Annotated in this window: 156 protein-coding genes, 3 tRNA genes, 1 pseudogene, 1 CRISPR repeat array and 1 riboswitch; of the genes and pseudogenes, 90 read left to right on the top strand and 70 right to left on the bottom strand. The window is 70.8% G+C overall.

Annotated features, from left to right (window positions below; genetic code table 11):
- The first annotated feature begins 248 nt into the window (after positions 1-248).
- Positions 249-1,061, top strand: a complete 813-nt coding sequence (locus tag HEQ75_RS04530; RefSeq protein ID WP_168027748.1) for a hypothetical protein — start codon at positions 249-251, stop codon at positions 1,059-1,061.
- Here HEQ75_RS04530 and uvrA read toward each other — a convergent pair whose 3' ends face one another.
- A complete protein-coding gene (gene uvrA / locus HEQ75_RS04535) occupies positions 1,062-3,962 on the bottom strand; it encodes an excinuclease ABC subunit UvrA (RefSeq protein ID WP_168027749.1) in 2,901 nt (966 codons plus the stop codon).
- Between the two features lie 195 nt (positions 3,963-4,157).
- On the opposite strand from uvrA, the gene HEQ75_RS04540 reads away from it, so the two are divergent.
- Together HEQ75_RS04540 and HEQ75_RS04545 are read left to right on the top strand one after the other, a co-directional pair.
- A complete protein-coding gene (locus HEQ75_RS04540; protein ID WP_168027750.1) occupies positions 4,158-4,730 on the top strand; it encodes a single-stranded DNA-binding protein in 573 nt (190 codons plus the stop codon).
- Positions 4,731-4,850: 120 nt separating this feature from the next.
- Entirely contained in the window at positions 4,851-5,729 is an 879-nt protein-coding gene (locus HEQ75_RS04545; RefSeq protein WP_168027751.1) for a metal-dependent hydrolase, read from the top strand.
- 41 nt (positions 5,730-5,770) lie between these two features.
- Here HEQ75_RS04545 and HEQ75_RS04550 read toward each other — a convergent pair whose 3' ends face one another.
- The gene (locus tag HEQ75_RS04550; protein WP_168027752.1) at positions 5,771-6,610 is read right to left on the bottom strand and encodes a class I SAM-dependent methyltransferase; all 840 of its coding nucleotides are present in this window, start codon (positions 6,608-6,610) and stop codon (positions 5,771-5,773) included.
- 238 nt (positions 6,611-6,848) lie between these two features.
- On the opposite strand from HEQ75_RS04550, the gene gyrA reads away from it, so the two are divergent.
- The 5 genes from gyrA to HEQ75_RS04575 all read left to right on the top strand — a co-directional run bounded on the left by gyrA (position 6,849) and on the right by HEQ75_RS04575 (position 11,458).
- Positions 6,849-9,650 carry a DNA gyrase subunit A gene (gene gyrA / locus HEQ75_RS04555; RefSeq protein ID WP_268887711.1) on the top strand — a complete coding sequence of 934 codons (2,802 nt, stop codon included), beginning with the start codon at positions 6,849-6,851 and terminating at the stop codon, positions 9,648-9,650.
- Positions 9,637-10,164, top strand: coding sequence for a pantetheine-phosphate adenylyltransferase (coaD, locus tag HEQ75_RS04560; RefSeq protein ID WP_407925877.1), 528 nt, complete (start codon positions 9,637-9,639; stop codon positions 10,162-10,164). Before gyrA ends, coaD begins: the two co-directional genes overlap by 14 nt.
- A gap of 53 nt (positions 10,165-10,217) precedes the next feature.
- The gene (locus tag HEQ75_RS04565) at positions 10,218-10,736 is read left to right on the top strand and encodes a peptidylprolyl isomerase (RefSeq protein ID WP_168027885.1); all 519 of its coding nucleotides are present in this window, start codon (positions 10,218-10,220) and stop codon (positions 10,734-10,736) included.
- 46 nt (positions 10,737-10,782) lie between these two features.
- Positions 10,783-11,343 (top strand): peptidylprolyl isomerase, encoded by a 561-nt coding sequence (locus HEQ75_RS04570; RefSeq protein WP_168027754.1) that lies wholly within the window; start codon positions 10,783-10,785, stop codon positions 11,341-11,343.
- Positions 11,344-11,382: 39 nt separating this feature from the next.
- Positions 11,383-11,458 (top strand) — tRNA-Lys (locus tag HEQ75_RS04575).
- A gap of 40 nt (positions 11,459-11,498) precedes the next feature.
- On the opposite strand, the gene HEQ75_RS04580 is transcribed toward HEQ75_RS04575, so the two are convergent.
- From HEQ75_RS04580 to HEQ75_RS04620, 9 genes are all read right to left on the bottom strand, one after another.
- Positions 11,499-11,747 carry a hypothetical protein gene (locus tag HEQ75_RS04580; RefSeq protein WP_168027755.1) on the bottom strand — a complete coding sequence of 83 codons (249 nt, stop codon included), beginning with the start codon at positions 11,745-11,747 and terminating at the stop codon, positions 11,499-11,501.
- Between the two features lie 132 nt (positions 11,748-11,879).
- Complete coding sequence (locus HEQ75_RS04585; protein ID WP_168027756.1) at positions 11,880-12,782, bottom strand: TauD/TfdA dioxygenase family protein; 903 nt, start codon at positions 12,780-12,782, stop codon at positions 11,880-11,882.
- Between the two features lie 31 nt (positions 12,783-12,813).
- On the bottom strand, positions 12,814-13,797 hold the full coding sequence (locus HEQ75_RS04590) for a TRAP transporter substrate-binding protein (protein WP_168027757.1): 984 nt from the start codon (positions 13,795-13,797) through the stop codon (positions 12,814-12,816).
- A gap of 20 nt (positions 13,798-13,817) precedes the next feature.
- Complete coding sequence (locus HEQ75_RS04595; protein ID WP_168027758.1) at positions 13,818-15,095, bottom strand: TRAP transporter large permease; 1,278 nt, start codon at positions 15,093-15,095, stop codon at positions 13,818-13,820.
- Position 15,096: 1 nt separating this feature from the next.
- Positions 15,097-15,648 (bottom strand): TRAP transporter small permease, encoded by a 552-nt coding sequence (locus tag HEQ75_RS04600; RefSeq protein WP_168027759.1) that lies wholly within the window; start codon positions 15,646-15,648, stop codon positions 15,097-15,099.
- A gap of 104 nt (positions 15,649-15,752) precedes the next feature.
- The gene (locus HEQ75_RS04605) at positions 15,753-16,268 is read right to left on the bottom strand and encodes a cupin domain-containing protein (protein WP_168027760.1); all 516 of its coding nucleotides are present in this window, start codon (positions 16,266-16,268) and stop codon (positions 15,753-15,755) included.
- A gap of 234 nt (positions 16,269-16,502) precedes the next feature.
- Entirely contained in the window at positions 16,503-18,011 is a 1,509-nt protein-coding gene (locus tag HEQ75_RS04610) for a tripartite tricarboxylate transporter permease (RefSeq protein ID WP_168027761.1), read from the bottom strand.
- 12 nt (positions 18,012-18,023) lie between these two features.
- Positions 18,024-18,482 carry a hypothetical protein gene (locus HEQ75_RS04615; protein ID WP_168027762.1) on the bottom strand — a complete coding sequence of 153 codons (459 nt, stop codon included), beginning with the start codon at positions 18,480-18,482 and terminating at the stop codon, positions 18,024-18,026.
- Between the two features lie 25 nt (positions 18,483-18,507).
- Entirely contained in the window at positions 18,508-19,518 is a 1,011-nt protein-coding gene (locus HEQ75_RS04620) for a Bug family tripartite tricarboxylate transporter substrate binding protein (RefSeq protein WP_168027763.1), read from the bottom strand.
- A 135-nt stretch (positions 19,519-19,653) separates the two neighbouring features.
- Between HEQ75_RS04620 and HEQ75_RS04625 the strand changes: the two genes are divergently transcribed.
- Both HEQ75_RS04625 and nhaA read left to right on the top strand, forming a co-directional pair.
- Entirely contained in the window at positions 19,654-20,445 is a 792-nt protein-coding gene (locus HEQ75_RS04625) for an SDR family NAD(P)-dependent oxidoreductase (protein WP_168027764.1), read from the top strand.
- A 132-nt stretch (positions 20,446-20,577) separates the two neighbouring features.
- On the top strand, positions 20,578-21,792 hold the full coding sequence (gene nhaA, locus HEQ75_RS04630) for a Na+/H+ antiporter NhaA (protein WP_235961269.1): 1,215 nt from the start codon (positions 20,578-20,580) through the stop codon (positions 21,790-21,792).
- 21 nt (positions 21,793-21,813) lie between these two features.
- Here nhaA and HEQ75_RS04635 read toward each other — a convergent pair whose 3' ends face one another.
- Positions 21,814-26,049, bottom strand: a complete 4,236-nt coding sequence (locus HEQ75_RS04635; RefSeq protein WP_168027765.1) for an EAL domain-containing protein — start codon at positions 26,047-26,049, stop codon at positions 21,814-21,816.
- A gap of 255 nt (positions 26,050-26,304) precedes the next feature.
- Positions 26,305-28,101 (bottom strand): ATP-binding protein, encoded by a 1,797-nt coding sequence (locus HEQ75_RS28995; protein WP_168027766.1) that lies wholly within the window; start codon positions 28,099-28,101, stop codon positions 26,305-26,307.
- 248 nt (positions 28,102-28,349) lie between these two features.
- Here HEQ75_RS28995 and HEQ75_RS04645 point away from each other — a divergent pair, with 248 nt between their 5' ends.
- The 4 genes from HEQ75_RS04645 to HEQ75_RS04660 are packed head-to-tail and all read left to right on the top strand — an operon-like array spanning position 28,350 to position 32,178.
- On the top strand, positions 28,350-29,444 hold the full coding sequence (locus tag HEQ75_RS04645; RefSeq protein WP_328733410.1) for a glycosyltransferase: 1,095 nt from the start codon (positions 28,350-28,352) through the stop codon (positions 29,442-29,444).
- Entirely contained in the window at positions 29,441-30,880 is a 1,440-nt protein-coding gene (locus HEQ75_RS04650; RefSeq protein WP_168027767.1) for a glycosyltransferase family 39 protein, read from the top strand. Before HEQ75_RS04645 ends, HEQ75_RS04650 begins: the two co-directional genes overlap by 4 nt.
- Positions 30,881-30,934: 54 nt before the next feature.
- Positions 30,935-31,924 (top strand): protein-methionine-sulfoxide reductase catalytic subunit MsrP, encoded by a 990-nt coding sequence (gene msrP / locus HEQ75_RS04655; protein WP_168027768.1) that lies wholly within the window; start codon positions 30,935-30,937, stop codon positions 31,922-31,924.
- Positions 31,925-31,983: 59 nt separating this feature from the next.
- On the top strand, positions 31,984-32,178 hold the full coding sequence (locus HEQ75_RS04660; RefSeq protein WP_168027769.1) for a hypothetical protein: 195 nt from the start codon (positions 31,984-31,986) through the stop codon (positions 32,176-32,178).
- Here HEQ75_RS04660 and HEQ75_RS04665 read toward each other — a convergent pair.
- The 7 genes from HEQ75_RS04665 to recG all read right to left on the bottom strand — a co-directional run bounded on the left by HEQ75_RS04665 (position 32,150) and on the right by recG (position 41,150).
- Complete coding sequence (locus tag HEQ75_RS04665; RefSeq protein ID WP_168027770.1) at positions 32,150-33,964, bottom strand: hybrid sensor histidine kinase/response regulator; 1,815 nt, start codon at positions 33,962-33,964, stop codon at positions 32,150-32,152. The genes HEQ75_RS04660 and HEQ75_RS04665 overlap by 29 nt on opposite strands.
- Before the next feature lie 65 nt (positions 33,965-34,029).
- Positions 34,030-34,482, bottom strand: coding sequence for an NUDIX hydrolase (locus HEQ75_RS04670; protein ID WP_168027771.1), 453 nt, complete (start codon positions 34,480-34,482; stop codon positions 34,030-34,032).
- 10 nt (positions 34,483-34,492) lie between these two features.
- Positions 34,493-35,587: a DUF4340 domain-containing protein gene (locus tag HEQ75_RS04675; RefSeq protein ID WP_168027772.1), complete on the bottom strand. Its 1,095-nt coding sequence runs from the start codon at positions 35,585-35,587 to the stop codon at positions 34,493-34,495.
- Positions 35,584-37,521, bottom strand: a complete 1,938-nt coding sequence (locus tag HEQ75_RS04680; RefSeq protein WP_168027773.1) for a GldG family protein — start codon at positions 37,519-37,521, stop codon at positions 35,584-35,586. The genes HEQ75_RS04675 and HEQ75_RS04680 overlap by 4 nt, the downstream gene beginning before the upstream one ends.
- A gap of 3 nt (positions 37,522-37,524) precedes the next feature.
- Complete coding sequence (locus tag HEQ75_RS04685; RefSeq protein ID WP_168027774.1) at positions 37,525-38,256, bottom strand: ABC transporter permease subunit; 732 nt, start codon at positions 38,254-38,256, stop codon at positions 37,525-37,527.
- A complete protein-coding gene (locus HEQ75_RS04690; RefSeq protein ID WP_235961270.1) occupies positions 38,256-38,996 on the bottom strand; it encodes an ABC transporter ATP-binding protein in 741 nt (246 codons plus the stop codon). Before HEQ75_RS04690 ends, HEQ75_RS04685 begins: the two co-directional genes overlap by 1 nt.
- 81 nt (positions 38,997-39,077) lie before the next feature.
- Positions 39,078-41,150, bottom strand: coding sequence for an ATP-dependent DNA helicase RecG (gene recG / locus HEQ75_RS04695; RefSeq protein ID WP_328733411.1), 2,073 nt, complete (start codon positions 41,148-41,150; stop codon positions 39,078-39,080).
- A gap of 82 nt (positions 41,151-41,232) precedes the next feature.
- On the opposite strand from recG, the gene HEQ75_RS04700 reads away from it, so the two are divergent.
- Positions 41,233-41,568 carry an FAD assembly factor SdhE gene (locus HEQ75_RS04700; protein ID WP_209318351.1) on the top strand — a complete coding sequence of 112 codons (336 nt, stop codon included), beginning with the start codon at positions 41,233-41,235 and terminating at the stop codon, positions 41,566-41,568.
- Complete coding sequence (mfd, locus tag HEQ75_RS04705) at positions 41,565-45,173, top strand: transcription-repair coupling factor (RefSeq protein WP_168027776.1); 3,609 nt, start codon at positions 41,565-41,567, stop codon at positions 45,171-45,173. The genes HEQ75_RS04700 and mfd overlap by 4 nt, the downstream gene beginning before the upstream one ends.
- 82 nt (positions 45,174-45,255) lie before the next feature.
- Here the strand turns inward: mfd and HEQ75_RS04710 are convergent, their stop codons facing one another.
- The 5 genes from HEQ75_RS04710 to HEQ75_RS04730 form a co-directional block, all read right to left on the bottom strand.
- Positions 45,256-45,915 carry a DsbA family oxidoreductase gene (locus HEQ75_RS04710; RefSeq protein WP_328733412.1) on the bottom strand — a complete coding sequence of 220 codons (660 nt, stop codon included), beginning with the start codon at positions 45,913-45,915 and terminating at the stop codon, positions 45,256-45,258.
- 32 nt (positions 45,916-45,947) lie between these two features.
- Positions 45,948-46,370 (bottom strand): globin domain-containing protein, encoded by a 423-nt coding sequence (locus HEQ75_RS04715; protein ID WP_168027777.1) that lies wholly within the window; start codon positions 46,368-46,370, stop codon positions 45,948-45,950.
- A 46-nt stretch (positions 46,371-46,416) separates the two neighbouring features.
- Entirely contained in the window at positions 46,417-46,818 is a 402-nt protein-coding gene (locus HEQ75_RS04720) for a DUF4345 domain-containing protein (protein ID WP_168027891.1), read from the bottom strand.
- Between the two features lie 65 nt (positions 46,819-46,883).
- Complete coding sequence (locus HEQ75_RS04725; RefSeq protein ID WP_168027778.1) at positions 46,884-47,033, bottom strand: hypothetical protein; 150 nt, start codon at positions 47,031-47,033, stop codon at positions 46,884-46,886.
- A gap of 375 nt (positions 47,034-47,408) precedes the next feature.
- On the bottom strand, positions 47,409-47,744 hold the full coding sequence (locus HEQ75_RS04730) for a hypothetical protein (RefSeq protein ID WP_168027779.1): 336 nt from the start codon (positions 47,742-47,744) through the stop codon (positions 47,409-47,411).
- A 187-nt stretch (positions 47,745-47,931) separates the two neighbouring features.
- Here HEQ75_RS04730 and HEQ75_RS04735 point away from each other — a divergent pair, with 187 nt between their 5' ends.
- On the top strand, positions 47,932-49,905 hold the full coding sequence (locus tag HEQ75_RS04735) for a methyl-accepting chemotaxis protein (protein WP_268887712.1): 1,974 nt from the start codon (positions 47,932-47,934) through the stop codon (positions 49,903-49,905).
- A 30-nt stretch (positions 49,906-49,935) separates the two neighbouring features.
- Here the strand turns inward: HEQ75_RS04735 and HEQ75_RS04740 are convergent, their stop codons facing one another.
- Positions 49,936-50,982, bottom strand: coding sequence for an extracellular catalytic domain type 1 short-chain-length polyhydroxyalkanoate depolymerase (locus HEQ75_RS04740; RefSeq protein WP_168027781.1), 1,047 nt, complete (start codon positions 50,980-50,982; stop codon positions 49,936-49,938).
- Complete coding sequence (locus tag HEQ75_RS04745) at positions 50,979-51,389, bottom strand: CopG family transcriptional regulator (RefSeq protein WP_328733413.1); 411 nt, start codon at positions 51,387-51,389, stop codon at positions 50,979-50,981. The genes HEQ75_RS04740 and HEQ75_RS04745 overlap by 4 nt, the downstream gene beginning before the upstream one ends.
- A gap of 137 nt (positions 51,390-51,526) precedes the next feature.
- Between HEQ75_RS04745 and HEQ75_RS29000 the strand changes: the two genes are divergently transcribed.
- Complete coding sequence (locus HEQ75_RS29000; RefSeq protein WP_168027783.1) at positions 51,527-52,441, top strand: OmpA family protein; 915 nt, start codon at positions 51,527-51,529, stop codon at positions 52,439-52,441.
- A gap of 1 nt (position 52,442) precedes the next feature.
- On the opposite strand, the gene HEQ75_RS04755 is transcribed toward HEQ75_RS29000, so the two are convergent.
- The 4 genes from HEQ75_RS04755 to HEQ75_RS04770 all read right to left on the bottom strand — a co-directional run bounded on the left by HEQ75_RS04755 (position 52,443) and on the right by HEQ75_RS04770 (position 55,460).
- Positions 52,443-52,916: a YaiI/YqxD family protein gene (locus HEQ75_RS04755; protein WP_168027784.1), complete on the bottom strand. Its 474-nt coding sequence runs from the start codon at positions 52,914-52,916 to the stop codon at positions 52,443-52,445.
- A 56-nt stretch (positions 52,917-52,972) separates the two neighbouring features.
- The gene (locus HEQ75_RS04760; RefSeq protein ID WP_168027785.1) at positions 52,973-53,950 is read right to left on the bottom strand and encodes an ABC transporter substrate-binding protein; all 978 of its coding nucleotides are present in this window, start codon (positions 53,948-53,950) and stop codon (positions 52,973-52,975) included.
- On the bottom strand, positions 53,947-54,714 hold the full coding sequence (locus HEQ75_RS04765; protein ID WP_168027786.1) for an ABC transporter permease: 768 nt from the start codon (positions 54,712-54,714) through the stop codon (positions 53,947-53,949). Before HEQ75_RS04765 ends, HEQ75_RS04760 begins: the two co-directional genes overlap by 4 nt.
- A complete protein-coding gene (locus HEQ75_RS04770) occupies positions 54,714-55,460 on the bottom strand; it encodes an ABC transporter ATP-binding protein (protein ID WP_235961272.1) in 747 nt (248 codons plus the stop codon). The genes HEQ75_RS04765 and HEQ75_RS04770 overlap by 1 nt, the downstream gene beginning before the upstream one ends.
- Positions 55,451-55,558, bottom strand: a riboswitch (TPP riboswitch). Its footprint overlaps the gene before it by 10 nt.
- A 199-nt stretch (positions 55,559-55,757) precedes the next feature.
- Between HEQ75_RS04770 and HEQ75_RS04775 the strand changes: the two genes are divergently transcribed.
- The 5 genes from HEQ75_RS04775 to HEQ75_RS04795 all read left to right on the top strand — a co-directional run bounded on the left by HEQ75_RS04775 (position 55,758) and on the right by HEQ75_RS04795 (position 59,667).
- Entirely contained in the window at positions 55,758-56,318 is a 561-nt protein-coding gene (locus HEQ75_RS04775) for a manganese efflux pump MntP (RefSeq protein WP_168027787.1), read from the top strand.
- 26 nt (positions 56,319-56,344) lie between these two features.
- Positions 56,345-57,496 carry an acetoin utilization protein AcuC gene (locus HEQ75_RS04780; RefSeq protein WP_168027788.1) on the top strand — a complete coding sequence of 384 codons (1,152 nt, stop codon included), beginning with the start codon at positions 56,345-56,347 and terminating at the stop codon, positions 57,494-57,496.
- Complete coding sequence (locus HEQ75_RS04785; protein ID WP_168027789.1) at positions 57,493-57,975, top strand: DUF192 domain-containing protein; 483 nt, start codon at positions 57,493-57,495, stop codon at positions 57,973-57,975. The genes HEQ75_RS04780 and HEQ75_RS04785 overlap by 4 nt, the downstream gene beginning before the upstream one ends.
- 55 nt (positions 57,976-58,030) lie before the next feature.
- A tRNA-Pro gene (locus HEQ75_RS04790) sits at positions 58,031-58,104 on the top strand.
- Positions 58,105-58,278: 174 nt separating this feature from the next.
- A complete protein-coding gene (locus tag HEQ75_RS04795; RefSeq protein ID WP_168027790.1) occupies positions 58,279-59,667 on the top strand; it encodes a tyrosine-type recombinase/integrase in 1,389 nt (462 codons plus the stop codon).
- Here HEQ75_RS04795 and HEQ75_RS04800 read toward each other — a convergent pair.
- Genes HEQ75_RS04800 through HEQ75_RS04835 form a run of 8 tightly spaced genes read right to left on the bottom strand, consistent with a single transcriptional unit; the run spans position 59,621 to position 62,864 of the window.
- Positions 59,621-59,893 carry a hypothetical protein gene (locus tag HEQ75_RS04800; RefSeq protein WP_168027791.1) on the bottom strand — a complete coding sequence of 91 codons (273 nt, stop codon included), beginning with the start codon at positions 59,891-59,893 and terminating at the stop codon, positions 59,621-59,623. The genes HEQ75_RS04795 and HEQ75_RS04800 overlap by 47 nt on opposite strands.
- A 56-nt stretch (positions 59,894-59,949) precedes the next feature.
- Positions 59,950-60,816 (bottom strand): recombinase RecT, encoded by an 867-nt coding sequence (locus HEQ75_RS04805; protein ID WP_168027792.1) that lies wholly within the window; start codon positions 60,814-60,816, stop codon positions 59,950-59,952.
- Complete coding sequence (locus HEQ75_RS04810) at positions 60,813-61,187, bottom strand: MarR family transcriptional regulator (RefSeq protein ID WP_168027793.1); 375 nt, start codon at positions 61,185-61,187, stop codon at positions 60,813-60,815. Before HEQ75_RS04810 ends, HEQ75_RS04805 begins: the two co-directional genes overlap by 4 nt.
- Positions 61,184-61,636: a hypothetical protein gene (locus tag HEQ75_RS04815; RefSeq protein WP_168027794.1), complete on the bottom strand. Its 453-nt coding sequence runs from the start codon at positions 61,634-61,636 to the stop codon at positions 61,184-61,186. Before HEQ75_RS04815 ends, HEQ75_RS04810 begins: the two co-directional genes overlap by 4 nt.
- On the bottom strand, positions 61,629-61,793 hold the full coding sequence (locus HEQ75_RS04820; protein WP_168027795.1) for a hypothetical protein: 165 nt from the start codon (positions 61,791-61,793) through the stop codon (positions 61,629-61,631). The genes HEQ75_RS04815 and HEQ75_RS04820 overlap by 8 nt, the downstream gene beginning before the upstream one ends.
- Positions 61,790-62,227, bottom strand: a complete 438-nt coding sequence (locus HEQ75_RS04825) for a hypothetical protein (protein WP_168027796.1) — start codon at positions 62,225-62,227, stop codon at positions 61,790-61,792. The genes HEQ75_RS04820 and HEQ75_RS04825 overlap by 4 nt, the downstream gene beginning before the upstream one ends.
- On the bottom strand, positions 62,227-62,514 hold the full coding sequence (acpP, locus tag HEQ75_RS04830) for an acyl carrier protein (RefSeq protein WP_168027797.1): 288 nt from the start codon (positions 62,512-62,514) through the stop codon (positions 62,227-62,229). The genes HEQ75_RS04825 and acpP overlap by 1 nt, the downstream gene beginning before the upstream one ends.
- A gap of 53 nt (positions 62,515-62,567) precedes the next feature.
- A complete protein-coding gene (locus HEQ75_RS04835) occupies positions 62,568-62,864 on the bottom strand; it encodes a hypothetical protein (protein ID WP_328733414.1) in 297 nt (98 codons plus the stop codon).
- Positions 62,865-63,014: 150 nt separating this feature from the next.
- Between HEQ75_RS04835 and HEQ75_RS28105 the strand changes: the two are divergent.
- A pseudogene (locus tag HEQ75_RS28105) lies at positions 63,015-63,360 on the top strand (transposase); the annotation flags it as partial.
- Positions 63,361-63,436: 76 nt separating this feature from the next.
- Complete coding sequence (locus HEQ75_RS04845) at positions 63,437-64,498, top strand: ParA family protein (RefSeq protein ID WP_168027799.1); 1,062 nt, start codon at positions 63,437-63,439, stop codon at positions 64,496-64,498.
- A gap of 37 nt (positions 64,499-64,535) precedes the next feature.
- On the opposite strand, the gene HEQ75_RS04850 is transcribed toward HEQ75_RS04845, so the two are convergent.
- Both HEQ75_RS04850 and HEQ75_RS04855 read right to left on the bottom strand, forming a co-directional pair.
- Positions 64,536-64,952 (bottom strand): hypothetical protein, encoded by a 417-nt coding sequence (locus tag HEQ75_RS04850; protein WP_168027800.1) that lies wholly within the window; start codon positions 64,950-64,952, stop codon positions 64,536-64,538.
- A 133-nt stretch (positions 64,953-65,085) separates the two neighbouring features.
- Entirely contained in the window at positions 65,086-65,805 is a 720-nt protein-coding gene (locus tag HEQ75_RS04855; RefSeq protein WP_168027801.1) for an XRE family transcriptional regulator, read from the bottom strand.
- Between the two features lie 87 nt (positions 65,806-65,892).
- On the opposite strand from HEQ75_RS04855, the gene HEQ75_RS04860 reads away from it, so the two are divergent.
- On the top strand, positions 65,893-66,213 hold the full coding sequence (locus tag HEQ75_RS04860; protein WP_168027802.1) for a hypothetical protein: 321 nt from the start codon (positions 65,893-65,895) through the stop codon (positions 66,211-66,213).
- A 150-nt stretch (positions 66,214-66,363) separates the two neighbouring features.
- On the opposite strand, the gene HEQ75_RS04865 is transcribed toward HEQ75_RS04860, so the two are convergent.
- Positions 66,364-66,621: a hypothetical protein gene (locus tag HEQ75_RS04865; protein WP_168027803.1), complete on the bottom strand. Its 258-nt coding sequence runs from the start codon at positions 66,619-66,621 to the stop codon at positions 66,364-66,366.
- A 224-nt stretch (positions 66,622-66,845) separates the two neighbouring features.
- Here HEQ75_RS04865 and HEQ75_RS04870 point away from each other — a divergent pair, with 224 nt between their 5' ends.
- The 9 genes from HEQ75_RS04870 (at position 66,846) to HEQ75_RS04910 (ending at position 71,585) form a co-directional block, all read left to right on the top strand.
- Positions 66,846-67,244 (top strand): hypothetical protein, encoded by a 399-nt coding sequence (locus tag HEQ75_RS04870; protein WP_168027804.1) that lies wholly within the window; start codon positions 66,846-66,848, stop codon positions 67,242-67,244.
- 160 nt (positions 67,245-67,404) lie between these two features.
- Positions 67,405-67,695, top strand: coding sequence for a DUF2312 domain-containing protein (locus HEQ75_RS04875; RefSeq protein ID WP_168027805.1), 291 nt, complete (start codon positions 67,405-67,407; stop codon positions 67,693-67,695).
- A gap of 73 nt (positions 67,696-67,768) precedes the next feature.
- Positions 67,769-68,005 (top strand): hypothetical protein, encoded by a 237-nt coding sequence (locus HEQ75_RS04880; RefSeq protein ID WP_168027806.1) that lies wholly within the window; start codon positions 67,769-67,771, stop codon positions 68,003-68,005.
- Positions 68,002-68,349 carry a hypothetical protein gene (locus HEQ75_RS04885; RefSeq protein ID WP_168027807.1) on the top strand — a complete coding sequence of 116 codons (348 nt, stop codon included), beginning with the start codon at positions 68,002-68,004 and terminating at the stop codon, positions 68,347-68,349. Before HEQ75_RS04880 ends, HEQ75_RS04885 begins: the two co-directional genes overlap by 4 nt.
- Entirely contained in the window at positions 68,349-68,741 is a 393-nt protein-coding gene (locus HEQ75_RS04890; RefSeq protein ID WP_168027808.1) for a VRR-NUC domain-containing protein, read from the top strand. The genes HEQ75_RS04885 and HEQ75_RS04890 overlap by 1 nt, the downstream gene beginning before the upstream one ends.
- A 59-nt stretch (positions 68,742-68,800) precedes the next feature.
- The gene (locus HEQ75_RS04895) at positions 68,801-69,121 is read left to right on the top strand and encodes a hypothetical protein (protein WP_168027809.1); all 321 of its coding nucleotides are present in this window, start codon (positions 68,801-68,803) and stop codon (positions 69,119-69,121) included.
- A 3-nt stretch (positions 69,122-69,124) separates the two neighbouring features.
- A complete protein-coding gene (locus tag HEQ75_RS04900) occupies positions 69,125-70,153 on the top strand; it encodes a hypothetical protein (RefSeq protein WP_168027810.1) in 1,029 nt (342 codons plus the stop codon).
- Positions 70,150-70,947 (top strand): hypothetical protein, encoded by a 798-nt coding sequence (locus HEQ75_RS04905; RefSeq protein ID WP_168027811.1) that lies wholly within the window; start codon positions 70,150-70,152, stop codon positions 70,945-70,947. Before HEQ75_RS04900 ends, HEQ75_RS04905 begins: the two co-directional genes overlap by 4 nt.
- Positions 70,944-71,585, top strand: a complete 642-nt coding sequence (locus HEQ75_RS04910; protein WP_168027812.1) for a DUF6456 domain-containing protein — start codon at positions 70,944-70,946, stop codon at positions 71,583-71,585. The genes HEQ75_RS04905 and HEQ75_RS04910 overlap by 4 nt, the downstream gene beginning before the upstream one ends.
- A 749-nt stretch (positions 71,586-72,334) precedes the next feature.
- Here HEQ75_RS04910 and HEQ75_RS04915 read toward each other — a convergent pair.
- Both HEQ75_RS04915 and HEQ75_RS04920 read right to left on the bottom strand, forming a co-directional pair.
- Complete coding sequence (locus HEQ75_RS04915; RefSeq protein ID WP_168027813.1) at positions 72,335-73,525, bottom strand: S1 family peptidase; 1,191 nt, start codon at positions 73,523-73,525, stop codon at positions 72,335-72,337.
- Entirely contained in the window at positions 73,522-74,220 is a 699-nt protein-coding gene (locus HEQ75_RS04920) for a hypothetical protein (RefSeq protein ID WP_168027814.1), read from the bottom strand. Before HEQ75_RS04920 ends, HEQ75_RS04915 begins: the two co-directional genes overlap by 4 nt.
- Before the next feature lie 298 nt (positions 74,221-74,518).
- Here HEQ75_RS04920 and HEQ75_RS04925 point away from each other — a divergent pair, with 298 nt between their 5' ends.
- From HEQ75_RS04925 to HEQ75_RS04955, 7 genes are all read left to right on the top strand, one after another.
- Positions 74,519-74,836, top strand: coding sequence for an HNH endonuclease signature motif containing protein (locus HEQ75_RS04925; protein WP_168027815.1), 318 nt, complete (start codon positions 74,519-74,521; stop codon positions 74,834-74,836).
- Positions 74,837-74,933: 97 nt separating this feature from the next.
- Positions 74,934-75,515: a terminase small subunit gene (locus HEQ75_RS04930; protein ID WP_168027816.1), complete on the top strand. Its 582-nt coding sequence runs from the start codon at positions 74,934-74,936 to the stop codon at positions 75,513-75,515.
- 3 nt (positions 75,516-75,518) lie between these two features.
- On the top strand, positions 75,519-77,198 hold the full coding sequence (locus HEQ75_RS04935; protein WP_168027817.1) for a terminase large subunit domain-containing protein: 1,680 nt from the start codon (positions 75,519-75,521) through the stop codon (positions 77,196-77,198).
- Entirely contained in the window at positions 77,192-78,442 is a 1,251-nt protein-coding gene (locus tag HEQ75_RS04940; protein WP_168027818.1) for a phage portal protein, read from the top strand. The genes HEQ75_RS04935 and HEQ75_RS04940 overlap by 7 nt, the downstream gene beginning before the upstream one ends.
- A gap of 2 nt (positions 78,443-78,444) precedes the next feature.
- The gene (locus HEQ75_RS04945) at positions 78,445-79,173 is read left to right on the top strand and encodes an HK97 family phage prohead protease (RefSeq protein WP_168027819.1); all 729 of its coding nucleotides are present in this window, start codon (positions 78,445-78,447) and stop codon (positions 79,171-79,173) included.
- Between the two features lie 10 nt (positions 79,174-79,183).
- Positions 79,184-81,154 carry a phage major capsid protein gene (locus HEQ75_RS27790; RefSeq protein ID WP_209318352.1) on the top strand — a complete coding sequence of 657 codons (1,971 nt, stop codon included), beginning with the start codon at positions 79,184-79,186 and terminating at the stop codon, positions 81,152-81,154.
- Between the two features lie 11 nt (positions 81,155-81,165).
- Positions 81,166-81,390 (top strand): hypothetical protein, encoded by a 225-nt coding sequence (locus HEQ75_RS04955; protein WP_168027820.1) that lies wholly within the window; start codon positions 81,166-81,168, stop codon positions 81,388-81,390.
- A gap of 2 nt (positions 81,391-81,392) precedes the next feature.
- Here HEQ75_RS04955 and HEQ75_RS04960 read toward each other — a convergent pair whose 3' ends face one another.
- Entirely contained in the window at positions 81,393-81,698 is a 306-nt protein-coding gene (locus tag HEQ75_RS04960) for a helix-turn-helix domain-containing protein (RefSeq protein WP_168027821.1), read from the bottom strand.
- The gene (locus HEQ75_RS04965) at positions 81,698-82,024 is read right to left on the bottom strand and encodes a type II toxin-antitoxin system RelE/ParE family toxin (protein ID WP_168027822.1); all 327 of its coding nucleotides are present in this window, start codon (positions 82,022-82,024) and stop codon (positions 81,698-81,700) included. Before HEQ75_RS04965 ends, HEQ75_RS04960 begins: the two co-directional genes overlap by 1 nt.
- A 167-nt stretch (positions 82,025-82,191) precedes the next feature.
- Between HEQ75_RS04965 and HEQ75_RS04970 the strand changes: the two genes are divergently transcribed.
- Both HEQ75_RS04970 and HEQ75_RS04975 read left to right on the top strand, forming a co-directional pair.
- Positions 82,192-82,629: a hypothetical protein gene (locus HEQ75_RS04970; RefSeq protein ID WP_168027823.1), complete on the top strand. Its 438-nt coding sequence runs from the start codon at positions 82,192-82,194 to the stop codon at positions 82,627-82,629.
- A 32-nt stretch (positions 82,630-82,661) separates the two neighbouring features.
- Positions 82,662-82,979: a phage tail assembly chaperone gene (locus HEQ75_RS04975; protein WP_168027824.1), complete on the top strand. Its 318-nt coding sequence runs from the start codon at positions 82,662-82,664 to the stop codon at positions 82,977-82,979.
- Positions 82,980-82,999: 20 nt separating this feature from the next.
- Here the strand turns inward: HEQ75_RS04975 and HEQ75_RS04980 are convergent, their stop codons facing one another.
- Both HEQ75_RS04980 and HEQ75_RS04985 read right to left on the bottom strand, forming a co-directional pair.
- Positions 83,000-83,341: an addiction module antidote protein gene (locus tag HEQ75_RS04980; protein WP_209318353.1), complete on the bottom strand. Its 342-nt coding sequence runs from the start codon at positions 83,339-83,341 to the stop codon at positions 83,000-83,002.
- Entirely contained in the window at positions 83,338-83,634 is a 297-nt protein-coding gene (locus tag HEQ75_RS04985) for a type II toxin-antitoxin system RelE/ParE family toxin (RefSeq protein ID WP_168027825.1), read from the bottom strand. Before HEQ75_RS04985 ends, HEQ75_RS04980 begins: the two co-directional genes overlap by 4 nt.
- Positions 83,635-83,740: 106 nt before the next feature.
- On the opposite strand from HEQ75_RS04985, the gene HEQ75_RS04990 reads away from it, so the two are divergent.
- The 8 genes from HEQ75_RS04990 (at position 83,741) to HEQ75_RS05025 (ending at position 99,371) form a co-directional block, all read left to right on the top strand.
- Positions 83,741-91,852, top strand: a complete 8,112-nt coding sequence (locus tag HEQ75_RS04990) for a hypothetical protein (protein WP_168027747.1) — start codon at positions 83,741-83,743, stop codon at positions 91,850-91,852.
- Positions 91,849-93,411 (top strand): hypothetical protein, encoded by a 1,563-nt coding sequence (locus HEQ75_RS04995; RefSeq protein ID WP_168027826.1) that lies wholly within the window; start codon positions 91,849-91,851, stop codon positions 93,409-93,411. Before HEQ75_RS04990 ends, HEQ75_RS04995 begins: the two co-directional genes overlap by 4 nt.
- Positions 93,412-93,413: 2 nt before the next feature.
- On the top strand, positions 93,414-94,271 hold the full coding sequence (locus tag HEQ75_RS05000) for a hypothetical protein (RefSeq protein ID WP_168027827.1): 858 nt from the start codon (positions 93,414-93,416) through the stop codon (positions 94,269-94,271).
- Positions 94,268-97,153 carry a LamG domain-containing protein gene (locus tag HEQ75_RS05005; RefSeq protein ID WP_168027828.1) on the top strand — a complete coding sequence of 962 codons (2,886 nt, stop codon included), beginning with the start codon at positions 94,268-94,270 and terminating at the stop codon, positions 97,151-97,153. The genes HEQ75_RS05000 and HEQ75_RS05005 overlap by 4 nt, the downstream gene beginning before the upstream one ends.
- Entirely contained in the window at positions 97,153-97,926 is a 774-nt protein-coding gene (locus HEQ75_RS05010; RefSeq protein ID WP_168027829.1) for a hypothetical protein, read from the top strand. The genes HEQ75_RS05005 and HEQ75_RS05010 overlap by 1 nt, the downstream gene beginning before the upstream one ends.
- Positions 97,926-98,345, top strand: coding sequence for a hypothetical protein (locus HEQ75_RS05015; RefSeq protein ID WP_168027830.1), 420 nt, complete (start codon positions 97,926-97,928; stop codon positions 98,343-98,345). The genes HEQ75_RS05010 and HEQ75_RS05015 overlap by 1 nt, the downstream gene beginning before the upstream one ends.
- A gap of 76 nt (positions 98,346-98,421) precedes the next feature.
- Entirely contained in the window at positions 98,422-98,868 is a 447-nt protein-coding gene (locus HEQ75_RS05020; RefSeq protein ID WP_168027831.1) for a hypothetical protein, read from the top strand.
- A complete protein-coding gene (locus HEQ75_RS05025) occupies positions 98,865-99,371 on the top strand; it encodes a M15 family metallopeptidase (protein WP_209318354.1) in 507 nt (168 codons plus the stop codon). The genes HEQ75_RS05020 and HEQ75_RS05025 overlap by 4 nt, the downstream gene beginning before the upstream one ends.
- Before the next feature lie 58 nt (positions 99,372-99,429).
- On the opposite strand, the gene HEQ75_RS05030 is transcribed toward HEQ75_RS05025, so the two are convergent.
- The 4 genes from HEQ75_RS05030 to HEQ75_RS05045 form a co-directional block, all read right to left on the bottom strand.
- Positions 99,430-99,810, bottom strand: a complete 381-nt coding sequence (locus tag HEQ75_RS05030; RefSeq protein ID WP_168027832.1) for a hypothetical protein — start codon at positions 99,808-99,810, stop codon at positions 99,430-99,432.
- Positions 99,811-99,956: 146 nt separating this feature from the next.
- Positions 99,957-100,265 (bottom strand): helix-turn-helix domain-containing protein, encoded by a 309-nt coding sequence (locus HEQ75_RS28110; RefSeq protein ID WP_209318355.1) that lies wholly within the window; start codon positions 100,263-100,265, stop codon positions 99,957-99,959.
- A complete protein-coding gene (locus tag HEQ75_RS05040) occupies positions 100,252-101,613 on the bottom strand; it encodes a type II toxin-antitoxin system HipA family toxin (RefSeq protein WP_168027833.1) in 1,362 nt (453 codons plus the stop codon). The genes HEQ75_RS28110 and HEQ75_RS05040 overlap by 14 nt, the downstream gene beginning before the upstream one ends.
- A 154-nt stretch (positions 101,614-101,767) precedes the next feature.
- Positions 101,768-101,998 (bottom strand): hypothetical protein, encoded by a 231-nt coding sequence (locus HEQ75_RS05045; RefSeq protein WP_209318356.1) that lies wholly within the window; start codon positions 101,996-101,998, stop codon positions 101,768-101,770.
- 142 nt (positions 101,999-102,140) lie between these two features.
- Between HEQ75_RS05045 and HEQ75_RS05050 the strand changes: the two genes are divergently transcribed.
- The 10 genes from HEQ75_RS05050 to HEQ75_RS05095 all read left to right on the top strand — a co-directional run bounded on the left by HEQ75_RS05050 (position 102,141) and on the right by HEQ75_RS05095 (position 118,616).
- The gene (locus HEQ75_RS05050; RefSeq protein ID WP_168027835.1) at positions 102,141-102,944 is read left to right on the top strand and encodes a DNA adenine methylase; all 804 of its coding nucleotides are present in this window, start codon (positions 102,141-102,143) and stop codon (positions 102,942-102,944) included.
- 109 nt (positions 102,945-103,053) lie between these two features.
- A complete protein-coding gene (gene cas3, locus HEQ75_RS05055) occupies positions 103,054-105,729 on the top strand; it encodes a CRISPR-associated helicase Cas3' (protein ID WP_168027836.1) in 2,676 nt (891 codons plus the stop codon).
- A gap of 108 nt (positions 105,730-105,837) precedes the next feature.
- Positions 105,838-107,433: a type I-E CRISPR-associated protein Cse1/CasA gene (gene casA / locus HEQ75_RS05060; RefSeq protein WP_168027837.1), complete on the top strand. Its 1,596-nt coding sequence runs from the start codon at positions 105,838-105,840 to the stop codon at positions 107,431-107,433.
- The gene (casB, locus tag HEQ75_RS05065; protein ID WP_168027838.1) at positions 107,430-107,957 is read left to right on the top strand and encodes a type I-E CRISPR-associated protein Cse2/CasB; all 528 of its coding nucleotides are present in this window, start codon (positions 107,430-107,432) and stop codon (positions 107,955-107,957) included. The genes casA and casB overlap by 4 nt, the downstream gene beginning before the upstream one ends.
- Positions 107,954-109,003, top strand: a complete 1,050-nt coding sequence (cas7e, locus tag HEQ75_RS05070) for a type I-E CRISPR-associated protein Cas7/Cse4/CasC (RefSeq protein WP_168027839.1) — start codon at positions 107,954-107,956, stop codon at positions 109,001-109,003. Before casB ends, cas7e begins: the two co-directional genes overlap by 4 nt.
- A 2-nt stretch (positions 109,004-109,005) precedes the next feature.
- Positions 109,006-109,746, top strand: a complete 741-nt coding sequence (cas5e, locus tag HEQ75_RS05075; protein WP_168027840.1) for a type I-E CRISPR-associated protein Cas5/CasD — start codon at positions 109,006-109,008, stop codon at positions 109,744-109,746.
- Positions 109,743-110,426, top strand: a complete 684-nt coding sequence (gene cas6e, locus HEQ75_RS05080; RefSeq protein ID WP_168027841.1) for a type I-E CRISPR-associated protein Cas6/Cse3/CasE — start codon at positions 109,743-109,745, stop codon at positions 110,424-110,426. Before cas5e ends, cas6e begins: the two co-directional genes overlap by 4 nt.
- A complete protein-coding gene (cas1e, locus tag HEQ75_RS05085) occupies positions 110,423-111,388 on the top strand; it encodes a type I-E CRISPR-associated endonuclease Cas1e (RefSeq protein WP_168027842.1) in 966 nt (321 codons plus the stop codon). The genes cas6e and cas1e overlap by 4 nt, the downstream gene beginning before the upstream one ends.
- Entirely contained in the window at positions 111,369-111,713 is a 345-nt protein-coding gene (cas2e, locus tag HEQ75_RS05090) for a type I-E CRISPR-associated endoribonuclease Cas2e (RefSeq protein ID WP_168027843.1), read from the top strand. Before cas1e ends, cas2e begins: the two co-directional genes overlap by 20 nt.
- A gap of 71 nt (positions 111,714-111,784) precedes the next feature.
- A CRISPR array of direct repeats spans positions 111,785-115,778; the repeat unit is 29 nt; unit sequence GTGTTCCCCGCCCGCGCGGGGATGAGCCG.
- Positions 115,779-116,090: 312 nt separating this feature from the next.
- A complete protein-coding gene (locus tag HEQ75_RS05095; RefSeq protein ID WP_168027844.1) occupies positions 116,091-118,616 on the top strand; it encodes a calcium-binding protein in 2,526 nt (841 codons plus the stop codon).
- Positions 118,617-119,279: 663 nt separating this feature from the next.
- Here HEQ75_RS05095 and HEQ75_RS05100 read toward each other — a convergent pair.
- Complete coding sequence (locus HEQ75_RS05100) at positions 119,280-119,660, bottom strand: hypothetical protein (protein WP_168027845.1); 381 nt, start codon at positions 119,658-119,660, stop codon at positions 119,280-119,282.
- Positions 119,661-119,904: 244 nt separating this feature from the next.
- On the opposite strand from HEQ75_RS05100, the gene HEQ75_RS29005 reads away from it, so the two are divergent.
- Positions 119,905-120,897 carry a class I SAM-dependent methyltransferase gene (locus tag HEQ75_RS29005; RefSeq protein ID WP_168027846.1) on the top strand — a complete coding sequence of 331 codons (993 nt, stop codon included), beginning with the start codon at positions 119,905-119,907 and terminating at the stop codon, positions 120,895-120,897.
- A gap of 104 nt (positions 120,898-121,001) precedes the next feature.
- Here the strand turns inward: HEQ75_RS29005 and HEQ75_RS05110 are convergent, their stop codons facing one another.
- The 6 genes from HEQ75_RS05110 to HEQ75_RS05135 form a co-directional block, all read right to left on the bottom strand.
- Positions 121,002-121,784, bottom strand: coding sequence for an alpha/beta fold hydrolase (locus HEQ75_RS05110; RefSeq protein WP_168027847.1), 783 nt, complete (start codon positions 121,782-121,784; stop codon positions 121,002-121,004).
- The gene (locus HEQ75_RS05115) at positions 121,781-122,671 is read right to left on the bottom strand and encodes an MBL fold metallo-hydrolase (RefSeq protein ID WP_235961275.1); all 891 of its coding nucleotides are present in this window, start codon (positions 122,669-122,671) and stop codon (positions 121,781-121,783) included. Before HEQ75_RS05115 ends, HEQ75_RS05110 begins: the two co-directional genes overlap by 4 nt.
- 75 nt (positions 122,672-122,746) lie before the next feature.
- Positions 122,747-124,444, bottom strand: a complete 1,698-nt coding sequence (locus HEQ75_RS05120) for a gamma-glutamyltransferase family protein (RefSeq protein ID WP_168027849.1) — start codon at positions 124,442-124,444, stop codon at positions 122,747-122,749.
- A gap of 7 nt (positions 124,445-124,451) precedes the next feature.
- The gene (locus tag HEQ75_RS05125) at positions 124,452-126,056 is read right to left on the bottom strand and encodes an ABC transporter substrate-binding protein (protein WP_168027850.1); all 1,605 of its coding nucleotides are present in this window, start codon (positions 126,054-126,056) and stop codon (positions 124,452-124,454) included.
- Complete coding sequence (locus HEQ75_RS05130; protein ID WP_168027851.1) at positions 126,053-127,393, bottom strand: NAD(P)/FAD-dependent oxidoreductase; 1,341 nt, start codon at positions 127,391-127,393, stop codon at positions 126,053-126,055. Before HEQ75_RS05130 ends, HEQ75_RS05125 begins: the two co-directional genes overlap by 4 nt.
- 68 nt (positions 127,394-127,461) lie before the next feature.
- Positions 127,462-128,406, bottom strand: coding sequence for a LysR substrate-binding domain-containing protein (locus HEQ75_RS05135; RefSeq protein WP_168027852.1), 945 nt, complete (start codon positions 128,404-128,406; stop codon positions 127,462-127,464).
- A gap of 73 nt (positions 128,407-128,479) precedes the next feature.
- Between HEQ75_RS05135 and HEQ75_RS05140 the strand changes: the two genes are divergently transcribed.
- Positions 128,480-129,472, top strand: a complete 993-nt coding sequence (locus HEQ75_RS05140; RefSeq protein WP_168027853.1) for a D-2-hydroxyacid dehydrogenase — start codon at positions 128,480-128,482, stop codon at positions 129,470-129,472.
- 67 nt (positions 129,473-129,539) lie between these two features.
- Positions 129,540-130,520 carry a Bug family tripartite tricarboxylate transporter substrate binding protein gene (locus HEQ75_RS05145; RefSeq protein WP_168027854.1) on the top strand — a complete coding sequence of 327 codons (981 nt, stop codon included), beginning with the start codon at positions 129,540-129,542 and terminating at the stop codon, positions 130,518-130,520.
- Positions 130,521-130,556: 36 nt separating this feature from the next.
- Here the strand turns inward: HEQ75_RS05145 and HEQ75_RS05150 are convergent, their stop codons facing one another.
- From HEQ75_RS05150 to HEQ75_RS05160, 3 genes are read right to left on the bottom strand one after another with little or no spacing between them, the layout of a single operon-like run.
- Positions 130,557-131,132 carry a peroxidase-related enzyme gene (locus HEQ75_RS05150; protein ID WP_235961277.1) on the bottom strand — a complete coding sequence of 192 codons (576 nt, stop codon included), beginning with the start codon at positions 131,130-131,132 and terminating at the stop codon, positions 130,557-130,559.
- A complete protein-coding gene (locus HEQ75_RS05155; RefSeq protein ID WP_168027855.1) occupies positions 131,129-131,581 on the bottom strand; it encodes a CMD domain-containing protein in 453 nt (150 codons plus the stop codon). The genes HEQ75_RS05150 and HEQ75_RS05155 overlap by 4 nt, the downstream gene beginning before the upstream one ends.
- Positions 131,582-131,599: 18 nt before the next feature.
- Positions 131,600-132,604: a Bug family tripartite tricarboxylate transporter substrate binding protein gene (locus HEQ75_RS05160; protein ID WP_168027856.1), complete on the bottom strand. Its 1,005-nt coding sequence runs from the start codon at positions 132,602-132,604 to the stop codon at positions 131,600-131,602.
- 119 nt (positions 132,605-132,723) lie between these two features.
- Here HEQ75_RS05160 and HEQ75_RS05165 point away from each other — a divergent pair, with 119 nt between their 5' ends.
- Complete coding sequence (locus HEQ75_RS05165) at positions 132,724-133,749, top strand: nitrile hydratase subunit alpha (RefSeq protein ID WP_235961279.1); 1,026 nt, start codon at positions 132,724-132,726, stop codon at positions 133,747-133,749.
- Positions 133,750-133,776: 27 nt separating this feature from the next.
- Here HEQ75_RS05165 and HEQ75_RS05170 read toward each other — a convergent pair whose 3' ends face one another.
- Entirely contained in the window at positions 133,777-134,475 is a 699-nt protein-coding gene (locus HEQ75_RS05170; RefSeq protein ID WP_168027857.1) for an isochorismatase family protein, read from the bottom strand.
- 51 nt (positions 134,476-134,526) lie between these two features.
- Positions 134,527-135,504 (bottom strand): class I SAM-dependent methyltransferase, encoded by a 978-nt coding sequence (locus HEQ75_RS05175; protein ID WP_168027858.1) that lies wholly within the window; start codon positions 135,502-135,504, stop codon positions 134,527-134,529.
- Positions 135,505-135,727: 223 nt separating this feature from the next.
- Between HEQ75_RS05175 and HEQ75_RS05180 the strand changes: the two genes are divergently transcribed.
- A complete protein-coding gene (locus tag HEQ75_RS05180) occupies positions 135,728-137,692 on the top strand; it encodes a glycosyltransferase (protein WP_168027859.1) in 1,965 nt (654 codons plus the stop codon).
- Here the strand turns inward: HEQ75_RS05180 and HEQ75_RS05185 are convergent.
- Complete coding sequence (locus HEQ75_RS05185) at positions 137,660-139,153, bottom strand: glycosyltransferase family 4 protein (protein WP_168027860.1); 1,494 nt, start codon at positions 139,151-139,153, stop codon at positions 137,660-137,662. The two genes, HEQ75_RS05180 and HEQ75_RS05185, sit on opposite strands and share 33 nt — an antisense overlap.
- A gap of 257 nt (positions 139,154-139,410) precedes the next feature.
- Between HEQ75_RS05185 and HEQ75_RS05190 the strand changes: the two genes are divergently transcribed.
- From HEQ75_RS05190 to gmd, 3 genes are all read left to right on the top strand, one after another.
- Positions 139,411-143,547, top strand: a complete 4,137-nt coding sequence (locus tag HEQ75_RS05190; protein WP_168027861.1) for a methyltransferase domain-containing protein — start codon at positions 139,411-139,413, stop codon at positions 143,545-143,547.
- A complete protein-coding gene (locus tag HEQ75_RS05195) occupies positions 143,544-144,716 on the top strand; it encodes a glycosyltransferase (protein WP_168027862.1) in 1,173 nt (390 codons plus the stop codon). The genes HEQ75_RS05190 and HEQ75_RS05195 overlap by 4 nt, the downstream gene beginning before the upstream one ends.
- Before the next feature lie 83 nt (positions 144,717-144,799).
- Entirely contained in the window at positions 144,800-145,834 is a 1,035-nt protein-coding gene (gene gmd / locus HEQ75_RS05200) for a GDP-mannose 4,6-dehydratase (RefSeq protein ID WP_168027863.1), read from the top strand.
- A 73-nt stretch (positions 145,835-145,907) separates the two neighbouring features.
- On the opposite strand, the gene sugE is transcribed toward gmd, so the two are convergent.
- Entirely contained in the window at positions 145,908-146,222 is a 315-nt protein-coding gene (gene sugE, locus HEQ75_RS05205; RefSeq protein ID WP_168027864.1) for a quaternary ammonium compound efflux SMR transporter SugE, read from the bottom strand.
- A 60-nt stretch (positions 146,223-146,282) separates the two neighbouring features.
- Positions 146,283-147,155 (bottom strand): bestrophin-like domain, encoded by an 873-nt coding sequence (locus HEQ75_RS05210; RefSeq protein ID WP_168027865.1) that lies wholly within the window; start codon positions 147,153-147,155, stop codon positions 146,283-146,285.
- A gap of 166 nt (positions 147,156-147,321) precedes the next feature.
- Here HEQ75_RS05210 and HEQ75_RS05215 point away from each other — a divergent pair, with 166 nt between their 5' ends.
- Together HEQ75_RS05215 and HEQ75_RS05220 are read left to right on the top strand one after the other, a co-directional pair.
- Positions 147,322-147,648, top strand: coding sequence for an NADH dehydrogenase ubiquinone Fe-S protein 4 (locus HEQ75_RS05215; RefSeq protein ID WP_168027866.1), 327 nt, complete (start codon positions 147,322-147,324; stop codon positions 147,646-147,648).
- Positions 147,649-147,658: 10 nt separating this feature from the next.
- A tRNA-Arg gene (locus HEQ75_RS05220) sits at positions 147,659-147,735 on the top strand.
- A gap of 97 nt (positions 147,736-147,832) precedes the next feature.
- Here HEQ75_RS05220 and HEQ75_RS05225 read toward each other — a convergent pair.
- Together HEQ75_RS05225 and HEQ75_RS05230 are read right to left on the bottom strand one after the other, a co-directional pair.
- Positions 147,833-148,234 (bottom strand): DUF1398 domain-containing protein, encoded by a 402-nt coding sequence (locus HEQ75_RS05225; protein WP_168027867.1) that lies wholly within the window; start codon positions 148,232-148,234, stop codon positions 147,833-147,835.
- An 86-nt stretch (positions 148,235-148,320) separates the two neighbouring features.
- Positions 148,321-148,785 carry a MarR family winged helix-turn-helix transcriptional regulator gene (locus HEQ75_RS05230; RefSeq protein ID WP_209318357.1) on the bottom strand — a complete coding sequence of 155 codons (465 nt, stop codon included), beginning with the start codon at positions 148,783-148,785 and terminating at the stop codon, positions 148,321-148,323.
- A 208-nt stretch (positions 148,786-148,993) separates the two neighbouring features.
- Here HEQ75_RS05230 and HEQ75_RS05235 point away from each other — a divergent pair, with 208 nt between their 5' ends.
- The 6 genes from HEQ75_RS05235 (at position 148,994) to HEQ75_RS05260 (ending at position 154,453) form a co-directional block, all read left to right on the top strand.
- Positions 148,994-149,353: an H-NS histone family protein gene (locus HEQ75_RS05235; protein WP_168027868.1), complete on the top strand. Its 360-nt coding sequence runs from the start codon at positions 148,994-148,996 to the stop codon at positions 149,351-149,353.
- 528 nt (positions 149,354-149,881) lie between these two features.
- Positions 149,882-150,511 carry a peroxiredoxin gene (locus tag HEQ75_RS05240; protein WP_168027869.1) on the top strand — a complete coding sequence of 210 codons (630 nt, stop codon included), beginning with the start codon at positions 149,882-149,884 and terminating at the stop codon, positions 150,509-150,511.
- Positions 150,512-150,516: 5 nt separating this feature from the next.
- Complete coding sequence (locus tag HEQ75_RS05245) at positions 150,517-151,527, top strand: cysteine synthase A (protein ID WP_168027870.1); 1,011 nt, start codon at positions 150,517-150,519, stop codon at positions 151,525-151,527.
- A gap of 24 nt (positions 151,528-151,551) precedes the next feature.
- Entirely contained in the window at positions 151,552-152,223 is a 672-nt protein-coding gene (cysE, locus tag HEQ75_RS05250; RefSeq protein WP_168027871.1) for a serine O-acetyltransferase, read from the top strand.
- Positions 152,224-152,294: 71 nt separating this feature from the next.
- A complete protein-coding gene (locus HEQ75_RS05255) occupies positions 152,295-153,092 on the top strand; it encodes an enoyl-CoA hydratase/isomerase family protein (RefSeq protein ID WP_168027872.1) in 798 nt (265 codons plus the stop codon).
- 194 nt (positions 153,093-153,286) lie between these two features.
- Entirely contained in the window at positions 153,287-154,453 is a 1,167-nt protein-coding gene (locus tag HEQ75_RS05260) for an acetyl-CoA acetyltransferase (RefSeq protein ID WP_168027873.1), read from the top strand.
- Between the two features lie 4 nt (positions 154,454-154,457).
- Here HEQ75_RS05260 and HEQ75_RS05265 read toward each other — a convergent pair whose 3' ends face one another.
- Positions 154,458-155,597 carry a bifunctional 2-C-methyl-D-erythritol 4-phosphate cytidylyltransferase/2-C-methyl-D-erythritol 2,4-cyclodiphosphate synthase gene (locus HEQ75_RS05265; protein ID WP_168027874.1) on the bottom strand — a complete coding sequence of 380 codons (1,140 nt, stop codon included), beginning with the start codon at positions 155,595-155,597 and terminating at the stop codon, positions 154,458-154,460.
- A 149-nt stretch (positions 155,598-155,746) separates the two neighbouring features.
- Between HEQ75_RS05265 and dusB the strand changes: the two genes are divergently transcribed.
- The 12 genes from dusB to HEQ75_RS05325 all read left to right on the top strand — a co-directional run bounded on the left by dusB (position 155,747) and on the right by HEQ75_RS05325 (position 169,017).
- A complete protein-coding gene (gene dusB, locus HEQ75_RS05270) occupies positions 155,747-156,793 on the top strand; it encodes a tRNA dihydrouridine synthase DusB (protein ID WP_168027900.1) in 1,047 nt (348 codons plus the stop codon).
- Positions 156,790-157,950: a two-component system sensor histidine kinase NtrB gene (locus HEQ75_RS05275; RefSeq protein ID WP_407925878.1), complete on the top strand. Its 1,161-nt coding sequence runs from the start codon at positions 156,790-156,792 to the stop codon at positions 157,948-157,950. The genes dusB and HEQ75_RS05275 overlap by 4 nt, the downstream gene beginning before the upstream one ends.
- On the top strand, positions 157,947-159,407 hold the full coding sequence (gene ntrC / locus HEQ75_RS05280) for a nitrogen regulation protein NR(I) (protein WP_168027875.1): 1,461 nt from the start codon (positions 157,947-157,949) through the stop codon (positions 159,405-159,407). The genes HEQ75_RS05275 and ntrC overlap by 4 nt, the downstream gene beginning before the upstream one ends.
- Before the next feature lie 50 nt (positions 159,408-159,457).
- Entirely contained in the window at positions 159,458-161,731 is a 2,274-nt protein-coding gene (locus tag HEQ75_RS05285) for a sensor histidine kinase NtrY-like (RefSeq protein ID WP_168027876.1), read from the top strand.
- A gap of 2 nt (positions 161,732-161,733) precedes the next feature.
- Complete coding sequence (ntrX, locus tag HEQ75_RS05290; RefSeq protein ID WP_168027877.1) at positions 161,734-163,146, top strand: nitrogen assimilation response regulator NtrX; 1,413 nt, start codon at positions 161,734-161,736, stop codon at positions 163,144-163,146.
- 132 nt (positions 163,147-163,278) lie between these two features.
- Entirely contained in the window at positions 163,279-164,151 is an 873-nt protein-coding gene (locus tag HEQ75_RS05295) for a D-amino-acid transaminase (protein WP_168027878.1), read from the top strand.
- Between the two features lie 4 nt (positions 164,152-164,155).
- Positions 164,156-164,824 (top strand): HAD family hydrolase, encoded by a 669-nt coding sequence (locus tag HEQ75_RS05300; protein WP_168027879.1) that lies wholly within the window; start codon positions 164,156-164,158, stop codon positions 164,822-164,824.
- A gap of 128 nt (positions 164,825-164,952) precedes the next feature.
- Complete coding sequence (hfq, locus tag HEQ75_RS05305; RefSeq protein WP_168027880.1) at positions 164,953-165,297, top strand: RNA chaperone Hfq; 345 nt, start codon at positions 164,953-164,955, stop codon at positions 165,295-165,297.
- A 109-nt stretch (positions 165,298-165,406) separates the two neighbouring features.
- A complete protein-coding gene (gene hflX / locus HEQ75_RS05310) occupies positions 165,407-166,684 on the top strand; it encodes a GTPase HflX (RefSeq protein ID WP_168027904.1) in 1,278 nt (425 codons plus the stop codon).
- Positions 166,684-167,514, top strand: coding sequence for an inositol monophosphatase family protein (locus HEQ75_RS05315; protein ID WP_168027881.1), 831 nt, complete (start codon positions 166,684-166,686; stop codon positions 167,512-167,514). Before hflX ends, HEQ75_RS05315 begins: the two co-directional genes overlap by 1 nt.
- 61 nt (positions 167,515-167,575) lie before the next feature.
- A complete protein-coding gene (gene greB / locus HEQ75_RS05320) occupies positions 167,576-168,043 on the top strand; it encodes a transcription elongation factor GreB (RefSeq protein ID WP_209318360.1) in 468 nt (155 codons plus the stop codon).
- A gap of 329 nt (positions 168,044-168,372) precedes the next feature.
- Positions 168,373-169,017: a hypothetical protein gene (locus HEQ75_RS05325; RefSeq protein ID WP_168027883.1), complete on the top strand. Its 645-nt coding sequence runs from the start codon at positions 168,373-168,375 to the stop codon at positions 169,015-169,017.
- Positions 169,018-169,095 lie beyond the last annotated feature (78 nt).

Below are 169,095 nucleotides of genomic sequence, written 5' to 3' on the forward strand. Positions count from 1 at the left end.
GGCGGCGCTGCCGCCCGCCGCGCTGCCGGCGGTGCTGCCCGTGGTGCTGGCGGCGCGTGACCTGCGGCGCCTGGCGGCGGGCCGCGCCACCCCGGCGCCGCGCCGGCTGGGGGACCGGCTGGCACTGGTCGCGGCAGGACTCCGCGGCCGGATCTGAGCATGCGACGCTGCCGGCAGGACGGGGAAGGGATCCACCAGGTGCCGAGATGCCGAGAACTGCCCGCGACGATCCTTCAGGCGGGCGCCTGATGCCGGAGGTCATCCTGTTCCAGACGGCGGATGCCGAGCATTACTACCCCATGCTGATGGCCACGCTGCCAGCCAACCGCCGATTCTGCCTGGCGCAGGGCCTGCGGATGGAGGTGTTCATCGGCATCCGCCGCGGCCGCCATGCCTGGCAGGCCAGCTACAACCGGCTCGGCTTCCTCGCCGATCGCCTGGCCGAGGATTACCGGGGCTGGGTCATCCACCTGGACGCCGATGCCTTCATCGCCGAGCCGGGCTTCGACCTGCCCGCCTACCTGCAGCGCCACGCCGAGACGGCGATGATCCACCCCCCGGGCGCGCGCACCGCCGCCTGGGACATCAATTCCGGCGTCTTCCTGTGGAACTTCGCCCGCCCCGAGGCACGCGAGGCGGCGCGGCGCTGGGTGGCAGCCTTCGCGGCGATCCCCGACGCGGCGCTGGAGGCGGCAACGCAGTGGAACATGGTGCGCAACGACCAGACCATGCTGCACCACATCCTGCGCGACGATGCGGCGCTGCTGGCCGGGCTGCATGTGGAGGATGACCGGCTGCTCGGCTACCAGCATTCCCGCTTCATCAAGCAGTTCGTGAGCAACGAGACGCACACGCTGGACCAGCGCATCGCCCGCATCGCGGCGGCGGTGGCGCTGGTGCCCGGCCAGCCCAGGGCGGCCGCGCCGGCCCCGGAGGTGGCGAGCCTGCAGGCCGCCGGCGCCCTGCTGCGCGCCGCCCCGCCTGAACTGCTGGCCCGGGCAGTGCCGCGGCACGAGGCGGCGGCGCTGGCCGTCGCGATGGCGGAGGTCCTGCGCGGCTGATCAGGCCCGCTTGCGCTTCTTCACCACCAGCGGCGTCGCCACCGTGCCGTCGCGTTCCAGGATCGGCGCCAGGAAGCGGCCGGTGTGGCTGGCGGGTTCGGCGGCCACCTGTTCCGGCGTGCCCTGCGCCACGATGCGCCCACCGCCTTCGCCACCCTCGGGGCCGAGGTCCAGCACCCAGTCCGCGGTCTTGATGACCTCGAGGTTGTGCTCGATCACCACCACCGTGTTGCCCTGGGCGACCAGCGCGTGCAGCACCTCCAGCAGTTTTCGCACGTCTTCGAAATGCAGGCCGGTCGTGGGCTCGTCCAGGATGTAGAGCGTGCGGCCGGTGGCGCGGCGCGACAACTCCTTGGACAGCTTGATGCGCTGCGCCTCGCCACCGCTCAGGGTCGTGGCCTGCTGGCCGAGATGGATGTAGCCGAGGCCGACATCCCGCAGCACCACCAGCTTGTCGCGGATGGCGGGGACGGCGGAGAAGAACTCCGCGCCCTCATCCACCGTCATGTCCAGCACATCGGCGATGGACTTGCCGCGGAATTTTACCTCAAGTGTCTCGCGGTTGTAGCGCTTGCCCTTGCAGGTGTCGCAGGTGACGTAGACGTCCGGCAGGAAGTGCATCTCGATCTTCAGCACGCCATCGCCCTGGCAGGCCTCGCAGCGGCCGCCCTTGACGTTGAAGCTGAATCGGCCGGGCGCATAGCCGCGGGCGCGTGAATCGGGCAGCTCGGAAAACCAGTCGCGGATCGGCGCGAAGAGGCCGGTATAGGTGGCCGGGTTCGATCGCGGCGTGCGGCCGATCGGCGACTGGTCGATGTCGATGATCTTGTCGAGATGCTCCAGCCCCTCGATCCGTTCATGCGGGGCAGGGACCTCGCCGCTGCCCATCAGGCGGCGGGAGGCCGCCTTGAACAGCGTCTCGATGATCAGGGTGGATTTGCCGCCGCCGGAGACGCCGGCGATGCAGCAGAAGGTGCCGAGCGGGATTTCCGCCGTGACGTCCTTCAGGTTGTTGCCGCGCGCGCCCACCACGCGCACCAGGCGCTTCGGGTCGATGGCCCGGCGGGTTTCCGGCATGGGGATGCGGCGCGCGCCGGAGAGGTACTGGCCGGTGATGCTGGCGGGATTCGCCTCCACCTCCGCCGGCGTGCCCTGGGCGATGATGCGGCCGCCGCCCTTGCCGGCAGCGGGGCCGATATCGATCAGGTGGTCGGCGCTGCGGATCGCATCCTCGTCGTGTTCCACCACCAGCACCGTGTTGCCGATGTCGCGCAGCCGGCGCAGCGTCTTCAGCAGGCGCTCATTGTCCCGCTGGTGCAGGCCGATGCTGGGCTCGTCCAGCACATACAGCACGCCGGTCAGCCCGCTGCCGATCTGGGACGCCAGGCGGATGCGCTGGGATTCGCCGCCCGAGAGGGTGGCGGAGGACCGGCCGAGGCTGAGGTAGTCCAGCCCGACGTCGACCAGGAACTGCAGCCGCTCCTCGATCTCGCGCAGGATGCGGCGGGCGATCTCCTGGCGCTGCGGCGTCAGCGTCTCCATCACCCCCGCGAACCACTTTCGGGATTTGATGATCGAGAGGTCGTTCACCATGCCGATATGCTCGCCGGCGATCTTCACCGAGAGCGATTCCGGCTTCAGCCGGTGGCCATGGCAGGTCGGGCAGGCGCGGGAGGCCTGGTAGCGCGAGAGATCTTCCCGCACCCAGGGATTGTCGGTTTCGCGGTAGCGGCGTTCGAGGTTGGGGATGACGCCCTCGAAGGCCTTCTTCACGTCATAGGCGCGCAGGCCGTCCTTGTATTTCAGCGTGATGACCTCGGACCCCGTGCCGTGCATCACCGCGTGGCGGAACGCCTTGGTCAGGTCGCCCCATGGCGTGGTCATGGGCACCTTGAAGTGCCGCGCCAGGCTCTCCAGCGTCTGGTCGTAATAGGGCGACTGCGCCCCGGCCCAGGGTTGCACCGCGCCATCCTTCAGCGACTTGGTGTCATCCGGCACCACCAGTTGCGGGTCGAAGAAGCTCTGCGTGCCCAGGCCGTCGCAGGCCGGGCAGGCGCCCTGCGGGGAGTTGAAGGAGAACAGCCGGGGTTCGATCTCCTCGATGGTGAAGCCGGAGACGGGGCAGGCGAATTTCTGGCTGAACACGGTTCTTTCGCCCGCCTCCGGCGGGACGCGGCCTCCGCCATCCGCGTTCTCGGCATAGGCGACGCCGTCCGCCAGCCCCAGCGCGGTTTCCAGGCTGTCCGCCAGCCGCGCCTCGATGCCTTCCCGGACCACGATGCGGTCCACCACCACCTCGATGTCGTATTTCAGCTTCTTGTTCAGCGCCGGCACCTCGCCGATCGCGTGCAGCACGCCGTTGACCTTCACGCGCTCGAAGCCGCGGCGCTGGAATTCGAGGAAATCCTTCTTGAACTCGCCCTTCTTGCCCTTCGCCACCGGCGCCAGCAGCAGCAGGCGCGTGCCTTCCGGCATGGCCATGATGCGGTCCACCATCTGGGAGACCGTCTGCGCCTCGATCGGCAGGCCGGTGGCGGGCGAATAGGGCACGCCGACACGCGCCCAGAGCAGGCGCATGTAGTCATGGATTTCCGTCACCGTGCCGACGGTGGAGCGCGGGTTGTGGCTGGTGGTCTTCTGCTCGATGGAAATCGCCGGCGACAGGCCCTCGATGCTGTCCACATCCGGCTTCTGCATCAGTTGCAGGAATTGCCGCGCATAGGCCGAGAGGGATTCGACATAGCGCCGCTGGCCCTCCGCATAGATGGTGTCGAAGGCCAGCGAGGATTTGCCGGAGCCGGAAAGGCCGGTGACCACCGTCAGCGTGTCCCGCGGAATATCGATGTCGATGTTCTTGAGGTTGTGCTCCCGCGCGCCGCGGACGCGGATCTGGCCGCTCATGGATGGTCCACCGATTTCGAGGGGACGCCGCGCCCGGGGAGGGTGTCGACGTTCACATTGTGTTCTAGCTGTTTTGCCACCATATAGGTGGGGGTGGAAGGGGTTTTACGAGGTGCCGTCGGCGCAGTGCTGCTGCGACTGGCCTGCGCGGCGGCCACGGGCTAGCTTCCGCGGTCGAATTCAAGGGATGCGGCCATGGCCGGTGTGAACAAGGTGATCCTGGTGGGCCGGCTCGGCCGGGACCCGGAGGTGCGGAACTTCCAGAATGGCGGGCGCGTGGTGAATCTGCGCCTGGCCACTTCGGAGCGCTTCAAGGACCGCGAGGGCAACCAGCAGGAGCGGACGGAGTGGCACTCCGTCGCGATCTTCAACGAGAAGCTGGGCGAGATTGCCGAGAAGTACCTGAAGAAGGGCTCCGAGGTCTATGTCGAGGGCCAGCTTGAGACCCGCAAATGGCAGGACCAGGCGGGCCAGGACCGCTATTCCACCGAGATCGTGCTGCGCCAGTTCCGCGGTGAGATCGCGCTGCTCGGTGGCCGCGCGGGCGGCGGCGCGTCCGATCCCGGCGATGGCGAATCGGGTGGCTATGGCGGCGGCGGCGGGGGCGGCAGCTATGGCGGGGGTGGCGGCGGTGGCCGTTCCTCGGCCCCGGCGCGCTCGGGTGGCGGCGGCTGGGACAACAGCGGCGGCGCGCGTGCCGGCGGCGGCGGGCGCAGCGCGCCGCCGAAAGGCGGTGCCAGCGACCTGGACGACGATATTCCGTTCTGAGGCCCAGGCCGCGGCGTCTCGCGCGACCTGTCCGGTGCCGGAAATTTAGCCGGTCTTATCGCGTCTCGAAAGCCGCTCTCGCGCTTGATGCAAGTCGGGGGTGTCCTTATTTAGCCAAGGGTGAGCCAGACCCGAATCCCCCCGCGCGAGACGCCGATCGAGATCATCCGCAGGCGCGTGCGCCTCGCCTATGACGCGGTCGCCGCCAAGGCCTGGACCCGCCTGCCGCGGGTGACGGAGGATGGTCTCAACGCCATTTCCTTCCTTTTCCCGGCCGGGGAGACCTTCTTCGTCCGCTCCGTGGCGCATTACCGGGACCGCATCACCGATCCGGCGCTGAAGGACGCTGCTTCCCGCTTCATCTTCCAGGAGGCGATGCACTCCAAGGAGCATGAGCGCTCCAACGCCGCGCTGCGCGAAGCGAATGTGCTGGGCGCGGAGCTTGAGGTGGTGGCGAAGGTGCTGCTGGGCGCCGCGCGGTGGTTCCTGCCGCCGGCCACACGGCTGGCCGTCACCTGCGCACTGGAACATTTCACCGCGATGCTGGCGGAACGCCTGCTGTCCCGCCGCTGGCTGGCCCGGGAAGGCACGGACCCTGCCTTCGCCGGCCTCTGGCTCTGGCATGCGGCGGAGGAGATCGAGCACAAGGCCGTGTGCTTCGACGTCTATGAGCACGTCTTCGGCCGTGGCGTGCTGGCCTGGCTGCACCGCATCGCGGCCATGGCATTGGTCAGCTTCTGCGGTGCGATGGGCCTGCTGACTGCCTTCACCGTGGTGCGGGTGAAGCTGGCTCTGCGAGGGCGCCGCGGGCGGGCGCGAAAGGCGCCGGACGGCAAGGCGGGGCCGAGCCTGGGCAATCTGTTCGCCACGGTCTCTGCACAGAGCTACTTCGCCTATTTCCGTCGCGACTTTCATCCCTGGGACCAGGATGACCGGCCGCTTCTGGAGGAATGGAAGCGCGAGAATCCCGGCTTCGGCCTTCACGAGCCTGCGGCCTAGGCAATCCGTTCCGTCACGCGGCCCAGCAGGGGTTGGCCGGGTCAGCCCCGGTCGAAGCGCAGCAGGCTGTATTTCAGCAGGCCGCTTCGGCCATAGAAATCCAGCAGCCCGATCAGCGGCGCGCTGAAGCCGCGCACCAGCCGGCTGCCGCCCGACTGCTGCGCCAAATGCTTCAGAAAGGCATAGGTGGGCAGGGTGTGGCGGGTGATGTCGCGCAGCGTCGTCACCCTCAGCCCGGCCCGCGCCGCCAGCGCGCGGTAGCCGGCGGCGGTGCAGGAGGTGTCGCATTCCCCCAGCACGTTGATCCGCCGCAGCGCCCGCAGCTTCGGCAGCCGCCCGAAGGGCGCGAAGAAGGGGGAGGGCACGAAATCCGAGATCACCAGCGCACCGCCCGGCCGCAGCACCCGCCGCACCTCCGCCAGGAAGGCGGCGCGCGAGGGGAAGTGGAAGATGCACTCCACCGCCAGCACCCGGTCGAAGCTGGCATCGGCGAAGGGCAGGGTGCAGGCATCCGCCGCGACGAAGCGCAGGGTGCTGCCCGGCCGCGGCCGCGCCACGCGGGCGGCGCGCTGCAGCTGGCGGGGGTCGATGTTCAGCCCCGTCATGTCCAGCCGCTCCACCCGTTCATCCAGGCAGGCCAGGGTGCCGCCGAAGCCGCAGCCGGCATCCAGCACCCGCATGCCAGGGGCGATCCCGGCCAGGTCCAGCAGTTCCAGGCTCAGACGCTCCGCCGCGCGGCCGTAATCCTCGGCCTGGTCGGGGCGGGCGGCGGCGGGGTCGGGCCAGTAGCCCCAGTGGATGTGGCGGCCGAAGCTGCGTTCCAGCTGCGGGTTGCCACGCGCCAGCTGGGCCAGGAGTTGGTCGATATAGGGCAGGGTCATTGGCGCGCCCCACCCTGCATGCCATCCTGCCGCATCCGAAGCCGCCCCCCTCCGCGCCGCGGAACGGGGCGCCGTGCCGGGCATGATAGGCCAGCCCAGGCCGGAAGCGAAACGCCAGCCCCCCGACACGCGGAAATGGCCGCCGATCGGGCCGGGCACCCTTCCGCCGGGGCGCCAAATTGCCTAATCCACAAGCCGCAGGGCCTGTCCATGCCCGGGTGCCCATGAGGAATCCGCGTTGAGCGCAACGTCACCGCCACCTGGCGATCCGCCCACCCCCAGCGACATCGCGCCGATCGGGCTCGAGGAGGAGATGCGCCGCTCCTACCTCGACTATGCGATGTCCGTCATCGTCTCCCGCGCCCTGCCGGATGCGCGGGACGGGCTGAAGCCCGTGCATCGCCGCATCCTGTTCAGCATGAACGAGAACGGCTTCGCCCCCGACAAGCCGCACCGCAAATCGGCCCGCGTGGTCGGCGACGTGATGGGTAAGTACCACCCGCATGGCGACAGCAGCATCTACGACGCGCTGGTGCGCATGGCGCAGCCCTTCGCGATGCGGGTGCCGCTGATCGACGGGCAGGGCAATTTCGGCTCCATGGATGGCGATCCGGCGGCGGCCATGCGCTACACGGAAGCCCGCCTGGCCCGTGCCGCGACCGCCCTGCTGGAGGGGATCGACGAGGACACCGTCGATTTCCAGTCCAACTACGACGAATCGGCCAGTGAGCCGAAGGTGCTGCCCGCCGCCTTCCCGAACCTGCTGGTGAACGGCGCCGGCGGCATCGCCGTCGGCATGGCCACCAACATCCCGCCGCACAATCCGGGGGAGGTGATCGACGCCACGCTGGCGATGATCGCCGACCCTGCCATCAGCCTGGAAGCGCTGATGAAGATCATGCCCGGGCCGGACTTCCCGACCGGCGGGCTGATCCTCGGCCGGTCCGGCATCCGCAGCGCCTTCGAGACGGGGCGGGGTTCGATCCCGCTGCGTGCCCGCGCCACCATCGAGGACATGCGCGGCGGGCGGTCCATGATCGTGGTCACGGAGATCCCGTACCAGGTCAACAAGTCGACGCTGATCGAGAAGATCGCGGAGCTGGTGCGCGCCAAGGCGATCGAGGGCATCTCCGACCTGCGCGACGAATCGGACCGCGACGGGCTGCGCATCGTCGTCGAGCTGAAGAAGGACGCGACGCCGGAGGTGGTGCTGAACCAGCTCTACCGCTTCACCCAGCTGCAGACCTCCTTCCCAGTCAACTTCGTGGCGCTGGATGAGGGGCGGCCGCGGCAGATGGCGCTGCGCGACGCGCTGCTGGCCTTCATCAGGTTCCGCGAGGAGGTGATCCTGCGGCGGTCGCGCTTCCGCCTGGCCAAGGCGCGGGAACGCGGCCACCAGCTGATCGGCCTGGCCATCGCGGTGGCCAATATCGACGAGGTGATCCGCCTGATCCGCGCCGCGCCGGATGCGGCCACCGCGCGCGCGCAGCTGATGGCGCGGGACTGGCCGGCGGCCGATGTGGCGCCGCTGCTGGCGCTGGTCGATGACGAGCGCAACACGCTGACGCCCGACGGCCTGGTTCGCCTGACCGAGGAGCAGGCCCGCGGCATCCTGGCGCTGACCCTGAGCCGCCTGACCGGGCTGGAGCGGGAGAAGATCAACGCCGAGCTGTCCGATGTCGCCGGCACCATCAGCAACCTGCTGGACATCCTCTCCTCCCGCCCGCGGCGCCTGGAGTTGATGGCGCAGGAACTGGCGCAGGTCCGCGCGCAGATCGCCGTGCCGCGGATGACCGAGATCGTCGACGGCGTGGCCGACCAGGACGATGAAAGCCTGATCGAGCCCGGCACCATGGTGGTGACGCTGACGCGCGACGGCTATGTGAAGCGCACCGGACTCGACGTGTTCCGCAGCCAGAACCGCGGCGGCCGTGGCCGGTCCGGCGCCGGCACCCGGGAAGACGACATCGTGGTGCGCAGCTTCGTGGCGCACACCCATCAATGGGTGCTGTTCTTCACCTCCCGCGGCATGGCCTTCCGCGAGAAGATCTGGCAATTGCCCGAAGGCGGCGCCACCGGCCGCGGCCGCAGCCTGCGCCAGGTGCTGCAGTTGCAGCAGGATGAGCAGGTGACGGCGGTGCTGCCGCTGCCGCAGGACGAGGCGCTGTGGGAGAACCTGCACCTGGTCTTCGCCACCGCGCAGGGCAATGTCCGCCGCAACAAGCTCTCGGACTTCCGCAACGTTCGCTCCATGGGGTTGATCGCCATGAAGCTGGACGAGGGCGACAGCCTGATCGGCGTCGCCACCTGCCGGGAGGGCGACGACGTGATGCTGGCCACCCGCAACGGCCGCTGCATCCGCTTCCAGGCGGAGGCGGAGACGCTCCGGGTCTTCGCCGGGCGCGATTCGACGGGCGTGCGCGGCATCCGCCTGCTGGGCGAGGATGCGGTGATCTCGCTCGCCGTGCTGACGCATGGGGAGGCGGAGCCGGAGGAACGCACCGCCTATCTGCGCCACAGCGCCCAGAAGCGTCGCGCGGCCGGGGAAGATGTCTCGGCCGATGCCGAGGAGGGCGAGGAGGCCGAGGCCGCTGCCGGGGAGGTTTCCGCCGAGCGGCTGGAGGCGATGGAGCGGCTGGAGCAGATCCTGCTCGTGGTCACCGATCGCGGCTTCGGCAAGCGCAGCAGTGCCTATGAATACCGCGTCACCGGGCGCGGCGGGCAGGGCATCACCAACATCAACCTCACCCCCCGCACGGGGCGGGAGGTGGTGGCCACCTTCGCCGTGCGCGCCGGCGACGGCGTGATGCTGGTGACCGACAATGGCCGGCTGATCCGCCTGCCGGCAGACCAGATCCGCATCACCGGCCGCGGCGCCATGGGGGTGACCCTGCTGCGGCTGAACGAGGGGGAGCGTGTCACCTCCTGCTTCCCGGTGGTGGAGGATGTGGAGGCGCAGGTGGACGGCCCGGCAGAGGAAGCGGGCCGCCCGCCGGAAGCGGGACCCGGGCGTGGGGCAGGGGACGATGCGGATGGCTGAACTACGGACCGGCATCTATCCGGGCACCTTCGACCCGGTGACCAACGGCCATCTGGACGTCATTGCCCGCGCCGCGCGGCTGGTGGACCGGCTGGTGGTGGGGGTCGCCATCAATGCCGGCAAGGGGCCGCTTTTCCCGCTGGACGAGCGGGTGGAGCTGGTGCGGGCGGAAACCGACCCGATCGCCGCCGCGGCGGGGTCCGAGATCGTGGTGGTGCCCTTCACCGGCCTGCTGATCGACTTCGCCCGGCAATCCGGCGCGCGGATGATCATCCGCGGGCTGCGGGCGGTGTCCGATTTCGACTACGAATTCCAGATGGCAGGGATGAACCACCGCCTGGCGCCGGACGTTGAGACCGTCTTCCTGATGGCCAGCGAAACGAACCAGTTCATCTCCTCCCGTTTCGTGAAGGAAGTGGCGACGCTGGGGGGGGACGTGTCCTCCTTCGTGCCGAAGCTCACCCTCGACCGCACGCTGGCGCGCGTGCGCAACCGCAAGGACGCCGCCGAATGACCGAACCGCGCTTTCTCCGCCGTGCCCTGCTGGGCGCGGGTCTCGCCGCGCCGATGCTGGCCGCGCCGCAGGCCCGGGCGCAGACCAACCCCGAGAACACCCTTTACCTGGAGCTGAAGGATGGCCGCGTGACCATCCTGCTGCTGCCGGACCTGGCGCCGCGCCATGTGGAGCGCATCAAGCTGCTCGCCCGCCGCGGCTTCTACGACAACACCCCCTTCCACCGCGTGATCGAGGGCTTCATGGCGCAGGGTGGCGACCCCACCGGCACCGGCACCGGCGGGTCCGACCTGCCGGACCTGCCGGCGGAGTTCACCCCCGCCAGCCGGGCCCGCTTCCTGCGCGGCACCTGCGGCATGGCGCGGACCAGCAACCCGAACAGCGCCAACAGCCAGTTCTTCATCATGTTCGCGCCGGCGCCGAACCTGGATGGCCAGTACACCATCTGGGGCCGCGTCATCGGCGGGATGGAGGCGGTGGACAAGATCAAGCGCGGGCGTGGCCCCTCCGGCATGGTGCCCATGCCCCCCGACCGCATCCGGGCGATGCGCGTCGCCGCCGACATCCGCTGAACGCGCATCCGCCCTGCCTCCCCCCCAGCCAGAAGGATTTCACCCGATGAGCGCATCGATCGCGCCCGAGAACACGTTGCTGCTGGAATTGAACAGCGGCACCGTGACCATCGAATTGCTGCCGGACCTGGCGCCGCTGCATGTCGAGCGCATCCGCACCCTCGCCAGCGCCGGCTTCTACGACAACACGCCCTTCCACCGCGTCATCGAGGGCTTCATGGCCCAGGGTGGCGACCCGACCGGCACCGGCACGGGCGGTTCCGAGCACCCGGACCTGCCGGCCGAATTCAGCCCACCGGGCAAGGCGAAGTTCCTGCGCGGCGTCTGCGGCATGGCCCGCACCAACAACCCGAACAGCGCCAACAGCCAGTTCTTCATCATGTTCGCCCCGGCGCCGAGCCTGGACGGGCAGTACACGATCTGGGGCCGGGTGGTGGACGGCATGGACCATGTGGACCGCATCAAGCGCGGCCAGGGCCCGAATGGCCTGGCGCGCGACCCGGACCGCATCAAGTCGCTCCGCGTCGGCAGCGCCGCCGCCGCCGCGCCGGCGGAAGCCGAGGCTGGCGCCGAAGGGGTTGACAGCACCCCCGCCGCCGACGCCTAACACGCCTCCGCGCGCCCGTTTCGCGGGCGCGCGCACCCCGAGCCCGTAGCTCAGCCGGTAGAGCACGTGACTTTTAATCATGGGGTCGTGGGTTCGAGTCCCACCGGGCTCACCATGGTTTCCGCCAGGCGCGGCCCCAAGCAGCCCTGCAGGCGTCAGGGATCCTGGCTGCCGTCCATCGGCGCGGTCCCGCCGCTGTGCGAAACTTGTCCAGAGGGCGTGACGACCGTCGTGTCGGGAAGGCCCGCGAAGAACGGAAGGGACGTTCCGAAATTCGGCAGGTTCTCGAGGGGGACGCCGGTTCCGCCGCCCAGGGGGAATGTCTGCGGTTGGAAGGTCACCCCGCCCCACACCTGGGCAAGCGCCCCATCATCCAGCGGCCGGATACCGTCTTCGCCTGCCATCGGCCGCGCTCCGCCGCCTCGGGCGATCCGCCCGGATGTTTTCCCTGCCCCTGGCAGACTCTCAATGGCCACCCGCGCAAGAATGGATGCCAGAGGAGGCGCGCCGGTGTCAAAGGTTCCGGCGCGCAGCCCTCAGCCCACCGGCCGCACCGTATCCAGCAGGATCAGCCGGTGCAGGCGCCTGCGATACAGCCCCTCATCCCATTCGCTGGCGCGGTGCAGGCTGCAGCGGTTGTCGCTCATCAGCACGTCGCCCGGCTGCCAATGATGCTCATGGACGAAGTCCGGCCTGGTGATCTGCGCCAGCAGGCGGGCGAACAGCGCATCGGCCTCCGGCTTCGGCAGGCCCTGGATCTCCGAGCCCCATTCGCCGCCCAGATACAGCCCGCGCCTTCCCGATTCCGGGTGGGTGCGCACCAGCGGATGCACCACGTCCGGGAAGCGCGCCGCCTCTGCCTGGCATTGTTCCTCCGTCGCGTCGGGGAACAACTCCCGGTACAGCCGGGCGCGGCTGTGCAGCACGCCGAGGCCGCTGGCCTTCTGGCGCGTTTCCTCGTCCAGCGCCTCCCAGGCCGCGATGCCGTTGGCGTAGCGGGTGTGGCCGGCCACCGGCGGCACTTCCAGCGCGTGCAGGAAGGTGAACAGCGCCGGGTGCTCCAGGTGGTAGTGGTCGGTGTGCCAGTTCAGCCCGACCTTGGCCGCGCCGGCCGGCTTGCCGTTCTCCACCACATTGCCCACCACGAAGATCTCGTGGTGGTCCGGCAAGCACAGGTCGCGGCGGCTGTGCAGGTCCAGCCTGTCGCCGAAGCGGCGGGCGAAGCCGACATAGCCCGCCGGCGTCAGGTGCTGCTGGCCACGCACCAGCAGCAGCGTGCGTTCCACCACGGCGCCGCGCAGGATGGCGGTGATCTCCGCATCCTCCGGCGCCGCCAGGTCGAGCCCGCCGATCTCCACGCCGATATTCGGCCCCAGTTCCCGCACCGCCAGCCCGCGGCGCGCCGCGGCGCTGCGCCAGGCCATCAGGCTTGCTGCCATCTTGCGATCTCCTCTCGATCGAACGCCGTGGTCAGACCAGCTCCTGCACCAGCTTCAGGCGGCGCTTGTCGGCCTCGCTGGTCAGGAAGCGCGCGTAGAGCGGCTGCGCCGCGGCCTGGAACGGCGCCTTGTCCGGGTCCGTCACCGTGGCGCCGTGGGCCATCACCTGGGTGTGCAGCGCGGCTTCGCCCTGAACCACCAGGTTGCGCTCGAAGCTGGCGGATTCATTTGCCGCCTGCTGCACCGCCGCCTTGATGTCGGCCGGCAGCGAGGCCCAGCGGCGCTCGGACAGGATCACCGGCGCGGTCAGCGCCAGCCAGCCGATGCGCGCCCAGTTCTTCGCCACCTCGTAGAATTTCTGCCCGACATAATTGGTGTAGGCAGCCTCCGCCCCATCCACCACGCCGACCTGCAGCGCGCCATACAGCTCGCCATAGGCCAGCGGCGTGGCATTGGCGCCGAAGGCCTGGAAGGCGGCGACATGCACCGGGTTCTGCTGCGTGCGCACCTTGCGCCCGCGCAGGTCGCCGATGCTCGTCACCGCACCGCGCGCCATCACATGCCGGATGCCGGAGGAGTACAGCGACAGCAGCCGGAAGTTGCGGCCGCGGGAGGCCTCGACCAGCTCGCCGATCAGCGGGGAGCCGGCGATCTTGTCCAGATGCGCGTAGTCCCGCACCAGATAGGGCATGTCGAAAAGCTGGAAGTCCTTCACGAAGTTCGCGAAGGCGGCGTGGGAGGGCACGGCGATGTCGATGGTGCCCAGCGCCACGCCCTCGATCATCGGCAGCTCGTTGCCCAGCTGGCCGTTCGGGAAGATCTGCAGCCCGGCGCGGCCCCCGGTGAGTTCCCGCAGCCGGCGGTCCATCACCTTCAGCCCTTCATCCTGCACCTCGCCCACCGCATTGGTGTGCGCCGCCTTCAGCACCAGGGTCTGCGCCAGCGCCGGGCGGGCGATGAAGGGCGCGGCAAAGCCGAGGGCGGCAAGCCCGCGCCGGGTGGTCACCAGGGTCATCAGGGTCTCTCCTTGCAGGATCAGAAGACTGCGCGCGGCAGCCAGAGGACGATGTCGGGCAGGTAGGTGGCCAGCAGCAGCATCAGCAGCATGGGGATCAGCGGCAGCCAGACCTTGCTGCTGACCTGCGTCACGGAGCGCCCGGCGACGGTGCCGGCGACGAACAGGCAGATGCCATAGGGCGGCGTGATCAGCCCGATGGAGAGGTTGATCGCCACCACCACGCCGAAATGCAGCGGGTCGATGCCCAGATGCACCGCGACGGGCATCAGCACCGGCATCAGGATCAGGATGGCGGAGATGCTCTCCATGAACATGCCGACCACCAGCAGCAGCAGGTTTACCACCAGCAGGAACACCCAGGCGGCGCCGACATTCTGGGCGAACCAGCCGCTGATCATCGCCGGCACGTCCTGCACGGCGATGAGCCAGGAGAAGATGGAGGCGGTGCCGATGATGATCATGACGGCGGAGGAAAGCCCCGCCGCGCGCAGCATGATCGCCGGCAAATCCGCCAGCCGCATCTCCCGGTACACCAGCAGGCTGACCAGCAGCGCCACGGCCACCGCCAGCACGGCGGCTTCCGTCGGCGTCACCACCCCGCCGACGATGCCGCCGACGATGATGACGGGCAGCGTCAGCGCCGGCAGCGCATGGCGCAGGGCCTGGCCCAGGCGCGGCAGGCTGAACGGCTCGGCATCCGCGTAGCGGGCCGGGTCGCGGCGGGCGAAGACCCAGTTCGCCGCCATCAGCCCGGCCGCCGCCAGCAGCCCAGGCACCAGCCCGCCCAGGAACATGGCGCCCACCGAAAGGTCGGAGATCATCGCCAGCACCACCATGATGATCGACGGCGGGATGATCGGCCCCAGCGCGCCGGCCGCGGCGATGGCGGCGGCGGCGTAGTCGATGTCGTAGCCGCGGCGCTTCATCTCCGGGATCAGGATGGAGGAGACGGCCGCGGTATCCGCGCTGCCGGAGCCGGAGATGGCGGCAAGCCCGGTGCCGGTGACGGTTGCCACCATGAACAGGCTGCCGCGGATCCAGCCCACCATGGCGCCGGCCAGGCCGACGATGGCGCGCGCGATGCCGCCGCGCTCCATGATGAGGCCGGCCAGCACGAAGAAGGGGATGGCCAGCAGGGTGAAGCTGTCCAGCCCGTTGTAGAGCCGCTGCGCGACGACGACGAGCGGGGTGGCGTCGCTCAGCGCCAGGGTCAGCGCCCCGGCGACGCCGAGCACGAAGACCATCGGCGCGCCGGCCAGCATCAGGAGCAGGAAGGACCCGAAGGTGAGCGCCATGTCAGTCGGCCCTCTCGCCCAGGTCGGCCGCCGGGGCCTGGCCGAGGATGGTGGCGCCGAAGGCCAGCGCCAGTTCCAGCGCCAGGTAGGCGGCGCTGACCGGCAGGGCGATGTAGGGCACCTGCATGGAAATCTGCAGCGCGGCGCTGGTCTGGATGGCGCCGATCTCGATCAGCAGCATCCCGCCCTCGAACACCACGTAGAGGAACCACAGGCACAGCGCGGCGACGGGCAGCATCAGCAGCCGCGCGGCCAGCGGCGGCAGGCGGGCCACCAGCGTGTCGATCGAGACATGCAGCCGCGCCCGCATGGCGTAGCCGGCGCCCAGCAGCACCATCCAGATCTGCGCGAAGGTCGCGAGTTCGGTCGCGCCGCCGATGGAGAAGTTCAGCAGGTAGCGGCCGGCGACCTGCGCCAGCACCGCCACCACCATCACGCCCAGCAGCAGGATCAGGGTGAGGTCGACAAGGCGGCGCAGCAGGTGCAGCAGCAGCGCGGCGGCGCGCAGCATGGCCCCCTGCGATGCACCGATGGCCAGGCCTGATCCCTGCATGCACCAACTCCCCCGCCGGTGGTCCCGGATTCGGCCGGGAGCGGCGGGAGCTTAGCAAGCCCTGTGCCATGGGTGCGGGCGGCCTGGGTGCCGCCCGCCGCGTGTCAGGCCGGCTGGGCCGTGACCTCGACATAGGGCAGGCGCTTCACCCGCTCCATGTTCACACCCTCGATGCGCAGCAGCCGGGTCGGGCCGTCGCGGCGCGGCGCGTGCAGGGCGCCCGGCTCGTACAGATAGGCGTCGCCCGGGCGCATGGTGTAGTCGCGCAGGCGCTTCGCCTTGCCGGCCTTCATGGCATCCGGCCGCGCCAGGCATTCGAAATCGGTCATCACCGTCTCACCGGCCGCCTGGCCGTAGATGGCCCAGGAGGGGCCGTGGTCGTGCGGCGGGCTGGTCTTGGCGTCGCCATAGGCGTGCGCCAGCACGGTGAAGCCGAGTTCCGGATCCTCGAACAGCACATGCCGTTCCGGGCCGCCGGCGGGGATGTAGGTGGCGACGAAATCGACATCCTGCAGCGCGTCCCGGACCAGGGCGCACACCGCCTCCCGCCCTTCGGGGCCGGGCTTGTCCTTCAGCGCGGCATGGCAGCGCGTGGTGAAGTCTTCGAGTGTCAGAGCCATTGGCTGGCCTCCTGCGGTGACGGACGGGGGAATCTTCTCCTCGCCGCGCGGGGTGTCAACGGAAACCCATGCTCGCGCCGCAGGCGGCGGCGGCTGTTCCCGCTGCGCAACTGCCCAAGCGCTGCGCGTATACTGGCGGCGCCCAAGCCTCCGCGCGCTGCGCGCTCAGGCCTCCGCGCGCTGCGCGCTCAGGCCTCCGCGTGCTGCGCGCTCAGGCCTCCGCGCGCTGCGCGCTCAGGCCTCCGCGCGCTGCGCGCGACGCCGCCTCACATCACGCCGCACCGACAGCACCAGCGACACGACCATCAGCACCAGGATGCCCACCGCCACCGGATGCTCCAGGATGTACAGCGGGTCGCCGCCGGCCAGCTGCCAGGCGCGCAGCAGTTCCGTCTCGATCAGCCGCCCCAGCAGCAGCCCGACCACGATCGCCGCCACCGGGAAGCCGTAGCGCGACATCAGCCAACCCAGCACGGCGAAGACGAACAGCGTGATCGGCCCGGCGATGGAGCCCTCGATGGCGAAGGCGCCCATGGTGGACATCACCAGGACCGAGGGGATCAGGTAGCGCAGCGGCAGCCGCACGACGGTGGAGGCGATGAAGACGAAGCCGGTGCCCACCACCAGCAGCACGAAGGCCTGCGCGAAGTTGGACAGGATGATCGCATAGACGATGTCCCGGTTCTGCTCCATGAAGCGCGGCCCGCCGACCACGTTGTGCATGGCGAAGGCCGCCAGCAGGATCGCCGTCGCGCCGCCGCCCGGAATGCCGAGTGCCAGCATGGTCGCCATCGACCCGCCCTCGGAACTGCTGTTGGCGGATTCCGCGGCGATCACCCCCTCCACATTCCCCTTGCCGAAGCTTGCCGGATCCTTCGAGGCGCGCCGTGCCTCACCATAGGAGATCAGGTTGGCGATGGAGGAGCCGATGCCCGGCACCGCGCCGATGAAAATGCCGACGAATGTGCCGCGCAGCTGGCTCAGCGGGTGGCGCAGCACCATCAGGCCGCCATCCAGGATGCGGCGCAGGCTGATGGTGCGATGCTCCTCCGCCTCCACGATGAACTTCGCATTGACCAGCGCGAACAACTGGCTTGCCGCCAGCAGCCCGACCATGGCGGGGATGGTGGGCACGCCGTCCAGCAGCCAGGGGATGCCCATGTCGCCGCGCATGTAGCCAGCCGTGTTCATCCCCACCGTGCCGCACAGCACGCCGATGGCCGCCGCGAACAGCCCCTTGGCCACGGTGGACCCGCCGATGGAGCCCAGCAGCACCATGCCCCAGATGCCGATCGCCGCCATCTCGTACGGCCCGATGCGCAGCACGATCTCGGCCAGCGGCTGCACCAGCACGAACAGCACGATGTAGGACACCAGCACGCCGATGCAGGAGGCGAACAGCGCGGCGCCCAGCGCCTCGTTGTGCTGGCCCTTTCGGGCCATCGGGTAGCCGTCGAAGGTGGTGGCGACGGCGGAGGAGGTGCCGGGGATGTTGATCAGCACGGCGGGGATGGAGCCGCCGAAACCCGCCCCGGTATAGACCGAGGTGAGGAAGATGATCGCCGGCAGGAAGTCCATGTACAGCGTGGCCGGCAGCACCAGCGCCATGGCCATGGAGACGGAAATGCCGGGCAGGGCGCCGAACAGCAGCCCGATCAGCAGGCCAGGCACCACCCAGATCCAGGCTTCGGGCGAGCCGGCAAGCATGCCGACGGCGGAGCCGAAGGCGGGAAAGTCGATCATGGCGCGGGGGGCCTAGAGCAGGCTGGTGGGGAAGGGGTAGGGCACCAGAAGGCGAAAGCCATGCACCACCCCCAGGCTGAACAGCGGCGGGAACAGCAGCAGCGCCAGCGGCTTGCGTTCGCCGCCGATGGCCAGGCCCACCAGGGCGAAGCCGCAGATGGCGACATCGTAGCCCAGCGGCTCCAGCGCCAGGATGAAGCCGCCAAAGGCTGCGACCATGGCCAGGATGCGCAGGATGTCGGCGCGGCTTTCCCCCGCCGGCCCGGCCGGGGCCCGCGCCCGCAGGAAGCCCCAGGCCAGCACCGCCCACAGCAGCAGCACCAGCCAGGCCGTGGGTTGCAGCAGCAGCAGGTTCTGCGGGTCGAGGGAGACGCCGCGCGCCTCCAGCAGGAAGGCCAGCGCGACGCCGGACAGCGCCGTCACCAGCAGCAGCGGCGCCCAGGCAATGTGGCGCCGCACGGTCGTCTCCATCCGCGGCGTTCCCCCGGCCTTCGCTTCAGGTGCGCTTCAGCAGGTCGGCGTAGCGTTCCATCAGCGCGGCGCTGCTGAGGTAGGCGCGGTTGGACGCCTCCGGCCCGTACCAGGTGGTGGAGAGCTGCTGGTTGCCCAGCGTGCTGACGCATTCCGGGTCCTTCGTCGCGCGCTCGATGCCCTGCAGCAGGATGCGGTAGCGCTCCGGCTGCGCTTCCACGAAGCGCTTCAGCACCACGAAGCCACGCTGCGAGCCATCCACCGATTGCGGGGCGAAGTTGTTGGCCTTGGCATGGTCGGACAGCAGCGTGACGCCCGGGTATTCGGACCACGCCTCGTCGCTGAACAGCATCAGCGGGCGGATCCGGTCCTTGATCGGCAGGAAGCCCTCGCCGCCGACGAAGCCGACATCGACATGCCCGCCCGCCGTCGCCGTGCGGGCCGGACCGCCGCCATCATAGGTGACAACGCGCACCTTGGAGCGGTCGATGCCGTGCGCCTGCAGGAACAGCGCCATGTTGATGAGGTCGGCGGAAGCCGGCTGCACGCCGAGCGACAGGCTGCGCGGGTCCGCCTTCAGCCGGGCGACGACATCGTCGATGGAGCGGATGTCCTTGCTGCTGGCGCAGGCCGCCATGGTCAGGTCCCGCGAGGGCAGGTTGATCATGTGGAAGTCGTCCGCCTTGTAGCGGGCGTTCCGCGTCAGGATCGACAGCGGGATGTAGGGGCCGGCGGAGTGCACCATCACCATGTAGCCGTCATCCGGCTGCTGCATGTAGAAGGTGTTGCCCAGCACGGTGCCGCCGCCCGGGCGGTTCATCACCGTCACCGGCTGGCCGAGGTGCTTCTGCAGGAAGGGTGCCATGGAGCGCGCCAGGCGGTCGTTGTAGCCGCCGGTCGCGAAGGGGACCAGCAGCGTGATCGGCCGCTCCGGGAAGCCCTGGGCACGGCCGATCGACGGCGCGGCGAGCACGGCGCCCGCGGTGGCCAGAAGCAGTGCGCGGCGGCGCGGCATGGCGATGGAATCCTGGGTCATTGGCCGTATCTCCCTGCATCCGGCACGCGATGGCCGGGTTGCTCTTGGTCTTCCGCTTTCCAGTAAACAGGCTATTGCTGACAGTCAACGCGTAACGGACGCCGCGGCAACGCGCGCAGCAGGGGAGGATGCTTCATGGACCTTGGCTATCAGGGGCGCCGGGTGCTGGTCATCGGCGCCTCCACCGGCATCGGCTTCGCCGCGGCGAAGCTGCTGGCGGCCGAAGGGGCCGAGCTTGTCATCGCCTCCCGCGATCCGGCCGCCATCGCCGATGCCGCGGCGCGCATCGGCGCCGAGACCGGGCGGAGCCCCGCCACCGCCACCGCCGACATCACGCAGGAAGGCGCGGCCGACCGCCTGCTGGCGGAGGTTGCCGGCCGCTGGGGCGCGCTGGATGGGCTGGTGGACGCGGTCGGCGGCTCCATCCGCTCGGGGTTCGAGGCGCTGAGCGATGCGGATTGGCTGACCAACTACCAGTTCAACGTGCTGTCCGCGGTGCGGGCGGTGCGCGCCGCCCTGCCGCTGCTGCGCCAGGGCCAGGCGCCAAGCGTGGTGCTGCTGGGCGCCGCGGCGTCGCGCATGCCCTACCCGAACCAGATCGTCTCCAATGTCCACAAGGCCGGGCTGCTGGGCCTGACCAAGACGCTGGCCGGGGAATACGCGGCGGAGGGCATCCGCGTGAACTGCGTCGCCCCCGGCCGCACCCTGACCCGGCTGTGGCAGTTGCGGGCGGAGAAGCTGGCGGCGGAAAGCGGCCGCAGCGTGGCCGAGGTGATCGCCGATTTCGCGCATGAGGTCCCGCTGGGCCGCTTCGCCACGGCGGAGGAGGTGGCGGTGATGGTGCTCTGGCTGGGCAGCCCGCGCGCCGCCTATGTCACCGGCCAGACGGTCAATGTGGATGGCGGCATCGCCCGCGGCCTGCTGTAGCCGGTTTTGATTGCATTTTCTCCATGATCGGGTAAGGCGGGCGCCACATTGGATGGCGCAGGACGTGTTCGCATCGCAGCAACCGGTGCGGATGCGCGACGTTGCATCGGCAGCGCCGCCCGAACCAGGAGGATGAGCATCTCGATGGCCAGCCTGAACAAGCTCCAGCGCCCCCGTCCTGCGTCCCTGCTGCGCGCCTTCCTGGACAGCGAGGCGTCGGGCGGCCTGGTGCTGATGGGCGCGGCGGTGCTGGCGCTGATCGTGGCCAATTCGGCCCTGGCGCCGACCTATTTTGGCGCGCTCGCGGCCTATCTCGGGCCGCTGTCCACGCTGCACTGGATCAACGATGCGCTGATGGCGGTGTTCTTCCTGCTGGTCGGGCTGGAGATCAAGCGGGAGGTGCTGGACGGCCAACTCTCCACCTGGTCGCGCCGCGCCCTGCCGGGGCTGGCGGCGCTGGGCGGCATGGCGGTGCCGGCGCTGATCTACCTGGCCTTCAACGCCAGCCATCCGGACACCATTCGCGGCTGGGCCATCCCGGCCGCGACCGACATCGCCTTCGCGCTCGGCGTGCTGTCGCTGCTGGGGCCGCGCGTGCCGACCTCGCTGAAGGTGTTCCTGACGGCCCTGGCGATCATCGACGACCTCGGCGCCGTCATCATCATCGCGCTGTTCTACACGGCGCAGATCTCGGTGCTCGATCTCGGCCTGGCGGCCGCGGTGGTGGTGGCGCTGGTGGTGATGAACCGCCTGGGCGTGCTGAAGCTGTGGGCCTACCTGGCGCTGGGCGCGGTGCTGTGGGTGCTGGTGCTGCGCTCCGGCGTGCATGCCACCATCGCCGGCGTGGTGCTGGCCTTCACCATCCCGCTGCGCATGCGGCCGGGCGCGGTGGACGATATCAGCGCCTCGCCGCTGCACCGGCTTGAGCATGCGCTGCACAAGCCGGTGGCCTTCCTGATCATCCCCGTCTTCGGCTTCGCCAATGCCGGCGTCAGCTTCGCGGGCATGACGGTGGCGGCGCTGTTCGATCACCTGACGCTGGGCGTCGCCTGCGGCCTGGTGTTCGGCAAGCTGATCGGCGTGTTCGGCTTCGCCTGGATCACCATCCGCGCCGGCTGGGCGGAACTGCCGATGGGGGCCAGCTGGACGCAGCTTCTGGGCGTGTCGCTGCTGTGCGGCATCGGCTTCACGATGAGCCTGTTCATCGGCCTGCTCGCCTTCGCCGACAACCCGCTGCTGCAGGCGGAGGTGAAGGTGGGAATCCTGGCCGGGTCCATCGTGGCGGGGCTGGTCGGTGCCACCGTGCTGGCGCTGGCACCCCGTCGCGCCCGGCCGATGCCGGGCTGAAGCGGCCTCAGGCGCCGGGCGTCAGGCGGAGGCCCTGCGCTCCAGCGCCGGGGCCTCCTGCAGGCCGGCCGCCGGCACCACGCGGTCCAGCGCCTGTTCCAGCGTGGCGACGCGGATCGGCTTTTCCACATGGCCGTCCATGCCGGCTTCCTGGCAGGCCTCGATATCCTCGCGGAAGGCGCCGGCGGTCACCGCCAGGATCGGCACCCTGCCGGCGGCGCCGGGCAGGGCGCGGATGCGGCGGGTGGCTTCCAGCCCGTCCATGCCGGGCATCTGCACATCCATCAACACCACGTCGAAGCCTTCCGAATCCGCTTGCAGCGCGGCCACCGCCGCGGCGCCATCCGCCACCAGCTCGACCTGGTGGCCCACCGCCTGCAGCGTGGCACGCAGCAGCAGCCGGTTGGCCGCCACGTCGTCCGCCGCCAGGATGCGCAGCGACCGGCGACCGGCCGCGGCCAGGGCCGGCCCCACCATGGTGGCCGCCGCCGCCGCCGCATTGGCCGCCGCGGTCGGCACCAGGGTTGGCAGCACCAGGGAGGGTGCCACCCGCGCCGCTGCCGGCGCGGCCTGTTCGGGGGCCGGGGACAGCGGTGCGGCCTGGTCCGCCGCGGGGGCCGGCAACTCGAACCAGAACACGCTGCCACGCCCGCCGGGCCCGGCCTCGTATTCGATCTGCCCGCCCAGCAGCGCCGCGAAACGGGCGGAGACGGCAAGCCCGAGGCCGGAGCCGGCCGCACCCGTGCCGCGCGGATCGTAGCGCACGAAATCCTGGAACAGCCGCCCGTTCAGCAGCGGGGAGACGCCGGGGCCGGTGTCGCTGACATCGAAGCGCAGCCGGCCCTCCAGCGGCCGGAACAGCCGCAGCGTCACGCCGCCCTGGTCGGTGAACTTCACCGCATTGCCCAGCAGGTTCAGCAGCACCTGGCGTACCCGCGCCCGGTCCAGCATCACCGCCGGCGGCACGTCCGCCGCCACTTCCAGCCGCAGCGACAGTCCCTTGTGGTCGGCCCCCGGGCGCAGCAGGTCGATGCAGGACCGTGCCAGCGCCGCCACATCGGTGGGCTCGGGCCGCGGCGCCTCGGCGCGGCCGGCCTCGATGGTGCTGATCTCCAGCAGCCTGCCGACCACGCCGGCCAGGTGCTCGCCCGCCTCGGCGATGGTCTTCACCTGTTCGCGGTGGTCCGGCGCCAGGGTGCGGTCGCGCAGCAGCAGCTGCGCCCAGCCGAGGATGCCGTTCAGCGGCGTGCGCAGCTCATGGCTTGCCGCCGACAGGAAGCGGGACTTCACCGCGCTGGCCGCGCGCGTGGTCTCCAGCGCCGAGGCCAGGCGCGCCGCCATGTGGTCCAGCCGATTCGCCAGCGCCGCCAGCTCCGGCGTCGCCGTCCGCATCTCCAGGCCGACGCGGGCGGCAAGGTCGCCATCGGCCAGCCGGTCCACCGTATGCCCCAGCCGGCGGATCGGCCGCAGCACCATCAGCTCGCCCAGCGCCAACACCAGCGCCATCAACGCCAGCCCGCCGACGGCCAGCAGCAGGTAGGACAGCAGGCGACGGGCCTGGATCGGTGCCAGCAGCCGCCCCTCATCCACCCCCACGATCACCCGCGCATCGCCGCGGCTCATCGGGGCGACGGCGAAGATACCGGCCTCGCCGTCCAGCAGCGGCGCCCGGAAGGTGCTGGCGCTGTCGCCGGTCAGCGCCAGGCGTGCGATCTGGTGGCCGCTGACATCGAGGCCCGGGCGAAGATGGGTGATGCGCACCGGGTCGGTGTTCGGCGCGTGCAGCACGAGCAGGCGGCCATTGGCATCGATCAGCGCGCTGCCGAAGCCGGTCGGAACACTGGCGACCATGGCCCGCAGCAGCCAGGAATTGTCGAAGGCCGCGGTCATCACGGCGATGACGTGGCCTTCCTGGTCCAGCACCGGCACCAGCAGCACGATGGCCGGCTCGCCGCCCGCGATCGGCATCACCACATCCGACAGCACCTCCGCCCCGCTGCGCAGCGCAAGCCTGAAATGCGGCCGGTCCGCGACGTCGACACCCTCCCAGTCGCGGCTGGAGCAGCGCACGATGCCGTCCGGCGTCAGCATGCTCAGCGCCCGTTGCCAGGGCGCGGTGGCTGCGATCTGGCGCAGCACCGCGCTGCAGTCGCCGGTCTCGGCGCCCCTCATGAAAGCGGCGCTCACCTCCGGCACGCGGGCAAGCGCGGTCAGCAGCGTGCGGGCCTGTTCGACCAGCGCATCCACCTCCCGCACCCCGCGGCTGGCGGCGCTGGCGGCCTCGGTCTTCGCCGCGGCGATGCGGTCGCGCGTCTCCGTCTCGAACAGCCAGGCGGAGAAGAGGATCATCGGCAGCATGGCGAGCAGCGCGAAGGCGGCCCAGCGACGGCGCACGCCGTGTCCCCAGCCGTGCCGCGGCAGCACCGCCACCTCCGGCCGTGCCGGCAGGCGGCGTGACGCGGCGGGCGCGGGCGTCGCGGGCAGCGCGTTGTCCGGCTGCGGTGGGACCGGGTGGGGCCGGCCGATCAGGTAGCCCTGCACCAGCTCGCAGCCCTCCAGGCGCAGGAAATCGAGCTGCGACTGCGTCTCCACCCCCTCGGCGCAGGCCTTGAGGCCCAGGCCGCGGCACAGTTGCAGCACGGCGCGGATGACGTTGCGGGCGCGCTCGCTGCCATCGATGTCGCGGATGAAGGACCGGTCCAGCTTCACCTTGTCCAGCGGCAGGGCGTGCAGGTAGCCGAGCGAGGAATAGCCGGTGCCGAAATCATCCAGCGCCACGCGCACGCCCAGCACGTGCAGCTCCTCGATCGTCACTGCCGCCGCGGCCTCGTCCTTGATGAGGGTGCCCTCCGTCACCTCCAGTTCCAGGCGGTCCGGCTCCAGGCCGGATTCGCGCAGCATGGCGGCCACCAGCCCCGCCAGCCCGCCGAGATGGAAGCGGGAGGCGGAGACGTTCAGCGCCACGCGCAGCTTGTGCGGCCAGGCGGCGGCCTGCCGGCAGCCTTCCCGCAGCACCCATTCATCCAGCATCCCGCCCAGGCCGCAGGCCTCCGCGATCGGCACGAAGACCGAGGGCGAGACCGGGCCATGACCCGGCCGGTCCCAGCGCAGCAGCGCCTCGCAGCTGACGATCCGGCCGGTCGCGGTGTCGGCCACCGGCTGCCATTCGAAGCGGAAGGCGCCATGCGCCAGCGCTGCGCGCAGGTCACGCTCCAGCGCCTGCCGGCCGGCGAGCTGGCCTTCCATCGCCGGGTCAAAGCGCATCTGCCGGCCGCGGCCCTGGTTCTTCGCCGCATAGAGCGCATTGTCGGCGCGGCGCAGCAGCGCGTCCGCGTCGAGCCCATCGGCCGGCGCCAGCGCATAGCCGACCGAGGTGCGAATCGGCACCGGCTGGCCTTCATAGGCGAAGGGCGCGCTCAGCGCCTCGATCAGGCGGATCGCCAGGGCCTCGGCCTCCGCCTGGCTGACGGGGCCGGAGAGGATGACCGCGAATTCGTCGCCGCCGAGCCTGGCCACGGTATCGGCACCGCGCACCGAGGCGGTCAGCCGCCGCGCCGCTTCGCGCAGCAGGGCGTCGCCGCCGGCATGGCCCAGCAGGTCGTTCACCGCCTTGAACCGGTCCAGGTCCAGGCAGAACACGGCGAAGCCCTGTTCCTCCGGCCCGCGCGCCCGGGTGATCGCCTCCGCCAGCCGCTGCTCGAACAGCGGCCGGTTGCCGAGGCCGGTCAGCGGGTCGCGCTGCGCCGCGGACTGCGCCGTCTCCAGCGAGCAGCGGAGCTCGATCGCCGCGGCGACGCCCTGGGCGATGTCGGCCAGGGCGCGGCAGGCATCGGCCGCCAGCGTGCGTGGCACCGTGTCGGCGACGCAGAGCGTGCCGAGCGTCAGCCCGGCGCGATCGGTGATCGGCGCACCGGCATAGAAGCGGAGATGCGGCGGCCCGATGACGAGGGGATTGTCGACGAAGCGCGGGTCGCGCGCCGCATCCTCCACCACCAGCACGCTTCCCGGTTCCAGGATCGCATGGGCGCAGAACGAGACGTCGCGCGGCATGTCCTGCATCGCCGCCCCCACCGCCGCCTTGCACCATTGCCGGTCGGCATCGACCAGCGAGACGAAGGCCATGGGAACGCCGGCCAGATGCGCGGCGAGTCGCGCGAAGGCGTCGAAGCGGGAATCGGGCGCGGTGTCGAGGATGCCGGTGGCATGAAGGGCCGCGAGGCGTTCAGCCTCATTGGCTGGCAGGGCTGCGGGAGGCACAGCGGTCCCTCATTCGATGCGTGTGACGGGGCGGGGAGCGTTAAGAATCAGACAACTTATAGTAGCACTCGACATTAAATCTCGCCCCAACAGAAGGCAAATGGCGCGAGGATAAATGCAAAAAAACAACCTGAACGTGCGTTATGCGGCCGAACATCACGCTCCTTGCGTGTGTTGCAATCGCCACGGCTACATTTCCGTGTCACCCCGCCGCTGCGGCGGGGGCGGTGGTGCCGGTGGTGCCGGCTGGGCCGTTCAGGCCGAAGGCAGCAGCATGTGGATGGCGCTGCCGTGCCCGGGCGCGCTTTGCGCCGCCATGCCGCCGCCCACCCCACGCAGGAAGGCCCCGACCATCGCCAGGCCAAGGCCGGTGCCCTGGCCCTCGGGCTTGGTGGTGAACAGCGGCTCGCCCAGCCGGGCCAGCACCTCCGGCGCCATGCCATGGCCGGTATCGCGCACCGTAATGCGCAGATAGGCGCCGGGCGGCAGCCCAGGCAGCTCGGCCAGGCGCGGCGGAACCTGCACCTGCTCCGCCGAGACCCGCACCTCGCCGCCCTGCGGCATCGCGTCCCGCGCATTGGCCGCCAGGTTGATCAGCGCCGTCTCCAGCTCCGCCCGGTCCAGCCCCGGCGCGGCGTGCAGCCCGGGCGGCACCTCGCAGACCACGCGGATGCCGGCGCCGAGGGTGGCGTCGAGCAGCGCGCAGACCTCGCGCAGCGGCTCCGCCACCGGCACCGGCGCGGTGCCGCGGGCGGCCGGGCTGGTTCGGCGCGTCGTCTCCAGCAGCCGCCGGGCCAGCGCGGTGGCGCGCTCCGCATGGCGCTGCAGGTGCAGCGCCACCTGCCGCACCCGCGCCGGATTCTCGGCGTGCCGTGAGAGAAGCTGTGCGGCGGCGGCGACGGATTGGGTGATGTTGCCGAAATCATGCGCCAGCCCGCCGGCCAGCAGCCCGAGCGTCGCCTGGCGTTCCGCGGCGCGGGACCGCGCTTCGGCGGCGGCACGCGCACGCAGGGCGCGCTCGGCCTGCCAGGTGGCGGCGCCCAGCACCAGCATCGCCAGCATCGCACCGACCAGGGGCCCGACCATGCGCCGCCGCCAGTCCCGCCCCAGCGCATGGCGCGCCAGGCCATAGGCCACGCCCGCATCATAGCCGCTGAGCCGGCGAAAGGCGGTCAGCCGCGGCTCCCCGTCGAACGGGGAGGCCCATGCCAGGCTGACCGCCGCGCCGTGGCGCAGCTGGTGCAGCACGCGCCCGGCTTCGCGCGGCAGGGCGGCGCCTTCCGGCTGGGCGGGTGGCGGCACGCTGGCCAGCAGCGCGCCGTCCAGGCGGAACAGGGTGACCGCGTCCTGCTCCGTCTCCAGGATGCTGCGGTAGAAGCTGACCAGGTTCTCGGGCCAGAGCGAGGCCAGGATGATCCCGCCATCGGACAGATCCGCGGGGCCGGGGGCAGCCTGCTCGCCCTGGGCCAGCTGGCAGGGCCGGACCGGGGGCGGGATCTGGCGCGGCAGGACCGCGGGCAGCGGCCGCCGCGGCCGGGCCATGGGGAACATCGGCCGCGGTCCCGGCTCGTGCAGCATCACCTGGCCGATGAAGGGCGCATGGGTCATCATGCGGCCCGCCGGCAAGGCCGCCACATAGTCGCGGAAGGTGACATCGCGCGGCGGGGCCCCGAAGGGGCGCGCGCTCGACATCACCAGCTGCCCGCGCGGGTCCACCAGCGCCAGGCCGCCGAAGGCAGGGTTCACCGAATCCAGCGCCCGGAGGAAGCCGTACAGCGCCTCGTCCCCCGGCACCGCCGCCCAGTCCAGCCCGCGCAGCCGCTGCTCCACCGCGGCGATGGCCAGTTCCTGCGCCTCGAAGGCGCGGAGCGCATGTTCGTGCAGCATGTCGGCCACGCGCTCCACCCGCCCGCGTGCCGATTGCTCCACCGCCTCCCAGGCACTCACGCCATTCGCCGCCAGCGCCACCAGCGGCAGCAGCACGGCGAGCGCGCGCAGCAGCATGAGCCCGCCCGGCCGGGCCGGCCGCATGGCCGCCGGCGGCGAGGGCACGGGCGTCAGGTCCGGTGGCGTGGGTGGGGCGTCCAGGACGGCGCGGCTTTCCAGCGAAGGAGGGGGAGCGGGGCGGGCTTCGGGCGTCGCGAGGTTGATCCTAGCGCAAGTCGCGCGGCGCGGCACCGGTCGGCTGGCCTGTTCGGCGCCGTGGCCAGTGCCGGTGGCCCCCGGGGAAGCACCTGAAACTCCAACAGGAATCGGCGCCCGCGTTTCCCTTCGGCCGGCAGTTGCTGTAAGGGGCGCCGGTGCCCGCGAACCTGCCCGCCCAGCTTGCCGTCGTCATCCCGGTCTATGGGGAGGCCGCCAACGTCGCGCCCCTGGTCGCGCGGCTGGCGGAGGCGCTGCGCGGCATCGCCTGGGAGGCGGTCTTCGTCGACGATGACAGCCCGGACGGCACCGCCGCCGCCGCCCGCGCCATCGCCGCGGCGGACCCGCGGGTGCGCTGCATCCGCCGCATCGGCCGGCGCGGCCTGGCCTCGGCCTGTATCGAGGGGTTCCTCTCCGTCTCCGCCCCCTTCGTCGCGGTGATGGATGGCGACCTGCAGCATGACGAGACCATCCTGCCGGCCATGCTGGCGGCGGTGGAAGGTGGCGCGGACATCGCCATCGGCAGCCGGCACGTGGCCGGCGGTGGGGCCGCGGGCGGCTTCTCCGCCGCGCGCGGCGCGCTGTCCGATGCCGGGGCGCGGCTGGCCCGGCTGCTGCTGCCGGTGAGGGTGGCGGACCCGATGAGCGGCTTTTTCCTGCTGCGGCGCGACCTGGTGGAGGAGGTGGCGCCGCGGCTGGCGGCGCGCGGCTTCAAGATCCTGCTGGACATCCTGCTCTCTGCGCGCCGCAGGCTGGTGGTGGCGGAAGTGCCCTACAGCTTCCGCTCCCGCCTCGCCGGGGAAAGCAAGCTGGACGCGACGGTGCTGCTGGAATTCGCCGGCCTGCTGCTGGACAAGGCGACGGGCGGCGCCGTGCCGCTGCGCTTCCTGGCCTTCGCCGCAGTCGGCGCCGTGGGGCTGCTGGTGCACATGGCCGCCCTGGCGCTGCTGGTCGGGCCGCTGGGCTTCGGCGCCGCGCAATGGGGCGCGACGCTTGTCGCGATGACGGCGAATTTCGTGCTGAACAACCGCATCACCTACCGCGACGCGCGGCTGCGCGGGGCGGCGCTGTGGCGCGGGCTGGTGCTGTTCTACCTGGTCTGCGGCATCGGCGCGGCGGCCAATGTGGGCATCGCCGGGCTGCTGGTGCGCGACGGCGTGCTGGCCTGGGGAATGGCCGGGGCGGCGGGGGCGCTGATCACCGTGGTGTGGAACTACGCCGTCTCCTCCACCCTGGTGTGGCGGGCGCGATGACGGCGCTGGCCTGGCTCGGCGCCGTCACGGCGCTGCGGCTGGCGGTGGCGGCGCTGGTGCCGCTGGCCCCGGACGAGGCCTATTACTGGGTGTGGTCGCGCAGCCTGCAGGGCGGCTACCTGGACCACCCGCCGATGGTCGCCTGGTTCATCCGCGCCGGCACGCTGCTGGCCGGCGAGAACGCCTTCGGCATCCGGCTGGTGGGGCCGATCGCCATCGCCGCCGTGTCCCTCCTGCTGGCCCGCGCGGGGGATGCGCTGTTTCCGGACCGACGGCCGGGGGTGCTGGCGGCGGTGCTGTTCAACGCCACGCTGCTGGTCGGCGTCGGCGGCATCCTGGTGACGCCGGACCTGCCGCTGCTGGTGTTCTGGACCGCTTCGTTGTGGGCGCTGGCGCGGCTGCACGCGACGCAGGATGGCCGCTGGTGGCTGGCCTTCGGGGTGCTGGCGGGGCTGGCGCTGTTCTCCAAATACACTGCCGTGCTGCTCGGCGCCGGCGTGGTGCTGTGGCTGCTGGCCAGCCGCGACGCCTGGCGCTGGTGGCGGTCCCCCTGGCTGTGGCTGGGTGGCGCCCTGGCCGGGCTGGTGTTCAGCCCGGTGGTGGCCTGGAACGCGGCGCATGGCTGGGCCTCCTTCGCCAAGCAGGGCGGCCGGGCCGGCGCCGACGAGGCCGGCTTCACCCTGCGCTATCTGGGCGAATTGCTGGCCGGGCAGGCCGGGCTGGCGACGCCGCTGGTCTTCATCCTGTGCCTGGCCGGCACCGCCGCCGCCACCCGCGCCGCCTGGCGCGGCGATGCGCGGGCCGGGCTGCTGGCGGCGCTGGTGCTGCCGGGCGCCGGGCTGTTCCTGTGGCAGGCGACGGGCAGCCGGGTGCAGGGCAATTGGCCGGGCATCCTCTATCCCGCCGCCTGCCTGGCCGCCGCCGCCTTCCGGCCAGCCCGGCTGGCCCGCTGGCCGCGCCCGGCGGTGGCGCTGGGCGGCGTGCTGGCGCTGCTGGTCTACATCCAGGCTGCCTTCGCCCCCCTGCCGCTCGGCCGGCGCCAGGACCCGACGCTCGCGCGCCTCGGCGGCTGGCCGGACCTCGCGGCGGCGGTGGAGGCGGAGCGCCGGGCGCAGGGCGCCGCCTTCGTCGCGGCGGAGGAATATGGCCTGGCCGCCGAACTCGCCCTGCACCTGCCGCCGGGCATTCCGGTGGTGGCGCTGAACCCCCGATGGGCACTATTTAACCTGCCGCGCCCGGTGCCGGGCGTAACCGGCCTGCTGGTCCAGAGCGAAAGACGGGACAGCGCGCCGGATTGGCCCGGGGCCGAGCCCATCCGCCGCGCCGAAGGCCCGCTGATCCGGGCGCGAGGCGGCATCGAGGCGGAGCGCTACCGCAGCTTCCGGATCGAGACGACCATGGAGTTGCCACCGACCGCCGTGCTGCCGCGTCCTTGACGTCGGGGCAGGGCGACCGAACCTAACCGAGGCCCCACACAGGCGGAGACGAGCATGCTGATCAAGCGACCGCGCGGCTGGGAGATCCCGGACAGCCAGGCGACCCCGGAACACCTGGTGACCAACCGCCGCGCCCTGATGGCCGCGGCCGGCGCCGGCGTGATGCTGGCGCCCACCGCCGCCCGCGCCCAGTTCTGGCGCCGCAGCGAGCCCGCCGACCCCTGGGCGCGCACCCCCGCGACCGTGCCCGACCTGCCGCCCGCCATGCGCAACACCCGCTACCCCGCCGGCCGCGACCTGTCGGCGGAGCGCGACGCCGTCACCTACAACAATTTCTACGAATTCGGCAGCGACAAGGGCATCTGGACCACCGCGCTGAAGATGCCGACCCGGCCCTGGACCGTGAAGGTCGAGGGCATGGTGGAAAGCCCCGGCGAATTCGACGTGGATGACCTGATCCGCCGCATCGGGCTGGAGGAGCGCACCTATCGCCTGCGCTGCGTCGAGGCCTGGGGCATGACCGTGCCGTGGACCGGCTTTCAGCTCTCCAAGCTGCTCGACATCGTCAAGCCGCTGGGCTCGGCGAAATTCGTGCGCTTCGAGACGGCGCAGAAGCCGGAGGTGATGACCGGCCTGCGGCAGTCCTGGTATCCCTGGCCGCATATCGAGGGCTGCACCATCGAGGAAGCGGGCAACGAGCTGACCTTCATGCCGGTCGGCCTGTTCGGCAAGCCGCTGCCGCCGCAGAATGGCGGGCCGTTCCGCGTCGTCTTCCCGTGGAAGTACGGGTTCAAGTCCGGCAAGTCGATCGCCCGCATCACCCTGACGGATGAGCGCCCGAAAAGCTTCTGGGAGACGTTGCAGGCCAGCGAATACGGCTTCTGGGCGAATGTGAACCCGGAGGTGCCGCATCCGCGCTGGAGCCAGGCGAGCGAGCGGCTGATCGGCAGCAACGAACGCGTGCCGACCCGGATCTTCAACGGCTATGGCGAATTCGTGGCCGGGCTTTACAGCAACCTGCAGAATGAAAGGCTCTGGGCCTGAAGCTCCTCGGCATCCTGCTGCTGGTCCTGGGGGCGGGGCTGGCCGGCTGGTTCGGCTGGATGACGCCGCTTGGCGCGGCGATCTTCGCGACCTGGCCCGAATTCCTGAACACGCTGCAGGCCGGCGTGCAGCGGCGCATCGCGCCCGAACTCTGGGACTGGGTGTTCCTGCCGCTGCTGGAATGGCCGGTCTGGGTGGTCCCTGGCGCGCTGGGGTTGCTGCTGCTCATCCTGGCACCGGGGCGCCGCCGGTAGCAGCGGGCGCCTTCCCCGGCGCCGGGGAAGGCGCGGCCTCCATCGCCGGCAGCCACAGCGCCGCGGTGGTGCCCTGGCCCGGCGTGCTGTCGATGCGCAGCGCACCGCCGGCGCGCTCGCAGAAGCCGCGCACGGAGGCAAGGCCGAGCCCGGTGCCGCCGGCGCCATCCTTCGTGGTGAAGAAGGGCTCCCCCAGCCGGGCCAGGGTGGCAGCATCCATGCCCGTGCCGGTGTCCGTCACCGCCACCACCAGGTAGCGGCCGGGGCCGGGCGCCCCCGGGGCATCCTCGGCCAGCCGGGCGGCGATGCGCACCTGGCCACCGCCCGGCATCGCGTCCCGCGCATTCACCGCCAGGTTGACCACGGCCGCCTCGAACCCTGCCCGGTCGCCGCGCGCCAGGGGCAGGTGCGCCGGCAGCGACGCGGCCACCCGCCAGCCGCTGCCCAGCGTGCGGCTCAGCAGTTCCACCAGCGCGCGCAGCGCCTGCGGCACGTCCAGCCCCTCCGGCCCGTCCGGCGTGCCGCCGCTGGCGAAGGCGAGCATGGCGACGACCAGCCGGCGGCCGCGTTCCGCCGCATCCGCCAGCAGCCCGGCGCAGCGCTTCACCTCCGCCGGGTCATCGGCACGCTGTTCCATCAGCCGGGCGCCACTGCGCACCGCCTGCACCAGGTTCTTCACGTCATGCGCCAGCCCGGCCGCCAGCAGGCCGAGCGAGGCAACGCGGCTGGCACTGGCCAGCTTGCGCTCCGCCGCCGCCCGTTCCTCCGCCGCAAGCTGCTGTCGCCGCGCCCCGCGCTGGGCCAGGCCGGTGAGGCCCAGCAACAGCAGGCAGGCCGCGAGGCCGCTGAGCAGCGGCGCCACCATGCGCTGGCGCCAGCTGGCCCGCAGCGCTTCCTCGTCCAGCCCGTAGAGCACCGCCACCGGCCATTCGCCCACCTGGCGCGCCACGAAGATCCGCCGCACGCCGTCCACCGAGGACCGTTCGGCCAGGGGGGGCTGCTCCGCCGGCCGCGCCAGCGCCGCGGCGATCAGCGCCGCACGCCAGGGCTGCGGCGCGGCGCGCGCCGGGTCCGGCATGGGCGGGTGGCGGGCGAGCACGGCGCCGTCCAGCCGCAGCAGCGCCACCACGTCCCGCGGCGCCTCCGCCACCGAGGCATAGAAGCCGGAAAGCGGGTCCGGGTTGAAGGAACCGACGATCACCCCACGCGCGGCGTCGCTGTCGTTGCGCGGCGGGGCGCGCCGCGCGACGGGGAACAGCGTCCACCCCAGCGGGCGGGATTCCACCACCTGGCCGACCGCCAGGCCGCCGCCGGCGTGCAGTTCCGCCACATAGTCACGGTCCGAGAGGTCGGCCGGGCGGGCGGGGAATTCGTAGGAAGCCGCCACCACATGCCCCGTGCCATCGGCCACCAGCACGCCGCGCACCAGCGGCTGGCCGGCGGCCACCAGCTCCGTCATCAGGCCGTGCAGGCGGGCATCCTCGCGCAGATTGTCCCAGTCCCGCCCGGCGATGGCCCGCGACAGCGCGGCCAGGATCGCCTCCTGCATCCCGAAGGCGCGCAGCGCGTGCTGGCGCAGCATCTCCACATTGCGGTCCAGGCGGACGGCGGCATCGCGCCGCACATCGCGCCAGGACATGGCGGCGGTGCCGGCCACGCCAAATCCCGGCAGCAGCACGGCCGACAGCCACAGCAGCACGAAGCCCCGGGCCCGGCGGGCCGGGGGGCGGGCCAACGGCTGGGCCAGGGGCTGGCCGGCCCGGTCAGGCGTGATGTCGATCCGCATCCAGCCCCTGGCTGACGCAATCGCGCGGCGACTTCACTGCACAATCGCGACAGTGGCGGGTCGGATCACACCGAGGGCGGGGCGCCGCGCGCCAGGGCGATGACGCGCAGCGCCTCCGGCCACAGCCCGAACCGGGCGAGGTCGTCGAGCGGCGCCCAGGCCACCGCCGTCACGTCGCCCCCGGCCCGCGCGGTGCCGGAGACCCAGGAGGCGGCATAGTCGATGATGGTGTAGTGGAAACGCGGGCCACGGCCGGGATCGCCAGGGGTGATGGCATCCACCACCGCCAGCAGGCGCAGCGGCCCCACCTCCACCCCCGCTTCCTCGGCCACCTCGCGCCTTGCGCAGGCTTCGGCGGTCTCGCCCAGGCGCTGGCCGCCGCCGGGCAGCGACCATTCGCCCTGGCGGGGCGGCCGGCCACGGCGCACCAGCAGCACCTCCTCCCCGCGCAGCACCACGGCGCCGATGCCGACCCAGGGGCGTTCCGGGTATTCCCGCCGGTTGACCGGGGCGGTCACCGCCGGCGCGTCATTGCGGGGCAGGGGCAGGGGCAGGGGCTTCGGGCGCGGAGGCTTCGGGCGCGGGAGTCTCAGGCCCGGGAGTCTCAGGCGCCGGCGGCGCAGCCTCCTGCCTCCGCAGGTCGGACAGGCGCGGCAGGAAGGCCTTTTCCTTCCACTGGCCAAGCTGGTAGGCCCAGCCCTGCCAGCGGGCGTTCAGCCGCGCCGCTTCCTCATCGCCTTCCGCCGCCAGCATCCCCCACAGCGTCTCACCCTCCTTGTGCAGGATGACCCGGAGGATGAGGTTGTCGGTCAGTTCGAACCGCGCGCTGCCCAGGCGTTCGCCGGGGATCTCCGCCGCGGTGCGGACGTCGAGGAAGGTCAGGAACTCGAAGGCGCGGGCCACCTCGTCCAGGCTGATCTCGTCCAGCTCCGGCGTTGCCGCCGGCTGCACCACGGCGAGCTTCGCCTCCAGCTCCGGGCCGCGGCGCAGCACCAGCGGCGGCTCCCCCACCCGGTCCACCGTGGCGCTGCGCACCCGGTCGCGCGGGATATTCGCCAGGTCGCGGTCGATCCACAAATTCGGGTCGGCATCCAGCGGCAGGCGGCCTTCCGCCAGCCAGGCCTGGGTTTCGTCCGGCCGGCGCACATAGACCGATTCCGGCACATTGCCCTGCACCCGCACGCGCCGGCGCCCGACCACCAGGGCCATGACAGGCCGGCCCTCCGCATCGAGCACCCGCAGCAGGGAGGAGGTGGCGCCCGGCTTTTCCGGATCGTCGAGGCCGAGGCGGTCCAGCATCTCCGGGTTCGCGGTGCGCGGCTCGGTCAGCCGCAGCTCCGTCAGGCCGACCAGCAATTCGCGCACCCGTTCCGGCCGCACCGGGTAACCCGCCTTGGCCGGCAGCACCCAGGTATCGGGCGCGGCGCGGCGGACCAGCAGCGTGCCGTCATGCCGCTTCACCTCGATCGTCGCCGCCTCCGCCAGCCGCGCCGCGAGGCCGGGGAAGGCGAGGGCGGAGGCGGAGGGCGGCGGCGGGGCCGCGCGGTCCGGCGTCAGCAGGATGGCGCCCCCCACGGCCGCCGCCGCGGCGACGCCGAGGCCGATGATCGCGCGCCGCTTCATGCCCGCGCTCCCGCGCGTCGGCGGGCCCGGAAGACACCCAGCCCGATCGCGAACACCGTCAGCAGCAGCGGCACGGCGGCGATGTTGGCGATGCGCAGCCAGGTCTCCAGCCGCTCGATGTCGCGCCGCAGTTCAAGCTGCACCTGGCGCAGCTGCCCGCGGGTGCGGACGATCTCGGCCCGCGCCGCGTCGATCTCCGCCCGCTGCTCCGGCGTGATCACGGTGTTGGCCGCCGCGCCGCCCTGGCCCCCGCCCTGGCGCAATTCGCGCAGCCGGCGCTCCGTGGCTTCCAGCCGCTCCGTCAGCCCGCGCTCGGTCTGGCGGAACTGGGCTTCCGCGTCGCGGCGGATATCCTCCACCAGCGCGAAGGGCCGCAGCGATTCACCGCGGGAGCGCAGCGAGACCAGCGCCTCGCCGCCCGCCATGCTGTCCGCCAGGTTGATCAGGAAGGCGCCGTTGTCGCTGATCGGCGTGGCCACCTGCTGGCCGAAGAAGTCCTGGGTGCGGACCCAGAATCGGTCCTCCAGGATGTCCGAGTCATTGCCCACGACCAGATTGGCCGGGCCTTCGGTGCGGGCGCGATGCGCCGGGAAATCCGCCGGCCGCTCCGCGCCTTCCGGCACCGGCGGCGGCCCCTCGAAGGCGGAGGACAGCACGCCGCGCAGCCGGGCGACGATGACATGGGTCTGCCCATCCGGCTGGAAGGCCGCCAGCAGGCGGGTCGGGCTGGGCTCGGTGCGCACCGCGGCCGCCTCCGCCAGCATGGACCGCGTGCTGCTGGTGACCAGCGGCGTGAACTCCAGCGCTGCGCCTTCGCGGGCCCGGACCGTGCCGGCGGACGCCACCGTCACCTGCTGCAATTCGGCCGTCGCGATCTCGGACCGGTTCAGCCCTTCCTGCGGCACGTTGTACCAGGCGACGTAGTCCACCGCCTGCACCCGGTCCCGCGGGTCCGCCCGCACGCGCCAGGCGCCGCGCAGGTCCAGCACCACCTTGTCCGAGGGCGCCTCGATCCCCCAGGCCTGGAACAGGCGGGGGAGGGAGGAGGAGGTGTCGCTGGCTGGCGGCTGGCCGGGCGAGGGGCGGGAGGCCTGGCTTTCGCTGTGCGGGTCGGTGAGCGCGATCAGCCGGCCGCCGCGCATGACGAACTGGTCGATGGCGTAGAGCATCGTCTCCGGCAGGTTCTGCGCATGCGCCACCAGCAGCACCTGCACATCCGGCGCGATGACCTGCGCATCGGCGGCGATGTCGCGCACCGTGTAGAAGTTGCGCAGCTGGTTCATCACCACGAAGGGCTGCCCCACCCCCGGCTGGCGCATCATCATCGCCCGCGGGTCGCCGTTCAGCGGCAGGGAGGAAATCACGCCCAGCACCGGCCGCGTGGGATTCGAAAGCTCCCACACCAGCCGGGTCAGGTCGTATTCCAGGAAACGCTCGCGGTCCGGCTGGAAGAAGGGGATGGTCCGCTCGTCATCCAGCAGGTTCACGCCGGCCAGGCCGAAATAGACCTGCTCTCCGGACTGGTCCACCGGCACGCCCTGGATGCCGAGCGCCATGGCGCGGTCCTCGGTCTCGCTGAACGGCTCCGGGTCGTAGAATTCCAGCCGGACCTTGCCGCCGGAGACGGCGGCGTATTCCTCCAGCATCGCGCGCACCCGCTCGGCATAGGCGCCATACAGCGGAATCGCGGCCCCCAGGCGGCGGGAGTAGAAGACGCGCAGCGTGATCGGGTCGGCGAGCCCCTGCAGCACCGTCCGGGTGCCGGCGCTCAGCGTGTAGAGGCGGTTTTCCGTCAGGTCGATGCGGGCGCGGGACAGCAGCCGGTCAGCCAGCATGTTCACGCCGACGGCGAGGATCGCCGCCAGCAGCAGCGCCACAAGGGCGGAGAATCCGCGCTTGCCGCGCGGCGTGGCGAGGGTGGTGGTGGTGCCCATGGGTCAGTCCGCCTTCCGCTGGTCGATCGCGATGGTGTTGGCGAACAGGAAGAAGGCCATGAAGGAGGCGAAGAAGATCACGTCCCGCGCCGTGACCACGCCGCGGGTGAAGCCGCCGAGGCGTTCCGTGATGCTGACCGCCCGCGCGATTTCCGCCAGTTCCGGAATGCGCTGGGAGAGGAATTCCGTCACCACGGGGCTGCCGGCGGCGGTCAGGAAGAAGCAGGCCGCGACCGCCAGCACGAAGGCGATGACCTGGTTCTTGGTCATGGCGGATATCGCCGCGCCCACCGCCAGGAAGGCGCCGGCCACCATCATGCAGCCCAGGTAGCCGGTCAGGATCACGCCATTGTCCGGATTGCCCAGCGCATTGACCGTGATCACCAGCGGGAAGGTCAGCGCCAGCGCGATGCCGCAGAAGGCCCAGGCGGCGAGGAACTTGCCCACCACCGCCTCCCACTGCGCCAGCGGCAGGGTCAGCAGCAGCTCGATGGTGCCGAGCCGGCGTTCCTCCGCCCAGAGCCGCATGGTCAGGGCGGGGACCAGGAACAGGAACAGCCAGGGCACGAAGGTGAAGAAGGGCTGCAGATCCGCCTGGCTGCGGGTGAAGAAATTGCCCAGCGTGAAGGTCAGCGCCCCGGCCATGACCAGGAAGATGACGATGAAGACATAGGCGACCGGCGTGGCGAAATACCCCGCCAGCTCGCGCCGGAAGACCGTGACCATGCCACCCATCACGCCGCCTCCGCCGCCGGCAGGGTCAGGGCGCGGAACACCGCGTCCATCGTCGGACCCCGCGCCGCCAATTCCGCTGGCGTCGCATCCGCCACCACCCGACCGCGGGCGATGACCACGGCGCGGGTGCAGACCGCGCCCACCTCCTCCAGGATATGGGTGGAGATGACGATGGCCTTGTCCGGCGCCATGGCGCGGATCAGGTTGCGCACCTCGTGCTTCTGGTTGGGGTCGAGGCCATCGGTCGGCTCGTCCAGCACCAGCACGGCGGGGTCGTGCAGCAGCGCCGCCGCCAGCCCGACGCGCCGCTTGAAGCCTTTCGAGAGTGTCTCCACCGGCTGCAGGCGGACGCCTTCGAGCTGGGTCAGCGCCATGGCGTGCGCCACGCGGTCACCCAGCGCGGCGCCGTGGAAGCCGCGCGCGCGGCCGCAAAACCGCAGGAAGCCCGTCACGGTCATCTCGGGGTAGGTCGGCGCGCCTTCCGGCAGGAAGCCGAGATGGCGCTTCGCCGCCACCGGGCGCTCCACCACATCCTCGCCGCAGATGCGCGCGGTGCCGGCGGTCGGCGTCATGAAGCCGGCCAGCATGCGCATGGTGGTGGACTTGCCGGCGCCATTGGGGCCGAGGAAGCCCAGCACCTCGCCCTTGGCGACGGAGAAGGTCACGTCATCCACGGCCGTGAAGGCCCCGAAGCGTTTGGTCAGGCGCTCGATCTCGATCAGCGCGGTCAATGCCTGCATCCCCCCAAAGCCTGCACCTTGCGGTGAACGTCAGCGCGCCGATTAAGGAGAGGCGGGGTCGGATGCAACCCCTCCAACGGGTTAACCCGCATCCAGCGTGGCCAGGCTGGTGTCATGCCCGAACAGCGCCAGCAGGCCGAGCGCGGCGCGGCCGCGGGGGCTGGCCAGGGACGGGTCGCGGTGCAGCAGCAGCGCCGCATCCTGGTGGGCGAGGTGGGTGAGGCGCGCCACCTCCTCCGCCTCCTCCCGCGGGTCCAGCAGGCGGGCGCCGGGCAGGCCGGATTGCCGGGCGCCCAGCGCATCGCCGCCGCCGCGGGTGAACAGATCCTCCTCGGCGATGCGGAAGCCGTCCTCCGTGTCCCGCAGCACCAGCAGGCGGCGCTTCTCCGCCTCCCCCAGCGCGGTGGAATGCACCAGCAGGCAGGAGGAAGGGCGCGAGCCGCGGCCGACCCGGCCGCGCAGCTGGTGCAGGGCCGCCAGGCCGAAGCGTTCCGCCTGCTCGATCAGCATGATGGTCGCATCCGGCACGTCCACGCCCACCTCGATGACCGTGGTGGCCACCAGGAGCTGGGTGGTGCCGGCGGCGAAATCGGCCAGCGCGGCCTCCCGCACCGCCAGATCCTGCATCCCATGCGCCATGCCCACCTTGCCGGGGAAGCGCGCGGCGAGTTCGGCGAAACGGTCCTCGGCGGCCACCGAATCATCATGCTCGCCGCCCGAGATGGCGCGCACCACCCAATAGGCACGCTCGCCCCGCGCCATGGCGTCGCCCAGCCGGTCGATCACGTCCGGCAGCCGGTCCTGGCCGACGATGCGCGTCGCGATGGGCTGCCGCCCCGCCGGCTTCCCTTCGAGGCGGGAGACCGCCATTTCCCCCCATTGCGTCAGCAGCAGGGTGCGCGGGATGGGGGTGGCGGTCATCACCAGCATGTCCGCATCCTGGCCCTTGCGCGCCAGCATCAGCCGCTGGCCGGTGCCGAAGCGGTGCTGCTCATCCACCACCGAAAGACCCAGGTTGCGGAACACCACCGCCTCCTGGAACAGGGCATGGGTGCCGACCACCACCTGCACCATCCCATCCGCCAGGCCGCGCAGCACCCGCTTGCGGGCGGCGCCCTTCACGCTGCCGGTCAGCAGCTCGACCTGCACCCCGGCCGGCACGCAGAGCTTCTCCAAGGTCCGCAGATGCTGGCGGGCGAGCAGCTCGGTCGGCGCCATCAGCGCGGCCTGGGCGCCGGATTCGACGGCCTGGAGCATGGCCAGCACCGCGACCAGCGTCTTGCCGGACCCCACATCGCCCTGCACCAGCCGCAGCATCCGCCGCGGCGCGGCCATGTCCGCGGCGATTTCCGCCAGCGCCTGGGCCTGGCCCGGGGTGGGTTCATGGCCGAAGGCGGCCAGCGCCTTCGCCGCCAGGGCGCCGGTGCCGGGCATGGCGCGCCCAGGGCGGTCCCGCTGCCGGCGGCGCACCAGGGCGATGGCGACCTGGTGCGCCAACAGCTCGTCATAGGCCAGGCGGCGGCGGGGCAGGGCGGGCAGGGGGCCGGCCGGGCGTTGCAGGGTGCGGATGGCGGTGGCGAAGGCGGGCCAGGCCTCCTGCGCCACCAGGGAGGCATCGGCCCATTCGGGTGGGTCCGGCAGCAGGGCCAGGGCCTGGTCCATGGCGGCGGCGATGCGTCGCCCCGTCAGGCCGCGCACCATGGGCCAGACCGGCTCCACCAGCGGCAACTCGCCCGCCTGGGCCGCCACCTGCGGGTTCATCATGCCGAAGCCGCCCGAGCCCTCGGTCTGTACCCGGCCCGCCAGGAAGCGCGGCTCGCCCGGCGGCAGCAGCTTCAGGATCCAGGGCAGCCGGCCATTCATGAAGCGCAGCGTGATCGGCCGCCCCCCGGCCTCCGCCCGCACCTCCACATAGGGGCGCAGGCTGCGGCCGGACCGGGCGGCGCGGTGGCCCAGCGCCACCGCCTCCAGCACGCAATCGGCATCCAGCGGCGCCTCTGCCGGCGTTGCCACCAGCTGGCGCACCACCACCCGTTCCGGCAGGTGCAGCAGCAGGTCGAAGATGCGCGGCCCGCCGCAGGCTTCCGCCAGCAGCCGGGCCAGGGTGGTCCCCACGCCCGGCAGCCCGCCGATCGGGCCGAGCAGCCCTGTCACAGGCGCATCATCGATGCCCGGTCCGCTTGCTGACAGTATTCCCATGGGCCTCTATATGACAGGGCGCGCCGCCGGCGCCGACATGTCCCAGATTCCCGGGAGCCTCAAGCTGTCCGACCCCACGCCTGCCGACTCCGAGCTCGACCCCCGCCGCCGCCGGCTGAACTTCCGGGCCTGGCACCGCGGCACCAAGGAGACCGACCTGATGGTCGGCGCCTTCGTCGCGCGCCACATCGCGACCTTCACGGATGCCGAGCTGGATGAGCTGGAGCAGATCCTGGAGCTGCCCGATGTGGACCTCGGCGACTGGCTGATGCAGCGCCGGCCGATTCCGGCGGAGCTCGCCGGCCCGCTGCTGTCGCGCATGCTGGTGGAGTGCAACGAATCCGGCGCCGGGCTGCCGCCGCACCTGCGATGAACATCCTGACGGTCCATGGCGCGCCGGAAGGATTCGACGCGCTGCTGCTCGCCCGCCGCCGCGCCGAATCGTCCGGCCCGGTGCTGCATGTCTGCCGCGACGACGCCCGCATGGCCCGGATGGCGGAGGCGCTGGCCTTCTTCGCCCCGCATGGGGAGGTGCTGCGCTTCCCGGCCTGGGACTGCCTGCCCTATGACCGCGTCTCGCCCAACCCCGAGATCGTCTCCGAACGCGTCGCGACGCTGACCCGGCTGGCCGAGCCCGGCCAGGCGCCGCGCATCCTGCTGACCACCATCAACGCCCTGGTGCAGAAGGTGCCGCCGCGCGCCGCCTTCCAGGGTTCCACGCTCGCGCTGAAGCGCGGCGGCCGGGTGAAGCCGGAGAAGCTGACCGCGTTCCTGGAAGCCAATGGCTACCACCGCACCGGCTCCGTCATGGAGCACGGCGAATACGCGGTGCGCGGCGGCATCGTGGACCTGTTCCCCTCCGGCCAATCCGAGCCCGTGCGTCTGGACTTCTTCGGCGACGAGATCGACGACCTTTCCCGATTCGACACCGCCAGCCAGAGACGCGGCGAGAAGGTCGATGCCCTGGTGCTGCGCCCGGTGGGGGAGGTGTTCCTCGACCCCGATTCGATCAGCCGCTTCCGCTCCGGCTACCGCGAATTGTTTGGCGCGGCCGCCGGCGAGGATCCGCTTTATGTCAGCGTCTCCGCCGGGCGGCGCCATCCCGGCATGGAGCACTGGGCCGGGCTGTTCCACGACCATATGGAAACCCTGCTGGACCATCTGGGGGAGGGGGTCTCCGTCTCCCTCGACCACCAAGCCGAGGATGCGCTGGCGGCCCGGCTGGAAATGGTGGTGGACCATTACGAGGCGCGGCGGATGCCGACCCGGGAAGGCGAGGTGCCCTACCGCCCCGCGCCGCCGGACCGCCTGTATATCGACCATGATGGCTGGATCGACATGCTCGAGGCGGCGCGGGTCTTCCGCTTCTCGCCCTTCGACCAGCCGGAACACGCGGCGGGCATCGATGCCGGCGGGCGGCTCGGCCGGCTGTTCAACGATGTGCGGGCGGAAGGCCGGAACGTGTTCCAGGCCTATGGCGAGCACGCGGCGATGCTGGCGAAGCGCAAGCTGCGCCCGGTGCTGGCGGCCTGGACGCGAGGCTCCCGCGAAAGGCTGGCCAACCTGCTGCGGGAGAACAATATCGCGGCCGAGCCGGTGGAGGATTTCCTCGCCGTCCAGAAGCTGCCCATGGGCACGGTGGCGCTCGCCATCGTCGGGGTGGAGCGCGGCTTCGTCGCGCCCGCGGATCGCCATGCGGACGGCCTGGCGCTGGTCGGCGAGCAGGATCTGCTGGGTGAACGCATTGCCCGCCCGCCGCGCCGCCGCAAGCGCGCCGACCAGTTCATCGCCGATGCGACGGAAATCGCCCAGGGCGACCTGGTGGTGCACCAGGACCATGGCATCGGCCGCTATGACGGGCTGGAGACGATCCGCATCAGCGAGGCGCCGCATGAATGCCTGCGGCTGATCTATGACGGCGGCGACAAGCTTTTTCTCCCCGTCGAGAATATCGAGGTTCTTTCGAGGTTCGGCTCGGACGCCGCCGGCGTGGCGCTGGACAAGCTGGGCGGTTCCACCTGGCAGGCCCGCAAGGCCAAGGCCAAGAACCGCATCGCGGATATGGCGGCGGCACTGATCCGCATCGCCGCCGAACGCCAGACGCGCGACGCGCCGGCCGCGATTCCGCCCGAAGGCGCCTGGGACGAATTCTGCGCGAGATTCCCCTTCGCCGAAACCGAGGACCAGCAGCGCGCCATCGCCGATGTGCTGGAGGATCTGGCCGCCGGCCGGCCGATGGATCGCCTGATCTGCGGCGATGTCGGCTTCGGCAAGACGGAGGTCGCACTGCGCGCCGCCTTCGCGGTGGCCATGTCCGGCACCCAGGTGGCGGTGGTGGTGCCGACCACGCTGCTCGCCCGCCAGCATTTCCGCGTCTTCTCCACGCGCTTCGAGGGGCTGCCGATCAAGGTGGCCCAACTCTCCCGCATGGTGAATGCGAAGGACGCGCAGGCGGTGCGCGACGGCGTCAAGGACGGCACCATCAACATCGTCGTCGGCACCCATGCGCTGCTGGCGAAATCGATCGAATTCGCCGACCTGGGCCTCGTCATCGTCGATGAGGAGCAGCATTTCGGCGTCGCCCACAAGGAACGGCTGAAGCAGTTCAAGGCCGATGTCCATGTGCTGACGCTGACGGCCACACCCATCCCGCGCACCCTGCAACTGGCGCTGACCGGCGTGCGGGAGATGAGCGTGATCGCCACCCCGCCGGTCGACCGGCTGGCTGTGCGCACCTTCATCACCCCCTGGGACAGCGTGGTGATCCGCGAGGCGATCCTGCGCGAGCGATTCCGCGGCGGCCAGGTGTTCTGCGTCTGCCCGCGGCTGGAGGACCTGCCGCGGCTGCGCGAACGCCTGACGGAGATCGTGCCGGAGGCGCGCATCGTCGAGGCACATGGGCGGCTGGCACCGACCGAGCTCGAACGGGTGATGACCGAATTCGGCGACCAGAAATACGACATCCTGCTCTCCACCAATATTGTGGAGAGCGGGCTCGACATGCCCGCGGTGAACACGCTGCTGATCCATCGCGCCGACATGTTCGGCCTGGCCGGGCTGTACCAGCTGCGCGGCCGCGTCGGCCGCGGCAAGCTGCGCGGCTATGCCTATCTCACCTGGCCGCAGACCCACCGGCTTTCGGCGGCGGCCGAGAAGCGGCTGGAGGTGATGCAGACGCTGGACAATCTCGGCGCCGGCTTCACCCTGGCCAGCCACGACCTCGACATCCGCGGCGCCGGCAACCTGCTGGGCGACGAGCAATCCGGCCATATCAGGGAAGTTGGCATCGAGCTGTACCAGCAGATGCTGGAGGATGCGGTGCAGACCCTTAAATCCGGCGCGCGCGAGGAGGCGCGGGAGGATCGGGACTGGACGCCGCAGATCAATCTCGGCCTGCCGGTGATGCTGCCCGAGGCCTATGTGCGCGACCTGCCCGTCCGCCTCGGCCTGTATCGCCGCATCGGGTCCCTGCAGACGGAAGCCGAGATCGAGGCGATGGCCGCCGAGCTGGCGGATCGCTTCGGCCAGTTGCCGGCGGAGGCGGAGACTCTGCTGCAGGTGGTCTGGCTGAAGGCGCTGTGCCGCCAGGTGGGGGTGGAGAAGCTGGATGTCGGGCCGAAGGGCATCGTGCTGGCCTTCCGCGGCAACCGCTTTCCCAACCCGCCCGGACTGATCGAATGGGTCACGGGCCAGCACGGGGCGGCCAAGCTGCGGCCGGACCAGAAGCTGGCCTGGGCGCAGGAGATGCCCTACGAGGCGCGCATCCGCGCCGCCCGGGACCTGCTGGCCGCGCTGGCCGAGGTGGCGCAGGGCAGGGTTCCCAGGCCCAGCGCCCCGCCACCGCCGCCGCCGAAGGGCCCGGCGCCGAAGGCCGCCCCGGCCTTCAAGAAGACGGTCTTCCGCACCGGCAATGTGCCGCCGGCGCCAAAGGGCGCGGCGACGAAGCCGATCCCCTTTCCGGGGCGCTGGAAGCGGTAGGGCGTTTCCCCGGTCGCCGGATCACCCGGCGACCCGTTCAGGTGCGGCATGGCGGCGAGCGGATCCGGCGCCGGGACGGGCGTCAGCCCTCCACCACCGCCACATCCAGCAGCCGCTCGATCACCTCCGGCTCCTGCGCGCCCGCAATGGCATGCCGCCCCTGCACCACGAAGCAGGGCACGCCGTTGATGCCGAGCCGGTGCGCGCGGAGGTTGTCCGCATGCACCGCCTCCGCCTCCGCCGGGCTGGCCAGGAGGCGACGCGTGGCCAGCGGGTCCATGCCGAGCCCGGCCGCGACCGCCACCAGCACCCCGATCTCCCCGATATCCTCGCCCTCGCAGAAATAGGCCTGGAACAGCGCGTCCACCGCCTCCGCCGCCATCCCGTGGCGCTCCGCCAGCCGCACCAGCCGGTGCGCGTCGAGCGACGGCGGGATGCGGCGGATGCGGTCGAACTGGAAGTTCACCCCTTCGCCGCGGCCAAGCTCCGCGATGGTGGCGTGCAGGCGCCGGGCGCGGTCCTCGCCGCCGAATTTGCGGATGATGTAGTCACCGCGCGGCACGCCGCCCGGCGCGATGTCCGGGTTCAGCAGGAAGGGCCGCCAGCTGAGGTCGGCGGCGATGTCCGGCCGCGCCCGCAGGGTGCGGCGCAGCCGGCGCGTGCCGAGGAAGCACCAGGGGCAGACCAGGTCGAAGACGATCTCGATCTGCAGGCGGGCGCGCGGAGGGGCGAGGATATTCACGCCGACATGATAGCACCCCGCGCGGCCCTGAGTCAGGCGCTGGCGGAGGACCCGGCCGCGGCGATCATCGTCTCGGCCAGCAGCGCATAGGCGGCGGCCCAGGCTTCCCGCAACTCGGGCGTGAAGGCGGCGCCCAGCCCGTCCTGCAGCACGTCGAGCAGCGCGGTCGCGACCGTGTCGTAATGCGCCGGCTGCACGCCATAGGTGCCATGCCGTTCCCCCAGCGCGATCACCGCGGGCAGAAGCTGGTCCGGCACCCGGAGATTGGTCGCCACGAAGCCGATCGCCTGCATCAGCTTGCGGCCCTGCACGACGAGATCGGCGTTGCGGAACAGCGGCCGCAGCGCTGGGTCCAGTTCGAACAAGCGCTCGTAGAAGGCGGCAGCCGCCGGGGTGGCGAGTGGTGCCACCATGGCAAAGCTCGTCTCCACAAGCGAGATCTGGGCAGGGGTCATGCACGGCACTCCGGCGGGGGCGGCGGGTCTTGGCCCGCCGCCGGTTTCAATGCCATTTCGCCAGGTTTCGCCCGGCGTCACGCGCCGCGATCCGGCCTTGCCACAGGCAGAGCAGCGGCGTGACCACAAGCTCCATGACCAGCGCGGCGCCCATGGGCAGGCCCGGCCAGCCCGATCCGGGCAGCGCCGCCAGCCGTGCCAGCCCGCCCAGCACGACGATCGCGGTCAGCAGCCGGAACCGGGCGGTACGGCGCGGCAAGGCGGGCAGGGTGCTCCAGAAGCCCAGGCCGATGCCCAGAAGCAGTCCGGAGAGATAGCGGTAGTGGCTGTCCGCCGCGGCATCCCAGCCGATCGCGCCGAGCATCATCGGCCCCAGGATCACGCCCGCGGCCCCGGCCAGCACCGGAACACAACCGGCGATTGCAATCGCGATCCGGAGCAGTCCCAGCCCTGCCGGGCTCGTGCGGGACCCGGCCGCGCCGGGATCGCCCGGATCAGGGGGCAGGGCGCCGGCTACCAGCGCACCAGCGGATCGTAGGGCTGCACCATCTGCGCCGGTTCGAAGGCGGCGCGCACCACATCGCCGAATCCAAAAGCCAGGCCGACCAGGGCAAGCACGGCGACAACCACCACGGTGGTGTGGACCAGTCGCTTACGGCGCACAGGATTAGGGGGTGGTTGCATGCGCGGAACCTAGTCCAACCCCCCGGTCGAAGTCCACCCAAGGTTGCGCTGGGCAATAAAATGCAATCATATTTCCAGGGGCTGCATGCCGGTACTGGCGCAGGCGGCGCGGCAGCTCGGGCGGATGCCGCGCAAACGCACCGGATGGCGGTCATCCGCCATTCCACTCCGCTTTCCGACAGGCCCGAACCGGGGCGGCGCCCCGCCACGTCGCGTTTCCTGGGTTTGATCAGGTGTTTTGCAACGCCGCTGCAAGCCCCGGCGTCGTATCACGAAAGCCGGAGCAGCCCGGTGCCTACCCGGCGACTCGGGCGCGGCGCAGCCAGGCGGTCGCGGCGGGGCCGGGCGAGCCCCTCATACCGCCCGCAGCGCCCGCGTCGCCGCGTCGCGCGTCGCGACCAGGGCGGCGAGCATGGCGCCGGCCTGCTTCATCGCCCCGGCCTCGCTGGCATCGAGGTCCGCCACCTGTTCCTCCGCATGGCCAACGCCGGCGACAAGCTGCTCCCGCAGTTCATCGAGCTGGGCGCGCACCGCCATGCGGTCGCAATCCGGCGCGGCCAGCCATTCGCCGGCGATCACCTCCACCTCCCGCGCCATGCGCCCCGGCGCGGCGCCGCGGCCGGCCAGCGCCAGCAGCCGGGTGATCGCGGCATCGACCGGGCGCACCGGTCGCGGCTTGCGTACTGCCATTCTGCTCAACCTCTCTGGGAGTCGCAGCGTATCATATTCTGGTTTTGTTCCAAGGGCGATCCCGCCGGGCGCCTTGGCCGCACCGCCGGCGCGCCGGCTCCGGGTTTATTCCCCATTATCATTCGTAGCATAGCTTTGCGGGCTCGCCCGGCCCCTGCGGCCGGTACCAGCGGAGGATTTCCCGGACATGTCTGTCTCATCGCCAATCGTGGTCGGCGGCGGCATTCGCGCGCGCCTTGTCTTGGGCTTCATGGCGGTGCTCACGTTGCTCGTGGCGCTCGCCGCCATCGCGGTGCAGCGGGTCAACGGCATCAGCGCCAGCCTGGCGACGATCAACGACATCAACAGCGTCAAACAGCGCTACGCGATCAATTTCCGCGGCAGCGTGCATGACCGTGCCATCAGCCTGCGCGACGTGGTGCTGGTTTCGGTCCCGGCGGAACGTGACGCCGCGCTGGCCGAGATCGCCCGCCTCGCCGCCGACTATGCCGCCAGCGCCACGCGGCTGGATGCGATGATGGCCAGTGGCGCGGAGGTCACGCCGGGCGAACAGCGCATTCTCACCTCGATCAAGGAGACGGAGGCGCGGACCATGCCGCTGGTCGCCGCCGTGGTGGCCGCCCGGCAGGCCGGCGATGCGGCCAGGGCGCACGCCCTGCTTCTGGACCAGGCGCGCCCGGCCTTCGTCGAATGGCTGGCGCGGATCAACCAGTTCATCGACCTGCAGGAGGAGAAGAACCGCCTGATCGCCCGCCAGGCGCGGGATGTGGCGGAGGGCTTCCAAGTGCTGATGCTGGCGCTACTGGCCGGCGGGCTGCTGCTGGGCGCTGGCATCGCGCTCTGGTCGATGCGCGCCATCGCACCGCTGCGGGCGCTGTCGCGGGCGATGCTGCGCATGGCCGATGGGGATCTGGCGCTCGAAGTGCCCGGCCGAGGCCGGCGCGACGAGGTGGGCAGCATGGCGCATGCGGTGGAGGTCTTTCGCACCCAGGGCCAGGAGGCGCAGCGGCTGCGGGCCGAACAGGAAGCCCAGCGCAGCGCCGCCCACGCCACCCAGGTCGCCGCCCTGCGTGGCATGGCGGACCGGGTGGAGGGTGAGACGGTAGCGGCCATGGAGGGCATCTCCCGCCAGGCGCGTCAGCTGGCGGAGGGGGCGGAGGCAATGGCGGGCGCCGTGGCGCGCGTCGATGCGAATGCCGGCGCGGTCGGCACCGCGGCGCAGGAATCGCTGCATGTGGCGGAGACGGTGGCTTCGGCGGCGGAGCAGCTGACCGCCTCGATCCGCGGCATCACCCAGCAGGTGCGGGAAGCCGCGGAGGTCAGCCGCGCCACTGCCGCGGACAGCACGGAAACCGAGGCGGTGATCGTCGCGCTCTCCGCCGCCGTGGGCCAGATCGGCGCCGTCACGCGCCTGATCCAGGAGATCGCCGGCAAGACCAACCTGCTGGCGCTGAACGCGACGATCGAGGCGGCGCGCGCCGGGGACGCCGGCAAGGGCTTCGCCGTCGTGGCCAGCGAGGTGAAGGGGCTGGCGGCGCAGACCGCCAAGGCGACGGAGGAGATCGGCCAGCATATCGAGGCCGTCAGCCAGCGCACCGCCGCGGCGGTGGAGACGGTGCAGCGCATCGCCCAGTCGGTCGCGCGGATGGACGCGCTGGCCGCCGGGCTCGCCGATGCCGTGGGCCAGCAGGACAGCGCGACGCGGGAGATCGCGCGCAGCATCGCCTCCTCCACCCAGGCGACGCGGGAGGTGACGCAGCGCATCGGCCAGGTCTCCACCGATGCGCGGGAGGCCGGGGAACGGGCTGGCCGCAGCCGGCAGGAAACCGCCACCCTCGCCGCGGAGGCGGAAGGCCTCACGCGGCAGGTGGTGGAGATCCTGCGCACCGCGGTGCCGGAGGTCGACCGCCGCAGCAATCCGCGCAGCCCGGCCGCCGGCCAGGCGGTGCTGGAGATCGGCCGACAGAAGCTGACAGTGGAGATGCAGGACTTGGCAGTCGGCGGCGTCGGCGTCCTGGGCGAACTGGAGGTGGAGCCCGGCACCCGCGGCACGCTGCACCTGCCGGGCCAGCCGCCACGGCCCGTGGAACTGCGCAACCGCAAGGGCGGCCGGGCCGGCTTCGCCTTTCTCGATGCAGTGAAGCTGGGCCAGGCGGCCTGACCGGGCAGCCTGACCGGGCAGCCTGGCCGGTCAGCCTTCCGCCAGGCTGTGCTGCGCGAAGAAGTGCAGCATGGCGCGGGAGGCATCGGGGCCGCTCGGGTCGGTGTAGCTGCCGGCGGCATCGCCGCCGGACCAGGCATGGCCGCCGCCATGCACCAGCCATTGTTCCAGCAGCACCCGCCCGGCCGCATCCGTATGCCGGATGCAGGTGAAGCCGTGCCCGCCGGGCACCTCGCCGCGCTCCGTCGTCGCATGCAGCCCCTCGGCGCCGGCGCGGGCGATGACCTGGTCGCCATTCACCGGGTGCACCGTTGAATCCCGGTCGGCGTGGAAGACGATGGTCGGCACCCGCCGGCCCACGCGTTCCCCCGCCGCCCCGCCGCGGCGCATGGCGGACAGGGCCGAGCCCAGGTCCCGCGCCGCGCCGCAGGCCAGGCCGGAATGCACGCCGATCGCGGCGAACAGCTCCGGATAGGCTTCCCCCATGATGGCGGCAGCGGCGCCGCCGGCGGACAGCCCGGCGACATGCACGCGCCGCGGATCCACCGGATGCTGCGCCGTCACCTGCCGCACCATGCCGGCGATCAGCGCCGGCTCGCCGCGGTCGCGGCCCTGGTCCTCCGGATTGAACCAGTTCCAGCAGCGCTGGGCATTGGCCGCCTGGGTCTGTTCGGGCCAGGCGACCAGGAAGGGCCCCGCCTCGGCCAGCGCGTTCATCCGCGTGCCGGCGGCGAAATCCTCCGGCGTCTGGGTGCAGCCATGCAGCATCACCAGCAGCGGCAGCGCCTGGCCGGATGGCGCGGTGGCCGGAATGTACAGGCGGTAGTCCAGGCGTCCGGTCGGCCCGGCGAAGGTCTCCGACAGGAAGCGGGCGCCGGCCGGCAGGGGCGTCTCCGGGCGCTGCGGCTGGCGCCTGCCCAGGTTGGGCATGCGCAAACCGGGCATGTGCAGCGGCATCTTCGGCAGGCTGGGCAGGCGCAGCGCCGGCAGGCCCTGGCTGGAACGCAGGCCGTCCAGCGCGGACAGCGCCCGGGAAAGCCGGCCCGTCAGGTTGATAGGGGTACGCGGGGGGTTCATGCAATTCGGTCCTTGAGCGCGGCCTTCACCGCGGGGCTTGCCTGCAACGCGCCAAGCACGGCGACGGAGGCGATCGTCGCCCGCGCCAGTTCCGGGGAGACGTCGGGGGCGATGCTGGCCAGGCCGAGCACCCGCAGATGCAGCATCCGGCCTTCCGCCCGCGCCGCCTCCAGCTCCGCCCGCCCGACCTGGCGCAGCCCGAGTTCCAACTGCCGCCGTGCCACCGCCTGCCGGGCGGCATCGGCGTGGCGGTCGATCTGGTTGCGGATGGCGGTGCGGATGAAGTCGGTGCGGTTGGCGTAGAAGCCGTCCTGCACCAGCAGGTCGATATGGCCGAGGTCGATGGGGAACAGGTTCACCGTGATCTTCTCGCTGTCCTGCCCCGTGCGCCGTATCTGCAGCTCCACACCATCCCTCCACCATCCCATTGGATGGTAGATGGCGGGTGCTCTCCCCCGCCGCAAGCGGCGTTGCATCACGCCCTTGGCATTGGAGTCGCCACATCCGCATCGGTTACGCGCAAGCGGGGAAAAGGAGAGGCGCGATGAAGCACCGCTTGATGCAACCCATGCTGGTGGCACTGCTGCTGGCCGGTGGGCCGGGCCTGGCCCAGGCGCAGGCCGACCACCCGCTGGTCGGCCGCTACCAGGGCGCGACGCTGCGCGACCGGACCGATGAAGCCTTCACCGCCTATCCGCGCATCATCGGCTTCGCCGAGGGCGCGCCGCAGACCGAGACGCGGGAGGGAAGGCTCACCCGCCTGGCCTATGACAATCCCGACGGGCGCTCGACGCTCGAGATCCTGCGCAACCATCTGGCGGCGCTGCAGGCTCGGCCGGGCTTCCGGCTGGACTGGCAATGCGCCGGCCGCGCCGCCTGCGGCAGCACCGCGCGCACGCCCCAGGGGCGCGGCTGGAACGGGGTGAACGGGATGAATGTCGGCGCCGGCAACGATGTCCGCTACGCCACCGGTCAGCTGGCGACCGGGACGGCGGAGGCCTTCATCGCCATCGGCGTCACCCCGCGCCGCACCCTGGTGCATGTGCTGGAGGTGGCGCGGATGGAGGAGCGGATGGTGGCGCCGGATGCCGCCACCCTGGCGGCGGAGCTGGCGCGCAGCGGCCGCGCCACGCTGCCCGGCGTGTTCTTCGACACGGGGGAGGACACGCTGCGCCCGGAATCCGATGCGGCGCTGGCGCAGGCCGCCGCCCTGCTGCGCAGCCAGCCCGACCTGCGCCTGCGGGTGGAGGGCCACACGGATGCGGAGGGCGACGACGCCTTCAACCGGACGCTGTCCCAGCGCCGGGCGGACCGCGTCCGCCAGGCGCTGGTGGAGCGCCACGGCATCGCCCCCGCGCGGCTGACGGCGGCGGGGTTGGGGGAGGACAGGCCGGTGGCCGACAACGCCACGCCCGAAGGCCGCGCCCGCAACCGGCGGGTGGAGCTGGTGCGGCCCTGAGCTAGGCCTGCCGCGCCCGGCGCAGCGCCGCCTGCGCCATCGCGTCCAGCGCATTGAGGAAGCGCGACTTGTCGGCCCCCGCCATGGCCGGCGGGCCGCCGCCCATGCCGAGTTCCCGAAGATGCTGCGACATGGCCCTGCCGGCCATGGCGCTGCCGATGTTGTTCTCGGTCCAGGGGTGGCCCCGGAAATTCAGGGCGAAGGCGCCCTTGGCCAGGCAGCGCGCGGCCAGCGGGATATCGGCGGTGAGGCAGACATCGATGGGCGAGGCCTCGTCGGCGATCCAGTCATCCGCCTTGTCCGCGCCATCGGTGACGATGACGATGCGCGTGCGCCCGCCCGGCGGCCGGATGGGGCGGGAGCCGTTGGAGACGAAGATCGTCTCGAAGCCCAGCCGCCCGGCGACGCGCAGGATTTCCTCCCGCACCGGGCAGGCATCGGCATCCACCAGGAAGCGCGGCTCGGCTTGCCCCATCGATTCAGACCTCCGGTGCTCGGCTTCGCCTGCGCCCTCTGGTCATCGACGGGGGCTCAGCGCGCAGCCGTAGCGGGCGGCAGCTCCACCGCATAGGTCTCCAGCGCCGGGACGCTGCGGATCATGCGGCGGTCGGCCAGGAAGCGGGCGAAGCGCTCGTAGCGGTTGCGGTCCAGCGCGCCGGGGCTCAGCGAGAAGCGGTTGGCGGTGCTGGCGAAGGCGCGGCGGTTCAGCTCGTTGTCCAGCTCCTTGCGCGGGCCGGCGATGAACAGGCGCCAGGATTCCTCGGGGTTGTTCACCAGGAAGTGCGTCGCGGCCTCCGTCGCATCGATGAAGCGGCGCAGCAGCGGGTCCCGGGCGCGGTCGCGATGGGCGATGTAGACCAGCTCGTCATAGGCCGGCATGCCGTACTGCTCGGGGAAGAAGGCCCGGCCGGGGCGGTTCTCCAGCTCCAGCTGGTGCAGCTCGAAATTCCGGAAGCCGCCCAGGATGGCATCCACCTGGCCGGACATCAGGGCCGAGGAGAGGCCGAAATTCACGTTCACCAGCCGGATGTCGGACAGGCCGAGGCCCACCGTCTCCAGCATCGCGCCCATCGTCACTTCCTCGAAGCCGGCGACGGAATAGCCCACGCGCTTGCCGCGCAGGTCCGCCAGGCTCCGCACCGGCCCGTCCCGCAGCACGGTCAGGGTGGAGAGCGGGGTGGCGACCAGCGTGCCGATCCGCATCAGGGGCAGGCCCTGGTCCACCGCCAGGTGCAGGTTCTTCTGGTAGTAGACGCCGATATCCCCGCGCCGCGCGCCGATCAGCCGCGGCGGGTCGTTCGGGTCGGCCGGCGCGACGATGCGGACATCGAGCCCGGCGCGGGCGAAGTCGCCGCGTTCCTGGGCGATGATGATGGGCGCGTGGTCCGGGTTGATGAACCAGTCCAGCAGCACCGTCAGCGGCTCCCGCGCCGGCTGGGCTTGCAGGGGCCCGGCGGCCGCCAGGGAGAGGGACAGCAGGCAGGCGAGCGCGAGCAGCAGGCGCTTCATGGCGTGACCTTTTCATCGAGAAGGGAATCGGGCTGCCAGGGGATGGCCCGGCGCAGCAGCCGGTCGGTGGCGAACCAGAGTGCCAGGGCCATCAGCATCAGCACGAACAGCGCGGCGAACATCACATCCGTCTGGCTGCGGCCATTGGCGTGCAGCATCAGGTAGCCGAGGCCCGCCGAGGCGCCGACCCATTCGCCGACCACGGCGCCGATCGGCGCCACGGCGGCCGCCACCCGCAGGCCGGAGGCGAGGCCCGGCAGCGCCGCCGGCACCCGCACCCGCCACAGCAGCGCGGCGCGGGAGGCGCCCATGGTGGCGCCGAGGTCGAGCAGCCCCGGCTCCGTCCGCCGCAGCCCGTCATAGAAGGCGGTGGCGACGGGGAAGAAGATGATGAGGGTGGCCATCGCCACCTTGCTGCCGATGCCGAAGCCCAGCCACAGCGTCAGCAGCGGCGCGATGGCGAAGACCGGGATGGCCTGGCTCATCAGCAGCAGCGGCAGCAACCAGCGCCGCCCGGCCGGCCAGGCGGCCAGCGCCAGCGCCATCAGGCAGCCCAGTGCCGTGCCCAGCGCCAGGCCCAGCAGGATCTCGCTGGCGGTGATCAGCGCGTGGTGCAGCAGGCTGTCCCAGCGATCCACCAGCGCCAGCGCGACCCGGGCCGGGGAGGGCAGCAGGAAGGGCGGCACCTCCGACCACCAGACGAAGCCCTGCCACAGCAGCAGCAGGCCGGCGGCGGCAACCAGGGCGCGCAGCAGGTTGGCCATCAGGCGACAGCCTCCGCCAGGCGTTCCAGCAGCGCGGCCTGGGCGGCGAGCAGGGCAGGGTCCGCGGCGGGCCGCGGCGGGTCGCCGCCGGGCGGCGCGAAGGCCGCGGGCGCCGCCGGGCTGCCGGACAGGACATAGATGCGGCCGGCCAGGCGCAGCGCCTCCATCGGGTCATGCGTCACCAGCAGCACGGTGCGCCCGGCCAGCAGGCGGGCCGAGAGGCTCTGCAGCCGGTGGCGCGTCGGCGCATCCACGGCGCTGAACGGCTCGTCCATCAGGACGAAGGGGCGGTCTTCCATCAGGGTGCGGGCCAGCGCCACGCGCTGGCGCATGCCGCCGGAGAGTTCTGCCGGGCGCTTGGCGGCATCCGTCGGCGCCAGCCCGACCTGCGCCAGCAGCGCCCGGGCGCGGCCGAGATCCGGGGGCGTGCCGCGCAGATGCGCGCCGAAGGTCACGTTGCGCAGCGCATCGGCCCAGGGCGCCAGCAAATCCTGCTGCGCCATGTAGGCGATGCGCCCGGCCAGCTTCGCGCCATCCTCCGTCGCCAGGCGGCCGCCCGGCGGCAGGGCCAGCAGCCCGGCGGCCAGCCGCAGCAGGGTGGATTTGCCGGAACCGGAAGGGCCGAGCAGGACCGTCGTCGTGCCCCCCGGCACATCAAGCGTCATCGGCCCCAGCACGGGGCGCCCGCCGAGGGACAGGCCTTCGGGCAGATGCAGGCGGAATCCGGGCGTGACAAGGCTGGGCAAGACACCGTTCCCTTCGCCGGCATGACCCGGATCAGGTTCGTGGGGTCGCGGGGATTGCCCCGCCTCTCAGCCCCCAATGGGCTCCCCCCGATGACGCTTCGATGTATGCGGCGCCGCCGCCGGGCTGGCAAGGGGGGCGGGCCGCGGCCCGGAATCCTGCCAGCCTCCCGCATCTGTAGCCAGGGCAGCAAGGTTCAGATTGCGCTACAAGTATCTGTTTTTGCAAGAGAAAATTTGACCTGCCGCACCGGCGGGGCTATGCCGCCGGCCGCACCACCCACGGACTCGCCCCCCCTGATGTCTCCCGCCGCCATCCTGGTGCTGGCCTTCGGCATGTCCGTCGACGCCTTCGCCGCCGCCCTCAGCCGTGGCGCCACCGCGCCGCGCGTGCGGGCGCGGGACGCGGTGCGCGCCGGGGCGGTGTTCGGCCTGGTGGAAACCGCCACCCCGGTGATCGGCTGGGGGCTGGGCGCGCTGGCGGCGTCCTCCATCGCCGCGGTGGACCATTGGGTGGCCTTCATCCTGCTGGGCCTGGTGGGCGCGCACAGCCTCGCCGCCGCGCTGCGCCGGCCGGATGCCGCGGCGCCGCCCGCCCGGCCGCGGCGCTGGCTGCTGCTGGCCACCGCGCTCGGCACCAGCATCGATGCCATGGCGGTCGGCGTTTCGCTCGCCGTGCTGGGGGCGGAGATCTGGCTGATCGCGCCGGCCATCGGCCTGGCCACCTTCCTCATGGCGACGGGCGGCATGTTCGCCGGGCGGCTGCTGGGCAGCCGGGCCGGGCGCTATGCGGAGGGCTTTGCCGGGCTGGCGCTGATCGGCCTCGGCACCTCCATCCTGCTGGAGCATCTGGTGGGCTGAGCCGGGCCGAGCCATCCTCCGCGGCGATGCGCCCCCTGCTGATCGGCTCCGAGATCTATCGCGGCTCCACCTACGGACCGAAGCACCCGCTGGCCATCCCGCGGGTCTCCACCACCCTGGACCTGATCCGCGCCATGGGCTGGCTGGCGCCCGGCCAGTACCGGGACAGCCCGCGCGCCACGCCGGCCGAACTCTCCCGCTTCCATACGCCGGACTACATCGATGCCCTGATGCAGGCAGAGGCGACCCAGGCGGTGGACCCCGCGCATCGCGCGCGCCACCGCATCGGCGCCGATGGCAACCCGGTGTACCGCGAGGTCTTCTCCCGCCCCGCCACGGGGGCCGGCGGGGTGATGCTGGCGGCGGAACTGACCCTGGGCGGCGGGGTGGTGCATGTGCCGGGCGGCGGCACGCATCACGGCCAGCCGGACCGCGCCAGCGGCTTCTGCTACCTGAACGACGCGGTGCTGGGGCTGCTGCGCTGGCTGGATCTCGGGCTGGACAACATCCTGTACCTGGACATCGACGCGCATCACGGCGACGGCGTGGAGCAGGCCTTTGCGGGCGATGAGCGGGTGTTCACCGTCTCCGTCCATGAGGCGGGACGCTGGCCCCATACCGGGCCGGCGGAGAATCGGGCAGGGGGCCACGCCCGCAACCTGCCGGTGCCGGAAGGCTTCAACGACAGCGAGATGGATTTCCTGCAGCGCCACGCCGTCCTGCCGATCCTGCGGCAGCGCCGTCCGCAGGCGGTGATGCTGCAATGCGGGGCGGACGCCATTGCGGAGGACCCGCTCTCGCGCCTCGCGCTCACCAATGCGGCGCATCGCGGCATGGTGCAGGCGCTGATGGGCCTGGTGCCAAGGCTGATCGTGCTGGGCGGCGGCGGCTACAACCCCTGGTCCGTGGCGCGCTGCTGGGCCGGGGTCTGGGCCACGCTGAACCGCCTGCCGATCCCGCCCCGCCTCCCGCCGGCGGCGGAGGCCGTGCTGCGCGGCCTGGCCTGGACCCGCAGCGCCGGGCGCAACCCGCCGGAACACTGGTTCACCAGCATCGCCGATGCGCCGAAGCCGGGGCCGGTGCGGCCGGAGATCCGTGCCCTGGCGGCGCAGACACTGGAGGACCTTCCCGAACCGTCACTCGGCAGCGCCGCGCCGGGTGCTATACTGCCGGCATGATCACACGCCGCCCCCTTTTCGCCGCCCTCGGCCTGCTGTTCGCCTCCGCCGCCCGCGCCCAGCCGGGGGTCGACCGCCCGCAGCCGCGGCTGCCGACCGAGCGGCTGGTGATCGTCGGGCGCGACGGCACCCGCCATGAGTTCCAGGTGGAAATGGCGGTCAGCCCGGACCACCAGATGATCGGCCTGATGTTCCGCCCGACCGTCGCGGCGCAGGAGGGCATGCTGTTCGACTGGGGCAGCCCGCGGGAGAGCAGCATGTGGATGCGCAACACCATCGCGCCGCTGGACATGGTCTTCATCGCCGCCGATGGCCGCATCCACCGCATCGCGGAGCGCACGGTGCCCTACAGCCTGACCCCGGTCGACAGCCGCGGCCCGGTGCGCGCCACGCTGGAGTTGCAGGCCGGCATCACGGAGAGGCTGGACATCCGCGTCGGCGACCGCGTGCTGCACCCGATCTTCGGCACCGCACCCTGAACCCGGTGGGGCGCTCGCTTGCCGAGGCGCCGCCCGGCGCCTAGTTTCCCGCCGACGGGGTGTGGCGCAGCCTGGTAGCGCGCCTGTTTTGGGTACAGGAGGCCGTGGGTTCGAATCCCGCCGCCCCGATCCTTTTCCCCCTCTAAAGCACTGAATTTATTAGTAGTGACTTGCCGGGTCCGGTCGGGTTGAATCGCCGTTTCCGGGCACGAGTTGCCCCCTGCTGGTAGCCCGGTGGTAGCCCGGTGGTAGCCGAATCGCCCACGCGCTAGCTTCGGAAACCGGCTCGAGGCGGAGGCAACGGTGCGAATCGGCAAGCGATCCCTGGATGAACTCGCCAGGCGATGGGAAAAGGCTGCCGGAAACGGGGCCCCCATCGTCCGGGAGGTCCACTGGGACGACGAGCTGCGCGGCTTCGGGGTGCGCCGCCAGAACGACCGGTCCGTCTCCTTCGTCCTGAAATACCGGGTGAAGGGCGACCCCCGGCAGCGATTCCTCACCCTCGGCGAATGGCCCTCGGTCCATCCCGATTCGGCCCGCGAGGCGGCCCGCCAGGTCAAGGAGGCCGCGGCCCTCGGCCGGGACCTCGTCGCCGAACGCGAGGTGGTCGCGGCGCGCCTCGCCGCCGAGGCGGCCGAGCTGCGCCGCCGCGCGATTCCGATCACCGAGATCCTCAACGCCTGGCGCGCAACCCTCGAAGCCGAGCGGGACCGCAAGGCGGCAGCCGGCATCTCGGTGGTCAATGAGCGCGAGCTGCTGCGGCTCGAGGCGCGCCATCTCCGACCCTTCGTCGCCGGCGCCACGGTCGGCAGCTTCGACCCGGATAGCCTGCAGGCCCTCCTGGACCGCCAGACCGGGCATTCGGCCGCCCTGAACCTCCGCACCCTCATCGGTCGCATGGCCCGCTTCGCGCGCTCCTGGCTGCTGGAGCGTGGCATCACCGTCGACTGGCAGCGCCGCTACACGGTGGCCCAGGCCAAGCCGCCCGGCCGCGACCATCGCTACAGCCTGGAGGAGGCGGCGCGTCTCTGGATTGCCGCCGGCACGCTCGGCCGGCGCGGCGCGCTGGTCCGCTTCCTGCTGCTGACCGCCGGCCGGCGGACGGAGTGTGCGGGGCTGCGGTGGTCGCAGATCATCTTCGAGCACCCGACGCTCGGCAGCCACTACGAGCTGCAGGCGGCGCTCGTGAAGCACAAGCGGACCACCCGCGTGCCGCTCTCCGCCCCCGCCGTGGCCCTGCTGCGCTGGCTGCCGCCGCGGGAGACCAGGCGGGCAGGGGAGACGGATCTGGTGTTCGCCGGCCGCGGCAACCGCCCGGTCGGCGGATGGACCGATGTCCGCCGCGCCTTGCTGCGGGCCGCCCGGGTGCCGGACGGCACCTTGCACGACATCCGCCGGACGGTGGTCTCCACCCTCGGCGACCATGGGTGGGAGCCGGCCGTGGTGGACCGCCTGCTCAACCACGCCGGCTCGGCAACCATGTCCGGCGTGATGGCGGTCTATCAGCGGTCGGAGCTCTGGGATCAGCAGCGCCGGGCGCTGGATGCGTGGACCGACCTGCTGATGAACGAGGTTGCGAAGGCCAGCAGGAAGGAACCGGGCCCCGGCAGCTGGGGCTTCACGGAGCCGTTCCAGGATGCGCAGATCAGCCGCCCGCGTCGGCCTCGACGCGCCCTTTCGGCTGCAGCCTGATGACGGCCTGCCCGCGGCAGCGCGTCACCGGCACCACGGCATCGGCGAGCCAGGCGGCCAAGTCCGTCTCTCGATAGTAAACATACTTTCCCATCCGGCTATAGGGCGGCCCCTTGCCCCCATTCGCCAGGTCGCGCAGGTGGACCGCGGTGATGTGCCGGAAGCCCCGCCCTTCGCACCAGGCTGCGGCGGCCTTGCGGTCGAGCCACCGGACGTTATTGGCCATGCTTCAGGGCCTCCCCATGGTGCCGGCGGAGCCGGCCGGTGTGGTGTCCATCTCGGTCATGCCGCGCTCCGCAGCGCCTGGGTGATGTCCGCCAGCTGGTCGCGCAGCCATTTCGGCTGGCGCGCCAGGCCGTTCAGCCGGTTCAGCGCCTCCCGGGCGGTGTCGCGGGCGCGGGCGGCCTCGGGCACCGTCTCGCCGATCGGCCACGGCGCCAGGCGCCCGTCACCGCAGGCCCGGTCGATCACCCGCCGGCACCGCTGCACCGCCGGCCAGCGTTGCGGCATCTCGGCGAGCATCGGTTCCGCGGCCGCCGCGATGCACATCAGCCTGGCCAGGTCGCAGGCGGACCCGTCCGCGGGGGCTTTGCGCTGCGCCAGCCGCGCCTCCGCCTCCGCCCGCGTCACAACGGCGCTGCGGTTCTCGCGGTGCCGATTGGCGGTGGCATAGACGAAGATCCAGTCGGCTTCGTCCTGGTCGCGCGGCGGCGCGCTGACCAGGATCTGCGGGCCGCTCTCGTGCTCGATCCGCCGATAGTCGTCGCCCCGGTGGACCACATGTGCCAGCAGCATGCTGCAATTGACGGTGCGGACGATGGCGCCCGTCATGCCCCGGCTGAGCACGCGGAGCGTCAGCCGGCCGCCCGCGGCCGGCTCGATGGTGGCTTCCATCCAGTCGAGCGTCAGGCCGAGCAGCGCGGCTTCCACGGCAACCGCGGCGACGGCCTGCGGATCCTCCTCGAAAAGCCAGGGTGCGCGGTACTGCGCGCGGTGTTCGACCTCCCGCACGAACTCTCGCGGGCGGGGCTGGTCGGGCAGCAGATGGGCGACCCGACCGACCTGATCGGTCAGCGCCGCCAGCAGCGCCTGGCGCTTGCGCGGCTGGATGATCGGGGTGGGTGGGAACAGCGGATCCTGGAGGCTCATGCCGCACCCCCCGTCGGTGCAGCCGGCGGCTGCGGCGCCAAGGCCGCGCAGATCTCCGCCAGCCGCTGCTCCCCGCCCGGTGTGGCGGAGATGGTGACCTGGCGCAGGTCGGAGCGGCTGGTGCGGCGCTGCACCAGGCCGAGCGCCGCCAGCCGGTCGGTGGCGCGGGTGATGGAGGGTTTGTTCACCCGCATCGCCTCCGCCATGTCCTTCACGGTGCGCAGGCGCTCCGGGCCGGTGGCGGCCAGGACCAGCACGGCAAGTTCGCGAAAGGACAAGCTGCGATCCGGGGTCAGCAGCCCGGTGTCGCGCAGCCGCCGGACCAGCCCGGCGCGGGCGGCGGCGTCCTCGGGCAGGGCCATCGGCGTCATGCGGCGTTCCGGTCCGCACGGCGCTGCGGTGGCAGGGCCGGCGCAGGGCCAGCCAGTTCGGCCAGCAACGCCTCGCCCAGCCGCCAGACGGCATCGCTGGTGGCGCTGTCCGGGCCCAGCAGGCGGTCGGACAGGTCGAAGGCCTGGCGCGCAAGGGCAGCCACGCGCCGGCGCAGGCATGGCTCCGTCTCCGGCACCGCCGGCAGCGCCTGCAGCAGCCGCGCCGCCTCCGACTGCCGCACCAGCACATCGCTGCGCGCTTCCAGCTGCGCCTGCCGCAGATGCTGCGGCATCCAGCTGCCGAGCCCACGACCACGCCCGAGATAGACGGCGAAAGTGACGACGTCACGCGGCACCGTGCCGCCGCCGGGCAGCCGCGCCGCCCAGGTGAGATAGGCGCGAGCGATGTCGAGGAAGGCGCCATCCGCGGCGCGGCTGGCGTCAGGCATCGACGGTCTCCTCCAGGATCCTGAAGCTGTGTGTCGGGTGCCGGTACTGCTGGTCGCGCGCGAAGGTCAGGACCGCCGGCCGGCCGATGCCGGCGAAGACGTCGCGCGCCACCTCCGCACCGCGGCCGTCGCGCCAGATGACGATGTAGCGGGTCATGCCGCGCGTTCCTGCGCCGGTGCCACGCCATCGGCGGCGGTCAGCAGATCCTCGATCTGCCGGGCGACGGTGGCATTGGCCTCGGCCTTGGCATGGTCGGGCTTGGCGCGGTGGTGGCGTTCATAGGCGCGGAAGGTGGCCGCGGCGCGGCGCAACGCCGCCAGCATGGCTGGCGCCAGGGCCATGGCGCGGGCGAAGGCCGCGGCCTGCTGCCGCGCCTCGCCGGCGCTACTGGTTGTCGGCAGGCCCCACACCTCCGCCACGCGCAGCGAGGTGCCGGCGAGGTAGACGGAGCGGCCATCGGCCTCCCACCGCATGTCGTCCGGGATCAGGTGGCCGGGCGTGGCATCGGGCGGGGTGCGCTCCTCCATGAGGGCGCGCGGCGTCTCGGGTGATGCCAGGCGCCGGGCAAGGCCGGGCGGGAAGGGGCGCATCACGCGGCCTCCGCCGGCGCGGCGCTGGTGCGGGCGACCAGGGCGGCGATGTCCTGCACGGTGGTGCAGGCATCGGCCTCCTCGTCGGTGATCTCGACGCCGAAGGTCTCCTCGACGGCTATCACCAGCTCGATGCGGTCGAGGCTGTCAGCGCCGAGATCCTTGGCGAGCCGGGCCTGCGGCGTGACCGCCCTGGCGTCGGCGCCGAGGTGCTCGACGATGAGCATGGTGACGCGGCTGAGGATGGAGTCCGGGCGCGGCGCAGGGGCCGCGTTGGGCGTCGTCATGGGCGGGTTCTCCCTGGCGGGGCTTGGGCGCGATGGGCAGGGGATGGCGCGCGCTAGGCGGCGAACTCGCCGCGCTTGAAGTAGGCGTCGGTGACGCTGGCGAGGCGGCTGTTCCAGTGCGCCAGGGTTTCGGCCCTGGCCCAGAGGAAGGCCTCCGGATCGGCGCCGAAGTGGTCGTCGCTCATCTGCTGGAGTTCGGCGACCATGGCATCGAAGCGCGCCTTCTGGGCGAGGAAGGCGGCGAGGCTGGCCTGCTGGCTTCGGGCGGCGCGTGTCGGGGCGGCGCGCGGTGTCAGCCGGGCGAGGTTGTCGCCCGGGTGCCGACGGGTGAGACCAGGTGCGCTACACACGGGGAGATGTCTCCTGTTGATGGGGGAAACATCACCCATTACGCTGTTGCGCGCAAGGGGAACCATCTCCCAGTGCTCAGCAACTTGCGCCGACCGGCACTTCGGCCATGCGACAACCAGGGCGGCCACAAGGCCGATGCCATCAACTTCATCCGCGAGACTGTGGCGTCCGGCTCAGTGGTGCACGCGGACAAAGCGGCCGGCTTGGACAAGCTGCACGCCTTCTACGAAGCGAAGCGGATCAACCAGCCTGTGGCTTACAGCCTCAACGGCGCGTGCACCAACCAAGCCGAAAGCTTCCTCTCCCGCCTGCGCAGCGCGGAGTGGGGCCAGCACCGTCACATCAGCGGGCAAGTACCTTGCCGCCTACGCTGTCGAGATGGCGTGGCGCGAAGGTAACCGCCGCCGCTCGAATGGCGCGCTGCATGGCTTGGCAGCAGCCGCGGCTCTCGCGCATCCGGTGTCGCGGGTATGGGCCGGCTACTGGCAGCGGTAGGGCCGATTTGGTAACACTACCTCCACAGAATCTGCCACAACGGCACACGAGAGTGCGCTGATATGGGGAATGCGCGATGCCGAGCTACGCCTTGTGGAACAATAAGGGCGGCGTTGGGAAAAGCTACTTAACTTTTCAAATCGCCTGCCAGTACGCGATAACTCATCCTGAACAGAAGATTCTTGTTCTGGATCTCTGTCCGCAGGCGAATTCATCGATAATGCTTTTAGGCGGCATGGAGCGCGGTGAGAGGGTTCTTGACGGCTTAGCGACGACAGCACCCAAAAAGACTATTTCCGGGTACATCGAAGATCGCCTGCGGAATCCGTATGCCAGCCCAAAAACTGGATCGACATACGTCATTCAGCCACAAAGCCAAAACAAGTATATTCCAGACAACGTGTATCTGGTGGCCGGTGACGAAGAGCTCGAAATTCAGAGCTCAAGAGTTTCCAACGCAACGCGCCCCGGCCCGCCGGACGCATGGAGAGTCGTGCATAGCTGGATAGCCGACCTGATTTCTGATATTAAGGATTCGTGGGGTGGTCAAGAAACAACAGTATTTATTGACTGCAACCCAAGCTTCACTATTTACACTGAGCTCGCCTTGTCTGCCACAGACAGAATTATTATTCCTTTTTCTGCAGACGGTTCATCCAAGCGTGCCGTAAGGGCTGTTTTGGCTCTACTTTATGGAATAAATAGAAATCCAGGAACCCAACAATCCGAATTTTCTCTAAACTCTAAGACCCACCGCTTAACGGTTCCGGAAATATACTGCTATGTGGGAAATCGACTGACGCGAGCCAATAGTTCTTCTGCAAAAGCGTTTCGCTCTGTAGTATCTTCGATTGGAGAAGAAATATGGAAGGTGTGGATTAGCAAACCTAGCCTCTTTTGTATCCATCCAACCGGTGTTGGGGCGCCATCAGGGAAGAGGGATTTCAAGGCTATGTTTCAAGCGGAGATAAGCGATGCCAATACTGCATCGGTTGTTTCCGGTGCGCTTGGCATCCCGATCACTAAGCTGACCGCAGGCGATAAGACGATGCCTGACGGAAGCACTGCTCATGTGAATGACTCCCAGCTGCAACAGCAGCAGCCAAGCATTCGAAGTTTTGTCGCGACGATAGAGTGAATGATGGCGGGATGGCGCAAAATCATCCCGCCAAGGTCTAATTTATGCCCCCTGTGGCGGCCGTCATCTCTCTCGCCATCCCATTCGTCCGCTGGTAGCGAAGCGCCATCCGGACGCGCTTCGCCATGAGGCTGCGGAGCCCCTTGTCGCTGGCGTCTAGCCCGCGCTCCGCGATGACGCGCTTTGCAAGCTCGGCCGCCAAGAGCTGCTCACCCGCGACGCGCAAAGCGTCCAAAACAGCCCAGCTGTGTGAACCGGTTTCCGCAGGCGTCTGCGCGCGCCGGTAGCGCGGCCGGATATTCCCTACCGGGTATTCGGGATCGAACTGGCGGATTACCGCGTCGAGGCTGGCTAGGTCGCCGTGCAGATGCTGCACAAGGCCTTGGGCCTTCTCCAGATCGCCGAGCAGCTCGGCGCTGCGCTTCACCAGCGCAGGGAGAGCTTGGTCGGCCATCGATCGTCACCTCGTTGCATGAGGCGCGATGATTGCATGCTTGCTCGTCAGCAATCATGTTTTGCTAGGTGTGCTTGCTACATAATCGGAAAATCCGGCGTTCAGCGAAGCGGTATGAGGAGCCCCGGGGCTTTCACTTCCACTGCCATTTCCCGATCACCCGCCCGTTGATGTGCACCTCTGATAGGAGACGCTCATAGGGCGGATACGCGGGGTTGATACTGGAAATACGGATGAGTGGTGGGTCCTCGCCCATCAGGAGCTCGACCCGCTTCAACACCAGACCGAAGCCATCCCAAAGTACGTAGACTCCAGGCGGGGAAGGGATTCTGTGCGATGTGTCGACCGCGACACGCTCGCCTGCAGGGTACTCCGGTTCCATGCTGTCACCAGCCACGCGGACGATCCGCACCTGCTCCGGGGAGGCTGTGAAGGCGCGAAGATAGTCGCCCGGCATTGCCCAGTGTGCAACGACGGCATGACCGCCGGAGGCATCGAGTTCGGTTATCTCGCCGCCGCCGCCTGCATGCGGCCGCACATCGAACTCGGCGATCCTGACCATCCCTGGCGCAGGAGGCTCCACTTCCGCTCCCCCCTTGACCGGCCTCGACCGCAGGCCTTGGGCGCCGCGCGAGACACCTGACGGCAAAGCCATCAGAGTTGCGACTGACCTCCCCATCGCCCGGGCCAGCGCCTGGACTGTGTCGCTACGCGGATTGCGCGACTTTCCTGTAAGGATCTGATTCACGGCCTTTTCGTTCACGCCTGCTCTGAGGGAGAGCTCGCGCTCGGCCATCCCGGTTTCGGTCAGATAGTCACGGATCGCGTCCCGGAGGGGGTCATTCGTCGTCATGTGGGGGAATATTCCCCGAATAATCGGGGGATGCACGGGAGAAGTATCCCCTTGCTGGCGGGTGAGTTTTCTCCCATCATCCCCCGCATGACCACGCGCCAACGCCTCCTTGAGAGCATCGACGGGTTCAGAGAACAGCACGGTTTGACCGAGCGCCAGTTCAGCCTGATGGCGACGCGCGACCATAAGTGGCTGAGCCGCCTCCGTCGCGGCCAAGTCTCGCTGTCTTCGATCGAGCGGGCCGAGGGCTTCATGTTTCGATACGCCACTGCAGCCGGCGCTCTCTCCTGTTGCACCGCTGCACGACCGTCGCCAGACGCCGACGCGGTCCAGCACGCCAACGACCAGGCGCCTCTGCGTGGCGAGGCGCCGCCGCCGGTGCGGCATCCAGCGTTGGAGGCGGCGTGATGCTTGCTGCGGCCCCCTCCGCGGACCCGGACGCGCTGCTGCGCCTCGAAGCCCGCATCGCCGTCCTGGAGGCCGACCTGCTGCGGCGCCAAGCGGCCGAGATGGCGCGGGACCAGTGGTACGCCGAAGCGACCGCGGCCCTTCATCGCCTCATCCCGCCAGGCCATCCGGATAAAGCCTGCGAACGTCGGAAGCAGGCAGATCGTGAGCCTGGCGAATGATGGACATGATTGCTTTCCCGCCATCCGTGGCCAGGGCGCCTTCGTACTGTGCGATCAGGCTGTCCAGGAATGTGCGCCTGGCCACATCCTCGCCGGCCATCACCGTCAGCGCATGGGTCAGAAAGGCTGCGGCGCTGCGGGTCTCCTGCCGCAGCTTCCGGATCTCGGCGCGCGTCTCGTCGTCCATTCTTTCCTCCCGTGGGCTCGGTTCTGCGCACGGCATCATCACGCATCCGGTACATCATCTCAATCGTTCCGTGCCCGGCCGGTCGGGGGTTGCCGCCCCCGCCGGTCGCCGCGGTTCGTCCCTGTCCTGTGCCCTCCATCCACCTGTTCCCAACACTCACGCCCAGGAACAGAACACGGAGGTCACCCACTGTGGCGGGTATTTCACCCACTGTGGCGGGCGCGATGTCTGACGCGCTGCCGCTTGACCTGGTCACCAGCCGCATCCGCACGGAGCTCGTGCGCGAGCGCGCGGCCGGGAACCCCTTGAAGGCGGCTTATCACGCCGTGGCGCGCCGCCTCGGCATCACCGCGCGGCGCGTACGCGCCTACCACCATGGCGAGGTCGAGGCCGAGGAGGTCCGCGCCCTGGAGCTCATCGCGGCGGATGCCGCGTGGCGCCGCGAAATCGAAACCATCAGGGCGCGCATCACCGCGCTGGAAGGCTGTTCGCGTGAGGAAGCTCGCCATGGCGATCGCGAGATGGCGGCGCGACGTCTGGACGCGCCAGGCGGCGATCTGCGCGGTGCAGGCCGAGCGCTGGCAGCGCCGGCTCATCCGCTGGCGGGGCTGGTAGCGCCATGACCGCCGCCGCATCGGATTCTCCGCTGGCCCCCCGGTGCCCCGAAAGGGGCCGGGCCGCGGCGGATGGCGCCTGGGCGCCTTGTACCCAGCGTTCCCTGTCCTCGGATGCCTCAACTGCGGGCCGCGCCGGGCGGCCTCGCTCCTTTTGCAGGGGGCGCCGATGAGCCGAGGCACGAACAAGGCCGGCCTGGATCCGCCGCAGCAGCCGGAGGCCGAGGTCGGCGGCATCGCCGTGGACCGCCTGCGCTCCATCATCGAGCGGGTGGAGCGGCTGGAGGAGGAGCGCAGGGCGCTCTCCGGCGACATCAAGGACATCTTCGCGGAGGCGAAGTCGGCCGGGTTCGACGTGAAGGTCATCCGGCAGCTGATCAGCCTTCGCAAGAAGGAACCCGCCGAGGTGGAGGAGCAGGAGACGCTGCTCGACCTCTATCGCCGCGCGCTGGGCATGTAGCCCGGGCGCGACGAGCCGCCGTAACCGAGATCGGGACCGAGACATGGAAGGCCTTCTTTCCCCGAAGCGGCCGATGAGCCCGCACGCCCAGCCGCCGGCACCAGCAAGCCGGGACCCGTGGCGCCAGGCGCCCGTGATCGCCCGCGCGCTGCTGGCCTGCGGCTTCGGCCTGGCGGCGGTGTCGCTGGGCCTGCTGGGTGTCCTGCTGCTGCTGACGCCCTTTGGCGCGCTGGCGCCGCCCGGCGTCGCGCTCGCCGGCGCGGTGCTGTGCGGCTGGCTTGCCTGGATCGTGCTGGGGGAGCGGCCATGACGCCGCGCCGCCTGCATGACGCGCTGCGCGATGCGCCGGTGCCCTCGGCCACGCTGCTGCGGCAGGCCTTCGCGCTGCTGCATCCGGAGGCCGAGCCCGCGCGCGCGGCGCGCTTCGAGCAGCTGCTGGAGGCGGCGGCCTGGTGGGATGCCGCGCGGCTGGTGGTGCCGGACGGGTTCCGGGTGTGCCTGTCGGAGCAGGCCTCGCCAGGCGGTTGGTGCGCCCTGGGCGTCGGGGTCTCCGCCGGCATCCGGCAATGGGTGCATCACGGCCGGGCACGAACGGTGCCGACGGCCATGTGCATCGCCGCCCTGGCGGCGCTGGATGCGGAGGCCGCCGGCTGATGGCCCGGCTGACGGCGCTGGAGCGGCAGGAGCAGCGGGCGATCCTGCGGTGGTTGGCGCTGGTGCTGCCCGCCGGCGCGGTGGTGCTCCATGTCCCGAACGAGGAGGCCAGCGGCTCCGCCGCCCGCGGCAAGGCGCTGCTGGGCGATGGCGTGCTGCCGGGCTGCCCGGATCTCTGCGTGGTCTGGCAGGGCCGCGCGCACTGGATCGAGGTGAAGCGCCGCGGCCGCCGGGCCGCGCTGCGCGCGACGCAGGAGGAAGCGCATCGGCGCCTGGCGCTTGCCGGCTGCCCGGTGGGCGTGGCGACGGGCCCGGAGGAGGCCGACGCGCTGCTGCGGGAATGGGGCGTGCCGCTGAAGCTGCCGCCGCCGGCATGGGGGAGGGCTGCATGAACTCCGCCATTCTGTCCCGGCGGCTGAAGGCTGCGAAGCACCGAGGAAGGAGACTGTCGATGTCGAACAACGAGCGCCCCGTCTACGTCAATGCCAAGGCCTGGCGTGCGCGTACCCGGCGCGTGAAGGATCTGCGTATTCAGGCCGTCGCGATGGAGATGCTCGGCGCATACACCGCCGGAGCCACGCTTGCCTTCACATTTGACCCGGAGGCCATTGCCCGCCTGGTCAGCTCTCCACGCGAGATGGTGAGCGCGGAGGATGTCCTGAACATGAAGGACGACCTCCTCCTCTTCTTCGTCGCCTTGCCTGACGGCCGCTGGGCGGCGAACCCCGAACTGTTCAGCGCGGTCGACGGCAACCCAGGCATGGAGAGCTGAAACATGGCACGCATCCGCAGCGTCCACCCGGGCCAATGGACCGATGAGGAATTCGTCTCGTGCTCGATGCCGGCACGCCTGCTGGCGCTGGCCCTGCGCAATGTGGCCGACGACCAGGGGGTGTTCGAGTGGAAGATGCTGACCCTCAAGATGCAGCTCTTCCCAGCGGACACCGTCGACATTGCCGCGCTGCTCGATGAGCTGGCGGCCTCGGGGCAGGTGCGGCGCTTCGCGGTCGGCGAGCGGCAGTTCGGCGCGATCCGGAACTTCCGCCGCTGGCAGCGCCCGGAGAAGCCGAAGCCGGTCCACCCGCTCCCCGACGAGATGCTGGCCTATGTCGGGCTCTCGGCGAGCGATCGCGTGCCCATCGATGACCGCCCTCCGCCGCGCCCGCGACGTGGCGGAGACGCCTCGGCGAACCATCATCCACCGATCGCCGGGGAAGCCCCGACCGGTCTCCGTGGCGGCGTGGAGGCGGCGTCGAGCCATCGGCGTGCGAGCGCCGCGGCATCCCCGACCGATCGCCACGATATCGACGGCCCGTCGCCGATCGGTCGCCGACCGGTCGCCGACTGGTCGGCGAAAGTCTTCGCAGAGGAAGGAGGAAGGAGGGAGACATCCTCCCTTCGGTCGGATGGCGTGGCGGCCTCGCCGCCGGCGCCGGTGGTGCCGCTGCCGGTGGATGCCCGGGGGGAGCTCTGGGGCAGCGGCCCGGCCAGGCTGGCCCGGATGACCGGCAAGCCCGACGCCGCCTGCCGCGCCATCCTCGGCCGCCTGCTGCGGGAGGCCCTCGACGATTGCGAGCTGGTGTCCCGCAAGCTGGCAGAGGCCGAGGCGCTGCGGGTGATCGACCCTGTCGCCTGGATCGAGGCCGCCATCCTCACCCACACCGGCCGGCGCGCCGCCGCGCTGCGGCCGGGGCAGGGGAGCGGCTTCGGCCAGGTGGTCCGGCAGATGCGCCAGGCGAGCCAGGCGACGGCGGGCCCGGGCTCGGTCTTTGACGGCACCGCCGAGGAGATGCCCGCGGCATGACGGCCCTTGCCACTCGACCCACCCGCCGCCCGGAGCCGGCGCTGCTGCCGGCCACCCCGCCGGCGCCGCGCCCGCCCAGCCCCGCTCTGGCGCAGGCCATGGCGCTCGCCCTGCGGGCCACGGAAAGCCGCCCGGACAACCCGGACCGGCTGAGCCAGGATCTGGCGCAGGCCGTCGCGGCCGAGGCGCGCCATCGGCTGGAGGCGACCGAGGCTGCGCTCGGCCAGCGGGCGGAGCCGGCGGCCATCCAGGCCTGGGTGATGCGCGTGATCGCCCTGATCGGTCATCCGCGCGACCCGGACGAGATCGCCGGGAAGCTGGCCGCGCTGACCGACCGGCTGGGCGAGCTGCCGCGGCGCTGCCTGACGAAGCGCAGCGCCGGGCTGGTTGCCGATGCCGCGGGCAACTTCTTCCCCTCGGCGCGGGACCTGGTCCGCCTGCTGCTGCCGGAGGCGTCCGACCTCGAGCATGAGCGCCGCCGCCTGCGCGCGATTCTGGCCAGGGCCGAACCGCCGCCGCGGCCGCCGGTGCTCACCGCCGAGGAGCGCGCGGCGATGAGTGCCAAGGCCCGGGCCTATGCCGCGGAGGTCGCGACGCTTGAGGCGGCGCGCAAGGCGGCGGAGTGCCGGGGCGAGCCGGCCGATGCGGCGGCGCGCCGGCGGGCGATGCAGCCGGAGACCTCGGAGGAGGAGATCCGGGCGATGGCCGCAACGGCGGGCGCCGGGGCGGCGCTGGCGCGCATGCGCCTGGTGGTGGCGGAGCGGCTGCGCTCCAAGGTCGGGAGCGCTGCATGATCAAGGACAGGACCAGGCTGCAGCAGGTGGTCAAGCCGGACCCGGACCTGCCCGACCCGAAGCGGCTGGACCGCCTGCGCGCCAAGGCCGGCGCGCTGGTGCTGCGGGAGATCGCCGCAGCCGAAACCGCCCGGCGGCGCGAGGCGGATCGGAAGGCTGCGCTGGCGAGCACCGGCACCGCCGGCGGTGCTGCGCCGCTGGTGGACCGGATCGCGGAGCCGGATCCCGAGATGCCGCGCCGCACGATCCTCCGCAACCGCGTGCACGACCCGCTGCGCGGCCTGCTGAAGCGGCGCGAGATCGAGCCCGCGCACTGGGCCGCGGCGGAGCGCTTCCGGGAGGCGTATGCGCTGGCGGAGGGCGCGCGCGAGGGTAGTGGCGGCGGACGCCTGGCGCCCTGGCAGCGCTGCCACTACGCGGCGCGGGTGGCCGATGCGCGGGCGGAGGTCCGGCGCAGCCTGGAGGCGGTGGGGCTGCGGCTGTCGCGGGTGTTCGTGGCGGTGGTGGTACAGCAGATGCCGCTGCGTGAGGTGGAGCGGGACCTGGCGGTGCGGAACGGGGCGGTGGTGGCGCTGGTGGTGGAGGCGCTGGAGAGGCTGGCGTCATTGCAGGCTGCGCGCAGCCAAAAGACCCTTTGAACAGATCAGCGGGTCGGTTCCCCTCCGCACTCCCGTCCTTGAAGCGCTGTCGGTCTTTCCGATGCGACCACCATCGGCTGCGCCTGGCGCCCTGCAGATTCGGAAAAACGCGAGCCGACGCTCGACCGCTACCATTCAAAATCAGTTTCTGTCAGCGCTGGCGCAAAGCCGCGTCGCCAGCGGGCTAGCGAAGATTCGACGCCTGGCTACCGTCGAGGATGAGCGCCGCCTAAAATCCGAAAGTAGAGCAAGACTACCGACTCGACGTCGGACAGTCGGGGATCAATTGTCGATCTCTGCTCTCGGAAACGATGCACCTGTTCGAAACGACATGCCTCATTACGTCAGACCTCATAGCGGGTGCTATTTGACGGATTCCCCTGTATGCGCCTTCCATTTCATCGCACAGGCTGCGATTTCCGATGACTATGAAAACGTCAAGCGGATATCCGCTGACTCTCCCGACCCGTATTCTTGAGACGTTTGTGTCTTGAAATATGGTGCGCTCAGGCCTTTGGGCCCAGAATTCGCCAAGTCTATTAACCATCACAAATCGAACGCAGCCATCCGAAGCAATTGCTTGGCTTTCGAGGCCGCTAAATGTGACCACAAAAGTATCTGTTTCGGAATCGACTGTCTCGATGGTGATTCCTGAAATGGCCACCCGCCCGCCTTGGCTTCCCGGGCGGCTCTGAGCCTGGGCAGAGAAGGGGACAAGAAGTGCCAGAAGAAGCAGGGCTGTTAGTCTGTCACGGAACATCTGTAATCCTCCTTATGTTCAAACGCCTTGTGTGCGTGATTTCATTTCCGATGATCTCGCATCCGCGCACTTCGATCTTTTCTCCTTGATGGAAGGCTATTTGGCGACTGTGGCGATTGCCGCGATCATCGGAAATAGAAACCTTAAGACGCCAAAAAGATCTCCCGGGGATCGTCTCAAAAATAGTATCTTGATTGCATCCACGGTTTCGATTGTGGGGTGATGTCAGTACCATATCAACGAATGTATCGTTTTCTCGGGATGAAATCGGAGCAAAAGGAAATCGTACCGCACCGTCGGTACGGTTAAATTCACCTTCAATCAAAAATGTGCAGCTTTGATCCAAAATGCAACTGGCTTCTTCTGGGCTTGGGGTCGCGCGAAATACGTCGCTTAGTCTACTGCATCGCTGAGGCAGCGTCGTTGGTGAAACTCGCGTCCAATTGCTATTCTGAACTGCATCAATCGGGATTGCCCAAGTAGCGGTTGCTCCAGTCCGAGGTACTCCCCCGTTGGCGACACCGATAACAAGACCCGCGTCATTGAAGACCGGTCCGCCGGAGTCACCATGGTGGATACCGCCTTGCAGGCTAAGGACCGGCTGGCGGATATCGGGGAAGCTCATTGAGCGAAGGTCCGTCATTTCGCCTGGAGGAAGATGCGACTCCATGAATGGCCCGAGTTCCCGCAAAAGGGCTCGGCTGTCCAAAACCGATGAAGCTCGGCCGGTGTGGCCCAGAACGGTGACCCACACTCCCCTTGCCAGTTGAGCATTATAGCTGGGTTGAAGTGGTTCGAGATATCTTTCGTGATGGCTCGCCAAACGCAGAAGTGCTAAATCGTGCCCGACGTGTGCCCAGATAATTTCTGTCCGATTTTCACCGTTTCCCACCCTGGGAGAAGGATTACTGAACCTATAGTAGATCTTCCCTTGGCCACAAACTGCATGAAGTGCTGTTAGAATACCGGTTGGTCCGCCTGGAAGTCGAAAAACAAAGCCCGTGCCTTGCATCACGCGGTTGGGTTGCTCACTCGGGCCGCAGGCATTCATAATGCAGCCTTCGAAGGTGATCTGCGCGACAGATCGACTATGGTTCGTAATCCAGCTGGTGCCTTGCCCGCTAGCGTCGATTGGCAGGGATAGGATGCAAAGCGCGGCAAAGAGGGTTACTGATTTCATCGTCCACAGGCCCCCAGACGCGCGGCCGATAGCAAGAATAAGCGAAACTGGCCTTCGTCCCAACCTGTAGGCACAGGGAGTTCACTCACCCACTTGTCGATGGCCTTAAACCGATCGCTGCGGCTTTCTCTTTGGTACTGAATGATAATGTTCGTATCGCTGAACAGCGAAGAATTCGGCGGGGGTTGCAGCAGCCGGTTCTGGCAGTCAAGCGGCAGGGTCCCTTGCGTGCTACTGAGATGGACGGGGATGGGATCCGAGCGAAGGGTCCAATCTGTCGTGAATGACGAGCCTGCCACGGTCCCCCCCTGCACGCCCTTGACAAGGGCATCGGCAATGTAGGAATTGTCCTTCCCAAGCTCCCTCAGCCGCATTATCAATTGATCGCCTGGGCTTGGTTGTTTGCTGCGCAAATAGACACCGCTAGCCATACCGATAAAAATTCCCGCCATAAGCGGAGTCGCAAATGCAAAAAAGATATGCCAGCGGGTAAATAGGTCTCGACGTGAGGACGCAGAACTACCGGCCAGGGCGGCGACAAGGGTGAGCGTTGCTGTGATACCCACGCCCGCGACGGGGCTCTCCGACAAGCCAACAAGAACGCCAGTCGTAACTCCAGTCAAAAGCCCCGCATTACGAGCACGCCGCCCGAAGATCGCTCCATAACCTGTTCTTACAGATGTGAAGTTGGCCAAGGTGTCCAGCTCCTACCCATCTCGTGATCAGCCTACCGCAGGCAAACAGCAGACTTCCAGTGAGAACATTGCGACATCCGATTCTTCCCGTGAACGGGATCGGCCCGTGATGAAAGAGTTGCCAGCTCTGGTACTGCGACACTGCCTCTCTCGCCCCCCCTCCGAAATTCGAGACAGCCTCTTGCAACGGGGACGGCGAGGAGCGATACATAATCATCATCAGGATCTGCGCCCGGCAGCCGAGAGGCCCCGGGCGCAGTGCATTCCGGTCCCCGCCGTCGCCTCGAGGACCCGCCCCATGCCGACCAGGCTCCGCCCTGCGCCGGCGCTGTTCCGCGGGCTCGACCAGCGCGTCGCCCGGCCCCAGCCCAAGCGCGCCGATCCCATCTACGCCACCCCTGACCACGCCCGCTGGCGCGCCGAGGTGGTGCGCCGCAGCGGCGGGCAATGCCAGGCACCCGGCTGTGGCCGCACCGGCATCCGCCTCTTCGCCGACCACATCGTGGAGCTGCGCGACGGTGGCGCGCCCTTCGACCCGGCCAACGGGCAGGCGCTGTGCGGCGCCTGCCACTCCCGCAAGACCGCCGCGGCGCGCGCGGCACGGCAGAGGGGGTAGGGGGGTCGGATCTTGCCGGCCGAAGGGGCCCCTACCGCACCCGGTCTCATTCAGAGGTTTTTTTCGCCCGGCGCGCTGTGGCCGGGGGAGGCTAAGCTTGCTGACCGAAAAGCAAAGCCGGTTCGTCGAAGCCTATCTCCTTGATCCCAATGGAAAGAAGGCTGCAATTGCGGCCGGATATGCCGCCTCTTCGGCCGAGGTCACCGCCTCGAAGTTGCTAAGGCACCCTAAGGTCGCGGCAGAGCTCTCCCGGCGCCGCGCGATCGTCGAGGCGAGCACTGGCGTGACCATCGAGAGCATCGTTCTCGAGCTCGCGAAGATCGGCTTCGCCGACATCCGCAAGGTGGTCGCCTGGCGCAGCCACGTCCCACAGATGGTTGAGGACCCGGAAACCAACGAGCCGAAGCTGCAGGTGGTGAACGAGGTGCGGTTCATCGACAGCGCGGACATCGACGACGCGACGGCCGGCGCGATTGCCGAGATCACCCAGACGGCAGAGGGCACGCTGAAGGTGAAGCTGCACGACAAGCCGGGCGCGCTGGTGAAACTCGGCCAGCACCTGGGCATGTTCCGTCCGCCCTCGGCGCCGTCCACCGAGAAGCCAGGCAAGAAGGCGGCTGCCAACATGGCCGCCCAGGACGCCGAGAAGGACACCGACTGGGACGGGCTGATCAACTGAACCATGTCCTGGGACCTCTCCTGCCCTGACTGGGTGGACCGCCTGCGGAACGGAAAATCTCTCGTTCCCGATCTGCCACAACTGGACCGGGCGGCCGCTGACCGCGCTGTCACGGTCTTCGATCGCCTTCGCCTCGCGGATGTGCCGGGCACGCCGCTTCTGCGCGATGCCGCCGGCGACTGGTTCCGCGACATCGTGCGCGCGCTGTTCGGCTCGATCGACCCCGCAACCAAGCAGCGCATGATCCGCGAGGTCTTCTGCCTCGTCCCCAAGAAGAACAGCAAGACGTCCTACGGCGCGCTGCTGATGCTGGTGGCCATCCTGCGGAACGAGCGCCCGAAGGCGCGCTTCATCATGACGGCGCCGACGCAGGACATCACCGAACTCGCCTTTGGCCAGGTCTCCGGCGCCATCCGGCTTGACGTGGTGCTGAACCAGAAATTCCACATCCGCGACCACCTCAAGACCATCGTGCATCGCAAGAGCCAGGCGACGCTTGAGATCATGAGCTTCGACCCGGCGGTGCTGACCGGCCAGAAGCCGGCCGGGATCTTCATCGACGAGGTGCATGTCGTCTCGAAGATGGCGAAGGCAGCGAATGCGATCCGACAGCTGCGCGGCGGCATGATCGCGGCGCCCGAATCCTTCATGGTGATGATCACCACGCAGTCGGAGGAGCCGCCCGCTGGCGTGTTCCGGGCCGAGTTGGCGAAGGCGCGGGACATCCGGGACGGCAAGCAAGACGGCGCCATGCTGCCGGTGCTCTATGAATTCCCGCCGGAGATGCAGGCGGATTCGGAGAGCAAGCCGGGTGCGTGGCGCGACCCCGCGAACTGGGCGATGGTCACGCCGAACGCTGGCCGGTCCATCACCATCGCGCGGCTGATCGAGGAATACCGCACCGCCCTGGCCACGAGCCCGGAGGAACTGCGGGCCTGGGCCTCGCAGCACCTCAATGTGGAGATCGGGCTGGCGCTGCGCAGCGATGCCTGGGCCGGTGCCAAGCACTGGGAGGGCCGCGCGGATCGCAGCCTGACGCTGCCGGCGCTGATCGCGCGCAGTGAGGTCATCACCATCGGCATCGATGGCGGCGGGCTGGATGACCTGCTGGGCCTGGCGGTGCTGGGCCGGGAGCGCGGCGCGCGGCGGTGGTTCCTGTGGTGCCGCGCCTGGGCGCATCGCGGCGTGCTGGATCTGCGCAAGAGCGAGGCCCCGAAAATGCTGGACCTGGAGGCCGACGGCGACCTGGTCTTCGTCGATGACCTGACCGAGGCGAACAGCGAACTGGCGGAGATCGTGGTCGAGGTCGAGCAAAGCGGGCTGCTCGCGGAAATCGGGCTCGACATGTACGGCACGACAGATGCCCGCGACGCGCTCGCGCAGGTCGGCATCGAGGGCGACGACCGGATCGTCGGCATTCAGCAGGGATGGCGCCTCAACGGGACCATCAAGACCATGGAGACACGCCTGGCCTCGGCGACGCTGATCCATGGCGGGCAGGCGCTGATGGCCTGGTGCGTCGGCAACGCAAAGGTGGTGGCGGTGGGCAATGCCATCAGCATCACGAAGCAGGCTTCCGGCACGGCGAAGATCGATCCGCTGATTGCCGCCTTCTGCGCCGGCGCGCTGATGGTCAGGAACCCGCAGGCGAAGACGAAAGAGGTCTGGGCCGTGGCATGCTGACAGGTCTCGCGAAATGGTGGCTGGAGCGGAAGGCGGTCAGCTTCACCAGCTCCTGGGTGGAGGCCATTTTCGCCGGCGCCAAGGCGAATTCCGGCGTGCAGGTCAGCACCAATTCGGCGCTCCAGCAGACCGCGATGTTGCGCGCCATCATGGTGAAGGCCGACATCTCGCAGATCCCGCTCGTGCTGCGCCGGCGTCAGGGCAAGGGCGCGGTCGATGCCGCAGACCACTACCTTTACGACATGATGCTGCACCAGCCGAATGGCTGGATGGACGGTGTGGAGTGGGTGCGCACCACCATCATGCACTTCGCCGCGACCGGCCAGGCGATCAGCTACCGCAATATCGATCGCCGCGGGCGCATCAGGGAGCTGATCCCGATCCGGCCGGAATGCGCGGCCATCGACGTCAATACCATGATGGAGATGGAGTACACGCTACAACTGGAGAACGCGCACCAGGTCAAATGCGGCCGCGACCAGGTGTTCCACTTCCGCGGCCCCTCCTGGGATGGGTTCCGCGGCCTGGACCCGGTGGCGCTGGGCCGGGAGGCCCTGGGCCTGGCCCAGGCGACCGAGAAGAGCCAGGCGCAGCTGCACCAGAACGGGGTCCGTGCGAACGGCCTGTTCAAGCTGGCCGGCAAGCCGCCGCAGGAGGAGAAGGACCGCGTCCGCGAGATGATCGCTGCGACCTACACCGGGGCCAATGCCGGCCGGCCGATCCTCGCCAGCGATGCGCTGAGCTTCGAGCCGCTGACGATGAAGGGCAGCGAGGCCGAGACCATCCAGACGCGCGGCTTCCAGATCGAGGAGATCGCGCGGCTGCAGGGCGTGTTCACCATCATGCTGGGTCACGCCGGTGACCAGAGCCCCACCTTCGCCAGTGCCGAAGCCTTCTTCGGCGCGCATGTCCGCTACACCTACCAGCCGTTGATCCGTGCCTTCCTGGCGGCGCTGAACACGCAGCTTCTGACGCGGGAGGAACGCGCCGAGGGGCTGCATTTCGAGATGGACACGTCCGAGCTGCTGCGGGGCAGTCTTCGGGACCGCGCCGAGTACTACAAGGCCGCGATCGGCAACGCCTCGCAGCCCGGCTGGCTGACGCCGAACGAGATCCGCATCGACGATGAATGGAACGAGGATCCGTCGCCGCGGATGAACCAGGTGCAGTTCCCGATGACGATGCGCGACGCGGGTGAACCGCCACCGCCCACCACCCCACCTTCACCGCACGCGGGAGCCTGACAATGGAGCTCGGCAGCATCGGCGTGGCCTGGGAGGTCAAGTTCTCGCCTGACCAGGCGCCCGGTACCTTCGAGGGCTACGCCTCGATCTTCGGCAACATGGATGCCGCAGGCGATGTGGTGGAGCCGGGTGCCTTCGCGGCCTCGTTGCTGGAGCGCGAACGGAAGGGCCAGGGCCTGCCGCCCATGTACAAGATGCACGGCACGCCCGGCGGTGCGGATCCCGATCCGATCGGCATCTGGGAGCACATGGCGGAGGACAGCACCGGCCTGGCGGTGAAGGGCCGCCTGGTAGGGCTGGATACCGACCGCGGTCGATGGAACCTCTCCATGGTGAAGGAGGGGGCGATGCGCGGCCTGTCCATCGGCTTCCGCGCGCGGAGCTTCAAGATGGGCTCCGGCCGCATCGGCGAGCCGCGGCGCCACCTGCGGGCGGTGGCGCTGAAGGAGGTCTCCCTCGTGGATGACCCCGCCAACCATATGGCGCGTATCTACGCCATGAAGAGCCGGTGGCTCGACGCCGCCGGCATGATCGACCCGCGGGCGCTCGAGGAAGAGCTGCGGCGCGAATTGAAATTCTCGAGGTCGGACGCCGTGAAGGCGATCGGCATCGTGAAGCGGCACCTGCGTGATGCGGGTGAGGACCAGCCGGACACGGACCTTCGTGATGAAGGGGCAGCGGCAGCATGGCTCGGTGCGCTGAAGCGCAGGGCCGCCACCCTGAAAGCATGAGGATCGGACGATGGAGCCGCAGGACGTGAAGACCGCCGTGGACACGGTGATGACCGCCTTCGAGGAGTTCAAGGCGGCGAATGACAAGCGCCTGGCCGAGATCGAGAAGAAGGGCTCGGCCGACATCCTGCTGAGCGAAAAGGTCGGCAAGATCGAGACCACGCTGGCCAATTTCGAGGGGCTGAACCAGCGCCTGACGGCCGCGGAGCTGAAGGCGAAGCAGGCGGCGGACGAGGTCGACCAGATCGAGGTGAAGCTCGGCCGCCTGGCCGGCACGCGCCAGGACAACCCGCTGGAGTACAAGCGCCGGGTGAATGCCTGGGGCCGGGCCGTGGTGCATGCCCACACCATCGGCGTGGTGAACCTGGGCGAGGATGAGCGCAAATCGCTGCAGGCGGTGCAGGACGAGTACAGGGCGCTCGCGGTCTCGCCCGACACCGCCGGCGGCTATCTCGCGCCCACCGAATATGTGCGGGAGATCATCAAGGGCGTCACGGAGGCCACCCCCTTCCGCGCCGCCGTGCGCGTCCGGCAGACCACGCAGAAGGCAATCCACCTGCCGCGGCGCACCGGCCAGTTCGCCGCCCGCCGCACCTCGGAGCAGGGACCCCGGCCCGAGACCGGCGGCCTCGCCTACGGCATGGAGGAGGTGGCGGTCCCTGAGATGTATGCGCTGATCGATATCAGCCAGCAGATGCTCGAGGACGGCGCCTTCGACATGGAGGCCGAGATCCGGATGGAGGCGAATGAGCAGTTCTCGGTGAAGGAGGGCGCCGAGTTCGTCGCCGGCACGGGCGTGGGCGAGTTGGAGGGCATCCTGACCCCCAGCGGCGTCGCGGGGGTCGTCAGCGGCGCCGCAACGGAGCTGACCGGCGACGGCGTGCTGAGCCTCTTCTACGGCATCAAGACCGCCTATGCCCGCAACGCGGTGTGGATGATGTCGCGCCCGACCATCGGCGCGGTGCGCAAGCTGAAGGACAGCCACGGCCAGTATCTGTGGATGCCCGGCCTGGCCGCCGGCGTGCCGAACACCATCAACGGCGCCGCCTATGTCGAGGCGCCGGACATGCCGGCGGTGGCGGCGGGCAGCAACGCCCGCGATGCGGCGCTGGAGACGAAGATCGACGAGGCATCCGGGGCCATCGCCGACTGGTGCGGCCGCACGCTTGCGCAGGAGGCGGTGTCGGAGGTCTTCCGGTTGTCGGGCCCGCTGGATGTCTTGGCGCTGGCCCGCCGGCCGGTCGTGGCCATTGCGTCGGTGACCTGCGACGGCACCGTGCTGCCGGCGGATCGCTATGAGCATCACCCGGAGAGCGGCAGGCTCTGGCGGCTGTGCAGCGGCGCGCGGGCAATGTGGACCGGCGCGAAGGTGGTGGTGGCCTACACCGGCGGCTATGCGCTGCCCGAGGGCGCGCCGCCGGCGCTGAGCCGCGCCTGCATCGTGCTGGCCACCAGCTGGTGGCAGGCGCGCGGCCGGGACGCGACAGTGCGCAGCGAGAGCACGGGCTCCTCGCCCCACTTCACCTTGCCGACCGCCTCCGTAACGCTGCCGCTGTCGGTGGCGGATGCTTCCATTCGGCTGGGCTCGGAGAACCTGCTGGACGTCACCGCCTTCACCCTGAACTACGACCTCGGCGCCGGCCCGGCGGAGGTCATTGCCAACCGCTACACGCCGGATGTCTTCACCAACCTGGCCAATGTCACCGGCTCCATCACCACGCTGCGCCGCAACCTGGACCAGGTGAGCAACTTCCTGAACGAGACGCAGCTCGCCCTGCATGTGCTGATGGCGGAGAACGAGACCTCTCCTGCCGACTTCCTGGCGCTCTGCCTCACCAACCTGACGCTGGGCGGGGCGAACAAATCCGCCCTCGGCGCCGACGGACCCCGCACGCAGGAACTGCCGATCATGGTCGGCATCGACGAGGCCGGCGGCGCCTTCGACGCCACCATGCTGAAGCTCGTGCGCTCCAACACCTGAAGGAGAACCCCATGGATCATGTGAAGACCGTCACCGGCGCCGCCGCGGCGCTGGCCGAGGCCATCGGCGCCGCTCGCGCGGCCGGCTACCGGGTGCCGTTCCCGGATCACGCGCTGGCCGGCATCGCCATCAGCGAGACCGGCCGGGTGGCGCAGGCCGGGCCGGCCAGCGCGCCCGCCCCGCAGGCGGACGTGCCGCTGGTCGGCAAGGCCAGCAAGCCCGCCCCGGCGGCCTGATCTCAGGCGGCCAGGGCGCGAACCACCGCATCCGGCTCTGCCGCAATCACCTTCAGCAGGGTGCGCGCGGCAGGATCAGGCCGGCGCAGGCCCTGCTCCCAGTCCCGCAGCGCCGCAACGCGCAGGCCGAAACGCTCCGCAAAGGCTTCCCGGGTGAGGCCCATCTTCTCCCGGATGGCCCGGACATCGGGCACATCCGGCGCAAGATGGACGCGCGCCGCATCTGCCTCTCCCCGCACGATCGCTGCGGCCTCGGCCACCGCGGCAACCAGTTCGTCGGCGACGTTGATCTTCGGCTTCCTGGCCATCAGCGCATCTCCTTCATCGTGGCAACCAGTTGCTGCACCGCCTTCCGCTGCACAGGGGTCAGGTCGGCCTGCTCGTTCTTACCGTAGAGGAAGAAGGCGAGGATCGGCCGCCCCTCGTTCAGCAGGTAGTAGATCACCCGGAAGGCACCGCTCTTGCCTCGCCCGGCCGGCGCCCAGCGAAGCTTCCGCACGCCGCCCAGGCCAACCATGACGTCGCCGGCCTCCGGATTGTTCGCCAGCGTCGCGATCAGCTCCGCCCGCTCCGCCTGCGACAGCAGCGCATCGGCGCGGCGGGTGAAGCTGGAGGTCTCCACGACGCTGTGCATGACCTGGTTATACAGCAATGCGGTAGTTTAACAACCGCAATGCGGTAGTCCCGACACGATTTCAGCAATCCCGGCCGCAGGGCCGGGTGGCGCCACGGCGCCGGGGGCGACGCCTTGCGGGTGGCGTCGACCCCATCTCCCGCACCCCGCACCCGCAAGAGGACCCCATGGACATCCTGGACATCGACAGCGTCGAGACGGCGGACGTCGCCATCCTGACCATCCACCATCCCGCCACCGGCGCGGCCACGACCTGGAAGATGCAGATCGCCGGCCCCGGGCACGCCGCCACACTGGCGCTGCAGAACGAGGTGGCGCGGGAGCGCCTGCGCGAGGAGAAGGCGCAGGAACAGGCCCGCGCCAATGGCCGCAAGTGGAAGGCCACGGACCTGGACCCGGAGGAGGAGCGCCTGAAATCCATGCGCCGCGTCTCCCGCCGCATCATCGGCTGGTCCGACGTCACGCTGAACGGCCAGGCCTTCCCCTACTCGGCGGAGAACGCCTTCCTGGTCATGTCCGATCCGAAGCGCGGCTGGATCGCCCAGCAGGTGATGGACTTCTTCGGATCCGACGCGGCTTTTATCAAGAGCTCCGCGAGGACCTGATCGCCTTCGCGGAGCATGAGTTCGGCCTCTGGGTGCCGGACAAGAACGGCGTCTCGGCGCGGGAAACCCTGGAAGGCCTGCTGGCCCGGCGCCTGAGCGACAAGGCCCGGGCGGAGGTCGAGGCAGACCTGCAGGGCCCGCCGCTGCCCGCCGCCGGCGCCTATCTCTGGGACTGGTTCCTGGAACTGCACGACGCCAGGCCGGCCGGCGGAATGGGCGGACCGGCGAGCCTCACCTACGCCGATATCCAGGCCTGGTGCGGCCTGCGCGGCGTGCGTCTGGCCCCCTGGGAAACCGCGGCGCTGACGGCGCTGGACCGGGCATTTCGAAGGGCAATGGCGAAGGGATAGCAGGTCCTGGCGCCTCCTCCCTACGCCGCCGCGCGCATCTTGCGCGGCGGCGCCTTCGGCTTGGCCCGCTTCTTCGTCTTGGCGGTCAGACCGATGTCGAGCGCGGCCAGGACCTTGAGCACGGTGGCGAGGCTGGGATTGCCGCCTTCGTGGAGGGATTTGTAGAGCGTGTCGCGCGGAATGCCTGCGGCCTTGGCAAGCGCCGTCATGCCGCGCGCGCGGGCGACGACGCCAAGCGCCTGCGCAATTTCGCCCGCGTCGCCGTCCTCGATCACGATCCGCAGGTATTCGGCCTGTGTCTCGGGGTCGCCGAGGAACTCGGCGGTATCCCAAGGATAGGTCTTCGTCGCGTCCATCGTCATTCCTCCAATCCGGCGGCTACGGCCTTGGCGGCGGCGATATCCCGGCTCTGCCGAGCTTTGGTCCCGCCGCCCAGCAGCACGACCAGAACCGCGCCGCGCTGAGTGAAATAGACCCGGTAGCCCGGGCCATAGGTGATCCGAAGTTCCGAAACGCCATCGCCGACCGACTTCCAGTCGCCGAAGTTGCCGTTCTGCATGCGGTCGATCCGCACCAGCACCCGGGCCTTGGCGGATGAATCCTTGAGGCCGTCCAGCCAGGCTTCAAACGCAGCGGTGCGGCGCATCGTGTGCATGTCCGTATAGTATCTTCTACGTGCTGGGCTGCAAGGCCCTGTATAGCATCTTCTACAACAATCGCGGTCCATGCTTCTGGGGCGGACTTGTTCATAGGAGGTGTCCATGAGCGGATCGCAGGCCGTCACGGCGCTGGTGTTCGACGCTTCGGATGCCGCGGCCGGTGCCGCGCAGTTCGACGCCGCCGGCCGGCGGATCATCGCCGCGAACCAGGCCGTGGCCACCGCGACCACCCGGACCGTGGACGCCATCGGCAATTCCGAACGCGCGCTGGCCCGCCTCACCGAACGGTTCGACCCGGCCTACAGGGCGCAGCAGATCTTCGCGCGCGAGGCCGAGAAGGCGACGCGCATCCTGGATGCCAGCGGGGCTGCGGAGACCCGACGGGCGCAGATCCTCGCGGCCGTCGCCGATCGCTACGACCCGCTGATCCGCGCGGAACGCGAGCGCGCGCGGGCGGCGGAGGATGCATCGCGGGAAGCCACCCGTGCCGATGAGGCCGCGGCGGAGGCCAAGCGCCGCGCCGTGGCGTCCCAGCTTGCGGACCTCGCCCGCCTGCGCGCGGCCATCGACCCGCTGTATGCCGCGAACCAGCGCGCCGCGGAGGCGGTGGAGACGCTGGACCAGGCCTTCCGCCGCGGCCAGATCGGTGCCGCGGACTATTCCCGCTCCGTCGCGCTGGTCGGCCAGCAGCGCGACCGCGCCGTCGCGCAGGCCGATGGCAGCGCCGCCGCCGCGCGCGCGGCAGCCGCGGCGGTGGAGCAGGAGGCGGCGGCCTTCACCCGGCTGCGCGTCGCGCTCGACCCCGCCTTCGCCAGCCAGCAGCGCGCCGCCGCGGCGGCGGGCGCGCTGGCGCAGCAGCAGGATGTGCTGAACGCGGCCCTGGCGCGCGGCGCCGTCTCGCAGGCCGAGCATGCCCGGCTGGTGGCCGCGGCGACGGCCGCCCATCAGCGTTCCACCCTCGGCGTCGCGGATTTCGCGGTGGCGAACGACAATGCCGGCGCCTCGGCCCGCCGGCTCGGCCAGTTCGCCGGCCAGGCGGGTTTCCAGGTGCAGGACTTCACCGTCCAGGTCGCCGGCGGCCAGAACGCCCTGGTCGCCTTCGCGCAGCAGGGCTCGCAGCTGCTGGGCTTCCTTGGCCCGGCCGGCGCGATCGCCGGCGCGGCGCTGGCCATCGCCGCGGTCACTGCGAACTTCCTGCTGGGCCGCGACGCCGCGGATCTGATGCGCGAAAGCCTGGAGCGCCAGGCGGCCTCCTTCCAGGCGGTGGAGCAGGAAGCCCAGCGCCTGCGCGACGGCCTGGCGACAGAAGCGCGCCAGGTGCGCGAGCTTGCCACCTACTACGACACGCTGACCGATGCGCGGCGCAGCCAGGAGCTGCGGCAGTTCACGCGCGATCAGCAGGATCTGATCGCGACGCAGGACCGGCTGCGCGACAGCGCGCTCGGCGTCACCGCCGCGCTGTCGCAGCAGTTCCAGCAGCAGATCTTCGATGCGGAGCAGGGGGCGGCCCGCGACTATGGGCGAGGCTCGCCGGAATACGCGGCCATCGTCTCCAACCCCGATCTGGAGCGCATGCGGCAATTCGTCGCGCTCGTCGAAGGCTTCCGGGAGACCGGCGACGTCAGCCGGGAGGCACTGGCCCGGCTGTATCAGGGCATGCTCGGCCTTGCGGATGGCTCGGATATCGTCAGCGAGCGACTGCGCCGCCAGGCCACGGAGCTCGACAAGCTCACCGGCACGGCGGGCGAGGTGGAGGCGGCGCAGACGCAGCTCGAACTGCGCGCGCGGGCGCTCGGCCTGGGCATCGACACGGCAACCGCGGCGTCGGAGCGGCTGCGGCGCGCGCTGGACGCGCTCAAATCCTATGATGCGCGCATCGCCGACGGCATCGGCCAGGAAATCGGCGACCTGCAGCGCCAGGTGAATGCCGCGACCCGCGGTGCCGATGCGCTGCGGCTGGAGCAGGCGGACATCGCGCGGGAGGCGCGGCTGCGGGATCTGCTGGCGGATCGCGCCAAGGAGCTGGAGCGGCTTGGCATCACGGGCCAGGACGCGGCGGACAGCATGGCCGCCTTTCGCGCGGAAAACGATGCCAACCTGCGACAGGCGCAGCGGCTGACGGAACAGCTGCGCCAACAGGAGGAAGGCTTCCGGTCGGTCACCCGCGCGGCGCGCCAGACCGTCGAGGCCTATGGCGATGTCCGCAGCACCAGCCCCTCCGGCCTGGAGATCCTCGGCGCCGCCGATCAGCGCGCCATCACGGAGATCCAGCGGGCGCTGCGCAACAGCGAGATCGACCCGGCCGTGCGGGAGCGCTCGATGCAGCGGGCGCTGCAGGATGCGTCGCGGGAGGCCGAACGGCTTGACCGGCAATTCGACAGCCTGACCAATGATTTCGGCAGGTCCCTGACGCAGACCACCTTTGCCGCGCTGGAGGAGGGGGCGGGCCGCGGCCAGTCGGTGTTCGCCTCCCTGGCCTCGGGATTCGGCTCCATCCTGCGGCAATCCGTCGCGCAAGCCCTGAATGTCAGCCTGGTGACCCCGGGCATCCGCTCCCTGGCGTCCGGCATCGGCTTCACCGGCGCGGATGGCGGCCAAGGCAGCCTGCTGGGCAGCCTCGGCAACTACACGGGCCTGTCCGGGCTGCTGCCGAATGGCGGCATCCTCGGCGGCGTCAATAGCCTGGGCGTGTCGTCCGGGCTGTTCGGCAATGGCATCACCGCATTGTCGCAAGGCCCGACCCTATCCGGGGCGACGCTGGACAGCACCGCCGTCTCGGGTCTGTTCGGCTCCGCCTCGCTGTCCAGCGTCCTTGGCGGCGCCGGCCTTGGCTTCGGCGCCGGCACCCTGCTGAACAGCGTCCTCGGCGGCAACAGCGCCGGCGGCATGGTGGGCAGCGGCGCGGGCGCGCTGGCGGGCTCGCTGGCGGCGGCCGGCGGCTTCCTGGGGCCGCTTGGCGTCCTGGGCGGCGGGCTGCTGGGCGGCGCGCTCGGCGGCGGCCTTGGCGGCCTGTTGGGCGGCGGCGCGGCCAACAACGCCTACGGCTTCACCCTTTCGGCGCAGGACGGCCAGCTGGCCGCCAGCGGCCTGTCCACCACGGGCAATGGCAATGGCGGGGCGGAGGTGCTGGCGCAGGCGCAGCAGGCCATCGCCGCGGCCAATGCTGTGATCGCCGCCGCCGGCGTGACGGTGCAGGACAACCGCCGCGCCATCACCGGCACCAATTCCGCGGACCAGTCGGCATCCCTGGCCGATGCCCTCCGCTACTTCAGCTTCGGCGCGACGAACGACAACCGCCTGGACACCGTGCTGCAGGGCCGGCAGTTCGACAGCGTCGAGGCCCTGGCCGGCCTGATCCAGGAGGTGCAGGCCCTGGGCGCCGCGGTCGATGCCATCGCCGATCCGGTCTCCGCCTTCCAGCAGCAGGTCAACGCGCTGCAGACCAGCTTCGACGCCTCCATCCAATCCGCCCAGCGGCTGGGCTTCGGCGAGGCCGAGCTGACCGCGGAGCGTGCCAAGCAGGTGGCGGCGCTGATCGCGCAGCGCGACACGCAGGTCGCCGTCTCCCGCGCGGAGATCGCGGAGAACCTGCTGCGCGCCCAGGGCCGCACGGCGCAGGCCGATGCCGCCCAGTCGCAGCGGGAGGTCAATGCTGCCATCGAGGCCTATCGCACCAACCTCAAGGACATGGGCCTGACCCTGGCAGAGACCGCGCCGCATGTGGCCGCCCTGACGGAACAGCTGGTCGCCCAGCAGCAGGCCACCGCCGCCGCCCTGCGTCAGCAGCAGCGGGAGGCGATCGACGCGCTGGATCTGCTCAGCCGCCAGGCCACCGCGGCCCTCAGCGGGAATGCCGGAGATCAGCTGGCCGCGGACCTGTTCGCCGCGGACAGCCGCGCGGCCTCCGCCGTCTCGGAACTGGAAGCGCAGTTGAAGGCGCTGGGCTTTGCCGCGGCGGACATCACGCCGCGGGTGCGGCAGCTGATCCGCGCGCAGCAGGACCAGCGCCAGGCCATCATCGCAGAATACCAGGCCCGCCGCGACGCGGCCGCGCAGGCGCTGGACGATCGCCTGTTCGCCGCGACCACCGACACCAGCACACAGGATGGCGCGCTGGCGGCGCTGGAGCGCAGCCAGGCGCGGGAGCGGGTGGAGGCCGCGCGCATCGGCCTGGCGGACCTGACGGCGCTGGAAGCCACCCAGGCGGCGGAGCGCGCGGCCGTGGTGAAGCGCTTCGCTGATCAGGAACGCCAGGCGATCCTCTCCGCCGGCGGGTCCATCCGCAGCTACATCGACGGGCTGCGCTCCGGCGCCGGCGGCGGCGCCTCGCCGGAGGACCGGTTCAGCGCGGCGCAGGACGTCTTCGGGCGGGACCTGACGCTGGCGCGCGGTGGCGACCGGGATGCGCTGGCGCGCATCACCCAGTCGGCCGACACGCTGCTGCAATCCGGCCAGGCCATGTTTGCCTCCGGCGGGCAGTTCCAGGCGCTGCGCGACATGGTGCTGTCCAGCCTGGAAAGCCTGCCCGCGGTGAAGTCCTACGACCAGCTGATCTATGAGGAGCTGGCCAGCCTCGGCGGGTCCATCCAGGTGGAGGTGGCGCTGGCGGCGGAGCTGAAGCTGCGGGCGGACATCGACGCCGCGCTGGCGCTGATCGATACCAGCGCCGCCACGCCGCGCGCCAAGGCGGAGGCGGAAGCGGCCCTCAGCCAGCTGCGCGGCGTCGTGGACGCCATCCTGGTGCCCGGCGCCGTTACCTCGGCCGCGTTCGCTGCGGCGGCCGGCGCGATGTCCGCCATCACCGGCGCCCTGGCCGCCATCGCGGTCGCGCCAGGGGTCACGGATGCGGTGCGCAGCGAGGCGACAGCGCGGCTGCAGACCATCACGGCGGCCGTGTCGGCCCTCACCCTGGCGCCGGAGATCCCGGACACGGTGCGGGTCTCGGCCAGTCGGGCGCTGGAGGCGATCACGGGGGCCGTGGCGTCCATCGCCCTGGCGCCCGGCGTCACGGATGCGACCCGCGCGGCGGCGAATGCGGCGCTGGACGATATCCTGGGCCGGGTCTCGGCCATCAGCCTCGATGCTGCCATCCCGGCGGGTGTGCGGGAGCGCGCCAATGCGGTGCTGGCGACCATTGCCGGCAACGTCGCGTCGATCGCCCTGGCGCCCGGGGTCACCGATGCGGTGCGGGCCGCGGCCATCGCCCGTCTGGCTACCATCACCGGTGCCGTCAGCAGCATCAGCATGGCGGCGGCAGTGCCGGAGGCGGTGCGCGTCTCCGCCAGCACGGCGCTGGAGGCGATCTCGGGTGCGGTGACGGCCATTGCCCTGGCGCCCGGCGTCACGGATGCGACCCGCGCGGCGGCAAATGCGGCGCTGGACGATATCCTGGGCCGGGTCTCGGCCATCAGCCTCGATGCCGCCATCCCGGCGGGCGTGCGGGAGCGTGCCAATGCGGCGCTGGCGACGATCGCCGGGAACGTCGCGTCGATCGCCCTGGCGCCCGGGGTCACCGATGCAGTACGGGCCGCGGCCATCGCCCGTCTGGCCAACATCACCGGCGCCGTGAGCAGCATCAGCATGGCGGCGGCGGTGCCGGAGGCGGTGCGCGTTTCCGCTAGCACGGCGCTGGCCAGCATCAGCGGGGCGGTGAGCAGCATCGCCGTGGCACCTGGTGTCACCGACGTTACCAGGGCCAAGGCCAATGACGCCCTGGACACCATTGTCGGTCGGGTTTCGGCCATCACCATGGCGGCCGCAGTGCCCGAGGCGGTGCGGCTTACGGCCAACGCCGCCCTGGCCAGCCTGGCCGGCAATGTCGCCAGCATCGCCTTGGCGACGGGTGTAACCGACGCGGTGCGGGCCGCCGCCATTGCCCGGCTGGCCAGCATCACCGGCGCGGTCAGCAGCATCACGCTGGACCCTGCGGTGCCGGCCGCGGCCAAGGACAGCGCGACCAAGGCCCTGTCGACGATCGGCGGTGTCGTCTCGCAGATCGCGGTCTGGAACAGCGTCACCAATGCGGCGCGCGCTGCCGCGAACGAGGCCCTGAACGACATCGTCGGCGTCGTCTCCAAGATCAACGTCTGGAACAGCGTGACCAGCGCGGCCCGCGTCGCGGCCAATGATGCCCTGGGCAACATCGCCGGCAATGTCGGCTCGATTTCCCTGGCGCCCGGGGTGACCGATGCGGTGCGGACCGCGGCCATCGCGCGGCTGGCCAGCATCACCGGCGCGGTCAGCAGCATCACCATGGCGCCGTCGGTGCCGGAGGCGGTCCAGATCGCCGCCAACAGCGCCCTTGCCAGTATCTCCGGCGCCGTCACCAGCATCGCCATTGCCCCCGGCGTGACCAACGCCACCCGCCTGGCCGCCAATGACGCGCTGGATACCATCGTCGGCGTGGTTTCCCGCCTGAGCATGGACGCCGCCATCCCGGCCGGGGTGCGGGAGCGGGCGAGCGCGGCGCTGGCGACCATCGCCGGCAATGTGTCGTCGATCGCCCTGGCGACGGGCGTGACCGATGCGGTGCGGGCCGCGGCCATCGCCCATCTGGCCACCATCACCGGCGCGGTCAGCAGCATCAGCATGGCGGCGGCGGTGCCGGAGGCGGTACGTGTCTCCGCCAGCACCGCGCTGGCCAGCATCAGCGGCGTGGTCAGCAGCATCGCGATCGCCCCCGGGGTGACCAACGCCACCCGCCTGGCCGCCAATGACGCGCTGGACACCATCGTCGGCGTGGTTTCCCGCCTGAGCATGGATGCCGCCATCCCGGCCGGGGTGCGGGAACGGGCGAATGCGGCGCTGTCGGCTATCGCCGGCAACGTCGCCAGCATCGCCCTGGCGACGGGTGTGACCGAAGAGGTGCGGGCAGCGGCCATTGCCCGGCTGGCCAGCATCACCGGCGCGGTCAGCAGCATCACCATGGCGCCGTCGGTGCCGGCCGCGGCCAAGGACAGCGCGACCAAGGCCCTGTCGACGATCGGCGGTGTCGTCTCGCAGATCGCGGTCTGGAACAGCGTCACCAATGCGGCGCGCGCTGCCGCGAACGAAGCCCTGGACGACATCGTCGGCGTCGTCTCCAAGATCAACGTCTGGAACAGCGTGACCAGCGCGGCCCGCGTCGCGGCCAATGATGCCCTGGGCAATATCGCCGGCAGCATCAGCGAGATCGTGCTGGCGCCGGGCGCGACCGACCAGGTGAAGCAGGCTCTGCTGCGCGACGTCGGCAGCATCACCAGCGTCTTGAAGGTGGCGTCCGACATCTCGGGCATCCCGGCCGATCAGCTCGACGTGCTGTTCAGCGCCTCGGAGGTCATCACGCGGGCCATCGCGCTGCAGGCCACCGGCGGCACGCTGACCGCCGGCCAGCGGGACATCCTGCGGGCGGAGGCCGGAAAGTTCGACCGGGTGCTCAACAGCATCCTCGGCGGCGCGACCAGCCTCACCGCGGACCAGCGCGCGATACTGACCGCTGCCTCTGGCACCGTGGACCGGATCCTGCGCAACCAGGTGGAGACGACGGAAACCGTCTCCATCAGCCGGTCGATCGACGACAAGATCGGCGCGGCGCTGGCGACGCTGAACTACTCGGTGGCGCAGCAGCTCTCCTACCTGCACAACCTCGGCGACGTGCGGACCTATCTGTTCCACCTGCGGGAGGCCGCGCGCGGGGCGGGCGGTGGCCTGCGCGTCACCACGCTGCAGGCCAGCGGCGCCCTGAATGATGGCTTTGCCGTAGGTGGGAGCGAACTGGCCAACGCGCCGAGCTGGGGCGGGAACTATGGCGGGCTGCTCGCCAACGCGCTGGGCAACGCCATGGCGCATGCGCGCCTCATCCCCTTCGCCCTCGGCGGCCTGCCGGAGGTGGTCAGCGCGCCAACCATCGCGCCAATGGCCCTGTTCGGGGAGGCGGGGCCGGAGGCGATCATGCCGCTGCGCCGCGGCCGCGACGGCCGCCTGGGCGTCGAGGTGGTGGGGGCCAGCTCCTACCAGGCCAACGACAACCGCGCCGTGGTGGCGGAATTGCAGGCGGCGCGGCGCGAACTGGCGCAGATGCGGCAGGAACTGGCTGCCATCCGCCAGGGCCAGGACGGCCAGACGCAGGTGATCGCCGCCTCCGGTGACCAGAACATGGCCGGCCAGCGGGACATGGCGCGCATGCTGGCCGAAATGCGCGCTTCCGAGCGCCTCGCCCGGGCGCGGCCGGCATGAGCCTGATCTACCTGGCGGAGATCACCGCCTATGACCCGGCTGGCCCCGGCGTCGTCACCCTGCGCTACGCCACCGGCGCCGGCTACAGTGGCCCCGGTGCGCCGGGCTACTACGAGCCGCGGATCATCCGCCCGGCGCAGCTGCGCCGCACCGCCTTCGGCAGCGGCACGACCAGCGGCGCGGTGGAGACCGGCTATGGCGAGCTGGTGCTGGCCAATATCGACGGTGGGCTGGATGGGCTGATCGATCTCGGCCTGGACGGCCGCAGCATCCGCATCCTGCAGGGCGACGATGCCGCGGCCTATGGCAGCTTCCAGGTGCTCTTCGCCGGCACCATGGAGCAGCCGCGCTTCACCCTGGCCGAGGTGGCGATCCTGATCCGGGATCGCCTCTTCGAGCTCGACCGGCCGCTGCAGCCGACGAAGTTCGCCGGCACCAACGTCCTGCCGGATGGCCTGGAGGGCACCGACGACATCAAGGGCCAGCCCAAGCCCGTCGCGCTCGGCCTGGTCGAGAACGTGGCCCCGCCCATGGTGAACACGGCGCGGCTGATCCTGCAGCTGGCCGCCGGCTCCATCGCCGGCGCGACCCTCTATGATAACGGCGTCGCCCTGACGGCCGGTGCCGCCTATGCGGACATCGCCGACATGCAGGCCAACGCCCCGGCCGCCGGCGCCGCCCGCCTGCTCGCCACCGCCGGCGGCAGCTATGCCCGGCTCGGGTCGAGCCCGGCCGGCCAGGTCACCGCGGACATCACCCAGGTGGCGAGCGCGGCCGATCGCACCGTGGCGCAGCTGTTGCTGGGCCTGGCCACCGGCCCGGGCGGCATCGATCCGGCCGATGTTGTCTCCGCCGATGTCACCGCGCTCGACAGCGCCGCCCCGGCCGTTTGCGGCTACTGGGCCGGCGGCGAGGCCAGCGTCCGCCAAGCCATGGAGGCGGTGGCCGCTTCCGCCGGCGTCTGGTTCGGCTTCGATCGCCTCGGTCGGCTCCGCATGACGCAGCTCGCCGCACCCGCCGGCACGCCCGCCGCCACCTTCACGCGGCTCGACAGCAGCCGCGTCGCCACCGCAACCATCATCGACATCCTGGAGATCGAGCGCGAGACCTCGGGCGATGCCGGCCGCGGCATGCCCGCCTACCGCGTGACGGTGGAGTACCGCCGGAACCACACGGTGCAGACCGATGGCCTGGGCGGCGTGGTGGATGCCGCCCGGCGGGAGTTCCTCCGCGCGGAGTACCGCAGCGCCACCGCCACGGATGCCACGGTGCAGATTGTTCACCTGCTGGCGCCGGAGCTCGCCTTCCGGGGGCTGCTGGCCAATCCGGCTGACGCGCAGGCGGAGGCCGATCGGCTGCTCGCCCTCTACAAGGTCCGACGCGACCTGCTGCGGCTGCGCGCCCGCCTCGGCGATGCCCTGGCAGCGACGCTGGACCTCGGTGCGGTGGTGGAGGTTCGCCTGCCGCGCCTCGGCTATGGCGGCGGCAAGCTGTTCCGGATCCTCGGCATCGAGACGGACGCCGAGCGCGGCCTGGTCGATTTCAACCTCTGGGGCTGAGCATGGAACGCATGGTCATCGGCTGGCCACGCTGGACGCCGGACGTGACGTGGTCGGGTGGCTCCTGGAGCGCGACCTACCCCGTCGCCAACCTCGGGCTGCTGCCGCTGTCGCGCGTCGCGCGCAGCAGCTCAGCCGCCACGGCCGACACGCAGTTCATCGGCACGCTGTCCGCCAGCCGGCCGATCCGCGCCCTGGCGCTGGCGCGGCACAACATCACGGTGGGTGGGCGGATGCGGGTGCGCCTCTACGGCGATGCCTCCCGCACCATCATGGTCTTCGACAGCGGCTGGTTCGACGTGTGGCCGGAGGTCTTCCCCTACGAGACACTGGAATGGGAGGACGACGCCTGGTGGACCGGCAAGTACACCGCGGCCGAAATAGCCGGCTATGCGCCGACGCGGCCCGTCTGGCTCGGTGCCGTCTACCTGGCGCGCGCCTTCCGCGTGGAGATCGACGACACCGCCAACCCCGCCGGCTTCGTGCAGATCGGCCTCTGTGAGGTCGCGCAGGGCTGGCAGGTCAGCGTCAACCCGTCGCCGGGTTATGCCGAGGGCCATCGCTTCCGGACCGAGGTGGCCGAGGCGCTGGGCGGCGTGCGCTACTTCGAGCGCCGCGACAAGCCGCGCGTGGCGCGCGGCACGATCGAGAACCTGTCGCGCGACGAGGCCATGGCGCGCGGATTCGAACTGCATCGCCAGGCCGACCTCGACCAGCCCTTCCTGTTCTTCCCCTTCCCGGACGAGACGCTGCACTGGCTGCGCACGGCCTTCGTCGCGCGGCTGGTCGATCCCGGGCTGATCGCCTTCTCGTCGTTCAACCGCAACAGCTTCCCCTTTGCCGTGGAGGAGGTGCTTTGACCTCGATCACATTCCCCGACACCGGCGACACCTATAGCGATGACGGCTCCTCCAGCCGCGACATGCAGAATGGTGGCCATCGGCGGTGGCTGCTGGAGATGCTGCGCAACCTCATCGCCTATCAGAGCGGCAGCCTGGCCGTGGCCAGCCAGCAGGCCGTCGCCGCAGACAAGGCGTCCGTCGCCTCGATGCGGGCCGCCATCGAGGCCGCCCAGGCCGGCATCACCGTTGGCAGCACGCAGAGCCTCGCCTATCCGGCGGTGGTGCAGAACCTGGTGACGGCCAGTGATGTGGTCGCCGCCTGCGTCTACGACACGCGGCAGGACAGCGATGGCGGCGCCTGGACCGAGCAATGCCGGAACACGAGCTGGTACCAGGAGGCGCTGAACATCGCCGGCCTGCGTGGCGCCCGGCGCGCCTTCCCGCGCGTCGCCATCCTGCTACTGCGCGCCACCGCGCCCTGCACGCTGCTGGTCCATGATGCGCTCGACCTCGACCCGGTGACCGGCGTGCCGCGGCTCTGGCGCGCCTGGGGCGGCGTCGCCGGCGCCCTCCTTGACGGCACCGGCACCGCGGTCTTCGCGCTCCATGGCCGCCTGTGGGTCTGCACCTCGACCGGCCTCCACACACTTGACCTGCCGGGCGATCGCGCCACCCGGCGCGACGGCACCGACCTGCGGGGCTGGAGCGCCGGCCTCGCTTCCGCCGGCACCTACGCCTTCGCGAATGCCAGCGGCGCCATTGGCGCGGCCGCGGCCGCCAGCGTGCATGCGCGCGTGCTCCCGGGCGCGCCGCTCGACCCCGCCAGCGGCCTGCCGATCCCGACGACCCTCGTCGGCACGGGCGCCGGCGCGGCGGTGATCCATGCGAGCGGCTTCGTCGCGCAGATCACGCGCGGCGGCGGCTTCGCGCGGGGGGTGATCGTCCATGACAATCGGATCTGGCTTTCCGCCGGATCCGGACCGCTGCTGGCGACCGGCCCGATGCCCTATGCCGCCAGCCTCGCCGATACCGGCTGGCGCCAGGGGGTCTACACCAATACCTCCTCCATCGTGCAGCCGGCCGGGGCGACGACCTTCGCCGGCATGGCCCCGGGCGTCGTCGGCAGCACGACCACGACCTTCCTGGCCGAGGACGAGATCAATCCGGATGCCGGCATGGTCGCCTATGTCCGCACCTTCTTCGCCACCGGATGGCTGCCGGGCGATGCGCGGCTGGCCATCCTGAATGACAGCGCCATCGGCGGCATCGCCGGCGCCACGCCCTTTGCCGATGACGGCGCCTCCGCCACCGCCTGGACCCTCGGCACCGGCTGGACGCATGACGCGGGCAGCACCGAATTCGACCACGCCGCCGGCAGCACCGCGCCACTGGATCTCGCCATTTCCGGCCTGACCAGCGGTTCGGACTACCTGCTGCGCCTCACCGTCGCGAATGTCACCGCCGGCTCGCTGTCGGTGAACCTGCTCGGCACGAACGGCGAGACCGGCGATCTGACCATCACCGCGAGCGGCGAGGCCCTTGTCCAGTTCACCGCCTCGGCTGCCTCCGAGACGCTCCGTCTGACGCCGAGCAGCGCCTTCGACGGGTCGGTCGGGGGCGTACAGATCGACCTGGCCGTGCCGGATCGCAGCAAGACGGGCAAGGGCCTGAGCATCGTCGGCACCCTGACCCGCACCCCGGTGGAGGCCGGCGCTGAGCTCGCCTGCTGGTCGGGATGGTCGGCCAGCAACTACCTGGAGCGCCGCCTCAACCCGGCTGAAGTAAAGTTTCTTGTTTTTTGGTTCAAGGGCAGCGACTTCACCGGCGCCTTCCAATGCGCGAGCGATGTCAGCAACCCGCGCATCTCCATGACCTCCGTTTCCAACCGGCCTCGCCTGGCCCTGATCGGCACCGGTGGCAGCGTGACGGTGGACAGCCTCAGCATGCTCAACACCGGCGGCTGGGCTTGCGTCGTGGGTGTGCTGCGCGGGGATGCGCTGGAAGTGTGGGTAAATGGCCGGCTGGAGGCGACCGGCTCCGCCGCCGGCATCGGCTCGATGGCCAACACTGCCGCCGTGCTGCGTATCGGCCGCAACGTCACCAATGCCGCGGCCAGCAACGGCGCCTTCGCGCTGCTGCGCATCGGCGCCACCGCCCCCAGCCCCGCCCAGATCGCCCGCCTCTACCGCGACGAGCGGGCGCTGTTCGAGCCGGGCGCGGCCTGCACGATCGGCGGCACCTTCAACACGGTGAACGCCGCCGCCTGGTCGGAGACGAGCCGGCAGCACGCCATCGCGACGCTCGGTGGCGTCAGCGTCTTTGCCGGCCTCCGCCGGGTGGAGTTCCTCGACAGCGTCAGCGGTGGTGCCGCCATCGCCTCGAGCAATGTCCGCGGCCTGGCGATGGAGGGCGGCGTGATGGCGCTGGCCACGACTGCCAATGGCGGCGTGCGGCGTGAGGCCATTCTCGGCCTGGACCGCATGCCGGCCGCCCCGGTGCTGTCCGGCCGCCGCCGCGTGCTCCGCGCCAGCGGCGTCACCACCGATGCCACGCCGCTGATCCTCTCCCCGCGCATCCTGATCGGGGAGCGCGAGACGATGGTGGTGCGGGCCCGGATCCTCGGGCGCGTCGCCGGCGCCAGCGACACCGAGCGCCTGACCTATGAACGCCGCGCCACCTATCACCGCCCGGCCGGCGGCGATGTCGCCGCGCCGGCGGTGCAGAGCCTTGGCACCGACACCGAGACCACCGCCGGAGCCGATGCCACGCTGGTGCGGGACACGGCCTCGCAGACCGGCGCGGTGCAGGTCACCGGCGTCGCCGGCACGCGGATCGCCTGGTCGGCCGAGTTGGAGGTCCTGCGCCTCTCCGAAATCACGCAGTACGAGGATGTCGCCTGATGCTCGCCGCCGACATGCTGCCGGCCACCTATGGCAATGGGCGGTACCTGCGCCGCTGGTCCCTGATCGGCGGCCGGCCGCGCTGCATCCTGCCGCCGCTGATGCTGGCCGAGGCGACGCCGGCCGAGCTCGGCGCCGTGGCGGCGGAGAATGCCCGCCTGCACGCCCTGCTGGAGGCTGCCGAGGCGGTGGAGGCGGCGCAGTCCCGCATCGCTGCCGGCGCCGCCGTGCCGGAGGATCAGGTCCTGCTGGACGGCGCCGACGCTGCCACGCTGGCCCTGGTCACTCTGCGCGCCGGGGACGCATCGGCCGAGCCCGTGGCGCTGGCGCTGCTGGATCCGCAGGACCAGGTGGTGCAGGTGGTCGCCGTTGATGCGGGCTGGGCGCCGGTGCCGCCGCTGCGCGCCGTGCCGGCCGCGCCCGGGGCGCGGATCGGCGGACACTACGCCGATGGCGTGTTCACGCCGCCCGCGACGCCCGGCCCGGTGCCGCCAGAGGTGACGCTGCGCCAGCTTCTCCTGGCACTGGTGGCGCAGGGCTGGATCACCGAGGCGGAGGCCCTGGCCGCAGCGCGGACCGGCGAACTGCCCGGCAGCCTTGCCGCCATGCTGCCGGGCCTCTCTGCGGCCGAGCAGTTTGCCCTGCGCCTGACCTGGGCGGCCATGTACTCGGCCGAGCGCGCAAGCCCGGTCTGGGACCTGTTCATCGGCGCCGGCGTGGCCACCGCCGACCAGGTGGATGCGCTGTTCCGCGCCGCGGCCGAGGTGGCGTGATGACCACGGCGGAGGCGACCCGGGGCCTGCCCGACTGGGCGAAGCTCTTTCTCCCGATGCTGCTCACCCTGCTCCTCGGCGGCACCGCCTGGCTGGTGCAATGGGGAGAGATGCGCCAGGCCCGGAAGCAGGACCAGGCGGCGATCGCCAGCCTGCAGCAGCAGATCGGGGCGCTGGTGCAGCGCGTGGATGCCTATGCGGCCTCGACCCTGACCATCACCGAGCAGCAGCGCAGCGACGATCGGCGCCTCTCCGGCCTGGAGAGCGAGACGGCGGTCGCGCGCGGCGCCTCCGCGCTCATTGCCGCCCAGATCGGCGAGATGCGCGCCATCCTGCAGGGGCTGCGCGACGAGACGCAGATGCTGCGCCGTGCCTTGGAGACGCGGCAGCGCAGCGCGCTGCCCATGGATCCGGCCTGAGCCGGTTGCTGCCGGCCCCGCCGGCAGCCTGAACCCGCGCCGCCCGGGCAAGGCGGCACCACCAAAGGAGATCATCATGGACTGGACGAACGTCGTTCTGACGTTGCTGACGGCTGTCCTGCTGCCGCTCGCGGGCGTGTGGGTGCAGCGCTACGTGGCCGATGCGCGTCTGGCGCAGTGGTCGCAGGGCGCGCTGGCGGCCGCGGGCCGCGTTGCCATCGCGGTCGAGGCGGCCCGCCGCCGCAGCCCCGACACGCCGATCGACGCCCTGCTGCGCATCGAGGTGGCGGCCGAGGCCGAGCGCTTCTTGCGCGCCTATGCCCAGACGGCCCGCCAGCTCCGCGCCACGGCGGAGGATGCGGCAAGCCGCATCCAGGGGGAGGCGGGGCGGATGCTGCTGGCCGCCGGCCCGCCGCCGGTGATCGGCGAACTGAGTGCCATCCGGCCGGATGAGGGCCTGGCCATCGCCGTCGCGGAGCAGGTTGCGACGCGCCTGCGTCCGGCGCCGGAGCCGGCACAGTGAAGGCGCTGGCCCGCCTTCTCGGCTGGCTGGGGTGGCGGCAGGAGCCGGCCCAGCCAGCCGCCCATACCGCTGCCGCACAGGCCATCGCGCCCGCTCCGGCGCCGCTGGCGGCGCCTGCCACAGCCGTGGCGCCGGAACTGCTGACGCCGCGCGACCTGGAGCGTCTGCGCGGCGTCCACCCGGACCTGGTGCGCGTCATCCGACGGGCCCGGCGCGACGCCGCGTTCTTCGTGATCGAGGGCGTCCGCTCGGCGGAGCGCCAGCGTGTCCTTGTCGCCGGCGGCGCCAGCCGGACCCAGAACAGCCGGCACCTGACCGGCCATGCCGTGGATCTCGGCCCGATCCCTCTCGACTGGCAGAACATCGACAGCTTTCGGGCGATTGCCCGGGTCGTGCAAGCCGCGGCAGAGGCTGAGGGCGTCTCGATCCGCTGGGGCGGCTCCTTCACCGGGTTCTTCGACGGGCCCCACTTCGAGCTGACATGGGCCGCCTATCCGGTGTGACGCGCTCCTTCGGACAGGAGAGGGACCGACCACGAACCTGCTGGGGCGCTGCGCTCGCCTATTCGGCGAGGGCCGAGAGTTCGGCGGCCCAGGCGACGTAGACCGCGCTTGAACGATCACCGACGGGCAGACGCTTTGCGCCACGGCTTCGGGCGTTGGGCCTGCTGATCCGCGGGCCATTGTACTTGCGAAAGAGCAGGGAACGCTTGTCACCATCCTTGATCGCGGTCTGCAGAGCTGATTCAAGGTCGAGCGCGTCATCCTGCAGCATCTCCGCCGCGAGGACGACGAGATGCGGCATTTTCACACCCCGGTAAGCCGCTTGGCGATTGGTGACGTTGCTGGTGTAGCCAACGATGTATTCGCGCACATCTGGCGAGCGTGCGATCGCCCGGATGGTGGCCAGGTAACGCTCCAACTGCCGCGCGGTTTGGGTCACTGCAATTCTCCAGGATCAGCGCAGCAGAGCCCGGAAACGTTACGGGGACAAGGCGGCCAGCTGCGCAACACCGCAGCGGCTCGGGGGCGAGGCTCGGGACTGGTTGAGGGAGCCCAACGCCGCCCCTGACCGGTCGGCGGGCGCGGTCAGTCCTCCTCCCCAGATGGCGACCCGGCCGCCTCCTTCCGCACCACGAAGCCGACCTGATAGCCGAAAGGCTTGCCGATCTTGGCCAGCGTCTCCGCGGTGGGATTGGCCGTTCCGGCTTCCAGCTCCACGATCAGGCGCCGCGTCACTTTGAAGGTCTGCGCGAAGCGGGCCTGGGTCATGCCCAGCGCCTGCCGCATGCGCTGGACGGCCTGGCTCCACTCCAGGCCGCCGGCGGCAATGTCCTCGTTCAGCGCAACGCGCAGGGCAACCCGTTCGTCGGCGGAGGGCCGCTTAACGCGGGGCACGGGTTCGCCTCCGGCCCAGGGTCGCCAGTGCGTCCGCCTGCTGGTCGCAGAAGCCCATGGCGCGCTCGATGACCGGCTCCGGCACCCCCATCCCGCGGGCGAGTTCCGGCATTCGGCGCAGCGTGTCCGCCTTGCTCGCCAGGATCTCCATCAGGACCTCGGCGTCCAGCGCCGGCACGAGACCGGCCGCCACGCGGCAAACCTCCTGCCAGTCGGGCTTCAGGTCCCGGCTCACGCCGCCCTGAGGCCTCATGCACCGCCAGGTGGTGGAGCGGGCGATCCCGGCGGAGTCCAGACGCATGGGGCAGAAATCGTAGAGCGGCGTCAGCCGCACACCGCCATCGGCAGCTTTCTGAAGCGCCGTGTTCCGCCCGTGATTGTCCGGGTTGCCGAGCGCGAGGTTCAGCACATCCCGGAGCAGATACTCCGTCGCCTCGGCCGCCGGATCGTCGCAGCAGGCCTGGATGACGCCCAGATAGGCCTCGTGGGAGGCCTGATGGCCGAAGGCGGCAACACCCGCGGCAGCGACGATGCTCTCCTGCCCAAGACGCACCACGCGGCCATCCGCAATCTCCCGGTCGAACCGCGGGATGAACAACGTGCCGTGGCGATGCCGGAGCGGCCGGGCGCACCGAAGGCCGAAGGCGCGGGCCAGTTCCAGATAGGGGGCCTCGGCGGCCAGGATGAGCCTGGTGTCCTCGCCCTTGTCGCCGACCCATTTGATGATGGCGTGGCCGGTGGCCTGGTCGTCCGGCACCATCGGGTCCGGCAGCCATCGGCCCGCCGCGTTGCGGGTCATCAGCAGCTTGGGCCAGGCGCCCTGGACGCCGCTGGAGCCGGAGGCCACGGCAGCGAAGTCGCGCGCGTATTCCTGGAGCGCGTCAGCCCGCTCGAACATCTCGTCCAGCGTCAGGCCCGGGTGGGCGTGGGCCTGCTTCACGCGCTTCCGCTCGGCGTCCCAGGCCTGCCGGAGGCGGATATTGCCGATCGGGTCCCCGGCCGCGCGCAGCAGCAGAGGTGCGTCACAGGAAGGAGCATGCTGGTGGAGCCCCAGCACCCCGGCCAGAACCTTGCGGGCGTGGCCCTGGGGTAGCAGGTCCAGCAGGAAGGGCGGCCAGGTCTTGAAGCTGTGGAGTTCGAGGGAGGGCGGGAGCCGGACGCTCAAGGCCTGCCAGCCACGGACGCGGCCCGTGAAATCCGGGTCGGTCGCGAACACCCAGGCGTCGTCATAGACAAGCTTGCTTGGCCCCTGCCAACCCTGGTCGGGATCGCTGAGGGTCAGCTGGGCCGCGTCGTTCCATCGACCGCCGGCGTGGACCTGAAGGTGCAGTTCCCTGGACTTCGCCATGTGTTCCTTTTAGCGCGCAAATACGGGCACAATCCACTCGTATTGGCCCCTTTAGGGTCCACAGGGCATTCAGCACGCTGGCTATCGGCCCCATCCGCGCCAGGCAGCAGGGGGGCGGGTCGAGCCCGCGTCGCTTTTGCCGCGGCGAGGGCAGCTAATCGGACCGGACGCCGAGTTGCGCATCCGGAACCTGCGCCAACGCGGCGACGGCCTCGGTGAGGCAGGCCGCCGGCAGGGCAGGGGACAGGGTGGCCGCTGCCGCCTCCCGCAGCGCCTGCTCCGGCGGCAGACCCGTCGCCAGTGCCGCGCGCCGGCTGACCAGCAGCCGCGGCCAGGCCTGGATCAGCCAGGTCGGCGCAGGTGAGGGCGGCTCGGGCTCTCCCATCATCATCTCCGTCTTCCGACCCGTCTCGGGGTGCGGGGGTCAGGCAGTTGCCGCTGCCCGAACCGCGTGGGGTGAACCACGCACGGATGAACCGCCCCGCCACCTCCGCGCGGAGGCAGGGGCAATAGAACAAAGAGCGAACATGGAGTCGAGTCCGATCTCCGCCGTGCCCGTCGAGCCGGCGGCCCCCTATCTCGGCGGCAAGCGCATCCTGGCGCGCCGCATCATCGCCCGCCTGGCCGAGATTCCGCACGCCACCTATGCCGAGCCCTTCGTCGGCATGGGCGGCGTCTTCCTCCGCCGACCCTTCCGCGCCCGCGCGGAGGTGATCAACGACATCTCCACCGACGTCGCCAACCTCTTCCGCATCCTCCAGCGCCACTATGTGCAGCTGATGGACACGCTCCGCTGGCAGGTCACCAGCCGCGCCGAGTTCGAGCGGCTGAAGGCCGCCGCGCCGGACACGCTGACCGACCTGGAGCGCGCGGCCCGCTTCCTCTACCTCCAGCGCACCACTTTCGGCGGCAAGGTCGAGGGGCGGAGTTTCGGCGTGAACCCGGTTGCCTCGGCCCGCTTCGATGTGACGAAGCTGGGCCCGGCGCTGGAGGCGATCCACGACCGCCTGGCTGGCGTGGTGATCGAACGGCTGCCCTATGCCGATTTCCTCCGGCGCTACGACCGGCCGGGGACCCTGTTCTACCTCGACCCGCCCTACTTCGACTGCGAGGGCGACTATGGGCCGGGCGTCTTTGGCCGCGAGGATTTCGAACGCCTGGCGGAGCTCCTGGCCGGCCTGCAGGGGCGCTTCCTGCTCTCGATCAACGACCGCCCGGAAATCCGCAGGATCTTCCGGCGCTTCGCCATCGAGGAGGTGCCAGTGCGCTACCAGATCAGCGGCGGGGGAGGGACGCTGGCGCGGGAGCTGTTGGTGGCGACGGCGCGCTGAGACAAAGGGGCGCGGCCCGGAAATGTAACACAGTTGAATTGATGCCGGTTGTCGGTGTCTCGCTGCCGGGCAACACTCCTACTCGACCATAGGAGCGGGAGGGATCCGCGTGCTGCACGGCACGACCGGAAGCACCAGTGCCTTCTGGGGCAAGGCGCGGCCCGGCGGCTCCGGGCCGTCGATGCATCCGCTCCTCGCCCATTCCCTCGACGTCGCGGCTGTGGCAAGCCTGCTACCTCGTGCTGCCGAGACCGGCTTGCCTAGGCGAAGCCTCGCCTTCCTCGTTGCCTTGCACGACATCGGTAAGTTCTCGCGAAACTTCCAGGCCATGGTGCCAGACCATTGGCCGGCAGGTGTCCTCGGCCCGATGCCTTTGGCCGGTGTTCCGGAAGGGCCGCGCCACGACGCAATGGGCTTCCATCTCCTCGACCGTACCCTGTCGCCGCTGCTGGAACCCCTTCTGCCTACGGAAGGACCGCGGCAGACAGCCTGGGATGTGGGTCTGCGAGCTCCTTTGCTGCGGGCCATCGCCGGCCACCATGGACGCCCGCCTCAGAAACTGCTCGTGCCTCCTGGCCCTCCCTTGCTCTGCCAAGGCTGCACTGGCGCGGCCACCGACTTTGTCGCAGCGATGTTGGCCGTCTTCCAGCCCGAGCCTCTGCGCTGCCCGTCGGAGAACGAAATTGCACGCTGGGCGTGGCAGCTTGCCGGCCTGGTGACGCTGGCCGACTGGGTTGGCTCCCGGCAGGCCTGGTTCCCTTACGTACCACCCTCCGACGTGGCCTCTCCCGCTGCCTACTTCTGGGATCACGCCTTGCCGCGGGCCGCCGCGGCCCTTGCCGGAGCCGGGATCTCTGGCTGTCGCCCTGCGCCGTTCGAGGGGGTACGGAAATTGTTCCCCGGCATCACGACGCCTTCGCCCATCCAGGAATGGGCAGCGACGGTTCCACTGACGCCGGAGCCAACCCTGGTCGTCGTCGAGGATCTGACTGGCAGCGGCAAAACGGAAGCCGCGCTGATACTTGCGCAGCGGTTGATGGCAGCAGGCCGTGCGGACGGCGTGTTCGTGGCCCTTCCGACCATGGCGACGGCCAATGCGATGTTCGGCCGGCTCGCGTCGTCCTACCGGGGCCTTTTCGTTGCGGAGGGTCAGCCCTCCCTCGCGCTCGCCCATGGGCGGGCCCACCTGGATCCGCGATTTCGGGCGACCATACCCACCGACGTCATGGAGCCAAGCAGACCCGTCGCTGACCCGGCGGATGAGCCAGCCGAATCCCACTGCGCCGCCTGGCTGGCCGATGACCGTCGAAAGGCCCTTCTTGCACAGGTCGGTGTCGGCACGCTTGACCAGGCGCTGATGGCGGTCCTGCCCGTGCGGCACGCGGCGCTTCGATTGCACGGCCTGTCCCGCAAGGTGCTGGTGGTGGACGAGGTGCACGCATATGACGCCTACATGCGGCGCGAGTTGCGGACGCTGCTGGAGTTCCATGCCGCGCTGGGCGGCTCGGCCGTGCTGCTTTCAGCAACGCTGCCGCAGGCGATCCGCGCGGACCTTGTGGCGGCCTTTCGGCGAGGCCTGGGTGCGCCGAAGGCCGTTCCATGCAGCGCCGCCTATCCACTCGCCACCTGTGTCACGGCCGCGGAGTTGCAGGAAACGCCCTGCAGTGCGCGGGAAGGCTTGCCACGCCGCATCGGGGTCACGCGGCTGTCGGATGCACCAGCGGCGCTCGAACGAATCAAGGCTGCCGCCGACGCTGGCGCGGCCGTGGCCTGGATCCGCAACACGGTGGACGACGCGATCGCTGCACACGAGGCGCTGCGGGCTCTGGGGGTCGAGACGATCCTGTTCCACGCGCGCTTCGCGATGGTGGACCGCCTGGCCATCGAGGCCGAGGTGATGCGGCGCTTCGGCCGCGACAGCAATGGCGAGATAAGGCGCCGGGTGGTTGTGGCGACACAGGTCATCGAGCAGAGCCTCGACCTGGATTTTGATCTGATGGTCACCGATTTGGCACCGGTGGATCTGCTGATCCAGCGTGCGGGTCGCCTGTGGCGCCACCGTCGAGAGGGCAGGGTGCTGGTAGCGCCCGAATTGCTGGTGGTGGCGCCGGAGCCCGTGGCGGAGCCATCCGCAGACTGGATCGCAGCCTCGCAGCCGGGTACGGCAGCCGTCTACCGCGACCCGGCGCTACTGTGGCGCAGTGCGCGCACACTCTTCGCCCAGGGTGCCATCGCCACGCCGGAGGATATGCGGCCGCTGGTGGAGGCGGCGTATGACGACCAGGCCGAAGGCGCTGTGCCATATGCCCTGGCGGCGGCAGCGGCCAGCGCGGCCGGGAAGGATCAGGCGGCGACTGGGGTGGCGCGCCAGAACCTGATGCGCCTCGAACGCCCGTATGTTCGCGAGGCCGGATTGTGGGAGCCCGACACACGCACGCCGACGCGGCTGGAGGAGCAGCCGCAGGTGACGCTGCGGCTCGCACAGCTGCGGGATGGGGCTGTGGTGCCCTACGCGGAGGACGAGGACGAGGGGCGCGCCTGGGCCTTGTCGGAAGTCCGCATAGCTGCCCACCGCATCGCGTCCTGCCCAGTGCCGGCGGGACTGGAATGCGCGGTGGAGGCGGCAAAGTCGGGCTGGGGGCGGTGGGAACGGGAATCTGCACAGCTGTTCGTCGCACTGCTGGAACGCCGGCCCGAAGGGTACCTTGTGCCGGCTCTGGATCGGGCTGGGCTGCCTGCCGGTCTGCATTATTCGGCCGAGACAGGCTTGAGGAGGCAGCAGTAAATCAGTGGTGGGTTGCCACGAAGTGGCCATCTGCGTTTTTAGATCGACACTGAAATTTTTCGCGTTAAAGTTCCCGAAACTTGTCTGGGTGGACCCGGGAATGGCGGTATGTTCAATCTTCTAACCTCCGCATGGGTTCCGGTTCTGCGCCGCAGTGGCCACCGCGCTTGTATCCGTCCTGCCGAATTGACGGAATATCTGGACTCGGATCCGGTCATTGCTCTCGATTGGCCTCGCGCCGACTTTCGCATCGCCGGTCTGGAATTCCTTGTCGGCCTGTTCGCCACCGCGGCCGCGCCCGCTGGACACAGGGCGTGGCGCGACGGTTGGTACGACCCGCCGCCGCCGGCAGCGCTCGACGCCGCATTCGCGCCCTTCGCCCACGCATTCAGCCTGGACGGTGACGGACCGCGCTTCCTTCAGGACCGGGAGGATCTGGTCTCTGACGCCGAACCGATCGAGCGGCTTCTGATCGAGGCGCCCGGCGCCAGCACCATCCGCCAGAACACGGACCTGCTGGTCCGGCGGGGGCGGGTGGCGGGCCTTGGGCGCGCAAGCGCCGCCATGGCGCTTTATACCTTCCAGTCGTGGGCGCCCGCCGGCGGCGCCGGCAACCGCACCGGGCTACGCGGTGGCGGTCCGATGGTCACGCTTGTGCAGCCGCCCGGGCGCCCCAGCCTGTGGCACCAGATCTGGGCCAATGTCCCAGACAGCCCGGAGCCGGTTGAGCCCGAGGATCATTCCCGCATCTTTCCCTGGCTGGCGCCGACTCTGACCTCGGAATCCGGGCGCGCCGTGAGTCCGGAGGCGAATGCCCACCCACTGCAATGCTGGTGGGGCATGCCGCGCCGCATCCGCCTGAACTTCGCTGACCTGGATGCGCCCGCACCCTGCGACTTGACTGGAACGCCTGATTCCGTGCGCGTCACAGGCTGGCGGCAGCGCCCGCGTGGCGCAAACTATGCGGGCTGGGGCGATATCCATCCCTTGACGCCGAGTTACCAGGTCAAGGCTGGCGCGGAGGTTCTGCCGCTGCACCCCCAGCCCGGCGGCGTTGGCTATCGCCACTGGCTCGGCCTGGTTCTTTGCAGTCCCGACAGCCTGCGCCGCCCAGCGCCTGCCGTGACACGCTGGCGCGACGTGCGTGAGGGCGTTGCGGAAGGCGGTGCCGCACGCATCCTCGCGGCCGGCTACGACATGGACAATATGAAGGCCCGTGCCTTCGTCGAAAGCGAGATGCCGCTACCCGCCGCGCCGGATGCGGACACGCGCGCCGCGCTGGACGTGCTGGCGACGCGGCTTGTTCTCTCGGCCAACCAGGTCGCCGGACTGCTGCGCAGTGCGGTCCGCTTTGCGCTGTTCAGCGCCGGGGCAAGCGTCAAGCTCGACTGGGAACTCCTCTCTGTCACGCGGGAGAAGCTGTGGGAGGGGACTGAGGCGCGCTTCTACGCGCTGATCCTGGCGCGGCCGCCGGATGCATCGGGGCAGTGGCTGCATCACCTCCGCGATGTGGCGCTGCATATCTTCGACGAAGCGGCGCCGCTTCTGCCCGAGAACGGCAGTGCGGCACCGCGCATCAGCCGCGCTCGGCGCGGGCTGCTGTTCGCGTTGGCCGGCTTCGGCAAGGAGGGCACGGAATTGTTCGTCACGCTGGAGCTTGTGGCGCCCACGCCGAAGGCGCGGAAAAAGGGGAAGGCGGCATGATCCGGAACACAGACGCCGCCTTTGCCTGGTGGGATGAACTGCAGCCGAAGGACGGTGGCCGAGGCGACCGCGCAGCGCGTGCACGGCTTCGCCGCTGCGGCAGCATCGCCGAAGCGATGCAGGAGCCGGCGACGCTGCAGCTGTTCCGCCGCTGCGGTGCGGACAGTCCCTTGGACCTGCCGGCCCTCGCGCTCTGCGCTGCCACGCTGGCGCATGTGCGCGAGGATCGGAGCGATCGGTCGGTGGCCCGCGCCGTCGGACCCGATGACCCGGATAAGCCAGAAACCGCACTGCTGAAGCCGCTTCGCTTTCGGCGACTGCTGGAGGCAGTGGAGCCGGAGGACGCACTGCCGGCCTTCCGTCGCCTCGTCGCCTTGGCCGATGGCACCGTGAACGTCCGCGATCTGTCGCGCGCCCTGCTTGTCTGGTCACACCCAGCCCGTGGCGACCGCACGCGCCGCGATTGGGTCTTTGCCTATTGGAACGCCAACCCAGCCGCCAGCACCCGGGACACTGCCGCATGAGCCGCTTTCTGCAACTTCACCTGCTGACCTTCTTCCCGCCGGCCAACCTGAACCGGGACGATACGGGGCGACCGAAGACCGCCGTGGTTGGCGGCGCGACCCGGTTGCGCCTGTCGTCACAGGCACTCAAGCGTGCCTGGCGCACCTCGCCCATCTTCGAGGCGGCGCTGATGGGTCACATGGGCAGTCGGACCCAGCGGCTGGGCGAGGTGCTTCGCGACCATCTGCGCGCGGGTGGCATGGCCGAGGAGGCCGCTGTGGAGACGGCACGCGTGATCGCGGGCATCTTCGGCAAGATCAAGGATGCGAAGGACAAGGACGCAACGCGAATCGAGCAGCTCGCCTTCATCTCGCCAGAGGAGCGCGCAGCCGCCCTTGCGCTGGCGGATCGGGCACTCGCCGGGGAGAAGGTCGACGAAAAGGCCGCGAAGGATGCCAGCCTGCTGCGCACGGCGGATACGGCCGCCGACATCGCCCTGTTCGGCCGCATGCTCGCTGCGGATCCCGATTACAACCGCGAAGCGGCATGCCAGGTGGCGCACGCGATCACCACCCATCGCGTGGCGGTGGAAGATGACTACTACACGGCTGTGGACGACCTGAAGACCTCCGCCGAGGACGCTGGCGCCGGGTTCCTCGGCGAGGCCGCCTTTGGATCGGGCGTCTTCTACCTGTACCTCTGCATCGACCGGGCGCTGCTGTCGCGCAATCTTGGTGGCGATGAGGACCTGGTCGCGACCGCTCTTGGTGCGTTGACGGAAGCCGCGGCGACAGTTGCGCCCCGCGGCAAGCAGAACAGCTTTGCAGCCCATGGCCGTGCCGGCTACGTGCTTGCGGAGAAGGGCGACCGGCAGCCGCGCACCCTGGCTGGCGCCTTCGCGCGGCCCGTCTCGGGCACGGATCTGATGGCGGATTCCATCGCCGCCCTGCAGCGCTTCCGCGGTGCCATCGACGAGGCCTACGGTCAGGCGGCCGAGGCGAGTGTCGAGATGGAGGTTGGCGCCAGCGGCCGTCTGGCTGACGTCATCGCCTTCTGCCGCGCCTGACCATGGGTCCCTTCCTCACCTTTGCGCTTGTCGCGCCCATGGCTTCCTTTGGCGCCATCGCGGTGGGCGAGCGGCGCGCCGGCTTCGACCGACCGGCACGGTCTGCGGTGCTTGGCCTCGTTGGCGCCTGCCTGGGGCTGGAACGGGAGGACGATTCCGCGCAGCGCGCCCTGGTCGAAGGCTTCGGCCTCGCCCTGCTCTGTCAGGCGCCGGGTCGACTTCTGGCTGATTATCACACCGCGCAGGTTCCTTCGGCTGAGCGCGGACGCCGCTACCGGACCCGTGCGGCGGAGCTGGATGGGTCTTCCAGCCACATCAACACCATCCTCTCGCGTCGGGACTACCGCACAGGGGCATGGCACCTCGCGGCACTCTGGGCCCACCCGGAGGCGCGCTGGACGCTGCAGGAACTGGCGACGGCGATGGCGAGGCCTGCTTTCACGCCTTATCTCGGCCGGAAGTCCTGCCCCCTGGGTCTGCCTCTGGCTCCGACAATCCGAGAGGCTCCCGACGTGGTGGCGGCGCTGGTGGAGCGGCATGCGGAGGGTCCGGAGCGCCAATGGCTCGACCTTTTCGTGCCCAAGTCAGAACGTGCCGAGCTCACGGTCGCCATGGATGCCGGCACCTTGGACGAGGATCCGCGGCTGCTGCGGATCGAGCATCGCCGCGACGTGCCGCGCTCGCGCCGCCGATGGCAGTTCGACCTGCGCGAGGAGGCGATCCTGCAGGTGGCGCAGCCATGACCGGGCTTCTGCTGACCCGCGCCACGCTACGCCGCGACGCACCCGTCGCCGCGCTAGCGCCTCTGCTGGTGCCGGAGGTCCAGAGCGCCCGGGCATCAGCCGCGCATCGGCTGATCTGGGCGCTGTTCTCCGACGGCCCGGATCGCCTGCGGGACTTCCTGTGGCGCGAGGAGGCGCCGGGCCGGTTCCTGGCCCTGTCGGGGCGGCCGCCGAATGCGTTGCCGGACATCTTCGATACGGAGACGAAGGACTTCGCCCCCGAGCTTTCTGCGGGGGACCGGTTGGGCTTTGCGCTGCGCGCCAATCCCGTGATCGCCATCAAGGAGCCGGGTGCGACGCGAGGCAAGCGGCATGACGTGGTGATGCATGCGCTGCATACGGTTCCGAAAGGGGAGGAGCGACGCGAGGCGCGACCCGATGCCGTGATCGATGCTGGCCGCCGCTGGCTGGCGCGTCAGGGCGAGGCGCACGGCTTCCGGCCTGAGGCCGGAGTGGCCGTCGACGGCTATGAGACCGTGCGGATCCCGCGGCCCGGTGGCCTGCTGCGGTTCGGCCAGCTCGACTTCCAGGGCGTGCTGACGGTGACTGATCCGCCGCGCTTCCTTTCGGCACTTGCCGGCGGTTTCGGCCGGTCCCGAGCCTTTGGCTGCGGACTGATGTTGATCCGCCGGGCGCGTTGAGCGGCGCGCGGCCGCTTCCCGGCCTGCCGCCGCCGCGCCCCATCCCGATCCGGGAGCGCGCGTCGATCCTGTTCGTCGAGAGGGGCCGGCTTGACGTTCTCGACGGCGCCTTCGTCATGGTGGATGAGGGCGGGGTCCGCACGCACATCCCGGTTGGTGGATTGGTATGCCTGATGCTGGAGCCAGGCACCCGGGTCAGCCACGCGGCGGTCGCGCTTGCTGCGCGGGCTGGCACCCTGCTGATCTGGGTCGGTGAGGCTGGCGTTCGGCTCTACGCGGCCGGGCAACCGGGTGGTGCGCGGGCGGATCGCCTTCTGCTGCAGGCGCGACTGGCGTTGGATGAGGATGCGCGGCTGCGTGTCGTGCGGAAAATGTACGCGCTGCGCTTCGGCGAGGAGGCGCCAAGTCGTCGCTCGATCGACCAACTGCGCGGCATTGAGGGTGCGCGGGTGCGGGAGACCTACAAGCTCCTCGCGCAACGGCATGGCGCCAAATGGAACGGGCGTGTCTACGATCCGGGTTCATGGGATATGGCGGATGTCGTGAACCGCTGCCTCTCTGCTGCGACGGCGGCGCTGTATGGCATCACGGAAGCCGCCGTGCTGGCGGCCGGGTATGCGCCCGCGATCGGCTTCCTGCACACCGGCAAACCGCAGAGCTTCGTCTACGACATTGCGGACATCCTGAAGTTCGAGACGGTGGTGCCGGAGGCCTTTCGCGTGGCGGCCGCCATCCAGTCAGGCCGGCCGCTGGAGGGACGTCGCGTCGAGGATCCGGTGGCCGAGGTGCGCCGGCGTTGCCGCGATGCCTTCCGCCGTGCGGACATCCTGGCGCGCCTGGTTCCCCTGATCGAGGAGGTTCTCTCCGCCGGCGGTCTTCCCCTGCCGACAGCCACGTCCGAAGCGATGCCAATCGCCTTCGATGGCCCTGGAGGAACGGGCGATGCTGGTCATCGTGGTTGAGAATGCCCCACCGCGGCTGCGGGGGCGCCTGGCCGTCTGGCTGCTGGAGGTGCGCGCGGGCGTCTACATCGGCGACTATGGGCGTCGGGTGCGGGAGATGATCTGGGGCGATGTGACCGCCTATATCGAGGACGGCAACGCCGTCATGGCTTGGTCGGCACCCAACGAAATCGGTTTTCATTTCGACACCTGTGGCCGCAATCGACGGGTTCCGGCAGACTTCGACGGGATGCGCTTGGTCAGCTTCACCGCAGAGGCCGCCTTGCCAGCCGAACCCGGCCCAGCGTCCGCACCCCAGCGTCGCCGGGGGGGCGGGGGCACCTGAGAACAGGCGTTCTAACCGGTGCGTTCATTGACTGTTGAATCTGGCAGGATATTCAATTGCCTCTGTGAAGAGTGTTCCCCGCCCGCGCGGGGATGAGCCGGCACGCGCCCTTCCGTCAGCCCCTGGATGCCCGTGTTCCCCGCCCGCGCGGGGATGAGCCGGGTCGGCAAGCTATGCCGACGATCCCGGTTCCGTGTTCCCCGCCCGCGCGGGGATGAGCCGCAGGACCTGACGAAGTTGTCGGACGTTGCGCAGTGTTCCCCGCCCGCGCGGGGATGAGCCGCGGGATCATCACCCCGGAGTTGATTGCCGAGCGTGTTCCCCGCCCGCGCGGGGATGAGCCGGCCATCGTCACGAAATACCACGGTCCTACGGGGTGTTCCCCGCCCGCGCGGGGATGAGCCGCGGCCCTGCCAGCGTCGATGAGCCGTCTTCGGGTGTTCCCCGCCCGCGCGGGGATGAGCCGTGCGGAGCACGATGGAGGCGGAGGGGCTGAAGGTGTTCCCCGCCCGCGCGGGGATGAGCCGCCGGGTGGATCAGAACGGGATGCCCGTGTTATGTGTTCCCCGCCCGCGCGGGGATGAGCCGGGGGGTGACCGGGGATTGCCGGGACCGGGCTGGTGTTCCCCGCCCGCGCGGGGATGAGCCGGGGGTAACGTGTCTCGGGCCGGTCCATACAATGTGTTCCCCGCCCGCGCGGGGATGAGCCGGCGCCGGCCGCGCCACGCATGTGCGCCTCGCAGTGTTCCCCGCCCGCGCGGGGATGAGCCGCACAACCTGCCGGACGCGGTCACGCGCGACATGTGTTCCCCGCCCGCGCGGGGATGAGCCGGCGCCACGGCAGCCACCAGAATGGCGGAGGCCGTGTTCCCCGCCCGCGCGGGGATGAGCCGGCGGGCGAGTCCGATCCCGCCGCCGCCACGGGGTGTTCCCCGCCCGCGCGGGGATGAGCCGTCGGATGGATCAGAACGGGAGGCCCGTGTTATGTGTTCCCCGCCCGCGCGGGGATGAGCCGCCAGCCCAAGACCCGCCACCCAAACCCAAGACGTGTTCCCCGCCCGCGCGGGGATGAGCCGATGCGGCCGGGCTTCAGGATGCGCAGCAGGTTGTGTTCCCCGCCCGCGCGGGGATGAGCCGGAGCACGGCGGGCCACTGCGCTACATGGCGGCGTGTTCCCCGCCCGCGCGGGGATGAGCCGCTCGACCAGCGAGCCCGGGTCCTCCCGGTCGCGTGTTCCCCGCCCGCGCGGGGATGAGCCGGCGGGGAACCTCGCCTTCCAGCAATGCACGTTGTGTTCCCCGCCCGCGCGGGGATGAGCCGCTGCGCATTGTCCGCAATCAACTTGACGGTCCGTGTTCCCCGCCCGCGCGGGGATGAGCCGCGGCCTTTTCGACACGGCTCATGCGCGCTTCAGTGTTCCCCGCCCGCGCGGGGATGAGCCGCCGGCGAATGCCAGCAGCAGACGATCGACAAAGTGTTCCCCGCCCGCGCGGGGATGAGCCGGCGGCTGTGATTATCCCCAAAAGCGACCAGATGTGTTCCCCGCCCGCGCGGGGATGAGCCGGCGTTGTGGGTGGCGAGGCCGACGCATGGGTTGTGTTCCCCGCCCGCGCGGGGATGAGCCGTCTCAGAATGATTTTGACATTGCCAATGGCAGGTGTTCCCCGCCCGCGCGGGGATGAGCCGCCGCCGCAACTCGTGTTCATGGCGCAGGCCGTGTGTTCCCCGCCCGCGCGGGGATGAGCCGCTTTCTCGACGGAGAAAGACGGGATGTTTGCCGTGTTCCCCGCCCGCGCGGGGATGAGCCGCGGAAAAGGCTGGCCAAGCGCACGCAAGCGCGGTGTTCCCCGCCCGCGCGGGGATGAGCCGGCACGCGCCCTTCCGTCAGCCCCTGGATGCCCGTGTTCCCCGCCCGCGCGGGGATGAGCCGTTGTTGCCGTCGTAGGCGAACCCGTAGGCGTTGTGTTCCCCGCCCGCGCGGGGATGAGCCGTCGCGTGTGTAGGGCGACTGTCTGGCTACGCGGTGTTCCCCGCCCGCGCGGGGATGAGCCGGCAATCGCTGGACTGCGCTTCCCGGGTGGAGGGTGTTCCCCGCCCGCGCGGGGATGAGCCGTTGCCGCCGGTGAAGCTGTTGCCGGACACGGCGTGTTCCCCGCCCGCGCGGGGATGAGCCGGCGTTCCCCGGCGTGAAATTCAGCGTCCGGTCGTGTTCCCCGCCCGCGCGGGGATGAGCCGCGTTGCGTTTGGCGACGCGCGATGTGTCCGCCGTGTTCCCCGCCCGCGCGGGGATGAGCCGGATTAACCCGTTACGCTAACTCGTTAGGGCCTGTGTTCCCCGCCCGCGCGGGGATGAGCCGTGCCACTCTGATTTTGACAAGAGGGATAGTCAGTGTTCCCCGCCCGCGCGGGGATGAGGGCAGACGGAACGGTAAGCGGCGAGGCTTGGCCCAGTGTTACCCGCCCGCGCGGGGATGAGCCGACCCATTTGTTGGTCGGGTCGCCATTGGGCACGTGTTCCCCGCCCGCGCGGGGATGAGCCGCGGTCGGTGTAGGTGGTGCTGGTCATGGTTTTGTGTTCCCCGCCCGCGCGGGGATGAGCCGCTCGGCGGGGTGGAAAGCGCGAAGCTGGTCTTGTGTTCCCCGCCCGCGCGGGGATGAGCCGAGCGCCCTGGCATGCCATGGGATGTGGCGCTTGTGTTCCCCGCCCGCGCGGGGATGAGCCGGCCGCGTTCACGCTCTGGGGCAAGGCGTTTCTGTGTTCCCCGCCCGCGCGGGGATGAGCCGATGTCGGACCAGAACGTGGCGCTTGCGTTCCGGTGTTCCCCGCCCGCGCGGGGATGAGCCGAAGTTGATGGACTGCGCAATGCCGCCGGGGCCGTGTTCCCCGCCCGCGCGGGGATGAGCCGTACTGAACCCCGCCGTTTACCCTTGCGATGGAGTGTTCCCCGCCCGCGCGGGGATGAGCCGGCCGCTACGGTGCCTTCAAAGCCCGCCGCCGTGTGTTCCCCGCCCGCGCGGGGATGAGCCGTCCACGCGGTTGGCGCTGATCGTGTTGTTGGCGTGTTCCCCGCCCGCGCGGGGATGAGCCGGCGGACTGCGTCATGGGGGTGCCATCCACCTCGTGTTCCCCGCCCGCGCGGGGATGAGCCGACGAAGCGGGGGCGGTTCACGGGGCGTGGTCCGTGTTCCCCGCCCGCGCGGGGATGAGCCGCGATATGTTGGCTTACCCAACAAGCACGAAACGTGTTCCCCGCCCGCGCGGGGATGAGCCGCGGCCTTCGGCAGGCGGGCTTCCACCCAGCCGGTGTTCCCCGCCCGCGCGGGGATGAGCCGCGCGAGGCGCTGATCCTTCTGTGGTGCCGCGTGTGTTCCCCGCCCGCGCGGGGATGAGCCGCTGGCGTCGTGCAGCGTCACAATCCGCTGGTTGTGTTCCCCGCCCGCGCGGGGATGAGCCGACCGGGCAGTTGCTGGTGCGGGTGAACGACCTGTGTTCCCCGCCCGCGCGGGGATGAGCCGCAGGTCGCCAACCATCTCGGCGGCCCGTGTCAGTGTTCCCCGCCCGCGCGGGGATGAGCCGGCGGCAAAGCAGGTCCACCTGCACCTGGGCAGGTGTTCCCCGCCCGCGCGGGGATGAGCCGGTGGCGGTGAAGGTGCCCTCCGCCGCGTTGAAGTGTTCCCCGCCCGCGCGGGGATGAGCCGCTGGCGGACTGGTCCGCGGAGTTGACGCCGGTGTGTTCCCCGCCCGCGCGGGGATGAGCCGGTCGCGCGGCCCAGCGTGCCGGCATCCACCTGGTGTTCCCCGCCCGCGCGGGGATGAGCCGATCGGCCTGCGCGGTTCGGTGCGGGTGCGCGCGTGTTCCCCGCCCGCGCGGGGATGAGCCGGTCGGGGTTCCGACGACCGTCGCCGCGACATTGTGTTCCCCGCCCGCGCGGGGATGAGCCGCTGGTGGGCCTGAGATGAGCGTCGATAGCTCCGTGTTCCCCGCCCGCGCGGGGATGAGCCGCGGCCGGAAGGCCTGCTGCTCATCACGACGACGTGTTCCCCGCCCGCGCGGGGATGAGCCGTAGGCCCCAGAAATGGCGGCGCCGCTTACTTCAACCTGCGATTCACGGCGCTACCTGGATAGAGGAAATTTCAGGTTGAACAACTGACTGGCGCAACGCTGGTGCGTTCGCGCACGCAGCTGATCGCTAGGCCCGGCCATCAAGGTCCTCGTCGCCGCGCTTACCGCCGATCCGCATCTGCCGTCAGGATGACGGCCTCACGCCAGATCTGGACAATCCGTAACAAACTGCCACACCATTAGAGCGCCCGAGGCTGCTTGGCCAAACCTGAAGCTGGCTCCTTCAAGCGTTCACGAGCAGGAATATTATATCATGTCGCTCATCTATGGTACGCCTGGATCAGACACACTGGTCGGCACCGGCGGGGATGACACGATCATCGGCGGAAGCGAAGACGCCCAAACCTACGCCACCGGCAATGACATGATTTCAGGCGGGGAGGGCAATGACCTCCTGTTCGGCGGCGACGGCGACGATGCCTTGTTCGGCAATTCAGGCGATGACACCCTATACGGTCACGATGGCGCCGACACGCTGACCGGCGAATGGCTGATCGGCGGCGAGGGCAACGACACGCTCATCGGTGAAGGCAGTGGTGGCTGGCTCAATCTGAACGGCCAGGGCGGCAACGACAGTATTGCCGTAGCGGATGCGGCCGAGGCCCTTCTTAATAATCCGTTCGCCAGTGGTGGCGAGGGCGATGACACCATTCGGGCGACCGGGATCTGGTCCGCCAGCTTCACCGCCACGGGCAATAGCGGCGACGATCTTCTGGATGCCGGCAGCGTTTCCTACGCCAATCCCGGGCACAGTATATTTTTCAGCGGTGAATCCGGCAATGACACGCTGATCGGCACCATTTCGTCCGATGAACTGCTCGGCGGCGTCGGCGCCGACAGCCTCGTTGGTGGTGCGGGCCATGACAAGCTGCACGACAATTCGGACGCGCTGTATTATTCCGAGATCGATCGCGAGAATGACACGCTTACAGGCGGCATCGGCAATGACACCCTGATTTCCACCGGTGGGCAGGATGTCGTGGATGGTGGCGATGGCGAGGATCGCCTGATCCTGGAGCGGATATCGGCCACCGAATCGCTGGAGTTTCTCTTCAATTCGCTGGGCGTCTCAACCCTGACTGGTGACGGTACGACGGTGCAGAATGTCGAGCGTTTCGACATCACGCTCGGTTCGGGCAATGACACCGTCGCATTGGGGGCCGCTGACGACACGATCAGCGGCGGCGCGGGGAACGACCTGCTCGATGGCGGGGCTGGCCGCGATGATCTGCGGGGCGGCGCGGGCGATGACATCTATGTCGTCGACAATACCGGCGACACGGCAAGTGAGGCCATCGATTCCGGCACGGACACGGTGCTGGCTTCGGTAACCTTCACCCTGCGAGAGAATGTCGAGCGACTGATCTTGACCGGCCTGGCGGCAATCGACGGAACCGGCAACGAACTCGCCAACACCTTGACCGGCAACGGCGCAGCCAATCAGTTGAATGGCCGCGACGGCGAGGACGTGCTGATCGGCGGCACCGGCCGGGACAGGCTGACTGGCGGCGCGGATGCCGACCGCTTCGTCTACCTCGCCGCCGGCGACAGCACTTCCGCCGCGCGCGACATCATCACCGACTTCAGCGCGGGCGACCTGATCGACCTCTCGGCCCTCGACGGCAATACCGGCCTCGCCGGCCTGCAAAGCTTCACCTTCCTCGGCCAGGTCCAGCCAGGCGCTGGGGCGAGCATCGGCGCTGGCGAGGTGAGTTTCCACCATTACGGCGGCAACACCCATGTGAACATCGGCCTGGACGGCGATGGCGTGCGCGACATGGCCATCGAGTTGACCGGACTCCTGGCGCTCAAGGTGACCGATTTCCTCGGCGCGGGCCTTCGCGGCGGCGCCGGGAATGACAGCCTGGTCGGGCTGGCGGGCGCCGATACGCTGGACGGCGCCGGCGGCAACGACACGCTTTCAGGCGGTGCCGGCGAGGACGTGCTGATCGGCGGCACCGGCCGGGACAGGCTGACCGGCGGCGCAGATGCCGATCGCTTCGTCTACCTCAGCGCCGGCGACAGCACTTCCGCCGCGCGCGATACCATCACCGACTTCAGCGCGGGCGACCTGATCGACCTCTCGGCGCTCGACGGCAATACCAGCCTCGCCGGCCTGCAGGGCTTCACCTTCCTCGGCCAGGTCCAGCCAGGCGCCGGGGCGAGCATCGGCGCTGGCGAGGTGAGCTTTCACCATTTCGGCGGCAACACCCATCTGAATATCGGCCTTGATGGCGATGGCGTGCGCGACATGGCCATCGAACTGACCGGTCTCCTGGCGCTGCAGAGCACCGACTTCCTAGGCCTGGTCAGCGACCTCAATCTCGTCGGCGGCACCGGCCCTGACAGCCTGGTCGGGCTGGCAGGCGCCGATACGCTGGACGGCGCCGGCGGTAACGATACCCTCTCGGGTGACGCGGGCGAGGACGTGCTGATCGGCGGCACCGGGCGCGACAGGCTGACCGGCGGCGCGGATGCCGACCGCTTCGTCTACCTCAGCGCCAGCGACAGCACTTCCGCCGCGCGCGACATCATCACCGACTTCAGCGCGGGCGACCTGATCGACCTCTCGGCTCTTGCCGGCCTGCTGGGCTTCACCTTCCTCGGCCAGGTCCAGCCAGGCGCCGGGGCGAGCATCGGCGCCGGCGGGGTGAGCTTCCACCATTTCGGCGGCAACACCCATGTGAACATCGGCCTGGACGGCGATGGCGTGCGCGACATGGCCATCGAGCTGACCGGTCTCCTGGCGCTGCAGAGCGCCGACTTCCTTCTGGCATAGCGCGAGGGGCCGCCCGGTACGAAATCCCATTGATCGGAACCTGCGCTCGCAGAAGGCGGGTGACCGGTCGCCGCGCCCAGAGGCACGCAGCCAAGCCGGCGGATGCCTGCGCCGGCGATGAGGGTGCCATTGACGATCCGGCGCTTCGGCAACACGACAGAACGATGGACCGTCGCTGTCCATCCGGCGGAGACCCTGCCGCAGTCTGCATCCGTCACGTGTTCCCCGCCCGCGCGGAGATGAGCCGCTCCGAACCGCAGTTGGGAATGCCCCGACCTGGTGTTGCATGGCCGCCCGGGAACCGGTTGGCGCCTCGGTGCGACCCGCCTCGGTTCGGGGCCGATGGGAGGTCGATCCATCGGCCCATTGGCGTTGGCGGATTGGCTTGGCCGCTGGGCGTGCCGGTTGGGTCTCGCCCCTGCTTGGAGAACGCCCTCACGCTGGTAGCCCGGTGGTAGCCAAAGGCAGATCCAGGCTACCAACTGCGCCAGAAAAGTCAGCTTCTACCTACAGAATTTGTGCCCAAGCCTCATGCTTTGGGTACAGGAGGCCGTGGGTTCGAATCCCGCCGCCCCGATTCCTGTTTCGTCCCCTTCCGCCCGGCGTGATGTGTGGCTTGGCCAGGGGCGGTGCCTTACGCCTAGGCCTAGGCCTCGGCCTTGCTCAGTCGGCAAGCGCGGACCGTTCGGCGGCCCAGGCGATGTAGACGGCGCTGGAGCGGTCATTCACCGGCAAATGCTTGCCGCCACGGCTTCGCGCGTTTGACTTGACGATCCGCGGGCCATTGTACTTTCGGAAAAGGAGCGATCGTCTGTCTCCGTCCTTGATCGCCGTCTGCAGTGCCGATTCAAGATCCAGCGCGTCATCCTGCAGCATCTCCGCCGCCAGAACGACGAGATGCGGCATTTTCACGCCCCGATAGGCCGCCTGGCGGCTGGTAATGTTGCTCGTGTAGCCCACGATGTACTCCCGCACATCCGGGGATCGTGCGATCGCCCGGATGGTTGCGAGATACCGTTCCAACTGACGAGCGACCTGTGCCACGTTGCTTCTCCGTCCCGAAGCCAACAGAGCGCCTGGACGTTGCGTTGGCAAGACGGGCGGCGGCAAGGTGGGCGCCCTTTGCGATGTTTGGTGCGGCGGTCCGGATGACCTGCTGCCGGTCCGCGTTCAGCCCCGCCCTCTCATAACGTTTCCGGCATGACGCCGGATTGCTGGCCCGCGCCCCTTTCGCCCTCGCGCGCCGCTGGCCAGTCTCCGCCGCAAGGGAAACACTCCGGGGTCCTTGGTGATTCGACGCAAGCTGAGAACCTTCGCCAGGCTGGTCCGCAACCTGGACCTGCTGCCGACCCTGCGGGCGGAAGTGGCCGAGCTTCGGCAGGGCCAGCAGCAGGCCGAAGCCCAAGCCGCGTCAAGGGCCGCCTCCCTGGCCGAGTCCTTGGCGCGGCAGCAGCCCGTCGCGCCGCCCCCCGCCGGCGACCTGCCACGGGGCCGGGAGACCCTGCTGACGCTGGGCTCCGGCCAGCTGGGCGCCTTCGTGCCGCTGGACCATCCGCAAGTTCTGCAGCCGCGCCCGCCGGCCTATCGGTTCGAGGCGGTGCTGCGCCGACTGCGCCAGGACCAGTTTGCCACCGACGACTTCCTGGCGGCGCTGGCGCCGATGCTGGCGGAGCCTGCCTTCGCGGCGATCCCGGCGATGCAGGCTTCGGAGAACAGTCCCCATTGGGACAATGGCTACTTCACCGGCGATGATGCGCGGTTGCTGATGGCCTATGTCGCGCGCTTTCGCCCGGCGCGGATCCTGGAGATCGGCAGCGGCAATTCCACCCGCTTCGCCCGCCACGCCATCCAGCACTTCGCCACCGGCACCCGCATCACCTCCATCGACCCGCAGCCGCGCGCCAGCATCCGCGCCATCTGCGACCAGGTGGTGGAGGCCAGCGTGCTGGAGGTGGATTTGGCGCTGTTCGACCAGCTGGAGCCCGGCGACCTGCTGTTCCACGATGGCAGCCACCTGGTGCTGAACGGCGCCGACACGGTCTGCCTGTTCCTGGAGATCCTGCCCCGGCTGCGGCCCGGCGTGGTGGTGCAGATCCACGACATCACCCTGCCGCGCGACTACCCCGCCGCCTTCGACGGCCGCGGCTATGCCGAGCAGTACATGCTGGCCGCCTGCCTGCTGGCCGGCGACCAGTGGCAGGTCCTGGCGCCGGTCGCGCAGCTGGCGGAGGAAGGAAGGCTGCCGCAGGGCGGCGTCTCCTTCTGGATGCGCAGGGCGTAGCTAAAGCATGTTCAAGCCTTGCGGCTTCGCAAGGCGCCTCGGACATTGCGTTGGAACAACAGGCTGGAGCCGCTTCACCGGCTTCGCCTTCGGTGAGACGGCGCCTAGCCGGCTACGAAGCCCAGGATCTCCGCCGCCAGCAGCTCCGGCGTCTGGATCGCCATGAAGTGGCCGCTCTCCACCACCTTGAACACCGCGCCCGGGATTGCCGCGGCCACCGGCGCCACGCGGTCCGGCGGGCGGGTCAGGTCGTGGCGCGCGGCCAGGATGAGGCTGGGGCAGGCGATGCGCGGCAATTCCGCCGTCATGTCGAGCCCGGCCAGCATCCGCATCGTCGCCGCCAGTCCGGCGGCATCGGCGCCCAGCCGCTGGGCGCGGCATTCGGCGAAGCGGGCGGCATCGCCGCGCAGCGCTTCCGGCCAGCTCAGCGCCAGCCCGGCATCGACGATGGCGCGCGTGCCCTCCCGTTCCAGCAGCGCGGCGCGGGCTTCCACCGCCGCGCGCGCGGCCTCCGGCACGCCCGTGGCGGGGGAGGTGGCGACCACCGCGCGCAGGCGGGCCGGGTGGGCGGCGGCCAGGTGCAGCGCCAGCGCGCCCCCCACCGCCATGCCCACCGCCACCACCGGCGTGTCGATGCCCAGCGCATCCAGCAGCGCCACCGCATCCCGCCCCGCCGCCGCCATGCTCAACGGGCCGGCCGGCTTTTCCGAAAGCCCGGCGCCGCGCTGGTCATGGCGCAGCACGCGGAAGCGCGGCGTCAGCAGCGGTACCAGCAGGTCCCAGCTTTCCAGCGACCCGCCCATCTCGTGCAGCAGCAGGATCGTCGTCTCGCCGCGGCCGGAGACCTCATAGCGCAGCGCCACCTCGGGCGTGGACAGCCACCTCATGGCGCATCGCCCTCCAGGGCCAGGGTGAAGGCGTCCGGCACCAGCGCATAGCCCTGCGGGGTGCGGGCCAGGTGGGCGAGCGCCGGGAAGTGCAGATGCGCCCCGGCGAAGGCCTGGCGGTCCGTCGCCACCTGGTCGAAGACCCGGCGGCGGGTGGTGATCGCCTGGTCGGGGTCCACATCCACCGCCATTGTCACCTCCGGCCGCGGCACCTGCAGTTCCTGCACATGGATGATGTCGCCCCACAGCAACAGGGAGGCCCCGCCGGAGGCCACCAGGAAGCCGGTATGCCCGGGCGTGTGGCCCGGCAGGGGCAGGGCGGTGACGCCCGGAAAGACCTCGCCGGAGGAGAACAGCCGGGTGCGGGCGGCGTAGGGCGCCAGATGGGTGCGGGCACCCTGGAAGAACATCTTCTGCCGCGCCGGGTCCGCGGCGGCCATCGCCGCGTCGTCGTGCCAATAGGCGTGCTCGGCCTCGTGCAGCGCCAGCTCGGCATGGGGGAAGGCGGCGGTGCCGGCGCCGTCGGACAGGCCGCCGAAATGGTCGGGGTGCAGATGCGTCATCAGCACGGCCTCCACCGCGCCGGGCGCCACGCCGGCGGCGGCAAGGTTGGCCGGCAGCCGACCGACCGTGGGCTTGGAAGGGCCGCAGCCCGCATCCACCAGCGCCACGCGCCCACCGCTGCGGATCAGGAAGCAGGAGACGTTGGTGCGCCGTGGCACCGGGCGGAAGGCGGCGCGCAGCATCGCCGCCGCCTCGGCCTCCGCCATGCCGTGCACGGTGGACAGCGGTGCGTCCTGGTAGCCGTCATGCAGGGCGGTGACCAGGATGTCCCCGACCTGGCGGTGATACACCCCCGCCACCTGCTGCCGCGCTGCGTCCACCATGCCCATCCTCCGTCGCTTGCGGGCCGCAGACTGGCCGCACCGTCGTCGCGACGCCAGGGGGGCGGGCGGCCGCGTTCAACTGGCGATGGCGTAGGCCGGGCGACGCGGGTCGGCGCCGGCGGCCAGCAGGCCGGTGGCGGGATCGGTGCGGATCGCCTCCACGCTGCCGGCGGCATAGGCCCAGCCGGGCCAGTCCTGGATCTCGTGGCCCAGCGCCGCCAGCGCGTCCCGTGTCGCGCGCGGGATGCGGCCTTCCACCGCGAGGCGGCGCGGGAAGTACTCGAAGGGCGCGAAGGAGGAGGGGAAGGCGTAGGTGGCGATGCGCGGCGCCTCGATCGCCTCCTGCACCTCCATGCCGAAATGCAGGATGTTCAGCAGCACCTGCAGCATGGCCTGCACCTGCACATCGCCGCCCGGCGTGCCGAAGGGCATGACGCCACCATCCGCCAGCACCGCCAGCGCCGGGTTGGGCGTCAGCCGCGGCCGCTTGCCGGGCGCCACGCCGCAGGGATGCGCCGGGTCCGGCCGGCTTTGCGAGCCGCGGGCGGAGGGCACGATGCCCAGCCCCGGCACGACGGGCGCGTTCCAGGAGCCGTCGGAAGGCGTGGCGGAAAAGGCGTTGCCCCAGCGGTCGACGACGCAGACATAGGAGGTGTCGGCCTCCACCTCCGGCAGCTTAACCCGCGTCTCGGGCGGGATCGGCGGGCCGTTGGACAGCAGCGGCGGCGGCATGGCGGGGCAGGCGGCATCGGCGCGGAAGGAAGCGGCGCGGGCGGCGATGTGGGTCTCGGACAGCAGCGCCGCCAGCGGCACCTCGACCATCGCCGGGTCGCCGAAATGGTATTCCCGGTCCGCCAGCGCCGCCTTCAGCGCCTCCGCGATCAGGTGAAGCCAGGCGGGGGAGTTGTGCGCCAGCCCGTCCATGCCGATGCGCTCCGCCACCAGCAGCGCCTCCAGCAATGCCGGTCCCTGGCACCAGGGGCCGCAGGTGGAGATCGCATGGCCGCGCCAGGCGCGCGTCACCGGCGGCTCGATGCGGGAACGAAAGCCGGCCAGGTCCTCGCGCGCGAGGTAGCCGCCCTGCTCGGCCTGGAAGGCGACGATGCGGGCGGCGATGTCGCCGCGGTAGAAGGCGGCGTGCGCCGCGGCCAGCCCGGCCGCCCGGCCCCCGGCGCGCGCCGCGCGATCCTCGTCGGCCATGTGCTGCAGCATCGCGCCGAGATCGGCCTGGATGAACTTGTCGCCCACTGCCGGCGGCCTGCCGCCGGGCAGGTAGATCGCCGCCGTGCTCGGCCAGCGCTGATAGGCGGCCTGCTTGGCGACCAGGTTGCTCGCCATGGTCGGGTGCATGGCGAAGCCGTCCCGCGCATGGCGGATGGCGGCCTCCGCCACCTCGGCGAAGCCCATGGTGCCGTGGCGCTGCAGCGCGGTGATCCAGGCGTCGGGCGCGGCCGGCACCACGGTGCGCAGCACGCCCGGCGGCATCTTCCCGCCATGGGCGCGCTGGAACAGGTCCGCCGGGAAGGCCATCGGCCAGTGGCCGAGACCGGCGATGGTCTCCATACGCCCATCCGCCATCCGCAGGATGATCGGCGCGACGCCGGCGACATTGACGATGTCGGACTGCACCACGCCGAGCGTGATCCCGGCCGCCACCCCGGCATCCACCGCATTGCCGCCGGCCTCCAGCACCGCGAAGCCGGCGGCGGTGGCCAGGTAGTGGCCGGCGGAGACGGCGTGGCGGGTGCCGTAGAGGGTCGGGCGGCCGGTCATCGCCGCTTCACGGCGCCGGGCGGGCGTGGACGGCGACCACCTGCTCATCCATCCGCGGCGTGTAGGCGATGCCGCGGCGGGTGCCGATCGCGCTCATCTGCACATAGAGCGGGATCTGCGGGTACAGCGCCTCCACCTCCGCCATCAGGGCGCGCAGCGCCGCCTCGCGGCCGTCATCCATGCGCACCATCACCGCCCGGATCTTCTCGTCAATCGCCGGCACGCTGAAGCCGTTGCGGTTGGCGCCGCCCAGGTTCTGCGGCAGGTCGCGCGTGTGGAAGGAGGTGGTGAGCACATAGGACGCATCGCCGGAGGAGAAGGAGCGACCGACGAAATGCATCGGCAGCGTCACCCGCGCCGGGCGGATGCGCGGGAAGAAGACGGTGCTGGGCGTGACATCCACCGTCATCTTCAGCCCGGCGCGCGACAGCATCTGGCCGAGCGCCTGGCAGACCCGCGCATCGTTCACGTAGCGGTCGTTGGAGCAGGAGATGGTCATGCCGAAGCCGTCCGGATAGCCGGCTTCCGCCAGCAGGCGGCGCGCCCCGGCCGGGTCGCCCGGCGGCACCGGGATGGCGGGGTCGTGGCCGCCGAAGCCTTCCGGCGTCAACTGGCCGGAGGGCACGGCGAGACCTTCCATGATCCGCTCCGTCAGCGCCGTGCGGTCGATGGCCATGGACAGCGCGCGGCGCACCCGCACATCGGAGAGCGGGTTCACCGGCAGCCTCTGGCCGTCGGCGCCGGTCACCAGCGGCAGGGAATCCCGCGCCACGTTGACGGACAGGTACATGATCCGGTCGGTCGGCCGGCTGGCGACGTTCACCCGGCCTTCGCGCCGCAGCCGCCCGACATCGCCCAGCGGCACGTCCTCGATCAGGTCGTAGTCGCCGGCGAGGAGCCCCGCGAGCCGCGCCGCATCGTTGGAGACGACGCGCACATCCACCTTCTGCCAATGCGGCTGGGTGCCGTGGTAGCTGGCGTTGCGCTCGAACTGGATGCCGGAAGGCGAGACGCCGCCGACAACGCGATAGGGCCCGGTGCCGATCGCCGCACGGCCAGAATTGAAGTCCTGCGGCACCGCATTGGCCGCCGCGCGGTGGGAGACGATGAACACATTCGTCATCTGCCCGGGGATGGTCGGGTTGGGCACGGAGGTGTGCAGCCGCACCGTCAGCGGGTCGACGATCTCCACACGCTCGATGGTGCGCAGGTTGATCGTGTAGGGGCCGATATTGCCCGGCACGTTCGGGATGCGGGCGATGGAGAAGGCGATGTCTTCCGCCGTGAAGGGCGTGCCGTCGTGGAAGGTGACGCCGGGGCGCAGCTTCAGCTCCCACACCGTGGGCTCCACCGCGCGCCAGGACTGCACGGCGCCGGGCACCTGGCGGCTGTTCTCGTCGCGGCTGATGACCGTGTCGTAGATGTGGCGGGCGGCGGCCATGTTCGGGCCGTTGAAGAAGAAATGCGGGTCGATGCCGAAGGTGGACTGCACGGCCATGGTGAGCGTCTGCGCCTGCGGCGCCGCGGCGGGCGCGGCCAGCAGCAGCGCGGCGAGCCCGGCCGCCGGCGCAATGCGGAACGGGGCGATGCGGGACAATGCGGTTCGGATCATGTCTTGCCTCCTTGCTTGACGTGCCAGCCATCCAGCCGGTCGCGCAGTTGGTAGGCCATGCCGATGGCCGGCATGAACCAGGGATTGCCCGTGTAGAAGGGCCTGGTGGGAAAGGGGATGCGGGCGAAGGCGGAGACGCGGTTGGACCCGCCCAGGATCTGCTGCGCCGCCACGGTGCCGAAATGCGTCATGCCGACCACGCCGCTGCCGTTGCAGGCCAGGGCGTAGTGCACGCCGTCCTGGATGCCGACATGCGGCATCATGTCGAAGGCGAAGGCGACATTGCCCTTCCAGCAATGCGTCACCCGCACCGCTGCGAGGTCCGGGATCAGATCCACCATGAAGCGGTGCAGCGTGCGGCCGGCGCGCGTCACGTCGCCATCGACGAAGCTGGCGCGGCCGCCGAACAGGATGCGGCGATGGTCCGGGGAGGGGCGGAAATAATACAGGATCTTCTTGGTGTCGCCGTAGACGCGCAGCCGCGGCAGGGCGGCGCGCACGCGTTCCTCGCCGATTTCCTCCGTCGCGATCATGAAGCTGGCGACGGGCACCAGGCGGCGCCGCTGCCAGGGCGTGGCGGGGCCGGTATAGCCGTTGGTCGCCAGCATCAGATGGCGGGCGCGCAGCGTGCCGGCGCTGGTCTGCAGCACGAAGCCGCCATCCAGCTCCCGCCGGTAGCCCAGCAGTTCCACGCCGCCGGCCAGCCGGGCGCCCTGGCGCTCCGCCGCACGGGCGAGGGAGCGGACGTATTTCGCCGGATGCAGCGCGCCGGCGCGCAGCAGCACCATGCCGCCCTGGTAGCGGTCGGTGGCGATCTCCTCCCGCACCCGCCCGCGCGGCAGCAGGAAGGCCTGCTCCGTGCCGCCGGCCTCGTTGATCATCTCCGCCCGGCGCTTCAGCCCTTCCATGGCCTTCGGCGCATGGGCGCCGACGAAGCGGCCGCAGCGGATATAGTCGCAATCCAGCTCCTCCCGCGCCACCAGCGCCTCGAAGCGCTCGAAGGCGGCTTCGCCTTCCTCGGCGAGTTCGGCGAGGAACGCCTTGCCAAAGACCTCCGCCAGGTCGCTGCGCACCTTGCCCAGGCTGCCGGCGCCGCTCAGCGCCCCGCCATTGCGCGAGGAGGCGCCCCAGCCGATCGCCTCGCGGTCCAGCACCAGCGCCTTCACGCCCTGGCGGCCGAGCTCCAGCGCGGTGGCCAGCCCGGCGATGCCGCCGCCGATGATGGCGACCTCCGTCGCATCGGGCAGGGCGGCGGTCGCCGGGTAGGGGGGCGCGGCTTCCCACCAGAAGGGGCGCTGCTGCATGTCGGCCGTGAAGGGCGGGTTTTCGCTGGTCATCCTGCCCAGGCTGGCACGAAGCGCCGGCGCTGCCCCCATACCATCTGGGCATGGGGTGGACGCCGGGGCTATGCGCCGCCGGCAGGCAGGGCCGCCGCTGCCGCCACCCGTTCGTGCACCGCGCGCGCCGCCTGGCGGATCTCCTGCGCCAGGGCGGCGCGGCCGAAGCCGTCGCGCACGCCTTCCGGCCAGATCAGCCGGTATTCGAAGACCACCGCCGGCTCGAAGGGCCGCAGCACCAGCCCACGCCCGATGAAGATGGAGACGGAGAAGGCATCCGCCAGGGTGATGCCGGCGCCGGCCACCGCCATGGCGACGGCGCCGGTGCTCATCCGGCATTCCACCGCCTCCACCGGGCGGGCGCCGCTGCCCAGCAGCGCGGCTTCCACCAGCGCCTGGCGCCCTTCCTCCCGCGACAGGGCGATGTAGGGCTCGCCGTCCAGATCCGCCGCCCGCACCACGCGCTGCGCCGCCAGCCGGTGCCCCGGCGGCAGCACGCACCAGCCCGGCACGCGCATCAGCGGGGCGGAGCGCACGCCCGGCACCTGCACGGCGCCGGTGACGATGCCGAGATCCGCCTGCCGCGCCGCCACCAGCCCGAGCACATCCCCCGCCGCGCGCGAATGCACGGAAAGCGGCGCGCGTCGCCCCGCCTTGCGCCAGGCGGCGACGGCCTGCGGCAGCACGGCCAGCGTGATGGTGGGCAGGGAGGCGACGACGATGCGCCGCGGCGTGCCGGCGCGCAGCCGCTCCGCCAGGGCCGAGACCTCCGCGATGCCGGTGAAGATGCGCTCCGTCTCCGCATGCAGCGCCTCCGCCGTCGCGGTCGGCACCAGGCGGCCGCGCACGCGCTCGAACAGCGCCAGGCCGGACAGCGCCTCGGTCTGCGCCAGCAGCCGGCTCACCGCGGGCTGGGAGATGCCGAGCAGCGCGCCCGCACCGGTGACGCTGCCCGCCCGCATGATGGCGCGGAAGGCTTCGAGATGGCGGAATTCGAGGCCCTGGCGCGGCATCTTCCGACTCTGGGCCAGACGGGCGGCGGGTCAAGCGGCTTGACGCGCGGCGCATGCCTGCGAGGCTCCGCCCATGCGCATCCATATCCAGAATCCGCCGGGCGAGAGCCTGTTCCCCGTCACCCGTGCCCAGTGGGACGCCGCCCTGGCGCGCTGCCCCGCCCTCGGCGCGCCGGATGTCTCCTTCGCCGATGACGATGCCGGCTTCGCCGCCGCGATCGGCGAGGCGGAGGTGCTGCTGACCTGGACCAAGGTGGTGCGCGCCCGCTTCGTCGATGGCGGTGCCGCCGCGATGGCGCCACGGCTGAAGGTGATCGCCTGCACCTCCGCCGGGCTGGATCGCCTCGCGCCCTTCGACTGGCTGCCGGAGGGCGTGCTGCTGCTGAACAACCGCGGCACGCATTCGGCCAAGGCCGGCGAGTTCGCGCTGATGGCGCTGCTGATGCTGGCCACCCACATGCCGCGCTTCGCCACGGCGCAGCGGGCCGAACGCTGGGCGCCGCGCTTCGCCTCCCTGCTGGCGGGCCGCACCGTGTGCGTCGTCGGGCTCGGCAGCCTGGGCGGCGCGGCGGCGCGGCAGGCCCGGGCCTTCGGCATGCAGGTGATCGGCATCCGCAGCAGCGCCACGCCGCACCCGGATTGCGACGAGGTGCATGCGACGGAGGCGCTCGACCAGGTGCTGCCGCGCGCGGAATTCCTGCTGCTGGCCTGCCCGCTGACTCCGGCGACGCGCGGCCTGCTGGACCGCCGCCGCATCGGCCTGCTGCCGCCGGGGGCGAAGCTGGTGAACATGGCGCGCGGCGCGGTGTGGGACCAGGACGCGGTCTGCGACGCGCTGCAAGCCGGCGCGCTGGATGGCGCGGTGACGGATGTCGCGGTGCCGGAGCCGCTGCCGCCGGGCCATCGCCTGTGGTCCACGCCGGGGCTGGTGGTGGTGCCGCATGTCTCCTCGGACGACCCAGCCACCTACAATGACCGCACGCTGGACATCCTGTTCCACAACCTGCTGGAGCTGCGCGCGGGGCGGCCGGCGCCGAACCGGGTGGAGCCGTCGCGGGGCTATTGAAGGATCGCGGTTGGCAGGGCTGCCGCTATTCCCTAGCGTCCACCTTTCTGCTGCCGGAGCCCTGTCCATGACCCTGTCACGCCGCACGCTTCTCGCCACCGCGGCACTGGCCGCCGCCGCGCCGGCCCAGGCCCAGGCCCCCGCCTGGCCGAACCGCCCCGTCCGCATCATCGTCCCCGCGCCGGGTGGCGGCGGCACGGCGGATACGCTGGCGCGGATCTTCGCGCAGGAGCTTGAAAAGCGCATCTCCCAGCCCGTGATCATCGAGAATCGCGGCGGTGCTGCCGGCAATATCGGTGCGACGGCGGCGGCGCGGGCGGAGCCGGATGGGCACACCATCCTCTGGACCTGGGCCGGCACCCTGGCGACCAACCCGGCCATGTACCGCTCCATGCCCTTCGATCCGGTGCGGGACTTCACGCCGGTGGTGCTGCTGGGCAGCGTGCCGAACATCCTGATCGTGAACAACGACCTGCCGATGCGCGACCTGGCCGGCTTCACCGCCTATGCCAAGGCCAATCCCGGCGCCATCAACCACGGCACCACCGGCAACGGGTCCTCCATGCATCTGGCGGCGGAGCTGTTCGCATCCCGCACCGGGACGCAGCTGACGCATGTGCCCTATGCGGCGCCGGCAGCGGCCACCACGGACCTGATCGCCGGGCGCATCCAGGCCATGTTCAACCTGGTGACCGGCGCCAAGCCCCTGGTGGAGGGCGGCCGCGTGCGGGCCATCGCCGTGCTGTCGGAGACGCGGGTGCCGCAATTGCCGGATGTGCCGACGGCGGCGGAACTCGGCATGCCCGGGCTGGCCTTCGGCACCTGGTTCTGCCTGATGCTGCCGAAGGGCGCCGACCCGGCGCTGGTGGCGCGGCTGAACACCCTGGCGAATGCGGTGCTGTCCGACCCCGCGGCGAAGCAGCGCCTGGAATCGGCCGGCCTGGCGCTGGATGGCGGCGGCAGCCCGGAACGGCTGGCGCAATACCTGCAGGACGAACTGCGCCGCCATGCCGAGCTGGTGCGGATTTCCGGCGCGCAGGTGAACTGAGGCGGCAGGCCCCCGCCTTCGGGCGGGGGCCGCCGGCTACATCACCCGGGGCAGCAGCGGATCGCCCAGCGTCAGCATCAGCCGGTTGGCGTTGGCGAACATGGCGATGCCGTGCAGCAGGTCGAGCATCTCAAGATCGTCCAGCCCTGCCGCGCGCAGCGGTGCCAGATGCGCCGGCGTCACGGCGCCCGGGGACCGGGTCAGCGCCTCGGTGAAGTCGGCGATCGCCTTGCGGCGCGGGTCGGGCTCCGCCGCCCAGCCTTCCTCCAGCATCCGCTGCATGGCGGGCTCGTCGCCCGACAGCTCGACGAACCGCTTGGCATGGACCGCGGTGCAGTAGACGCAGCCATTCACCATGGAGACGACGGCGGTGGCCAGTTCCCGGTCCGCCCGGTCCAGCCCGCCTTCGGCATACATGACGATGTTGAACAGGGCGCCACGCTCCCCCAGCGAGCCGGGGTCATGCGCCAGGGTCAGGAAATAGGTGGAGCGCCGCACGGCCGGCGGGCAGGCATCCAGCGCCGCCAGCTGTTCCGGCGTGGCGGATTCGGCCTTCACCGGCGGCAGCCGCGGGCGCCAGCCGACCGGCTTCAGCGTGAAGCGCGCGCTCATGCCGCCTTCTCCCGCGCCAGGGCGCGGAGCCCGGCCAGCATCCGCACCTGGTAGGGCACGAAGGCGATCAGCTGGGTGGCCGCCACGATGTCGCGCGGCGTGAGGCCCAGCGCCGCGAGCGCATCAATGTCCGCCTGAACCGTGGTCTCCGGCGCCAGCGCCACCTTGGCGGCGTAGTCCAGCAGCGCCGCCATGCGCGGCGTGTCGGCCGCCGCCGGGCCCATGGCGCGGTATTGCGCGGCGAGGTCGGCATCGCCCTCCCGCTCCGCCACCAGAAGCGCCAGCGCGGCGCGTTCCGCATGGCTCAGCCCGCCGGGATCGGCGGGCAGCAGCAATTCGCGGAAGGCGCCTTCGGCATGGCGGCGCGCTTCCGGCCGGCGGTGGCGCAGCGCCACCACCGGGTGGTCGGGCGGCAGGCCCAGCAGGTGGTCGATCAGATCCTCGGTCACGTCGCGGTGGTGTCCCGGCTATTGCACCGTGATGTTGCCCTGCCGCACCACGGTCCGCCAGCGGGCGAGTTCCGCCACAACCAGCGCGTCATAGGCCGCCGGCGTGTTGCCCTGCGGCTGGGTGCCGCGTTCCGCCAGCTGGGCGCGCAGCGCCGGGTCGGCCAGCGCGGCGCGCGCCGCCTCGCCCATCCGCGCCACCACGGCATCCGAGGCGCTGCGATGCGTGTGCAGGCCGAACCAGGCCTCCGCGGCGAAGCCCGCCATGCCGAATTCCGCCCCAAGCTCGGCCAGCGCCGGCACATCCGGCAGGCCGGGCAGGCGGGCAGGGGCGGTGACGGCGAGCGGCTTCACCGTGCCGGCGCGGATCTGCGGCAGGGCGGTCGGCAGGTTGTCGATGAAGGTGTCGACCTCCCCGCCCATCACCGCGATCATGCCGGGGCCGGCGCCGCGATAGGGCACGTGCTGCATCGGCGCGCGCGCCAGCTGCGCAATCAGCTCCCCGGTCAGATGGGTGGAGGTGCCGATGCCGGCCGAGGCATAGGTGCGCAGGCCGGGCCGCGCGCGGGCGTCGCGCAGCAGCGCGCGCACATCGCCATCCGGCACGTTGCGCGGGTTCGCCACCCAGACATTCGGCACCGTGACCATCAGCGTCACCGCGCGGAAATCGGCGACCGGGTTGTAGGTCAGGTTGGTATACAGCGCCGGCGCAATGCCGTGGGAGGCGATCTGCGAGACGAACAGCGCATGGTCATCGCCTTCGCGCGCGAAGCGGCCGGCGGCCGTGGTGCTGCCGGCGCCGGGCTGGTTTTCCACCACCACGGCCCGGCCGAGCTTGTCGCGCATCGCCGCGGCCACCAGGCGCGCGACCACATCCGTGGTGCCGCCGGGCGGGAAGGGCACAACCAGGCGCAGGTCGCGCTGTGGCCAGGCCTGCGCCAGCGCCGGTGTGCTCAGGGCAGGCGCGGCCAGCGCGGCGGTGCCGGCGGCCAGCAGGCTGCGGCGGCCGAAGGTCGAGGTGGTCATTCCCGTCGTGCTCCCGTTCTTCTTGTATCCAGGATGCCGGCTGCCCCCGGGCCTGTCGAGGCTTCCGGTGGCGGCAGGGGGCGATTAGTCTGGACAATTGCGCGATCGAGGAAACCACCATGCACGACCTGCCGCACGACCATCCCCCGCACGATGCCGGTGGCCGCTTCGACGGCGTGGTGGCGCGCGCGGAGCATGAGGCCGCGCATTGGGAGAAGGAGGCGGACGCGATCCGCATGCTGCTGGCCGATGGCAAGCGGCGCTTCTTCACCACCGACGAAAGCCGCCGCGTGCAGGAACAGCTGGACAGCGAGACCTACTGGGCGATGCCCTATTACGAACGCTGGATCCTCGCCTTCTCGACCCTGCTGATGGACAAGGGCCTGGTGCCGGAAGCGGCGCTGCTGGCCGAGGAGGCGCGGCTGCGCGCGGCCGGGCTGGACCGCGTGGAGGGCGCCCCGGCCGGGCACCATCACCACGACGACGACCACGACCACGACCACGATCATCACGACCACGATCATCATGACGAGGCGGCGCATCCCTACCAGGAGGATCACGACGCGGCGGAGCAGCTGCTCTCGCCGCTGCGCCTGCGCGGCCTGGCGGTGCGCAACCTGCTGCTGGCCCAGGGCGTGCTGACGGCGGAGGAGATCCGCGAGGAGATCGCGCGGATGGATGCGCGCGGCCCGCATCATGGCGCGGCCCTCGTCGCCCGCGCCTGGACCGACGCGGCCTTCGCCACGCGGCTGGCGCAGGATGCGGTGGCGGCGGCGGCGGAGCTTGGGCTGGATGCGGCGGGCACCAAGCTGGCCGCGCTGTTCAACACGGCAGCGCGCCACCACCTCGTGGTCTGCACGCTGTGTTCCTGCTACCCGCGCAGCATCCTCGGCCGCCCGCCCGCCTGGTACAAGAGCCGCGCCTACCGCGCCCGCGCCGTGCGCGACCCGCGCGGCATCCTCGCCGAATTCGGCACCACCCTGCCGCCGGGCATGGAGCTGCGCGTGCACGACAGCAACGCGGAGCTGCGCTACCTGGTGGTGCCGGCGCGCCCCGCCGGCACCGAGGGCTGGGACGCCGCGCGGCTCGCCACGCTGGTGACGCGCGATTCCATGATCGGCGTCAGCCTCGCGCGCAGCCCGTAGCCCAACCCGCCGCGCGCGGTGCCTTTGCTATTCCGCCGCCCGCGGAACGGCGAAGCGGGATTGCAGTTCCCGCTCCACATGGTCCAGGCTTTCGACATCGGCGAACTTCATGTCCAGGTCGAACAGGTTGGCCTTGTGCGCCGTCGGGCTGCGGTCGCCGCAGCATTCCTCCACCAGCACCACGCGGAAATTGTGCGAGAAGGCGTCCATCGCGCCGGCCCGCACGCAGCCGGAGGTGGAGATGCCGCAGATGATGACGGTGTCCACCTCGTCGTAGCGCAGGAAGGCCTCCAGCGGCGTGGCGAAGAAGCAGGAGGGCTTGTTCTTCATCACCACCCGGTCCTGCTCCCGCGGCGCATAGGAAGCGGGCCATTCATCGGCGCGCCGGTCGCGGCTGTACTGGTAGTCCCCCGCCGTGCCGAGCTTGAGGTTCCAGATGCCGCGATAGCTCGGATGGGTGCGGTCGTCGCGCCGGCTGTAGTAGATGGGCAGGTCAAGCTGCCGGAACAGCGCGGTCAGCCGCGTCAGCGAGGCCAGCAGCGCCGGATCCTCCCGCCCGCATTGTGAATAGGCAGGGTCGACGAACATGTAGGTGGTGTCGATGTTCAGCAGCGCCGGGCGGCGGCCGATGCCGATGCGGCGCGCGAAGCCGCCCTTCCGATAGGTCTCCAGCTCCTCATCCGGCACGAAGCCGCGCCACTTGGCCAGCTTTTCCAGCTCAGACATCTCCGGCTTCCCCCTTGTTGGCGCCACAGCTTGCGGTGCGCAGCCGCCACGTCAAGCCGCGCCCGGCGCGCGCCGCCGCGCCGCGCGGATCGCCACCTCGCGCCGCCGCTGCGCCTCCAGCGCGTTGAGCTGCAAGGCCACCTCCGCCGCATGGGCGGCCGCCAGCCGGCCGCGCGCGGGTGCCAGCAGCATGTTCAGCTCCATCCCGAAGCCGGACTGCCCGGCGAGCAGCGCCAGCGCATCCGGCACGCCTTCCGCCAGCGCCTCCGCGCTCAGCATCTGCGCGGCGGAGGCATCCGTCTCGAACAGCAGGCCGGTGTTCCAGGCCAGCGGCACCAGATCCGCCTGCCGGCACAGCGCCGGGATCATGCCGGCGGAGAGCATGTGCAGGTGCTGCGGGTAGTTGACCCAGGGGTTGCGCCGGAAGCCGCGCAGCAGCCCGCCGAGATACATCGCATTCGGCACGCCGATGAACAGCAGCCCTTCCGGCGAGAGGGCGCGCCGCGCCAGGCGCAGCACCTCGAACAGGTTGGGGTCGTGTTCCAGCACGTGCAGCGAATAGATCAGCTCCACCGGCGCGGCGGGCGCGGCCAGCGCCGTCAGGTTGTCGGCCTGGCGGATGCGCCTGTTGCCTTTCACCCGCTGCCCTTCCGCCACCGCGCCGCCATTGATGTCGGTGCCCTGCGCGTCGATGCCGCGGTCGGCCATCGTCTGGACCAGCCCGCCATAGGCGCAACCGAGTTCCAGGCTGCTGGCGGGCAGTCTGCCGGCCCAGGCACGACAGGCCTCCAGGATGCGGTCGGCGTGGTAGCGGTTCTTGTCCGGCGCGTAATCCGTTTCGACCGTATAATATTCGGTCGAGCTCTTCTGGTAGGTGTTCTGGTAGTAGTCGTCGAGTTCCGCCGGGCTGGGCGGGTCGAAGAACACGTAGCCGCTTTCGCGGTCCGCGCGGGCGGCCACCTCGCGGCCCCGGAAATCGACCGTCACGCGGCGCCCGGCCTCGATCAGGTCCTCGGCCTGGAAATCCACCCGCCCTCCACTTCGCGCAATGCCTGCGGGCTTATGGCAGGATCGGCGCGGCGCCGGGGCAGTCCCGATCATCACTTCTGCCACGATGGCAGATTTTCTGCCGCTTCAGCGCGTGGTTGATCGCGCTGACGTGAAGATGCGGCCCGCCTTTGCGCCAGGCGTGACTTGGGGCGGGCAGGGCGATGCTTGCGGGCACAGCGGCGGGATGCCTATCTCCCGCCGCATGAACCGCCCCAGCCCCGGCCCCGCCCCCTTTGATTCCGCCGAGGAAGCCGGGCGCCTCGCCCCGCCGATCTTCGCGCTCTACCGCCTGGCGCTGGGCCGTACCCCGGATGCCGCCGGGCTCGCCGCGCATTGCGGCGCGCTGCGCCGGGGCGAGCCGCTGCCGGCGCTCGCCGCCGCCATGCTGGCCTCACCCGAGGCCCTCGCGCGGCTGGCCGGGGCGGAGGGGGCGGCGCTGGTGCACCGCCTGGGGGAGGGCTGGCCGGCGCCGCGCCTGGCGCCACATCTGGCGGCAGCCGAGGCCGGGGCGACGCCCGCCGCGCTGCTGCTTGCCATGGCCGAGGCGCCCGCCGATGCCCCGGACCTGTTTGCGCGGCTCTATCCGGCCGGCGCCCGGCTGGACGACGCCCTGGCCTACCGCATCTGGGCCGGCACCCACGCCACGCTGCGGCCGGGCGATGCGGCGGCGATCGCGGCGCGGCTTGGGACCGGGCGGATGGGCGCAGGAACGGGGCCGCTGGTCTCCATCCTGCTGGCGGGCGGGGAGGGTCCGGTGCTGCCGCTGCTGCACAGCCTGCGCAGCCTGCAGGCGCAGATCCACACCGGTTGGCAGCTCTGCCTCTCCCTGCCGCCCGGCCGCGCCGGCCCGCTGGCGGAGGCGCTGCGCCGCGCCGGCCTGCCGCCCGCCGCCCCCGCCGGGGCCACGCCGGAGGAAGCCCTGGCGAAGGCCGAGGGAGATTTCCTGTGCGCGCTCGATGCCGGCGACGAATTGATGCCGGAGGCCCTGGCCGAACTGGCGCTGGCGCTGCAATCCCTGCCCGACCTGGCGCTGCTGTTTGCCGACGAGGACGGCTTCGGCCCGATGGGGGAGCCCGCCGCGCCGCGCTTCAAGCCGGGCTGGAGCCCGGAGCCGCTGCGCGCCTGGGACAGCCTGGGCGGGCCTGCCTTCCTGCGCCGCGACCTCGCCAGGCCGGCCCCCTGGCCGGAGATGCTGCGCCAGGTGGCGCTGGCGCATCCCGCCCGCGTGCAGCACCTGCCCGCCATCCTCGCCCGGCGTGCCCTGCCGGCGCCGCCGCCGCCGATGGTGCCGCGCGCCACCTGGCCGGCGCCGCCCGCCACCAGCCTCATCATCCCCACGCGCAACCGCGCCGATCTGCTCGGCCCCTGCATCGAGGGGCTGCTGCATGCCACCACGCCGCCGCCGGACGAGATCCTGCTGGTGGACAATGGCAGCGACGAGCCGGACGCGCAGGCCCTGCTGGCGCGCCTGGCCACCGAGCCCCGCATCCGCATCCTGCCGCGCCCCGGCGCCTTCAACTGGTCCGCCGCCAACAACGCGGCCGCGGCGGTGGCGAAGGGGGCGGTGCTGGTCTTCCTGAACAACGACACGCAGGTGCTGCAGCCGCATTGGCTGGCGGAGCTGGCGGGCCAGGCGATGCGGCCGGATGTCGGCGTGGTGGGGGCGAAGCTGCTCTACCCGGATGGGCGGCTGCAGCATGGCGGCGTGGCGCTGGGGCCGGCGGCGCGCGCCACGCATCTGGAACGCTTCGCCCCCGGCGATGCGCCCGGTTATCTGGGCCAACTGGCCACGCCGCGCGACGTCGCCGCCGTCACCGGCGCCTGCCTGGCGATGCGGCGCGAGGTCTTTCAGCGGCTCGGCGGTTTCGAGGCGGCGGCGCTGACGCTGGAATGGTCGGACATCGAGATCTGCCTCCGCGCGCGGGATGCCGGGCTGCGCGTGCTGTGGACGCCGCATGCGGTGCTGCGCCACCTGGAATCCGCCACCCGCGCCGATGCCGGCGACCCGGCCCGCATCGCCCGCTTCCGCCAGGAACAGGCGGCGGTGCGCGCCCGCTGGCCGGCGGCGATGGAGCGCGACCCCTACCTCAACCCGAACCTGATCGCCGCCGACGATGCCATGCTGATCGCCCCATCACCGCGCCAGGCCCGCAGCTGGCGGGTCTAGCCGCCCCAGCCGCATCAGCAGCTCCTCCCACCGCGGCATCAGCGTCGCCGCGCCGTACAGCGCCGCCTGGCGCAGGCCGCGCGCGCGCAGCGCCGCCAGAAACCCCTCCTGCCGCGGCAGTTCGACAAATTGCCCGATCAGCTCCGCCATCGCCTCGGCGCTGTAGGGGTCGAAATATTCGGCGGCCTCGCCATAGACCCAGCGATGCACCGGAATGTCGGAGGCGATGACGGGCGTGCCGCAGGCCATGGATTCCACGCCCGAATAGTCGAACCCCTCCGCCCGGCTCGGGCTGACGACGCAATGCGCGGCGGAATACAGGCGGCGCAGCTCGGGCAGCGGCACCGCGGCCAGGTGATGCGCGGCGCCGCGCTTCACCAGGCCCCGCAGCGCCGCCAGTTCCGCCTCCGACCGCCAGCCGGGATTGGCCACGATCACCAGGCGCATCGGCACCCGGCTGGCCTGCTGTGCGATCTCGAAGGCCTCGAACAGCTTCATGTAGTTCTTGCGCGGCTCCAGCGTGGAGACCGCCATGACCAGCCGCGTGCCCTCGGCCGGCGCGGCGCCGGCGCCGGGGGATTTCGGGCTGGCGCGGCGGGAGAGGATCTCCTGCACCCCGGACCAGGGCGTGGCCTCCGGCCGGTAGTCGGCGGCGAGCAGGGCGGGGATGGTCAGCACCCGCGCCTCGGCCTCCGGGAACAGCTTCAGCACATCCGCCCGCACCGGTTCGGAATCGCAGACGAAGGTGGCGCCCGCTTCCATGTTCCGCGCCAGCATCCGGCCGTGGGAGGTGGCGTGCGGCCAGGCGTCGCCGATGGTGTGCGGGCTGGTCAGCGGCAGCGCGTCGTAATAGCGCACCACCATCCGCGTGCTGGCCGGGATCCGGTAGGGGGAGACGCTGGCGGCGAAGAACAGGTCCCAGCCGGTGCTGTCCAGCCGCTTGGCGAAGGGCCTGGGCAGCATCGCCAGGTGGCGCGCATTCTCATGCCCCAGCTCGGTGGCGAAGAAGCGCGCCTTGCCGATGATGCCGCGGCGGTCCGGCGGCAGCGTCTTGTCGAACAGCCGCGTCCACAGATAGTCCTCGAAGATCTCCCGGTCGATCTCGCGGTCCAGCCTCTCCGGCCGATGCGCGGTGACCAGGGCGGAGAAGGGATACAGCACCCGCTCGCGCAGCCGCCCCGGCAGCAGCCGCAGGGGCAGCGGCAGCGGGTGGCGCTTGCTGTCCTGCGCGATGATCATCCGGGTCTGCTGCATCACGTTCTCGTAGGCCGAACGCGGGGCCCGTTCGCGCGGCGCGCGGTGATGGATGCCGGAGGCCAGGCCGCCGAGCCTGCCGAAGGGCATGTCGGTGAAATGCGCGAATAACAGCCGCAATTCCTGAGGGATGCCGGCGAAACCCTCATAGCAGTTGCGGAGGTCCACCAGCAGGGAGGGGGCGGCCGGCGGGTCGCGGGTTTCCATGTCGGCATCCAGACGAAGACCCGCCCCGGCCAGCCCGAAGCGGTGTCGCGGGGATAATGCAATCGCGAGGTGAGGCAAAGACCTCTGGCGGCGCGCTCCAGGTGAACTTATCACCCATCTGAGACGCGGATTCCCCGCCGAAATAGGATGACGCAATCGTGGCCGCTTCCTCACGCGAAGTTTTGGAAAATTCGCGGAGCGATGGGAACTTTCGCTTTCCTCATCCGAACACGCCCCTGGATTTTACTGGGGAGCGTATGACGAGCGCGGTCAGCGGCCAGATCGAATTCGAACATCTGCACCGCTACTGCATCGCCCGTGACCTGGCGGATGGGCGCGACGTGCTGGATGTGGCGTCCGGGGAAGGCTACGGCGCGGCGCTGCTGGCGGGGCTGGCGCGCAGCGTCACCGGCGTGGAACTGGATGCGGCCTCCGTCGCCCATGCGCAACGCAACTATGCGCGTGCCGGGCTGCGCTTCCTGTGCGCCGATGCCCAGGCGCTGCCGCTGGCCGATGCCAGCTTCGACCTGGTGGTCTGCTTCGAGACGCTGGAACACCTGCCGGACCAGGCGCGCTTCCTGGCGGAGGTGCGGCGGGTGCTGCGGCCGGGCGGGCTGTTCCTGGTCAGCACGCCGGAACGCATGGTGTATTCCGCCGCGGGCGCGGCGCCGAACCCCTTCCATGTGCTGGAACTGACGGAGCCGGAATTCGGCACCCTGCTGGCGCGGCATTTTGCGGCCAGCCGGGTGCTGCGCCAGCGCCCGATGCTGGGGTCCGTGGTGGCGGCAGGCCATGGCTGGCGCAGCTACGAACGGCGCTCCCCGGACATCATCGAGGCGACCGGTGGCCTGGCGCGGCCGCACTACCTGCTCGGCCTGGCAGGCGACGGGGCGCTGCCGGTGCTGCCATCCTCCGCCTATCTCGACCGCCGACGGGTGCATGACGTGGTGGAGGACGCGGCACGGCTGCCGCAGGCCGAGGCCGCTTCGCACCGCCAGCAGGCGGAAGGCGACGCGGCACGGGCGGAAGCCGCGGCGTTGCGGGAACGCCTGCCGCAGGCCGAAGCCGCGCTGCGTGCCGCGGAACAGGCGGCGGCCGCGGCCCTGGCGGAAGCCGCCCGCCTGGCGCGCGACCTGGCCGCGCTGGAGACGACCCTTGTGGCGGAACGCCAGGCGCGGGAGGCCGCCGAGGCCAGCCAGCGCCGCACCCTGATGGAACGCGACGAGGCCCGCCGCGGCGCGGCCGCCGGCACCGATTCCGCCCTTCGCCAGGCGCGGGAGGCGGCGCGGATCGACCAGGCGCGGCAGGCCGCCGAGGCCCATGCGCGCCTGCACGCCGTGCAGCAGGCGCGGGAGGCGGCGGAGGCGCATGTCGTCCACCTGATCGGCATGCTGGAGCAGATCCACCGCAGCACCGGCTGGCGCGCGCTGGGCCCGCTGCGCTGGCTCGGCCGAAGGCATCCGCGCACGGCGCGCTGGCTCGGCCGCGGCGCCAAGCTGCTGTGGTGGACGGCAACCCTGCAGATCGGCCATCGGGCCATGCAGTGGCGGCGCCACCGCGCGGCGCAGCGCGCCCAGCGTGAGGCGCCGCCGCCAGCGCCCGCCCTGCCACCCGCCCCCCCGGCACCTGCCGAGGCCAGGCCGGTCATCGCAGCGCCGCCGACCCTGCCCAGCCTCAGCCCGCCCATCCATGGCCTGGGCGCGCCGCCGCCACCGCCGCGCCGCGACCTGCAGGCCGAATTCTTCGCCGCGCATGGCGACCTGCGCATCGCCTTCCCGGCGGTGGAGGCGCCGGATGTCTCCGTCATCATCCCCGCCTGGCGCGGCCTGGCGGACCTCGAGACCTGCCTGCGCGCCCTGGTCGCCGCCGCGGCTGACGGGCCGACCTTCGAGGTGGTGCTGGTGGATGACGACCCCAGCCAGCCGGTGCTGCCGCAGCTGCCGGACAGCCCCGGCCTGCTGCGCCTGGCGAATGCGGCAAATCTGGGCTTCCTGCGCAGCTGCAACCGCGGCGCCGCGGCTGCGCGCGGCCGGCATCTCTGCTTCCTCAACAGCGACACCATCGTCCAGCCCGACTGGCTGGCGGCGCTGGTGGCCACGGCGGAAGGCGTGCCGCAGGCCGGCCTCGTCGGCGGCATGCTGCTGAACCGCGACGGCACGGTGCAGGATGCCGGCTGGCGCATCCTCGGCAATGGCTGGGGCTACCCGATCGGCCGCGGCGCCAGTGCGCAGGATGGCGCCTATACCTACCGTCGCCCGGTCGATTGCGTCACCGGCGCCTGCCTGCTGCTGCCCCGCGCGGTCTTCGCCGCGCTGGACGGCTTCGACGAGGCCTATGCGCCCGCCTTCTACGAGGAATTCGACCTCGCCTTCCGCGCCCGGGCGCGCGGCCTGTCCGTGATCTACGCGCCGGCCTGCCGGGTGGTGCATCTCGGCAGCGCCTCCTACGGCGCGGCGGAGCGCGACCGGCTTTCGCTGCGCAACCACGCCACCTTCGTCGCCCGCTTCGCCGACCAGCTGCGCAAGCACCCCTGGGACCGCGGCGACGCCTTCGAGTTGCGCCACGCGGCCGGCGAGGGACCGCTGCTGCTGGTGGCGGACCATGCAGTGCCGCGGCCGGACCGCCATGCCGGCGACGTCACCATCGCGCGCTACCTGGGGCTGATGGCCGCCGCCGGCTGGCGCGTCGCCTTCGCGCCGATGGACGGCGTGGCGGAGGGCCCGGCGGCCGAGGCGCTGGAGGCGCAGGGCATCGAGCTGGTGCGCGCCCCGCGCACCGCGGAGGACTGGCTTGAAGCGCATGGCCGGCACCTGCGCGCCGCCTGGCTGGCGCGGCCGGATGTGGCGGAGCGGCTGCTGGGCCCGGTCCGGCGGCATTCCTCCGCCATGCTCGCCTATTACACCCACGACCTGCACCACCAGCGCCTGCGGCGCGAGGCCACACTGCGCGACGACCCGGCGCTGCACGCGGAGGCGGACCGCGTGGCGGCGCAGGAGATCGCCATCTTCCGGGAGGTGGACCGCGTGACGACGCCGAGCGAGGCGGAGGCCGCGCTGATCCGCACCCTGGCCCCGGGGCGGGAGGTGGTGGCGATCCCGCCCTATTTCTTCGAGGAAGCCGAGATCCGCGCCCATGACGCGGCGCATTTCGAACCGCTGCGCGACATCGTCTTCGTCGGCGGCTTCCCGCACACGCCCAATGTCGATGCCGCGCTGATGCTGGCCAACGAGGTCATGCCGGAAATCTGGCAGGAGGAGCCCGCCGCGCGGCTGGTGCTGGTGGGCTACGCCCCGCCGCCGGCGGTGCAGGCGCTGGCCGGGCCGCGCGTGGTGGTCACCGGGCATGTCCCGGCGGTGGAGCCCTTCCTGGCCGCGGCGCGGCTGTTCCTGGCGCCGCTGCGCTTCGGCGCCGGGGTGAAGGGCAAGGTGGTGCAGGCGCTGCAGAACGGCGTGCCGGTGGTGACCAGTGCGGTCGGCGCCGAGGGCATCGGCATCGAACCGGGGCAGGAGGCGCTGGTGGAGGAATCCGCCTCGGCGCTGGCGGCGGCGGCGCTCGCCCTGCTGCGCGACCCGGCGCGCTGCGCCGCGCTGTCGGAGGCCGGCGCCACGCTGGTGCGCCGCCGCTTCACCTGCGCCGCCGGGCGCCATGCCGCCGCGCGGGTGTTCGACACGCCGCGCTGTCCGGTCTGCGGCTCCGCCCGCCTGGCGCCGACCGAGGGGCCCGAGGTGCGCGAGGCGATTCGCTGCCAGGCCTGCTACGCGCTGGGCCGCAGCCAGGCGGTGGCGCAGGTGCTGCTGTCCCGGCTGGCGGTGCCGGGCGTGGACTCGCTGGCCGAATGGAGCCGCCAGGCGCCCGGGATAAGGCTGCACGAATTCGGCTTCGTCGGCGGCATCGCCGACACGCTGCGCGGCTGGCCCGGCTATGCGTGCTCCGAGTTCATCGATGGCGTGGCGCCGGGCGAGTGCGGCCCGCAGGGCATCCGCTGCGAGGACCTGACCCGCCTGACCTACCCCGACGCGCAGTTCGACATGCTGCTGAGCCAGGACGTGCTGGAGCATGTGCCGGACCCGGCGCGCGCCTTCGCCGAGAGCTTCCGCGTGCTGCGGCCGGGCGGGTCGCACCTCTTCACCGTGCCGCAGGACCGCGACCTGCGGCACAGCGTCACCCGTGCCCGGCTGGGCCCGGCCGGGGTGGAGCACCTGCTGCCGCCCGCCTTCCATGGCGACCCGCTGCGGGCGGAGGGGGCGCTGGTGTTCACCGATTTCGGGCTGGACCTGCCGGAGATCGTGCAGGCGGCCGGCTTCGAGATGCTGGAGCACGCCGTGACGATCCACGGCAGCGACCTTCCCCTGCGCGTCTTCGAGGCACGGCGCCCGGCGGCGGTGGCGGGATGAGCCTGATCCACCGCACCTGGAGCCTGCTGCCCCGCCGCATGCGGCGGGAGGCGCTGTTCAGCCTGATGGCGCTGCGCGCCCCGCGCATCGCCCGGCCGGCGCCTTCCGGCGTTGGGCTGCTGGCCCATGCCGGGTATTTCCGCGCGATGAGCGGCCTGGGCACCGCCGCGCGGCGCCTGCAGGCCGGGTTGGCGGCGGCGGGGCTGGAGCCGCTGGCCGCCGACCTCACCGGGAAGCTGCGCCAGGGCCCGCCCGGCCCGCCACCCGCGGTGCCGGACGGGCCGGGGACGCTGCTGGTGCATGTGAACGGGCCCATGCTGCCCTGGGCGCTGGCCGCCCTCGGCCGCGGCGCGGTCGCCGGCAAGCGCGTGGTCGCGGTGTGGAACTGGGAATTGCCGGTGCTGCCGGCGGATTGGCAGCGCGGCTTCGGGTCCTGCCACGAGATCTGGGCCGGATCCGCCTTCACCGCCGCGGCCTTCCGCGATGCGGGGACGGTACCGGTGCGGGTGGTGCCCTATCCGGTGGACCCGGCCGCGCCATCCGCCCTGGCGCGCGCCGATTTCGGGCTGCCGGAGGAGGCCTTCCTGGCGCTGCAGGTGTTCGACGCGGCCTCCTCCATCGCGCGGAAGAACCCCTCCGCCGGCATCGCGGCGCACCACGCCGCCTTCGGCGACGACCCGCGCCACCTGCTGGTGCTGAAGGTCCACAACACCGCCCGCGCCGGGGAGGCCTGGCGCGCGGTGGCGGCGCAGGCGGCGGCGCGGCCGAATGTGCGGGTGCTGGATGCGGCGCTGTCGGATGCGGACCTCTCCGCCCTGGTGCTGGCCTGCGACGTGCTGCTGTCGCTGCATCGGGCGGAAGGCTTCGGCTTCACCCTGGCGGAGGCGCTGGCCCTGGGCCGGCCGGTGGTCGCCACGGCCTGGTCCGGCAATGTGGATTTCATGGACGGCCCCGGCGCGCATGGCGTGCCTGCCCGCCTGGTGCAGGCCGCCGATGCGCAGGCGACCTACGACCTGCCCAACGCCGCCTGGGCCGACCCCGACATCCGCGCCGCCGCCACGCTGCTGCGCCGCATCGCGGCCGAGCCCGCCTTGCGCCATCCGCTGCCGCGCCGCTTCCCGGCGCCCGACTACCGCGCCCTGCTGCGCGCCCCCGCCCTGCATCCCTGAGCCCGCCGGCGCGTTGTCGCCGCGCGGATTGCATTGCTGCGCCTGCCAGTTCGGCCCCGGCCGAAAACACAGAGAGACACGACATGACGAAGACGGCCTTGGTCACGGGCATCACCGGGCAGGATGGCGCCTACCTCGCCCGCCTGCTGTTGGCGAAGGGGTATCGGGTGGTCGGCACCTTCCGCCGCTCCTCCTCCTCCAACGATGGCAGGCTGCGCGAGCTCGGGATCGCTGAGGCGGTCGAGCGCGTCGACCTCGACCTGCATGAGCAGACCAACATCCAGCGGGCGCTGGAGAAGGTGAAGCCGGACGAGATCTTCAACCTGGCGGCGCAGAGCTTCGTCGGCCTGTCCTTCGAACAGCCGATCTACACCGCGGACATCGACGCGCTGGGCCCGGCCAGGCTGCTGGAAGCGGTGCGCCAGGCCGGCGGCCGCGCGCGCTTCTACCAGGCCTCCACCAGCGAGATGTTCGGCAAGGTGCAGGCGGTGCCGCAGGACGAGGCGACCTCCTTCTACCCGCGCAGCCCCTATGGCGTGGCGAAGCTCTATGCCCACTGGCTGACGGTGAACTACCGCGAGAGCTACGGCATGCATTGCAGCAGCGGCATCCTGTTCAACCATGAATCGCCGCTGCGGGGCATCGACTTCGTCACCCGCAAGATCACCTACTCCATGGCGTTGCTGAAGCACGGCAAGCTGGATGTGCTGCGGCTGGGCAACCTGGAGGCGCGGCGCGACTGGGGCTTCGCGGAGGATTACGTGCAGGGCATGTGGCTGATGCTGCAGCAGGACACGCCGGACGACTATGTGCTGGCCACGGGGGAGGCGCGCACGGTGCGCGACTTCGTGGAGCGCGCGGCGGAACCGCTGGGCTTCGACCTGGTGTGGGAAGGCGCGGGCGATACCGAGAGGGGGCTCGACCGCCGCAGCGGCCGCCTGCTGGTGCAGGTGGACCCGGCCTTCTACCGCCCGGCGGAGGTTGAATTGCTGGTGGGCTGCGCCGGCAAGGCGGCGTGCAAGCTCGGCTGGAAGCCGCAGACCAGCTTCGCCCGGATGGTGGCGATGATGGTGGAGGCCGATGACCGGCGCGTGGCGGAAGGCCGCGCGCCGATCTGATGGCCCAGCGGCCCCCGGCCGTCGGGCGGCCTTGGTCTGGCCCTGGTGGGGCGGGTCGGAGACCGCCGACGCTTCATCCGGCCAGCTTCAGCGTGACGATCCCGCCGAGGATCAGGCCGATGCCCGCCAGCCTGGCCGGGTTGGCGGGCTCGCCCAGCAGCCAGATGCCGAGCAGCGCGGTGCCGACCGCGCCGATGCCGGTCCAGATGGCATAGGCGGTGCCGATCGGCAGCGTCTTCAGGGCCAGGGCCAGCAGCCAGAAGCTTGCGGCCATGGCAGCCAGGGTGATCAGGCTGGGCCAGAGCCGGGTGAAGCCATGCGTGTGCTTCAGGCCCATCGCCCAGCCCACTTCCAGCAGCCCGGCCGCCGCCAGGTAGATCCACGCCATGCCATTCCCCCGATGGATTCGGCGTGGCTGTAGGACAGGAGCGGGCAGGCGGCCAACGCACTACCGCGTGGCCGGCGCCGGCGCTTCCTCCGCCACCCGCGGGGCCTCGGGCTGCGGCGGCGGTTCGGCGACCAGGATGCCGCGCCGGATCGCCGCCGCCACTTCCGCCCGGTGGGTCAGGCTGTGGATCAGCGACTCATAGGGCGCCGCGCTGACCGACAGGTGGCCCCGGAAGGGCTGGTCCATCAGGAACACGAAGGCAACGAGCGAGCCCACGCCCGCCGCCTGCACGCCGAGCATCCCGATGGTGTGCCGGCGCGGCGGGTACAGCACGCCGGTGGCGACCAGCAGCCCCAACAGCATGGCAATCAGCAGCCAGAAGGCGCGAGGCAGCCCCGTGGTGGCCGCGTGCAGCCGTTCCTCCCGCGCCTGGTCCAGATCGTCCGCCTGCTCCATCAGATCCGCCGCGACGCTGTCCGAGGCGCCGGCGGCGGCGGCATAGACCGCGTGTTCCAAGGTCTCCGCCAGGCGCTGGGTCGTGGGATCGCGGCCATGGTCGGCCATGCGGTGGAATTCCGTGTCCACCACGCTGTGCAGGTAGGCCATCACGGCAAGGTGGATGTGCCCGCCCTCGGCCTCCATCCGTGCCGCCTGCCGCGCCACGCCGCTGATGGCCGAGACCTCCAGGCTGACCAGGCGCTGCGCCTCGCTCTGCTGGGTGCGGGCCTGGATGGCGCAGAAGGCCAGGGTGAGGGTGAGGGCGGAGACCACGGCGGCGGTGGTCCGCATGGCGATGTCGAGGTGATCCTTGGCGGACGGCAGGTCCACCAGCGGGGCGCCCAGCCGGCAGGCCAGCGCCGCCATCAGGCCCGACACCAGCATGAACAAGGCATAGACCATGATGTCCGGCAGGTCGTACAGGGCGAGCAGCATGGCGGACTCCGCGAGCAGGCGGTCAGAGTGCGCGGCATTGCTTGACCTCTTGTTAGCAGGATGCCGCTATTGGCGATGCCGGCCGCCGGCCCGCCCCTGGCGACAGCGCGCGCGGTCCGGTGTATGTCGACCGCAGGATTGTTCCCGCGAGGAAGACCACCGCCCCATGTCGCGCGAAAGCCAGACCGTCCGCATCCACCGCCAGCCGAAATCGGCCATGCAGTCCGGCCGCGCCGGGGCCGGCGAATGGCTGCTCGAATTCGCGCCAGGGGAGCCGAAGCGGCTGGACCCGCTGACCGGCTGGCCCGGCTCCGGCGATACCCAGGGCCAGGTGACGCTGCGCTTCCCCAGCGCCGAAGCCGCCGCCGCCTATGCCGCCGCCCGTGGCTGGACCTATGAGGTGGCGGTGCCGCCGGTGGTGAAGGCGGACATCAAGCCGAAGGCCTATGCGGACAACTTCAGGTTCGGCCGCACCGACAACTGGTCCCACTGAACCCGGCCTTGCACCCGTAGCTCAGCTGGATAGAGCATCGGATTTCTACTCCGTTGGTCGGGGGTTCGAATCCCTCCGGGTGCGCCAAATCACCACCATCCCCGCCCGCGGCGCCGTGCCGGTGGCCGAAGGCGCCTGCGGCCCTGCCCGCCGGATGGTGTGACGATGTCAGCGCCGGGACCCGTCACGGGGGGAAGTGCTCGACATGGGTCTCGGCGGTTCGGCCGAAATAGACCACGCGGCGGCCCAGGAACGAGACATGGTAACCCGCGCAGCCGGCGGCTTTCGCCCTGGCGCTGAAGGCGGCGTAGCCGTAGTCGGCGGGGCTCGCCTGGGCCCATCGCACCAGGCGCGCGATCTCGGTGGCATCGAAGCGGGCGGCGACAGGGCCGGCGGCGGGCTGCATGGCCATCGCGACGCTGTCGCCCTCCGGCAGATAGAAGATCTGGCTGTCGCGGCGATAATCGACCGTATAGCCCTCGAAGCCGGCGGCGCTCAGCCTGCCGACAATATCCGGGAAGCTCAGCCTTCCTTCCTGAGCGGCATGCAGACAGGTTCGGGCAATGGCGTTCTGCTCCGCGTTCATGGCGGCTTCCTTTCAGGTGGTGTTGTGTCGGGCAGGCTTGGATTCGCCGGAGTCATCTTCGCCGGGACCCTGTTCGGCCGTCTGATTCAGTCCAGGGGGATGGCTTTCAGGTCGCGCCGTTCGGCCAGAACCCTCAGGATCCGATCGAGCGTTTCATGCTCTTCCCGCGTCAGCGCGGCGAAGAATTCGGCGTCATTCCTGTCGGCAAGCGTTGCCAGCAACGGAACTGCCGCCCGGCCCCGCCGGGTCAAGGACAGGCGGTGAGCACGCCGGTCGTCGCGGTTTTCCGCCCGTTCGACCAATCCCTTGGCGACCAGCCTTTCCGCAAGCTTGCTGATGGCACCCTTCGTCAGGCCCATCTTGTCGGCCAGGATCGACGGCGCGCTCGGTTCGAGATCATAAAGCGCCCGCATGAAGGACCATTCCGCGACGGTGACGCCTTCGGCCGATACCGCGCGTGCAAAAGCCTGCGAGACGGCGTTCGACACCATGCGCATCCAATACCCGGTGTGATCGGTCAGTCCCGAGGGCGCTGTCCTGGGCTGGCTCATCGGCCGCCTCCTGGTCTTGTTTGTTGACTAGGAAACTATCATCGGCGTTTCGCCCGGTCAACCGGGCCGCCGCGGCAACGCGCGCACCATGGCCTGCGGCGCGCGCCGCGAATAACCATTTCGCATTCGATTGAAGCGGCAATCCAATCTTGCGAAATCACAGGCGCCGGGCTAGCGAAAGGGCATTATTGGTGATTGGAAGATGCCCATGGCTGAAAAATCCGCAATCCATCTCGACGATTTGAGCGTTGCCGATCTCACGGCCCTGATCGCCGCGGCGGAGGAGAAGCGCCAGGAGAAAATGGAAGGCGCCAAGGCGGCGCTGATCGAGGAATTCGCGCAAAAGGCCGCCGCGCTCGGCCTCAGCGTTGAGGAACTCTATGGCCGGATCGGCCATGATGCCCCGATGCCGGTGGCGAAGCGCAAGCCGCGCAAGGATGCCGGGCGATCCGTGGCGGCGAAATACCGCAGCCCCACCGGGGCCACCTGGTCAGGTCGCGGGCGGCGCCCCGGCTGGGTGACCGAGGCCCTGGCGCGCGGCACGGACCTCGAAGCCTTTCGAGTCTGAGGCGCCAGGTCGCCTGAGAAACGGCGAAATGGGAGAATACGCCACGGCTTGACGCGGAATCAATTCGCCTCCGGGACAAGGATCTGGCCGCGGCACGGCTTTCGCGGCCGGCGGAATGGAGCGGGTCATTCTCCGCGCCCGCGATGGCGCAATGCGCCGCGGCTTTTCCTTGCGAAATGCGAATGGATTGCTGCGGCGCCGGCTTTGCCGCGGCGAATGGCGGCCCTCGCCGGCGGGTATTTGGAAGGCAGGCGCCGCCTCGCCGGCCGTCCCGCGGGCCTGGCCGCATCGCCGCAGACCAGCCGCCCGCTGCCTGAATATTCTTCCACGGCCGGGCTGCTCCGCAGCCGACGCTGTCTCCGCGCCGACCGCCCGGGGAAAGGCAAGCCGCGCGGCCATGCAGGGGGAGCATGCATGGTCCCACGGCAGCCCGCACCATCCCGCCACCCCCGCTGGAATCGGGCTTCGGAATACCCTTATCGTCCCCCGGGGCGGCCCCGCGCGGCCGCCGGATGAGGAGGACTTGCCATGATCCAGCTCGGCCAGGTGGCCCCGGATTTCGAAGCGGCCACGACGCAGGGGACCATCCGCTTCCATGAATGGCTCGGCACGTCCTGGGGCGTGCTGTTCAGCCACCCGAAGGACTTCACCCCGGTCTGCACCACCGAGCTCGGTGAGACCGCCCGCCTGAAGCCGGAATTCGACCGCCGCGGCGTGAAGGTCATCGGCCTGTCGGTGGACGACCTCGACCGCCATGCGGGGTGGGAGGCGGATATCGCCGACACCCAGGGCCACGCGGTGAACTTCCCCATGATCGCCGACCCGGAGAAGAAGGTCGCCGCGCTGTATGGCATGGTGCATCCGGAGGCCGACCCCTCCATCACCGTGCGCACCGTCTTCGTCATCGACCCGGCGAAGAAGGTGCGGCTGTTCATGGTCTATCCGCCCAGCACCGGCCGCAACTTCGACGAGATTTTGCGCGTCATCGACAGCCTCCAGCTCACCGACGGGAAGAAGGTGGCGACGCCGGTGAACTGGCGCCCGGGCGACCGCGCCATCATCCCGCCCTCGATCCCGGACGAGCAGGCCAAGGCGCTGTTCCCGCAGGGCTGGGAGGCGGAGCGCCCCTATCTCCGCTGGGTCGAGGTGAAGGCCTGACCGCGGTGGACGGGGTGGTCGACGGCTTCTGGGGCGCGGTCGGCAACACGCCGCTGATCCGCCTGCGGCGCGCCTCGGAAGCGACGGGCTGCGAGATCCTCGGCAAGGCGGAATTCATGAACCCCGGCGGCAGCGTGAAGGACCGCGCGGCACTCGGCATCCTGAAGGCCGCCATGGCGGAAGGGCGCCTGGTGCCGGGCCAAGCCGGCACCATCGTGGAGGGCACTGCCGGCAATACCGGCATCGGCATCGCGCTGGCCGCCAATGCCCTGGGCTGGCGCAGCGTGATCGTGGTGCCGGAAACCCAGTCGCGGGAGAAGCTGGATTATCTCCGCATGATCGGCGCCGATCTCCGCCTGGTGCCGCCCAAGCCAGCCAGCGATCCCGGCCACTATGTCAATGTCTCTCGCCGCCTGGCGGAGGAGCTCGGCGCCGTCTGGGCGAACCAGTTCGACAATCCTGCCAATGCCCTGGCCCATGAGGCAACGACCGGCCCGGAGATCTGGGACCAGACCGATGGCCGGGTGGATGCCTTCACCTGCGCCTGTGGTACCGGCGGCACCTTGGCCGGCGTCGCCCGTGCGCTGAAGGCGCGCAAGCCCGGCGTGCGGATCGTCCTCGCCGATCCCGGCGGCTCCGGCCTGCTGGACTGGGTGAAGACCGGCACGCCGAAGGCGGAGGGCAGCTCCATCACGGAGGGTATCGGCCAGGCCGCGCGCGCCCCGGGCAACCTGGCCCAGGCGCGGGACCTGATCGACGACGCGGTCCGCATCGAGGACCCGGCGATGCTGGAACAGGTCTTCGACCTGCAGATGCAGGAGGGGATCTCGGTGGGCGGCAGCGCCGGGCTGAACGTGGCGGCGGCGATCCGCGTGGCACGCGACCTCGGCCCCGGCCATACCGTGGTGACCATCCTCTGCGACGGCGCCGCGCGCTACCAGTCCAAGCTGTTCAACCCCGCCTTCCTGCGCGGGCGTGGGCTGCCGACCCCGCCCTGGATGGATGCGGCCGGCTGATCCCTCGCTTGAGGAGTTTACCCGATGGCGTTGGAAATCATAGAATTGGTCCGGGCGATCCGGGCACGGGACCCGGCCCGGCCGAGCTGGGTGGAAGCCCTGCTGTGCTATGCCGGGCTGCATGCGGTGCTGTGGCATCGCCTGTCGCACGCGCTGTGGCGGCTCGGCCTGCCGGCCGCCGCCCGCTTCTCCTCCCACCTCGCGCGCTGGCTGACGGGGATCGAGATCCATCCGGGGGCGAAGATCGGCCGGCGGCTGTTCATCGACCACGGCATGGGGGTGGTGATCGGCGAGACGGCGGAGGTCGGCGACGACGTGCTGATCTATCACGGCGTGACCCTCGGCGGCCTGTCCGGCCAGCCGGGCAAGCGGCATCCGACGCTGGAGGACCAGGTGACGGTGGGTGCGGGCGCGCAGGTGCTGGGGCCGATCCGCATCGGCCGCGGCGCCCGCGTCGGCGCCAATGCCGTGGTGGTGGCCCCGGTCGCGCCCGGCTGCACCGTGGTGGGTATTCCGGCCCGGCCGCCGCGCGGCCAGCCCTGCCAGGAACCCGCCATCGGCTACGGCCTGGGCGCGGTGGACGAGGACCCGGTGGGCGATCAGATCGCCGCCCTGCGCGGCGAATTGGCAACGCTGCGGGCCGAACTCGCCGCGCTGCGGGCGCGGCAGCCGGAAGGCGAATGCGCGGGCGTGTAGCGCCCCCGGCTTGACGCTGCCCGGAAGCGGGCGGAGTTTTCCGCGCTGCAAGGGATAAGGAAGCGCCGCGCATGACCGAGGAAAACCCCGTCCTGGTGACCCGCGAGGGTCCGGTGGTGCGCGCCGTGCTGAACCGCCCGCACCGCCGCAACGCCATGAGCCAGGGGCTGGTCGATGCGCTGGACGTCCTGCTGGCCGAATTGAAGACGGACGCCTCCGCCCGGGTTCTGGTACTGTCCGGCGCCGGCGGGCATTTCTGCGCGGGCCTCGACCTGACCGAGGTGGGCGCGGTGGAAAGCCCGGAGGAGAAGCTGGCTCGCCAGCACGCCCGCAACCAGAAGACCGGCGCCCGCTTTGCCGCCATCGCGGAACTGCCGCAGGTGGTGATCGCGGCGGTGCAGGGCGCCGCCTATGCGGGGGGGCTGGGCTTCGTCACCGCGGCCGATATCTGCCTCGCCTCCGCCGATGCGCGCTTCTCCGCGCCGGAAGTGCGGCGCGGCCTGGTGCCGGCGCAGATCCTGCCCTGGCTGGTGCGCCGCATGGGACGCAGCGAGGCCGCGCGGCTCTGCCTGCAGGGCCATGTGATGGACGCCGAGGAAGCCGCCCGCACGGGTCTGATCCACCAGGTGCTGCCCGACGCGACGGCGCTGGAAGCCGCCCTGCAGGCGAGCATCGCCGACATCCTGCAGGGCGCCCCGGGCGCGCTGGCGGAGACCAAGGCGCTGCTGGCCGCGCTCGGCCCCGTCTCGCCCCCCGCCTATGCCGAGGCCGGCGCCCAGAGCTTCGCCCGCCGCGCCGCGAGCCCGGAGGCCGAGGAAGGCATCGCCAGCTTCAAGCAGCGCCGCAAGCCTTCCTGGATGCTGACGTGACCTTGCCCTCAACCGCCGGGCGTCGGCATCCGCCGGAGAGGCTGGAGCGTCGGCATCCGCCGGAGAGGCTGGAGCGTCGGCATCCGCCGACTGGGCTTCGCGGCACCGGCCGCGGCGGCCATTCGGCCGCTCGGCGCATGCAAGCTGCCTCAGCCGCCTGTCACCGGCCAAGCTGACAACCGGAGGATCCCGCCATGACCGCCTGCATCGTCGGCTGGGCGCATACGCCCTTCGGCAAGCTCGATGACCCGGATATCGAGAGCCTGTTCGGCCGCGTCGCCCGCGCCGCCATCGAGGATGCGGGGATCGGCGCGGCGGAGGTGGATGGCGCCTTCGTCGGCGTCTTCAACGGCGGCTTCTCGAAGCAGGATTTCTTCGCCTCCCTGCTGCTGCAGAGCGTGCCGGAACTGCGCTTCAAGCCGACCACGCGGTATGAGAATGCCTGCGCCACCGGCTCCGCCGCCCTCCACGGCGCGCTGGATTTCCTGGCCGCCGGCCGTGGCCGCTTCGCCCTGGTGGTGGGGGCGGAGAAGATGACGGCGACGCCGGGGCCGCAGATCGGCGACATCCTGCTGGGCGCCTCCTACCGGAAGGATGAGGGCGACATTCCCGCGGGCTTCGCCGGCGTCTTCGGCCGCATCGCCGAGAGCTACTTCCAACGCCATGGCGACCAATCCGATGCGCTGGCGGCGATTGCCGCGAAGAACCACCGGAACGGCGTCGCCAACCCCTATGCGCAGATGCGCAAGGATCTCGGCTTCGCCTTCTGCCGCGCCGAATCCGAGAAGAATCCCTTCGTCGCGCCGCCCCTGAAGCGCACCGATTGCTCGCTGGTCAGCGACGGCGCCGCGGCGCTGATCCTGACGGATGAGGAAACCGCCAAATCGATGGGCAAGGCGGTGCGCTTCCGCGCCGCGGTGCAGACCACGGACCTGATGCCGATCGCGCAGCGCGACGTCATCCGCTTCGAGGGTGCGCGCGCCGCCTGGGGCCAGGCGCTGGACCGCGCGGGCCTCGCCTTGTCCGACCTCAGCTTCGTCGAGACGCATGACTGCTTCACCGTGGCGGAGCTCATCGAATACGAGGCGATGGGCCTGGTGCCGGAAGGGCAGGGCGCGCGGGCGGCGCTGGAAGGCTGGACCGCCAAGGATGGCCGGCTGCCGGTGAACCCCTCCGGCGGGCTGAAATCCAAGGGCCACCCCATTGGAGCCACCGGCGTGTCGATGCATGTGCTGGCGGCCATGCAGCTCACCGGCACGGCCGGCGACATGCAATTGCCGAAGGCGGACCGCGCCGGCGTGTTCAACATGGGCGGCGCGGCGGTGGCGAATTACTGCTCGATCCTGGAACGGGTCGGGTAGCCATTCAGCCCGGCACCAGCACGCAGGCGGCCGCCTGGGCCGCGATGCCCTCGCCGCGGCCTGGAAAGCCGAGGCGCTCGGTCGTGGTCGCCTTCACGGAAATCCGGTCGACCGGCACGGCCAGCAGGTCCGCCAGGCGTTCGCGCATGGCGGTCGCATGCGGCGTGATCTTCGGGCGTTCGCAGATCAACGTCACATCCGCATTGGCCAGCACCCCGCCCCGGGCGGCGATGCGGCTGGCGGCGTGGCGCAGGAAGCGGGCGCTGTCGGCGTCCTTCCACTGCTCCTCGGAAGGCGGGAACCAGCGGCCGATATCGCCCTCCGCCAGCGCGCCATAGATCGCATCGCACAGGGCATGGATGCCGACATCGGCATCCGAATGGCCGGACAGGCCCAGCGGGAAGGGCAGGGTGACGCCGCACAGCACCATGGGCCGGCCGGGCACCAGGCGGTGCACGTCGAAGCCGGTGCCGATGCGCGGAATGCGGGGCAGGGTGGCTTCCATCCGCTCGATATCCCCGGGCCAGGTGATCTTGATGTTGCGCTCATCCCCCGGCAGCAGCGCCACCGCCAGGCCGGCGGCTTCCAGGAGCTGGGCGTCGTCGGTGGCTTCTGCCGTCGCGCCACGGTGCGCGGCCAGCAGGGGGCCGAATCGGAAGGCTTGCGGCGTCTGGGCGCGGAACAGCCCGGCGCGCGGCACGGTCGCCTGGATCAGCCCCGCCTCGCCCCGCTTCAGCGTGTCGCTGACCGGCTGGGCGGGGATCGCGCCGGCGTGCGTGGCCAGCGCCTCGCGCAGGGCCGCGACGCTGCCCGGCGCGATGAAGGGGCGGGCGCCGTCATGCACCAGCACCTGCGCGGGCGGGTTCGCGGCCAGCGCCTCCAGCCCGGCGCGGACGCTGGCCTGGCGGGTGGCGCCGCCGGCGACGGGGGGCAGGCAGGGCAGACCGGCCAGCATTGCCGCCACCGCCGCCAGCGAATCGGCGGCGACGACGGGCAGGATCGCATCCACCACGCCGTCGCGCAGCAGCGCCTCCGCCGCATGGCGCAGCACCGGGCGGCCGTGCAGGGGCAGGAACTGCTTGGGCCGCGCGGCGCCGAAGCGGCTGCCACTGCCGGCCGCCATCAGAAGCGCGACGCATTGCATGCACCGAAACTAGCGCAGACCCGGCCCCTGGCCCAGGGCATGGCCCGCCGGTTCGACACCCTGCCGGAATAAGTGGCAGCCTCGGTCGTATCGCGATGCTTCGCATTGCCGAAAGGCGGGGTGCCGCTTATCTTGCCCAAATCATGAGCATGACCAGCCCCAACGCCGCCGGCTCCGCCACGCCGCGCCTGTCGCCGATCGACCTCGGCGGTGCGCGGATCGCCATGCCGGTGATCCTCGCGCCCATGTCCGGCGTGACGGACCTGCCCTTCCGCCGCCTGGCCCGTGCCGAGGGCACCGGCCTGGTGGTGAGCGAGATGATCGCCTCCAATGCCATGGTGCGGGAGAACCGCACCACGCTGAAGATGGTGGAGGTGGATGGCGAAGGCGCCTCCGTCCAGCTTGCCGGCTGCGACCCGGCGGTGATGGCGGAGGCGGCGAAGCTGGTGGTGCAGCATGGCGCCGGCATCGTCGACATCAATTTCGGCTGCCCGGTGAAGAAGGTGGCGCTCGGCCAGTCCGCCGGCTCCGCGCTGATGCGCGACGAGATCGGTGCGGCACGGATCCTGGAGGCGGTGGTGCGCGCCGTGGACGTGCCGGTGACGCTGAAGATGCGCATGGGCTGGGACCACCAGTCGCTGAACGCCCCCCGCCTGGCGAAGATCGCGCAGGAGAGCGGGATCCGCATGGTGACGGTGCACGGCCGCACCCGGCAGATGTTCTACAACGGCACCGCCGACTGGGCCTTCGTCGCCCAGGTGAAGGCGGCGGTCGACCTGCCGGTGATCGTCAATGGCGACATTCTGACGCCGCTGGATGCGGCGGAGGCGCTGCGCCAGTCCGGTGCCGATGGCGTGATGATCGGCCGCGGCTGCTATGGCCGCCCCTGGCTGCCCCGTCTTGTCGCCACCTATCTGCAGACCGGCGTGCTGGAGCCGGAGCCGGATGTGGCGGCGCAGTACCGCACCCTGCTGACGCATTACCACGCCATGCTGGCGCATCACGGCACGGAGCCGGGGCTGCGCTTGGCCCGCAAGCATATATCCTGGTATTCCAAGGGACTGCACGGATCGGCTGAGTTCCGCGCCGAAGTGAACCGGACGGATAATGTCGCCGCCGTGCTGGCCCTGATCGACCGCTTCTACCTGCCGCTGATCGAGCGCGGCGCGGTGCCGGAGGCCAGGCTGGCGGCATGAAGACCTCCGCCCTGACCCGCGCCGCGCGCGCGCTGCGCCTGCCGGTGGCGGCGCCGCCGATGCCGGTGCCGGATTGTGCCGCCGTGCTCGGCGCGCTGCCCATCGCCGCCGTGGTGCTGGATGCGGAGGACCGCTTCCGATTCGCCAACCCGGCCGCCGAATTGTTCTTCCAGCAATCCGCCGCCGCCCTGCGCGGCCATTCGCTGCGCGACCTGCTGCCGGAGGACAACCGCCTGTTCGGCGTGCTGGCGCAGATCCGCGCCCATGACGCGCCGGTTTCCGACCATGACCTGGCGCTGGAAAGCCCGCGGATGCGCCGCATCGGTGTCGCCGCCCATGGGGCGCCGCTGCCGGAAATGCCCGGCGGCGTGGTGCTGACGCTGCAGGATGGCTCCACCGCGCAGATGCTGGACCGGCAGTTGAACTTCCGTGGCGCGGCGCGCGGCGCCTCCGCCATGGCGGCGATGCTCGCCCATGAGGTGAAGAACCCGCTCTCCGGCATCCGCGGCGCCGCGCAATTGCTGGAACAGGGCGCCAGCGAGGGCGACCGCGAATTGTGCCAGCTCATCCAGGACGAGGCGGACCGCATCCGCAACCTGGTGGAGCGGATGGACATGTTCTCCGAACGCCCGGTGGAGCAGGCGCCGGTGAACATCCATGAGGTGCTGGACCATGTCCGGCGCATCGCCCTCTCCGGCTTCGCGGCGCATCTGAAGATCAACCAGGACTACGACCCCTCGCTGCCGCCGGTCTGGGGCAACCGGGACCTGCTGATCCAGATCCTGCTGAATTTGGTGAAGAACGCCGCCGAAGCCGTTGATCCGAGGGAGGGCGAAATCCTGCTGACCACCGCCTACCACCATGGCGTCCGCATCGCCGTCCCGGGCAGCCAGGAAAGGGTCGACCTGCCCCTGCAGGTGATGGTGCGGGACAATGGGCCGGGCATCCCGGACCAGATCCGCGCCTCGCTGTTCGAGCCCTTCGTCACCACCAAGCGGGGTGGGCAGGGGCTGGGCCTGGCGCTCGTCGCCAAGCTGGTGGCTGACCAGGGCGCGCTGATCGAATGCGACAGCCGGCCCGGCCGCACCTCGTTCCGCCTTTCCCTGCCGGTGCCGCCCCCGGCGCCGCGCCGTGCCCTTGCCGGAGTTGCCGCATGAGCGACGCTGCCGCGGTCTCCGCCACCACCCGTACCATCCTGATCGCCGATGACGACCGGGCGATTAGAACCGTGTTGTCCCAGGCGCTTGGTCGGTCCGGCTACCATGTCCGCGCAACCTCCTCCGCCGCCACTTTGTGGCGATGGGTGGAGGATGGGGAGGGCGACCTGGTCATCACCGACGTCATCATGCCGGATGAGAACGGGCTGGACCTGGTGCCGCGCATCCGTCGCGTGCGGCCTGATTTGCGCGTGGTGGTGATGTCGGCGCAGTCCACCTTCTCCACGGCGCTGAAGGCCACCCAACGTGGTGCCTTCGACTACCTGCCCAAGCCCTTCGATCTGAAGGAATTGCTGGCCGTCGTCGGCCGGGCGCTGGCGGCTCCGAGCCAGCCCTCCATCGCCGAGGCGGAGGAGCCGGAGGAGCGGCTGCCGCTGGTAGGCCGCTCCGCCGCCATGCAGGAGATCTACCGGACGGTCGCCCGCCTCACCACCACCGACCTCACCGTGATGATCACCGGCGAATCCGGCACGGGGAAGGAATTGGTGGCCCGCGCGCTGCACGATTACGGGCGGCGGCGCGGCGGGCCCTTCGTTGCCATCAACATGGCGGCGATCCCGCGCGAACTGATCGAATCGGAGCTGTTCGGCCATGAGCGCGGCGCCTTCACCGGTGCGCTGAACCGCGGTGTCGGCCGCTTCGAACAGGCCGCCGGCGGCACGCTGTTCCTGGACGAGATCGGCGACATGCCGCCCGAGGCGCAGACCCGGCTTCTGCGCGTGCTGCAGGAGGGCGAGTTCACCACCGTCGGCGGCCGGCAGCCGATCAAGGCCAATGTCCGCATCGTCGCCGCGACCCATCGGGACCTGCGGCAATCCATCCGTGGCGGCATGTTCCGCGAGGATCTGTTCTACCGGCTCAACGTGGTGCCGATCCGCCTGCCGCCGCTGCGCGAGCGGCTGGAGGATATTCCCCTGCTGGCGCGGCACTTCCTGGAACGTGCCCGCGCCGCCGGCCTGCCGCAGAAGCAGCTGGACCAGGGCGCCATGGACCGGCTGAAGCAGCACGCCTGGCCGGGCAATGCCCGCGAATTGGAGAACCTGATGCGCCGCATGGCGGCGCTCTATCCGCAGGAGATCATCGGCGCCGATGCCGTGGGGGCCGAGCTGGCGGAAGCCGCGGCCCCGCCCGAGGAAGGCCCGCGCGCGCCGGAAACCCTGGAACAGGCGGTGGAGCGGCATCTGGCCGGCTTCATGTCCGCACACAAGGACGGCATGCCGATCCGCGACCTCTATGACCGGGTGCTGGCAGAGGTGGAGCGGCCGCTGCTGAAGCTGGCGCTTTCCGCCACGCGGGGCAACCAGATCAAGGCCGCGGCCATGCTGGGGCTGAACCGCAACACGCTGCGCAAGAAGCTGCGGGAGCTGGACCTGCCGGTGGTGCGGGGCCTGCCCTGACGGCCCGCGCCGCCCTTTGGCCCCTGGCCCGGCTGGGCTAGAACGCCTGCATGGCTCTGGGCTGGCGCAGGATCGGCGACATCTTCTTCGGCCGGGCCACGACGCTCGGCCTGGCGGTGACGGCCGTGCTGCTGGGCATCGCCACCTTCGTGCTGCTGGCCGGCGGCAGCCCCTTCGGGCCGACCAGCCCGGGGCAGATCGTCGCCGTGGTGCTGTGCAATGCCGGCGTGCTGCTGCTGCTGGCGGCCTCGCTCGCCTCCCGCCTTGTGCGCGTCTGGACCGAACGGCGGCGCGGCAGCGCAGGCGCCAGGCTGCATGTGCGGCTGGTGATGCTGTTCGGCGGCGTCGCCGTGGTGCCGGCGCTGATTGTCGCCGCCTTCGCCGCGGTGTTCTTCAACCTGGGCATCCAGGCCTGGTTCAGCGATCGGGTGCGCTCGACGCTGGAGGCCTCGCTGGTGGCCTCCCGTGCCTGGATGGACCAGCACCGGGACGAGATCCGGGTGGATGCGCTGGCGATGGCGGCGGATCTGAACCGCGCCGCGCAGGTCTTCCTGCCGGACAATGTGCCGGCCTTCGAGCGCCTGCTGGCCACCCAGACCTCGATCCGCGGGCTGACGGAGGCGGTGGTCTTCGAACCGACGCTCGGCCGCGTCATGGCCGCCGCCGGCTTCACCCCCGGCGCGATGATCGAGCCGCCGCCCGGCTGGGCGCTGGAACAGGTGCGGCAGGGGGAGGTGGCGGTGGTGCCGGGCGAATCGGATGCCCGGGTGCGCGCCGTCACCAACCTCGACATCCCGCCGGGCCTGCTGCTGCTGATCGGCCGGCCGCTGGATGGCAGCGTGCTGGATCACATGCGCACGACCGAGCTGGCCTTCCAGGAATACGACCAGCTGGACCGCAACCGCGGCAGCCTGCAGATCACCTTTGCCCTCATCTTCGCCTGCGCGGCCCTGCTCGTGCTGCTGGCGGCGGTGCTGGTGGGGCTGGTCTTCGCCAACCAGATGGCGCGCCCGATCTCCCGCCTCATCACCGCCGCCGAGCGGGTGCGCGCCGGCGACCTGGCGACGCGGGTGGAGGAGGGGACGCAGGATGACGAACTCGCCAGCCTGTCGCGCGCCTTCAACCGCATGACCAGCCAGCTCTCCGCCCAGCGGGGCGAATTGATGGAGGCCTACCGGCAGATCGATGAGCGCCGGCGCTTCACCGAGACGGTGCTCTCCGGCGTTTCCGCCGGCGTGATGGGGCTGGATGCGGAAGCGCGCATCAACCTGCCGAATCGCAGCGCCAGCATCCTGCTGGGCGTGGACCTGGATGCCGCCATCGGCCTGCCGCTGGCGCGCGTGGCGCCGGAATTCTCCGCCCTGGTGCAGGCGGCCCGAACCCAGCCGGAACGGCCGCATACGGCGGAAATCCCCATCGGCCCGCCGTCGCATCGCCGCATGTTGATCGCCCGCATCGGTGCGGAGATACAGCCGGGACGTGTCAATGGCTTCGTGCTGACCTTCGACGACATCACCGAACTGCAATCCGCCCAGCGCAAGGCCGCCTGGGCCGATGTGGCGCGCCGCATCGCGCATGAGATCAAGAACCCGCTGACGCCGATCATGCTGTCCGCCGAGCGGCTGAAGCGGAAATACCTGAAGGAGATCGCCAGCGACCCGGAGACCTTCCGGACGCTGACCGACACCATCGTGCGCCAGGTGGGGGATATCGGGCGCATGGTGGATGAATTCTCCGCCTTCGCCCGCATGCCGCAGCCGGTGATCCGGCCGGACCGGCTGGACCAGGTGGTGCGGGAGGCGTTGGTGCTGCAGCAGGGGGCGCACCCGGAGATCCACTACGAGACGGCGATCCCGGAGGATCTGCCGGCCCTGCCGATGGACCGGCGCCTGATCGGCCAGGCGCTGACCAACCTGCTGCAGAACGCCGCCGATGCCGTCGGCGCCGCGCCGCGGGAGGAAGGCGAGAAGGGCCATATCCTGCTGCGCATCGAACCGGCGGAGGCGCATGTGGCGGTGGCGGTGGAGGATGACGGGATCGGCCTGCCGGATGGAGAGGAGCGTGTTCGCCTGACCGAACCCTATGTGACGCACAAGGCGAAGGGCACCGGCCTCGGCCTTGCCATCGTGAAGAAGATCATGGAGGACCACGGCGGCAGGCTGGAACTGGCGGACCGGCCGGAAGGCCGCGGCGCGCGGGCGCTGCTGATTCTTCCGCGCGTGGCGCCCCGGCCGGCGAAGGACTCGGCGCCGGTTCCGCTACAAGGGCGCGCGGACCTGCCCCTGATGGGCGCAGCGATGGGACGCAGCGATGGGGCAGGCTGACCATGGCGCATGAAATCCTGATCGTCGACGACGAGCCCGACATCCGCGCCCTGATCGAGGGCATCCTCTCGGATGAGGGCTACGAGACACGGCAGGCGGCCAATTCGGACCAGGCGATCGCCGCCTTCCGGGCGCGGCGGCCTTCCCTGGTCATCCTCGACATCTGGCTGCAGAATTCGCGGCTGGATGGCCTTGGCATCCTGGCGGCCCTGCATGGGGAGGAGCCGCGGGTTCCCTGCGTGATGATTTCCGGCCACGGCACCATCGAGACCGCGGTGCAGGCGATCCAGAATGGCGCCTACGACTTCATCGAGAAGCCGTTCAAGTCGGACCGCCTGCTGCTGGTGATCGCCCGTGCGCTGGAAGCCTCCCGCCTGCAGCGGGAGAACAGCGAGCTGCGGCTGCGGGCGGGGGCGGAGGCGGAGCTGGTGGGCGTCTCGGCCCCGGTGACGCAGCTGCGCCAGGCGATCGACCGCGTCGCGCCCACCGGGTCCCGCGTGCTGATCAGCGGGCCGGCCGGGTCGGGCAAGGAGGTGACGGCGCGGATGCTGCACGCGCGCTCGCGCCGCTCGGACGGACCCTTCGTCGCGCTGAACTGCGCCACGCTGGCGCCGGCGCGCTTCGAGGAGGAGCTGTTCGGCGTGGAGGCCGGCGCCGATCCCTCCGCCCAGCCGCGCCGGGCAGGGGTGCTGGAACGCGCCCATGGCGGCACGCTGCTGCTGGACGAGGTGGCGGACATGCCGCTGGAAACCCAGGGCAAGATCGTCCGCGCCCTGCAGGAACAGGGTTTTGTCCGCATCGGCGGGGCGCAGCGCGTCACGGTGGATGTGCGCGTCATCGCCACCACCAACCGGGACCTGCAGGCGGAGATCGCCGGCGGGCGGTTCCGGGAGGATCTGTACTACCGCCTGGCCGTGGTGCCGCTGAAGATCCCGCCGCTGCGGGAGCGGCGGGAGGATATCCCGGCGCTGGCGCGGCACTTCATGGCGCGGTCCGGCGAGACCTCCGGCATGCCGCCGCGCGACCTGTCGGAGGACGCGCTGGCGGCGATGCAGGCTTATGAATGGCCGGGCAATGTGCGGGAATTGCGCAACCTGATCGACTGGCTTCTGATCATGGCGCCGGGCGACGCGCGGGAGCCGATCCGGCCGGACATGCTGCCGCCGCAGGTCGGCGCCTCCGCCCCCGCGCTGCTGAAGCTGGACCGCAGTTCCGAGATCATGACCCTGCCGCTGCGCGAGGCGCGCGAACTGTTCGAGCGCCAGTACCTGGAGGCGCAGCTTCTGCGCTTCGGCGGCAATATCAGCCGCACCGCGGCCTTCGTGGGGATGGAACGCAGCGCGTTGCATCGTAAGCTGAAGTTCCTCGGCGTCCACGCCGAGGACCGCGCGCCGGCTGCGGCCGCGGGGGGTTAGCCCCATACTGCAAACTTCGCGCAACCTGCAGCCTGGGCACTTTGCCCAGGCTGAGCGCCCGAACGGGCGCCGCGGCTTGTGCCGCGAAAGCCAAGCGGCCGGAGGCCGCGCCGGCGTTTGAGGAAGGCAAAGATGTCCAAGATCGCCTATGTGAATGGTCGCTACCTGCCGCAATCCGAAGCCTCGGTGAACATCGAGGATCGCGGCTACCAGTTCGGCGACGGCATCTACGAGGTCGTGCACCTGCATGACGGCCGCTATGTGGACGAGGACCTGCACCTGGCGCGGCTCGAACGCTCGCTGCGGGAAATCGCCCTGCCCATGCCGATGTCCCGCGCCGCGCTGTCCATGGTGCTGCGGGAGGTGGCGCGGCGGAACCGCGTGACGGAGGGCCTGCTGTACATGCAGGTGACGCGCGGCGTGTCACGCCGCGACCATGCCTTCCCGAGCAAGCCTGTGCCCCCGGCGCTGGTCGTCACCATCCGCCGGGTGCCGCCCTATCCCACCAATGTGGACAAGTGGCAGGCCGCCTGCATCACCCTGCCGGACCTGCGCTGGGCGCGGCGGGACATCAAGTCGGTGAACCTGCTGCCGAACTGCCTGGCGCGGCAGAAGGCGCGGGAGGCCGGCGCGATCGAGGCGATCCTGTTCGACGAGGCGACGGGCATGGTGACGGAAGGGGCGGCGACCACCTTCTGGATCGTCGATGAGAATGGGGCGATTCGCACCCGCTTCCTCGACCACGTCATCCTGCCCGGCTGCACCCGCGCCGCGCTGATGGCGGAGTTGCGGACGCTGGGCATGGACTATGACGAGCGGGCATTCTCGCTGGAGGAGATGCGGCGGGCGCGGGAAGCCTTCATCACCTCCGCCACCTCCTTCGTGAAGCCGATCACGAAGATCGACGGGCAACCCGTTGGCGATGGCCAGGTGGGGCCGGTGGTGCGGCGGCTGTTCGACATCTTCGCCCGCCATGTGAAGGGCGATGTGAAGAACGCGGCCTAGATCCATGCAAAGGCCCGACTGCATTCTCTGGGACTGGGACAACACCCTGGTGGATGGCTGGGCTGCCATCCAGCACGGCTTGAACGCCACCTTCGCCGAATTCGGCATGCCCTTGTGGAATCGGGAAACCGTGCTGGCGAATGTCCGCGGATCGCTGCGCGACACCTTCCCCGGCATGTTCGGCGCGGAATGGGAAAGGGCGCGGGACCTCTTCTACGGCGCCGTCCGGTCCTGTCACCTCGACGTGTTGAGCCCCATGCCGGGTGCCTTGTCGGCCATCCGCGCGGCCGCTCCGCTCGGGCCGCAGGGGGTGGTCTCCAACAAGCAGGGCCCGCTGCTGCGGGCGGAGGCGGCGCATCTGGGCTGGGCCGGGCACTTCGCCACGCTGGTCGGCGCCGGGGATGCCAGCGCCGACAAGCCCAGCGCCGCGCCGCTGCTGATGGCGCTGGCGGCCTGCGGCATCCAGGCCGGGCCGGCGGTCTGGTATGTCGGCGACACGGTGCTGGACATGGATGCGGCGCGGGCGGCCGGCTGCACGGCCGTGCTGCTGGGGCGCGCGGCGCATGATGGCGGCGTGGAAGCGGCGCGGCCCGATCTGGTATTCGATGACGGCCATGCGCTCGCGGCGGGGTTGCAGGACCTTGCCAGGGCGGGGGTAGGCGGGGGATGTTGAGGGGGTCCGGGCCTCTGGTCCGGATGACGTCGCCCTGCGGCTGATGGTGGTCCAATGCCACCTGTCGCGCGGCGCGCCGACTGCATCAGGGCCGATAACCGGCCAAGAAGAAGAAGGATCCCCGCCCGATGGCCGCCGAAAAATCCCAGAACGTGCAGGACGTGTTCCTCAACCACGTCCGCAAATCCAAGACCCCCGTGACGATCTTCCTGGTCAACGGCGTGAAGCTGCAGGGCATCATCACCTGGTTCGACAACTTCTCCGTGTTGCTGCGCCGCGATGGCCACACGCAGCTGGTCTACAAGCATGCCATCAGCACCGTGATGCCCGGCGCGCCGATCATGCTGTTCGACGCCACCGCGCAGGGCGCCGGCGCGATGCCGCCGGCGCAGGTCGGTGAGGCTGCGGCCCCCGCGCGCGAGGGCCGGCTGACCCTGGGGCGAGAGGTGACACCTGTCGGATCACGAGACTAGGCCCGAGCCGGCCCGCGCCGGCCGGACTTCCCGGGATACCCCCAGGGATACGCCGAGGGACACGCAGGGCGGCCCCACCAGGGCCGCCGTGATCCTGCCGCATGACCGGATGAACCGCCCCTCGCCCATGCAGGGCGAGGCCGGGGCCAACCGCGCGGCGGAGGCCAGGCTGGCCGAGGCGGTGGGCCTTACCGCCTCCATCGGCCTGACCATCGTCCATTCCGCCATCTTCCCGCTGCGCGCGACGCGGCCTTCCACCCTGCTCGGCGAAGGCCAGGTCGACCTGGTGCGGGAGGAGTGCGCCCGCCATGGCGTGACCGTGGTGGTGGTGGATGCGGCGCTGAGCCCGGTGCAGCAGCGCAACCTGGAACGCGCCTGGGGCGCCAAGGTCATCGACCGCACGGGCCTGATCCTGGAGATCTTCGGCGAACGCGCGCGCACCCGCGAAGGCGCGCTGCAGGTGGAATTGGCGCACCTGTCCTACCAGCGCACCCGGCTGGTGCGGTCCTGGACGCACCTTGAGCGCCAGCGCGGCGGCTTCGGCTTCCTCGGCGGCCCCGGCGAATCGCAGATCGAGATCGACCGTCGGCTGATCGACGACCGCATCATCCGCCTGAAGAAGGAGCTGGAGCAGGTGCGCCGCACCCGCGGCCTGCACCGTTCGGCGCGCCAGCGCGTGCCCTATCCGGTGGTGGCGCTGGTGGGCTACACCAATGCCGGCAAATCCACGCTGTTCAATGCCCTGACCGGCGCCGGCGTCTTCGCCCAGGACCAGCTTTTCGCCACGCTCGATCCCACCATGCGGGCGATCCGGCTGCCCTCCGGGCGCACCGTCATCCTCTCCGACACGGTGGGCTTCATCTCCGACCTGCCGACGCAGCTGGTGGAAGCCTTCCGCGCGACGCTGGAGGAGGTGGCGGCGGCCGACATCATCCTGCATGTCCGCGACGCCGCGCACCCGGACAGCGCCGCGCAGCGCGCCGATGTGCTGGCCGTGATGGCGGAAATGGCCGCAGGCGACGATGCCACGATGGACGAGGCCTGGCCGGGCCGCGTGATCGAGGTGCTGAACAAGGCGGATCTCATGGGAGGCGTCGGTGCCTTGGCACGGCGGGGCGGCAACGTGCTGCCGGACATCCCGGGCGCCATCGCCGTCTCCGCCCTGACCGGCGACGGGCTGGATTCGCTGCGCGCGGCGCTGGATGCGCGGCTGACGGCGGGGATGCAGACGGCGGATTACCGCATCGGCCTGGCGGATGGCGCCCGCCTCGCCTGGCTCTATGAACATGGCGAGGTGCTGGCGCGGGAGGATGCGGAGGACGCGATCCGCGTCTCGGTCCGGCTGTCCCCCGCCGATCGCGCCCGATTCGAGCAGCGGGAGGATTGATGCGGTTCGATACCAGGGCGGCCCGCGACGTGGCGGCGCTGCTGCGCGACGCGACACAGGCGGAAATCCTGCCGCGCTTCCGGCGCCTGACCGCCGGCGATGTCCGCACCAAATCCAGCCCGCTGGATCTGGTGACGGAGGCGGATGAGGCGGCGGAACGGATGATCGAGGCGGCGCTGCGCGCCCGCTTCCCCGGCTGCGTGGTGGTGGGGGAGGAGGCGACGGCGGCCAACGCCTCGCTGCTGTCGAAGCTGGCCGATGCCGACCTCGCCTTCGTCGTGGACCCGGTGGACGGCACCGCGAATTTCGCCGCCGGCATGCCGCTGTTCGGCTGCATGGCCGCCGCCTTCGTGAAGGGGGAGGTGGTGGCGGGCTGGATCCACGACCCGCTGGGCGACGACACCGCGGTGGCGCTGCGCGGGGAGGGGGCCTGGTTCGAGGATGCGGAAGGCCGGCGGCTGGCCGATCTGCGCGTGGCCGCGCCGGTGCCGGTTTCCCGCATGGTCGGCGCCGTATCCTGGGGCTGGATGCCGGAGCCGCTGAAATCCACCGTGGCCAGCCGCCTGCCGCGCCTGGCCGCGACGCTGAACTACCGCTGCGCCGCGCATGAATACCGGCTGGTGGCCAGCGGGCATGCGCACCTGCTGGTCTACAACAAGCTGATGCCCTGGGACCACGCGCCGGGTGTGCTGCTGCACCAGGAAGCCGGCGGTCACGCCGCGCGTTTCGACGGCAGCGACTACCTGGCTGGCCGGCATGTCAGCGGCGGGCTGATCTGCGCGCCGGACAAGGCTTCCTGGCAGGAAGCGCGGGACGCGCTGATTGGCTGAGGCGGAGGATGAGGAGGGGGAGGAGGGTCCGCCCGGCCTGCCCCCCGGCACCCCCTTCTACATGACACCGGCGGGCCACGAGGCCCTGCGAGCCGAGCTGCGCCGGCTTTGGGACGAGGAACGCCCGAAGGTGGTGGAAGTGGTGAGCTGGGCCGCCGGCCTCGGCGACCGCTCCGAGAATGCGGACTACCAGTATGGCAAGCGCCGCCTGCGGCAGATCGACAGCCGCGTGCGCTTCCTCCGCAAGCGTCTGGAGCGGGTGCAGGTGGTGGACCCGGCGGCGCAGGCACGGCGCGACCAGGTGTTCTTCGGCGCCACCGTCACCTATGCCCGGGCCTCCGACGACGCCGAGGTGACCATCACCATCGTCGGCGTGGACGAGGCGGACAGCGCCGCCGGCCGCATCTCCTGGGTCGCGCCCGTGGCCCGGGCGCTGCTCGGCGCGCGCATCGGCGACACCCGCCGGCTGCGCACCCCGGCCGGGGCGGAGGAGATCGAGGTGGTGGCGATCACCTATCCGGCCGGCTGAACCGCCGCTTCGAGCTCCCGGGTTCGCGTACGTCCCATGGGGCGCCTGGATTTTCCTGCGCAACGCCAATAGCGTCGCGGCAGTGACCGCCGGCGCGGCAGCCGTCACGTCGTGGCGCCGACTACCGCGCCAGCGGGGATGCGCGAGTCAGAGCGAAAAACAGCGTATCGATGCGAACCGGAGCGAAACTGGCGGAGCGGGATGAACCGGAAATCAACGGTCGCTGGCCGGGTGACCAGTGCCAGCCGCAGAGGCAAAGCAGCACATTCGTGGTTTGTTCTTGACGCAGGTGAGGGTCTAGGATTATGGTCACATCACAGGATGTGGCCATGCCCGACCCGATCCCCGTGAGCGCCTCCGATCTGCGCCAAGCGATGCGCGATCCGCGATACTGGCAATCAGGCCATCCGGAGCGTGGAGAGTACACGACATGGGTCGAAGGTGCCTTTCGGCAGCTTCACGAGGGCTCGGCTAACTCGGGCGGTCTCGTGTGGGTCAACCCCTACACGCGCACACGGGACGGCGAGACCGAGGAAGTCAGCGGTCATTTCCGCCACTCGGGCAGACAAGGTGGCCCGGGCGATCCAGGTGGCGATGCAGCCCGCGGCGCCGTCTCGGTCGAGAACGAGCAGGGTCGCGGCGTCGAGCGCCGAACCACCGTTCGCAACCTCTCGGGCCGCCTGATCGGTCGCTGCGAGACCCTTTCCGATGGCGGCCAGCTTTGCACCATGGCGATGCCGGATGGCGGCATCGTCGTGCAGGGCTTGCAGCCCGGCGAGGGAGAGTTCGTGCCCGTTGCCGCTCCAGCGGCTGCCTTTGCCTTCCCGGCGCTGCTGGGCGCCGCGACGGGCCTCTACAATTACCTGCCGAACCGGCCGCTGACAGCGCCACCTGGCAGTGCCACAGCAGAGACGCCCTTCCTGTATTTCTATCGCGGCTTCGAAGGGACTGATACGCCCGGCGTCCTGCAGTGACTCATGAGTGTTCCCACGGTCACGGCGAGTGTGATTCGCTGTCCTTCGTGCTTGGCGAGGGGGCGGCAATGGTGGCGG

This window comes from Falsiroseomonas selenitidurans (genome assembly GCF_012103215.1).
Taxonomy (GTDB): Bacteria; Pseudomonadota; Alphaproteobacteria; order Acetobacterales; family Acetobacteraceae; genus Falsiroseomonas; species Falsiroseomonas selenitidurans.

Excerpts from the sequence above, each read along its gene's own strand:
- HEQ75_RS04530 (WP_168027748.1), top strand. The coding sequence starts at position 249 with ATGCCGGAGGTCATCCTGTTCCAGACGGCGGATGCCGAGCATTACTAC.
- uvrA (WP_168027749.1), bottom strand. The coding sequence starts at position 3,962 with ATGAGCGGCCAGATCCGCGTCCGCGGCGCGCGGGAGCACAACCTCAAG.
- HEQ75_RS04540 (WP_168027750.1), top strand. The coding sequence starts at position 4,158 with ATGGCCGGTGTGAACAAGGTGATCCTGGTGGGCCGGCTCGGCCGGGAC.
- HEQ75_RS04550 (WP_168027752.1), bottom strand. The coding sequence starts at position 6,610 with ATGACCCTGCCCTATATCGACCAACTCCTGGCCCAGCTGGCGCGTGGC.
- coaD (WP_407925877.1), top strand. The coding sequence starts at position 9,637 with ATGCGGATGGCTGAACTACGGACCGGCATCTATCCGGGCACCTTCGAC.
- HEQ75_RS04565 (WP_168027885.1), top strand. The coding sequence starts at position 10,218 with ATGCTGGCCGCGCCGCAGGCCCGGGCGCAGACCAACCCCGAGAACACC.
- HEQ75_RS04570 (WP_168027754.1), top strand. The coding sequence starts at position 10,783 with ATGAGCGCATCGATCGCGCCCGAGAACACGTTGCTGCTGGAATTGAAC.
- HEQ75_RS04580 (WP_168027755.1), bottom strand. The coding sequence starts at position 11,747 with ATGGCAGGCGAAGACGGTATCCGGCCGCTGGATGATGGGGCGCTTGCC.
- HEQ75_RS04585 (WP_168027756.1), bottom strand. The coding sequence starts at position 12,782 with ATGGCAGCAAGCCTGATGGCCTGGCGCAGCGCCGCGGCGCGCCGCGGG.
- HEQ75_RS04590 (WP_168027757.1), bottom strand. The coding sequence starts at position 13,797 with ATGACCCTGGTGACCACCCGGCGCGGGCTTGCCGCCCTCGGCTTTGCC.
- HEQ75_RS04595 (WP_168027758.1), bottom strand. The coding sequence starts at position 15,095 with ATGGCGCTCACCTTCGGGTCCTTCCTGCTCCTGATGCTGGCCGGCGCG.
- HEQ75_RS04600 (WP_168027759.1), bottom strand. The coding sequence starts at position 15,648 with ATGCAGGGATCAGGCCTGGCCATCGGTGCATCGCAGGGGGCCATGCTG.
- HEQ75_RS04605 (WP_168027760.1), bottom strand. The coding sequence starts at position 16,268 with ATGGCTCTGACACTCGAAGACTTCACCACGCGCTGCCATGCCGCGCTG.
- HEQ75_RS04610 (WP_168027761.1), bottom strand. The coding sequence starts at position 18,011 with ATGATCGACTTTCCCGCCTTCGGCTCCGCCGTCGGCATGCTTGCCGGC.
- HEQ75_RS04615 (WP_168027762.1), bottom strand. The coding sequence starts at position 18,482 with ATGGAGACGACCGTGCGGCGCCACATTGCCTGGGCGCCGCTGCTGCTG.
- HEQ75_RS04620 (WP_168027763.1), bottom strand. The coding sequence starts at position 19,518 with ATGACCCAGGATTCCATCGCCATGCCGCGCCGCCGCGCACTGCTTCTG.
- HEQ75_RS04625 (WP_168027764.1), top strand. The coding sequence starts at position 19,654 with ATGGACCTTGGCTATCAGGGGCGCCGGGTGCTGGTCATCGGCGCCTCC.
- nhaA (WP_235961269.1), top strand. The coding sequence starts at position 20,578 with ATGAGCATCTCGATGGCCAGCCTGAACAAGCTCCAGCGCCCCCGTCCT.
- HEQ75_RS04650 (WP_168027767.1), top strand. The coding sequence starts at position 29,441 with ATGACGGCGCTGGCCTGGCTCGGCGCCGTCACGGCGCTGCGGCTGGCG.
- msrP (WP_168027768.1), top strand. The coding sequence starts at position 30,935 with ATGCTGATCAAGCGACCGCGCGGCTGGGAGATCCCGGACAGCCAGGCG.
- HEQ75_RS04660 (WP_168027769.1), top strand. The coding sequence starts at position 31,984 with ATGACGCCGCTTGGCGCGGCGATCTTCGCGACCTGGCCCGAATTCCTG.
- HEQ75_RS04665 (WP_168027770.1), bottom strand. The coding sequence starts at position 33,964 with ATGCGGATCGACATCACGCCTGACCGGGCCGGCCAGCCCCTGGCCCAG.
- HEQ75_RS04675 (WP_168027772.1), bottom strand. The coding sequence starts at position 35,587 with ATGAAGCGGCGCGCGATCATCGGCCTCGGCGTCGCCGCGGCGGCGGCC.
- HEQ75_RS04680 (WP_168027773.1), bottom strand. The coding sequence starts at position 37,521 with ATGGGCACCACCACCACCCTCGCCACGCCGCGCGGCAAGCGCGGATTC.
- HEQ75_RS04685 (WP_168027774.1), bottom strand. The coding sequence starts at position 38,256 with ATGGGTGGCATGGTCACGGTCTTCCGGCGCGAGCTGGCGGGGTATTTC.
- HEQ75_RS04690 (WP_235961270.1), bottom strand. The coding sequence starts at position 38,996 with ATGCAGGCATTGACCGCGCTGATCGAGATCGAGCGCCTGACCAAACGC.
- HEQ75_RS04700 (WP_209318351.1), top strand. The coding sequence starts at position 41,233 with ATGTCCCAGATTCCCGGGAGCCTCAAGCTGTCCGACCCCACGCCTGCC.
- mfd (WP_168027776.1), top strand. The coding sequence starts at position 41,565 with ATGAACATCCTGACGGTCCATGGCGCGCCGGAAGGATTCGACGCGCTG.
- HEQ75_RS04715 (WP_168027777.1), bottom strand. The coding sequence starts at position 46,370 with ATGACCCCTGCCCAGATCTCGCTTGTGGAGACGAGCTTTGCCATGGTG.
- HEQ75_RS04730 (WP_168027779.1), bottom strand. The coding sequence starts at position 47,744 with ATGGCAGTACGCAAGCCGCGACCGGTGCGCCCGGTCGATGCCGCGATC.
- HEQ75_RS04735 (WP_268887712.1), top strand. The coding sequence starts at position 47,932 with ATGTCTGTCTCATCGCCAATCGTGGTCGGCGGCGGCATTCGCGCGCGC.
- HEQ75_RS04740 (WP_168027781.1), bottom strand. The coding sequence starts at position 50,982 with ATGAACCCCCCGCGTACCCCTATCAACCTGACGGGCCGGCTTTCCCGG.
- HEQ75_RS29000 (WP_168027783.1), top strand. The coding sequence starts at position 51,527 with ATGAAGCACCGCTTGATGCAACCCATGCTGGTGGCACTGCTGCTGGCC.
- HEQ75_RS04755 (WP_168027784.1), bottom strand. The coding sequence starts at position 52,916 with ATGGGGCAAGCCGAGCCGCGCTTCCTGGTGGATGCCGATGCCTGCCCG.
- HEQ75_RS04760 (WP_168027785.1), bottom strand. The coding sequence starts at position 53,950 with ATGAAGCGCCTGCTGCTCGCGCTCGCCTGCCTGCTGTCCCTCTCCCTG.
- HEQ75_RS04765 (WP_168027786.1), bottom strand. The coding sequence starts at position 54,714 with ATGGCCAACCTGCTGCGCGCCCTGGTTGCCGCCGCCGGCCTGCTGCTG.
- HEQ75_RS04775 (WP_168027787.1), top strand. The coding sequence starts at position 55,758 with ATGTCTCCCGCCGCCATCCTGGTGCTGGCCTTCGGCATGTCCGTCGAC.
- HEQ75_RS04780 (WP_168027788.1), top strand. The coding sequence starts at position 56,345 with ATGCGCCCCCTGCTGATCGGCTCCGAGATCTATCGCGGCTCCACCTAC.
- HEQ75_RS04785 (WP_168027789.1), top strand. The coding sequence starts at position 57,493 with ATGATCACACGCCGCCCCCTTTTCGCCGCCCTCGGCCTGCTGTTCGCC.
- HEQ75_RS04800 (WP_168027791.1), bottom strand. The coding sequence starts at position 59,893 with ATGGCCAATAACGTCCGGTGGCTCGACCGCAAGGCCGCCGCAGCCTGG.
- HEQ75_RS04805 (WP_168027792.1), bottom strand. The coding sequence starts at position 60,816 with ATGAGCCTCCAGGATCCGCTGTTCCCACCCACCCCGATCATCCAGCCG.
- HEQ75_RS04810 (WP_168027793.1), bottom strand. The coding sequence starts at position 61,187 with ATGACGCCGATGGCCCTGCCCGAGGACGCCGCCGCCCGCGCCGGGCTG.
- HEQ75_RS04815 (WP_168027794.1), bottom strand. The coding sequence starts at position 61,636 with ATGCCTGACGCCAGCCGCGCCGCGGATGGCGCCTTCCTCGACATCGCT.
- HEQ75_RS04820 (WP_168027795.1), bottom strand. The coding sequence starts at position 61,793 with ATGACCCGCTACATCGTCATCTGGCGCGACGGCCGCGGTGCGGAGGTG.
- HEQ75_RS04825 (WP_168027796.1), bottom strand. The coding sequence starts at position 62,227 with ATGCGCCCCTTCCCGCCCGGCCTTGCCCGGCGCCTGGCATCACCCGAG.
- acpP (WP_168027797.1), bottom strand. The coding sequence starts at position 62,514 with ATGACGACGCCCAACGCGGCCCCTGCGCCGCGCCCGGACTCCATCCTC.
- HEQ75_RS04845 (WP_168027799.1), top strand. The coding sequence starts at position 63,437 with ATGCCGAGCTACGCCTTGTGGAACAATAAGGGCGGCGTTGGGAAAAGC.
- HEQ75_RS04850 (WP_168027800.1), bottom strand. The coding sequence starts at position 64,952 with ATGGCCGACCAAGCTCTCCCTGCGCTGGTGAAGCGCAGCGCCGAGCTG.
- HEQ75_RS04855 (WP_168027801.1), bottom strand. The coding sequence starts at position 65,805 with ATGACGACGAATGACCCCCTCCGGGACGCGATCCGTGACTATCTGACC.
- HEQ75_RS04860 (WP_168027802.1), top strand. The coding sequence starts at position 65,893 with ATGACCACGCGCCAACGCCTCCTTGAGAGCATCGACGGGTTCAGAGAA.
- HEQ75_RS04865 (WP_168027803.1), bottom strand. The coding sequence starts at position 66,621 with ATGGACGACGAGACGCGCGCCGAGATCCGGAAGCTGCGGCAGGAGACC.
- HEQ75_RS04870 (WP_168027804.1), top strand. The coding sequence starts at position 66,846 with ATGTCTGACGCGCTGCCGCTTGACCTGGTCACCAGCCGCATCCGCACG.
- HEQ75_RS04875 (WP_168027805.1), top strand. The coding sequence starts at position 67,405 with ATGAGCCGAGGCACGAACAAGGCCGGCCTGGATCCGCCGCAGCAGCCG.
- HEQ75_RS04880 (WP_168027806.1), top strand. The coding sequence starts at position 67,769 with ATGAGCCCGCACGCCCAGCCGCCGGCACCAGCAAGCCGGGACCCGTGG.
- HEQ75_RS04885 (WP_168027807.1), top strand. The coding sequence starts at position 68,002 with ATGACGCCGCGCCGCCTGCATGACGCGCTGCGCGATGCGCCGGTGCCC.
- HEQ75_RS04890 (WP_168027808.1), top strand. The coding sequence starts at position 68,349 with ATGGCCCGGCTGACGGCGCTGGAGCGGCAGGAGCAGCGGGCGATCCTG.
- HEQ75_RS04895 (WP_168027809.1), top strand. The coding sequence starts at position 68,801 with ATGTCGAACAACGAGCGCCCCGTCTACGTCAATGCCAAGGCCTGGCGT.
- HEQ75_RS04900 (WP_168027810.1), top strand. The coding sequence starts at position 69,125 with ATGGCACGCATCCGCAGCGTCCACCCGGGCCAATGGACCGATGAGGAA.
- HEQ75_RS04905 (WP_168027811.1), top strand. The coding sequence starts at position 70,150 with ATGACGGCCCTTGCCACTCGACCCACCCGCCGCCCGGAGCCGGCGCTG.
- HEQ75_RS04910 (WP_168027812.1), top strand. The coding sequence starts at position 70,944 with ATGATCAAGGACAGGACCAGGCTGCAGCAGGTGGTCAAGCCGGACCCG.
- HEQ75_RS04915 (WP_168027813.1), bottom strand. The coding sequence starts at position 73,525 with ATGAAATCAGTAACCCTCTTTGCCGCGCTTTGCATCCTATCCCTGCCA.
- HEQ75_RS04925 (WP_168027815.1), top strand. The coding sequence starts at position 74,519 with ATGCCGACCAGGCTCCGCCCTGCGCCGGCGCTGTTCCGCGGGCTCGAC.
- HEQ75_RS04935 (WP_168027817.1), top strand. The coding sequence starts at position 75,519 with ATGTCCTGGGACCTCTCCTGCCCTGACTGGGTGGACCGCCTGCGGAAC.
- HEQ75_RS04940 (WP_168027818.1), top strand. The coding sequence starts at position 77,192 with ATGCTGACAGGTCTCGCGAAATGGTGGCTGGAGCGGAAGGCGGTCAGC.
- HEQ75_RS04945 (WP_168027819.1), top strand. The coding sequence starts at position 78,445 with ATGGAGCTCGGCAGCATCGGCGTGGCCTGGGAGGTCAAGTTCTCGCCT.
- HEQ75_RS27790 (WP_209318352.1), top strand. The coding sequence starts at position 79,184 with ATGGAGCCGCAGGACGTGAAGACCGCCGTGGACACGGTGATGACCGCC.
- HEQ75_RS04955 (WP_168027820.1), top strand. The coding sequence starts at position 81,166 with ATGGATCATGTGAAGACCGTCACCGGCGCCGCCGCGGCGCTGGCCGAG.
- HEQ75_RS04960 (WP_168027821.1), bottom strand. The coding sequence starts at position 81,698 with ATGGCCAGGAAGCCGAAGATCAACGTCGCCGACGAACTGGTTGCCGCG.
- HEQ75_RS04965 (WP_168027822.1), bottom strand. The coding sequence starts at position 82,024 with ATGCACAGCGTCGTGGAGACCTCCAGCTTCACCCGCCGCGCCGATGCG.
- HEQ75_RS04970 (WP_168027823.1), top strand. The coding sequence starts at position 82,192 with ATGGACATCCTGGACATCGACAGCGTCGAGACGGCGGACGTCGCCATC.
- HEQ75_RS04980 (WP_209318353.1), bottom strand. The coding sequence starts at position 83,341 with ATGACGATGGACGCGACGAAGACCTATCCTTGGGATACCGCCGAGTTC.
- HEQ75_RS04985 (WP_168027825.1), bottom strand. The coding sequence starts at position 83,634 with ATGCACACGATGCGCCGCACCGCTGCGTTTGAAGCCTGGCTGGACGGC.
- HEQ75_RS04990 (WP_168027747.1), top strand. The coding sequence starts at position 83,741 with ATGAGCGGATCGCAGGCCGTCACGGCGCTGGTGTTCGACGCTTCGGAT.
- HEQ75_RS04995 (WP_168027826.1), top strand. The coding sequence starts at position 91,849 with ATGAGCCTGATCTACCTGGCGGAGATCACCGCCTATGACCCGGCTGGC.
- HEQ75_RS05000 (WP_168027827.1), top strand. The coding sequence starts at position 93,414 with ATGGAACGCATGGTCATCGGCTGGCCACGCTGGACGCCGGACGTGACG.
- HEQ75_RS05010 (WP_168027829.1), top strand. The coding sequence starts at position 97,153 with ATGCTCGCCGCCGACATGCTGCCGGCCACCTATGGCAATGGGCGGTAC.
- HEQ75_RS05015 (WP_168027830.1), top strand. The coding sequence starts at position 97,926 with ATGACCACGGCGGAGGCGACCCGGGGCCTGCCCGACTGGGCGAAGCTC.
- HEQ75_RS05020 (WP_168027831.1), top strand. The coding sequence starts at position 98,422 with ATGGACTGGACGAACGTCGTTCTGACGTTGCTGACGGCTGTCCTGCTG.
- HEQ75_RS05040 (WP_168027833.1), bottom strand. The coding sequence starts at position 101,613 with ATGGCGAAGTCCAGGGAACTGCACCTTCAGGTCCACGCCGGCGGTCGA.
- HEQ75_RS05045 (WP_209318356.1), bottom strand. The coding sequence starts at position 101,998 with ATGGGAGAGCCCGAGCCGCCCTCACCTGCGCCGACCTGGCTGATCCAG.
- HEQ75_RS05050 (WP_168027835.1), top strand. The coding sequence starts at position 102,141 with ATGGAGTCGAGTCCGATCTCCGCCGTGCCCGTCGAGCCGGCGGCCCCC.
- casA (WP_168027837.1), top strand. The coding sequence starts at position 105,838 with ATGTTCAATCTTCTAACCTCCGCATGGGTTCCGGTTCTGCGCCGCAGT.
- casB (WP_168027838.1), top strand. The coding sequence starts at position 107,430 with ATGATCCGGAACACAGACGCCGCCTTTGCCTGGTGGGATGAACTGCAG.
- cas7e (WP_168027839.1), top strand. The coding sequence starts at position 107,954 with ATGAGCCGCTTTCTGCAACTTCACCTGCTGACCTTCTTCCCGCCGGCC.
- cas5e (WP_168027840.1), top strand. The coding sequence starts at position 109,006 with ATGGGTCCCTTCCTCACCTTTGCGCTTGTCGCGCCCATGGCTTCCTTT.
- cas6e (WP_168027841.1), top strand. The coding sequence starts at position 109,743 with ATGACCGGGCTTCTGCTGACCCGCGCCACGCTACGCCGCGACGCACCC.
- cas2e (WP_168027843.1), top strand. The coding sequence starts at position 111,369 with ATGCTGGTCATCGTGGTTGAGAATGCCCCACCGCGGCTGCGGGGGCGC.
- HEQ75_RS05095 (WP_168027844.1), top strand. The coding sequence starts at position 116,091 with ATGTCGCTCATCTATGGTACGCCTGGATCAGACACACTGGTCGGCACC.
- HEQ75_RS05110 (WP_168027847.1), bottom strand. The coding sequence starts at position 121,784 with ATGAGGTGGCTGTCCACGCCCGAGGTGGCGCTGCGCTATGAGGTCTCC.
- HEQ75_RS05115 (WP_235961275.1), bottom strand. The coding sequence starts at position 122,671 with ATGGTGGACGCAGCGCGGCAGCAGGTGGCGGGGGTGTATCACCGCCAG.
- HEQ75_RS05120 (WP_168027849.1), bottom strand. The coding sequence starts at position 124,444 with ATGACCGGCCGCCCGACCCTCTACGGCACCCGCCACGCCGTCTCCGCC.
- HEQ75_RS05125 (WP_168027850.1), bottom strand. The coding sequence starts at position 126,056 with ATGATCCGAACCGCATTGTCCCGCATCGCCCCGTTCCGCATTGCGCCG.
- HEQ75_RS05130 (WP_168027851.1), bottom strand. The coding sequence starts at position 127,393 with ATGACCAGCGAAAACCCGCCCTTCACGGCCGACATGCAGCAGCGCCCC.
- HEQ75_RS05135 (WP_168027852.1), bottom strand. The coding sequence starts at position 128,406 with ATGCCGCGCCAGGGCCTCGAATTCCGCCATCTCGAAGCCTTCCGCGCC.
- HEQ75_RS05140 (WP_168027853.1), top strand. The coding sequence starts at position 128,480 with ATGCGCATCCATATCCAGAATCCGCCGGGCGAGAGCCTGTTCCCCGTC.
- HEQ75_RS05145 (WP_168027854.1), top strand. The coding sequence starts at position 129,540 with ATGACCCTGTCACGCCGCACGCTTCTCGCCACCGCGGCACTGGCCGCC.
- HEQ75_RS05150 (WP_235961277.1), bottom strand. The coding sequence starts at position 131,132 with ATGAGCGCGCGCTTCACGCTGAAGCCGGTCGGCTGGCGCCCGCGGCTG.
- HEQ75_RS05160 (WP_168027856.1), bottom strand. The coding sequence starts at position 132,604 with ATGACCACCTCGACCTTCGGCCGCCGCAGCCTGCTGGCCGCCGGCACC.
- HEQ75_RS05165 (WP_235961279.1), top strand. The coding sequence starts at position 132,724 with ATGCACGACCTGCCGCACGACCATCCCCCGCACGATGCCGGTGGCCGC.
- HEQ75_RS05170 (WP_168027857.1), bottom strand. The coding sequence starts at position 134,475 with ATGTCTGAGCTGGAAAAGCTGGCCAAGTGGCGCGGCTTCGTGCCGGAT.
- HEQ75_RS05180 (WP_168027859.1), top strand. The coding sequence starts at position 135,728 with ATGAACCGCCCCAGCCCCGGCCCCGCCCCCTTTGATTCCGCCGAGGAA.
- HEQ75_RS05185 (WP_168027860.1), bottom strand. The coding sequence starts at position 139,153 with ATGGAAACCCGCGACCCGCCGGCCGCCCCCTCCCTGCTGGTGGACCTC.
- HEQ75_RS05190 (WP_168027861.1), top strand. The coding sequence starts at position 139,411 with ATGACGAGCGCGGTCAGCGGCCAGATCGAATTCGAACATCTGCACCGC.
- HEQ75_RS05195 (WP_168027862.1), top strand. The coding sequence starts at position 143,544 with ATGAGCCTGATCCACCGCACCTGGAGCCTGCTGCCCCGCCGCATGCGG.
- gmd (WP_168027863.1), top strand. The coding sequence starts at position 144,800 with ATGACGAAGACGGCCTTGGTCACGGGCATCACCGGGCAGGATGGCGCC.
- sugE (WP_168027864.1), bottom strand. The coding sequence starts at position 146,222 with ATGGCGTGGATCTACCTGGCGGCGGCCGGGCTGCTGGAAGTGGGCTGG.
- HEQ75_RS05210 (WP_168027865.1), bottom strand. The coding sequence starts at position 147,155 with ATGCTGCTCGCCCTGTACGACCTGCCGGACATCATGGTCTATGCCTTG.
- HEQ75_RS05215 (WP_168027866.1), top strand. The coding sequence starts at position 147,322 with ATGTCGCGCGAAAGCCAGACCGTCCGCATCCACCGCCAGCCGAAATCG.
- HEQ75_RS05225 (WP_168027867.1), bottom strand. The coding sequence starts at position 148,234 with ATGAACGCGGAGCAGAACGCCATTGCCCGAACCTGTCTGCATGCCGCT.
- HEQ75_RS05230 (WP_209318357.1), bottom strand. The coding sequence starts at position 148,785 with ATGAGCCAGCCCAGGACAGCGCCCTCGGGACTGACCGATCACACCGGG.
- HEQ75_RS05235 (WP_168027868.1), top strand. The coding sequence starts at position 148,994 with ATGGCTGAAAAATCCGCAATCCATCTCGACGATTTGAGCGTTGCCGAT.
- HEQ75_RS05240 (WP_168027869.1), top strand. The coding sequence starts at position 149,882 with ATGATCCAGCTCGGCCAGGTGGCCCCGGATTTCGAAGCGGCCACGACG.
- cysE (WP_168027871.1), top strand. The coding sequence starts at position 151,552 with ATGGCGTTGGAAATCATAGAATTGGTCCGGGCGATCCGGGCACGGGAC.
- HEQ75_RS05255 (WP_168027872.1), top strand. The coding sequence starts at position 152,295 with ATGACCGAGGAAAACCCCGTCCTGGTGACCCGCGAGGGTCCGGTGGTG.
- HEQ75_RS05260 (WP_168027873.1), top strand. The coding sequence starts at position 153,287 with ATGACCGCCTGCATCGTCGGCTGGGCGCATACGCCCTTCGGCAAGCTC.
- HEQ75_RS05265 (WP_168027874.1), bottom strand. The coding sequence starts at position 155,597 with ATGCAATGCGTCGCGCTTCTGATGGCGGCCGGCAGTGGCAGCCGCTTC.
- dusB (WP_168027900.1), top strand. The coding sequence starts at position 155,747 with ATGACCAGCCCCAACGCCGCCGGCTCCGCCACGCCGCGCCTGTCGCCG.
- HEQ75_RS05275 (WP_407925878.1), top strand. The coding sequence starts at position 156,790 with ATGAAGACCTCCGCCCTGACCCGCGCCGCGCGCGCGCTGCGCCTGCCG.
- ntrC (WP_168027875.1), top strand. The coding sequence starts at position 157,947 with ATGAGCGACGCTGCCGCGGTCTCCGCCACCACCCGTACCATCCTGATC.
- HEQ75_RS05285 (WP_168027876.1), top strand. The coding sequence starts at position 159,458 with ATGGCTCTGGGCTGGCGCAGGATCGGCGACATCTTCTTCGGCCGGGCC.
- ntrX (WP_168027877.1), top strand. The coding sequence starts at position 161,734 with ATGGCGCATGAAATCCTGATCGTCGACGACGAGCCCGACATCCGCGCC.
- HEQ75_RS05295 (WP_168027878.1), top strand. The coding sequence starts at position 163,279 with ATGTCCAAGATCGCCTATGTGAATGGTCGCTACCTGCCGCAATCCGAA.
- HEQ75_RS05300 (WP_168027879.1), top strand. The coding sequence starts at position 164,156 with ATGCAAAGGCCCGACTGCATTCTCTGGGACTGGGACAACACCCTGGTG.
- hfq (WP_168027880.1), top strand. The coding sequence starts at position 164,953 with ATGGCCGCCGAAAAATCCCAGAACGTGCAGGACGTGTTCCTCAACCAC.
- hflX (WP_168027904.1), top strand. The coding sequence starts at position 165,407 with ATGAACCGCCCCTCGCCCATGCAGGGCGAGGCCGGGGCCAACCGCGCG.
- HEQ75_RS05315 (WP_168027881.1), top strand. The coding sequence starts at position 166,684 with ATGCGGTTCGATACCAGGGCGGCCCGCGACGTGGCGGCGCTGCTGCGC.
- greB (WP_209318360.1), top strand. The coding sequence starts at position 167,576 with ATGACACCGGCGGGCCACGAGGCCCTGCGAGCCGAGCTGCGCCGGCTT.
- HEQ75_RS05325 (WP_168027883.1), top strand. The coding sequence starts at position 168,373 with ATGCCCGACCCGATCCCCGTGAGCGCCTCCGATCTGCGCCAAGCGATG.